This is a genomic window from Mesorhizobium sp. WSM4313 (genome assembly GCF_002294725.1).
Taxonomy (GTDB): Bacteria; Pseudomonadota; Alphaproteobacteria; order Rhizobiales; family Rhizobiaceae; genus Mesorhizobium.
Genome location: NZ_NSFT01000002.1, coordinates 461,374 through 657,269, shown reverse-complemented (window position 1 = coordinate 657,269; position 195,896 = coordinate 461,374). Strand labels below are relative to the sequence as shown.

The following is a 195,896-nucleotide window of genomic DNA, read 5'->3' as shown; positions in this document are numbered from 1 at the left end:
GTTCGACAAGGTCAACCACTATTTCAAGGGCGCGCTCAGGGGCAAGACCTTTGCCGTCTGGGGGCTCGCCTTCAAGCCCAACACCGACGACATGCGCGAGGCGCCGGCGCGCACGCTGATGGAAGCGTTGTGGGCGGCCGGCGCCAAGGTGCAGGCCTACGATCCCGAGGCGATGCAGGAGTGCCAGGCGATCTACGGTCTGCGCGAGGATCTGCTTTTGTGCGGCACCAAGGAAGCGGCGCTGCGCGGCGCCGACGCGCTTTTGATCTGCACCGAATGGAAGAGCTTCCGCGCGCCGTCCTTCGACGCGCTCAAGGATGCGCTGACGACGCCGGTCATCTTCGACGGCCGCAATCTCTACGATCCCAAGGTGATCGCGCGCTACGGCATCGAATATTTCTCGATCGGCAGGATGGCGGCATGAGGGCTGATTGCCTCAAGGACAATGGCCGTCGCCATGGCTGTGGACTCATGCCGGCGAACGGGGCATCGGCAACAGTATGAGGTCATCAATGGCTGCGCAGCGCAAACCGACGGTCACCGTCATCGTCCCTACCTTCAACCGGCAAAAATTCCTGCCCGAATCCATCGGCAGCCTGCTGCGGCAGACCGTGATGCCGGATCAGATCCTGATCGTCGACGACGGCTCGACGGATGATACCGGCGCGGTGGCGGCCTCTTTCCCGGCGCCGGTGGAATACCACCGCAAGGAGAATGGCGGGAAATCGACGGCGCTGAATTTTGCCCTGAAGCGCTGCACAGGAGATTTCGTCTGGATATTCGATGACGACGACGTCGCGCACCCGACGGCGCTTGAGCGGTTTCTCGCCGCCTTCGAGCGCGAGCCGGCCGCCGATTTCGCATTCGGCGAATATGCGCGTTTCCAGCGTTCGGCCCAGATCGAGGAGCAGGATTACGAGATCGTCGCCTTCGGACATGTCAGCCAGGACAATTTCTTCCCGTCGCATCTCGAATATTGCCACGTCCACCAGCCGGGCCTCCTGGTGCGCCGCAAATGCTACGACGAGGTGGGTGGCTTCAACGAGACCCTGGTCCGGTCGCAGGACTACGAGATGATGTTGAGGCTTGCACGCCGGTTCAAGGGCATCAGGGTTGATGGCTTGATGTTCTTCCAGCGCCAGCACGACATGGTCCGCGGCAGCACCAAGGTGGTCATTTCCTACACCGACCGGATCAAGGCCTGGGGCGCGTACGACCGGGCGATCATGGAAGAGGTCTACAAGTCGGTCGATCTGCATGAGTATCTGGATCGCTCGGAGCAGGCCCTGCCGAGGACGGCCGATCTCGAGATGCAGGCGCTGCTGCAGCGGTCGAGCATCATGGCCAGGAAGGGTCTGTGGCATCACGCGGCCGAGGACATCCGCCGCTACGCCCTGCTTGCCGAACGAGCCGGAAAGACGTCGCTCAGTGACAAGGAACGCGCCATCGTGCGGCGTACGTTCGAAGCCTACGATACAGGTTTGGCATCTGCCCTGGCCGACGAATTCGTCTCGGCGGTGAAGGCATGGAGGTCGGGACCGCTGAAGGCCGACATCGTCAGGGAATACATGCATTCCTTCCCGCATTATCTGGCGCGGGACCTGAAGGCGGGAAAGGTGATCCCGGCTTCAAAATTGTTGCGGGAGTATTCGGCGCTGTCGCTTTCCGCTTCGCTCGGCCGGCTGTGTCGGGCGATGACGTCGAAGCTTCCCTTGGCGCGCGGCGCAAGCTGATGAGCCGTGGCTTGCGGATACTCGCCCGGGCCGAATTAGGAGCAGAACGATGAAAGTGCTTTTTGCAAGCGGCAACGGGTACATTCCCGAGTTCACCGGCGGCGTGCAATCCAACACGCATCACCTGGTCGAACAGCTGATCGAGCACGGCCATCAGGCGTCGGTCCTCGCCTCGCTGTTCGGCGACGGCATGTTCGGCCTCAAGGCGCGTGCCAAGATGAAGCTGCTGCGGCAGCCCGCGGTTGTCGACAATTTCCCCGGCTACCCGGTGATGCGCGCCTGGTTCCCCTGGGAGGCGGCCGGCTTCGCCGTCGAGAAGACCACACCGGACGTCGCGGTCGTGCAGTGCCACAAATCCGTCCTGCTCGGAAAGGCGCTTCTTGCCGAAGGCGTGCCGCTGGTCGTTTATCTGCACAATGTCGAATTTCACGAGCTCGCCGGCGATCCGCGCGAACTCAATTCGGCTTTGTACATCGCCAATTCGGAATTCACGGCGCGCACCTACAAGGAAAAGTTCGGCATCGAGTCCATCGTGCTTCCGCCGACCATCAACGACGCGCTCTACTGCACGCATACGACCGGCGAATTCGTCACCATGATCAATCCCTATGAGGAGAAGGGGTTCGATCTGGCGGTGAGGATTGCGGCCGCCTGCCCGGAGATTCCCTTCCTGTTCGTGGAGAGCTGGAAACTGGAGGACGAGCATCGTGCCCGCATCGAAAAGACCATCGCGCCGCTCTCGAACGTCACGCTGGAAAACCGCACCGACGACATGAAGACGGTCTATGGCCGCACCAGGATCCTGCTTGCTCCGAGCAAATGGGAGGAAGCCTGGGGCCGCGTCGCGTCCGAGGCGCATTGCAGCGGCATCCCTGTCGTGGGCTCGAGGCGCGGCGGCCTGCCCGAAGCCATCGGTCCCGGCGGCGTGGTGCTCGACTACGACGCCCCGCTTACCGACTGGGCGTCGGCGGTGACGCGCCTTTGGAATGATCGCCAGGAATACGAACGGCTTTCGGCCTCGGCTCTGGCCTTCTCCAAGCGCCCGGAGCTCGATCCCGCGCGGCAATTGGTGGTGTTTCTCGAACTGCTCGAAAGAGCGGCTCGGCAGGGCGTCCGCCACGCTGCGTAGCTTGCAAGCAAGGAGAGGGAATCGTTTGCTGCACTGCACCAAAAATGTTGCGATGCGGCAAAACCTGCAATAGGTTGGGCCGACAGGAGTCAAAGTTCATGCCGCATGCGTCAGGCCCTGCCGGCGATGTTTCCAGCCTGATCTGGGCGAGAACATCCTGCCGATGAGGATTTGCTTCGTAGTCGACAAATTTCCCACCCTGTCCGAGACATTCGTGCTCGATCAGATTGCCGGATGCCTTGAAAGGGGAATGAAAGTCAGCGTCGTCTGCAACGAGATGGCTTTTGGAAAGGATAGCAATGTGGACGATGCACGTTGGCAGACATTGCCCGGCCCTGTCGTTTCCTGGTGGGGTGGCCTGAATCGCTACCGCTCACTGCTCCGGAAATGGTCCGGCAGATTTTGGGACAAGCTTTCGACCTTCATCGACCTGGCCAACGCACAAAAGCTGCGAAACGTCGATGTGATCGTGGCGCATTTTGGCCATAACGGCCTGCGCGTCGCCCGCGTCATGAAGCGGCGCAGGATTTCCGCGCCTTTGGTAACCATATTCCATGGCACCGATGTCGGCAGGCCGTTGCATGACGGCACCCTGGACCAGTACAGGCCCGTTTTCGAACAAGGGGCTCTCCAGCTCCCTGTGAATGCATTCTTCCGTCAGGCCCTGATCGATGCCGGTGCCGCGCCGGCACAAGTCGCGGTTCACCACATGGGCATTCGCCCAAGCGAGATCGAATATCGCTGGCGCTCCTGGCAGGGACGTACGCTGTCTTTCATCTCGGTCTGCCGGCTGACCGAGAAAAAGGGAACCGAATATGCGCTTCGCGCCCTCGCTTGCCTGCCGCACCGCGATTGGACCTATTCGGTGATCGGCGGCGGGGAATTGTTGGAGGAATTGAAGCTTACCGCCGTCGACCTCGGTATTGCCGACAGGGTGACCTTCCTCGGACCGCGTCCGCACGGCGAGGTGAAGCAGCGCCTGCGCGATGCCCATGTCTTCCTTCTGCCAAGCGTCGCCGGGCGAGACGGCGATCTGGAAGGAATACCGGTTGCACTCATGGAGGCGATGGCTGGCGGCTTGATCGCTGTCAGCACCTACCATTCGGGAATTCCGGAGCTGATCGAGGATCGCAAGACTGGCTTCCTCGTGCCCGAAAGGGACGTCGCCGCGCTTGCCGGCAAACTCACCTGGATCGCCGAGAACCCGGGCCTGTGCGAGCCGATGGCGCTTGCCGCTCGAAGGAAGGTCGAGGCCGATTTCAATGCCGATACCTTGAATGAACGCTTTGCGCAGATCGTTGCGCGGCTAGGGGAGACCGGATCCGTCACATGAATGCCAATCCGCCCCCGCAATTTGGTCGCGTTGCCTTGCGCGGCGGGCTGGTCACGGCCGGCGCGCAAGGCTTCAAGATAGCGATCCAGTTCCTTTCGGTCGTCATCCTTGCCCGGCTGCTCGTCCCCGAGGATTTCGGCCTGGTGGCTTCCGTGGGACCGATCGTGGCCTTCGTCGGCCTGCTTCAGGATCTGGGCCTCCAGCAGGCGGTCATCCAGCGCAAGGAGATCGATCAACGGCAACTCAACCAAGTCTTCTGGCTGAGCGCGGTTGTCGGCCTGTGCGCCGGGGCGGTCGTGGCTTGCCTGGCTCCAGCCATTGCCGCTTTCTACGGCGATCAGCGAATGTGGGGGATAACACTTGCTTCCGCCGTGCCGCTGCTTTTTGGCAGTCTTGCCGCAGTGCCGCTTGCCCTGATGAACCGCCATCTGCAATTCGGCCAGCTTGCGCTCAACGACGCAATCACGGCGGCCGTAGGACTGCTCGCTACCGCAACCGCGGCGTATTTAGGGCTTGGCTATTGGTCTCTGGTTTTGGGTCCGGCTGTGTCGGCTGTCGTAGCGCTGGTTGCGGGCTGGCTGGTGACGCGCTGGACGCCGTCTTGGCCGAATCTGAAGGTCGACGCGGACATATTCAGGTTCGGGGCGAACCTCACGGGCTTCAACCTTGTCAATTTTCTGTCTCGCAACCTCGACAACATTCTGATCGGAAAATATTCCGGCGCGGTCGAGCTGGGCTACTATGATCGCGCCTACAAGCTTCTGCTCTTTCCGCTGCAGAACATCAACCAGCCGCTGACGCGTATCATGGTGCCGCTGCTCAGCCGCATCCATGAGGACAAGCAGCGATTTCGAGACATCTATGTCCGGACAAACTGGCTGCTGGCCGTTATTACCATGCCCGGCATTGCGACCTTGACACTGACTTCTGAGCAGGTGGTCAGGCTTCTCTTCGGCGAGCGTTGGATGGCCGTGGCTCCGATTTTCGCCTGGCTGGGCATCGCCGGCCTGATGCAGTCCGTATCGAGCACCACGGGGTGGATATTCATCTGCCAGGGCAAGACGAAGACGATGTTCCATTGGGGCATCTATTCGTCTTTGACGACCGTCGCCTCTTTCATCGTCGGCCTGCATTGGGGCGCCATCGGCGTCGCGGCTGCCTATGCCATCAGCGGTTACGTGCTGCGCATCCCGGTGCTTGCCGCCCTGATCCATCGTGTCGGCCCGGTGACTGCCGGCGATTTTCTGGGCATACAGGGGCTCTTCATCGTCTCGTCCCTGCTCGCCTGGCTCTCGTATCTGTCGCTGCCGGCGTTGCTGACCAATCAGTCGGACCTGCTCACGATCCTGGTGGCGGTCGTCCTAAACTACGGGTTCGCCTTGGCCCTCATGCTTGCTGTTCCGCAGTCGCGCAAGGCGTTGTTCGCCACTCTTGCCAACGTCGCCAGCAACATTGGGTGAGCGGTTGCCTATCAAGGAGGACAACGGCCTGGTTGCCGACATTGCCGACGCATGCTCTTCCAGCACGGCCTCGAGGCTTGCCCGGCGATAGTGGTCAAGACTGGCGATGAATCTGCCGAGTTTTTCGGCTGCTTCCGACGGCGTCACGGTATCGATGTCGAGCAGAAGGTCGTCGACGCCGATGCGCTTGGCGACTTCCTTGGTTTTGAATTCATAGGCGATCGGCAGCACCGGAGTGCCGACGCAAAGCGACATGATCATCATATGCATGCGCGTGGCGACGACGAAGTCGCAATCCTTCACCAGCGCCATCAGTTGATCGGGCGTGTGAAATGCGGCGTCGACATTGACGTGTTCGGCGATTTCCGGGTCGAGTTCGGCCACGATCGCCCGCGCAGTCCTGGCGTCGTCATGGGCATATTCCGGCACACCCTGGCAGGTTGAGATGAAGGTCACCTGCTTGGCGTGGTCCCTGACAAGAATTGTGGCGATCTCCCGGATCGAATCGAGATAGCGGCGCATGCCATCTTCACCGTCGCTGACGAAGCTCCAGTGGCGGACGGAAATAGCGACTCGGCCCGTCGGCGCCGGTGCGCTGCCGAGATGTTTCTTGATCCTGTCGGTATCAGCCAGGGCAAAGACGGCATCGGCGACCACATGGCATTTGCCGGGGTCTTTCACCAGATCCAGGATGTGATTTCTGGATCGCTCATCACGCAGCAGGATGAGCGGAGCCCGATCGAAGATCGGGCCTAGCTCCTGGCGATTGTAACTTTTCTTGAACGGGCCGAGCGATTGCGTGAAGAAGATCGGGTCCTTGCCCAAGATCGCATCGATGCGGAATTGATTGAGCCGCTTTTCAAGGTCGTAGTTCTCGACGAGATAGGTTCCGCCTGTCGTGACCACCAGGTCGGCGCTCGCATAGGCCTCAAGGCCGTGGCGGTCGCTTCTGCTGAAGAACACGCTGCTGGCGCCGTTTTGGGCAAAGCGGCGCAAGGCGCGCAAGACTCCCCGATTGTAGATCGACTTGAGCCGGCCCTTTATCCCGCCGCCATGCTGATCCCTGAACAGGGATTCCGACAGCAGCTTGTGGAATTCGAGATCCGGGTAATCTTTCTTCGGGTAAAGCCTGGCCGCGACGTCGGGCTGACTGTCGAAAACCAGGAACTGCACATCGCCGCCGACGATCGATCTGAGAATATGGCGGATAGCCAAAAGGATCGCGGCATCGCCAGTGTTCAGACACACTGTGTTTTCGATCACGACTTTCATGGGGAACCTCGTTTCGCGTCCGTGGCCAGGCCACAGCGGTTAAACGGCATGTTTGCCGGAGTGCTGCCACGCGATCCGCGTCGCGATCTGGCGTGCTGCTCCACGCTGATAGCCAACGCGAAATCCGGATCGACGCCAAGCAGGCTGAGAGTAGCTTATGATTTTTGCAGTGCAACAAAAAATGTGCGGGCGCTTGCTACGCCGCACCAAAATTGTTGCGATGCAGCAAAAGCTGTACTAGCATCCCCGATGGGTGGGCCCAACAGCGGTCGAGTTACATGCTGCATGTCTTGTACCTTGTGCATGACGTATCCGACCCGGCGGTGCGCCGGAGAATACAGATGCTCAAGGCAGGCGGCGCCAGGGTCACCCTGGCGGGCTTCCGCCGCACCACCAGCCCGGTCGCCGAGATCGAAGGCATCGAGCCTGTCGACCTTGGCGCGACGCGCGACGGCCGATTCGCGCAGCGCGTCGGCGCTGTCGCCAAGGCAGCCATATCGATCGGCGCGAAGCTGGGCGCCGTGCCCAAGCCTGATCTCATCATCGCGCGCAACCTCGAAATGCTGGCGCTGGCCCGCCGCGCCAACGGCGCGCTCGGGGCGAGCGTGCCGATCGTCTATGAATGCCTCGATATCCATCGCCTGGTGCTGCGCGACGACTTCGTCGGCAGGACGCTGCGTGGCGCCGAACGCCATCTCGCGCGCGACGTGAAGCTTCTGGTGACGAGCTCGCCGGCTTTCATCGCCAATTACTTCGAGCCTTTCGGGCAGATCGGCGCACCTGTCGAGCTGATAGAAAACAAATATTTCGAGGCAGCATCCGTCGTCGCCGCGCATTCTGTCGAGGACGACAGCCCGTCGCCGCCGCCCTGGCGCATCGGCTGGTTCGGCGCGCTGCGCTGCCGCCGCTCGCTGGAGCTGCTGGCCGATTTCACCCGCCGGCAGGCGGGCCGTTTCGAAGTCGTGCTCAGGGGCCGTCCGGCGCTGTCCGAATTTCCGGACTTTCACGGTTTCGTCGAGGCCGAGCCGTGGCTTTCCTTCCGCGGCCCCTACCGCAATCCGGAGGACATGGCAGCCATCTACGGTGAGGTGCATTTCTCGTGGGCGATCGATTTTTTCGAGGCGGGCCAGAATTCCGAATGGCTGCTTCCCAACCGCCTCTACGAGGGTTGCCGCTTCGGCGCCGTGCCGATCTCCATGGCGGACACCGAAACCGGCAGGTTCCTGAAGCAGCGGGATATCGGCGTGCTTCTGCCCGAAGCGACGCCCGAAAGCCTCGAGGCGATGCTGAGCCGGATGGACCAAGATGAATATCGCGGCCTGAGGTCGCGCGTGTCGGCGCGCAATCCGAAGACCTGGAGCTACGACCGCAGCGACTGCGCGGCCTTCGTCGACAAGCTGCGCGGCCTCGCCGCCGTGCCTTCGGCTTTTGCGACACAGGCGGCCGCGTGATGGCGCAACAGGGCGAACAAAAACCGATGGCGCAGTCCGCCTCATCGATCCTGATCGTCATTCCCTGCCTCAACGAGGCCGCCCATATCGGCGGCCTGCTCGACCAATTGCGGCCCGCGGCGGCCCGGCTCGGCGGCCGCATCGTCGTCGCCGACGGCGGCAGCACCGACGGCACGCAAGCCATCGTCGAAAAAATCGTGGCGAAGGATCCCCGGGTTATCCTGCTCGCCAATCCGAAGCGCCTCCAGAGCGCCGCCATCAATCTCGCGGTGGCGGCCCTTGGCGAAGGCGTCGACTACCTCATCCGCATCGACGCGCATGGCGGCTATCCGGACGACTACTGCGACCGGCTGGTGGAGGAAGCCCTCGCCACCGGCGCTGATTCGGTCGTCGTTTCGATGCTGACCGCCGGCACCGGGGCCGTGCAGAAGGCGGTCGCGGCGGCGCAGAATTCCAAGCTCGGCACCGGCGGCTCGAAGCACCGGCACATGTCCGAAGGCGAATGGGTCGACCACGGCCACCACGCGCTGATGCGCATCGCCGCCTTCAGGCATGTCGGCGGTTACGACGAGAGCTTCAGCCACAATGAGGACGCCGAGCTCGACTACCGGCTCCGCCAGGCGGGCTACCGCATCTGGATGAGCGGCAGGACACAGATGGTCTACTATCCGCGCTCGACGCTGAAGAGCCTCTATTTCCAGTATCTCGGCTATGGCCGCGGTCGCGCCAGGAACGTGCTGAAGCACCGCATGGTGCCGAAGGTCCGGCAGATGGTCCCGCTGCTGGTTGCGCCCGTGGTGCTGCTCGCCCTGTTCTCCTTCGTCCACTGGCTGGCGGCGGTGCCGTTCCTGCTGTGGGCGGCGGTGTGCCTCGGCTACGGCGCGGTCACCGCGACACGCCAACGCAACGCCAGCATAGCGCTGGCTGGGGTTTCGGCGATGGTCATGCATTTCGGCTGGTCGGCCGGTTTCTGGCAGCAGCTTCTGGCGTCTCGATTGCAGCGCAAGGTGGCGTGATGACCGGGCGCTCGATCGACATCTGCATCTGCACTTTCCGTCGGCCGGAGCTGGCCGACACGCTGCGCTCCGTCGCCGCGCTGGAGAAGCCGGCGGGAGCCGAGATTGGCATCGTCGTTGCCGACAATGACTATGAGCCCGGCGCGCAGAAGCTGGTGAGAGCATTGGCCGAGGAATTGAAGCTGCCGATCCGCTATCGTCACGCGCCGGCTCGCAACATCTCGATTGCCCGCAACGCCTGTCTCGACGCCAGCGTGTCGGACTTCGTTGCCTTCATCGATGACGACGAGACGGCGTCGCCCGGCTGGCTGGTCGAATTGATGGCGGCGGCCGATGCCACGGGCGCTGCGGCGGTGCTCGGTCCGGTGCGGGCGCATTACCGCCCCGATGCACCGGACTGGATGCAGAAGGGCGACTTCCATTCCACCTTGCCGGTCTGGGTGCGCGGCGAGATCCGCACCGGCTATACCTGCAACGTGTTGCTCAAAATGGCCGACGCGAGCCTTTGCGGCCGGCGTTTCAGCCTAGCGCGCGGCCAGACCGGCGGCGAGGACACCGAGTTCTTCGATGCCATGGTCAAGGCCGGCGGCCGCATCGCCTTTGCTCCACAAGCCTTCGTCGACGAGGTCGTGCCGCGTGCCAGGGCCGCGTTCGACTGGCTGCGCCGCCGCCGCTTCCGCTTCGGCCAGACGCATGGCCACCTGATAGGACACGGCGCCGGCGGGTTGCGTCGCGCCGGTCAGGTCGGGCTCGCTTCGGCCAAGGCTGCCTACTGCTTCGGCATGGCTATTTTGACCGCCATCAGCCCGGTGCAGCGGAACCGCAGCGTGCTGCGCGGCATTATGCACGTTGGTGTCGTCAGCGGTTTGATCGGCGTCCGTGAAATCCGCCAATACGGCCTCACGTCGCCAGAACAAGGGAACAAGCGTGCAGCCTGACGTCAGCTTCGTCATCGCCGCCTATAACGCCGAGGCGACTCTCGACCGCGCCATCGCCGGCGCGATCGCGCAACTCGGCGTGACCGTCGAGGTCATCGTCGTCGACGACCAGTCGAGCGACGGCACGCTGGATGTGGCGCGTGCTTATCCGCAAGATGTCGTCAAGGTGGTGGCGCTGCCCGCCAATCGCGGTCCGGGCGGCGCCCGCAATGCCGGCCTCGACCTGGCGCGCGGCCGCTGGGTGGCGGTGCTCGATTCCGACGATGCGGTCCTTCCCGGCCGCCTAGCCACGATGATCTCCCGCGCCGAAGCGGCGGGCGCCCAGATTGCGGTCGACAATGTGCAGATCGTGCGCGAGGACGGCACGCCCGACGACACCATGTTCCCGGCCGGCTATCTCGAAGGCTTGCGCGAAATCTCGTTGGCCGACTACATCGCCGGTAATCTGGTCTTCGAATCGCGCTTCAATTTCGGCTATCTCAAGCCGATCTTCCAGCGCCGGTTCCTCGACGACAACAAGCTGCGCTACGACGAGAAGCTGCGCATTGGTGAGGACTACATTCTGCTCGCAAGCGCGCTGGCCAGCGGCGGCCGTTGCGTGGTCGAGCCGACCGTCGGTTATGCCTACCACATCCGCACCGGCTCGATCTCGCGCGTGCTCGAACTGCATCACGTCGAGGCGATGACGTGCGCCGATGCCAGGTTCGCGGCGGCATATCCCATGGACAGCGACGCAAAGGCGGCTTTCGCCAAGCGTGGCCGCAGCCTGCGCAAGGCGGCGTCGTTCCTGTCCCTGGTTCAGCACATCAAGGCACGCGCCCCGCTCAAGGCGATCGGCGCGGCGCTCAGGGATCCGGCCGCCATCGGGCATATGTCGATGCCGATCGCGGTTCGGCTCAGAAGGCTTGCGGCGCAAGTTCGCCGTGGGGGTGGGGAGATGAAGCATGCGGGCGATTTGATAGCCGGCGACAGGTAGAAATCTTTTCTCTCAGAAGGAAGAGCAGATGCAGAAAGTCAGGAAGGCAGTCATCCCGGTGGCGGGGCTCGGAACGCGGTTCCTGCCGGCGACCAAGTCGATGCCGAAGGAGATGCTGCCCGTCGTCGACAAGCCTGTCGTGCAATATGCCGTCGACGAGGCGTTCGAGGCCGGCATCGAGCACATCGTCTTCGTCACCGGCCGCAACAAGGCGGTCATCGAGGACTATTTCGACCTGCATCCTGAACTGATCGGCACGCTGGAGCAGACCGGCAAGAAAGCGCAGCTCGAAGCGCTGGAAAGCCTGCTGCCGGAGGCCGGCGCCACCTCCTTCATCCGTCAGCAGTCGCCGCAGGGCCTCGGCCACGCCGTATGGTGCGCGCGCGAGGTGATCGGCAATGAGCCTTTCGCGCTGCTGCTTCCCGACATGGTGTCCTTCGGCGCGCGGGGCTGCCTCGCCGAGACGGTCGATCTCTATCAGCGGACCGGCGGCAATGTGATCGCCGTCGAGCGCTGCGACCCGGCCGAAACCAGCAAATACGGCATTGTCGGCCGCGGCGCCGACGTGGCATCCGGCTTCGAAGTGACGGCGATGGTCGAAAAACCCGCGCCGGCCAATGCGCCGTCGAATTTCTACATCAATGGTCGCTACGTTCTGCAGCCGGAGATCTTTGCCCTGCTCGGCAATCAGCAGCGCGGCGCCGGCAATGAAATCCAGCTCACCGACGCCATGGTGCGGCTGGCCCAAAGCCAGTCTTTCTACGCCCGGCCTTTCGACGGCCGCATGTTCGACTGCGGCTCCAAGGAGGGCTTCATCGAGGCCACCATCGCCTTCGCCCTGGCGCGCGACGACATGAAGGGCCCTGTCTTCGAGATGCTGCAGCAATTTGTCCGGTCGCATGAGCGCCGGGAAGTGGCCGCATAATGCCCATCTTTCGGGTGCATATGCGGTTTCGCGATGGCGCGACAGCCACACCAGCGCCCGGGCCTTCCGGCCCGGCGCATCCTGGCAGCAACGTTGCGCGGTCTTTTCTGGTCACGACGCCGATCTACCAAGGCCGATAGCGCCTGCAACCTGGAATTGGACCGAAGATGAACTATGCCACCTTCCCCCTCGACAAGAGGATGCCGTTGCCCAGCACCGATCCGGAAAAGGGTGAAGACTTCATCGATATCGAGCGTCTGCTTGGCATGGCCGCCCGACAGGCCAAGGTGGTGGCGGTGTGCGCCATTATCGGTCTGTGCCTGGGCGTCATCTATCTGCAGACTACGCCCAAGCAGTATACGGCGGTCGCCAGCGTTTTGATTGATGAAGGGCTGAACAAGGTCGTCGACGACATCTCGGCTGCGAGCGCCACGGTGCAAACGGACGCGACGATTCTCAGCCAGATAGAGGTTCTCAACTCGGCGCGGCTGGCGTCTGTGGTGGTCGACAAGCTGAAGCTCGATCAAAACCCGGACTTCATGAGCCCGCCGCAGTCGGCTTTGGCCAAGGGTGTGGGGTTCCTGCGCAGTGTTGTCGGCTATTTCCGCGGCAGCTCGGCAAACGAGCTTCCCGGTATCGAGAATGTCGACGCCGCGACGCGCGAAGCCATGATCAAGACCGCGACCCACGATTACGCGATTCTCATGCTGCAGACCGGGTTGATGGCGGATCGCGTCGGCCGTGCCAACGTCATCAGCATCGGTTATCAGTCGACAGATCCGGCACTCGCCACGGCCATCACCAAGGCCTATGCCGACGCCTATCTGGCCGACCAGCTCAACGCCAGCTTCGACGCCACCGAGCGCGCGGCCTTGTGGCTGCAGGGCCGGCTCACGGAGTTGCGTGAGAGCTCTCAGCGGGCAGCCTTGGCCGTCGAGAAGTTCAGGGCCGAACATGGATTGTCTGCCAACAGCGACGGCCAGCTCCTGAGCGACAAGCAACTCGCCGATCTCAACGCACAGCTCATCGTCGCCCAGGCCGATACCGCCAGAGCCAGCGCCCGCTATCAGCAATACAAGGCGATCGTCGAAAGCGGCTCCGAAAGCGCCTTCAACGATTCGGCCATCGGCGCCGACCAGCCGAGCAGCTCGGTCATCATCGCGCTCAAGACACGCTATCTGGCCATTGCCAAGCGCCTGCAGGACGTCGAGACGAATTTCGGCAAGGATCACCCGCAAGCGGTCGCGCTGGCCAAGGAAAAGGCCGATGTCTCGGCGCAGATCTTCGGCCAGTTGAAACAGCTCACCGAAAGCTACCGCAACGATTTCGAGGTGGCGCAGGCGCGCGAAACTGCTTTGCGCGACAAGATTTCCACCGCTGCCGGCAAGAGCTCGATCGACAACCAGTCACAGGTGAAGCTCAAGGAGCTCGATCAGCAGGCACAGGCGCTCACCACGCTCTATCAGACCTTCCTCAGCCGCTATGAGGAAGCTTCGCAGCAGCAATCCTTCCCGGTCGGCAAGGTCCGCATCATTTCCGACGCGACGATGCCGCTCGCGGCCTCCAGCCCGCGCACCTTGCGCGTGCTGGCGCTCTCGCTGGTGCTCGGCCTGATGCTTGGCGCCGGCTTCGGCGGCCTCAACGAGTTCAACGAGCGTTTCTTCAGGACGGGCGAGGACGTTCGCGACCGCGTCGGCCTGAAATTCCTCGGCTATCTGCCGACGATCGGCGGCGGCAAGGCCAAGGATACCAAAGCCGACGACCTGCCTGCCGACGGCAAGGTGGCCAGCCTCTCCGCGGCTGAGAGACGGGCGCGCATGCGCGTCAGCATCGACGCCCCGGCCTCGATGTTCGCCGAGACGCTGCGTAACGCCAAGATCGCCTTCGACGTGGTGATGGAAGACCGCAGCAGCCGGGTCATCGGCGTCATTTCGGTGCTGCCTGGGGAAGGCAAGTCGACGGTGGCCGCGAACCTCGCCGGCCTGCTCGCGGCCAACGGTGCCAAGACCTTGCTCATCGACGGCGACCTGCGCAATCCAGGCCTGAGCCGCAGCCTCGGCATGGAGGCCGAGCAGGGCCTGATGGAAGCGGTGGTCAACGGCCAGAGCTGGCAGTCCGTCGGCAAGGTCGATCGCCAGACCAAGCTGGCGATCATTCCCGCCGTGCTGCGCGGCCAATTCTCGCACACCAGCGAGCTTCTGGGCTCGGCCGGCATGCGGCGCTTCATCGAAAACGCCAAGGAGACGTTCGAATACATCATCGTCGATCTGCCGCCGCTCGGGCCCGTCGTCGACGCCAAGGCCTTCGCGCCGCTGGTCGACGGCTTTGTGCTGGTCACCGAATGGGGCCGCACGCCCCGCAACATGGTGCGCTCGATGCTGGAATCCGAGCCCTATATCGCCAATAAGGTGATCGGCGCGGTGCTCAACAAGGTCGATCTGAAGAAGCTGGCGAAATACGGCTCGCTCGGCGGCTCGGAAAGGTTCTTCGACCGCTATTCGAGCTACTATCTGGAAAAATCGGAGCAGCGCCCCAAGCAGGCCGCCTGAGGCGTGTTTCCGTTCGGAAAGACAGAGATCGGGGGCGGTTCAGCCTAGGAGCGTGAACCGTCCTAATCCCGCGAGGACAGCAGCCGGCCGTATTTGCCGACGATCCTGAGCGCCGTCAGCCGTCCCGTTTGAAAGGCGCCGGTGTCGATGTCGAGCCGGCGTCCGTCGAGTGTCGGAACAGCCACGATCGTATGTCCGTGCACCACCCAGCGGTCGAGACGGTGCGCCGCCTGGAAGAACTCCTCGCGGATGTTGAGCAGATCGCCCTCGTCCTGCGCCTCGAGCGCCACGCCGGGACGGATGCCGGCATGCACGAAGACGAAATGCTCGGAGCAGACCATCGCCGGCAGCCTGCGCAGGAAGTCGACATGGCTGGCTGGAATGGCCTCACGTATGCGCACATCCGCCTGCTCGCTCGAACCGTAGAGGCTCATCAGCCGGTCAGGGTCAACGCCGTAGGAGAACAGGGTTTCGCGGCCGCCATAGCCGAGCCAGGTTTCACGCGAGAGATGACCGTCCAGATAGAGGAGCAGCGCGACTTCATGATTTCCCGCGAGGCAGATGCGCTGGAAGCCCTTCGGTGGCGGCGCCATCAGATGGTCGATCACGCGCCGCGAATGCGGCCCGCGGTCGATATAGTCGCCCAGCATGATGATGATCTTGCGACCGCTGAAGCGCTGCGCATCGATCTGGATCTTTTGCTCCAGCGCGCGCAGTTCGTCGTGGCAGCCATGCACGTCGCCGATTGCGTAGACGACCATGTCGCGCATGTCCATGACGAGGCGCTCGCGTGGCGCGGGTCGAGGGCGTCTCGATCGTTGGAAAAGATTCACGGATTGAGGCTCGGCTACTTGCACTGATCTGCGCCTCGATATCATGCCGAATGCAAACAATTCCACACCGGCGCGCGATCGGCAGTCGCGTCGTCAGGCGGCCTTCAACCGATGGCGGAACAGCGTATGTTCCAAGAGCAGCCGGACGCGCGGCTCGGCCTCGGTCGCGATCAGCCAGCTCACCGCGCCGACGGCGGCGATCGCTGCAAGATACGGCACGTCGGCACGCATCAGGGCGCCGAGCATCGCCGCGCCGACATCATGGATGAGACAGAGCGGATAGGTCATCGGCCCGATCCGCCGCCAGCCGGGCCAGGAAAAGCCGAGGCGCCGCGACAACGCCATCAGCGCGACAGCCGCCATATAGTGATAGAACATCACCATGACGGCAGCCGGCAATCGCAGTATGTCGACGCCGCCGAATGTCGTCTTGTGCTGGGCCATGCGGTGCCTTCGGTGTGGCCCCCCACGCAAACTTTAAAGTTTATTGCTGCGCTGCACAATAAGCGATTGCAGTGCGGTACAAATTGGTAAATTGATCCTAACGCGGTCGTCTGCCGGCGACTACACCCCGATGCCGCGTCCCTTCAGCGCCGCCCTGATCTCGTCCAGGATCGCCGGATCGTCGATCGTCGCCGGCATGGTCCATTCCTCCTTGTCGGCGATCTTCTGCATCGTGCCGCGCAGGATCTTGCCGGAGCGGGTCTTGGGCAGCCGCTTGATCGTCACCACGGTCTTGAAGGCCGCAACCGGGCCGATCCGCTCGCGCACCAGCCCCACAACCTCACTTTCGATCGTGCCGCTATCGCGCGACACGCCGGCATTGAGCACGACGAAGCCGAGCGGCACCTGGCCCTTCATGGCATCGGCAATGCCTATGACCGCGCATTCGGCGACATCGGGGTGAGCCGCCAGCACCTCTTCCATGGCGCCGGTCGACAAACGGTGGCCGGCGACGTTGATGATGTCGTCGGTGCGGGCCATTACGTAGAGATAGCCGTCCTCGTCCATCATGCCGGCATCGGCGGTCTTGTAGTAGCCGGGGAACTCCTCGAGATATGCCTGGCGGAAGCGGGCGTCGGCATTCCACAGCGTCGGCAGGCAGCCGGCGGGCAGCGGCAGCTTGACCACGACATTGCCGAGTGTGCCGCGCGCCACCTCGTGTCCGGCATCGTCGAGGATGCGGATGTCGTAGCCCGGCATCGGCACGCCGGGCGAGCCGTATTTCACCGGCAGAAGCCCGAGGCCGGCCGGGTTGATCGTCATTGGTGAGCCGGTCTCGGTCTGCCACCAGTGGTCGATGACGGGACGGGCGAGCTTCTGCTCCGCCCACTTGATGGTTTCGGGGTCGGCGCGCTCGCCGGCCAGGAACAAAGTGCGGAATTTCGACAAGTCGTATTTCGGCACGAACTCGCCCTTGGGATCCTGCCCCTTGATGGCGCGAAACGCAGTCGGCGCGGTGAACAGCGCCACCACGCCATGCTCAGAGATCACCCGCCAGTAGGTGCCGGCGTCCGGCGTGCCGATCGGCTTGCCTTCGAACAGCACGCTGGTGCAGCCATGCAGAAGCGGTCCGTAGACGATATAGGAATGGCCGACCACCCAGCCGACATCGGAAGCCGCCCAGAACACCTCGCCCGGCTTGACGCCGAACTCGTTGTCCATGGTCCATTTCAGCGCGACCATGTGGCCGCCATTGTCGCGCACGATGCCTTTCGGCTGGCCGGTCGTGCCGGAGGTGTAGATGATGTAGAGCGGGTCGGTGGCTAAAACCGGCACGCAATCGACATTGGCGCCGGCGGCGCGTTCGCGTGCAACCGCATCGGCGTAGTCGAAGTCGTAATTGTCCTTCATCTCGCAGCGCAGCTGCTCGCGCTGCAGGATGAGGCAGGCGTCAGGCTTGTGCTTCGACATCTCGATCGCCTTGTCGAGCAGCGGCTTGTAGGCGACGACGCGGCCTGGCTCCAGGCCGCAGGAGGCGGTGATGATCAGCTTCGGCTTGGCGTCGTCGATGCGGGTGGCGAGCTCGTGCGAGGCGAAGCCGCCGAACACCACCGAATGCACGGCGCCGATGCGGGAGCAGGCGAGCATGGCGACGGCCGCCTCCGCCACCATCGGCATATAGATGATGACGCGGTCGCCCTTGCCGATGCCGCGATGCCTCAGCACCGACGCCAACGCGACCACCTCGCGCTTTAGCTCCGCATAGGTGAATTTCCGCACCGTGCCGGTGATCGCGCTGTCGTGGATCAGCGCCAGCTGGTCGGCGCGGCCGCCCGCCACATGGCGGTCGATGGCGTTGAAGCAGGTGTTGCAGCTGGCGCCGACGAACCAGCGGCCATAAACGCCGGCTTTTGGATCGAAGACACTTTCGGCCGGCCTATACCAGTCGATCGCCTTGGCCGCCTCGGCCCAGAACCCCACGGGGTCGCGTTTCCAGCTCTCATAGACTTCGCGGTAGCGTGAGGCCATCGACTTTCCTCCCCAGGAACATTCCGTCGTCTGGCCATAGCCTAAGCCGCTTCTCGCGGCCATGTCTCCCTGCATTTTGATCGACGTTGCTTGTCAAAGTTCCCCAGCGGCGTTTCGCTTGGAGCGCCGTTCTGCCGGTCGCGGATTGAAAGCCGGCTTAGAGCGGCAGTGCCGCCAGCATCAGCCCGACGCCGCCGGCGATCAGAATGGCGGCCGCCAATGCCTTGCGATGACGCTCGAAAGCCGTCGGAGCCCGATCCCAATTGTAACGCATGGCACTATCTCCCCAAAAACCCCGGCGACTTCACAGCTTATTTAAGGAAAGAAATGCAATCCCCGCTTTTGGTCAGCTAGACAACCATTCGATGATTGTCGTTTTGCGGCCATGGAGGCGCTGAAGTCGCACTCCGTCGATTCCGTCAAAAGACAAAAGCCAGCTTGGCTGAGCCCAGCAGGCTTCCCTTTTTGATTGCGAAATACGCAGCAATAAGTGGCGTCACATGTTGTGGACCCTCAGAACTTGTAGGCGATGCCGATCCGAACGTCGTTGGTGGATAGATCAACATTCCAGTCCGTCCAGACTGGGTCGACGATGTGCTTATCGCCGAAGTCTGTGTAACGATACTCGACCCGCAACACTATATGCTCGGCCATCGCATAGTCCACACCGGCGCCTAAGGTCCAGCCGGTGAAGGTATTGGTATGAGAGTAGGGAACTCCTGCGGCTGTTTGGAAGTTCTCGTAGCGGCCGACGGCCAGCCCGCCTGTCACAAAAGGCAGGAATTGGCCTGCTGCATAGCCAAGCCGCCCGCGTAGCGAGCCAGTCCACTTGAGGTCGGATCCATAACTGAAGGTTGGATCGTCCACACCAGCACTGATACCGCGAACGCCCTTCGAGTCGATATCCGAAAAATTGAAGTCGCCTTCGACGCCCAGAACGACGCCGTTCGAAAGCTGATAGTTGTAGCCGGCATATAAGCCGCCGAGCCAGCCCTTCGGATCGAGCGGTACGTTGTAGTCGATGCCGTCGAAATCTTGGGTGGAATTGCCCCAGCCATAACCGGCATCAGCGCCGACATAAACACCCGACCAATTATAGACGGCAGTGTCTTGCGGCGCGAAGACGTCGGCAGCAAACGAAGTGTGAGCAAACCCCACCAGGAAAGTTGAAGAAAGGATGAGCCTTTTCATAGATGCCCCCAAATCCGAAGAATGCCAACGTCGAATACCATAGCCATTGCTTTTTGGTCATCGAAAGAACACCTTTTTGTCGCCATTTGGTCAGGATTGTTGCCGGATTGCCACAAGCTGTCCGATGCATCCGCACAGGCTGCCAACTCCTGACGGCACCATGCGGCAATGGACAGCACTGCCTTGTCGCGCTACTTGCTCTGCGGCATTCTTGCTGGACTGGAGGGCGCATGGCTGAAATCGGCTCTGAAACGGTGCTGCGCATGGCGGACGATGCGTCCGTGCAGCATGTCGGCGATGGCGCGGTCGTGCTTTTGGCGCGCAGCGGCCAGCTTTACACCTGCAACGACACGACCGAGGCTTTTCTCGACAAGGTGAACGGCGCGCGCAAGCTCGACCAGATCGTCGATCTGCTGTCGGAGGAATTCGAGGTCGACAAGGCAACGCTCGATCAGGATATGGCCGAATTGGCCGCCGAGCTGGTGGCTGAAGGCATTCTCGCCGACCCGGACGCGTGATGGCCGACGGACCGGTCCTGCGCGCCCTGTTCCGCGTCCATTTGTGGCTCAGCGCCCGGCTGATGCCGGTGCTGGTTGGCCGGCGCGATTTCGAAAGCGTGTTGAAACTGGCGCCGCTGCAGTCACCCGCACCCTATCGCGACTTGCCCTGGACCTACATCGTCCATCGCGTCAAGCGGACGGTGCGACGCCCTTGGCTGATGCGCGACCGCAGATGCCTTCGCGAAGGTCTGCTCGGCTTCCGCTTTCTGCGCATGGCCGGTCTTAATCCAGAGCTGCGTTTCGGCGTCGACGCCAGGTCGATGCACGAGCCTCGCCTGTCGGCGCATTGCTGGGTCTGCCTCGACGGCAAGCCGGTGGTCAGCGACAGCCAGCCCGGCATGGTGGAGATCTACCGCCACCCGGCCAGCATGAAGGCGCCAGCCGCTTGAGCGAGCAGACCTTCCGCTATGATCTCAACGGCCAGGTCATAGGCATCACCGCCGCGCGTGCCGATCTGTGGCCGAGCTTCGACCTGATGCTCGGCGCCCTGCGTATGAACGAGCCTGTCCAGCCCGGTTTTCGCGTCAACATCGTCGAAACGCTTCAGTTGCACGAAAACCCCGAAGGAAAGCTGGCTTTCGACGGCGACGTGCCGCTAGACGGCCATTGCCGCATGATCGACGCCGGAAGCGTCTTCCATCTCGTTTTTCCGGGCCAGCAGACGCTATCGATCCACGACGGCGAGGGCCGGGCCGAAATCCGTCTTCATCCCGACAGCAAGATCAAGTGGACTTTGCTGATGATGGTGCTGGATGCAGCACTCGATGCGGACGGCCAGCATATGCTGCACACTGCGGGTCTCACCTTGCCTGAAAAGGACGGCCTGGTCCTCATCCATGCACCAAGCGGCACGGGCAAGTCCACGACATCGCTGGCGCTTGCCTCGCGGGGCTTCGGCCTCTGCTCGGACGACGTGATGATCCTCAACGCAAGCGCGCAGGGCATCACGGCCTGGGGCATGCCGCGCAAGGTGAAGGTCCACCGCAACACGGCGGCGATGCTGCCCTTCGTCTCGCCCTGCCTGGGCGAGAAGTGGGACGCCGAGGGCGAGCAATCCGTTTCGCTGGACCGCCTCGGCGACATCATCCGTGTCGAGGATGTGCGCGCCAGGCCCGTCACAGCGCTCCTGCACCTTGCACGCTCGGCAGACGCCGAGACCCGGCTGCTGCCGATGGCCAGGACAGACGCCATGGTGGCTTTGGCAACCGACAATGTAAGGACCGGCATGACCGGCCTGCTGTCGCTGCAGAAAAGGCGCATGGCGACGATCGCGGCGCTGGTGAAGGCGGTGCCGACCTTCACGCTCGAAGTCGGGGCAAGTCCGGCCGAGGCGGCGGAGTTGATCCAGGCTGCGCTGCCAAGTTGACGCGTGCTCAGTCCTTCGCGCCGAAACGCCGGATGTCGAAGGATGGCTGCTCGCGACCGCGGTGGCGGGGTTTTGACTGCCAACGCAAGAACAGCCGGGACAGCTTGTTGTAGACCAGATGCACGACGCGCGCGTCGGCGCAGTCGAATTCCACAACTCCCCGTCGGCATTTCGCGGCTTCGCCGCTGGGTGGTCCCAGGCGGCGGATCGGCTGAGCGAGCCGGACCGGTCTGCCATTGATCAGGACACTGACCGGAACACTCGACCCGACGATCCGGCATAGCCGCGCGACATGCTCGCTTGAAAATTGTTTGCCGACGACAAACGGGCCGCGCTCGATGCGCGCCCAGACATAGGCCCCATCCGGCTGGGGCATTCCGGCAAGCCTGCCCCTGCAAAACTCAGGCGCAACATCCGTCGCGAGCACAGCCATTGCGTTGGCCAGGGCCTGGTTCACCGTTGCGGCCGAACGCCAATCCTCTGCTGCAAAGCTAACCTGCGCCAGGATATCGCCCGCATCGAAGTCGGATGTCATCTTGTGCAAGGTCACGCCGCCATGGGCTTCGTGCATCTGATCGATAATTAGCCGGTGCATTGGGTGCGGACCGCGATAGTGCGGCAGAAGCGCGGGATGCAGGTTGAGGCCGCCCTTCGGAAACAGCTCCAGCACGGTTTGCGGGATCAGTTTGCTGTATCCGAAACAGATCAAAAGATCGGCGCGGGCCGCGCTGAGCCGCGGCCCAAGCGCATCCCAATCATGGGGCGGGCTGAATTCGATCAATGGGGGCATGGCGTGGCCGAGATGAGACCTCAAAGCAAACCGTCGCCGCAGGCGGCGGCGCAGGGCACTGAAGCTGAAGCGCTTGCCGGCAAGTGGGCCCGGCACGACCACGGCAGCAACGCGATGGCCGTTATCTGCCCAGCGCGCAAGCATGGGCGCGGTGACGGACGAAATCTCGGTGATGAATACGGCCGAGAGCGGGTTCTCCATGCCGAGCTCAGGCTGGATATGGTCGCGGCCGCGCCAGCCTCTGCACCCAGCGGAAGGCATCGCGACTGAGGCGCGAGCGCAGTTTCTCGCGGGAATTGACCCGAAGCAGCATGTTGCCGGTGATAAGCCATTTCGCCAACCGTATCGAGAGGTCCGGCTTGATGCGGTCGGCAAGCTCGATCGCGCGCGGCGCGCCGAACAGGCGTCCGGTGACGTTGAGGACTGTGGCCAGCTCGAGCTCGATGCCGGTCATGCGGGCGGCATCGAGCAGCCGCGCTTCCTCTTGAGACGATTTCAGCGCCCGCACGCCTTGCAGCACGTCGACGCAGAGCTGCAGGCGGTGGAACTTGTGGCCGCCGGCGGCATGGACGATGGCGATGGTGAGCAGCGCGGCCGGCGTGTCGGTTTCGCCGCCGTCGATCGCGTGCAACTCGCGAAAGCCAAGCGACAGGCGTCTGCGCATGCCGGTGTCGTGCACCAGATTGCCATGCAATTCGATCAGCAGGCTGGAGTTCTCTTTCTCCAGCCATTTGAATTCCTGCAGTTCATGCGACGCGGCCTCGTCGCTGCCGAGCTCGAAGCCGCATTCGCGGATGGTCTTGTTGGCCGCCTCGATGCCGGCGGGGTCGACGAGAATGTCGATGTCGGTAAAGGGACGGTCCGCAATCTGGCTGTAAAGCTTGCGCGCGAACACCGGCCCCTTGACGATCCGGGCCGGCACGCCCTTTGCCGCCAGCGCTTTCATGATGCGGTCGCCATGGTACTGCAGCAGCATCGATTGGCCGGTCGCCATCGTCGCCTCGTCGCGCAACTCCGACAGTCTCCGCTGCAGGGTTGCGTCCTGCGGCAGTCGGGCTTCACCGATCTCCCTGAGTTTGCGCAGCATGATCGGCAGCACGCCGTGGAACTCCGCGTTGGCGAGCAGCGCCAGCAGGGTTGCTGCCGCAAGGCCATCGCCAATGGCGGCCGATGCCTCTGGGTCGGCGAAGGTCAGCAGCAGTTTTTCATCGGCAGGCGCAAGAGAAGGCAGCATTAACCCGGACGGCGTTCGAATGATAGGAACAAGCCCATGCTTACAGAAAAGCACACTGGAAACCAGTGCGCGGCGGCAAAGCCGGCTTGTGAGTTTGACTTTCCGCGCGGATCGTCCATTCTGTGGATTGATCCGGAGGGTGTTGGAAATGACGAAGAAGAAATATGAGGCGCCTTTGCTGCGCAAGGCTGGAAAACTCTCCAGCGTGGTGGCCGTGGCGTCAAAGACGCTTTGAGGCCTCGGGCTTCGGTCTTGGCTGAAGCCGGCTACATCCCCCAGCGCAGCGCCGCCGTGTGTACCGGCGCGTCCCAAAGTGCTGACGTTTCGTCGTCCAGCATGGTCAGCGTGATCGAGCATCCCGCCATGTCGAGCGAGGTCACATAGGACCCGACGAGCGAGCGGACCACCGTCACGCCCTGCTTCTCGAACACCCTGCGGGCGCTGTTGTACATCAGATAGAGCTCCATGGACGGCGTGCCGCCGAAGCCGTTGACGAACAGCAGTGCCGGCCCTTTGGCGCGATCGCCGAAGTCGCCGGCAATCGCAGCGCAAACCTCCTCGGCGATGGCGTCGGCGCTCTTCAGCTTGTCGCGCCGACGGCCGGGCTCGCCATGGATGCCGACGCCGAATTCCATCTCGCCGTCGCCGATCTCGAAGGTCGGCTTGCCGGCGGCGGGCACCGTGCCGCTGGTCAGCGCCACGCCCATCGAGCGCGTCGCGGCGTTGACGCGGTCGCCCAGCGCCTTGAGGTCGGGCAGGGCCATGCCTTGGTCGGCTGCGGCGCCGACGATCTTTTCCACCACCAGCGTGCCGGCGACGCCGCGCCGTCCGGTCGTGTAGGACGAGTTCTCGACCGCGACGTCGTCATTGGTCACCACCTGCAGCACGCCGTCCGCCATCTCTGCCGCCATGTCGAAATTCATCACATCGCCTTCGTAGTTCTTGACGATGAACAGGCAGCCGGCGCCGGTATCGACAGCCTCGACGGCGGCCAGCATCTGGTCCGGCGTGGGCGAGGTGAAGACCTGGCCGGGGCAGGCGGCGTCCAGCATGCCGTGGCCGACGAAGCCGCCATGCAGCGGCTCGTGGCCGGAGCCGCCGCCCGAGATCAGCGCCACCTTGCCCGGCTTCAACGCCCTGCGGCGGATGAATTTGTGCTCGTCGCCAAGCACGAGTATGTCGGCATGAGCGGCCGCGAAACCGTCGAGGCTTTCGGTCAGGACCGTGTCCACCGAGTTGATGAATTTCTTCATGGCAGTCCTCCCGACGTCTTAGTTTATGCAATTCCGAACGGAAAAACCGCTGGACACTTTTCCTGGAATTGCTCTTGCTCAGCCGCTGCCCTTGCCGGCGATGCTGGTTATTTTCTGGATGAATTCGTTGATCGCCCGGTCGAGCGCGGCGTTTTGCCTGTCGTCGCCGAAATCCGGCACGATGAGCGAGACATGGCGTGTCCTGCGCAGACCGGGCGCTGCTGGAACCTTTCCGGGATGCGCCTGGTGATAAGCGGCCATGAACTGGTCGCGCTCGGCCTGGCTGAAATGGCAGACCGAAAAGATCGACGGCAGATGCTTTGACGGGATCGGGATCGAATAGGCCGGACTGGAGATCTGGGTGACGAAACTGCGGTGCTTGCCGAGCGCGTCGGCAAGACGCTGGCGCATGCCCGACGGACGCTGGTCGATCACCTGCGACAGGATCGTCTTGTAGGCGCGGATCGCCTCCTCCGAGCCTGTTTCCGATATCTTCTCGGTCCTGGCCATGCCGCGTCTACACTGGAATGTCCGCGATGGCCGCCTTGGCCATGGCGAGCTGCGCAGGGGCGACCGACAGGTCGCGCAAACCCGCCTCGAGCAGGGCCGGGATGGCTGCCGGATCGCCGCCCGCATCGCCGCATAGGCTGACCGGAATATCTCTCTCCCGTCCGAAGGCCGTGATCGCAGCGATCAGCCGCAGCACCGCCGGGTTGCGGACGGCGTTGAGATGCGCGACCGCCGCATTGTCCCGCGCCGCCGCCATCACATATTGCGTCAGGTCGTTGGAGCCGATCGAGAGGAAGGCGACATCGGCGAAATCCTCCGGCGCCAGTGCGACGGACGGCACCTCGACCATGATGCCGAGTGGCGGAAGCCGGTGCGCGACGCCCTGCGCGGCAAGCGCGGCTTGTTCTTCCGCGAACAGCGCGGCGGCGTGGCTGTACTCCTCGGGCGTGGCGATCATCGGAAACATCACCTTCAGATTGCCGTGGATGGCGGCGCGCAGCAATGCCCGTATCTGCACGCGAAAAATGTCGCGCCGCTTGAGCGAAAGCCTTATGCCGCGCAGGCCGAGAAACGGGTTGGTTTCCTCGACGGTGAAACCCGGCACCGGCTTGTCGCCGCCGGCATCGACGGTGCGGATGGTCACCGGCTTGTCGCCGGCCCATTCCAGCACCTTGCGATACGCACGATATTGCGTCTCCTCATCCGGCAACGTCTTGCCGAACAGGAACTCCGTGCGCATCAGGCCGACGCCGTCACAGCTTTCGATTTCGATGCCGTCGACATCGGAAGGGTAGGCGATGTTGACCTGGACGCGCACGGAGGTGCCGGCCTTGGTCACCGCCGGCTCCGTCAGGAACGTCCGCGCAGCGCCCTGGCGGTCGGCGAAGGTGGAGGCGGACCGCCGGAAGGTTTCGATCTCGGCCGGCGAAGGCGAAAAGATGATTCCGCCGCGTTCGGCATCGAGCAGCGCGGCACCGGTGGGCGTTTCAGCCTCGTCGCCGAGACCGACGACCATCGGCACGCCGCGCGAGCGCGCCAGCATAGCGACATGGCTGGCGGTGCTGCCGCGCTTGAGCGCGATGCCGCCGCCTATGCTCCAATCGGTTTCGAGGAAGCGCGTCGGCGCGATGTCGTCGCCATAAAGGATCGCGCCCGGGGGCGTCGCGGCCTCGCTGTCCTCGCTCAGCGCCCGCAGCACCTGGTCGCGGATGTCGCGCAAATCGGCGGCGCGGGCGCGGAAATAGTCCTGGTCCGACGCCTCATAGCCGGCGATCTCATTGTCCAGCGCCGCGCGCCAGGCGGCGTCCGCCGGCTGTCCGGAGCCGATCGCCGCCAGGGCCGGACCGCTCAGCGCGTCGTCCTCCAGCATGGCGATGTGGAATTCAAGGATGCCGGCGGCGTCGCCATCGGCGGTTTCGACCAGCGCCGCCAGCCGGCCGACGGCCTTGCCGATTGCGCTCACCAATGCGGCTTGTTCTTCCTCGGCACTCGCCTTGGCCTTGTAGCTGGCCGGAGGCTGGTCGAGGTCGAACAGCGGGCCTTCGGCGTAGCCGGGTGAGGCGGGGATACCCTCAACCCGCATGGCTCGCATTCCTTGCGGGCCTGGCGACATTCAGATCGGTCTCAAGCGGACCGGGCATGATCCGCGTCCTCGTCGAAGTCACGCTGCACCAGGTCGACCAGTGCTTTCACCGCCTGGGTCGCGCCATCGCCCTTGGCGCGGATATGCAGCATGGTCCCTTTCGGCGCCTTGGCCGCCATCACCTTGACGATGCTCTTGGCGTCGAACCACGGACCGTTTGCCGCCACCGCCACTTCCACCTCGGCCGCGAACGACTTGGCAAGCTTGGTGAACTTCACCGAAGGACGCGCGTGCAGTCCCACCGCGTGGGTTATCAGGACCGTTGCTTCGGCGGATGCGGACATTCAGTCGGTTCCCGTTCGTTCACGACGGCGACAATTCATGCGCCGTCGCCACTACTTCCTTGAGCGAGGCGCCGCCGGAGGATTCGGTTGCCGCCATCACCGCGCCCTCGACGATCGGCGCGTTGCAGACGACTATTCTGTGGGAGCGCGGCTCGCCGATCATTTCGACCGCCATCTCCGAGTTGGTCTCGGCGCCGCCGAGATCGACCAGGATGGCGACGCCCGCGTCCGACCAGGCCTTGTCGATCGCGCCCATGATCGCCTCGACGCTGGTGCCGAGGCCGCCATGGCCGTTTCCGCCGCACCATGCAAGCGGCACTTCGTCGCCCACCATCTGGCGCACCATATCGGCCGTGCCCTCGGCGACCAGGGGCGAATGCGACACGATGACGATACCGACATTGCTCATCAAATGCCCTCGACAGTTTCGGCGACTGCGCGCACCAGAAGCGCGGTCGAGCGCGCTCCCGCGTCCATATGCCCGATCGAGCGTTCTCCCAGGAAGGAGGCGCGCCCGCGCAAGGCCTTCATCGGCACCGTGGCTTCAGCCGCCTGATCGGCGGCGTCGGCGATTTCGCTTGCCGTCTTGCCTTGAGTCAGTGCCTCATACACCGGCTGCAGCACATCGAGCATGGTTTTTTGGCCAACTTGAGATTTACCCCGCGCGGCAACCGCCTCGATCGCCTTGCCCAGTGCCGCGGCCAAGCCGCTTCGATCGGGTGCTGCCGGCAATTCCTTGCCGAGCGCCATGAACAGCGTGCCGAAGAGAGGCCCGGAAGCGCCGCCCACGGTCATTACCAGCTTGGTCCCGACAGCCTTCAGCGCTTCGGGCAGCGGTTTCGCCGCGAAGGCGTCGGCCTCGGTGCGCACCGCCTCGAAGCCGCGCTTCATGTTCAGCCCGTGGTCGCCATCGCCGATCGCCTGGTCGAGCGCGGTCAATTCCTCGGCATGTGCCGCGATCGTATCGGCCGCCGCCGCGATCAGTCGGGAGAAATCGGCTGCGGCCATTGTCTGTCCTTCATGCCGGGGTGAACAGCGCCGCCAGGGCAGCGAAAACTTCGGCGACCGCGAAGGCGCCTGGATCCGCTGTGTCAAGCTGCCTGCCGATATAGGCGGAGCGGCCGGCTTTCGCCTTCTGCATCGCCGCGGTTGCCTCGGCGCCTTGCCGCGCCGCTTCTGCCGCCGCTTCCAGCCCGCTTGCATCAAGCGCCCGCAGTGCCGGCTCCAGCGCATCGACCATGGTGCGGTCGCCGATCCTGGCGCCGCCGTAGAAAGTCATGCGGTCTAGCCCAGCGAGCAGCGCCTTGGGCAAAGTTGCGCCGAAACGCAAAGTCTGTGCGGCGGCGGTGAAGAAGATCGACAACAGCACGCCGCTGGAGCCGCCCATCGACGCACCCAGCGCATCGCCGATTGCGGCAAATGTCGCGGCCTTGTCGGCGAGCGGCAGCGTGTCGATGCGCTCGAGAATGCTGCGCGCGCCGGTCGCCACGGTTGAGCCGGTGTCGCCGTCGCCTGCCTTCGCGTCGAGCCCGTTGAGCGGCTCTTCGAGCGCGATCAGCTTTTGGCAGGCAGCTCTGATCAGCCGCTCGGCGGCCGCATCGCGGCTGGCGGGCTTCGTGGCTGCGCCGGTGGCGGGCTTGGCCATCGCGATAACGACCGGCTGACGAACCGGTTTTGCCGGCAGCCAGGCATGCGGGCCGACGGGCGCCAGCAGTGCCGCCTCGCGTTCCGCGTCGAGCTTGAGCAACGACAGCGAGAAGCCGTTCATGTTGAGCGCCGTCATCAGATGCCCGGGGCCGATCGTCAGCGCCACGGCCTTCGCCAGCGGCGAGGACAAGACGGCGTTGGCGATCAAAGACATTTCGAGCGGCGGTACCGAGCCGAGATTGTTGATCAGCAAGGCATAGCGGCCGCCAGGATCGAGCCGCGCCGCGAGGCGTTCGGCCATGACAGCGACGAATGCGCCGGCGCTCTGTAGCGCGATGCGCTCGACGCCCGGCTCGCCATGGATGCCGAGGCCGAGCTCGCCGTCATCCGCGCCGAAGCGCTCCTCATGCGCCTGTCCGGGGATCGAGCAGGAGGAAAGCGAGATGCCGAGCGAAAAGATGTCCTTGGCCGCCGCCCGTGCCGCTGCGGCAACCGACGCCAGGTCGTGACCGGCTTCGGACAGATGACCGGCGATCTTGTGCACGAACAACGTGCCGGCGACGCCGCGCGGCTGGGCGATGTCGGGCAACGCGATGTCGTCGCCTACGATCACCATCTCGACCGCAAGGCCCTCGGCGCGCGCCTTTTCCGCGGCCAGTCCGAAATTGAGCCGGTCGCCGGTGTAGTTCTTGACGACCAGCAGGCAGCCGGCCGACCCCGTCGTGGCGCGGATCGCCGCCAGCACCGCCTCGACGCTGGGCGAAGCGAAGATCTCGCCGGAGACGGCCGCCGTCAGCATGCCGGCGCCGACGAAGCCGGCATGCGAGGGTTCATGCCCCGCGCCTCCGCCGGAAACGATCGCCACCTTCGTCTTGTCCCACTCGGCGCGCAGCACGACCTTGATCTCGGGGTAGCCGTCAAGGCGAGCCAGCGCGCCCGATCCCGCCGTGGCGAGGAAGCCGTCCAGCGCCTCGGTGACGATCGTGTCCTTGCGGTTGAAAAAGTGCTTCATGAATTTCGTCCAGTCCGTATCTGCGGTCGTCAATCGGTTTGTAAATTTATGCGCGAGCCGGCTACATCAATCTTTGCCCGTCCGAGCCGAAATAGAGCGGCGCCAGGTAGCGGATCGTCACCTTATCCCCTTTGGCTAAAGGCGTTTCCGGATCGGTGAGCGTCACCAGCTTCTTCGGCCCCACCGTCACATGCAGGTGGTTCTGGTCGCCGAGATGCTCGACCCAGTCGACGACGCCGTCGGCATGACCGTTCAGCGCCTTCTCGATCGCGAGATGCTCGGTGCGCGCGCCGATCGTCATCGTTCCGGCCGGCGCGCCGCCGTCAGGCAGCAGTCCGGCCGGCAAGAGGTTGATCGCCGGCTGGCCGAGGCGGGCTGCGACATGAAGATTAGCCGGCTCAGAATAGATCGCGCGCGGCGTGCCGATCTGCACCAGCATGCCATCGGCGAGAATGCCGATGCGGTCGGCCATGGTCATCGCCTCGATCTGGTCGTGCGTGACATAGAGCATGGTGGCGCCGAGCTCGGACTGGATGCGCTTCAGCTCGAGCCTGAGATCGGCGCGCAGCTTGGCGTCGAGCGAGGACAGCGGCTCGTCCATCAGGTAGATCGCGGGCTTGCGCACCAGGGCACGGCCGATGGCGACTCGCTGCATCTCGCCGCCGGACAGTTTCGTCGAGCGGTTGTCGAGCTTGTGATCGATGCGCACCATGCGCGCGACTTCCTCGACACGGCGGCGCACCGCCTCTTCGGGAAACCGCCGCGCCGGCGAGCGCAGCGGGAAGGCGAGATTGTCGAACACCGAAAGATGCGGATAAAGCGAATATTGCTGGAAGACGAAGGCGGTGTCGCGTTCGGCCGGCGACAGCGCCGTCGCGTCATGGCCGCCGATGTGGATCGTGCCGCTGTCCGGCCGTTCCAGTCCGGCGATCAGCCTCAGCGTCGTCGTCTTGCCGGCGCCGGTCGGCCCGAGCAGCACGACGAATTCGCCGTCCTTGATCGTGAGGTCGAGATCGTCGATCGCGACGGTGTCGCCAAAGCTCTTGGTCACGCCCTGGATGTGAACGTCAGCCATGGCGCGCCTCCGCTGCCTGATCATGCATGGCGGTCCTGACCGCGCGGCCGGAACCCTTCTCGAATAGCGAGAGCCGCGCGCCGTTCAGCGCCAGCCCGACCTGCTCGCCGGGGCTGAGATGGATGCCGGCCGGCACGCGCGCCTTGATGATGCCGTCGGCCGTCTCGACGGCGACGATCTGCGTGGTGCCGAGATATTCGGTGCCGTAGATCGCGCCGCGCAGCTTCGAGCCATCGTCGAAGCGGATGTGCTCGGGCCGGATGCCGAGCGCCATGTCGGCGGGTGCCACATCCTCGCGTACCTCCGGCACCGCGACCTTGGCGCCCTGCACGACGATCTCCTTCGCACCCTTGGCGAGGCCGCCACCGAACTTGAGGAAATTCATCGGCGGCGAGCCGATGAAATCGGCGACGAACATGGTCGCCGGCCGGTCGTAGATTTCGCGTGGGCTTCCGAACTGCTCGATGACGCCGTGATTCATCACCGCTATCTTGTCGGCCATCGACATCGCTTCCATCTGGTCGTGCGTGACATAGACCGTGGTCGCATGGATGCGGTTGTGCAGCTCGCGCAGCTCATGCACCATCAGATCGCGGAACTCGGTATCGAGGGTGCCGAGCGGCTCGTCCATGAGAAAACATTTCGGCCGCCGCACGATGGCGCGGCCGAGCGCGACGCGCTGGCGGTCGCCGCCAGCAAGGCCGGAAACGGACTTGTCGAGCAGATGGTCGATGCGCAGCAGCTTTGCTGTCTCCTCGACGCGGCTTCGGATTTCGGCCGAGGGCATGCCCTGCGCCAGCAGCGGGAAGCCGATATTTTTGCGCACATTCATGTGCGGGTAGAGCGCGAAGAGCTGGAAGACGAAGGCGATGTCGCGCTCGCGCGCCCGGCGCATGGTGACGTCCTCGCCGCCGAGCAGGATCTTGCCGCCGGTCGGCAGCTCGAGACCGGCGATCATGCGCAGCGTCGTCGTCTTGCCGCAGCCGGACGGGCCGAGCATGACGAAGAACTCGCCGTCCTCGACGACGAAATTGGAATCCTGCACGGCGACGAATGCGCCGAAGGCTTTCCTCAGATTCTGAACACGGATCTCGGCCATCTCTATTCCGGGAATTTCGAGACGATGATGAACATCACCGTGCCGGCAAGCATGGTGATGAATGAATAGGTGTAGAGCGACAGCGCGAAGGGCTGGAACAGCATCAGGAAGCCGATCGCGATGATCGCGGTCGCGATGTTTTCCATCAGGCCGCGCCTGGCCCAGACGGGCCAAGAGGAGCGCTTGGAGGCAACAGAGCGATTCATGCGTTCCTCCCTTCCTTCCCGTTCAAGGGGAGAGATGGTTGCCAGGTGGTTCCCCCACTCCGTCGCTGCTTCGCAGCGCCACCTCTCCCCCCTCCGGAGGGAGATGAAGGGAGCCTGGCTGAATGAAATTCGCGTCCTTCCTCTCCCCCGTCGATCGGGGGAGAGGTGTCGAGCGAAGCTCGACGGAGTGGGGGTCGACTTATTCCCACACTAGTCATTTACGCACCGCGCCGAAGGTGATGCCGCGCAAGAGTTGCTTGCGCAGCAGGATGGTGAAGACGAGGATCGGCACCAGGAAGATGGTCGTGCCGGCGGCAACCGCCGGCCAGTCCTGGCCGCCCTCGCCGATGATGGTCGGGATGAAGGGCGGCGCGGTCTGCGCCGTGCCGGAAGTGAGCAGCGCTGCGAACGCGTATTCGTTCCAGGCAAAGATCAGGCAGAAGATGGCGGTCGCGGCGATGCCGGTCGTCGCCTGCGGCAGCACGGTGCGCCAGAAGGCCTGCAGCCTAGTGTAGCCGTCGATCATCGCGGCCTCTTCATATTCGCGCGGGATCTCGTCGATGAAGCCCTTCAAGAGCCACACAGCCAGCGAGACATTGACCGCGGTGTAGAGCAGGATCATGCCGAGCGCGGTGTCGGAGAGGCCGAGCTCGCGGTACATCAGATAGATCGGGATCGCCACCGCGATCGGCGGCATGAAGCGCGTCGACAGGATGAAGAACAGAAGGTCGTCGGCCAGAGGCACCTTGAAGCGCGAGAAACCATAGGCCGAGAGCGTGCCTAGGAACACCGCGCAGAAGGTCGAGCCGAAGGCGATGATCAGCGAGTTGACGAAGCGCGGCAGGAAGTTCGACGGCCCGGCGATCACCATGTTGCGCTTGCGCACCGTCTCGTCGCAGAAGCCGGTCGCCGGTCCGAGCGAATTGATATATTCCGGCGTTTGCCGGGTCCGGGTGGTGAACAGATTGCAATAGCCCTCGATGCTCGGCTGGAAGACGATCTTGGGCGGATAGGCGATCGAATCCGGCGGCGTCTTGAAGCTGGTGGCGAAGATCCACAGCAGCGGCACGATCGAGATCAGCGCATAGGCTATGATGATCGTGCCGGCGATCAGCTTCGCGTTCGACGAGGGTGCGACGACGGAATGGGCGGTGGTCAGGCTCATCTCTGCTTCACCTTATTGAGCGCCTTGACGTAGATGTTGGCCAGCCCGAACACGGCGACGAACAGGATGATGGCGAAGGCGGAGGAATAACCGGTGCGCCAGCTCTCGAACGCCTGCCGCTTCAGCGTGATCGAGGCGACTTCCGTGGTCGAGCCGGGTCCGCCGCCGGTCAGAAGGTTGACCATGTCGAACATCTTGAAATTCTCGATGCCGCGAAACAGCACCGCCAGCATGATGAAGGGCAGCGCCATCGGCAGCGTGATCGACCAAAACTGCCGCCAGTTGGAGGCGCGGTCGACCTCGGCCGCCTCATAGATGTATTCGGGGATGGAGCGCAGGCCGGCGAGGCAGATCAGCATCACGTAGGGCGTCCACATCCAGGTGTCGACGATGATGATCGCCCAAGGCGCCAGCTCGACATTGGACAGCATCTGCACATTCGTCGGCGGAATGCCGGTGACGAAGGAGACGACATAGGAAAACAGCCCGATCTGCGGCTCGTAGAGGAAGCGCCAGAAATTGCCGACCACCGCCGGCGACAACATCATCGGCACCAGGATGATGGTGGTCCAGAAGGCGTGGCCGCGAAACTTGCGGTCGATCAGCCAGGCCAGCGTGAAGCCGATCACCGTCTGCAGAAGGATCGTCCAGAACACGAAATGCGCCGTCGTCTGCATGGCGATCCAGATGTCCTGGTCGCCGAGGATGCGCTGGTAATTGGCGAGCCCCAGATTCTTCACCACCTCGTTCGGCCGGTTGGCGCGGAAATTGGTGAAGGAGAGATAGATCGCCCAGAACAGCGGGAAGATGTTGATGGCCAACAGCAAAAGGATCGTCGGCGAGATGAACAGCCAGGCGAGGCCCTTGTCGCTGATGCCCCGGATCTTCTTGGCCAACGGTTCCGGTGTTGCCCGGGCAACGTTGTCCGCAGTCCGATCGAGCATGGTAAGTCCTGCTTCGGTCACGGGTAAGTTCCGACTGTGGAATTTATCTGAACTGCGTCCCGTGCCAAGGGCGGCACGGGACGCGTGGATCGAGCTCGGGAGGAGCTTACATCTTGCCGTCGTCCTGGAAGACCTGCGTCCAGTCCTTGACCAGCCCGTTGAGCGCGTCCTTGGGCGAGCCCTGGCCGGCCACGACATAGTCATGGAAGCGCTTCTGCGAGGCCTGCAGCAGCGGCGCGTAGCTGGGTTCCGCCCAGAAGTCCTTCACGATTGCCATCGAGTCGAGGAAGGCCTGAGCATAGGGCTGGCTGGACGGGAACTTCGGGTCCTTGACCACCGAGTTCAGGCAGGAATAGCCGCCGAGCGACCACCACTTGGCCTGCACATCCTTGTTGGCGAACCACTTGATGTATTTCAGCGCCGATTCCTGCTTGTCGGAATAGGAGACCACCGAAATGCCCTGGCCGCCGAGCTGCGCGAACTGGTCGCCGTCGGGACCCTTCGGATTGACGAAGTAACCGATCTTGTCGCCGCCGACATTCTCGTCCTTCTGCAGGCCAGGCCAGGTGAAGGCGAAGTTCATGTGCATCGCCACCTGGCCGGATTTGAAGGCGTCGACACCTTCGCCCATGTAGCTGTTTGAGGCGCCGGGCGGTGTGCAGCAGTCATAGAGCGCCTTGTAAAATTCCAGCCCCTTCACCGATTTCTCGGAGTTGACGAAGCCCTCCATCTCATAGGGCTTCTTCGGGTTCTCATATTGGAAGCCGTAGCTGTAGAGCACGTCCATGGCACCCATGGTGATGCCTTCCGAGCCGCGCTCGGTGTAGATGGAGGCGCCATAGACGGTCTTGCCGTCGATCTGCCGCTTCTGGAAGAATTCGGCGATCTGCTTCAGCTGGTCGAAGGTGGTCGGCGGGGCGAGGTCCCAGCCATACTTCTCCTTGAATTCTTTCTGCAACTCGGGCCGCGAGAACCAGTCCTTGCGATAGGTCCAGCCGACGACGTCGCCCATGGCCGGCAGCGCCCAGTAGTTCGGCGTGTTCTTCGGCCATTCCGAATAGCCGACCACGGTCGCCGGCACGAAGTCGTCCATGCTGATCTTCTCCTTGTCGAAGAAGTCGTTCAGCTTGACGTAATGGCCGTTCTCGGCGGCGCCGCCGATCCACTGGCTGTCACCGATGATCAGGTCGCAGAGCTTGCCGTGCGAGTTGAGCTCGTTGAGGAAGCGGTCGGCGTAATTGGTCCATGGCACGAACTCGAATTTCATGCCGATGCCGGTTTCCTTGGTGAAGTCTTTGGACAGTTCCACGAGCGCGTTGGCCGGATCCCAGGCCGCCCAGCACAGCGTCAGGTCTTCCGCATGCGCGACGTTCGAGACGGCTGTCGACGCAAAGATCGCCGAGGCCAGTCCCAACGCCAGTTTCAAGGTCGATTTCATGCCTTACCTCCCATTTGCGAAACGCGTCCGGATGACGGTTTCAAGAGCCCTCAACCCTCGCTCCTCCGAGGGCCCAAACACGGCGGGGCGAATGCGCCGCCCGATGTTTAGTAATTTGTTTAGTGATGCGCTTTTTACTAAACAACGCAAGCGAATTCGTTGCTGCGCCGCAGCATGGCGAAATGCGTCATTGAAATCATTGGGAAATGATCGCCGGATCTGGGTCCTGCTGACGTCAGCTGGCCGCGTTGGCGGGGCCCGGACCTGTCGTCACACCGGCCGGATCGGCGGAGCCGGCGGCAGGAGCGCACGTATGTCGGCGAAGGGGAAGGTCGGCTCGAAGCGGAAAGCCTCGGCCAGCGCGCCGGGTGCGCCGTTGCACTGTCCGGCGCGAAACTCATTCTGGAGGCGCGCCCTGTGCACATAGTGCTCCGGACCCTGCGACTGGTGCGCGAGGATCGCTTTCGCCTTGATGTCCCAATGATGCGAAATCTCGACATAATGCGTCGGCGAAAAGCCTGTGCCGCCGAGCGTATCGGCATGCAGCACCGGCACCGCGAAGGATGCGGCGAGCCGCACGCCGTCGGACAAGGCGCGGTGGTCGCCGTGATAATCGGAGGGCGCATGGGTGATAGCGAGGTCGGGCTTCACCTCGCCGATCAGTGCCTTCAGCGCCGCAATGAACGCGGCATCGGCGACGAGCTGCCCGTCGGGAAAGTCGAGGAAGCGCGGCTCGACGCCGAGCAGGCCTGCCGCCGTGGTCGCTTCCTTGCGCCGCAAGCGGGCAAGCGCCTTGGGGTCGCCCGTGCCGCCCCTGGCGCCGTCCGTGGCTATGGCGAAAGTCAGTTCTGCGCCTTGCGCGGCATAGGCGGCCAGCGTACCGAACATGAATATCTCGATATCGTCGGGATGTGCCCCCAGCGCCAGTATCTTCACGTCTCTCTCCCGGAAATGGAATCGTGCCGAACGGAATCCTGCTCGCACTTCTCGCTTACGCAAACTATTCGTTCAGCGACGCCGTCATCAAGGGTCTGGGCGGGCAGTTCACCGTCTTCGAGATCGGCTTCTTCATGACCTTGTTTGCCGGCTGTTTCCTCTTCTTCACCCGGCCGAAGGAGGAGCGCTGGCGCGATTTCTGGCGCACCGGGCGGCCCTGGGCCGTGCAGGCGCGCGCTTGGGCCGGCATCGCGTCGGGCGTGCTCAGCGTCTATGCCTTCACCACCATTCCGCTGGCGGAGGTTTACGCGCTGCTCTTCCTGGCCCCGTTGCTCGTCACCGTGCTTTCGACCGTCATCCTGAAGGAGGAGGTCGGCCCCTGGCGGTGGCTTGCCGTGGTCGCGGGCTTCGCCGGTGTCATGCTGGTGGTGCGGCCGGGCTTCCGCGAATTGCATCTTGGCCATCTCGCCGCCTTCGCCAATGCCTTCGTCGCGGCGACCATCGTCATCCTGATGCGCTCGCTTGCCCAGCAGGAAAAGCGCACGACCATGTTGGGCTCGCTGATCGGCTATGGGCTGCTCTTCAACGGGGTCGGCGCGGTCGCGACGTCATTTACGCTCCCCAATCTGTGGCAATTGGGCTGGCTGGTCCTGGGCGGCCTGTTCACCGCCGGCGGCCAATTGCTGCATCTCCTGGCGGCCAAATATGCGCCCGCAAACCGCATTGCACCGACGCATTATTCGCAGATCGTCTGGGCGGTCATCCTCGGGGCGATGTTCTTCAGGGAATATCCCGACGCGATGACGCTGGTCGGCCTTGCAGTCGTCGGCGCCTCAGGCCTCCTCACCATGGTACGCGAGGAAGTGCGGCTTGGCACAGTGCGCTGGAACCCGTTTACGCGTGCCCGGCTTTGACCCGCATGGGCCCGACACGTTGCACGGCGACCGCGACCGCTGATATGCGGGCAAAATGACGACGAAACGCTTGCCGGAGCTTCCGGTCACAGCCGTGCTGCCGGCGCTCGGCGAAGCGCTCGCGCGGCGCAGCAGCGCCGTGCTGGTGGCGCCGCCCGGCGCCGGCAAGACGACGCTGGTGCCGCTGGCGCTGCTCGACGCGCCTTGGCTCGGTGAGGGCCGGATCGTGCTGCTCGAGCCGCGGCGGCTCGCCGCCCGCGCCGCCGCCCGCCGCATGGCCGAATTGCTGGGCGAGGAGCCCGGCGGCACGGTGGGCTACGCCATGCGCATGGAGAACCGCGCCTCGGCGCGGACAAGGATCCTGGTCGTCACCGAAGGCGTGCTCTCGCGCATGATTCTCGACGATCCGGAGCTGCCCGGCGTCTCGGCGGTGATCTTCGACGAATTCCACGAACGTTCGCTCGACGGCGATTTCGGCCTGGCGCTGGCGCTCGACGTGCAGGGCGCATTGCGGCCGGACCTGCGCCTGCTGGTCATGTCGGCGACGCTCGACGGCGCGCGCGTGGCGAAGCTTTTGTCGGCAGCGCCGGTGATCGAAAGCGAGGGCCGCGCCTATCTGGTCGAGATCCGCTACGACGAGCGGCCGGCAGGCACGGCGATTGAGGACGCCATGGCCAGGGCCGTGCGCGCGGCTTTGGCCGGCGAGTCGGGCAGCGTGCTTGCCTTCCTGCCCGGACAGCGCGAGATCGAGCGCACCGCCGAACGGCTCGCGGGCAATGTCGCGGCCGACACCGACATCGTTCCGCTCTATGGCCAGCTCGACAACAGGGCGCAGGACGCGGCGATCAGGCCGGCGCCGGCCGGCCGCCGCAAGGTGGTGCTGGCGACCTCGATCGCCGAGACCTCGATCACCATCGACGGCGTGCGCGTCGTCATCGATTCCGGCCTGTCGCGGCTGCCGCGCTATGAGCCGGCAAGCGGTCTGACCCGCCTGGAAACCGTGCGCGTCAGCAAGGCCTCGGCCGACCAGCGCGCCGGCCGCGCCGGCCGCACTCAAGCCGGCGTGGCGGTGCGCCTGTGGCGCGCCGAGCAGACCGCGTCGCTTCCCGCCTTCACGCCGCCCGAAATCCTCGAGGCCGATCTGTCCGGCCTGCTGCTCGACTGTGCCGCCTTTGGCGTCGCCGATCCGTCGAGCCTTTCGTTCCTCGATCCGCCGCCGGCGCCCGCTCTCAACGAGGCGAGGGTGCTGCTCAAGGCGCTGCATGCCATCGACGATGCCGGCAGGTTGACCGAGGCGGGCGCCGCCATGCGCAAGCTGGCGCTGCCGGTGCGGTTGGCGCATATGGTGGCCGAAGCGGCGAAGAGCGGCCACGCGCTCGAAGCGGCGACGCTTGCCGTGCTCTTGACCGAGCGTGGGCTGGGCGGCGACAGCGCCGATCTGGAGCGGCGTCTGATCCGGCTTCGCGGCGAGAAATCCCCTCGCGCCAATGCCGCGCGGCAATTGGCGGAGCGTCTGGCCGGGCAGGCTGGCGGAGACAGAAGCGACGCGTCGGCCGGCGCCGGCTCGCTCCTCATCCACGCGTGGCCGGATCGCGTGGCAAGGGCGCGCGGCGAGCGCGGCCGCTTCGTGCTCGCCAATGGTTCGGGCGCCATGGTCGATGTCGCCGATCCGCTCGCCAATGAAACCTGGCTTGTGGTCGCCGACCTGCAGGGCAAGGCGCAGAACGCCCGCATCACCGCCGCCGCTCCGGTCGGCGAAGCCGATATCCGCACCGTCCTTGCCGATCGCATCGAGACGAAGCGTGAGACGAGCTTCGACCGCGAGCGCCGCGCCGTTCGCATGCGCGAGACCGCACGGCTCGGCGCCATCACGCTTTCCGAGCGTATGTTGCCAGCGCCGTCAGGCGCCGACGCAGACCGCGCCATTCTCGACGCCCTGAGAGAGCACGGCCTGGCTCTGCTCGACTGGGGCAAGGAAGCGGAGGCGCTGCGCCAGCGGCTCGGCTGGCTCAATCGCGGCCTCGGACCGCCCTGGCCCGACGTTTCCGATGAAGCGCTCATCGATGGCCTCGACGATTGGCTCCTGCCGTTTCTGTGCGGCGATGCCTCTTTCGCAGCCATCAAGCCGGCGACTTTGTCGTCGGCGCTCATGGCGCTGGTCCCGCATGACCTGCAGCGCAAGGTCGACGCGCTGGCGCCGACCCATTTCGACGCGCCGTCCGGCAGCCACGTGCCGATCCGCTATGACGGAGAGTGGCCGGTGCTTTCGATCCGCGTGCAGGAACTGTTCGGCCTCGATCGTCATCCGGCGATCGCAAACGGAACCGTTCCGCTGACGCTCGAATTGCTGTCGCCGGCACACCGCCCGATCCAGACGACGCGCGATCTCCCCGGCTTCTGGCGCGGCTCCTGGACGGATGTGCGCGCCGACATGCGCGGCCGCTATCCAAAGCATGTCTGGCCGGAAAACCCGCTGCTGGCCGCCGCCACCAGCCGCGCCAAACCGCGCGGAACGTAATGCATGTCGCCCAAAAGTGCGCAGCGGTTTTGGGACAACGACATGCATCAGGCAAAGACGATGCTCTATCGTTTCCGCTCCTGCGGCTGTAATCCTTGGCAATGACCAACATCCTGCGCGCGCCCGATTCCCAGCAAAGCCAGCGGCTGCGGCTCAACACGCTGATCCGTCTGCGCTGGCTGGCGATTGTCGGGCAGAGCCTGACCGTGCTGGTCGTCGCCTATGGCCTGAAATTCCCGCTTCCGGTGTCGATGTGCTTTGCGCTGATCGCCTGCTCGGCCTGGATGAATCTGTGGCTCACCTTCCGCTATCCGGCGGCGCATCGGCTCACCCCGCTTTCGGCCTTCGTGATCCTCACCTTCGACGGCGTCCAGCTCACCGGCCTGCTCTACATGACGGGCGGCCTGACCAATCCGTTTTGCGTGCTGCTGTCGGTGCCGGTCGTCATCTCCGCCGCTTCGCTGCCGCTGCGGTTCACGGCCATCCTTGGCGCGTTGGTCATACTGGCGGCCACGCTTCTGGTGTTCTTCCATTTGCCGCTGCCCTGGTATGAGGGCTCGCCGCTGCCGATGCCCTTCATCTATGTCGCCGGCATGTGGATGGCTGTGTTTGCCTCGATCGCCTTCACCGCCATCTATGCCTTCCGCGTCGCTGCGGAAGCGCGCCTGCTCGCCAATGCGCTGGCCGCCACCGAACTGGTGCTGCAGCGCGAGCAGCACCTTTCGGCGCTGGACGGGCTGGCGGCGGCGGCCGCGCACGAGCTGGGCACGCCCTTGGCCACCATCACCGTCGTCGCCAAGGAGATGGAAAAGGCGCTCGGCAAGGATCCGAAATATGGCGAGGACGTGAAGCTCCTGCGCTCGCAAAGCGAGCGTTGCCGCGAGATACTGAAGCGGCTGACCAGCCTTTCCTCGGAAGGCGAAGCGCATCTGTCGCGCATGCCGCTCACCTCGCTGGTCGAGGAGGTGACGGCGCCGCATCGCGATTTCGGCATCTCGATCCGGCTGCGGCCCGGCGAGCGCATCGGTCCCGAGCCGGTCGGCCAGCGCAATCCCGGCGTCATCTACGGGCTCGGCAATCTGGTCGAGAATGCCGTCGATTTCGCCCGCAACGCCGTCACCGTCAGCTGGAGCTGGGACGATGAGAAGGTCATCTTCTCCATCACCGACGACGGGCCGGGATTCCCCGCCGAGATCATCGACCGCATCGGCGAGCCCTATATGTCGACGCGCCAGGGCACTGAGGCCGGCGGCGGCCTGGGGCTCGGGCTGTTCATCGCCAAGACCTTGCTGGAGCGTTCCGGCGCCACCATCGATTTCCGCAATTCGAGCGGGCTCGGCGAAGGCGCAGTGGTGCAGATCTCCTGGCCGCGCGGCCTCTTCCTCAACCAGGAACAGGCCTCGGCCACCATGTTCGACAATGCCTAGCGCAATTCCAGAAAAAGTGCGCAGCGGTTGGGCTCGGCAACTTCGCCGCAGCTTTCCGTCCGGAATTGCGAAACGGTGAGAAAGCCTTGCAATTACCGCATGGCAGCTCTGTTGCCGGCTCTAAAAATTGGACATTGCCTTTACAGGACTGTATCTGCGTAAAAGTGAGGCATGTCGCCTAAAACTGTGCAGCGGCTTGGGGAAGACGATATGCCCGGAAACAGGGATCGGACGGGCCTTCGCCAGGGTAGGTTTCGGCGCGGCGCGCCTCAGGTCAGTGGGATGCCGATAAGATGAGCGGAGACGAAACGACTGGCGCTATGGTCGAGGGCGAGGACACCTCGCTGCTCATCGTCGAGGACGACAAGCCGTTCCTCACCCGGCTTGCCCGCGCCATGGAGACACGGGGGTTCGTGGTCGAGACGGCGGAGAGCGTGGAAGAGGCGGTCGCCAAGGCGCGCGCCCATCCGCCGGCCTATGCGGTTGTCGACATGCGGCTCGGCGACGGCAACGGCCTCGATGTCGTCGCTGCCATCCGCGAGAAGCGCGACGACGCCCGCGCCATCATCCTGACCGGCTACGGCAACATCGCCACCGCGGTGACCGCCGTGAAGCTCGGCGCCGTCGACTATCTTTCCAAGCCCGCAGATGCCGACGACGTCTTCGCCGCGCTCACCCGCACCTCCGGCGAACGTGCGGCGCCCCCGGAAAACCCGATGTCGGCCGATCGCGTGCGCTGGGAGCACATCCAGCGCGTCTACGAAATGTGCGACCGCAACGTCTCCGAGACGGCGCGCCGGTTGAACATGCATCGCCGGACCTTGCAGCGGATACTGGCGAAGCGCGCGCCGCGTTAAACGAGTGTCGTCATCCTAGGGCGAAGCAGGAGCGAAGCTCCGTCGCGAAGACCCTAGGATCCATTCCGTGATCCCGGCCGCAGAACGCAGCGGAGCGGAATTCTGCACCGTTGGCACCGCTCCGATGTAACGGAATGGATCCTCGGGTCTGCGCCGCGTCGCTTCGCTCCTTGCTTCGCCCGTGGATGACGAAGAGACGGGCGTTTCGGCCAACTTCCGAAGCAGGCGATCTGTCAATGTGAACTCGAACGCTTGCTTCGCCAGCCGGGCTGCGCATCATACCTTATAGGTTCCGGCCGTCAGGTCGGGGTGACGGGCGGAGGGACCATGCAAGATAAGCGGCCGAATTCGATCCTGCGCGAGTTCCTGGACAGCGAGGCCGCCGGCGGCATCATCCTGATGGTGGCCGCAGCCCTTGCGCTGATCGTCGCCAATTCCCCTTTGGCCGAAACCTATTTCACTGTCCTGCACGCCTATCTCGGGCCGCTCAGCGTCTCGCACTGGATCAATGACGGGCTGATGGCGGTGTTCTTTCTGCTGGTTGGGCTCGAGATCAAGCGCGAGATGCTGGACGGACAGCTCTCAACCTGGCCGCGCCGCGTGCTGCCGGGCATCGCCGCCGCCGGCGGCATGGCGGTGCCGGCGCTGGTCTATGTCTTGATCAACCGCGACAATGCGGCAGCGCTCTCCGGCTGGGCGATCCCTACCGCCACCGACATCGCCTTCGCGCTCGGCGTGCTTTCGCTGCTCGGCAGCCGCGTGCCCGCGTCGCTGAAGGTCTTCCTCACCGCTCTTGCCATCATCGACGATCTCGGCGCCGTCATCATCATCGCGCTGTTCTACACCAGCGGCCTGTCGCTCGCTTATCTGGCCGCCGCCTTCGTCGTCATCGCGCTGCTCGTCGTGCTCAACCGCATACGGGCCATGAAGCTCTGGCCGTATCTCTTGCTTGGCGCATTGCTGTGGGTGCTGGTGCTCAAGTCGGGCGTGCATGCGACGCTCGCCGGCGTGGCGCTGGCGCTCACCATCCCGCTGGAGCGGTCTCCCGGCATCAGCCGTGATCTCGAGCATTCGCCGCTGCATAGGCTGGAACACGGCTTGCACAGGCTGGTGCCCTTCTTCGTCATCCCGATCTTCGGCTTCGCCAATGCCGGCGTCTCGCTCGGCAGCCTGAGCCTTGCAGCACTGGTTGAGCCGCTGACGCTTGGCGTCGCCGCCGGCTTGGTGCTCGGCAAGCTGGTCGGCGTCTTCGGCTCCTCGGCGCTCGCGATCCGGTTTGGCCTCGCCGACCTGCCGGCCAATGCCGGCTGGCTGCACATGCTGGGCATTTCGCTGCTTTGCGGCATCGGCTTCACCATGAGCCTGTTTATCGGCCTGCTTGCCTTCGCCGGCGACCCGGCGCTGCAGGACGCGGTGAAGGTCGGCATCCTCGCCGGCTCGCTGATTGCCGCCCTCTTGGGCGCCGCCATCCTGCTCATGGCGCCGGCGGGCGGCGGAGTGGAAGAAGATCTGAACTAACCGCGAGGTTCCGGCGGCAGACCGAAGGCTGGAAACAAAGCGGGGCCGAGCGGCGGGACATAGATCGTCAGCGAGGCGATCTTGTCGCCGGCGGCTTCGAGGACATGCAGCGAATGCGGCTGCCACATGGAATTCTGGCGGCCGAGCGCGTAGACGCCCACTGCCGGCTGGGTGTTGGCGCCGATAGCCACCGCGCGATAGCCGGCAAAATTGCCCCAGACGCTGCCCAGGAAAGCGCCGATCGCCGGGCGTCCATGATACCATTCCCGCCATGGCGGCATGTGGTAGATGGCGTCCTCGCGCAGCAGCTCGACGAGTCCGTCGAGATTGTCGGCCTGCCAAGCCTGCATGTAGCGTTCGAGCAGCACGCCTTCGTTCGCGTTGGGCCGCGACCGCTGCGGCGGGCGCCCCTGCGGGTAGCGTTCGCCCAGCGTCGCGCGGGCCCGCTGCAAGGCGCTGTTGATCGAGTCGGTCGACCCGCCCAACAATTGCGCGGTCTCGATGGCGGACCATCCGAGCACATCGCAAAGCAGCAAGGCCGCGCGCTGCCTCGGCGGCAATAGCTGGATTGCCGCCACGAAAGCGAGCCGCACCGCCTCGCGGGCCTCATAGCGCGCTTCCGGGCCGGGCCTGTCGTCGGCGATGTCGGGCAGCTCGGCGTCCGGATACGGCTCCAGCCAGGCGAGCTCCGTGGCCGGGCCGCCGGTCGCTCTGCCCTCAGAGGCCGGCCGCTCGGGTTGCTCAAGAATGCGCCGCGCCAGCGAGCGTGCCTTGATCGCATTGAGGCAGCTGTTGGTGGCGATCGCGTAGAGCCAGCCGCGCGCCGAGCCGCGTCCGTCGAATTGCGACCGCGCGCGCCACGCCTTTAGGAACGTCTCCTGGACGAGATCGTCCGCCTCGTTGAGCGAGCCCATCATGCGATAGCAATGAAGCTTCAGCGCGCGGCGATGGGCGACGGTCAGGCGCTCGAAGGCCCGCCGGTCGAGGGCCGGCTGGCCTGGCCGGCCCAAAGGCTCGATAGGGCCGGAAGCGTCAGTCATGGGAGCCCGGGGAGCTGAATTCGGCCGCCATCCTGCGCGTCTCATGGCGCCGCCGCAAGGCCGCTGCCGCTTACGGTGAAGGAGCTGCCCTGCGGCTTGCCCGTCGAGAGCTGGATCACAGCCTGTCCGACATCGGCCGGCGTCTGCATGTCGCTCATGCTGGCCAGGAAGTCGGCCGGGCGGATGCCCATATAGGCCGCGATGCCTTCAATGCCGCGATCGCCGACCCCGGTGCCCGGCATGATGCGGGCCGGCGAAAGCGCCATGAAGCGCAGGCCGAGGCCGAGGCGGTCCGATTCCTTCTGGCAATGGCCGGCCAGAAATATCTGCATGCGCTTGGCGCCGGCATAGCCGCCGGAATTCGGCGGACCGCCGCTGAAGGCGGCGCCGCTGGCGATCAGCAGCACACGGGTTCCAGGCTTGAGCCGGCCCTTGAGGGCTTCCCGACAGAACAGGAACGATGCCTTGACGTCCATCTCCCAGTTCGCCGAGAAGGCCTCCCAGCTTTGCTCCTGGATCGGCGCCGAAGGGGCGAGCGCGCCCGCGCAGACCACCAGCACGTCGGGTGCCAGCGCATCGAAAACCGCTTGCGGCGCGCCTTCCGCCGTCGCGTCCGTGCTAAGCGTCCTCAAGCCCGGGCGTTCCCAGGCGAGCTGCTTCAGGTCGGCGGCGCCACGGGCGACCGCGAGCACGGTCGCTCCCGCGCCAAGCGCTGCTTCCACGATCGAGCGGCCGACACCCCGGCTGCCTCCGACGACGACGACATTCTGATTTTGCAACGGTTTCATTTGATCACCTTTTTCCAGGCCGCCGGCCATCCGGACGCGCCTGTAGGTGAAGACAATCGGGTTCAGCGGAAATCATCGGTGCGGGAAGAAAATTCTCGCTGGCCTGGCGCAGGGCTGGCCTGAGCCAGGCCTGCGGTCGGAAGCCAGCGGTACGCACCGGCATCCACACACCGCGACGACTACTCGCTCTCGCCATCCAGCGCCGGCACGGCGACGCCGGCAAGCTCGGCCGCCAAGAGCCGCGCGGCGCCTGCGCGGGCAATCCGCAACATCAGCGCCTTGCGCGTCGCTGCCGCCATGCGGTGCTCGGGCGCATCGCGCAGGATCTCCGCGCCATAGCCGTCTGAAAGGATGAAGCCGCATTCCTCAGGAAAGATGTCCTGGGGAACGCCGGGATGGGTGGCGAAGAAGAAGCGGTCGGAATGCAGCCGATAGTCCGGCCATTTGCGGTCGACCCTGAAATCCTCGATCGAGGATTTGATCTCGATGATCCAGATATCGCCCTGCCTGGTCAGCGCCACGAGATCGGCGCGCCGCCCGGTGGCCAGGGAAAGCTCCGGCAGCACATGTGCGCCCATCTCGGTGAGCAGCCGCTGCACGCCGCGCCGCACCAGCATAGCGCGCTCCGACTGGCGGCCGTCGATCAACGGGTTAAGGGGAATCGGGGACACGATGGGCATGGGAGGCACCATGCCAGATTTTGTTCACGGTTTGAACCCCCTGTCAGGTCGCGATTATGACCACGGAATATGTTCGTCGACAGGCCGCCCCTACCCCGGAATAGGCGTCACATGGTAAGGACCGCTGATGCGTGTCGCGAAGTTTAATTGTATATTGATGGCGATCGCTGCTTGTCTCCCTATCGCTGCAGCGGATCCTTCCGGAATAACGCCCGCACAGTTGGTAGGGGACTACGTCAACCTCTCGGTCGAAAATCCCGAGCAGGCCAAGGCGCTCCTAGTGCCGGATGCGACCGCTATCATATTCGACTACGGTTTGCCTTTGGCGGAGAATTTCCCAGAGTTCGTTAAACTTCTTCCAGGATCGGGCTGTTCAAAGCCACTCATTCGGACTGAGGGAAAAGCCGCACACGCCACCAACGTTCACTCAGATGCTGTCATTGTCAGAGTTGAATGGCAGTGCACCAAGCCAACGGAGTTCGTGCTAGCCTCAAACGTGTTGCGCTTCGTCGTTGCCCAGCAAAAAATAGTAGCGGTAGTATTTGAAGACCCGCCCGGCTATCCGCCCAGGTTGAACAGTGGGAACGTCAATCCAAACGGTCCCTAGCTGCAAGCCTTAGGCGTGAGCCGAGTCTCTGTTTGTAAAGTACACATTGTCTGAGGGCAGGGGGGTATCTGGTTGACAGGCCGCTGCTCAATCAGGCGAGCACATGAAAGGCGCATGATGAAACCCAGCAAGTTTATGATGAGAGTCGTTATGGTCGCTATGGAGCTTGCTCTAGTCTGGTTGGTTGCCCAATCCCTTTGGACGGGCCGGATTCCTTTTAAGGATCACGCTGTAGAGCGAGGCCATGACCCATTTACCTACTGGGTAGAGTTGGCCGTGATCGTGTTCGGGATGGTAACCGTGCCGCTCTGGATGATCTACCGGGAACGGCAAGGGCGCTAAGGGATGTTACTTCGACCCCAAACCGCCACCGGCTGAATGGCACCTTTACTCCGAGTCCCCCGCTCGAAATTCATCCGCCAGAAGCCTGGCCAGGTGGTCGCGGCTCAGACTCAATGTCTCTTTCAGGAACCACAGGAAGTTGCTCGGGCCGTCGGTCGGCAGGCCGTTCTCTTCCGCCTGGGTGATGACCGCGCGCTGGCGCTCGATCCGCTGTTCGATCTCGCGGATATGCTGCTCGACCCGTTCGATGTCCTCCTGGATAGCCATCCGGCAATCTCATTGTAGGTGATCGTCAAAATAGCACCAAACCAGGAATGGGTGGAGCGCAAAGCCAAGTAGATGCTTGAGCCGTGGTTCATAGAAGATTAGCCTTGCTGGTCATGCCTCATGGCGGCAATCTCGCCATGAAAGGAATTTTCCCATGACCCGCGACCAGATACTCGCCCACCTCCGGTCCGCCGATGCCGTCGCGCGCGAGGCGGCGGCGCATGGGCATCATCCGTTCGGCTGCGTGCTGGTCGGGCCGGACGATCGCATTTTGATGCGGCAGGGCAATCTCGATACGGTGCGCCATGCCGAGACCGAGCTCGCCCGCCGCGCCGCGGCGGCCTATGAGCCGGAGTTCCTCTGGCAATGCACGCTGGTCTCGACCTTCGAACCATGCGCCATGTGCGCCGGCACGATGTATTGGGCGAATATCGGGCGCCTGGTCTATGGGGTCGAGGAAACCAGCCTCCTGGCACTCACCGGGGATCATGCGGAGAACCCGACCATGAACCTCGCCTCGCGCACCGTGTTCGCGTCCGGCCAGAAAAAGATCGAGGTGTTCGGCCCCTTTCCGGAAATCGCGGACGAGATGCTCGCCCCGCACCGCGATTTCTGGAAGCGCTGACAGGCCTCGGACCTCAGGCCGCGCCCGCCATGTCGTCCAGGATCGGACAGTCCGGCCGGTCGTCGCCGTGGCAGGCGTGGATCAGGGTCTGCAGCGTCGAGCGCATCGACTGCAATTCGCGTACCTTCTCCTCGATCGCCCTGACATGGGCGGCGGCGATCTCGCGCACGTCATGGCTGGCGCGGCCGCGGTCCTGATAGAGCGCCATCAGCTGCCTGCAATCGTCGATTGAGAAGCCGAGATTGCGCGCACGGCGCAGAAAGGCGAGCCGGTGGATATCGTCGCGGGAGTAATCGCGATAGCCGTTCTCGGCCCGCGCCGGGCGGATCAGTCCGATTTCCTCATAGTAGCGAATGGTCTTGGCCGGCAGGCCGGAACGCTCCGCGGCATCACCGACATTCATGGCGCTCTCCTCGCATCGCAGACGGCTCCCTGAGTCGCCCCATTGATTTTGCTTCATAATCCTGTAAGGCCTGTTGCGAAAATGCCGCAGTCGGGCACTTACCGGCGCGTAAGCCCTTGCATATAGGCAGTGCGCGCTTGGCAAGCAAAAGAAATGCCAGCATGAATGGTGGCAACAAAGCGGCCGACTCGTGCCGCTGGTATCGAGGCGGGGCGTCGGACCTTTTCATGCGCTTGAAGTCATTTGCAATCCTCGCCGCTCTTGCGCTGTCGACCTCGATCAGCGGGTGCAGCACCATCGGTGGGCAAATGTTCACCAACAACTATGGCGCGATGACCGATGCCGGCTATCAGCTGCCGCGCATCCCGATCGAGAAGGTCCCCGCCCGGTACCACCGCCAGGAAGTGCGGTACGACTCGTCGGAGAAGCCGGGCACCATCATCGTCGATACGCAGAACAAGTTCCTCTATTTCATCGAGGGCGACGGCATGGCGATGCGCTACGGCATCGGCGTCGGCCGCGAGGGTTTTGAATGGCACGGCACAGCCCATATCGCGCTGAAGCGCGAATGGCCGACCTGGACACCGCCCTCGCAGATGATCAAGCGCCAGCCCGAGCTCGCCAAGTTCGCCGGCGGCATGGAGCCGGGCCTGAAGAACCCGCTCGGCGCGCGCGCCATGTATCTCTTCAACAAGGGCGGCGACATGGGCTACCGCCTGCATGGCAGCCCGGAATGGTTCTCGATCGGCAAGGCGATGTCGTCGGGCTGCATCCGGCTGATGAACCAGGACATTATCGATCTTTACGACCGCACGTCGGTCGGCGCCAAGGTCATCGTGATGTGATCACGCAGGCCGAGGCCAAAAGCTTTCGCAAGCGGACCGTCTAGGCAACAACAAGACGTCCAAAAACAGAAAACCGGGCTGTTGGGGCCCGGTTTTTTGTTTTTGCGATCTCGGATCGGAATTCGCTTCGCCGCACGACGCGGCCGGCCAGTGGGTTCTCAGGCGACCTGCTCGACCTGCTGCACTTCCGGAACAAAGTGGCGAAGCAGGTTCTGGATGCCGTGCTTCAGCGTTGCCGTCGATGACGGGCAGCCGGCGCAGGCGCCCTTCATGTGCAGGAACACGGTGCCGTTCTCGAAGCCGCGGAAGGTGATGTCGCCGCCGTCCTGGGCGACGGCCGGGCGCACGCGCGTGTCGAGCAGTTCCTTGATGGTCAGCACCAGCTCTTCGTCGGCCTTGTCATAGAACTCGCCGGTCTCGCCGGCTTCGCTCGCCGGAGCGGTCGCGGCCATGACCGGCGCACCGGACATGAAATGCTCCATGATGGCACCGAGGATCGCCGGCTTCAGGTGCTGCCAGTCCGGACCGTCCTTGGTCACGGTGATGAAATCATAGCCGAAGAAGACGCCGGTGACGCCCGGGATCTCGAACAGGCGGCCGGCCAGCGGCGAGGCCTCCGCCGCGGCTTCGGCGTTGCGGAAATCGGCTGTGCCTTCGCGCAGCACTTCCTTGCCCGGCAGGAATTTCAGCGTCGCCGGGTTCGGCGTCGATTCGGTCTGGATGAACATGGGTATCTCCAGGCCCTTCCGGGCCGATAGTTTGGAATAATTCTAAATAGGCTCTATCGGCTGGACATTCAAGCGAAACGCGTCGCTGGAACGGCTGGCTGGCGGAATGTTTTTCGGCTTCTATCACGAATGTCGAGGTGGATCGCGATTCGGGTCAGGGCGCCATTTGCAGGCCGGGCTCACCTGAATATCGAAGCACCTCAAGCTAGGCTGTCGATCTCTTCGTCGGACAGGTTCTGCGGCACCACCGTGACCGGAATGGGAAAAGCCGCGCCGCGCCCGGCGACCGCGCTGACCAGCGGCCCTGGGCCTTCCTTGCCGGCGCCGGCGGCCAGCACAAGGATGGCGATGTCCTGGTCTTCCTCGATCAGTTTGTGGATTTCTTCCGTCGGCTTGCCTTCGCGCACCACCAGCTCCGGCTCGATCCCCGCATGCTGGCGCACCTTGTTGGCGTAGCCGTCGAGCGCCGCGCGGGCTGTCGCCGTGGCTTCCTCGCGCATGATCTTTTCCACACCCAGCCAGTGCTGGAAGTCGTCCGGCTCGATGACGTAGAGCAGCACCAGCACGCCGCTGGTGCTTTGCGCCCGCTTCGAGGCATAGGCGACGGCGCGCTCGCATTCGGGCGTGTCGTCGATGATCGCCAGGAACTTGCGGCGATGGCCGGCTTCGCGGCTGAGGCGTTTGGAGACCATGTCTATCTGCTCGGTATGGTTCGGTCGCAATCTGCCACTGCCGCGAACCGGCGGCAAGCCGCCGGTCGGCGCGGCAATGGTCCGAGGAGGTCGCTGGATCAGTCCTGCAGAAGGCCGATAATGTCGCGCACCGTCTTCATCGTGCCCTCGGCGATTGCGCGGGCCCGGTCGCCGCCATCCTTGAGCACGGCGTCGACATAGGCGCGGTCGCCCTCGATGCGGCGCATCTCGGAAGCGATCGGCGCCAGCTTCTCCACGGCAAGATCGGCAAGCGCCGGCTTGAACACGGAAAACTGTTGCCCGCCATACTCCTTCAGCACCTCTTCCTTCGAGATTTCCGCGAGGCCGGCATAGATGCCGACGAGATTTTCCGCTTCGGGCCGGCTTTCCAGCCCGTCGACCTCGCTCGGCAAGGCCTCCGGATCGGTCTTGGCCTTGCGGATCTTCTTCGAGATCGTGTCGGCATCGTCGGTCAGGTTGATGCGCGAGAGATCCGACGGATCCGACTTCGACATCTTCTTCGAGCCGTCGCGCAGGCTCATGATGCGCGCCGCCGGGCCGCCGATCACCGGTTCAGTAATCGGAAAATAGCCGTTCACCGTCTCTTCGCCGACCTGCATTTCGATGCCGACGCCAAGGGCTGCGATCTTCTCGGAGAAGTCGTTGTTGAATTTCTGCGCGATGTCGCGGGTCAGCTCCAGATGCTGCTTCTGGTCCTCGCCCACCGGCACATGCGTTGCGCGGTAAAGCAGGATGTCGGCGGCCATCAGGCTCGGATAGGCGAGCAGGCCGAGCGAGGCGTTCTCGCGGTCCTTGCCGGCTTTGTCCTTGAACTGCGTCATCCGGTACATCCACCCGATACGTGCCACACAGTTGAGGATCCAGGCGAGCTCGGCGTGCTGCATGACCCGCGACTGGTTGAAGACGATGTGCTTCTTGGGGTCGATGCCGGAGGCCAGGAACGCCGCGGTGATCGAGCGCGTCTGGTCGCCCAGGTCCTGATACACGAGCTGCGCCGTCAGCGAGTGCAGGTCGACGACGCAATAGATGCAGTCGGACTGATCCTGGAGGGCGACGAATTTCTTGATGGCGCCGAGATAGTTGCCGAGATGCAGGTTTCCGGTCGGCTGGACGCCCGAAAAGACGAGTGGCTTGAAGGCGGACATGAATTCCTCATGGCTTGTGGAGGGCCGTCTAAGCATGATTCCAAAAAGTTGCAGACTTTTTGGAGCCAATCATGCGGCTGGAAACCGCGCGCGGCGAAAGTCTTGCGACGGCGCGCTTATGGACGAAGCCCGTTGCGGGATCAAGAGGCGCGGACGAGCTGGCATGGGGCATCGGTACGTTGACATTTGCCGTGCATAGGCTACATATTTCTAACTACATAAAGGAATGTAGCTATGACCATCAACATCAACAATAAGGAAGCCGACAGGTTGACGCGCGCTTTCGCCAAAGCTGAAGGGGTCGGCATCACCGAGGCAATCGTGATCGCCATGCGCGAAGCCTTGGAGCGGCGCCGCAATCGCGAGACGCCGCTGGAAACGGCGGCACGACTGCGAGCCGAGTTTGGAATCAAGCTTAGCGAACAAGCGCGCAAACCGCTGCCGCAGTCCGTTTATGATGAACTTTCCGGCGACGACTGATGTTTGTCGACGCCGCAGCCATCGTCGCGATCCTAAGCAACGAGACGGAAGCCGAGCGGTGCGCGCAGGCCGTCATGAAGGCATCGGCACCGTTCACGTCGGCGATAGCCGTTTGGGAGGCAGCGATGGCGCTCGCGCGACCAGAAAAGCTGGCGATTCCGGTCGCCAGAAGCGCGGAGATTGTAGACCGCTTTCTGGAAGAGCGGGCAATTGCCTTGCACGAGCTTCCGCCTGCATCCGAGGCAACATCCCTATCCGTCGAGGCCGCTGCGCGGTTTCGCAACAATGCTATCCGCCTAAATATGGCGGACTGCTTCCACTACGCTTGCGCCCGATACTACGCCGTTCCGATACTTTCTACGGCCAACGAATTCCGACTCACGGATCTGGAGACTGTTCCCTGACGGGCGGTAGCGCCTTGGGTGAACGACGCTTGACGTTCCTCCGAAGCATCCCGAAATCGGCGCCGCCGGTGCCGAAGGCGGCGATGAAATAGAGTGCGGCGCCCCCGGCGACCAGCCCAAGCACCGTCGTCGCCTTCACCACGAGCGGCGAGCCAGGCCCAATCTGCGCGGCAAAGTGGCGCTCCGCGAAGTAAAGCGCCACGGCCATGATTACTGCGGAAAGCACCAGCCGGGGAATGCGTCGCAAGAGCGGCACGTCGCGGCCCCAATGGCCGCGCCTGATCAGCATGGCGAGCAGCATCAGCGCGTTGACCCAGCCGGCGACTGCCGAAGCCACCGCGATGCCAGGCGCGCCCATCGACGGGAACAGGCTCAGCGCCGTGGCGACATTCACGACGACCGAGATGGCGGCAAAGATCATCGGCGTGCGCGTGTCCTCGCGGGCGAAATAGCCTGGCGTGAACGCCTTGATCAGCACGAAGGCCGGCAGGCCGAGGCCGAAGATCGCCAGAATCGAGGCGACGATCGGCGTCGAGTGGTTGGCGGCGAAGGCGCCGCGCTCATAGACCAGCCGCACGATCGGCTCAGACATCACCCAGAGCGCCGCGGCGGCGGGCAGCGTCATGAACAAGGTGAACTCGACCGAGCGGTTCTGCAGGTTGGCTGCCTCGACCAAATTGCCCGATTTCAGCGCCCGCGACAGTTCCGGCAACAGCACAATGGCGACGGCCACACCGACGACGCCGAGCGGCAACTGGTAGATGCGGTCGGCATAGGCAAGCGACGATACGGCGCTATTCTGCGCCGAGGCGATCGCCGTGCCGATCAGCTGGTTGATCTGCGTGATGCCGCCGGTGATCGCCGCCGGCAGTGCCAGGATCAGCAGCCGCTTGACGTTGGGCGTCATCTTCGGCCGGCGGAAGCCGATCGAGATGCCGGCATTGCGCACCGCGATCCAGACGATGGCGAGTTGCACGATGCCTGCCGCCAGCACGCCCCAGGACAGGCCGAAGCCGACATCATGCGCGTCCAGCCCGTGATACCAGGCATAGGCGAGCACGCCGATCAGGATGATATTGAGGAAGGCGGGCGCGATCGCCGCCGCGAAATAGCGGCGCAGCGAGTTCAGCATCCCGGCCATCATGGCGCCGAGCGACATGCATATGAGATACGGGAACATGATTGTCGCAAGCCGGACGGTCGTCTCGAACTTGCCTGGAATGTCGGCAAAGCCCGGCGCCACCAGGTAGCGCACGATCAGCGGCATCGCCAGTTCCATCGCGATGGTCAGCGCCAGAAGCGCGGAGAACAGCACGCCGAACACTTCCTCCGAGAAGCGCTTGGCGCCGTCGGTGCCATGCTGCTCGATCTCCTTGGCGAACAGCGGCACGAAAGCGGCGTTGAAGGCGCCCTCGGCGAACAGCCGGCGGAAGGTGTTGGGAAACTGGAAGGCGGCGTTGAAGGCGTCGGCGACCGGTCCGGTGCCGAGCGCTGCCGCCATCAGCATCTCGCGGCCGAAGCCCAGCGCACGGCTCATCAGCGTGCCGGAGGCGACGGTGGCGAATTTCTTGACTAGGCTCATGCTGGGAACGACTGCCAGAAAAATTGCGTCAAATGGATGTCACTCGGCCGCCGCCTTGGCCTTGCCGTTACGTTCGGACGAATTGCCTTCAAGCGTATCGATCAGCCGCTTGTGGATGGTGGCGGTGCGCGTCGGGCTGTCGATCTTCTGCCCGGTCAGGTCGGTGACGTAGAACGTGTCGATGACCTTCTCGCCGAACGTCGTGATATGCGCCGAGGCGATGTCGAGCGAAAGGTCGGAGAGCGTCCCGGTGATCTCGGACAGCAAGCCCGGCCGGTCCAGCCCCTCGACCTCGATCACCGAAAAACGGTTCGACAGCGTGTTGCGGATTTCGGCGCGCGGCGGAATCCGGAACGCCTTGGCGCCGCGCTTCGGCTTGGTGCGCTTCTCGATCATCTCGGGCAGCCAGCTCTTGCCCGAAAGCACGTCCTCGATCAGCCGGCCGACGCGCTCGGCGCGGCGGCGCTCGTCCTCGTCGCGGTCGAACTCCCTGGAGATCAGTATGGAATCCAGCGCGCGGCCGTCCGAGGTGGTGAAGATCTGCGCGTCGACGATGTTGCCGCCGGCCGCGGCGCAAGCTCCGGCAATGATCGAAAGCAGGCGCGGATGGTCCGGCGCCAGCACGGTGATCTCCGTCACCGCCTCGAACTCATGCGTCTTGACCATGGTGGCAAGCTTCTTGCCGGCCGCATCCGCCTCGCGGATGAATTCGGCATGGCGAAGCTGGTCGGCAAGGTCAACCGCCAGAAGGTAATTCTCGTAGTGCTGCGCGACATAGCGCTTGCGCTCCTTCGCCGGCCAGGCAGACAGTGCCTCGGCCAGCCGCTCGCGCGCCGCGGCCGTGCGCTCGGCGCGCGAGACTTCCGAAAAGCCGCCCGTCAGGAGCAGTTCGGTCTCATAATAGAGCGTGCGCAGCAACTGCCCCTTCCAGCCGTTCCACACGCCCGGCCCGACGCCCCTGATATCGCAGACGGTGAGGATCAAAAGCAGCTTCAGCCGCTCGGCCGATTGCACGATCGAAGCAAAATCCTCGATCGTCTTGCGGTCGTTGAGGTCGCGCGTCTGCGCTGTCATCGACATCACAAGATGGTTCTCGACAAGCCAGGCGACGGTCTCGGTGTCGGCGGCCGACAGCCCCATATGCGGGCAGATGCGCCGCGCGATCCTGGCGCCGGCTTCCGAATGGTCTTCGGGCCGGCCCTTGGCGATGTCGTGCAGCAGCACCGCGACATAGAGCGCCTCACGGCTCTTTCTCAGGCCAGGCATCAGCGTGTGCGACAGCGGATGCACCTTCGCGCCGTCGCCGCGCTCGATCTCGGCCAGCACGCCGATGCAGCGGATCAGATGCTCGTCCACCGTATAGTGGTGGTACATCGAGAACTGCATCATGGCGACGATCTTGCCGAAGTCCGGGATCAGTCTGCCGAGCAGCCCCGCCTCGTTCATGCGCCTGAGATTGAGCTCGGCATTGCGGTCCGATGTCAGGATGTCGAGGAACAGCCGGTTGGCCTCCTCGTCGCGCCGGAGCGACTTGTTGACGAGCCCGAGCGAGCGGGTGAGCAGCTTCAGCGCATCGGGGTGGAATTCCAATCCGTGCTTGTCGGCGAACCAGAACAGCCTCAGCAGGTTGACCGGGTCGCGCTCGAACACGCTGTCGTCGGCGATGTTGATGCGGTGATTGTCGACGATGAAGTCGGAGGTGCCGGCAAGCTTGCGCTTGCGCCGCTGGAAGGTGAGGAAGATGCGGTTGAAGCCCGGCACATGCTTGGCCTGCTCTTCCTCGAGCGCCGCACAGAAGATGCGGGTGAGGTCGCCGACGTCCTTGGCGACGAGGAAATAGTGCTTCATGAAGCGCTCGACCGCCGACAGGCCGGGATGCGTCGTATAGCCCAGCCGCTCGGCGATCTCGCGCTGGATGTCGAAATGCAGCCGCTCTTCCGCCTTGCCGGTGAGGAAATGCATGTGGCAGCGCACCGCCCAGAGAAAATCCTCGGCCTTCTGGAATTCGCGATATTCGGCCTCGGTGAAGACGCCCTTCTCGACCAGTTCCTCGCCGGTGCGCACGCGGTAGAAATATTTGCCGATCCAAAACAGCGTCTGCAGGTCGCGCAGGCCGCCCTTGCCGTCCTTGACATTGGGCTCGACCAGATAGCGGCTTTCGCCGGCCTTGGCGTGGCGCTCGTCGCGCTCGGCGAGCTTGGCCTGCACATATTCCGGCCCGGTCGTGCGCACCACTTCATGGTCGAAGCGGGTGAGCAGTTCTTCATAGAGCTTCTGTTCGCCCCACAGGAAGCGCGCCTCGAGGATCGACGTGCGGATGGTGATGTCGCCGCGCGACAGCCTGAGGCACTCGTCGATGTTGCGGGTGGCGTGGCCGACCTTCAGCCCCATGTCCCACAGCATATAGAGCATGTATTCGACGATCTGCTCGCCCCATGGGGTCTGCTTGTAGGGCAGCAGGAAAAGCAGGTCGATGTCGGAACCCGGCGCCAGCGTGCCGCGGCCGTAGCCGCCGACGGCAACGACCGCCATGCGCTCGGCCGCGGACCGGTTCTTGACCCGATAGACATGGGTGGCGGCGAAATCATAGAGCGCCCGGATCAGTTCATCCATCAGATGCGACAGCCGCTCGGCGCAGGCATTGCCGCCGCCGTCCTGCTTGAGCATGGTCTCGGCGATCTTTCGCCCTTCGGCCATCCTGGCCTTGAGCAGTTGGAGGACGGCCGTGCGGGCAGCCGGTCCTGAACCGTCGCCGGCGCTCACCGCCGTCAACGCGGTCAAGTCGCGGCGCAACGCATCGCCATCGATGATTTCGTCGAGTTTCAGGGAGATCTTTGCCATTCGGCGGCGTCTATAGCCTGTTTTCGCGGCGCTGTGTATGGGGCAGGCGGCCGCGATTGCCATCGCGCAGAAGCGTAATCCGCAATCGCCCGGCCGATTTTCGCAAAAGTCGAAACCGGCTCTTGACCTTCCAGTTACTGGAAGGACTACCTCCGCCTCAATTCGAGAATTCCGAGGTATTGCTGATGACCCATTCCGACCACCCCCACCATCATGCGCATGGCGGCGGCTGCTGCTCTGCGAAGAATGTCGCGCCCGACACCGAAGCGGTGCTTCGCGACCCTGTCTGCGGCATGACGGTCGATCCGGCGGCCGGCAAGCCGACGGCCGAGCATGGCGGCCGCACCTTTCATTTCTGCAGCGAGCGCTGCCGCACGAAATTCCAGGCCGAGCCCGAGGGCTATTTGACGGCCACCGATCCCGTCTGCGGCATGAGCGTCGACCGCGCGAGCGCGAAGCACTTCGTTCGCCATGAAGGGCAGGGCTTCTATTTCTGCTCCGCCGGTTGCAAGGGCAAATTCGAGGCGGAGCCGGCAAAATACCTCGCTGGCCGGCCCGAGCCGCAGCCGATGCCCAAGGGCACGCAATACACCTGCCCGATGCATCCCGAGATCATCCGCGACAAGCCCGGCTCCTGTCCGATCTGCGGCATGGCGCTGGAACCGATGGGCGTGCCGACAGGCGAGGAAGGCCCGAATCCCGAGCTCGTCGATTTCACCCGCCGCTTCTGGGTCAGCGCGGTGCTCTCCGTGCCGCTCCTGATCATTGCCATGGCGCCGATGCTGGGCTTCAGCTTCGAAACCCTCATCGACGGCCGCACGAAGACCTGGGTGGAACTGGCGCTGGCGAGCCCGGTGGTTCTGTGGGCGGCGTTTCCGTTCTTCCATCGCGGCTGGGAATCGATCCTCAACCGTAGCCCGAATATGTGGACGCTGATCTCGCTGGGCGTCGGTGCCGCCTACCTCTACAGCGTGATCGCCGCCCTGTTCCCGGGCCTCTTTCCGCATCAGTTCCGCGGTCATGACGGCGCCGTCCCGGTCTATTTCGAGGCCGCCGCCGTCATCGTCGCGCTGGTCTTTCTCGGCCAGGTGCTGGAACTCAAGGCCCGCGAGCGCACCGGCTCGGCCATCCGCGCCCTGCTCGACCTTGCCCCGAAGACAGCGCGGCTGATCGGCGCCGACGGCTCCGAGAAGGACGTACCGCTCGACAGCGTCAAGTCGGGCGACCGCTTGCGCATCCGTCCCGGCGATGCCGTGCCGGTCGACGGCATCGTGCTCGAGGGTCGGTCGGCGATCGATGAATCGATGATCACCGGCGAACCGCTGCCGGTCGAGAAGACGGAAGGCGACATGCTCACCGGCGGCACGCTGAACAAGAACGGCTCGCTGGTCATGCGCGCCGAGAAGGTCGGCGCCGAGACCACACTGTCGCGCATTGTCGAGCTGGTCGCCAAGGCGCAGCGCTCGCGGGCGCCGATCCAGGGTCTCGCCGACCGCGTGTCCTTCTATTTCGTCCCGGCCGTCGTGCTGGTGGCGGTCCTGGCCTTCATCGCCTGGGCGCTCGTCGGCCCCGAACCGAGCCTGATCTTCGCCATCGTCTCGGCGGTGTCGGTGCTGATCATCGCCTGTCCCTGCGCGCTCGGTCTTGCGACGCCGATGTCGATCATGACCGCGACCGGGCGCGGCGCGCATGCCGGCGTGCTGATCAAGGAAGCGGCGGCATTGGAACGTTTCGCCTCGGTCGACACGCTGATCGTCGATAAGACCGGTACGCTGACCGAGGGCAAGCCGCGGCTTACCGATGTCGTTCCGGCCGCGGGCATCGGCGAGAACGAGCTGCTCGGCCTCGCGGCCGCGCTGGAAAAGGGCTCCGAGCATCCGCTGGCCGAGGCGATCGTCGAGGGCGCTGCCGCGCGCGGCCTGAAGCTGGCCGACGCGGTCGATTTCGAAGCCATTACCGGCAAGGGCGTTTCGGGCACGGTTTCGGGCAGGAAGGTCGCGCTCGGCAATGCGGCGATGATGGCGGACCTCGGCGTCGCAACGTCGGCTGCCAATACCGAGGCGCTGCAGGCCGAAGGCAAGACGGCCATGTTCGTGGCTGTCGAGGGCAGTTTCGCCGGTATCGTCGCCGTCGCCGATCCCGTGAAAGCGACTACAGCCGAGGCGATAAGGGCGCTGCACGACAAGGGGTTGCGCATCATCATGGCGACAGGCGACAACGAGCGCACGGCACGAGCGATTGCCGGCAGGCTCGGCATCGACGAGGTCCGCGCCGGGTTGCTGCCGGATGAGAAGGGCGCGCTGGTCGAGGAACTGCGTGCCAAGGGCGCCGGCGTCGCCATGGCCGGCGACGGTGTCAACGACGCGCCGGCGCTGGCCGGCGCCGATGTCGGCATCGCCATGGGCACCGGCGCCGATGTCGCGGTCGAAAGCGCCGGCATCACGCTGGTCAAAGGCGACCTCAACGGCATCGTCAGGGCACGCACGCTGGCCCAGGCGACGATCCGCAACATCCGCCAGAACCTGTTCTTTGCCTTCCTCTACAACGTGCTCGGCGTGCCGGTCGCGGCCGGCGTGCTTTATCCGCTTACCGGCACGCTGCTGTCGCCGATGCTGGCGGCGGCGGCGATGAGCCTGTCATCGGTCTCCGTGATCGGCAACGCGCTGCGGCTGAGAACGTTGAAACTCTGAGCAAGACCCCCAGATACGCAATCCAACAGAAGGAGACTTGAATGACCCTGGCCAAGAAAATCGTGCTGCTTTTGATGGCGGCCGGAATGCTGCTCGCCGTGTTCCTCGAAAGCGTGCCGGCCTCTTCGGAGGAGATGAAGCACGACATGTCCAAGATGGCGATGGGCGCCCAGAGCCCGGCCACCGTCGGCTACGAGAAGGCGATGAAGAAGATGCATAAGGACATGACGATCAAATACACCGGCAATGCCGATGTCGATTTCGTCCGCAGCATGATCCCGCATCATCAGGGCGCCATCGACATGGCCAAGGTGGTGATCACCAACGGCAAGGACCCGGAGATACGCAAGCTCGCTGAAGGCGTCGTCACGGCACAGGAAGCCGAGATCAAGCAGATGCAGGACTGGCTCGCCAAGCATCCGGCGAAATAGTCACTGCGGGAAATCCGGGCGGCCAGCCGGCGTCGGTCTGGATTTCCAACTGTGGCTGTGCTGCGATCCAGCCTTACGCGGAGAACGCCATGCCCTCGTTGATCAGAACCTTGAAGCTGCCGTCGGGCGAAACCGTCCCGGTGCTGGGCCAAGGCACCTGGAAGATGGGTGAGGATCGACGGCGCCACGCCGATGAGGTCGCGGCGCTGAAGCTTGGGCTGGACCTCGGCATGACGCTGATCGACACGGCCGAAATGTATGCCGATGGCGGCGCCGAGGAGGTGGTGGCGCAAGCCATCGCCGGGCGCCGCGACGAGACCTTCCTGGTCTCCAAAGTGCTGCCCTCCAACGCCTCGCGCGCCGGCGTGAAACGGGCCTGCGAGAGCAGCCTGAAGCGCCTCGCCACCGACCGCATCGATCTCTATCTGCTGCATTGGCCGGGCAGTGTGCCGCTTTCCGAAACCGTGCAGGCGTTCGAGGCGCTAAAAACGGAGGGCAAGATCCGCCACTGGGGCGTCAGCAATTTCGACACGGACGAGATGGAGAATCTAGTCGGTCTGCCGTCCGGCGGCAATGTCCAGACTAACCAGGTGCTTTACAACCTGTCGCGGCGCGGGCTCGAATTTGACCTTGCGCCGTGGAGCCGGCAGCGCCGCATACCGCTGATGGCCTATTCGCCGGTGGAGCAGGGCGCGCTGGCCCGCAATGCGCGGCTCGAGGCGGTCGCCGCCCGACACAACGCCACGGCGGCGCAGATCGCGCTTGCCTGGATAATGATGCAGGACGGCGTCATCGCAATCCCGAAGGCCGGCCGCCAGGAGCATGTCCGCCAGAACGCCGCCGCGCTCGACATCGCTTTGACGGCGGAAGACCTTGCCGAGCTCGATCGCGCTTTCCCGCCGCCGACGCGCAAGCGCGGCCTGGAGATGATCTAGCCGAAAAACCTCGATCGGGCGGAGAGCAGGCATTGGAACGAATTTCAGCCGGACCTCATTACGCGACCTATAAAATCGGCGACTTGACGGTCACCTCCTTGCGCGACGGTTATGTCGACATGCCCGTCCGGCGACTGCGCCAGCCGGGAGACAAGCCTTTCGGCGATCTGCCGCCGCAGGTGCCGCTCTTCGACGGCGCGCTCCGATTGTCGGTCAATGCCTTTGCCATCGACGACGGCGAAGACATCACGCTGATCGATACCGGATCCTCGAACGCCTGGCACCCGACGATGGGCTTTCTGCCGCAGGCGCTGAGCGAGGCGAACATCGCCGTCGATCGGATACACACTGTCGCCTTCACCCACACCCACCTCGACCATATCCAAGGGCTCATCCTTCCGGATGGCGGGAACGGTTTCCCGCAGCTCTCCCGCTTGCTTGTCCCTCGAGCCGAGCTCGACATGTTCCGGTCGGAAGCGAGGTTGAGCCGCTTCCATGATCGAGCGCAGCCTCTGGATCCGGGACAGCACTTGAGTGCGAACATCGAGGCGATCGCCGCGCCGGGTCATGAAATCGGCCATACCTGCTTTCGTGTTGCGAGCCACGGCGAAACATTGCTGGCCTGGGGCGACCTTGTGCACGTGCCGTCGCTTCAGTTCGATCGGCCGGACATCACATGGGAATTCGACGCCCATCAGGAGCAGGCGCGGATAACCCGGCTGCACATATTGGCCCTTGCCGCCGACAATGCCTGGTGCGTTGCAGGAGCGCATCTCGATTCACCGGGCGTCGGCCGGATTTCCCGAACCGAGACAGGCTACCGCTTCGAACCTCTGTAGGAACTGGGGCTAGGTCTTGGCCGTCAGCCCGAGCCGCGTGCGCAGCCGGCGCAGCGTACGGGAGAATACCCCGGCATCGTCAGCGGCACGGGCAAGGGTGAGCGCGCCCTGGATGGCGGCGACGGTTTCCTCCGCCAGTTCGACGGCTTCGGTTTTCCCATGCCCAACTCGCGCCAGCGCATCGGCGAGGTGCGCGACCCAACGGCCGAAATAGTTCCTGATCTGGCTGGCGAAGAGATCGCGGGATGCCTCCAGCGCGAAGGCGCCGATGAGACAGACCCGGCGCCCCGAGCGGAAGTAGCTGTCCGTCGCTGCGAGCATCTGCTCGATCTCGGCCGACGGATCGGCGCCGTCGCACAGCGGCGCAAAGACATTGTCCTCGAACCAGCCGTCGATATGGGCAATGACGGCTCTCGCCATCTCTTCCTTGCCGCCGGGAAAGAAGTGATAGAGGCTTCCCTTGCCGAGCCCCGCCGCCTCGCCGATCAAGGCCAGGCTGGCGCCCTCATAGCCGTGCTCGCGGAAAACCTCGGCCACGATCGCCAGCAACTGGTCGCGGTCCGGAGCGATGCGCCGCATGTTTAGTGTTCTTGTTCGAGCATGATCTTTTCCAAAAACCGCTACACAATTTTTTGGGTCATGCTCTAAAGCCCGAGTTCCGAAAGGCCGGGATGGTCGTCCGGCCGGCGGCCGAGCGGCCAGTGGTATATCCGCTCGCGCTCCGTGATCGGCAGGTCGTTGATGCTCGCCACGCGCCGGCGCATCAACCCGGCCTCGTCGAATTCCCAGTTCTCGTTGCCGTAGGAGCGGAACCAGTGGCCGCTGTCGTCGCGCCATTCATAGGCGAAGCGCACCGCGATGCGGTTTTCATTCCAGGTCCAGACCTCCTTGATCAGGCGATAATCCAACTCGCGCGCCCATTTGCGCTTGAGGAAATCGACGATCTCGCCGCGACCCGAGATGAACTCGGCCCGGTTGCGCCATCTGCTGTCCTCGGTATAGGCGAGCGAGACCCGTTCCGGGTCGCGGCTGTTCCAGGCATCCTCGGCGAGGCGCGCCTTTTGCGCCGCTGTCTCGGCCGTGAAGGGCGGCAATGGCGGACGGCTCATGAAATCTCCTGTCGGTTCCAATCGTCGATAACCGACATTGTACCGACCGGTACAATCAGTCAAGGCCACGCCTGGTTCTACTGCTTCGTTGCCAGCCCCTTCAGCCGGTAGAGCGCCTCCAGCGCCTCGCGCGGCGTCATCTCGTCCGGATTGATCGCGCCGAGCGCTTCGCCCAGCGCATCGCTTTTGGCGGGTTTCGGCGCTTCGCGTTTCACCGCCACCGAAAACAGCGGCAGATCGTCGACCAGCCGATTGGTCTTGCCCGAGACTTCGCCCTCTTCGAGCTGGTGCAGCACTTCCTTGGCGCGGGCGACGACGGCTTCCGGCAGGCCGGCGAGCCGCGCCACCTGTACGCCGTAGGAGCGGTCGGCCGCGCCCTTGCCGACCTCGTGCAGAAAGACGACGTCGCCTTCCCATTCCTTCACCCGCATGGTGACGTTGTGAAGCCGGGGGAGCTTGCCCGCCAGCGCCGTCATCTCATGGAAATGCGTGGCAAAAATCGCCCGGCAGCGGTTCTTCTCATGCAGATATTCGACCGCCGCCCAGGCGATCGACAGGCCGTCGAAAGTTGCCGTGCCGCGGCCGATCTCGTCGAGGATGACCAGCGCCCGCTCGCCGGCCTGGTTGAGGATCGCCGCCGTCTCGACCATCTCGACCATGAAGGTCGAGCAGCCGCGCGCCAGGTCGTCCGAGGCGCCGACGCGCGAGAACAGCCTGTCGACCACGCCGATATGGGCGCTTTGCGCCGGCACGAAGGAACCGGTCTGGGCAAGGATGGCTATCAGCGCGTTCTGCCTGAGGAACGTCGATTTGCCGCCCATATTCGGGCCTGTGAGCAGCCAGATCGCGCCGGCCTTGGCGCCGCCCTGAGGCGACAGGTCGCAATCATTGGCGACGAACGGGCCTTCGCCGGAACGCCTGAGCGCCTGTTCGACCACCGGGTGGCGCCCGCCGGCAATTTCGAAGGCGAGGCTCGAATCCACCAGCGGTCGGCACCAGCCCTCGCTTTCGGAAAGCAATGCCAGCGCCGACGAAACATCCAGAGCCGCAAGCGCGTCGGCGCCGGCGCGGATCCGTTCGGCCTCGCCCACCACTTCCGCCGTCAGCCGGTCGAAAGCGGCGAACTCGATGCTCAGCGCCCGGTCGGCGGCGTTGGCGATCTTCGACTCCAGCTCCGCCAGCTCGGTCGTGGTGAAGCGCATGGCGTTGGCCATGGTCTGGCGATGGATGAAACGCGCCTTGGCGGCGTCGCTACCGGTCATGATCGAGTGGTGGTTGGCGGTGACCTCGATATAATAGCCGAGCACATTATTGTGCCGGATCTTCAGCGAGCGGATGCCGGTTTCCTCGATCAGCGAGCGCTCCAGCCCGGCGATCACCTTTCGCGATTCGTCGCGCAGCGCCCGCATCTCGTCGAGCTCGGCATTGTAGCTCGACCGCACGAAGCCGCCGTCGCGCTTGATCAGCGGCAGCTCGTCGTCGAGCGCTTCGCTGAGGTGGCGGGCAAGCGCCTCGGGCAAGGCCTTGATCGCGGCCAATGCCGCGGCGAGCTCGGCGGGCAGATCGGCCGCCGCGAACAATTCGGCGATCGCGCCGGCCGCCTCGAAGCCGGCGCGCAGCGCGCCCAGGTCGCGCGGTCCGCCGCGGTTGAGCGCCAGCCTGGACAATGCCCTCGGCATGTCGGCGACGCTTTTGAGGCTCGCCCGCAGGCCCTGACAGAGCCGCATCTCGGAACGGAAGAACGACACCGAATCCAGCCTGGCCCCGATTGCCGTTGGATCGGTCAGCGGCGCCATCAGCCGGTCAGCGAGCAGTCGCGCACCGCCCCCCGTCACCGTGCGGTCGATCGCCTTGAACAGCGAGCCGTCGCGGCTGCCGGACAGCGTGCGCAGCAGTTCCAGGTTGGCGCGCGTCGCCGGATCGATGAACAGCGTCGAGCCCTGCTCCTCGCGCTCGGGCCGCGACAGCGGCGGCCGCTCCGCTTTCTGCGTTTTTTCGACGTAAGCGATGGCGCCCGAGATCGCCGACAGCTCGGCGCGCGAGAATGTGCCGAAACTGTCCGGCGTCGCGACCTCGAAGAAGCGCGCGATGCGTCCGGTGGCTGAGGCCGAATCGAACAGAGACGGCGGCTGCGGATTGGCGACGCGGCCCAGCACGTCGAACACGGGCCTGAGCTCCGGATCATGGAAAACCGGCTCGGCGACGATCAGCTCGCGCGGGTCGACGCGGAAGATGTCGGCAAGCAGCCGCTCGACGTTCGTCTCCGCAACGCGGAAGGCGCCTGTCGAAATGTCGATCCAGGCCAGCGCGAAGCCGGCTTGGCTGGTCGCGCCTCCCTTCACGCGGCCAAGCGCCATCAGGAAGCTCGATTCCGAGGGCGCGAGCAGCTTGTCCTCGGTGATGGTGCCTGGCGTGACCAGCCGCACCACGTCGCGGCGCACCACCGATTTGGAGCCGCGTTTCTTGGCTTCGGCCGGGTCCTCGATCTGCTCGCACACGGCAACGCGAAAGCCTTGCGCGATCAGCTTCTGCAGATAGTCGTCCGCCGCATGCACCGGCACGCCGCACATCGGTATGTCATTGCCCTGGTGCTTGCCCCGCTTGGTCAAGACGATGCCGAGCGCCTGACTCGCCTTCTCCGCGTCGTCGAAGAACAGCTCGTAGAAATCGCCCATGCGGTAGAACAGCAGCGAATCCGGGTTCGCCGCCTTGATCTCGATGAATTGCTCCATCATCGGCGTGACGCCGGCCGTGACAAACGGTGCCGGTGCCGCCGTGGCGTTGTGTTCTTCCGGGGTACGCATATCCATCCCGGCACGCTAGCAGATGTGAGCGGGCGGTTTAATGCCGGCGGTTGCAAAAACGGGGGACGAGTGGGCCGTTGCCACCATCGGCAGGACGGACGCGTAGGGCGTGTTGCCTCATGCAGCCGGCCGACATATGGATCGTTCGGGATCAGGAGAAGATAGCGGGGCGATGAAGAAGGACGGACACGAGACGTTCGAGGAGATGGTCGGCCCGGTCGGCTCGCCGCTCAGGCGGGTGCGGCTTCTTGCCACCAACCGCGCCAACCGCACCAGAACCAAAGTCAAGGCGTGGGTGCGGACACGGTTTCCCTTCATCCTGCCGACGCGCGGGCCGCTCTCCGGCCTCGACGGCGGCATCGACATACCCGTCCATATCTTCAGTCGCGATCCGTTGATCCTCTACATACCTGTCGGCGGCCGGCGCCCGCTTTACGCACTCGCTGCCCTCTGCCGGCGCATGGTGCCAGCGCGCGCTACCTTCCTTCTGATGCCGAACTGGACGCTGGAGAGGCCCACCGTCGTCGAGCAGATACGCAAGGATCTCGCGTGGTTCGCCGCGGTCTGCCCCCACCATGACCTGATCTTCCTCTGCAACACAGAAGAAGAGCGCCGTCTGATTGCAGGCGTTGGCGGCACAGCGATCTTCTCCAATCACAATCTGATGATTTCGGAAGACGTCTTCCGGCCGCTGCCGGACGTGCCGGTCGAGTACGATGCCGTCTACAATGGCCGCATCTCGCACACCAAGCGGCACCACCTCGCCTTCGAGATCGAAAGACTGGTCCATGTGACGTCCTCGATCGGCGAATTGCCGCCGGCCGGCGACCGCGCCTTCATCCGCCGGCTGCAGGCGCAATCGCCGCTTCACAGCATCGCCAATCCCCTCGTTGACGGCCTGCCCGGGCGGATGCCGCCTTACGAGGTCAACCGCGTCTACAACCGGGCCGCGGTCGGGCTCTGCCTGTCGGCGGTGGAAGGGGCGATGTATTCCAGCATGGAGTATCTGCTGGCCGGCCTGCCGATCGTCTCGACGCCGAGCATCGGCGGCCGCGACGTCTATTTCGATCCGGACTACTGCGTTATCGCCGAGCCGGAGCCGGCCGCAATCCGCCGCGCGGTCGAGCGACTTCGCGACCGCGCCATCCCGCGCGAGGAGATTCGTGGCCGCACGCTGGAAAGGGTGCGGGCGCAACGGCTGGAACTGATGGCCTATCTCTCGGCGCTTAAGCAGCGCATGGGAAGCAACGATCCGCCTTTCTCCGAATGGCCGTTCGCCGGGACCTCGGGGCTGACGCGCTGGGCCCCGGTACGCGAGCACCTGCGCGAGATTGCCGCGATCTCATCGGGCAAGATTTGACCGCTTGTCTCTGCCAACGGAGGAACAAAATCGCTGGATCGCTTGGCGGTTTACAGCGGCGGCGTGTAGCCTTAAGCGGGTAATTCAAAACAATGCGCCGCAAGAGCGCGAAATGGTGGGAGAAGCGTCAGCAACATGGCCAGGAAAACGGAAAGCAGCGGCCCCTCCGTCAGTCCCGAGGAGGCGCTGGAGTTCCACGCCATGGGACGACCCGGCAAGCTGGAGATCGTCGCCACCAAGCCTATGGCGACGCAACGCGATCTGAGCCTCGCCTATTCGCCGGGCGTCGCCGTTCCCGTGCGCGCCATCGCCGAGGATCCGAGCCGCGCCTTCGACTATACGACGCGCGGCAACATGGTCGCCGTCATCTCCAACGGCACCGCCATCCTCGGCCTCGGCAATCTCGGCGCGCTGGCCTCGAAGCCGGTGATGGAAGGCAAGGCGGTGCTGTTCAAGCGCTTCGCCGATGTCGATTCGATCGACCTCGAAGTGGCGACTGAGGACGCCGACGAGTTCATCAATTGCGTGCGCTTCCTCGGGCCGTCCTTCGGCGGCATCAATCTCGAGGATATCAAGGCGCCCGAGTGCTTCATCATCGAGCAGCGGCTGCGCGAGCTGATGGACATTCCCGTCTTCCATGACGATCAGCATGGCACGGCAATCATCTCGGCCGCCGGGCTGATCAACGCGCTGGAGATCACCGGCCGCGACATGAAGACCACAAAAATGGTCTGCAACGGCGCCGGCGCCGCCGGCATCGCCTGCATCGAATTGATGAAGGCGATGGGTTTTTCGCCCGAAAATATCATCCTATGCGACACCAAGGGCGTGGTCTTCCAGGGCCGCACCGAAGGCATGAACCAGTGGAAGTCGGCGCATGCGGTCAAGACCGAGGCGCGCAGCCTGGCCGAAGCGCTGGACGGCGCAGACGTTTTCCTCGGCCTGTCCGCCAAGGGCGCGCTCACCACCGCCATGGTGCAGTCGATGGCCAAGAACCCGATCATCTTCGCCATGGCCAATCCCGATCCGGAGATCACGCCGGAGGAAGTGGCCGAGATCCGCACCGACGCCATCATGGCCACCGGCCGCTCCGACTACCCAAACCAGGTCAACAATGTTCTGGGCTTCCCCTATATCTTCCGCGGCGCGCTGGATGTGCGCGCCACCACCATCAACGACGAGATGAAGATCGCGGCCGCCAGGGGGCTTGCCGAGCTGGCGCGCCAGGACGTGCCGGACGACGTCGCCGCCGCCTATCAGGGCAACCGGCCGAAATTCGGCCCCAACTACATCATTCCGGTGCCATTCGATCCGCGCCTGATCTCGGCGATCCCGCTGGCGGTGGCCAAGGCGGCGATGGAATCCGGCGTCGCCCGCAAGCCGATCCTCGATCTCGACCGCTATGCGCAGGAACTGTCCGCGCGCCGTGACCCGATCGCCTCGACCTTGCAGCGCATCTACGACCGTGTGCGCCGCCAGCCCAAGCGCATCGTCTTTGCCGAGGGCGAGGAGGAGCAGGTGATGCGCGCCGCCGTCTCCTATGTGAACCAGAGGCTCGGCACGGCGATCCTGCTCGGCCGCGACGACGTCATCAAGGACAATGCCCGCAATGCCGGCATCGACCTCAACAAGCCGGGCATCGAGATCATCAACGCCAGGCTGTCGCGCCGCAACGGCATCTACACCGACTATCTCTACGAGCGCATGCAGCGGAAGGGTTTCCTGTTCCGCGACTGCCAGCGGCTGATCAACAACGACCGCAACCATTTCGCCGCCTGCATGGTGGCGCTGGGCGACGCCGACGGCATCGTCACGGGTGTGACCCGCAACTATTCCACCGCGCTCGACGACGTGCGCCGCATCATTGACGCCAAGCCGGGCCACCGCGTCATCGGCGTCTCGATCGTGCTGGCGCGCGGCCGCACCGTGTTGGTCGCCGACACCGCCGTGCACGACATGCCGAACGCCGAGCAGATCGCGGACATCGCCGAGGAGGCGGCCGGTTTTGCCCGCCGCATGGGCTACGAGCCAAGGCTCGCCATGCTCGCCTATTCCACCTTCGGCCATCCGCAGGGCGAGCGTTCCGAGCGCGTGCAGGAAGCGGTGCGCATCCTCGACAAGCGCCGCGTCGATTTCGAGTATGACGGTGAGATGGCCGCCGACGTGGCGCTAAACCCGCGCGCCATGGCGCAGTATCCTTTCATTCGCCTGACGGGACCGGCCAATGTGCTGGTGATGCCGGCATTCCACTCGGCCTCGATCTCGACCAAGATGCTGCAGGAGCTCGGCGGCTCGACCGTCATCGGCCCGCTGCTGGTCGGCCTCAACAAGCCGGTGCAGATTGTGTCGCTGAATGCCAAAGACAGCGACATCGTCAATATGGCGGCAATTGCAGCTTATACGGCGGGCAACTGACGAAGGCGTTTGCTGACGAGGCGTTTGCCCACATCGCCAACGTTTGGAATTGGAAAAGGCCCGCGGCGATGCCGCGAGCCTTCCCTGAGATCGCCAGTCCGATCAGAAATTGCGCTGGAAGCGAACGATGCCGCCGACGCTGTTCTTCTTGTCGGCCTTGGTCCAGTCGACGACATTGGTGTCACCGATCCCATCGTCAAACCTGCCAAAATGGTCCCAATCAACTTCGCCTGTGATCGTGAAGCCCGGAACGATGCTGTAGGCGATGTTCGCAGCCACGGCGTAGTTCTTGTCGTCGTCAGCCGAAGCCTGGAGGTTGAACGAAGTCTTGGCGTCGAACTTGTAGGTGCCGCCACCCCAGACAGCCCAGTTGCCGCCCCACGGCTTGTAGAAGCCGCGGCCATGGGTGTTGATGGCGTTACCCGCGTCGCGGAAGTTATCGTCCGTACCGTAGCCGCCCATGATGAACAGCGTCAGTTCCTTGGTGACATTGACATCCAGGCGAACCTTGCCGGCCACTTCTTCGTAGTTGCTGTCATAGGCAACGACGCCGGTGATCGCACCCCAGTCGCCCTTATACTTCAGACCGCCGACGACATGCGGAACGTAGCTGTCGATCGTGCCTGCGATAACGCCCGTACCAGTGCCGGTAACAAGACCTGTAACGTCCGATCCTTCTTCAAGGGAGATCACGCCCGAGAAGCCGCTGCCAGCATCGAAGTAGTAGCTGACGACATTGGTGTCCTTTATGCCGTACGGGATGGTCGTGTCCTGGATGACGTTGCCGGCATAGCCGATGAACGAGTCATAAGGCGTCTCGTCCTTGCCGACGCGCAGCCCGCCGAGCTGGATCCAAGCGAAGTTCAGCGTTGGCGTGCTCGTCGGGCCACCATTCTTGAAGTTGAAACGCGTCTCGGTATAGGTCTTCAACGTGCCGAGCTCGGTCTCCTGGCCGGTCCAAGTCTTCAGGTTAAAACGGGCGTTCTTGTTCCAGCTGTTCTGCGAGTCGCCGTCCTGAACGTCGGTGGTCTTGCGGCCGTCGAAAGTGCCGACGTCGCCGAAGCCGGCGTCATAGCGGATGTAGCCGCCGACGCGCAGGCAGGTCTCGGTGCCGGGGATGTAGAAATAGCCGGCGCCATAGACGTCGCAGATCTTCACGTATTCGGCCGGTTCCGGCTCGGCGACGGTGACCGCGTCGGCGGCGCGGGCGCCCGAAACTGCGATCAGAGCCGCAGCGGAGCCGAGTAGAAGGCTCTTGATGTTCATTTTCTTGAATCTCCAGTCAAAGGTTCAAGACAGGCCTGACGTGCCGTTCGGCTTTGCCACCCCCGTCCCCATCGTTGAAAAAGCGCGCGCACCGGCGCCGCTTCTTCGCCTCGGACATGGCCTAATCGTTGGCCTCACACAACAGGGATTGTGTCGGAAAGGCGGCCTTTTGAACTCTTGTGGAAGTCTTGTTGCGCAAATATCACGTCACATAAATGCAAAAATGGGACATTCTGAACAATAAGTACAATCGGAACGTAAGATAACCTGGAAAATGTGCCAAATGTGCCGATTGTTACAGTTTTATGACGGATGATTTTCCGGATAAATTTCTAAGAACGCCGAGAAACATAGAAAAAACGACTCCGCGAAACGGGAGTCAGGATAGAGTGCGGGCGGCGCGGATGACGTCCTCGACCATGTCTTCCCGTAACATCTCGATGGGGATGCGGCCGTCGAGCTCGGGCGAGGGTCGGGTTAGCCAAAACCAGGCAAGCCTCGGATTGGCGATCGTCGAAAGCACGCCGCTGATCCCCGGAACCGGCCTGCCGTCGACGAACTGGGCCAATGGGAAGACATGTTTGCGGCCGCCCTTGCGCAGCGCAACGACCTCGCCGCGCCTTTGCCAGCGATGCAGCGTCGACCGCGGGATATGGAGCTTGTCCTCGAGATAGGTGGAGCCGGCGACTTCGCCGGCCCAATCCTCGATCAGCATCGACTGGAGATCCGCGGCGCGCTCGGCGATATGCGGTGCAATCGGCCTTCCTGCTTCCGGTTTTGGCGGGGGCTCGAAGCTGCGGTCGGGGAGGGTCGAATCCCCGCTCGCTATCTTTTCCGCAATTTCGCGGAGAAAATCGGAGGCAAGGCCGGTCCAATCGCCCTTGAAGGAATCGATTGCAAGGCGCTGCGCAGATGGCAGGAAGGGAAGGGCAGCGGCCACATGGCCGGCAATCTTGCCGGCTGAAGTCAGCGCCTCGGTGTCAAGCAGGACGCCCTGCTGCGTCAGCGCCTGCTGCACCGCCTCGGCGACCAGGCCTGCCAATGCCTCTTGTGAAATCCCGTCGGACGAGTTCTGGAATCTGGTCATGAATCTGTCTTGCGGTCCGCGCTCCTCCCAGGCGCCGGCCGATGCTGAAATTCTTATTGCGGAAAGCAAAAACTGCGGCGGCAACGAACGCCGCGGCCCGGCAGGTTGCTGGCATGCATCTTCACACCCCTGGTTTAGCGTGCCGCAATGTCAGTCACAGTACGCCTCAGTTTGCGTGTAGGAGCGCTCTATGACAGGGGCGCGACAGACAAGCCGGTTTTGACTCTGTTGGCGGTAACGCAACGGTACTTATTGGGTAGCTCTAAAGAAGCCCCACTTGCTCGGCCTCGCGACGCAGATTCTGGCGCGGGCGCGGGCCGATCTGCTGGATCACCAGCCCGGCCGACAGCGAGCCGAGATCGCCGCAGTCCTTGAGGCTGCGGCCGGTCGTGTAACCGTAAAGGAAGCCGGCAGCGTAGAGATCGCCGGCTCCGGTCGTGTCGACCAGTTCCTTGATCTTCGTCGCCTGGATGATGACGGTCTCGTCGCCGCGCACGATGACCGAACCTTTTTCAGAACGAGTGACGGCGGCTATTCTGCAATCCTTGCGGATGGCGGCGAGCGCCTCCTCGAAGGAGGCGGTCTGGTAGAGCGACTTGATCTCGTGGCTGTTGGCAAAGACGATGTCGACGATGCCCGAACGCATCAGCTCGAGAAACTCGTCGCGGTAGCGGTCGACGCAGAAGGAATCCGACAGCGTCATCGACACTTCTCGGCCCGCCGCATGCGCCAGCTTCGCCGTCTGCCGGATGGCCTCCTTGGCGCGCGGCGGATCCCACAGATAGCCTTCGAAATAAGTCACCTTGGCGCCGGCGGCCTTGTCGGCCTCGACATCCTCGGGGCCAAGCTCGACGCAGGCGCCGAGATAGGTGTTCATCGAACGCTCGCCGTCGGGCGTGACGAAGATCATCGAGCGCGCCGTCGGCGGCTCGCCGTTGAGCGGTACGGTATCGAAGGCCACGCCCTGGGCGTGGATGTCATGGGTGTAGATCTCGCCCAGCGCGTCGTTCGACACCTTGCCGAAGAAGGCGGCCCGTCCGCCGAGGCTGGCGACGCCGGCCGCGGTGTTGCCGGCGCTGCCGCCGGAAGCCTCGATCGCCGGACCCATGCGGCTGTAGAGCAGTTCGGCGCGCTTGGCGTCGATGAGGTTCATCGCGCCCTTGATGATGCCGTTGGTCTCGAGAAAAGCTTCGTCGCACTGCGCGATGATGTCGACAATGGCATTGCCGATGCAAAGCACGTCATATTCCGGCATCAAAATCTCCGCCAAGGGCTGCCCGGCTATCTGGCATGCCGGCCGGGCGCGGGTCTAGCGACTTGGCATTGCTTTGCCTACCCCGAAAATCGCCATTGTTTGCGAAGCGCCGGCTGCGGCAGCGTTCGTGTCGAACTGGCCCATATCGACCGCGGCCTTCACCGCTAAGGTTTCACGGCGATCGAAACATTTCCGCGCCGCCATGGGCTAGAAGCAATTCCAGGAAAAGTGAGTGGCGGTATTCCGTCAGCAATTGCGTAACAACAAAGCGGATCGTTCCCGCAGCAGAAGGCGCAGAAATGTCCGAGAAGAGCGAAATGTCCACCGAACTGGCGCTGCTCGGCGTCCTGGCGGTGCTGTGGGGCGCTTCCTACACCTTCATCAAGATCGGCGTCGAGACGATCCCGCCTGTGACCTTCATCGCCGCCCGGACCTTGATCGCCGGGGGCATTCTCTTCACCATCATCTGCTGGCGCGGCCTTGCCATGCCGGCCGATGCGGCAGTATGGCGCCGGTTCGCCTTCCAGGCCTGTCTCAACAGCGTCGTGCCGTTCACGCTGATCGCAGCCGCCGAGCGCTCGGTCGATGCCGGCCTCGCCACCATCCTCAATTCGACGTCGCCGATCTTCACCTTCCTGCTGACGGCATTGATCACGCGCCATGAGCCCGTAACGGCGCGCAAGCTGCTCGGCGTCGGCGCCGGCATCGTCGGCATCTGTCTCATCATCGGCACGCAGGCGCTTGGCGGGCTTGGCCATCAATTGTGGGCGCAGCTTGCGATCGTCATCGCGACGGTCTCCTATGCCGGCGCGGCGATCTTTGGCCGCGGCTTCAAGGGCCTCGATCCGATGATACCCGCCGCGGGTTCGATGCTTTGCGGCGCCGCCATCCTTGTGCCGCTGAGCCTGGTCGTCGACCGGCCATGGACGCTTGCGCCGTCGGGCGCATCGATCCTGGCCCTGCTCGGCCTGTCGGTCTTCTCGACGGCGCTGGCCTTCGTCATCTATTTTCGCCTCATCCACACGCTGGGCTCGGTCGGCACCACCTCGCAGGCCTATCTGCGCGTGCCGATCGGCGTCGGCATCGGCGCCGTCTTCCTCGGCGAAAGCCTCGGACCGGCGGCCTGGCTCGGCATGGCCTTCGTCGTCGCCGGCGTCGCGGCGATGACCATTCCGGCCAGGCGGGCCAGGCTTGCGCAATAGTTGCGCCTGGCATCCAGCCTGCTTATCTGCGAAGCGTCTTTTTCGATGAGGGGTTGAAGACGCTGTGATCCTCGACGCCGCCCGCGCCGCCGCCAGCCGGTTGTTCTCTCCCGAATTCCGCTCCGTCTTTCTAAAGACGCTGGGGCTAACGCTGCTCGCTCTGCTGGCGCTCTGGGTCGGTTTGGAGAGCCTGCTCGAATGGCTGGCCTGGCCATGGCTGCAAACGCTGCTTCCAGGCCTGCCGTCCTGGGCCGGGTGGCTGGGCGGCATCATTGCCGGCATCGTTCTGGCTGTGGGGTTAGCCTTGCTCATCGCGCCGGTGACCGCAATCGTCGCCGGCCTGTTCCTCGACGACGTCGCCGAAGTGGTCGAACGTACCGACTACCCCAACGATCCGCCCGGCCGCGCCGTGCCTGCGCTGCATTCGCTTGCGCTGGCCGTCAAATTCTTCGGCGTGGTCGTCCTCGGCAACATCGTCGCGCTGCTGCTGTTGCTGGTGCCGGGCATCAACATTGCCGCGTTCTTCATCGTCAACGGCTATCTGCTGGGCCGCGAATTCTTCGAATTCGCCGCCATGCGGTTTCGTCCCGAGTCCGAGGCCAAGGCGTTGCGCCGCAAACATGCCGGCACGGTGTTCCTGGCCGGACTGGTCATCGCCATGTTTCTTGCCGTGCCGCTGCTCAACCTTCTGACGCCGCTTTTCGCCGCCGCCATGATGGTGCACCTGCACAAGGCGGTTTCGGCGCGGGAACTGCTTTAATCGGTGCCGCGGAACAGCGCCTGCAGCTTGCCGAACGGCATCGCCGCCCGGGCGAAGCCGAAGGTGCCGTCCTGCTGGATTTCGCGCGCCGCCGTCTCCAGCATGCCATAGGCGAAATTGGTCAGCCACGGCCCGAGAGAGATGCGCTTGGCTCCGGCCATGGCAAGGTCGGCGATGGTGAAGCCGGGTCGGGCCATCACATTGACCGGCCGGCTTACCGACGAGCAGATCGTGCGCACCATTTCGACGTCGCCGATGCCCGGCGCGTAGAGCACGTCCGCGCCGGCTTTCTCGAAAGCCTGAAGCCGCTTGATGGTGTCGTCGAGGTCGGTCTTGCCCCACAGGAAATTCTCGGCCCGCGCGGTGAAGACGAAATCGTGCTTGAGCGCCCGGGCCGCCTCGACGGCGGCAGCGACGCGCTCGGTCGCCAGCGAGAAATCGTAGATCGGATTGCCAGGGTCGCCGGTGTGGTCCTCGATCGAGCAGCCGGCGAGACCGGCGGCTTCGGCCGCGAAGATGGTTTCGGCCGCCTGTTCTGGGCTATCGCCCTTGCCGCGCTCCAGATCGGCCGAAACCGGCAAGTCCGTCGCGGCCGTCACCTCGCGGCAATGATGGATCATGGCCTCGAAGGTCACGGCGCCGTCCGGCAGGCCGCGCGAGAAGGCGAAGCCGGCGCTGGTCGTCGCCAGCGCCTTGAAGCCGAACGAAGAAAGAAGCTTTGTCGTGCCTATGTCCCAGGGATTGGGCATGACGAAGGTGGAGGCGTGCAGATCGCGAAAAATCTTGCCCTTGTCGTCCATGGCAGGTCCTCAATCATGAGTTGGGTCGTGCGGCGAATTTATAGTGGCCGCTTGAACCGGGCAAACGAATGCTTCCGGCTCAGAAACGTTTGGCGTTTTCTGCTGACAATTTCTCGAAAGCGTCGGAATTGCTTGCGTAACGCGATCTGGCTTTATTCCAGCGATAGGTGACGGAAATGTCGTGCGAGACCGCCTTGGGCGCCGGCTCCTCGCAACTCTCGCCGCTCGGCTTGGTGGCATCGGTCACCGTCACTTTGATCGCGGCGTAGGGTTTGTCGCCGCCGAGCGTCCGGAAGGACAGGTCCTGCGTGCGCTTGTAGGCGCAGACATTCTCGTCGAACGTGTTGATCTGGTCGATAGGCTCGAAGCGGTCGTCGCGGACGAGGATCAGGATCGTGCCGACATAGCCCTGGTTCGAATTGAAATGTGTGCTCATGGTGATGAGCGCGTCGTCGCCCGCACTGATCGGGAGTTTTCCTGGATCGCGAAAATAGGTGCTCCGGTCGGTTCCGACATTGACGGCGTCGAGCAGCTTCGGCTTGCCGGTGAGATCGTAGAGCGCCAGCGCGGCAAACCCTTCGGCGCTGTCCTGCGCCTGGCCGAGGTCGAGAAGCATCGCCAGCCGGTCCTTGCCGCCGGCCTTGATGGCCAGCGCCGCCGCATTCGGCAGGTTGACGGCCTCGGGCGGCGATCCGCCGTCGTCGCCGCCGAGGATGTCGCGCATCTCGATCGGCGCGCCGCCTGTGTAGAAGCCGTCGTCGCCGGGCTTGAGATCAGGCACGATCATTTTGGCGAGGTCGAAATAGGTGACATCCTGATGCCCTGGAACGGCGCTGTTCAACTCCGGAAAGCTGACGGCCTGCGCCAGCGCAGCTGTCCACAGGCATGGCAGCAGCAGGCATGCAAGCATGAAGCGGCATAGAGTGGAAATCATGGCACCGCGCCCCTCCGATGCGCTCACGCTAGAGCACGACGCCGAAAAGTGTGAAGCGGTTTTCGGACGACATCATGCTCTATTTCTTTGATTTAGAGCCAGATACAGATTCAGGTGGATTTGACCTGAAATCATCCGGCTCTAGCACGGCCGGTTGCGATGCGCAGCCGGGTGCGATCAGCGGATCGGCACGAGCCCGGCAAGGTCGCGCATATCGTCGAACAATATGCCGCCGGCCGCCGCCAGGCCGTCGCGATCGGAGAGCGGGTCGGCGTAATAGGAGAACACCCGCATGCCGGCGGCAATGCCGGCTTGGGTACCGGCGACGCTGTCCTCGATGACGATGCAGTCGGCCGGCGGGAAGCCCATCGTCATTGCCGCATGCAGAAAGAGATCCGGGAACGGCTTGCCTCGGCTGACCATGGTGGACGAGAACATCGCATGCTCGAACAGCGGTAACAGCCCGGTCTGGCCCAGCGTGATGTGCATCTTCGCGACCCGCGCCGAAGAGGCGACGCAATAGGCGATGCCCGCGGCCCGCACCTTATCGATGAAGTCGCGCACATAAGGGATCGCTTCGACCCCGTTTGAAAAAAGGTCCGGCAGGCCGGCATTCCAGCGCTCGACGAAGTCGGCGCCGAGCCGCACCTCGGTCGTCTCTTCGATCTCCTTCTGCACCGAGGCCATGCTGCGGCCGGAGAAGTTCTTGCGGCAATATTCGAAGGTGGTCGTAAACCCGGCGACGGTCAGCCATTCGGCGAGGCGCCTGTTGGCGAGGTTCTCAGTGTCGACCAGGACACCGTCGCAGTCGAAAATAACGAGCTTGGGGACGGCCATTCAAGCGGTGCCGGTCGACCCGAAGCCGCCTGCGCCGCGCGCCGTGCCGCCGGCCAATGCTCTTTCCTCGACCGCAACCTGGGTCACGGCCGCGAAAACGATCTGGGCAATGCGCATGCCGCGCGTCACCGAGAAATCCTCGTCGCCGAGATTGACCAGCAGCACCTTCACCTCGCCGCGATAGTCGCTGTCGACGGTGCCGGGCGTATTGAGGACGGTGAGCCCATGCTTGAAGGCGAGGCCCGAGCGTGGCCGCACCTGGCCCTCCATGCCTTCCGGGATTTCCAGGACGAGCCCGGTCGGCACCAGCGCGCGTTTTCCTGGCAGGATGAGCAGCGGCCGGTCCTCCGGCACCGCGGCGCGCAAATCCATGCCGGCGGCGCCTGCGCTCTCATAGGCCGGTAGAGGCAGGTCTTCGCCATGCGGAAGCCTGACGAAACCGACGGTGGGGCCGATGACGGAGGAAGAATGGACAGCCGTGCGCATGAGCCCACTCCTATCGGCGCGGGTGCCGATTCAGTCAACCCGGCCGTGACGCTATCAACGGCTTTCTTTCTGGCGTGACTATGGCCTCGCGGTCTACTTTGGCGATTGGCGAAAACACTCGTCACTTCGTCATCCACGGGCGGAGCAAGGAGCGAAGCGACGCGGCGCAGACCCGAGGATCCATTCCGTGACCTCAAAGCGTCGCAACGGTGCAGAATTCTGCTCCGCCGCAGTCTCTGATCGAGGTAACGGAATGGATCCTCGGGTCTCCGCGTCCGCTTCGCTCCCGCTCCGCCCGTGGATGACGAAGTCGCGGAGGCCTCGGCCTACCTAGCGCAGTTCCACCGGCACCACGGTCGTCTCCTTGATCTCCTCCATGACGAAGGAGGCCGAGACGTCCGACAGCGCCACTTTGGCGATCAGCCGCTGGTAGAGGCGGTCATAGGCCTTCACGTCGGCGACGCGGGCCCTCAGCACATAGTCGAGGTCGCCCGACATCCGGTAGACGCCGGTTATCTCGGCAAAGCCGGTCACCGCCGCGCGGAATTTCTGCAGCCAGTCCGGATCATGGTTGGAGGTGCGGACCAGGATGAAGACGGAAAGGCCCAGCCCTAGCTTGTCGGCATCGACCAGCGCGACGCGGCCGGTGATGACGCCATCTTCCTCCAGCCGCTTGACACGCCGCCAACAGGCATTGCGCGAAAGCGCCACCCGCTCCGACAGCTGGTCGACCGACAGCGTGCCGTCGCGTTGCAGCTCAGCCAGCAATCTTCGATCAATCTCATCGATTTCCGTCGCCATGTTGGGATGAATGTCCCACAAAACATCGAAAAGCAAGGACCATTTGGGACCAATGAACCAAAGCCGTATGGCACGATACTCATTATCGGGACTCATCCCGGCAGGAGGGATCACCATGACGACACGGTTTACGGCACTGTTCACGGCTCACCCGGAGAAGGTCGGCGAGACCTATTTCGGCCATATGGCTTTCGCCGCCTGGTTCTGCTCGCGCCTGTCGATGGCGGCGGGCGCCGCGCTCGTTCACGCTTTCTTGCCATTTCTGTTCGAGACTACGGCCAGCCGAATCGTTCGCGAGCTCTATGAGCGCACGCACAACAGAGGCTCGCACGCGGTGAAGGAGCCAAAGGCTCTCCTGGACCGCGCCTGATAGATGGTGGAATGCGATGTGCCGGTGGGCGGCCTATCTTGGTGAAGCGGTCTTCCTCGAAGACATCATCACCGCGCCCTGCCATTCGCTGATCGCCCAGAGCCACTGCGCCCAGGAAGCCAAGTCGCCGACCAATGGCGACGGCTTTGGTCTGGCCTGGTATGGCGACCGGCCCGAGCCTGGACTCTACCGCGACATCCTGCCGGCATGGTCCGATCCCAATCTGAAGAGCCTCTGCCGGCAGATCAAGTCGGGCCTATTCCTCGCCCATGTGCGCGCTTCGACCGGCGGCGCCACCAGCCGCATGAACTGCCACCCCTTCGTCTCCGGCCGCTGGTCGTTCATGCATAACGGCCAGATCGGCGGCTTCGAAAGGATCCGTCGCGCGCTGGAGAACACGCTCTCCGACGCGGTCTTCGATCAGCGCGAGGGCACCACCGATTCCGAGCTCTTCTTCCTCTTGATGATCGACCAGGGACTGGCGACCGACCCGCAGGGCGCGGTGTCGCGGGCAACCGGTCGCGTCATCGAAGCCTCCCGCCGGGCCGGCATCGAGCCCTCTTTGAAACTGACGGCGGCCTTTTCGGATGGCGAGGCGCTGTACGCCGTCCGCTATGCCACCGACGGCCATGCGCCGACGCTTTATACCGGCGCCTTCGCGAAGCGCGAGGGCCATTGCATCGTCTCCGAGCCCTTCGACCGCAACGGCGGCGAGTGGCAGGCGATCCCGCCATCGAGCTTCGTCACCATGACGAGGGGCGGCACCGGCATCCGTCCGTTCGCGCCGGCGGCGGCCCCGCTGGCGCTGGTCGGCTGAAGCAAGATCCAGGCTGCCGGATTCAGGCAGAGATCAGCAAAACGTAAGCGCGGCGTAAGGACACCCAGGCTTCCTCCTGTCATCCGTGGCGCTCGACGGATCGCGAATCCATTCGCGTGCCCGGAAACGCATCGACAGAGGATCAAACAATGTGCAGGTGGGCAGCCTATCTCGGCGATGCGATCTTCCTGGAGGACGTCATCGCCGCACCCTCCCATTCCCTGATCGTTCAGAGCCATGGCGCGAAGGAGGCGAAATCGCCGACCAATGCCGACGGCTTCGGCGTAGCCTGGTACGGTGACCGGCCGGAACCCGGCCTTTACCGCGACGTCCTGCCGGCCTGGTCCGATACCAATCTCAGGAGCCTTGGACGCCAGATAAAATCCGGCCTGTTCCTGGCCCATGTGCGCGCCTCGACAGGCGGCGCCACCAGCCGCGCGAACTGCCATCCCTTCGTTTCGGGCCGCTGGTCGTTCATGCATAACGGCCAGATCGGCGGCTTCGAGAAGATCCGTCGCGCGCTCGAGAATTCCCTCTCCGATACGTTGTTCGACCAGATCGAAGGCAGCACGGATTCCGAACTGTTCTTTCAGCTTATGATGGGCGAAGGGCTTTCGGACGATCCCTACGGTGCGGTGTCGCGCGCCACCAGTCGCGTCCTCGAGGCTGCGCGCGGTGCCGGCATCGAATCGTCGCTGAAGCTGACGGCTGCGTTCAGCGACGGTCGGGCGCTTCACGCCGTTCGCTACGCCACCGACGAGCATGCTCCGACGCTTTATACCGGCGCCTTCGCCAAGGGAGTAGGTCGCTGCATCGTTTCCGAGCCGTTCGATCGCGACGGCCGGACCTGGCACGAGATTCCACAGTCGAGTTTCGTCACCATGACCCGCGACAGCACCAGCATCAAGCCTTTCGCGCCGGCGGCCATCCAGTTGGCTCTGGCAGGGTGAGGGAAATCGGCACTTGGCGCAATTTCGATCAAGCGCTCGCGAGCTTCGGATGCTGAATTCGGCTTGAAGCCGCGCCCTCATCCGCCATGTTCAAGGCGAAGCGCGGCAAGCAGCCGGAGTGTGCACATGGATATCGGGTTTTCCTCGACTGCCGAGCTCGCGGCAGCCATTGCCCAGCGAAAAATTTCTGCGATCGAGGCGCTCGATGCGCAGCTTGCCCAGATCGACCGGCACAACGGGGCGGTCAACGCTGTCGTCATCTTCGATCGCGAACAGGCGCGGGCACGTGCCCTGCTGGCCGATGCGGCAACGGCGCGCGGCGACACGCTCGGTCCGCTGCATGGGGTGCCGTTCACGCTGAAGGATGCGCACGAGACGGCGGGCATCAGGACCACCGTCGGCTTTCCACCCTTCGCCGACTACGCGGCCAATCAGGACAGCCCTGTGGTTGAAAGGCTTAAAGCAGCCGGCGCCATACTGGTCGGCAAGTCCAATGTCCCCACTATGCTGGGCGACTGGCAGTCCGACAATCCGCTGTTCGGGCGCACTCGCAATCCGTGGGATCCGTCGCGCACGGCGGGCGGCTCAAGCGGTGGCGCGGCCGCGGCAGTCGCGACAGGCATGACGCCGTTCGAAGTCGGCACTGACATGCAGGATTCCATACGCTTGCCCGCTGCTTTCTGCGGCGTCTATGGCCTGAAGCCGACTGAACATCGCGTGTCGCTGGCCGGCGCCTTTCCCGATCCCGGCGGCATGCCGCGCAGCGTGCGGCTGATGTCATGTGTTGGCCCGCTTGCTCGCAACACCGAGGATCTGGCGCTGATCTATCGGATCATTGCCGGACCGGACCGCGCGGACACCGACCTGGCGCCCGTGCCGGTTGAGCCGATGCCGAAACTCGAACTCAAGTCGTTGCGCATCGCCGTGGCCGAATCTTTCCCGGGCTTCCCGGTTGCCACCGAAATCCGTGTCGCCGTCGAAAGCCTGGCCGCGAAGCTGGCCTCGGCGGGCGCGGTTGTGGAGAACGCGAAATTGCCGAAGCTCGACCTGCACGACGATTTGTCCGAAGGCGGTGCATTGATCGGCATGATGTTGGAAGCCGCGCAGCCGGAACCGCCGGAGCAGCCGACGCCGGTGTCGCGCTGGTTCGCCGCGCTTGCCCGCCGCGACCGGTCGATCCTTGCCTGGGAGCGGTTCTTTGACAGCTGCGATGCCTTGCTCTGCCCGGTCGCCATGACCACGGCCTTCCAGCACTGCAAGCCGGGCAGGCCGCTCAAGGTCGACGGCAAGGAGGAGAGCTACTGGATGCTGCCGGCCTATGGCGCGGTGTTCAACTATTCCAGCCATCCGGCGCTCGCGTTCCCTTGTGGGCAGGACCGCGACGGCTTGCCGATCGGCCTTCAATTGGTCGGCAGGAAATGGTCGGAAGCGCGGCTGCTCGGCATTGCAGCCGCGATTGCGCGGCTCACCGGAGGGTTTCGCCGGCCTCCCGGCTACTGAGCGAAACGCGACAGCGCGTAGGATTCAAGCAACGCATCGCGCTTGTCGTCGAGGATTTCGCCGGCCGCAAACAGGCCTATCGCCGGCGCCAGGGTGATGCCGGAATGGGTGACGGCGACGTAGAGGCCGCCGACGCCTTTCGCGCGGCTGACGATCGGGAAACCGTCGACCGGCGTCGGACGGTGGCCGATCGTGTGGAAGTCGAATTCCAGCCCGCTGGCGTCGCGCAGCATCGCTTTCGTCGCGGCGAACAGCGCGTGCGCGGCGGCCTCCGGATTCTCGCCCGGATCGCCGCCGCCGAAATCCGAGCCGGCGATGATACGGCCGTCGGCGGTTTGGCGCATATGCAGTCTGTCGGCCAGCACCAGCCCGTTGAGCAGCTTTGGGTGCGGTCGCGAATGCACGATCAGGCCGGGCGGGGTCTCGATCGGCAGCTTGATGCCTGCCGTCGCGGTGATCGCCGGAGCGCCGGCGCCCGCTGCGATCACCACTTCGTCGGCGGCGATGATCTCACTCGAAGCGACGACGCCCGTGACCTTGCCGTTGACCAGCGCCAGCCTGTCGACGGTTCCCGTGACGATCCGTGCCCCGCGCCGTTCGGCATCGGCCAGCAGCGCCTTCGTGGTCGCCACAGGCTCGGCCACGCCTTCCTGCGCGACATAAAGCGCAAACTCGGGAAGCTCCGCCAAATTGGGCTCGATGCGCGCCGCCTGTCCGCGCCCGACCCGTTCGATGCCATAGCCCCAGGACGAATGCTCGGCCGCATAGGCCTCGAGCCTGTCCGCGGGCAGGTCGAAGCACAGGCCGCCGCACCAGGCGACCGGCAGGCCCGGCACGTCCTTCGCCAGCCGTTTCCATTCGGCCATGGCGCGGATGCGCAGCCGGAAATAGGTTTCCGGATTGCCCCAGCTTGCATTGATCCAGGCAAAGGAATTCGGCGTGGCGACACCGCCGGCGCCGCTTTCCGAAACCACCGTCACCCGCGCGCCGGCTTTCATAAGATGCCAGGCGATCGAGGCGCCGATGATGCCGGCGCCGATGACGATGACTTGCTTTGCGCTGCTCATGCCGGACCTTTGAGAGAGATTTCCCTCTCATGCCACTGCGCCGAGCAGACCTCAAGTGAGAGCTAGACGCTGCCCGCCGCTACCGCCTGCGTCCCGGCGATCAGGCCCTTCAGCTCGTCGCAGCGCCGCATGAGCCGTGAAGAGTCGACTTTCTTCGCAACCGCCAGCGCGGTGCCGAGCTCCAGCTCAGCGCCGGAACGATCGCCGATCCTGATGAGCAGCGCCGCGAGCGACAGCCTGGCGTCGGCGACGTTGATCGGCGAGCCGATCTCGTTCCAGCGCGAGCATGCGATCTGCAGCTCCCGCGCAGCCTCGGCGAGGCGCTCTTCCTGCATGAAAAGCTCCGCCTTGGCTTCCGCGGTCAGCGCCTGGATGGAGGCCATCGGCCAGCGCTGCGGCTGGGTCTCCAATTCGGCGATCACCTCTTTCGCACGCTCGCGCCGATTGGTCCGCGCCGCCACCTTGGCGAGCGTGGCAAGCACCATGCCTCGCCGCTGCAGGGTCGGCCAGCCATTGCCCACCAGGGAACGTTCGAGAGCGCTGAAAGCGGCCTCCGCCTGTCCTTGCTCGAGTTGCAGCAGCGCAAGTCCGGGCTGCGGATCCCAGCCTGCTGCGTGCGATGCGCGGTAGGCCGTTTCGGCTTCCGTGAATTCTCCGGCCGCCAGGTGAATGTCGCCCAGCACGCGCAAGGCGTCGCCGGTCGCCCAGGGCGCGTCGAGTGCGAGCTGGTCGAGTGCCGCGCGCACAAGCGCTTCCGCCTCCTTCAGCGTGCCATGAACGCCGAGCACTTCGGCGCGATGCAGCCGGCACGAGCCCGAAAGGTCTTCCAGCCCGTGTCCCCTGCACCAATCTTCGTAGCCGAGCGTCCATTGGTTGGCGCGCGACCAGTCGCCGAAATTCCGGCAAGCCCACAGGATGTTGCAGTAGAGGATCCCGCCGACGACCGGGTCGACATCGCTGGACAGGCCGAGCGCGGCGGCAAGGTCCTGATCCTCCTGCCCGGCTTTGGTTTCACCGAGACACAGCTTGAAGAAGCCGCGATAGATAAGGCCGAGCGACTCCACCACCGGATCGTCGAGGTGCCTGCCGACCGCGAAGGCTTGCTCAGCCAGCGCAAGCGCCTGTTCCGGCTCGGCTTCCGCGCCCATGATGCGCGCCCCCATCCAGCACCAGAGACCGTGCTCCCTGCTGTCGGAAGCGGTATCGATCAACTGCGCGGCGCGCTTGTGCCAGCCCTTGGCAACGGCAAGCTCGCCTCTCTCGACATGGATCCTGGCGAGGGTGATTGCGGGGGAAGCCGCGCGCAGTCGCTCGCCGGCCACGCCGTAAGCCGTCACCGCGCGCGCCAGAAGCGGAATGGCTTCGGCCGGCCGGCCCATGCATTCCAGCGCCAGCGCCCATTCCTCGAGATCGGCCGTCAGCAGCTCGTCGGCGGCATCCGCCTGCGTGAAAGAGGCCGCGGCGTCATGCCATTTCCTCGCTGCAACGGCAGCCCGCGCCGACAGAATTGGCAGGCCGGGGATCGAGGGCCTGCCGCCCCCATCAGCCGGCGCCGGCCTGGTTTGCAAGGCGGCCGGCTGATCGAGGCAAATCCGGTAGCCGAAGCGGGGCAGGTTGCGCAGCGCCGTCTCCATGCCGCCCTGGCGAAGGATGCCGCGGGCAAGGCTCGCGACGCGCTGCAGCGAAGCCTCGGTCACCGTCACGTCGGGCCACAGCCTCTCAAGCAATTCGTCCTTGCTCAAGGCGCGCTCCTGATGGCGCAGCAGGACGGCGAAGAAATCGAAGACCAGGGGCTGCACCTCGATCTCGCTTCCGGCGAGGTGAAGGGCGCGGGACTCCTCATTGAGTTCGAAGTCGCCGAAGCAATAAATTCCCATCGGCAGCAATCCCTGTAACGGCAATAGGCAAAGGATCAGAATAAGATAAGGGCGGCGTAAGGACTGTTGGCCGCCTCTTTCGTAATTCTCCGTCTGCCTGGCGGGCCAAGCTGCAGTTTAGCTCAGCGGCCCCCGGGATGTCACGGGCACCGACCTGGTCGGGCGCCCGGTGGCATTTGAACCCAGATCAAGGAGATTATGATATGCAGAAATACATCATCGAACGCGAGATTCCCAAGGTCGGCACCTTCGAGCGCGAGCAGCTTCGCGATGCGTCCAAGGCCTCAAATGCCGTTCTGGCCGAGCTTGGCCCCGACATCCAGTGGGTCGAATCCTTCGTGGCGGACGACAAGACCTTTTGCGTCTATCTCGCCAAGGACGAGGCGATCATCCAGCGTCATGCCAAGATGAGCGGCTTCCCGGCAACGAAGATCACGCAGGTCAAGCGCCTGTTCGATCCGACGACGGCTTACGCCGCAGCCTGACGGGGAGGATCGATCGTGAAGCGCTTTGCCGAAATTGTCCTTGCCGTCGGCGCCTCCGCGCTGTTTTGCGGCACCGCGGTCGCCCACGACATGCCCGATCCGGTGCTCAACCGGTCTCGGGAGATGGCGGCCAAGTATTTCGACATCGAGGTCGCCAAGGCGGACGGCTATCGGCAACTGTTCGAATGCACGACGCATGACCAGCACGGAACGATGGGCGTCCACTTCATCCATCCCGAGCGGGCCGGCGACGGCAGGCTCGTGCTCGGCGAGCCAGATGTGCTGACCTACGAGCCGGAGGCCGATGGCTCGATGCAGCTCGTCGGCATGGAATACATCGTCTTCGAAAAGGACTGGAAGGGCAAAGGCGTACCCGAATTCCTCGGCCGCACCCTGAAGCGCAAGACGCCGGTGGGAGTCCATCCGGTGGACCCGTATTACGAGCTCCATGTCTGGCACTGGCGGCACAACCCGGCCGGCATGTTCGCCGACTGGAACCCCTATGTGAGCTGCGAGCACGACCGGTCCTGACACGCGCAGCGTCTTCGGGAGGGCCTGCACGGCCCTCCCGATCCCTTCGTTCAAACAAAAGGAAGATGATCATGCCAACCCTTCGCATGGGAATGAGGCCCGTCGCCCGCCCGTCCGTTAACGGGCGTTTCTTCGCGACAGCAGTCGAATTATGCCGTTCCGGCCTGCGCGTCCTCGCGCGGATCGTCCGCATCCGCAGGGATCGCGCCTGGCTGGACGAGTTGCCGGACTACCTATTGCGCGACATCGGTATCAAACGCTTGGAAATATTGTCGGTCACCAGGTACGGCGGCAAGACCGATCGCGACGGAATGTGGAATTGAGGACCAAGGTCTTTTGCCGACGGCACGTCTCTCTGCTGCGCCGGTCGAACCGGTCTGTCCAAAACCGTCGACAGGCTGGCAATGCGCTGCTAGAAGCCCGCGCCACAGACAGGATTCCAAAAATTGGCAGAAGACATCGAACTGGCGGTATCGCGCCGCCGCACCTTCGCGATCATCGCGCACCCTGACGCCGGCAAGACCACGCTCACCGAAAAGCTGCTGCTGTTCGGCGGCGCCATCCAGCTCGCCGGCGAGGTTAAGGCCAAGAAGGACCGCATCCAGACCCGGTCCGACTGGATGAAGATCGAGCGCGAGCGCGGCATCTCGGTCGTTACCTCGGTGATGACCTTCGAATATGACGACAACGTCTTCAACCTGCTCGACACGCCCGGCCACGAGGATTTCGCCGACGACACTTATCGCACGCTGTCGGCGGTGGATTCGGCGGTCATGGTCATCGACGCCGCCAAGGGCATCGAGCCGCGCACGCTGAAATTGTTCGAGGTCTGTCGGCTGCGCGACATTCCGATCATAACCTTCGTCAACAAGATGGACCGCGAGAGCCGCGATCCGTTCGAAATCCTCGACGAGATCGAGCAGAAGCTGGCGCTGGACACCGCGCCGGTCACCTGGCCGATCGGCCGCGGCAGGACCTTTTCCGGCACCTACCATCTGGCGCTGAACGCGGTGCGCAAGGGCGACGCGGAAAAGGAGCGCACGCCAGTCAACGGGCCCGATTCCAACCGCGTCGCCGGCCTTTTGCCCGAAAACGAGCGCGAGGCCTTCATCGAGGAACTGGAACTCGCGCGGGAGGCTTGTCGTCCGCTCGACGTGGAAGCCTTTCGCGAAGGCCACCTGACGCCAGTCTATTTCGGCTCGGCGTTGCGCAATTACGGCGTGCGCGACCTGATCGAGGCGCTCGGCGCCTACGGCCCGCCGCCGCGCGCCCAGGAAGCCGACGAGCGAACTGTGGAGGCGACAGAGGAGAAGATGACCTCCTTCGTCTTCAAGATCCAGGCCAACATGGATCCGAACCACCGCGACCGCATCGCCTTCGTCCGCGTCTGCTCGGGCAAGCTTGAGCGCGGCATGAAGGCCAAGCTGGTGCGCACCGGTAAGCCGATGAGCCTGTCGGCGCCGCAGTTCTTCTTCGCCCGCACCCGCGTCACCGCCGACGAGGCTTTCGCCGGCGACGTCGTCGGCATCCCCAACCACGGCACGCTGCGCATCGGCGACACACTGACCGAAGGCGAGGAGATCCTGTTCCGCGGCGTGCCGAACTTCGCCCCGGAAATCCTGCGCCGCGTGCGCCTCGGTGACGCCATGAAGGCCAAGAAGCTGAAGGAAGCGCTGCACCAGATGGCCGAAGAGGGTGTGGTGCAGCTGTTCTCGCCGGAGGACGGTTCGCCAGCCATCGTCGGCGTCGTCGGCGCGCTGCAGCTCGACGTGCTGAAGGAACGGCTGAACATCGAATACACGCTGCCGGTTGATTTCGAGATGTCGCGTTTCTCGGTCTGCCGCTGGATCTCGGCTGACGACAAGGCGGAGGTGCAGCGTTTCATCGAGGCGCATCGCGGCGACATCGCCCGCGATCTCGACAACGATCCGGTCTTTCTCGCCCAGCACGCCTTCTCGCTGAATTACGAAGCCGAGCGCTGGAAAGTGATCCGCTTCGCCGCGGTCAAGGATTACCAGGTGCGCGACAAGGCAGCGTAACCTCTTCCTTCTCCCCATTCGACGGGGAGAAGGTGGCCCAAAGGGCAGATGAGGGGCAGCGCCGGCCTCGATTATCCTCGGGCTGCCGCTTCGAGTTTGTCGATTTCGATCTTGCCCATCTGCATCATCGCCGACATCACGCGGCCGGCCTTCTCCCGGTCCGGATCCAGAAGCAGGCGCGGCAGTTGCTCCGGCACGACCTGCCAGGAAACGCCGAACTTGTCCTTCAGCCAGCTGCAGCGTCCCGGTTCGCCGCCTTCGGTGAGCCTAGTCCAGAAATGATCCACCTCTTCCTGCGTCTTGCAGTCGATCGACAGCGAGATCGCTTCGGTGAACTTGTATTGCGGCCCGCCGTTGAGGGCTTGGAATTGCACGCCGTCGAGCTCGAACGAGGCGACCAGCACCTGGCCTTCCTGGGGATGGCCCTTGGGCCAGCGCGTCACGCTCAGCACCTTCGAATTCTTGAAGATGGAGATGTAGTGGTTCATGGCCTCCTCGGCCTGGTCGTCGAACCACAGGAAGGTGGTGATCTTCTGCATGCCTTGCTCCTCGGGCTTCATGTTGGCTTCGTTGTCAAACGGTTCGGTGGCGATTTCGTGCCATTTCGATGCCGTTTGCCTCAAGGACGCCTCAGCGAGGCGTCATCCGACAGCGGCAGCAAAAATTTCCTGAAAGCGCAAATTTGCCGAAGCATGCTGGCGCAGCGCAAAATGGTGGTCATGCCGGAACGTGGCCGCTATAACCGCTGCCGACTAAATTCGAGCGCCGCCCGCCACATCGGTGTGGCCAGCCAGCAAGGACAATCGAATGCCCGCCTATCGTTCCCGCACCACCACCCATGGCCGCAACATGGCCGGCGCTCGCGGCCTCTGGCGCGCCACCGGCATGAAGGATTCGGATTTCGGCAAGCCGATCATCGCGGTGGTCAATTCCTTCACCCAGTTCGTCCCGGGCCATGTCCACCTGAAGGATCTCGGCCAGCTCGTCGCGCGCGAGATCGAGAAGGCTGGCGGCGTCGCCAAGGAGTTCAATACTATCGCCGTCGACGACGGCATCGCGATGGGTCACGACGGCATGCTCTATTCGCTGCCGTCGCGCGAGCTGATCGCCGATTCCGTCGAATATATGGTCAACGCGCATTGCGCCGACGCCATGGTCTGCATCTCCAACTGCGACAAGATCACCCCTGGCATGCTGATGGCCTCGCTGCGCCTCAACATCCCGACCGTCTTCGTTTCGGGCGGCCCGATGGAGGCCGGCAAGGTGGTGCTGGCCGGCAAGGCGCAGGCGCTCGATCTGGTCGACGCCATGGTCGCGGCCGCCGACGACAAGATCTCCGATGAGGTCGTCAAGGTCATCGAGCGCTCGGCCTGCCCGACCTGCGGCTCCTGCTCCGGCATGTTCACCGCCAATTCGATGAACTGCCTGACCGAGGCGCTGGGTCTGTCGCTGCCGGGCAACGGCTCGACCTTGGCCACCCATGCCGACCGCAAGCGCCTGTTCGTGGAGGCCGGCCATCTCGTCGTCGATCTCGCCCAGCGCTATTACGAACAGGACGACGAAACGGCACTGCCGCGCAGCATCGCCTCCAAGGGTGCCTTCGAGAACGCCATGGCGCTCGATATCGCCATGGGCGGTTCGACCAACACGGTGCTGCATATCCTTGCCGCCGCGCATGAAGGAGAGGTCGACTTCACCATGGAGGACATCGACCGGCTGTCGCGCAAGGTGCCGGTGCTCTGCAAGGTGGCGCCGGCCAAGTCCGATGTCCACATGGAGGACGTCCACCGCGCCGGCGGCATCATGGCCATTCTCGGCCAGCTCGACGAGGCCGGCCTGATCAACCGCGACCTGCCGACCGTCCATACCGCCACCCTCGGCGAGGCCCTCGACCACTGGGATATTTCGCGCACCTCTGCCGAAAATGTCCGCGACTTCTTCCTCGCTGCCCCCGGCGGCGTGCCGACCCAGGTCGCCTTCAGCCAGGACCGCCGCTGGGACGAGCTCGATCTCGACCGCGAGAAGGGCGTCATCCGCTCGGCCGAGACGCCGTTCTCGAAGGATGGCGGTCTTGCCGTCTTGAAGGGCAATCTGGCGCTCGACGGCTGCATCGTGAAGACTGCTGGCGTCGATGAGTCGATCCTGAAATTCACCGGCCCGGCCCGCGTCTTCGAAAGCCAGGACGCCTCGGTCAAGGCGATCCTCGGCAACGAGATCAAGGCCGGCGACGTCGTCGTCATCCGCTACGAGGGACCGCGCGGCGGCCCCGGCATGCAGGAGATGCTCTACCCGACCAGTTACCTGAAGTCGAAGGGCCTCGGCAAAGCCTGCGCGCTGATCACCGACGGCCGCTTCTCCGGCGGCACGTCGGGCCTGTCCATCGGCCATGTCTCGCCGGAAGCCGCCGAAGGCGGCGCCATCGGCCTGGTCCAGGAAGGCGACACGATCGAGATCGACATACCCAACCGCACTATTCGCCTCGCCATCAGCGATGCCGAGCTCGAAGCGCGTCGGGCTGCGATGAACGCTAAGGGCGCCGACGCCTGGAAGCCGGCCGAGAAGCGCAAGCGCAAGGTGACGACGGCATTGCGTGCCTATGCGGCTTTCGCCACCAGCGCCGACAAGGGCGCGGTCAGGAAGGTGCCGGAGTAAGGAGCGCTTCCCCTTCTCCCCTTGTGGGAGAAGGTGGATCGGCGCGCAGCGCCGAGACGGATGAGGGGTGCTCCAGCGGAGCGAGACGCTCGCAAATTCCGACTGGATGAACGGCGCCACCAGGCCGGGAACACCCCTCATCCGTCGCCTTCGGCGACACCTTCTCCCGCAAGGGGAGAAGGAGAGGCGCTGCGTCACGGCATCAGCTGATATTCATAAAGCTTCTGGTAGAGCCCGCCCTGCTTGAGCAGCGTCTTGTGCGGGCCGCTTTCCACCACCTTGCCCTTTTCCAGCACCACGATCGTATCGGCCTGGTGCACGGTCGACAGCCGGTGCGCGATCACGATCGTCGTGCGCCCGACGGTAAGCTGCTGCAGCGCGTCGCGGAACAGCGCTTCCGATTCGGCATCGAGCGCGCTGGTCGCCTCGTCGAGCAGCAGGATCTCGGCGTTGCGCAGCATGGCGCGCGCGATCGAAATGCGCTGGCGCTGGCCTCCGGACAATAGCGAGCCGTTCTCGCCAACCTCCGTGTCGTAACCCTTGGTCATGGCGCTGATGAAGTCATGCGCGTTGGCGGCCTTGGCGGCGGCGATTACCTCTTGGTCGGTCGCGTCCTGGCGGCCGAGGCGGATGTTGTGCATGACCGTGCCGGCAAACAGGAACGTGTCCTGGCTGACATAGGCGATCTTGCTTCTGAGCGAATCGAGCGTCGCGAACGAGATATCCTGGCCGTCGAACATCACCTTGCCGGTCTGCGGATCATACATGCGCATGATCAGGTTCAAGATCGTCGACTTGCCGCTGCCCGACGGTCCGACCAGCGCCGTCATCTTGCCGGCGTCAAGCGTCAGGTTGAATCCTTCGAACACCGGAGGGCTTTCCGGATAGGCGAAGCTGACATTGTCGAAGCGGATTTCGCCCGGACCGGGTTGCAGCGGCGTGGCGCCGGGTTTCTCGGCCAGCGTCAGCGGCCGGTCGGCGAGCTGGAACATCATGCGCACGCCGACGATGCCCGTCTCCAGCGAGATGCGGACGCGGGCCAGGCGCTTTGCCGGCTCATAGGCCAGCAGCAGCGCGGCGATGAAGGCCATGATGTTGCCCGGCATCTGGCCGCCCTGCAGCACCAGCAGGCCGCTGACCAGCACGGCGCCGGCAATCGCCAGCCCGGCCAGCGTTTCCATCACCGGGCTGGTGGCGGCTTCCAGCGTGGCGATGTTGTTGGCACGGGTTTCGACGTCCGACACCGCCTTGTGCATGCGCTTGCGCATAGCGGCTTCGAGATTGAAGGATTTGACGACCCGCACGCCGATCGCCGTTTCCTGCATCACATGCACGATCTGGCCGAGCGAGATGAATTCCATCGCCGCGATCTTGCGGACGCGTCTCAGGATGCGGTTGACGCCATAGATCGCCACCGGTCCGACGACGAAGCAGATCAGCGACAGCGCCGGCTGTTGCCAGACCATGACCATCACCAGCACAACCAACGTCACCAGGTCGCGCACATAGGACGTGACGACGAGGTCGAGCACGCTGCGCGCCGCCTGCGCGTTGTTGGTCATGCGGGTGATCAGGTCGGAAGACGAGGTCGAATGGTAGAATTCGATGCCTTGCGCCAGGATACGGTCGTAGATCTTGCGCTGCCGGTCGGCAATGATGGCATTGCCGACGCGGCTCATGAAATAGGTCTGGACGAAAGTCGCGATGCCCTTGAGAACAAAGATCGCCGCCACACCCCCGGCAATCAGGTTGACGCGGTCTATCCGCTTATAGACCACGAACTCGTTGGTGATTTCGCGCAGGATCCAGGCGCTTGCCCCCGTCATGAGGGCGACCACCAGCATCGACAATATGGCCGCGCCATAGCCGAACTTATGGTCATGGAAGGATTCTCTTACCAGCCTCGCGATGAGGCGTTGGTTTTCCGTCGAGCGGAAGAAGCGAAACAACGGCCGATCCTATGGCTGGCTGCGAGAAATTCGGATTCGCCACAAGGGCGCGTGGCGGCTTATAGAGCGAGTTGACGCCGGATGGAACCTTTCGCCATCGGGGGAAAGAAAAGGCTGCGGCAGGCTGTCTTTTCGGTCACGATGGTTGCCGATTCCTGGAAAAGGGTGACGACAAATGGATTTCGACTTGATCGTGCGCGGCGGCACACTGCCGGATGGCAGGATTGCCGATATCGGCATTGCCGGCGAGACCATCGTCGCGATCGAACCAAAGCTCGAGGGTTCGGCGCCGGCCGAAATCGACGCGAGCGGCAATCTCGTCTCGCCGCCTTTCGTTGATCCGCATTTCCATATGGACGCCACGCTCTCCTACGGCATTCCGCGCATCAACGCGTCGGGCACGCTGCTCGAGGGCATCGCGCTCTGGGGCGAGCTGAAGCCGCTTTTGACGCCTGAGGCCGTGCGCGAGCGCGCGCTCGCCTATTGCGACTGGGCCGTGTCGATGGGCCTGCTCGCGATCCGCAGCCATGTCGATGTCTGCGACGACCGGCTGCTCGCGGTCGAAGCCCTGCTCGATGTCAAGAAAACCGTCGCGCCCTATATCGACCTGCAACTGGTCGCGTTTCCGCAGGACGGCCTCTACCGCTCGCCGAATGCTCGTGAAAACACCATCCGCGCGCTCGACATGGGCGTCGACATCGTCGGCGGCATCCCGCATTTCGAGCGCACCATGGCCGAGGGCGCCCGCTCGGTGACGGAGCTTTGCGAGATCGCGGCCAAACGCGGCCTGATGGTCGACATGCATTGCGACGAGACCGACGATCCGCTGTCGCGCCATATCGAGCAGCTGGCCTATGAAACGCAGCGCCTTGGGTTGCAGGGCAGGGTGGCCGGCTCGCACCTCACATCGATGCATTCGATGGACAATTATTACGTCTCGAAGCTTTTGCCGCTCATCGCCGAGGCCGGTGTATCGGCAATCCCCAATCCGCTGATCAACATCATGCTGCAGGGGCGCCACGACACCTTCCCGAAGCGGCGCGGCCTGACCCGGGTCAAGGAGATGCAGGCGCTCGGCATCCGCGTCGGCTGGGGCCAGGATTGCGTGCTCGATCCCTGGTATTCGCTGGGCACCGCCGACATGCTCGACGTCGCCTTCATGGGCCTGCATGTCGCCCAGATGTCGAGCCCGGCCGACATGGCGCGCTGCTTCGACATGGTGACCAATGTCAACGCCGCCATCATGGGGCTCGATCATCTGGGCCTTGCCGTCGGCAAGCGGGCGAGCCTCGTTGTGCTCGATGCCGGCAATGCGATCGAGGCCGTTCGCCTGCGCCCCGAACGCCTCTGCGTCATCGCCAGGGGCAAGGTGGTGGCTGAGCGGACGAAGCAGGAGACCAGACTGTCGATCACGGGCCGGCCGGCGCAGGTCAACCGGCGGCATAAGGCAGGCTAGAACCAGCCGATTTCCGCCGCTGGTCTTACCGATGCTCCGGATTTCCCTCGTCAAGCCGGCCGCTTGCGACTAGGGAGCGGCATGGCCTTGCTCGCCCGAAATTTCACGATCAGGAACGTGTTGCTCGCCGGCATCCTGTTGATGCTGGCCGGCGACTTCATGTTCGCGCTGAACGACGCGATGGGCAAATGGCTGGTCGCCTCCTTCTCGGTCGGACAGGTGGTGCTGATCCGCTCGATCGGCGCCTTCATCGTGCTGGGCCCGATGATCGCCAACCAGGGCACGGCCAGGCTGTTTCACCTGGACCGGCCGCTTTTGCAGTTACTGCGTGTCGTGGCCACCACCGCCGATACCGGGCTTTTCTACGCCGCGGTCGTCTACCTGCCGCTCGCCGACGTGATGAGCTTCTATATGGCCGGGCCGATCTATGTCGCGGCGCTGTCGCACTTGCTGCTCGGCGAAAAGGTCGGCTGGCGGCGCTGGCTGGCGATCCTGGTCGGCTTCTGCGGCGTGCTGATCATCCTCAAGCCGTCCTCGGCGGCTTTCTCCATGTCATCCGGCTTCGCGCTGGTGGGCAGCATCGCCTTCGGCTTCGCCATCATCCTCGGCCGCCTCCTGCGCGGCACCAGCGACACGACCTTGGTCACCTGGCAGACGATCGGCACGCTGATCGTCGGCGGCGTGCTTACCATCGGCACCTGGCGCACGCCATCGGCGCTCGATTTCGGCGCCATGCTGTTGCTCGGCGTCGTCTCCTGCGCCGCGCATCTGATGATTACGAGGGCGCTGAAGCTGGCGCCGGCCTCGACGCTGGCGCCGCTGCATTACACGCTGCTCCTGTGGGCTGTGGTCTTCGGCCTCATGTTCTTCGGCGATGTCCCGGGGCCGCGCATATTGATCGGCGCAGCGATCGTCGTGCTTGCCGGCCTGTTCATCTTCCATCGTCAGAAGGTGGTGGAGATCGAGGTGCCGCCCGAGAACGTGCCGAAGGGCGTGAATTAGACCCGGGCGACCTCGCCCAAGGCATTTCACGTTTTACGGAAACGGTGAAATGCCCATCTCCTTGTTCTGACGTAATTTCAGACGGAAAACCGCTTCATACTTTTCCTGAAATTGCTCTGGCCTTCGCTCGAAAAATATTTCCGGTGCAAATCGCCTGCCGGGTGCAATCTGTAATTGATTCCGGCGGGACCGGCAGGATATCCATGGCCCGGAAAATTGCGCTATTGCGGGGGGTAATCATGGGCAGTTTCTCTATATGGCATTGGCTTATAGTGCTGATCATTATCGGCGTGCCGTTGTTGTTTGTCTTGAGGGCGCCGCCAGCCGGCGTCAATCGTTTCGGGGACACGCCGCCTTCGATGAATTTTGGTGAAGCGATAGCAAGTTTCTTCCGAAATTATGTGAATTTTTCCGGCAGGGCCAGTCGCTCGGAGTTCTGGTACGCCTATCTGTTCATTGTTATTGTCGGCGTGATCATGATCGTTGTTGATGCCGTTGTCGGAAATGAATTTATCTCATCGATCTGGAATCTTGCCATCCTTTTGCCGACACTCGCCATGACCGCGCGCAGGCTGCATGACATCAACAGAAGCGGCTGGCACCAGCTGCTCGCGGGATTGTTCCCCATCGGCACCATCGCGCTCATCATCTGGTATTGCAGAAAGTCCGACGAAACAGGGTCGTTGAACGAGATCCAGAGGGTTTTCAGGTAGAGCGTCGCGACGGGTCTAGAGCATGATCCCGAAAAGTGGGAACCGGTTTTCGGAGAAGGATCATGCTCCCACAAAGAGTTAGATCGTGATGGCGATTCAACGAAACGCCATCACGGTCTAGCCCAGGCGAACAGACGCCAGATGCCGCGAAAATTCCGCGGTCTCCATCAGCGCCTTGCAGCGGACAAAGCGACCGTCGGCATAGGCGCGGAAATCGTCGGCCGGATTGTCGTTGGCGAGCTGGATCAATCCCCAGAGCGTCCATAAAAGGTCGCACATCGCCTTGTAGATGACGATACGTCCGCGCGCCGCCGGCCTCGCCTCGCCGCCGAAATAGGCGCGCATCAGTTCCTCATCCTGGTCCGCATCGAACCTGCCCTCGACCGAAAGGTCGCCGAGGTCCCACAGCGGATCGTTCATGCCGGAATATTCCCAGTCGACGATCCACATCCGCTCGCCCGTATCGAGGAAATTTTCGCACAGCGGATCGCAGTGGCAGGCGGCGAGCGGGATGGCGTGCGCGGCAAGCGCGGCGCGCACCGCGCCTGCCTCGCGCACCACGTCGTGATAGCCGGCGGGCAGCGCCACGTCCTTCGTCGATAAGACCTTGAGATAGTCGTCGATCATCGCGAACAATTCGAAGCGGAAGGGAAACACCGCGCCCGAAGCATGCAGCTTGCGGAAGGCGTAGCCCGCTCGCGCGGGGCTGCCCGACCGCGCCTTGAATTTCTCCGGCGACATCGTCTCGGCACCGGCGATAAAGCGCGTCGCCATCAGGCCGGACGCCGGATCGGCATAGAGCACCTCGGGGCTGACTCCGGCCTTGGCCGCCTCGCGCGCCGCCACCGCCTCGTTGGCGCGGTTGATATATTCTTGCGTGCCTTTGCCGGGAATGCGCAGACACGCTTCGCCGGCCCGATAGACCATGTTGGTCAAGCCGCCCAAACGCTCCAGTGGTCCGTCATAGCCTGCCAGCGCCGGAATGGCGGCCAACGCAGCCCGCGCCTCCTCCATCGTCATCCCCTTTACCATCACACGATGTTTTACAGCGGAACGGTTCCACAGTTTTTACCGCTTGGCTACCATGCGGGTACGAATCGGCGGTGGGAGCAGAAATGGCGGACGGCAAGCACAGCGGCTCGCTAAGCGCGGCCTACGCCGCGAAGCGGCCTGAGGAAGTGGCGGCGATCTATGACAGCTGGTCCGAGACCTATGATGCTGACATGTCGGCCGCCGGCTATCGCCACCCGACGATCTGCCTGGCGCTGCTTGCCAGGCACCTGCCGCGCGGCGCCGAACCCTTGCTCGATGCCGGCGCCGGCACTGGCCTGATCGGCGAATGGCTGGCCATCACCGGCTATCCGAAGGTCGAGGCGCTCGACATCTCGCAAGGCATGCTGGACAAGGCCGGCGCCAAGGGCGTCTACAGTGCGCTGCATCGCCTGGCGATGGGCGACGCTTTGCCCTTCGCCGACGGCGTCTATGCCGGCATTATTTCGGCGGGCGTCTTCACTTCGGGCCATGTCGGGATCGAGGGGCTGGACGAGTTGATCCGCATCTGCCGTCCAGGCGGGATCATCGTGCTGACCGTCAAGAACACGCTGTGGCAATCAGGCTTCGCCGAGCGCATTGCCGGACTTGAGGCTCAGGGCAGGTTGAAGCGCGTCGAGGAAACGGCGCCTTACGCCTCGATGCCGGGCGAGTCCGATACCGTGCAGAGCAGGGGGCTTGTGCTGCGCGTCAGCTGACCGTCCCTCGATCAGGCCTTTATCCTTGCTCCGGCCGGATCGTACATCGCCTCGAGATGGATCTTTGCCGGCGTGCGCTCCATCGCCACGACAAGCTCATAGTCGCCCGAGGCCAGAAAATCGTCGCTGACGCCGTCGGCATTGCGCACATAGCCGTAGCCGATGTTCTTCTCCACCGTGTAGCCGTAGCCGCCGCTGGTGAGATAGCCGACCGGCTCGCCATTGCGCAGGATCGTCTCGCGTCCGACCAGCACGATCTCCGGGTCGTCCACCGTGAAGCCGGCAAAGCGTTTCGTCGGCGGCTTGCCGGCTGCCTTCTCCAGCGCCCGGCGTCCGACGAAGTCGGTATTCTTGCGAAGCTTCACGGCCCAGCCGAGCCCCGCCTCCTGCGGCATATCGTTCGGCGTGATGTCGGAACCCCAGGCGCAATAGCCCTTCTCCAGTCGCAGCGATTCCAGCGCCCGGTAGCCGACCGGGCGAATGCCATGCGCATTGCCCGCCGCCATCAGCGCATCGAAAACCTCGCCGGTGGCGGCGATCGGCACATGCAGCTCCCAGCCCAGTTCCCCGACATAGGTGACGCGCAGCGCCTTCACGCTGTGGCCGGCTATTGCGATCTCGCGCGCATGGCCGAAGGGGAAGGCGGCGTTTGAGACATCGGCGTTCGTCACCGCCGACAGCACGTCGCGAGCGCGCGGCCCCATCAGCGACAGCGTGCCGAAATCCTCCGTGACGTCGGTCAGCCTGGCGTCGAGGCCGGGGCCTATATGGTCGCCGATCCAGGACAGGTCATGCGTGCGGAAGCCCGTGCCGGTGACGATGTAGAACCGGTCCTCGCCGAGCCGCGACACGGTGAGGTCGGCCTCGATGCCGCCGCGCGTATTGAGAAGCTGCGTGTAGGTCAGCCGTCCGACCGGCTTGTCGACATCGTTGGCGCAGATCCAGTCGAGCGCCTTCAGCGCGTCAGTGCCGGTCAGCTCGTATTTGGCGAAGGAGGACTGGTCGAAGATGCCGACCTTCCCGCGCACATGACGGTGCTCGTCGCCGACCGGGCCGAACCAGTTCTGGCGGCCCATCGAATAGACGTCCTCGGCGGCCGCGCCGTCCGGCGCGAACCAGTTCGGCCGCTCCCAGCCAAGCTTGGAGCCGAACACGGCGCGATGCATCTTCAGCCGCTCATAGAGCGGCGAGACGATGCGAGGGCGTCCGGAGAGATATTCCTCGTGCGGGAAGTCGATCGCGTAGTGCTTGCCATAGGCCTCCAGCGTGCGGTCGCGGACCCAGTCGCGGTCGCGGTGCAGGCCGGAGAAACGGCGGATGTCGACCACCCACAGGTCGAGCGGCGCCTCGCCGTCGGCCACCCATTGCGCCAGCACCCAGCCGGCGCCGCCGCCTGAAGCGATGCCGAAGGCGTTGAAGCCGGCGCCGACGAACATGTTGGCGCATTCGGGCGCTGCGCCGAGGACAAAGTTGCCGTCCGGCGTGAAACTCTCCGAACCGTTGATCATTTGCTTGACGCCGGCGGTTTGCAGCGCCGGAACGCGCGCGATCGCCTGGGCCATGTGCTGCTCGAAATGATCGTAGTCGTCGTCGAACAGCCGGAACTCCCAGTCGTTCGGGACATCGCCGCCGGGAAGTCCGGTTGCCCAGGCCTGCGGATTGGGCTCGTAGCCGCCTATCACCAGCCCGCCGACCTCCTCCTTGAAATAGGTGCGACGGTCGGGGTCGCGGATTGTCGGCGCGTCGGTCGCAAGGCCCGCGATCTTCTCGGTGATGATGTACTGGTGCTTGACCGGCTGCAGCGGCACGTTGATGCCGGCCATCGCGCCGACCTGCCTTGCCCATTGTCCGGCGCAGTTCACCACCTTGTCGCAGGCGATGTCGCCCTGTGAAGTCTTCACCGCCGTGATGCGGCCGTCCTTCATCGTAAAGCCTGTGACGCGCACGCCCTCGAACAGTTTCGCGCCATGCATGCGCGCGCCCTTGGCGAGCGACTGGGCGATGTCTGAGGGGCTTGCCTGCCCGTCGGTCGGCAGCCAGGAAGCGCCGACAAGGTCGCTTGTCTCCATCAGCGGCCACATGCGCTTCACTTCCGCCAGCGACAGCAGCTGCATATCCATGCCGAAGCTTTTGGCCGTGGTCGCCAGCCGCTTGAACTCGGTCCAGCGGTCGGCATTCGTCGCCAGCCGCAGACATCCGGTCATCTTCCAGCCGGTCGCCAGGCCCGTCTCGGCCTCCAGCCCTTTGTAGAGCTCGACCGAATATTTGAGCACGCGCGTGATCGAGGCGGAGGAGCGCAGCTGCCCGACCAGGCCGGCGGCGTGCCAGGTCGAGCCCGAGGTCAGCTTGCCCTGCTCGAGCAGCACCACGTCCGCCCTATGGTCGCGCGCCAGGTGGTAGGCAGTGGAACAGCCGATGATGCCGCCGCCGATGACGACGATTTCGGCATGGCTGGGCAAGGTCATGATCTGGTTCCGTATTTCGTCCGGTAGTTGTCCAGCGCCGCGTCGAGCCGGACGAGGTTTTCCTCGCTATAGGCGACATAGTCGATGCCGGGCGCGTTGAGATAGAGCTCGGACACCATGCTCCACATCGCTTCGCGCAGCAGGGAGGCGCATTGCATGGCGGCATGCGATCGGCGAATTTCGCCGTCCGGTTCCTTCATGAAATAGGCGGTCATGAAGGCGAAGGATTCGTCATCGCTCAGGCCGGCATTGGACGCGGCGCCGGCGAGGTCGAACATCGCCGTGTTGAAGCCGGCATACTCGAAGTCGATCAGCCACAGCCGCTTGCCGTCGTCGAGGATGTTTGCCGGCAAAAGATCGTTATGGCCGAAGACGATGGGCAGCAGTTTTTGCGCCCGCTCGAGCTCGTCCGCCAGGGCCAGATAACGTGGCAGCTCAGCCCTCTTGCGGCTGCCGCCCTCGTCCAGTGTGCGCGCATAGTCGCGGATGACGTGGAACACCCAGAACATGAAACCGGCGCCGGAGACATGCTTCGGCATCTCGCGATGAAAGCCGCGCAGCAGCGCCGCCACGCGGCCGAGATTGGTCCGCACGTCTTCAGCGAGGAAGGTCCTGGCGCCGAGGAACTCCGTCACCAGGATGCCGGGCTCGGCATAGTGCACGGCGGGCGCGAAGCCCGCTGCATGCGCGGCCCGCGCGGTCATCACCTCGCGTTCGCGAAAGACATGGTGGAACGGGAAGTCTTGGCCGAAGCGCACGACATGCCGCCCGGCCGCATCGGTGACGACATAATTGGCGTTGCTGAGGCCGCCCGGCAGCGGCTCGATCTCGATGCCGCCGTTCCAGCACGGCAAGGCGCGGATGCGGTCTTCGGCATTCACAGCTTCGCTCCGGCCTCAGCCGACCCCGCGGACAACAACGATGGAACGAAACAAAAAAGCCTCGTCGGTGCGAGACGCCAGGATCGGTATCCCGCACCGCACCGACGAGCCCCTTGGCCAGGTATGATATCCCGGCATCCGCCCCCGCGGATTCGATAAAAGCTCGCGCCTGGCTGGTTCCAGGCGATCTGGTCACTAGGTTGCGGCTCTGCCATCACCCTCCCGCGGCAGTTCCGAGCCTGTCACAAGGTCAATGTCACGCCAGCGTGGCAGCGCTGTCAATCCAAAAGCTGTGACCTTTTTTGGGTGTTTTGCCCGAAAATATAAGCGACTCCTTTCAAAGCGTCGGCAAAGCCTTAAATTCGGTCAGAATTCCCGGACACACCGATGATCCATTCGAAACGGCACGGCGAAATCCTGCGGCTCCTCAGCGAGGAGGGCACGATCACCATAGCCAGCCTCGCCGAGCGGCTCGGCGTCTCGCTGGAAACCGTGCGGCGCGATGTCAAGCCGCTCGCCGATGACGGGTCGGTGCTGAAGATGCACGGCGCCGTGGGCCTTGCCTCGATTGTGGGCGAGGCGCCGTTCGAGCGGCGCATGCGCGAGAATGCCGAAGCCAAGCGCCTGATCGCCAGGATGGTCGCGGCTACGATCCGCGATGGCGAGGCGATCATGCTCGATACCGGCACGACCACCTCCTTCCTCGCGCGCGAGCTGCTCGGCCATCGCCGGCTGACGGTGGTCACCAATTCCTCCGACATTGCCCGCACGCTGGCGACGGTGAACGGCAACAAGGTCTACATGGCGGGCGGCGAGCTGCGCAGCGATTCGGGCGCGGCTTTCGGCATTTCGGCGATCGAGTTCGTCAGCCGCTTTTCGGTCGATCATGCGGTGATCTCGATCGGAGCCGTCGATGCGGCCGCCGGCCTGACCGACTACGATCTGGACGAGGCGGAGTTCGCCCGCATGGTGCTGTCGCGCGGCCAGCGCTCGCTGGTCGTCACCGACCATTCCAAGTTCGGCCGGCAAGGCCTGGTCCGGGTCTGCGGCTTCGACGGCTTTTCCGAGCTTGCCACCGACCAGCCGCCGCCACGCGATATAGCCGCAGCGCTGAGCCAGGCCGGCGCCCGGGTCAGTATCGCCGCGGCCTGACGTCGCCCAAGGAATAAGAGCTAGCCGAACACCAGCGACTGGTGCGCCGCAACCCCGGCCATCGCGCCGCCCGACACCGCGAAGGCGATGTTGTGCATCAGGCGCGCGGCGTCTCCTGCCGCGAAGACGCCAGGCACCGATGTCTGCTGCTTGTCATCCACGACGACCGCCTTGCCGAGCGGGCCTTCGTTGAAGGCGCAGCCAAGCTGTTCGGCAAGCGGACTTGCCATCACGTTGCGCGGCGCGGTGAACAGCGCCCGCACGCTCGCGCTGCGATTGCCGTCGAGCCTGACGACCAGGCCGCCGGACCCGTCGTTCTGCACTTCGCTCACCTTGCCCCGCTCGAACCGGATGTTGCGCTTCTCCAACGCCCGCGCCTGGTCAGCGTCCGGTTCGAACAAACCGTCGGCGAACAGCGTGACATCGCCCCAGTCGGAGATCAGCTCGGCCTGGTGCAGCGACATCGGTCCAGTCGCCAGCACGCCGAGCGGCCCGCCGGCCACTTCGTAGCCGTGGCAATAAGGACAATGCAGCACCGTCTTGCCCCAATGCGCGGCCAGTCCGGGAACATCCGGCAGGATGTCCCGGACGCCGGTGGCGAGCACCAGCCGCGTCGCGCCGAAACGCTCGCCATCGTCCATCCGGACCTCGAATCCAGTGCCGGCAATGGCGGCCCGCTCGGCGCGGCCCTCGATCATCGTGACGGCGGGATAGGCGAGCAGCTGTGCCCTGGCCTCGCCGAGAATGTCCGCCGGCGCCCGTCCGTCCTGGCCGAAGAAGCCGTGCGAATGCTCGGCAAAGCGGTTCCGCGGCTCGCCGGCATCGATCACCAACACCTTGCGCCGCCCGCGCGCCGCATACATGGCGGCGGACAGGCCGGCAAAGCTGCCGCCGACGACGATCACATCATACTGCATGGCTGGATACTCCAATGAGGTCATAACGGCGGCGGAAATCGGCCGTCAGGTCGGCCAGCGTGATATGGCTGAGCCGCTCAGTGAGCAGCCTTTCCGCCTCCAGGCGAAAATCGTCGAGCACGGCGATCACCGCCTGCTCGACTAGGCATCCGGGACTTTCCGGTTCGGTGCTGAACGGCAACAGCGTCTCGCCGAGCGCGCCGCTGATCTCGGCCAGCGAGATCTTGTCCGGCGCGCGGCCGAGCTGCCAGCCGCCGCCATGGCCGCGCGACGAGGTGACGATGCCGGCCTCCCGCAGCCCGGCAATGGTGCGGCGCACCACCACCGGGTTGGTGTGGATGAAGCCGGCAAGCTGTTCGGAGGTCAGTGCCCGCTCGGGGGCGTCGGCCATATGGACGAGGATATGCAGGGTCGAGGACAGTCGGCTGTTGCGTTTCATGTAACTTAGTTAGTTACGAATCGGAAGGCGGTCAAGTTTCGGAGCTTGCCCCACTTCCCAACGCCACGTTGGCCGGTGTTTAGTCCGGCCATGGCTTTCACCATCCGCCAATTGCAGTTCTTCGTCGCTGTCGCCGAGCAGGGCACCGTCTCGGGCGCCGCGCAGAACCTGTCGATTTCTCAGTCCTCGGTCACCGAGGCGATCAAGGAGTTGGAGAGCGATCTCGGCGTCGAGCTGTTCGAGCGCCATCCACGTGGCCTCAACATCACCCACAAGGGCCATCAGTTCCTGCGCCACGCGACCAAGATCCTGGCCGATGTCTCCGATGCGCGCCGTTCTTTCTCCAGCGAGCAGGCGGCCGCCGGCGGGCGGCTGCAGCTCGGCGTCACCTCGCTGGTCGCCGGCTATGTCCTATCCGACCTGCTCGCCCGCTACCGGCGCGCCTATCCCGGCGTCGAGGTCTCGGCAATCGAGGACAATGGCGATTATCTCGAGCACCTTTTGGTCGGTGGCAAGCTCGACATCGCCGTCATGGTGACGTCCAACCTGCGCGACCGCACGGCGCTGCAGTCGGAAATCCTGGAAGTCTCGGCCTACAGGCTGTGGATTCCGCTCAGCCACAGGCTCGCCAGCGCCGACATCATCGGGGTCAATGACATCGTCTCCGAGCCGCTGATCATGCTCACGGTCGACGAGATCGAGGAGAACACCGGCAAGCTGCTGTCGGCGATCGGCGCCAGGCCGCATGTCGCCTTCCGCACCCGCTCGGTCGAGGCAGTGCGCAGCCTGGTCGCCACCGGCGCCGGCGTGGCGCTGCTGCCCGACCTCGTCTACAGGCCCTGGTCGCTGGAAGGCGATCGCATCGAATCGCGCGACGTTTCCGGCTCGCTGCCGGTGGTCCAGGTCGGCACGGTCTGGCGTCGCGGCTCGGCCCTGCCGCAGGCGGCTCGCGATTTCATCGGCCTCGCGCAGTCGCAGCGCATGGCGCGCCAACGGCCGTGATCACGCAATTCCAGGAAAAGTGTGGAGCGGTTGGGTTCGGCGACTTCGCCGTAGCCTTCCGTCCGAAATTGCGTCATACAAAGTATCGGTAAAACCGATATCGGCTTTCTGATAAATGAATTTGCGAAACCGGATTTTTCACCGCACTTTCGCTCAGGGAACAAAGCTGCGCCCCGAGAGCGCGGCCCCTAGCAATGGGAGATCGACGATGAATGCATTCCTGAAGTCGTGCACGGCGCTGACTGTCGCGCTGACTTTTTCCGGTCAGGCCATGGCCCAGGTCAAGGAACTCGGCAAGGGCGAGGGCGAGGTCAACATCGTTGCCTGGCCCGGCTATATCGAGCGCGGCGAGACCGACAAGAATTACGACTGGGTGACGGCTTTCGAGAAGGAAAGCGGCTGCAAGGTCAACGTCAAGACCGCCAACACCTCGGACGAGATGGTCTCCCTGATGAACGAGGGCGGCTTCGACCTGGTCACCGCATCGGGCGATGCATCGCTGCGTCTCGTCGCCGGCAAGCGCGTGCAGCCGATCAACACCGATCTCATCCCGAGCTGGAAGACCGTCGACGACCGGCTGAAGGACGCGCCCTGGTTCACCGTCGACAAGGTGCATTACGGCGTTCCCTACCAGTGGGGTCCGAACATCCTGATGTACAACACCGAAGTCTTCAAGGAAGCGCCCAAGAGCTGGAACGTCGTCTTTGAGGAAATGAAGCTGCCCGACGGCAAGTCGAACAAAGGTCGCGTCCAGGCCTATGACGGCCCGATCCACATCGCCGATGCCGCCAACTATTTGATGTTCCACAAGCCGGAGCTCGGCATCAAGGATCCCTACGAGTTGAACGAAGACCAGTACAAGGCGGCGCTCGAACTCTTGCGCACGCAGCGCACGCTGGTCGGCCGTTACTGGCACGATGCCGCGATCCAGGTCGACGACTTCCAGAACGAGGGCGTGGTCGCTTCCGGCTCCTGGCCCTATCAGGTCAATACGCTGGTCGCCGCCAAGAAGCCGGTCGCCTCGACCGTGCCGGAAGAGGGCGTCACCGGCTGGGCCGACACCACCATGATGGAAGCCGACGCCGCCCATCCGAACTGCGCCTATATGTGGCTCGAGCATTCGCTGTCGCCGAAGGTCCAGGGCGACGTCTCCGCCTGGTTCGGCTCGCTGCCGGTCGTGCCCGCCGCCTGCAAGGGCAACGAGCTGCTCGGCGACGAAGGCTGCAAGACCAACGGCTACGAGAATTTCGGCAAGATCAAGTTCTGGAAGACGCCGGTGTCGAAATGCGCCAGCCAGAACGACCAGTGCGTGCCCTATTACCGCTGGGTGTCTGACTATATCGGCGTCATCGGCGGCCGGTAAGTTCCCTTACCCTCCTCCTTGTGGGGAGGGTCGACGCGTAGCGTCGGGGTGGGGGTCAGCATGGACATTGGCGCCAACCACCCCCACCCGCGGCTTCGCCGCGACCTCCCCCATCGAGGGGAGGCAGGGCGCCGTGCGAACTCGCCTTCGTTTAACCGGCAACTGAACTGACTGGGCCCATGACCTCTGCCGTTTCCTTCAAACAAGTCTCGCGCCATTTCGGCAGCGTGCGCGCCGTCGACGCGGTCGATCTCGACATCGTGCCTGGCGAGTTCTTCGCCATGCTGGGTCCGTCCGGTTCCGGCAAGACGACGTGCCTCAGGCTGATCGCCGGCTTCGAGCAGCCGACGACGGGCTCGATCTCCATCTTCGGCGAGCGCGCCGAAGGCGTTCCGCCCTATCGCCGCAACGTCAACACCGTCTTCCAGGATTATGCGCTGTTTCCGCATTTGAATGTGCTCGACAACGTCGCCTACGGCCTGATGGTCAAGGGTGTCGGCAAGGCCGAGCGGCTGAAGGCGGCTGAGGAAGCGCTTTCGCTGGTGCGCCTGCCGGGCTACGGCGCGCGCCGTCCCGGCCAGCTCTCCGGCGGCCAGCGCCAGCGCGTTGCGTTGGCGCGTGCACTGGTCAACCAGCCCAAGGTGCTTTTGCTCGACGAGCCGCTCGGCGCGCTCGACCTCAAGCTGCGCGAGAACATGCAGGAGGAGTTGAAGTCGCTGCAGAAAGTGCTCGGCATCACCTTCGTCTTCGTCACCCACGACCAGGGCGAGGCGCTGTCCATGGCCGATCGTATCGCCGTCTTCAACGACGGCAAGATCATGCAGGTCGGCACGCCGGAGGATATCTACCAGCGGCCGAACACGCGCTTCGTCGCCGATTTCGTTGGCTCGTCGAATGTGCTGCCGCCGGTTTTCGTCCAGCGCTATTCCGGCCAGCACCGCTGGGGCAGCCTGCGCCCGGAGTCGATCCGCGTTTCAAGCGCGGCAAGCGGCGACGGTGTCGCCGCCCGCCTGGTCGGGACCAATTATCTCGGCGCCACGACGAGGCTGGCGCTCGATGCCGATGGGTTGAGGCTGCATGCGGTGGTGCCGGCGGGAATGGCGCTGCCGGCCGAGGGCGAGGCGGTGATGCTGACCTTCAACCGCGACAGCCTGCATCTGATGGACGAGCCGGCATGAGGAAGGTTTGCGCGAGGCGCCCCCCTCTGGCCTGCCGGCCATCTCCCCCTCTAGGGGGGAGATCAGCAGTTTCTCGGCCTCGCCAATCCTGTCACGTTGGCAACTGGCGAAAGCGGCCGCGACATCCAATCTCCCCCCTTGCGGGGGAGATGTCCGGCAGGACAGAGAGGGGGGCGAAGGATCGCGGCCTCTCCCCTGATCCCGTTCAACACGCGGCGGCGCCATGACCATCGCCGCTGCTCAATCCAACCCCACACCCGCCATCCTGCCAGGCAGCGGCGGCATGCGCGGCGCACTCTCCGACCTCTTCTGGCGTCGCCCAAAACTCCTGCTGCTGCTCATGTTGCTGCCGCCGCTTCTCTGGCTGGGCATCGTCTATATCGGCTCGCTCTTCGCGCTGCTCCTGCAGAGCTTCTTCTCGATCGACGAGTTTTCTGGCCTCATCAACCGCCAGTTCACGCTGAAGACCTATGGCGACCTGCTGCAGGCCGCCAATCTCGACATCATCCTGCGCACGGTGACGATGGCGGCGCTGGTCACGCTTGCTTCGGCGATCATTGCTTTCCCCATCGCCTATTATGCGGCGCGCTATGCGCGCGGCCGCTGGAAGGCGCTGTTCTATCTCGGCGTCATGCTGCCGCTGTGGTCGAGCTACCTGGTCAAGATCTATGCCTGGAAGCTGATCCTCGCCAAGGAAGGCATCCTCACCTGGCTGCTCGCCAAGCTCAACCTGCTTTGGCTGCTCGACGGCTGGCTGTCGCTCCCCGTTGTCGGCGGCAACTCGCTGTCGGTCTCCTTCACCGGCACGTTCATCGTCTTCGTCTATGTCTGGCTGCCCTTCATGATCCTCCCCGTTCAGGCCGCGCTCGAGCGCGTGCCCGGCAATCTGGTCGAGGCCTCGTCCGATCTGGGCGCCTCGCCGGGCCAGACCTTCCGCAATGTGCTGTTCCCGCTGGCGCTGCCCGGCATCGTCGCCGGGTCGATCTTCACCTTCTCGCTGACATTGGGCGATTACATCATCCCGCAGATCATCGGCACCTCGCGGCTATTCATCGGCCAGGCCGTCTATTCGCAGCAGGGCACCGCCGGCAACATTCCTTTGGCCGCCGCCTTCACCGTGGTGCCCATCGTCATCATGGGCTTCTATCTCTGGGGCGCCAAGCGCATGGGGGCTTTCGATGCGCTCTGACCGTGGTCAATCCGCTCCGCTCGGCCTGAAGGTCGCCGCCGCCTGCGGCTTGCTCTTCCTGCATTTGCCGATCCTGCTGATCTTCGTCTATGCCTTCACCACAGAGGAGAAGAGTTTCGTCTGGCCGCCGCCGGGCCTCACCACGCAATGGTTCGCCGCCACCTGGAACCGGCCGGATGTCTGGGATGCGCTGTCGCTGTCGGTCCGCGTCGCCGCCATCTCCACGGCGATCGCGCTGGTGCTCGGCACGCTCTGCGCCGCGGCCGTCTCGCAGACGCGCTTCTTCGGCCGCGAGGCCATCTCTTTGCTGGTCATCCTGCCAATCGCGCTGCCCGGCATCATCACCGGCATCGCGCTGCGCTCCGCTTTTGCGCTCGCCGATATCCCGTTCTCGTTCTGGACGATCGTGCTCGGCCACGCGACTTTTTGCGTGGTCGTCGTCTACAACAACGCCGTCGCCCGCTTCCGCCGCACGTCGGGCTCGATGATCGAAGCTTCGATGGATCTCGGCGCCGACGGTTTTCAGACCTTCCGGCATGTCGTGTTGCCGAACATCGCAACCGCGCTGCTTGCCGGCGGCATGCTCGCTTTCGCGCTGTCCTTCGACGAGGTCATCGTCACCACCTTCACCGCCGGCCAACAGCAGACCGTGCCGATCTGGATGCTGGAGGAACTGATCCGCCCGCGCCAGCGCCCGGTCACCAATGTCGTGGCCATGGTCGTCGTGCTGGTGACGCTGCTGCCGATCCTCTTTGCCTATTACCTGACCCGCGACGGCGACCAGATTGCGGGCAGTGGAAAATGAAAAACAGCGAATAGGGAGTAGCGAATAGCAAATAGCGAATAGGGAAATCGATGGCCAAACCCTACTCGCTATTCGCCACTCCCTATTCGCTCCTGTTAAGGGAGAAATCCAATGGACACCCAAATGCTGATCGGCTCGAAATTCGAGAAGGGCACCGAGGCCGAGGAGCCGATCCTCAATCCAAAAACCGGGGCGACCATCCTCAACCTGCCGGAGGCGAGTCCGGCGCAGATCGAGGCTGCCGTTAGTGCCGCCGAACGAGCGTTCGTCAGTTGGTCGCGCACCACGCCGGCGCAGCGCTCCGGCTACATGCTCAAGATTGCCGACCGCATCGAGGCCGAAGCGAAGGAGTTCGCCGCGCTCGAGGCGCTGAACTGCGGCAAGCCCATCAATGCCGTGCTCAATGACGAGATTCCGGCGATCGTCGACTGCTACCGGTTCTTCGCCGGCGCGGTGCGCTCGATGCCGGGCCAGGTGGCCGGCGAGTATATTCCGGGCCACACCTCGATGGTGCGGCGCGACCCGATCGGCATCGTCGCTTCCATAGCGCCCTGGAATTATCCACTGATGATGATGGCCTGGAAGCTGGCCCCGGCGATCGGCGGCGGCAACACGGTGGTCTTCAAGCCGTCGGAGCAGACACCGCTGACGGCGCTGAAACTCGCGAGGATGCTTTCCGAGATCCTGCCCGAGGGCGTCGTCAATGTGGTGCTCGGCCGCGGCGACAGCGTCGGCAACACGCTGATCAACCACCCCAAGGTCAACATGATCTCGATCACCGGCGATGTCGCCACCGGCAAGAAGGTGCTGCAGGCAGCCGCCAAGTCGGTCAAGCGCACGCATCTGGAGCTCGGCGGCAAGGCGCCGGTCATTGTCTTCGACGATGCCGACCTCGGCGCCGTTGTCAACGGTCTGCGCGCCTTCGGCTACTACAATGCCGGCCAGGACTGCACGGCCGCCTGCCGCATCTATGCCGGCAAGAAGATCTACGACAAGCTCGTCGCCGACCTCTCCTCCGCGGTCTCGACCATCAAGTACAACCAGCCGGACGACACGGACAATGAGATCGGGCCGCTGATCTCGCGTCGCCAGCGCGACCGTGTGTCGAGCTTCGTCGAGCGCGCTTCGGAACTGAAGCACATCGAGATCACCACCGGCGGCAAGCCGGGCGAGGGCTCCGGCTTCTATTACCAGCCGACGGTCGTCGCCGGCGCGCTGCAGGAGGACGAGATCGTGCGCCGCGAGGTGTTCGGTCCGGTCGTTTCGGTCACCCGCTTCGCGGATGTCGATGAGGCAGTGAGCTGGGCGAACGACAGCGACTACGGCCTTGCCTCGTCGGTATGGACCAAGGACGTCTCGCGCGCCATGGCGACCGCCGCCCGCCTGCAATATGGCTGCACCTGGATCAACACCCACTTCATGCTGACCAACGAGATGCCGCATGGCGGATTGAAGCAGTCCGGCTACGGCAAGGACATGTCGCTCTACGCACTGGAGGATTACACCGCCGTGCGGCATGTGATGGTGGCACACGGGTAGGCTCCTTTTACCTCTCCCCTTGTGGGAGAGGTCGGATTGCCCCGATTTGCTCTTCGCAAATCGGATGGCAATCCGGGTGAGGGGTAGCTTGGCGCCAAGCTGGAGCACCCCTCATCCGTCTCGGCGCGGCGCGCCGAGCCACCTTCTCCCACAAGGGGAGAAGGCCGGGCGGCGCTCAGGCCACTACTCCACGATCCGGAAGATCGTCCATTTGCTGGTGCCCGACACCACATAGGGCTCCAGCTCCTTGCCCCATTTGGCATGCGCGTCGATCTTGGCGATCTTGGCGAAGAACTCCTCCAACTGGGCCAGGCTTTCGACCTGGTGGTGCGCCTCGATCGTCGCTTCGCGCGCGCCCACGGAACCGGTCATGAGCTGGAACTTCATGTCGGCGAGCCCGACCTGCGACCCGATCTCACGCTCCCATTTGCGCATCAGCTCGAGCGCGGTCTGCTTGTGACCGAACTTGGCGTCGATCTGCCATCTGGCGCTGAACATTTTGGTTCTCCTCCCTGATTTGCGGTTGAGCCCGCGGTTGATCTATTCGTCCCAAGCCTGCACGACGGTCTGGCGTGCGATGCGGCCGTTCTTCAATTCCAGCATCGCCGCGCAGAACACCTTCGTGCCGTCCGGATAGGCGCAGGCTTGGGTGAAGGCGAGGCTGTCGCCCTCGGCGATCGTGGTGTCGACTTTGTGGGTCATCGCCCGGCTGCAGATATCGTCCCAGAAGGTGCTGATCGCCGCCCGGCCGCGGATCTCGCGCGGCTTGCTCGGCGGATTGTTGCGGTCGATCACCCGCACCAGCGCGTCGTCATTGTAGAAGCTCGACAGGAGCTTGCCGTCACGGCCTTCGATCGCCTTCTTGATCGCCGCGCCGTCCACTGTCTGTGTCTTGGTCAGCATGTCATCCTCCATGTGCCCGTCTTCTCGATCGGGCTGTTGACGAGGGAAGGACTGCCCGGCGATCATCGTCGGGCAGGAATTTCGTTCACTGCGACTTGGCCTTGACGGCCGCGAACACGTCGTCTGTCTGTTTCTTGAAGGTCGCCAGATCGACCTGGCTGCCGTTGAGCATCGTCGACCAGTGGCGCACGATCGCCGCCATGGCCACCGCCTCCTTGATCTCCTCGTCGCTCGCGCCGTTGAGCTTGGCGGCCTCGGTGTGGAAATAGATGCAGTACTGGCAGGGGATCTGCGCGGCGACCGCAAGGCCCATCAGCTCCTTGGTCTTGCCGTCGAGCGCGGTCTTGGGGTTGAGCTGCACGCCCTTGATCTCGGCCCAGGCGCCGGCGACCGCGACGTCCGGCAAGGTCTTGAACATGTCGGGCACCGAGCCGAGGGTGGCCTGGATGTCCTTGTAGGCGGCGCTGGCCGAAGCGTCTTCGGCATGCGCCGGGGTGATGGCCAGCAATGCGCCCGCGGCGAATGCCAGCAATCCGATCTTGCGACTGAGTTTCAGCATTTCATCCTCCATTTCGCAGCGCCCTTTCGGCGACATCGCCCGGCCTGCATGGGGAGAATTGGTATCGCTTGTGGCGGGCCCGGCGCTTCCCCCGAAAGCGCCATGGCTCTCATGGCCCGTCCGGGCCAGTGTGCCTCGCCGAAAATGCCGCCGCCGCCGCCCGCGACGGCAGATCGAGCTTCAATAGAATGTTGGCGACGTGCCGCTTGACCGTGTGCTCGCTGAGGCTGAGCTCGGCGGCGATCGCCGCATTGCTCTTGCCATCGGCGATCAGGTTCACCACCTCGCTCTCGCGCGCCGTCAGCGCGGGCGGCTCGGCCGGCCTTGCCCTGGGCCGGCAGGCGGGCTCCAGATGCTGCTCCGACGTCGCCAGAACCGCCGGCATGGGGTCGTTCATCTCGTCGAGGCTGACGCGGCCGGCATCGACGAAATGCAGGCCGGACCCTGTTGCGAGATCGGCGACCAGCCGCGAGGCGAGGATGTCGCCGCGTCCGGCATGCGTGGCGAGCTGCATCGTCACCCGCGCCGTCAGCCCGACCGGCTGGCCGCGCATTTCGATCTCGCCGACATGCACGCCTTGCGCGCTCGCCACGCCGATCTGCTGCGCCGCCTCGCGCAATGCCGCGGCGCAGCGCACGGCGCGCGCCGGCCCATCGAAGCGCGACATCATCAATTCGCCATGCGTGCCGGCCGTGCGGCCGCCATGGCGGCCGACAAGAAGCCGCCAGGTTTCCTGGAAGCGCTGGCTGCGCTCGCTCCACATGCGATCGCCGAGCCTGGCCGTGTCGTAGATGCGCGTCACCAGCAGCGCCGCCAGCACGCGCTCGGTATCGGCCACCGCGGGCTCGCCGGTGAGGCATTCCTCGATCAGGTCGGCAACGCGATCGACATCGCCGGTCCAGATCGGATGATCGCGCCCGGCTATCTCGACCAGCCGGGCATGCGGGATCTTCTTCGCCAGGAAACGGCTGGCGTCAGGATCGACACGGACGTCGTTGCGGCGATGGATGATCAGCGTCGGCGCGCTGATCATCGCCAGGATACCGCGCACGTCGATGTCGGCGTTCATGCGGGCAAGGGCTGCCGCGGCGGTCGGGCTCGCCGACAGCCGCTCGAACCGGGCCCACCACTGGGCGAAATGCGCATCGTCGACCCGGCCAGGGGCGAAATTGGGCAAGGTGGCCCCGGTGCCCCACGACGTCTCCGCCGTCTCGATGAAGGCGTCCAGCCGCTCCGGCGGCATCACCCATTTGTGGAAATGCGCATAGCCGCCATAAAGCACCAGCGCGCGCGTCCGCTCCGGATAGGTGGCGGCGAACAGCATCGCCATCGGCGCGCCTTCCGAGGCGCCGAGGATCGCCGCCCGACCGCTGCCGGCCGCGTCCATCACCGCGCGCACGTCGTCCATGCGGGCCTCTAAGCTCGGCAGATGACGGGCATCGACACGGTCGGAAAGCCCGGTGCCGCGCTTGTCGAACAGGATGAGCCGCGAGAAAGCCGAAAGCCGTTTCAACAGGCGGCTGTAGCCTTCGTCTTCCCAGTGCAGGTCGAGATTGGAGATGAAACCCGGCACGAAAACAAGATCGAACGCGCCTTGGCCGACCACCTGGTAGGCGATCCGCACGTCCCCGCTGCGGGCATATCGCGTCTCGATCGGCCTCACGAGTTCTTCCGCCCGGCCCGACGATTTTCCGATCGTCAAACATAGCAGAGCCTCGCGGATAGCGGCAGCTTAAATTTAGCAGAAAGAAATATAAGGCCGCCCGGCCGCTGCGCTATTTTTGCGAAGCGGCGATATCGGCCGGGAAGGCCGCAAGCCCAAGCTTCATGTCGGCCTCTGCGGGGCTGATCGGCCGCTTGATCTTGGCCGAGGCGGCGACCACGAGCTCGTCGAAATTCTCGGTGCCGGCGTCGAGCATCTCGAAGAACTGGCGCCGCATCCGCGGCTCCCAGAACTTGTTGATGTGCTCGGCAACGCCGGCAATGCCTTCCTCGCGCGGTTTCGAATGGAAGAAGGTGGCGATCTGGTTGGCCATGCGCACCAGCTTCTCCCTGGTGCTGGTGATGTGGTCTTCGTCATGCGACATGCTTGGCAACTCCGGAAGCCACTCGTTCAGGGTGGGTGAAAATATCGAAATCGTCGCCGCGAACCAGCGCCACCAGCGTCATGCCGGCGGCCTCGGCCGTGCGGATGGCGAGCGCGGTCGGCGCCGAAACCGCCATGATGATCGAGGCACCGATGGCGGCCGACTTCTGCACCATCTCCACCGAGACGCGCGAGGTCACCACGACGGCGCCGCTCGCGCCGTCGATGCCGGCCCTGGCCAGCGCGCCGGCCAGCTTGTCCAGCGCGTTGTGACGGCCCACATCCTCGCGCGCCATGACGATGCCCTTGCCGGGAACATAGAAACCGGCAGCGTGCACTGCGCCGGTCTCATTGTGCAGCGGCTGCTGCTTCGACAGCAGGCGGACGGCGCTTGTTATATCCTCAGATTGAAGCGTAAGTCGCGATGTACCAACGGCGTCGACCGAGCGCATCGCCTCCTCGATGGATTCGATGCCGCACAGCCCGCAGCCGACCGGCCCGGCCAGCCTGCGCCGCCGCGCCTGGAAGCGCGTGTTGGCCTTGTCCTTGAGCCGTATCTGGATGTCGATGCCGGCGCCGAGATCCTCGACCTGGATCGCCTCGATCTCTGCCGGGCCGGCAATGATGCCTTCGGTCAGCGAGAAGCCGAGCGCGAAATCCTCGAAATCGGCGGGGCTCGCCATCATCACCGCATGCGTGGTGCCGGCGAAGGAGAACGCCACCGGCGTCTCTTCCGGCACCATGCGGTTCGCGGCCGCGGTGCCGCCGGCGCGATGCGCGAGGCGAGAGATCTGGGAAATGGCGGGACGTTCTTTCGTCACGAGGCGCGCCTCCCTGCACTGCCCACCCTTCGCAGCAACTCGCGCCTTTCCTCTCCCCCGTCGATCGGGTGAGAGGTGTCGAGCGAAGCTCGATGGAGTGAGGGTCGATCAGCCGTCAAGATTGAAGCTCTTGCCTCGACACACCTACTCCGCCGCCTGCAGCGGGGCGATGCGCCGGCTCTGCTTGGCCTGCTCGTTATAGTCCTTCTGCCAGTCGGTCGGACCGTTGGACGGCGCCACCTGCACGGCGGTGACCTTGTATTCCGGACAGTTGGTCGCCCAGTCCGAGAAGTCGGTCGTGATGACGTTGGCCTGCGTGTCCGGGTGGTGGAAGGTCGTGTAGACGACACCGGGCGAGACGCGGTCGGTGATCAGCGCGCGCAGCGTCGTTTCGCCCGAACGGCTCGCCAGTCGCACCCAGTCGCCTTCGTGCACGCCGCGGACTTCGGCGTCGTGCGGATGGATCTCCAGCCGGTCCTCGGCATGCCATGCGACGTTTTCGGTGCGCCTTGTCTGCGCGCCGACATTGTATTGCGACAGGATACGGCCGGTGGTGAGCAGCAGCGGATAGCGCGGACCGGTCCGCTCGTCCGTCGCCACATATTCGGTGCGGATGAACTTGCCCTTGCCGCGCACGAAGCCGTCGACATGCATGATCGGCGTGCCGAGCGGCGCCTTCTCGTTGCAGGGCCACTGCACCGAGCCGACGCGGTCGAGCAGCTCGAACGAAACACCGGCGAAGCTCGGCGTCGTCTTGGCAATCTCGTCCATGATCTGCGAGGGATGGGTATAGTTCCAGTCGAGCCCGATGGCGCGGGCAAGCTCCTGCGTCGCTTCCCAGTCGGCATAGCGCGCCTTCGGCTCAATGACCTTGCGCACCATGTTGATGCGGCGCTCGGCATTGGTGAAGGTGCCGTCCTTCTCGAGGAAGGTCGAACCCGGCAAGAAGACGTGCGCGTAGTTCGCCGTCTCGTTGAGGAAGAGGTCGTGCACGACCACGCATTCCATCGCGGCGAGGCCGCCGGCGACATGCTTGGTGTCGGGATCGGACTGCAGAATGTCCTCGCCCTGGATGTAGATGCCCTTGAACGAACCGTCGACGGCGGCGTCCAGCATGTTGGGGATGCGCAGGCCCGGCTCATCGTCCAGCTTCACGCCCCACAGGCTTTCATAGATGTCGCGCACCGCTTCGCCCGAGATGTGGCGGTAGCCCGGCAATTCATGCGGGAACGAGCCCATGTCGCAGGAGCCCTGCACGTTGTTCTGGCCGCGCAGCGGGTTCACACCGACGCCCGGACGGCCGATATTGCCCGTGGCCATGGCGAGGTTGGCGATGGCGATCACCGTGGTGGAGCCCTGGCTGTGCTCCGTCACGCCAAGGCCGTAATAGATCGCGCCATTGCCGCCCCTGGCATACATGCGCGCGGCACCCCGGATCAGCTCCGGATCGACGCCCGAGAGCTTGCCGACGGTTTCGGGACTGTTTTCCGGCAGGGCGACGAAGGATGCCCAGTCCTGGAACTCGGCCCAGTCGCAGCGCTCGCGGATGAACGCCTCGTCGAACAGGCCTTCGGTGACGATGACATGCGCCAGCGCCGTCAGCACCGCCACATTGGTGCCGGGCTTCAAGGGCAGGTGGTAGTCGGCTTCGATATGCGCCGACTTGACCATTTCGGTGCGGCGCGGATCGAGCACGATCAGCTTGGCGCCCTGGCGCAGCCGCTTCTTCAGCCGCGAGGCGAAGACGGGATGGGCGGAAGCCGGATTGGCGCCGATGATGACGGCGACATCGGTGAACTCGACCGAATCGAAATCCTGCGTGCCGGCCGATGTGCCGTAAGTCTGGCCGAGCCCGTAGCCGGTCGGCGAGTGGCAGACGCGCGCGCAGGTGTCGACATTGTTGTTGCGGAAGCCCTGCCGCACCAGCTTCTGGACGAGATAGGTCTCCTCATTCGTGCAGCGCGAGGACGTGATGCCGCCGATCGCCGTGCGTCCATACTGATACTGGATGCGGCGGAATTCCTTCGCCGTATGGGCGATCGCCTCTTCCCAGGTCACTTCGCGCCACGGATCGGTGGTCTTCTCGCGGACCATCGGCGACAGGATGCGGTCCTTGTGCGTGGCATAGCCATAGGCGAAACGGCCCTTGACGCAGCTATGGCCGTGGTTCGCCTTGCCGTCCTTGAAGGGCATCATGCGGATGACCTCGTCATCCTTGACCTCGGCCTTGAACGAGCAGCCGACGCCGCAATAGGCGCAGGTGGTGACGGCCGAGCGCTCCGGCATGCCCTTCTCGAGCACGGTCTTCTCGCGCAGCGCGTCGGTCGGGCAGGCCTGCACGCAGGCGCCGCAGGACACGCATTCGGAAGCGATGAAGTCCTCATGCATGCCGGCGACCATGCGCGATTCGAAGCCGCGGCCCTCGATGGTCAGCGCGAAGGTGCCCTGCACCTCCTCGCAGGCGCGCACGCAGCGCGAGCAGACGATGCACTGTGCCGGATCATAGGTGAAATAGGGATTTGATTCGTCGCGGGCGATGTAGTCGACCGCCAGCGAGCCGTGGCCGGGCGCGACGCCGCCTTCTTCCTTGACGTGGTTGCGGCCCTCGACGCCGTAGCGGTTCTCGGTGAGGCCCACCGACTTCGCCACCGCGTCGAACTCGCTGGCGCCGGTTCCGGCCTTTTCGTTCCAGCCCATCGGGTGGTCGGAGACATAGAGTTCCATGACGCCGCGACGGATGGCGTCGAGCCGGTCGGACTGCGTGCGCACCACCATGCCTTCGCCGACCGGGGTCGTGCAGGAGGCCGGCGTGCCGCCGCGTCCTTCGATCTCGACCAGGCAGACGCGGCAGGAGCCGAAGGAGTCCAGCATATCGGTAGCGCAGAGCTTCGGGATCTCGACGCCGCCTTCCATGGCCGCGCGCATGATCGAGGTGCCTTCCGGCACGGTGATGCTTTGCCCGTCGACTGTCAGGGTCACCTGCTTCGTCGCTTTCGACTCCGGCGTGCCGTAGTCGATCTCTTCGATGAGTGTCGGGAAGTCGGCCTTGATGTTCATCTGCCAGCTCCTATTCAGCCGCCACGCGCGCCGGCGCGGGCTTGAAATCCTCGGGGAAATGCGTGATCGAGCTCATCACCGGGTAGGGCGTGAAGCCGCCCAGCGCGCAGAGCGATCCGAACTTCATCGTGTTGCAGAGGTCGGTGACCAGAGCGAGGTTCTTCTCCGCCTCGATGCCGGCGGCGACCTTGTCCAGAACCTCCACGCCGCGCGTCGAGCCGATGCGACAGGGCGTGCACTTGCCGCAGCTTTCGATGGCGCAGAACTCCATGGCGAAGCGCGCCTGCTTCAGCATGTCGGCGGTGTCGTCGAACACGGTGATGCCGGCATGGCCGATCAGCCCGTCGCGCTTGGCGAATTCCTCGTAGTCGAACGGCGTGTCGAACAGCGCCCGCGGGAAATAGGCGCCGAGCGGGCCGCCGACCTGCACCGCCTTCACCGGACGCCCAGTGGACGTGCCGCCGCCGATGTCGTCGACGATCTCGCCCAGCGTCAGACCGAAAGCCGTCTCGAACAGGCCGCCATGTTTGACGTTGCCGGCGATCTGGATCGGGATCGTGCCGCGCGAGCGGCCCATGCCGAAATCCTTGTAGTAGGCAGCGCCCCTGTCCATGATGATCGGCACGGAAGCCAGCGAGATGACGTTGTTGATCACCGTCGGCTTGCCGAACAAGCCTTGGATCGCGGGCAGCGGCGGCTTGGCGCGCACCACGCCACGCTTGCCCTCGAGGCTGTTGAGCAACGACGTTTCCTCGCCGCAGACATAGGCGCCGGCGCCGACGCGGATTTCCATGTCGAAGGCGTTGGGCGAGCCCAGCACATTGAGGCCGAGCACGCCCGCCTTGCGGGCGATCGCGACTGCCTTGTTCATCGTCGCCACCGCATGCGGATATTCCGAGCGGATATAGACGAAACCCTTGGTCGCGCCTGTGGCGATGCCGGCGATCGCCATGCCTTCGATCAGCACGAAGGGATCGCCTTCCATGATCATGCGGTCGGCGAAAGTGGCGCTGTCGCCTTCGTCAGCGTTGCAGACGATGTATTTCTGCGCGCCCGCCGTATCCAGCACCGTCTTCCACTTGATGCCGGTCGGGAAGCCGGCGCCGCCGCGGCCGCGCAAGCCGGATTCGGTCACCTGTTTCACGATGTCCGCGGGCGCCATCGCCACTGCATTCTGCAGGCCGTTCAGGCCGCCATGCGATTTGTAGCTGTCGAGTGACAGCGGATCGATGATGCCGCAGCGCGCGAAGGTCAGCCGCGTCTGTTTGGCGAAGAAGGGGATCTTGTCGGGGGAGCCCAGCCAGCGCTTGTGATGGCCGCCCTTGAGGAAGCCGCTGTCGAACAGGCTCTTGACGTCGGACGGCTTGACCGGCCCGTAGGCGACGCGGCCCTCAGCCGTCGCCACCTCGACCATCGGCTCCAGGAAATAGGCGCCGCGCGAGCCGTTGCGCACGATCTTGGCTTCGACGCCGCGCTCCTTGAGTTCCTTCTCGATCGCTTTGGCGACCTTTTCTGCACCGAGCGCCAGCGCGCCGGAATCTGCCGGGACATAGATGCGCGGGATCATGAACGTACCTCCGCGACGATCTCTTCGATCTTCTCGTCATCGAGCCGGCCGATGACTTCGCCGTCGAGCATCGCCGACGGCGAGCAGGCGCAAAGCCCGAGGCAATAGACCGGCTCCAGTGTAACCGATCCGTCGCGCGTGGTCTCGTGGAAATCGATGCCCAGCAACTGCTTGATCTTGGCGGCGACGGCGTCCGAACCCATCGACTGGCAGGCTTCGGCCTGGCAGAGCTTCAGCACGTGCCGTCCGGCGGGCTTAGCGCGGAAATCGTGGTAGAAGCTGACCACGCCGTGCACCTCGGCCCGCGATAGGTTCAGCCCATCGGCGATCACCGGCAGCGCGTCTTTCGGAACGTGGCCGAACTCTTCCTGTATGCTGTGCAGGATCGGCAGCAGCGGGCCTTCGAGGCCCTTCATCTCATCAATGATCGCCGCCGTGCGCGACGCGATCTCGGTACTTGCGGCCTGCATGCTCACGCAGCGCCCTCCCTGGTCGTGGCGGCCAATGTATGTCACCCCAGCATATAGAGCGGTTTCGGGGCAACGACATGCATAGGGCGCATTATCGCTAAGTCCTTACGAAATCAGAGGAAACCTCCGAAATCAATAAAGCGCTTTCGTCGTTCGATAGAAATTTTCTATCAAGATCCGGCGGCTCGCATTGTCTAACCTAGCGGTGGGCGCGGAAATCGTCCGCCAGCGCCATCGCCTCTCCCAGAAGCGCCTGCACCAGCGGCGTGTGCGGCTCGCGCGGCGCCGCCACCAGCCCGACCGTGTGGCTGGCGTCCGGCTCGACGATCGGGATGGCCCGGATGGGCTCGGAAAAGCCGAACGTTTCCGCAAGGTTGAGCGGCATGATCGATGACCATTTGCCTGTGCGGATATGCGAGAACAGCACGATCATCGAATTCGATTCCAGCGTCGGCCGCACCTGCACGCCGGCTTCCGCCAGATGCTGGTCGATGATGCGCCGGTTCTGCATATCCGGCGTCAGCAGACAGAGCGGCAGCTGGCTGATCTCGGCCCACGACACTTTGTCGCGGTCGGAATAGGGGTTCCCAACCGCCGTGATCAGCTGATAGCGCTCGTCATAGAGCGGCACGCTGGTCACGCGCCCGAGCGGCTCGTTGTCGAGATAGGTGATGCCGGCATCGACATCGAAATTGCCGAGCAGCGACAGCACTTCGATGGATGTGCGCGACAGCACCGAGAAGGTGACGCCCGGATGCTTTTCGCGGAATGGCGTCGTCAGCCGCGCCACCATGGCGAGCGCCGTCGGGATCGCGGCGATGCGGATGCGCCCGGACAGGCCGTGGCGCGCCGCCCGCATCTCCTCGCGCATCGTGCGGGAGTCGCCGACGATGCGGCGCGCCCAGCCCAGCACCTGCGTGCCCTCCGGCGTCAGGCCCTGGAAGCGCGAGCCGCGCAGCACCAGCATGACGCCGAGCTGTTCCTCGAGCTGCTTGATGCCGGCCGATAAGGTCGGTTGGGTGACGCCGCACACTTCTGCGGCCCGGCCGAAATGCTCCTCCTTGGCGAGAGCGATGAAGAATTCCAGTTTGTCGATCATGCCGTCCGATCCGCCGCGGTTTGCCCAAGGTCGGGGAAATCGCCCTGCTTCGCAAGACGCATGCGCAATCGGCCTCGTCCACATTTTTGAGCCGGCTATCTGTTTTCCCGCGCTGCGCGTGGCGTTATGTGAGATAGGTGGAAGCAGGGAGGGACGACATGCTGGGTTGGTTTCGCAAGCTGTTGCCGCGCGAGGATCGCTTCTTCGACCTGTTCGAGCGGCATTCGCGCACCGTGGTCGGCGGCGCCGAAGCCCTTGAGCAGCTTCTCCAGGGCAAGGACATCGACCGCTGGTGCCAAAAAATCATCGATCTCGAGAACGAGGCTGACGGCATCACCGCCGAGGTCCTGCTTGCCGTCAGGCGCTCCTTCATCACACCCTTCGACCGCGGCGACATCAAGGATCTGATCCAGTCGATGGATGACGCCATCGACATGATGCACAAGACCGTCAAGACGGTGAAACTGTTCGAAGTGAGGGAATTCGATCCGCTGATGCGGGAAATGGGCGGCGTCATCGTCCAGGCCGCCCGGTTGGTCGCCGAGGCGATCCCGCTGCTCGGCAAGGTCGGCGCCAACGCAGCGCGCCTCAACGCCATCGCCGAGGAGGTCATGCGCGTCGAGGGCCGCGCCGACGATCTGCACGAGCATGGCCTGAAGGATCTGTTCAAGCGTCATGGCCGCAGCGACGCCATGGCCTATCTGATCGGTTCGGAGATTTATGGCCAGCTGGAGAAAGTGGTCGACCGTTTCGAGGATGTCGCCAACGAGATCAGCGGCATCGTCATCGAGAACGTTTAGGCGATGGACGCCACGATCGCCTTTCCCCTGCTGGTCGGCCTCGTTGCCGTGGCGCTGTTCTTCGATTTCCTCAACGGCCTGCACGATGCCGCCAACTCGATCGCGACCATCGTCTCCACCCGGGTGCTCAGGCCGCATTACGCGGTGCTGTGGGCGGCTTTCTTCAATTTCATCGCCTTCCTGTTCTTCGGCTTGCATGTCGCTGAGACGGTGGGAAAAGGCATCATCGACGCCAGCATCGTCACGCCGGCGGTGATTTTTGCCGCACTCGTCGGCGCCATCGTCTGGAATATCGTCACCTGGGTCGCCGGCATTCCGTCGAGCAGCTCGCACGCGCTGATCGGCGGGCTGGTTGGCGCCGGCGTCGCCAAGGCAGGCCTGGGCGCCATCGTCTGGTCGGGGCTCGGCAAGACTGTCGCGGCCATCGTGCTCTCACCCGCGACGGGATTCGTGCTGGCGCTCGTCCTGATACTCATCGTCTCATGGCTGTTCGTGCGGCAGACGCCATTTGCGGTCGACAACAGCTTTCGCGTGCTGCAGTTCTTTTCCGCCTCGCTCTATTCACTGGGACACGGCGGCAACGACGCGCAGAAGACCATGGGCATCATCGCCGTGCTGCTCTTTTCGCAAGGCGCGCTCGGCCCGACTTTCCATGTGCCGCTGTGGGTGGTGCTCACCTGCCAGTCGGCACTGGCGTTGGGCACGCTGCTCGGCGGCTGGCGCATCGTCCACACCATGGGATCGAAGATCACGCGGCTGAACCCGATGCAGGGTTTTTGCGCCGAGAGCGGGGGCGCCATTACGCTCTTCGCCGCCACCTGGCTCGGTGTCCCGGTTTCGACGACGCATACCATCACAGGCGCCATCATCGGCGTGGGTGCCGCGCGCCGCGTCTCCGCCGTGCGCTGGGGCATCGCCGGCAACATCGTCGTCGCCTGGGTGATCACCTTGCCGGCGACGGCGGCGATTTCGGCGTTGACCTATCTCGCCACAAGGCTCGCCGGATGACGGGTTCCGGCTCCGCCTGAGAGTGGGCGCTATTTGCCCACCAGGTTCAGGATGTTGCCGTCGGGATCCTTGAACCAGGCCACCTTCATGCCCGAGCCGACATGGATGTCGCCTTCGAGCGACAGGCCGGGCATATCATAGTGCTCGAAGGTGATGCCCTTCGACCGCAGCGATTTGACGATCGGCTCGATGCGGTCGCCTACCGCCCAGGTTGCGGCCGTCGCCTTGTTGGTGCCGGCGAATTGCGAGCGATAGACATTGAGGAGCGTGTCACCGCTTTTGTAGACGATCAGCTCGCCATCCATGTCGTCCACTTGGTTGAGGCCCAGCGTGCCCTCGTAGAACGCCCTTGCCTTGGCGATGTCCTTCACCGCGAGATTGGCTGTCACATTGCTGTTTTCAAGCATGACCGTCTTCCTTCCCCGGCTGTCGTGATGGCGATGGAGATAGTGCGGGCGCACCGTTTGGCTATGACCGGGCCCGAACCTGCGCCGCGGCCGTGGCCAAATCCGACACCATCCGTCGCTTTCCGGGGCACGCCGGGCGAGCCGTTGCGCCACGGCTTGGTTCCGCCGGCAAACTGCACTATCTGGAACGCCAAACGCCGAGGAAAGATCATGACCGTTACCAAGGAATCCGTCATCGAGCGCCTGAAGACGGTGAACGGGCCGGACTTCACCGGCAACATCGTCGATCTCGGCATGGTCTCCGAGATTTTCATCGCCGATTCCAAGGTCTTCTTCTCGATCACCGTGCCCGCCGCCCGCGCCCAGGAGCTGGAACCGTTGCGTGCCGCCGCCGAGCGCGCGGTGAAGGCTATCCCCGGCGTCGCCAGCGCGGTCGTCGCGCTGACGGCGGAGAAGAAGGGCGGCGGCATGGAAGCGCCGGTTCCGCCGCGTCAACCTTCGCAGGCTGCACCGCAGCGGCCGACTCCGCAGCCGGCGCCGCAGCGCCCCGCGCCGCATGCGCCCGCCTCGCAGAGCCATGGCAGGCGCGGCGTGCCCGGCATCGACGCCATCATCGCCGTCGCCTCCGGCAAGGGCGGCGTCGGCAAGTCGACGACCGCCGTCAACCTGGCGCTCGGCCTTGCCGCCAACGGGCTGAAGGTCGGCGTGCTCGATGCCGATATCTACGGCCCTTCCATGCCCAGGCTGCTCAACATCCACGGCCGGCCGCAGACCGTCGACGGCAAGGTGCTGAAGCCGATGCAGAATTACGGCCTCAAGGTGATGTCGATGGGCTTCCTCGTCGATGAGGAGACGCCGATGATCTGGCGCGGCCCGATGGTGATGTCGGCGCTGACGCAAATGCTGCGCGAGGTCGAATGGGGTCCGCTCGACGTGCTGGTGGTCGACATGCCGCCCGGCACCGGCGATGCCCAACTCACCATGGCCCAGCAGGTGCCGCTCGCCGGCGCCGTCATCGTCTCGACGCCGCAGGATCTGGCGCTGATCGACGCCCGCAAGGGCCTCAACATGTTCAAGAAGGTCGACGTGCCGCTGCTCGGCATCGTCGAGAATATGAGCTACTTCCTCGCTCCCGACACCGGCAAGCGCTACGACATTTTCGGCCATGGCGGCGCGCGCCGCGAGGCCGAGCGCCTGGGCGTCACCTTCCTCGGCGAGGTGCCTCTGGAAATGGGCATCCGCGAAAGCTCGGATGCCGGCGCGCCGGTCGTCGCCTCCAAGCCGGAGGGCGCGGAAGCAAAGATCTACCGCGATATCGCCAGCAAGGTCTGGGAAAGGGTCCAGGAAGAGCGCGGCGCCGCCGAAGCCGCCGTGCCAAGCATCGTGTTCGAATAACGCCCTTTCCTTTGAGGGTCAGGCGCCGACCTTCTCGCCAAACGTCGAGAAGAACTGCCCTGCCAATTTCTTCGATGTCGATTCGATCAGCCGGCTGCCGAGTTGCGCGATCTTGCCGCCGACCTCGGCCTTGGCGGCGTATTTGAGCACTGTCGAGTCCGCCCCGTCGGCGGTCAGCGTCACGTCGGCGCCGCCCTTGGCGAAACCGGCAACGCCGCCCTTGCCTTCGCCCTGGATGGTGTAGGAATGCGGTGGCTTGAGGTTTTTCAGCGTGACTTCGCCGTTGAAGGTCGCCTTGATCGGGCCGATCTTGAGCACCACGGTCGCAGCCATGGCGGTGTCCGAATTCTTCTCGAGGCTCTGGCAGCCGGGAATCGCCACCTTCAGGATCTCCGGGTCGTTCAGGGCTTCCCACACTTTCCCGATGGGTGCGGCGATCCGCTCCTCGCCTTCGATCACCAAAGCCATCAAGACCTCCCGCATTGCTGATGCCGGTTGGTCGTAGCGCGCGGCCCGAAACAAGTCTATCGCACCAAAGTCCGGGTTCCGGCAGCGTCTGCCTCTTGCCTGCATGGACGCATTGTCCTATCGATTTGTCATACAAATACGGAGACCACCATGGCAGGCGCCCCCACCAAGAAGAAGAAATTTCGCTCGCAGGAGTGGTTCGACAATCCCGACAATCCGGGCATGACGGCGCTCTATCTCGAACGCTACCTCAATTACGGCCTGACGCGCGCCGAGCTGATGTCGGGCAAGCCGCTGATCGGCATCGCGCAGACCGGTTCCGACCTTTCGCCCTGCAACCGGCACCACCTCGAGCTCGCCAAGCGCGTGCGCGAGGGCATCGTCTCGATGGGCGGCATCCCATTCGAGTTCCCCTGCCATCCGATCCAGGAGACCGGCAAGCGCCCCACGGCCGCGCTCGACCGCAACCTTGCCTATCTCAGCCTGGTCGAAGTGCTCTACGGCTATCCGCTCGACGGCGTCGTGCTGACCATCGGCTGCGACAAGACGACGCCTGCCTTGCTGATGGCGGCGGCCACCGTCAACATCCCGGCGATCGCGCTTTCGGTCGGCCCGATGCTGAATGGCTGGCACAAGGGCAAGCGCACCGGTTCGGGCACCATCGTCTGGGAATCGCGCCAGCGGCTGTCGGCCGGCGAGATCGACTATGACGAGTTCATGGACATCGTCGCCTCCTCGGCGCCGTCGACCGGCTATTGCAACACCATGGGCACGGCGACCACGATGAATTCGCTGGCCGAGGCGCTCGGCATGCAATTGCCTGGCTCGGCCGCCATCCCGGCCCCATATCGCGAGCGCGGCCAGATTTCCTACGAGACGGGCAAGCGCATCGTCGAGATGGTGCATGAGGATCTGAAGCCGTCCGACATCATGACCCGCGAGGCGTTCGAGAACGCCATCGTCGTCAACTCGGCCATCGGCGGCTCGACCAACGCGCCGATCCACCTCAACGCCATCGCACGCCATCTCGGCGTGCCGCTCGACAATGATGACTGGCAGAAGATCGGCCTCGACATCCCGCTGCTGGTCAACCTGCAGCCGACGGGCGAGTATCTCGGCGAGGACTATCACCATGCCGGCGGCGTGCCGACGGTCGTCGCCGAACTGATGAAGGGCGGCCTGCTGCCGCATCCCGATGCCATCACCGCCAACGGCAGGTCGATGGGCGACAATTGCCGGGATGCCGTCAACGAGAATCACGACGTCATCCGCAGCGCCGATAAGCCGCTCAAGGCCAATGCCGGCTTCATCAACCTCAAGGGCAACCTGTTCGATTCCGCCATCATGAAGACCAGCGGCATCTCGCCCGAATTCCGTGAGCGCTACCTCTCCAACCCGAACGACCCGGAGGCCTTCGAGGGCAACGCCATGGTCTTCGACGGGCCGGAGGATTACCACGCCCGCATCGACGATCCGGCGCAGGGCATCGACGAGCACACGATCCTGTTCATGCGCGGCGCCGGTCCGGTCGGCTATCCGGGCGGCGCCGAGGTGGTCAACATGCAGCCGCCGGCCTACCTGATCAAGAAGGGCATCCACGCCCTTGCCTGCATCGGTGACGGCCGCCAGTCCGGCACGTCGGGCTCCCCGTCGATCCTCAATGCCTCGCCTGAAGCTGCGATCGGAGGCGGGCTGGCGCTGCTCAAGAGCGGCGACCGCGTCCGCATCGACCTGAAAAAGGCCACGGCCAATATCCTCGTCAGCGACGAGGAGATCGCCAAGCGGCGCGCCGCGCTGCAGGCCAATGGCGGCTATCACTATCCCCAGCACCAGACGCCATGGCAGGAGATCCAGCGCGGCATGGTCGACCAGTTCTCGGCCGGCATGGTGCTGAAACCGGCGGTGAAATACCAGGACGTCGCCCATACCAGCGGCGTGCCGCGCGACAATCACTAAGCCTATTTATTCGGCCGATCAAAGGGGCGGCTTGCCGACGGCGAGCCGCCCTTTTCTGTTGCCCTTGTTTCATCTCCAAGGAACCCACAGATAAGCTCGACCTCGGCAGCTCAGGAAGGGACAGATCATCGTGGCGAAACGGCGCTCTTCCCTCGGCTTTCTCGGCATGTTCGGCCGCTCCGGCGATCTGCGCCAGCTCGACGACGCATTGCGTGCGGCCGACCTGCATCCGGCGCTGGTACCAGAGGGCGTGAAACTCACCATCGTCAATTTGATGAACGACCGCTGGCCCGATGAGCCGCCGGCGGACGCCTATGCATCCGTGGCGCAGCTCTGCGGCTATTGCGTCGCCGGACGCCATGTGTTCGAGCAGGCCAACGGCCGCGAGCCGACATTGCAGGTCGAGCGCCGCATCGAGGCGGCGCTCGAGGCCGGCGACAGTTTCGACGCGCAGATCGTGCTGATGACGCTGCACGCTAAGCTGATCAACGCCGAGGTCGTCGAGCGCTACGGGCTGAGCGCGGAATGATCAGACGAACAGGACGCGTTGAGCTTTCGGTCAGGCCGAGTCGAAAATGGCGGGTTCCGAGAACCGGTCTATGCCGGCCGTAGCCTTTATAGAGCGGAGACATCTAAGAGAGCTTCGGCCGGCGAAGGCCGGAAGCGCAGGAAGGCATCGTTTGCAGGCCGGCCTTCACCTGAATATTAGCCGCCCATCTTGCTGCGCGGCAGCTTGATCATCTCGCCGAAGCGGGCGCGCAATTTGTCGTCGAGCAGGCGCGAGACGTGGCGCGGGAAGCGCTCGGCAAGCACGCGCTTCTTCTCCGCGATCGCCCGCGACAGGATGTCGGGCCGGCCCTTTTCGTTCCATTCCTTGGGCGAGAAACGGTCGCCGACGGCGGGATAGAAATATTCCGTCTGCATCAGCTTCAGCGTCTGATCGTTGCCGAGATAATGGCCGGGGCCCTTGAGGCAGACATCGGCGATGGTATCGATCGACAGCGCATCGTCGGTCACCTCGATGCCGCGCACGCAGCGCAGGCAATGTCCGAGCATATCGTTGTCGATGATCAGGCTTTCGAGGCAGAAGCCGAGCAGCGAGGCGTGCATGCCGGCCGATTCATAGACCAGGTTGAGGCCGGACAAGCCCGCCATGACATTGGTGATGCCCTTCTCATAGCCGGCCTGGATGTCGGGCAGCTTCGAGTCCGACATGCCGGCGGCCGAGCCGCCGGGCAGGTCGTAATATTGCGCCATCTGCGCGCAGGCCGCGGTCAACACTGCTTGCTCGGCCGAGCCGCCGGACATGGCGCCGGTCCTGAGATCGGACACGAACGGCCAAGTGCCGAAGATCGCCGGATGTCCAGGCTTGACGGCATTGACATAGACCAGGCCCATCAGCACTTCCGCGACCGCTTGCACGACGGCGCCGGCAATGGCGGCAGGTGCGGTGGCGCCGGCCTGGCCGGCCGACAGAAGCAGGATCGGAATGCCGCCTTCGACGCAGGCCTCCAACACGCCGCAGGCGTCCTCGGCGAACTTCATCGGCGGCACGACGAAGCAGTTCGAGTTCGACACGAACGGCCGCGCCCGGAAATTCTCCTCCCCGCCGGCGATTGCATAAAGCATTTCCAGCGCTGGCTTGACGTTCTCGCGCACGGTGAACGAGGTGCCGACATGCTTGGACGTCCCCATCACGCAGGCATAGAGCGTGTTGAAATCCATATCGAGCGGGTCGGGAATGTCGCGCGGCACCATGGTGCGCTGGAAGAAGTGGATGTTGTCCAACCCATCGACGAGACGGGCGGCGTCGTAGAGGTCCTGCAGCAGCGATTCGCGATATTCGCGCTTCTCGACATCGACCAGATGCACCGCCGCGCCCGCCGTGCCGTAATGCACGCGTTTGCCCTGGATCAGCATGTCGTGCTTCGGATCCTGGCCATGGAGGGTGAAGTTGCGTGCGGCCTTTTTGATCGTGTCCAGCACCAAGGCGCGCGGCAGCCGAACGCGGCCGTCATCGCCATAGATGCCGCCGACCCGGGTCAGCGCCTCGATGCAGGACGGGATGGCATTGGCGAAGCCGACCGTTTCCAGGAGCGTCAGCACCGCTTCGTGGATCCGTTCGCGGTCATTCTGGCTCAATGGGCCATAACTGCCGCCTTCAAGCCCCGGCCGCACCGGACGGATGTCGTCGGCCAAGGGCGCTGCCCGCATCGCGCGGCGCGCTTCGCGCCCGCCGGACCGCCGCGAACGCTGGTCCGACGACGATTCCTGCTTCTCGAGAGCCACTGACATGGAAGCACTCCACCTTTGTCTTTATCTGCAAGGCGGGCGCGGCGGCGGTTGGTCCACCATCGGCCTGCCTCGTCCCCTTCTGGCTCCGACTATGCCGCCGGCATTGGTACAGCCTATGGGCCAAGCAATCCCGTCGAATATGCCAGAATGCTAAAGCGGCAAACATGCGCCCAAACAAAAAAAGCCGGCGCGGCGCCGGCTTTTTTCAGGAGGTCTGTGGCGATCAGGCGGCCGCGGGCCTGCGTCCGGCGGCGGTAGCGAGTTCGCGGATGCCCGGCTCGATATGCTGCAGCGAGATCGAGGAGATGCCCAAGCGCATGAAACGAGAGGGCTTTTCGCTGCGATCGAAGAACCGGTCGCCGGGTTCGATGATGACGCTGCGCGAAGCGGCCGCTTCCGCAAGGCCGCGTGAATCAGTGCCGCGCGGCCCTTCCAGCCAGAGCGATGTGCCGCCCGCCGAGTCGGTCGAACGCCACTCTGGCAAGAAGGCGGAAATCGCATGGACCAGACGCTTGCGCCGTTCGTCGAAGGCGGTGGAAAGCCTGCGCACCAGCGCCTCGTGATGGCCGAGCGACAGGAACAGCGCGACGGCGCGCTGGTTGTTCGCCGGCGGGTGCCTGAGCATGAAGCGGCGCAGTGCGCGAAGCTCGGCGATCAGCCCGGCCGAGGCGACGATGTAGCCAAGCCTGAGACCCGGAGCCAGCGTCTTCGACATCGAGCCGACATAGATCACGCGGCCGGAACGATCGAGGCTCTTCAACGCCTGCTGCGGTGCCTCGTCGAGCAGCTGGCTGTCATAGCCGTCCTCGATAATGATCTGGTTGTTGCGGTTGGCGCGCGCCAGGAGATCCTGCCGCCGCTCCGCCGACAACGGCACCATGGTCGGGCAGTGGTGGCTGGGCGTGACGAAGACGAAGCCGGAATCGCTGGGGATCGCCGAGGTCACGATGCCCGACTGGTCGACCGGAACCGGCTGGATATCGGCGCCGGCCAGCCGGAAGATCGAGCGGGCGTCAGGATAGCCCGGGTCTTCCATGGCCACCTTCGAGCCCTTGGTCATTAGCAGCGACGCAAGCATGTAAAGTGCGTTCTGCGCGCCCAGCGTCACGATGATCTCGTCCGGATTGGCGAAGATACCGCGCCGCGGCAGAAGCCTGGCCTGGATCTGTTCGATCAGCAGCGGGTCGTCGCGATCCACCATGTCGGACGCCCAGTTGCGGATCTCGAGCACCGCCAGCGCCATGCGGTTGCACTCGCGCCATTCGGCGGTCGGAAACAACGCCGGATCGAACTGGCCGTAGACGAACGGATAGGAGGACTTGATCCAGTTGTCGTGCTTGGCCGGCGGCGGCATGTCGCTCGCGGCGATCTGCCGGCGCGCCTTCCAGTCGATCTCATTCTGCTGGTCGGGCGCCTTCTGGTGCGGCTTGGCGGGAGTGGCCAGCACGTCCGGATTAACGAAATGGCCGCGCCGTTCGCGCGCCACCAGGAAGCCCTGGTCGACCAGCTGCTGGAAGGCGAGCACCACCGTGCCGCGGGCAACCCCGAGTTTTTCCGCAAGAATTCGGCACGACGGCAACGGCATCGAGGCGGCGATCTGTCGGTCGAGAATGGCCGCGACGATCGCCTGGCGGATCTGCGCCTGGAGGGTTTGGCCGGATTCAGCCGAAATCCGGAACAGGCCGGACCATATGGCCGTGTCATTGCGCTGTGGCATGGGAAATCTTCCTCGGACGGCCAGCTGTTTTCACTTGGCTGGACCAGTGGAGTGTATGGGTGGCATAAGGTGTTGCGCCAATCAATTTTTCTGATCGCTGGGATTTATGCCAGTGATCTATCAAGCGCGACGCGAAGCGTCGTCGCGGCGCGTTTAAGGCGCGATGCGCAGCATCGTCGCCCCTACGATGCGAAGCGTTGTCGCCCGCACCGAACAGCACCCTCGCGGCGAAATCCTCCATCCTCACCGTCCAACACTCCCTTCATTAAACCGTGATGCAGTGCGGCAAAGGCGCGCTTGAACGAAATGGAAATCGGCTCGATAGAATGACGCGCCGACACGCGCCGGAAACATCCGGCCTGTTAAAATGGTCTAAAAACCCGCCAGGAGCCCGCCAGTGGATCAGTCAGCCTTCGACAAGCAGGTCACCGCTCTGCGTGAGCAGCGTGCGGCGGCCAGGGGCACAATGCGCGAGGCCTTCGCCGCCGATCCCAAGCGCTTCGAGACATTCTCCGCCACTGATGGGGACCTTCTGCTCGACTGGTCGAAATGCGCGGTCGACGCAAATACGATGACGATGCTGGAAAAGCTCGCCGCCGCCGCCGATCTCGCGGGGCGCCGCGCCGCCATGTTCGAGGGCAAGAAGATCAACATCACCGAGAACCGCGCTGTGCTGCACACCGCGCTGCGCAACCTGACCGGCAAGAGCGTGATCGTCGACGGCCAGGACACCAAGGCCGATGTGATCGCCGTGCTCGACGCCATGGGCGCCTTCGCCGACGCCATCCGCTCCGGCAAGGCGGCCGGCGCCACCGGCAAGAAGATCACCGACATCGTCAATATCGGCATCGGCGGCTCCGATCTCGGCCCGGCGATGGTGACGCTGGCGCTCGCGCCCTATCATGACGGGCCGCGCGCGCATTACGTCTCCAATGTCGACGGCGCCCATATCCATGACACGCTGAAGGGTCTGTCTGCCGAGACGACTTTGTTCATCATCGCCTCCAAGACCTTCACCACGGTCGAGACGATGACGAATGCGCAGACGGCGCGCGATTGGGTGCAGAAGGCGTTGGGCAAGGAAGCGGTCGGCAAGCATTTCGCCGCCGTCTCGACCGCCCTCGACCTGGTGGCGAAGTTCGGCATCGAGCAGGACCGTGTCTTCGGCTTCTGGGACTGGGTCGGCGGCCGCTATTCGGTCTGGAGCGCCATCGGCCTGCCGGTGATGATTTCCGTCGGCCCGCGCAATTTCCGCGCCTTCCTCGACGGCGCGCATGAGATGGACGAGCATTTCCGCTCGGCGCCGATGCAAAAGAACCTTCCGGTGCTTCTGGGGCTGATCGGCTGGTGGCATCGCGTCGTCTGCAAATATCCGGCCCGCGCCGTCATCCCTTACGACCAGCGCCTGTCGCGCCTGCCGGCCTATCTGCAGCAGCTCGACATGGAATCGAACGGCAAGAGCGTCGCGCTGGACGGCACTGCGGTCGCCACGCCGACCGGCCCGCTGGTCTGGGGCGAGCCCGGCACCAACGGCCAGCATGCCTTCTTCCAGCTCCTGCATCAGGGCACCGACTTTATTCCGGTCGAATTCCTCGCCGCCGCCGTCGGTCACGAGCCCGAATTGAAACACCAGCATGATCTTTTGCTCGCCAACTGCCTGGCGCAGTCGGAGGCCTTCATGAAGGGGCGCACGCTGGAAGAGGCGCGCGCCCAGATGCTGGCCAAGGGCATGAAGCCGGCCGACGTCGACCGCATCGCGCCGCACCGCGTCTTCTCGGGCGATCGCCCCTCGCTGACCATTCTCTACAGAAAGCTCGACCCGCGCACGCTCGGCCGGCTCATCGCGCTTTACGAGCACCGCGTCTTCGTCGAAGGCACGCTGTTCAATATCAATTCCTTCGACCAATGGGGCGTCGAGCTCGGCAAGGAACTGGCGACAGGCCTGCTGCCTGTCGTGGAAGGCAAGGAGACTGCCGCAAAACGCGACGCCTCGACTGCCGGTCTGGTGGGACATATCCACCAATTGCGCGGCGCGGAGTAAACGGGATTGGCGGATATCAAGGGAATATTGTTCGACAAGGACGGCACGCTTGTCGACTTCAACGCAACGTGGCTCGGCGTCGCCGACTTCATGGCGATGGATGCCGCCGAGGGCGATCGCTGGAAAGCCGATCGGTTGCTCGCCGCCGCCGGCTTCGACTTCGTCACGAAACGCTTCAAGCCGGATTCGATCTTCGCCTCCGGCTCGAACATGGACGTCGTCGAGCTCTGGTTTCCGCGCCTGTCCGAGGAAGACCAGATGCACGCCGTTTCCCGCTTCAACGAGATCACCTCGGCGCAAGGTTCGGCTATGGCGGTCGCACTGCCGGGCGTCGTCGACTCGTTGCGGGCCTTGCACAAACGATCCTATCGCATGGGCGTCGCCACCAACGATTCGACCAGCGGCGCGGAAAAGACGCTCGCTACGCTGGGCATCGCGCAGCTCTTCGATGCCGCCTTCGGCTATGACGCCGTTGCCAACTCCAAGCCGGCGCCCGACACGGTCGTCGCTTTCTGCGACCTGACCGGGTTGAGGCCCGGCGAGATCGCCATGGTCGGCGACAACCGACACGATCTCGAAATGGCGCGCGCCGGCGGCTGCGGCCTGGCGGTGGGCGTGCTCTCCGGCACCGGCACGCGCGACTCGCTGGCGCCGATGGCGGACGTCGTTCTGGATTCGGTCGCCGACCTGCCGGATTTTCTGACTGCGCGGGTGAACGTGCCGGCGGGTTAGACCGGGCGCCGTCCCGGGAAGACGCCTCAATCAGCCATTCTCCGATGCGACTGCTTCTTGGCCCGATTGCCGCAGCTGTTCATCTCGCACCACCGTCGCGAACCGTTCTTCGTGCGATCTATGAAAAGCCAGCGGCAGTCGTGCGGCGGGCATTGTTTGAGACGCGATAGTTCGTCGCCGCGAAGCAGGTCGAGAGCCGACCACGCGATTGCCCCGGTGATGCGATTGGCGCCTCGGAAATGCAACGACACCGGCGATCCAGCGAGCGCGGCGGTTCTGAGCGCTTCGGCCGCGTATTTTCGGATGGTATCGAGCGCGGCAGCGGGAGGTTCGTCGCCATGAGCGATTGCCGCGCCGGCGTCGTTTACGGCGCGGCGAAGGGCGAGAACGTCTTTGACCAAAGCTTTGTGGTCGGCCGAAGGAAGCGCGAAATCATCGTCGATCAGGCCCGTTTGCTTTGACCACGCCAGGATGTCCGCCGCCGTCGCGAGATGGTCGATTTCCCGGTCGGTGCCGCGCCGACTGATGGTGTTGGCGAGGTCAAGGGCCAGGTTGCCGGCGATACGATGGGGAAATGACATCGGCGACGGCTTTCATTTCCTCGCTGCGTTGGGGCGGTCGCGCCCAAACAACGCCAATCCTGCGGCTACCAACAACAGTGCGGCGCCGCCGATCTCGGCCGCTCCGACCTTTTCGCCGAACAGCCAAACGCCTACGGCCAGTGCAACGATGGGCGAGATGAAGGCATAGAGCCCGGCGCGGGCGGTGCCCCATTGTTCAAGCAGACGCAGATAGATCGTGTAGGCTACGATGGTTCCGAGGAGGGAGAGGAACAACAGGCTTGCCGCAGCCGGAGCGACGTCGATTTTTCCTGGCAGCGTCCCCGAAACCTCGCCCAGAAGGAAGGAGACGACGATCAGCGCCGCGCCGCCGAGAACGGCGTGGATCGCGGTGAGCGTCAGGGGCTTGATCGGGCCGATCAGCGGCCGCGCAATGACGCTCCCCGCGCAGTAGCACGCCGTGCCGGCCACGATAGCGGCAAGGCCCAATCCGTTTCCGGATTCCTGCTCGACAAGACGCGTCCAGAAGAGGCCAAGGAGACCTGTGCAGCCGAGCGCCAGCGCCAGGCCGTGCCGCCAAGTGGGCCGCTCTTCTCTGAGCAGGACTGCCAAGCCAAACAGAAGCACCGGAACCAGCGCGAGATTGACCAAGCCGGATAGGCCGGACGGGACCGTTTGCATGCCCCAGAACAGCAGTCCGTAGGTTCCGGCATTCGTCAGCAGGGCCGATATGATGACTCGCATCGACCGGCCTTCCGCGAAGGCCGATAAGGCTCCCTGTGTCCAAAATGCCAGGATTCCCGCGGTCAGCAGATAGCGCAGCCCCGCCAGAAGGATCGGGGGAACGCCGGCCTCCAGGCCGATCTTGACTGCCGCCCAGGTCAGCCCCCAGATCAGCGCCATGAGCCCGAACAGGGCGAGGTTGCTCATGACGGCAACGTCAGCGCAGATTCTGATCGTCGACGAGGATGCGATGGATCTCGATGCGCTCGGGCAGTTCGATCAGAAATTCGGCGTCGCGGTCCAGATGGTGGACTTTGATCGGGTCGCCCTTGGTGAAAGCGGTCATCGCCTCGATGTCGGGCCAGTAGGAGATGGTCGTGAACCAGGTCTCCTCTTCCCGGTCCTCGCGAAAGAGCTGGACGCCGAGCGCAACCCGCTGAAGCGGAGGAATGCCTTCTGCCTTCAAATAGGTTTCGTAGCTGTTCGCGACGTCGCGACGGGTGCGGCCGCGCCAGATGCGTGCGATGGTTGGTTTCGTCGCCATGTTCGTCTCCTTGGGTTCTGGATGTGGCGGAGAGCCGTGCTTACGGCAGCGTTCGCGAGAGGAAGTCGCGCACCAGCCGCAGGGCTTCCTCGAAATGTGTTTCCAACAGCCAATGGCCGGCCTCGTCGAGGATGTGCAGTTCTGCATCCGGGAGGTCGCGCCGATAGGCGAGCGCCGACTGCTCGGGCATGTAGCCGTCCTGCGGTCCCCAGACGATCAGCGTCGGCGGACGGTGCTCGCGCAGATAGGATTGGTATCGCGGGAACCATTCGATGTTCTGCTCGAGCTTTTCCATCAGCCGGACCGACACCGCCTTCCGGATCGGTGTTCATGAGCGGCCAATGCAGCTTCCACAGATCCGGAGGGACGCGGCTGGCGACGTCCTCGGAGACCTCGCCGATGAACTCCTCGCGGAATCCCTCCTCGCTCACCGCCTCCTCGAGTGGACGGTGTCTCTCGACCGATTTGTCCGCCCACCAGGCTTTGATCGTCTCGTATTTCGGCCCGAGCACGTCCTCGTAGATGTCGCCGTTCTGGATGATCAGCGCCGCGATCCTGTCGGGATGCGCTATCGCGTGACGGAGGCCGATCTGAGAACCGTAATCGTGGAGCCAGAGCGCATAACGCTCCAAATGCAGCGCATCGGCAACGTCAGCGAGAACGCCGGCATAGGCGTTGAAATCATAGTCGAACTCGGCGGGGTCCGGTGTGTCGCTGTAGCCGAATCCAGGCCAGTCGAATGCTACTGTTCGCCAGCGGTCGGCCAAGCCCGGCATCAGGCGTCTGAACTGGTAAGACGAGCACGGGTAGCCATGCGGCAAAAGAAGAACGGGAGCATCGGGCGGCCCTGCTTCCCGCAGAAATATCGTGTGGCCGCCGATCTTTGATCGACGGTGATTTGTGTCGTGGATTTCCATGACTGCTCCGTCTCATCGTTCTATCCGTTAGAACTGGTAAAACGGGTTTAGCTGGTCCCTGTTCCGAGCTTTGCTCTCGGAACCATGAATAAGAAATTGCTGTATGACCGGTGGCGCCCGAGGTGAGGCGAGGGGGGTTGCTGGACTCCTTAGTCGCCCTTTATCGGACAAAAGCGAACACCGCGCTGGGCCTGGGTTCGCTGCCGCCGTTTCCGCCGACATCCGGCACGTGATATTCGCCGAGCAGGCAAAGCCGTGGTCTGGGCAGCCAGGCGCGGCCGGGATCGCCGACCAGCACATCGATGCCGGCGGCGAGGCAGCGGTCGAGGAACGGCATCATCCGCTGCCCGACATCCTGCGCGTAGAAGACGTCGCCGGCGAGCACCAGGTCGACCACCGGCGGGGGGCCGTCGGTGAGGTCCTCGTCGTGTATCTCGATGGCGACGCCGTTGGCTTGCGCGTTGAGGCGGAGCGCCACGACGCCGTTGCGGTCGATCTCCGCTGCGATCACTGCGCTCGCGCCGGCTTTTGCCGCAGCGATGCCGACCAGTCCCGAGCCGGCGCCGAGGTCGAGCACGCGTTTGCCGGCTACGATCGACGGACGGTCGAGGATATAGCGTGCCAGCACGGTGCCGCCGGCCCAGGCATAGGCCCAGTAGGGCGGCTGTGGGTCAGGCCGGCTTCCGTCGCTCTCGTCTTCCGGTTCGAGCAGCCGCCGCAGTCCGCTGCCGGGATGCGCCTGATAGAGTAGCACCTCCGGCACTGACGGCACCGGCGCCAGCCGCATGTTCGCCTTGATGAATTCCGCCGGATCGAGCCGCTTGTCTCGCTCCCATGCCTTGCCGGCGGAACAATCGCTCAAACCTGGTCCCGCAGCGCCCGCCGCAGGATCTTGCCGACCGGTGTCTTCGGCAACTCGGTGCGGAATTCGATGAATCTCGGCCGCTTGTAGCCGGTCAGGTTCTCGCGGCAATAGGCCATCAACGTCTCGACGGTGAGCGCCGGATCCTTCTTCACCACGAACAATTTAGGCACCTCGCCGGAATGCTCGTCCGGCACGCCGATGGCCGCCACTTCGAGCACGCCGGGGTGATGCGCCACCACCTCTTCCAGTTCGTTGGGATAAACGTTGAAGCCGGAGACCAGGATCATGTCCTTCTTGCGGTCGACGATCTTGGTGTAGCCGCGCTCGTCCATGAAGCCCATGTCGCCGGATTTGAAGAAGCCGTCCTTGGTCGTTGCCTTGGCGGTCTCGTCGGGCCGGTTCCAGTAGCCGGCCATAACCTGGGGGCCGCGGATGCAGATCTCGCCCACTTCGCCGAGCGGCACGTTGTTGCCGTCGTCGTCCCGAATGGCGATCTCGGTCGAAGGCAGCGGCAGGCCGATCGTGCCGGTGAAATCGGCCGAGCTGAACTTGTTGGCGGTCGCCACCGGCGAGGTTTCAGAGAGCCCATAGCCTTCGCTCACCGGACAGCCGGTCAGCGCCTTCCAGCGCTCCGCCACGCCCTTCTGCACCGCCATGCCGCCGCCCAGCGTCAGGATCAGCGGCTTGAAGTCCAGCTTGCGGAACTCCTCATTGTTGAGCAGCGCGTTGAACAGCGTGTTGAGGCCGGGGAAGATGTGCATCGGGTATTTCGCCAGTTCCTTGACGAAGCCCCGGATGTCGCGCGGGTTGGGGATCAGCACATTCTGCGCGCCCTGCTGCATGCCCATCAGCGCGTTCACCGTCAGCGCGAAGATGTGATAGAGCGGCAGCGCGCAGATGAAGTTGAGATGCGCCGGCTTCGGCTTGACCGTATAGGCGTCCTCTACCCACAGCGAATTCTGCGCGACGTTCGAAAGCACGTTGCGATGCAGCAGCACCGCACCCTTCGAGACGCCGGTGGTGCCGCCCGTATATTGCAGGAAGGCGATGTCGTCGCCGGAGACCGTCGGCGGCTTGAAGGCGATGCTCGCGCCGGTCTTGAGCACGGCGTTGAATTTGACATGGCCAGGCAGCGACCATGCCGGAACCATCTTCTTAACCCGTCGCACCACGAGGTTGACGATGGCGCCCTTGAGTCCGCCCAGCATGTCGCCCATGGCGGCGACGATGACATGCTTCACCGACGTCCTGGCGATCACCGCCTGCAGCGTGCCGGCGAAGTTCTCGAGGATGACGATCGCGTGCGCGCCGGAATCCTTCAGCTGGTGTTCCAGCTCGCGCGGCGTGTAGAGCGGGTTGACGTTCACCACCGTATAGCCGGCGCGCAGTATGCCCATCATCGCCACCGGATATTGCAGCACGTTCGGCATCATCAGCGCCACGCGCGCGCCCTTCTCCAGGCCTCTCGCCTGCAGATAGGCGCCGAACGCGGACGACAGCCGTTCGACCTCGGCATAGGTGATCGACTTGCCCATGCATACGAAAGCCGGCCGCCCGGCGAATTGCTTGCAGGCGCCGACGAGGAACTCGCCGATGGACTTGTAGGGCAGGGCGCCGATCTCGGCCGGCATGTTCTTGGGATAGCTTTTCAGCCACGGCTTTTCCGGCAGGCCGACGGTGAGCTCGGTGATCGCCTTCGGCAGGCTCTTCGAGGCAGGCTTCGCGTTGCCCGTCGCTGGCGCCGTCTTCGCGGCGGGCGACTTCGCGGCCGCTTTTCCGGCTTTTGCCGCCGCGGGCTTGGCAGCGGCCGGCTTTGGGGCTGATTTTGCGGGTTTTGCGGTCGTCTTCGCCTTCGGTGCGGCTGCGGCCTTGGCAGTCTTGGGCGCATCGCTTGCGGCGGCGCCCTTGGCCTTTGCGTTCACCGGGGCTGTCGTCTTGGCTGCTTTTGCCACCTGTCTCTCCCTGTCGCCTTCGATCTCGGCGCCCGCTTCCAGGGAAGCGTCCTCCACGCCGTCGCGGATTTTCGGGAAATCCCGCCCACAGTCTATGTATTGCCTCTATCGGCGACGGTGCAAGCCTTGCCCCAGCGGCAGGGCGGGGAAAGATTTGCCGTCGAAATCCGATGATCCGGACACCTTCCGCAGCATGTCCGGCGGCGGGCAGATCTCCGGCAGTCGGGGCCTGTCGGCTCGTTTTAACATGTGGGGCGATCAATAAAAAAATGCCGTCGTTAATAATGTTGTGAGCAGAAAAAACTACTCATTTTTTCTGCGGTTTGAGCAAACGCTAGATTCTTTTCCTGCTTCCCATGGGGTACGCAAACGAGGTGTTCCAAAGGCGAAGAAACGGTGCTTATATGCGCCCTTCGCGAGCCTGATAGAGGGGCTTGAGAGAACATCAGGGAGTGGTCAATGAAAAAGACAATGACTTTTGCAGCCGCGTTGCTGGCTGCAAGCGTCCTCAGCGGCATGGCCAGTGCTAAGACGCTCGTTTATTGCTCGGAAGCGTCGCCGGCCAATTTCGATCCGGGTACGACGACCGGCGGCAACGACTTCGACGCGTCTTCGCGCACCGTCTATTCCCGCCTGGTCGAATTCAAGCATGGTGGCACCGAGATCGAGCCTGGTCTGGCCGACAAGTGGGAAATCTCCGACGATGGCCTGGTCTATACTTTCCATCTGCATCCGGGCGTGAAGTTCCAGACCACCGACTATTTCAAGCCGACGCGCGACCTCAACGCCGATGACGTCGTCTTCTCGTTCGATCGCCAGTTCAACAAGCAGAACCCGTGGAACGGCGACAAGTATCTGCCGAACCTCACTTGGGACTATTACACCGGCATGGACATGCCGAAATACGTCGCCAAGTGGGAGAAGGTCGATGACCTCACCGTCAAGCTGACGCTGACCGAGCCGAACGCGCCGATGCTGGCCAATCTCGGCATGGATTTCGCCTCGATCGTGTCGAAGGAATATGCCGACCAGCTCCAGAAGGACGGCAAGATGGCCGACTTCTCGACCAAGCCGGTCGGCACCGGTCCGTTCCAGTTCGTCGACTACCAACTGGATTCGGTCATCCGCTATGCTGCCAATCCCGACTATTTCAAGGGCAAGGAAAAAATCGACGATCTCGTCTTCGCCATCACGCCTGACGCGACCGCCCGCATCCAGAAGGTGCTCGCCGGCGAATGCGACGTCGCGCCCTATCCGAACCCGGCCGACATCGCCACCATCAAGACCAACAAGGACGTGACGCTGATGGATCAGGCCGGCCTGAACATCGGCTATATGAGCTACAACACCACCATCCCGCCGCTCGACAAGCCGGAAGTGCGCCATGCGCTCAATCAGGCGATCGACCGGGAGGCCCTGATAAAGTCGCTGTTCCAGGATGCCGGCGCGACGCCCGCCGAGAACCTCATCCCGCCGACCATGTGGTCGTGGAACAAGGACGTGAAGACCGATACCTACAATCCGGAAGCGGCCAAGAAGGTTCTCGCCGATGCCGGCCTGAAGGAAATCCAGCTCTGGGCTGCCGACCGCGTTCGTCCTTACAATCCGAACTTCCAGCGCGCGGCTGAGCTGATCCAGGCCGACTGGGCCAAAGTCGGCGTCAAGGCGAACATCGTCAACTACGAGTGGACGAAGTATCGCGAGGAAGGCAAGAAGAAGGACCGTCCCGGCGCCTTCCAGATCGGCTGGACCGGCGACAATGGCGATCCGGACAATTTCTTCGCCACTCTCTTCGCCTGCTCGGCCATCGGCGTCTCGAACTACTCCAGCTGGTGCGACAAGGATTTCGAGGACCTGATCCAGAAAGCCAAGAAGACCAGCGACCAGGCCGAGCGCACCAAGCTCTATGAGCAGGCGCAGGTGATCTTCGCCAAGCAAGCGCCCGCTTTCCTGCTGGCTCATAGCCAGGTTTACGCGGTCGTTCGCAATAATGTCACCGGCTTCAAGATGGACCCGCTCGGCATTCACCGTTTCGACGGCGTTGACAAGTCCGAGTAATATTGCGAACGGGGCGGCGCAGCTTCCAGCGCCGCCCCGTTCCATTTGATGATGCTCCGATATCTTCTCAACAAAATCGCCCTCCTGATTCCGACCCTGGTCGGCATCACCATCTGTGCCTTCGCCTTTGTCCGGCTGCTGCCGGGCGATCCGATCCTCGCCATGGCCGGCGAGCATGGCGTCGCCCCCGCCCGCTACGAAGAGCTGAAGCAACAGTTCGGCTACAATCTGCCGATCTGGGAGCAGTATGCGCGCTATGTCGGTGAGGTCGCCACCGGCGATTTCGGCGTTTCCATCTCGTCCAAGCGGCCGGTTCTCGAGGAGTTCAAGACGCTCTTCCCGGCGACGCTGGAACTGTCCTTCTTCGCCATGGTCTTCGCCATGGTGATCGGCATTCCCGCCGGCATTTTTGCCGCCGTCAAGCGCGGCTCATGGTTCGACCAGTCGCTGATGGGCACGGCCCTTGTCGGTTACTCCATGCCGATCTTCTGGTGGGGCCTGCTGCTCATCATCTTCTTCTCGGGCTATCTCGGCTGGACGCCGGTCTCGGGCCGCATCGGCCTGCAGTTCTTTTTCAAGCCGATCACCGGCTTCATGACCGTCGACAGCCTCCTCTATGGCAAGTGGGATGCATTCCGCTCCGCGCTTAGCCATCTCGTCCTGCCGGCGATCGTGCTCGGCACCATTCCGCTGGCGGTGATCGCGCGCCAGACGCGCTCGGCCATGCTCGAGGTGCTGGGCGAGGACTATGTCCGCACCGCGCGCGCCAAGGGCCTTTCGGCAGCGCGCGTCATCGGCGTGCATGCGCTTCGCAACGCGCTTATCCCGGTCGTCACCACCATCGGCCTGCAGGTCGGCACGCTGCTTGCGGGCGCCATCCTCACCGAGACCATCTTCGCCTGGCCGGGCATCGGCAAGTGGATGGTCGATTCCATCTTCAAGCGCGACTATGTCGTCGTGCAGTCGGGTCTGCTTTTGATCGCGCTCATCGTCATGGCGGTGAACCTCATCGTAGATGTGCTCTATGCCGTCATCAACCCACGCATCAGGGCGGCATAAGATGACCCAGACCGAAATCGCCCCGATGGCCGCCGGCAGTCCGGATCGGCTCACAGGCCTCAAGACCTTCTGGCACTATTTCTCCGTCAACCGCGGCGCCGTCATCGGCCTGTTCGTCTTCCTCCTTTTGGTGCTCGCCGCGCTGTTCGCGCCGCTGCTCGCGCCTTATGCGCCCGACGTCCAGGACAAGACCGCGTTTCTGCGGCCCCCCGCCTGGCAGGCCGGCGGCTCGACGCAATATCTGCTCGGCACCGACCCGGTCGGCCGCGACATCCTCTCGCGCCTTCTCTACGGCGCGCGCTTCTCGCTGCTGATCGGCGCCGTGGTGGTCACGCTGGCGCTCACCGGCGGCATCACGCTCGGCCTGCTGGCCGGCTATTTCCGCGGCTGGGTCGACGTTGCGATCATGCGCGTCATGGACCTGATCCTGGCCTTTCCGTCGCTGCTCCTGGCGCTGGTGCTTGTCACCATCCTCGGCCCGGGCCTGTTCAACGCCATGCTGGCGATCGCATTGGTCCTGCAGCCGCATTTCGCCCGCCTGGTGCGTGCCGCCGTGATGGCCGAGAAGAGCCGCGAATATGTCGTGGCGGCGAAGGTCGCCGGCGCCGGCCATCTGCGGCTGATGCTCGCCACCATCCTGCCCAACTGCCTGGCGCCTTTGATCGTCCAGGGCACGCTGTCCTTCTCCAATGCTATCCTGGAAGCCGCCGCGCTCGGCTTCCTTGGCCTCGGCGCCCAGCCGCCGACGCCGGAGTGGGGTACCATGCTGGCCACAGCGCGCGAATTCATCCTGCGCGCCTGGTGGGTGGTGACCTTCCCGGGTCTTGCCATCCTCATTACCGTGCTTGCCATCAACCTTGTCGGCGACGGCCTGCGCGATGCGCTCGATCCCAAGCTCAGGAGGTCGTAATGGCGCTGCTCGACATCCAGAACCTCGTCGTCGAATTCCAGACCGCGTCCGGTCCGTTCCGCGCCGTCGACGGCGTCTCGCTCCATGTCGACGAGCGCGAGGTGCTCGCCATCGTCGGCGAATCCGGCTCCGGCAAGTCGGTGTCGATGCTGGCCGTGATGGGCCTGCTTCCATGGACGGCGACCGTTACCGCCGACCGCATGGCTTTCAACGGCCGCGATCTGTTGAAGATTGACCCGGCCGACCGCCGTAAGATCATCGGCAAGGACATTGCCATGATCTTCCAGGAGCCGGTCGCCAGCCTCAATCCCTGCTTCACCGTCGGCTTCCAGATCGAGGAAGTGCTGCGTTTCCATATGGGCATGGACAAGGCCGAGCGCCGGGCGCGCGCCATCGAGCTTTTCAAGCAGGTCGGCATTCCGGAACCGGAGGAGCGGCTGAATTCCTTCCCGCACCAGATGTCGGGCGGCCAGTGCCAGCGCGTCATGATTGCCATGGCGATCGCCTGCAATCCGAAGCTGTTGATCGCCGACGAGCCGACCACCGCGCTCGACGTCACCATCCAGAAGCAGATCCTCGACCTGCTGGTCTCGCTGCAGGCCAAATACGGCATGGGCCTGATCATGATCACCCACAATATGGGCGTGGTCGCCGAAACCGCCGACCGCGTTATCGTCCAGTACAAGGGCCGTAAGATGGAAGAGGCCGACGTGCTGTCGCTCTTTGAATCGCCGAAGAGCAACTATACGCGCGCGCTGCTCTCGGCGCTGCCGGAGAACGCCGTCGGCGACCGGCTGCCGACCGTCTCCGACATGCTGTTCGAGCCCGCACCTTCAGGAGCCGGCGCATGACCAAGGTCGTCGAAGGCAAGGACATCAAGCGCGACTACCATGTCGGCGGCGGCCTGTTCCGCGGCGCGCGCACCGTCCATGCGGTGAAGGGCGTGTCCTTCAGCGTCGAGAAGGGCAAGACGCTTGCCGTCGTCGGCGAGAGCGGCTGCGGCAAGTCCACGCTCGCCCGCATCATCACGCTGATCGATCCGGCCACCTCAGGCGAGCTCTTCATCGACGGCAACAAGGTCGATATCGCCAGGGACGGGCTCACTAAGGAAATGCGCCGCAAGGTGCAGATCGTGTTCCAGAATCCTTATGGCTCGCTCAATCCCCGCCAGAAGATCGGCGATGTGCTGGGCGAGCCGTTGCTCATCAACACCGACAAGCCTGCCGAAGAGCGGCGCGACCTGGCGATGAAAATGCTGAAGAAGGTCGGGCTGGGACCGGAGCATTACAACCGCTATCCGCATATGTTCTCGGGCGGCCAGCGCCAGCGCATCGCCATTGCCCGGGCGCTGATGCTGAACCCGAGCCTCCTGGTGCTCGACGAGCCGGTCTCGGCGCTCGACCTCTCCGTGCAAGCGCAGGTGCTGAACCTGCTTGCCGACCTGCAGGACGAGTTCCAGCTGACCTATGTCTTCATCAGCCACGACCTCTCGGTGGTCCGCTATATCGCCGACGACGTGATGGTCATGTATTTCGGCGAAGCCGTCGAATACGGCCCGCGCGACGAGGTCTTCTCCGATCCCAAGCACGCCTACACCAAGACGCTCTTCGCCGCGACGCCGCGCGCCGACATTGCCAGCATCAAGGCGCGGCTGGCGAAGAAGGCGGCGTAGGCCTCCTGCTTCGTCATTCTAGGGCGGAGCGCCGCGAAGCGGCGCGAAGACCCTAGAATCCATGCCGGTACCTCAGCCGAAGAATGCAGCGGAGTAGAATTTCTGCACCGTGAGCGGCGCTCTCACGTCACGGCATGGATCCTCGGGTCTGCGCGCGTCGCTTCGCTCCTTGCTTCGCCCGTGGATGACGACGCGGAGGTGGTCGGGATCACCGCAACTTCGCAATAATCGCCCGCAGTGCTTCCCCAAACCGGCGCACCTCTTCCACCGTGTTGTAATGCACCAGCGAGGCACGAATGGCGCCGCTGTCCATCGACAGATTCAGCCGCTTCATCAGCCGCGGCGCATACATGTGGCCGTCGCGTATGCCGATCTGCATGGCGGCCATCTCCTCGACGATCCGCTGCGGCGACAGCTTGCCGATGTTGAAGCAGAAGGTCGGCACGCGCTCGGTGATGCGGGCCTCGTCAGCGACGCCGTAGATCGTGGCATTGCAATCCTTCAGCACCTTCAGCATTGCGCGCGCCAGCATCAGCTCATAATCGCGGATGGCGTTCATGCCGGCGACGATGTTGTCGCGGCGCGAGCGGTTGTTTTCGGGAAGGAAGTTGCGGCCGATCGATTCCAGATAGCGCACCGCCGCGTCCATGCCGGAGACGTTCTCATAGATGAAGGTGCCGGCCTCGACCTTGTAGGGCGGCTCGTCGGGAATGAAGTCCTCGCGGAAGGTCGGCAGCCGCTTCAGCGTGTCGAAGCGGCCCCATAGGAAGCCCATATGCGGCGAGAAATTCTTGTAGCCGGAGCAGACGAGATAGTCGCACTGCCAGGCTTGCACGTCGATCAGCCCATGCGGGCCGTAATGCACGCAATCCAGGAACACTTCGGCGCCGGCCGCATGCGCGATCCTGGCCACCGCGGCGACGTCGACGATCGAGCCGATCGAATGCGCCGTCACCGTGCAGGCGACGAGCCGGGTACGCTCCGACACCAGCGGCTTGAGGTCGTCGACGTGCAAATTGCCGTCCTCGCGCATGCGCCACCATTTGAACTTGGCGCCGGCGGATTCCAGCGCCAGCCAAGTGGCGATGTTGGCGTCGTGATCCATGTCGGTAACGACGATCTCGTCACGCCCCCCAGGATCTTTCGCGAGCATCTGGCCGATGCCGAGGCTGACCAGGCGGATGAACGAGGTGGCGTTCATGCCGAAGCAGATTTCGGACGGACTATAGGCATTGATCAACAGCGCCACACTCTCGCGTGCGTCGGCGACCGACTGATCGACGGTGACGCTGCGGCCATAGCGGCCGCCGCGCTGCACATTGTGTGAAACCAGGTGATTGGTCACGGCATCCAGCACGCTTTGCGGGATCTGCGCGCCGGCGGCATTGTCGAGGAAGATGAAGTCGCCCGCCTGTTGAAGCGCCGGAAACATGGCGCGGATCTTCTCGACCGGGAACGCGGCGGCGTTGGTATTGTCGGACTGGTGCTTGTTCACGGGCAGGCTCCTGCGGGGGACTTGGACGATCGGTGGACGGGGTTCAGCGCGTCTTCTCGGTCTGGAAGCGGCGCTCGAGCAGGCTGACGAGGCGCACCATCGGCCAGAGGAAGATGAGGTAGACAAGCGCCGCGCCGATCAGCGGCGAGGGATTGGCGTAGAGCGACTGCGCATTGGTCGCTTCCTTGAGCAGTTCCGGCAGCGCCACGGTCGAGGCGAGCGAGGTATCCTTGAACATCGAGACGCAGTTGCTGGTCATCGGCGGGATGACCACGCGGATCGCCTGCGGCAGCACGACCTTGCGCAGGGTCAGCATGAACGGCAGGCCAAGCGCCTGCGCCGCCTCGAACTGGCCGCGCGGAATGCTCTCGATGCCGGAGCGAAATACCTCGGCCGAGTAAGCCGACATGATGATGGCGAAAGCCGTCACGGCGGACGCCCAGGACGACAGGCGTATGCCGAGGAAGGGCAGCGCGTAGTAGATCAGGATCAAAACCACCAGCACCGGCAAAGCGCGAAAGATGTCGGTGTAGCCGACTGCGAGCAGCCGCAGCGGCTTCGGCGCATAGAGCCGCACGAGGCTGATCGCCAGCCCCGCCGCGATGCCGATGACGATGCTCATCACCCCAAGCAGCAGCGTGTTGAGAAAGCCGCGCAGCAGCGCCGGCAGGCTGGCTGCAATAACGCCGGGATTGAAAAAGGTGTCGATCAGCGACATGGGAGCGTTCCCGAACCGTTTTGCGTCCAGAGCAATTCCACGAAAAGTGCGAAACGGCTTTTCGTCCGCAATTGCATCAAATCAAGGAGACAGACGCCAGAGCCAGGCACCGACACCGATTTTGCCGCACCGGCTTCGGCGATGGCAGGGCTCATGGGTGAAAAAAACGGACGTGCCGGCCTCTCGCGCCGGCACGTCCTGTTGTGTTCGTCGCCGCTCAGGCCTTGGGCAGCGGCATTTCCTTGACCGTGGAGGAGTCTGCCGGAGCATCGCTGTCGAACCACTTCTTGTGGATCGCGGCCAGCGTCCCGTCCTTCTTCATCGCGGTCAGCGCGTCGTTCAGCTTGCCGAGCAGCGGGTGGTCCTTGGTCATCATCAGGCCGTATTGCTCGCCGGTCTTGATGCGTTCCTTGACGACGAGATCCTTCATCTTCTTGAAGGAATATTGCATGCCGGGGATATCGCTGACGGCGGCATCGACGCGGCCGGCGCTGAGGTCGAGCAACAGGTTCTGCTGCGTGTCATAGCCCTTCACGTCGCTGAAGCCGTCGGCCTGCTGATGGTCCTTGACCCAGGTTTCGCCGGTGGAACCGGAAAGCACGCCGACGACCTTGCCCTTGAGGTCCGCCTCGGTGCTGATCGGGCTGTCGGCCTTGGTGGCGATGCCCATGTCGGAGTCATAATAGGGCTGCGTGAAGGACTGCGACTTCAGCCGCTCCTGCGTGATGGTGATCGAGGAGATGGCGACGTCAATGCGCTTGGAGGTGGTAGCGGCGAACAGCGCCTGGAACCCGAGATCGGCGATGTCGGTGGTCATGCCGATGCGCTTGGCCGCCTCGTTGACGATGTCGACCTCGAAACCCTCGAAGGTGCCGCTCTCGTTCTTGTATTCGAAAGGCGGATTGGTCGGGTAAGCGCCGACATTGAGCGCATCCGCGGCGTTAGCGGTGGCGGGGCCGGCGGCGATGCCGATAGTGGCGGCCATGAGAAGCAGGTTGCGACGAGTAAAGCTCATTTCTGTTCCCTCTGTTGTTAAACGGGCGGGTTCGACCCGCACGGCTTTTTGCCGCCCCGCTTTCGGCAGGGCGTCAATTCATTGCGGCGGTCATGCGTTGAAGCGCCGTTTCTATCTGGTTGCTGTCGCGGCACACGCACATGCGCAGGAACGCTGCCGCCGAATTTCCGAACAGGTGACCGGGCGCAAGCCCGACCCGCGCCGTCTCCAGAATGCGGGCGCAGGCGCGCCGCGCGTCGTTCTCGCCCTCCAGGGCGAAGAACGCATACATGCCTCCGCGCGGCTTGGTCGGCAGGATGGTGCCTGGGATTTGCGCCAGCCGGTCATAGGCGAGGTCGAGGCCTATCCTGATCCGCTGCCTGATTTCCTCGACCAGCGGCTCACCCTGGCGGATGGCGGCGACGGCGCCGGCCTGGATCGGCGCGGCGGTGCCGCTGTTGACATATTGCGTCATGGCGCCGAGCTGGTCGGCAACGCCCGACGGATGGGTCAGCCAGCCGACGCGCCAGCCGGTCATCGCCCAAGCCTTCGAGAAGCTGTTGACCGACAGAACCCTGTCGCCGTCCTCGGCGATCTGCAGGATGGAAGGGGCGACGTCGCCCTCGAGATAGAGCCGGCCGTAGACCTCGTCGGAGATGATCCAGATGCCGGTGCGCCGGCTGAAGTCGAGCAGCGCCTGCATCTCCTCGCGCGTCGCGGTCCAGCCGGTCGGATTGGATGGCGTCGACAGGAAGATCGCGCGGGTGCGCGCATCGCAGCTTGCAAACAATCGGTCGAGATCGAGTTGCCAGTCGCCCTTGAAGTCGAGCGAGAACGGGCGCGGCTCGCCGCCGATCAGATGGATGGCGTTGTGGATGTTGGGCCATTGCGGCGCGACATAAACGACGTTGGTGCCGGTATCGACCAGCAGTTCCAGCGCCAGATAGAGCGCCTGCATGCCGCCCGGCGTCACCGTGGTCCGCGCGATCGGGATCGAGCGGCCGTGGATGCGCGTCTGGTATTCTGAAAGCGCCTCGTTCAGCGGGCCGTGCCCGCGCATGTTGGGAACGTAGAAGGTCAGGCCTTCGTCGAAGGCGGCCTTCGCCGCGTCGCGGATGAAGGCTGGCGTCACCATATCGCCTTCGCCGTACCAGAGCGCGATGACATCGCCGAGTTCCCGCGCGCGAACCGCAAGGTTGGCGATGTTTTCGGTGTGCAGATCGCGAATCTGGGCGCGCACGCCATCGAAAGCATAGCGCGCGCTGGACGATGAATGGGGCAGTATGAACGACAAGGACCGAACCCCTCTCACCCGGAACACTGCGATGGACCGGAAAAGCCCCTCCAGCCGGACAGTCGCGATCTTGATGCTATCCAAAGTACGGCGCTTTTCAAGGCGAAAGTTTTAAGCTTAAAGTTTGGCGACACTGTGCCTTGCCGATACGCTCTTTCGCCTAGCCGGCCCCTGCGCCAGTTCGGCGCGGGCGGCGGTGCCGTTGGCCGCGGCCCCGGCACCGAGAAACATCGTGTCGCTGGCCAGCACGAAGAAACTCGCGCCGATGGCTGCCCATCGGCTGACGGTCTGGGGGCTGGCGCAAAATATGCCGGCAGTCCTGCCATGTGCGATCGTTACACGAATGATTGTTCCGATCGCCTCGGCGAGCTTGTCCGCGCCTGCCGGGCCGATCGCGTCGATCGACACCGAGAGATCGCCAGGGCCGACGAAGACCACGTCGACGCCGTCGACCGCCGCGATCGCTTCGATATTGGCCAGTCCCTCCGATGTCTCAACCTGGACCGCGACGATCGTTCGGTTGTTGGCGGAGGCAAGATATTCGGGAATACGATAGCCATAGCCCGCGGCCCGGCCGGGACCGACACCGCGCGCGCCTTGCGGCGGATAGCGCGAGGCCTTCACCGCCATTGCGGCCTGCTCCGCTGTCGAGACGCGCGGCACGAGCACGCCTTGCGCGCCGCTGTCCAGCGCCGCCTGAATGGCTTCCGACGCATGGCCGGGAACCCGGACCATCGCCGGCACGCGATGCACGTCGGCTGCCCGCACCATGGTCTCGATCATGTCGCGCGAGATCTGCGCGTGCTCCCAGTCGATGCAGAGGAAATCGAGGCCGGACAGCGCCATCACCTCGACGGCGACCGGATGGGGAATGGCGGCGAATGACCCGACGAGGTTCGTCTTGCCGATGCACTTCTGGCGGAACTCGCTCATGCCATCCCCTTCTGAGTTGCCCAATGCATACCCGCAAATGGCGGCGAGGCGAAGCTATTTCAGGCTTGAAATATTTTCACGCCGGCCTAGCGTGTGGCGTCCCGCCGCGAGTTGCCAAGATGATCAAAGCCCATCCCCTGCACGGCCCGAACAGACTGAAGCTCGGCGTCTTCTCGACCAATGCCGATGGCGGGCTTGCCATCACCGACGTGCCGGAACGCTGGACCGCGAGCTGGCAGGATAATCTGACGGCGGCGCAGATAGCCGACCGCGCCGGCCTCGAATTCATGTTGCCGATCGCGCGCTGGCGCGGTTTCGGCGGCCGCAACAAGGTCCGCGAATTCTCCTTCGAGACCTTCACCTGGGCGGCGGCGCTCGCGGCCGTGACCGAGCAGATCGGCCTGTTCATGACGGTGCATGTGCCGCTGGTGCATCCACTCTACGCCGCCAAGGCGCTGGCGACGGTCGACCACATCAGCCAGGGCCGCGCCGGGCTCAACATCGTTTGCGGCTGGAACCCGAAGGAATTCGGAATGTTCGGCACGCCGTTGGTCGAGAAGGGCTATGACCAGGCGGCGGAATGGATTGAAATCCTCGAGCGGCTCTATGCATCGAGCGAGCCTCTCGACTACGAAGGCGCTTATTATCGGCTCAAGGAGGCGGTGAGCCGGCCGGCCAGTCTTCAGGTTCCGCGTCCGGTGACGATGAATGCCGCTTTCGGCGGCCCGGGCCGGGATTTCGCCGCTGCCAGATGCGACTATCTGTTCACGACCTTTTCCGAGATGAACGATGCCGGCAAGCATGTCGCCGAGATCGGTGAGCGCGCCGACAAGGCGGGCCGCGATGTCGGCGTATATACGGTTGCGCATGTCGTCTGCCGGCCGACGGTGGAAGAGGCGCAGGCCTACTACACGCGCTACGCCGTCACGATGGCCGACCACGAAGCCGTCGACGCCCATATGGCCGGCAAGAAGGAATTCTCCCAGTCGCACGATCCGCACGCCTATGATCTCTATCGGCAGCGCTTTGCCGGCGGCGCCGGCACTTATCCTTTGATCGGAACCCCTGAAAAGATTGCCGCCGATATGGTCGCCATCGCCGGGCATGGTTATCAGGGCATCGCGTTGTCCTTCGTCAACTACACCCAGGAACTGCCCTATTTCTGCGACCATGTTCTGCCGCTGCTGCGGCAGGCCGGGCTTCGCGAGTAACTACTCGGGGATAACAGCCGTCGCCTGAATCTCAACCTTGGCCCGGTCCTCGACCAGCGCCACCACTTGCATCGCCGCCATCGCCGGGAAGTGTCGGCCGATCACGTCGCGATAGGCCTCGCCGATGCCCTTGAGGTTGCCGACATATTCGGCCTTGTCGGTAAAGTACCAGGTCATCGAGGTGATGTGCCGCGGCTCGCCGCCGGCTTCGGCGAGCACGGCAACGATGTTGGCGAGCGTCTGGCGCACCTGGCCGACGAAGTCGTCGGTCTCGAACCGGCATTCGGCATTCCATCCGACCTGGCCGCCGATAAAGACGAGCCGGCCATGCGCGGCCACACCATTGGCGTAGCCGATCGGTTTGGCCCAGCCTTCCGGCTGCAGGATGGTGTGCATGTCCAGTTCCCCCTGGTTCAAACTCGTTATCACGCCCCGCCCATCACCTGCCTGGCGATGACCACCTTCTGCACGTCCGAGGCGCCCTCATAGATGCGCAACGCCCGGATCTCGCGATAGAGGCTCTCGATGATGTGTCCCTTGCGGACGCCATCGCCGCCATGCAGTTGCACCGCCTTGTCGATCACGTCCTGCGCCTTGTCGGTGGCGAAGAGCTTGGCCATGGCGGCCTCGCGCGTCACCCGCGCGGCGCCCATGTCCTTGGTCCATGCGGCGCGGTAGATGAGGAGCGCAGCCGCGTCCACATCCAGCGCCATGTCGGCGAGGTGACCCTGCACCATCTGCAGCTCCGCCATCGGCGCACCGAACAGTTTTCGCTCGGCCGCGCGTTTAATGCTTTCGTCCAATGCGCGCCGCGCAAAGCCGAGGGCGGCCGCGCCGACCGTCGAGCGGAACACGTCGAGCACCGACATGGCGACGCGGAAACCGTCGCCCGGCTCGCCGATCAGGCCGGAAGCCGGAATGCGGACATTATCGAAGGAGAGCCGCGCCAGAGGGTGAGGGGCGATGACCTCGAGCCGCTCGGCGACGCTGAGCCCCTTCGTCTCCGCCGGCACGACGAAAGCGGAAATCCCCTTGGCGCCGGGCGCCTCGCCGGTGCGGGCGAACACCACGTAGAGGTCTGCGATGCCGCCATTGGAGATCCAGGTCTTTTCGCCCGAGAGCAGATAGTCGCCGCCTTCGCGGACAGCGGTCATTTCCATATTGGCGACATCCGACCCCGAGCGTGGCTCGGAGAGCGCAAAGGCGGAGATCGCTTGGCCGGTCCGCGTCTTCTCCAGCCAGCGCTGCTGGTCCGGCGTGCCGAACAGCGTGATCGCGCCGGTGCCCAGCCCCTGCATGGCGAAGGCGAAATCGGCGAGTCCGTCGTGGCGGGCAAGCGTCTCGCGCGTAATGCAGAGCGTGCGCACATCAAGCGGTCCGGGTTTGGCCGGGTCGAGCGCCGTCGGCTTCAGCCAGCCGTCGCGGCCGAGCATCGCCACGAGCGCGCGGCAGGCGGCGTCGACGTCGTGGTGGTCGACGGGAAGGTTTTGTTGGCACCAGGCTTCGAGACGCTCGGCGAGTTGGCGGTGGCGATCTTCGAGGAAGGGCCACGAGAGGAAGGTGCGGTCAGGCATTTGCACCTCCGCAGTGCTTAGGGCGTTGCGCTCTACGGCGCCCCCCTCTGTCCTGCCGGACATCTCCCCCTCTAGGGGGGAGATTGGCAGTTTTGGCGTCCCGCTCAATCCTGCGGCGTTGGTGGTTGGCGAAAGCGAGGGCGACATCCGATCTCCCCCCTAGAGGGGGAGATGGCCGGCAGGCCAGAGGGGGGCGCTGTCCCGCCAACCTCTCCAAGAACACACCCATCCTCAACTCCCCTCGAACACCGGCTTTTCCTTCGCGGCGAACGCCTTGTACGCCCGCTCGAAATCGCCGGTCTGCATGCAGATCGCCTGCGCCTGCGCTTCCGCCTCGATCGCTTGCTCGAGGCCCATCGACCATTCCTGGTTGAGCTGCGTCTTGGTGATGCCATGCGCGAAGGTCGGGCCGGAGACGATGCGCGCCGCCATGTCGAGCGCGTCGTCCTCCAGCGCCGAGGGCTCGACCAGCCGGTTGTAGAACCCCCAGCGCTCGCCTTCGGCGGCGCTCATGGTGCGGCCGGTGTAGAGCAGTTCGGCGGCGCGGCCCTGGCCGATGATGCGCGGCAGGATCGCGCAGGCGCCCATGTCGCAGCCGGCGAGGCCGACGCGCGTAAACAGGAAGGCGGTCTTTGCCTCCGGCGTGGCGATGCGGATATCGGAGGCCATGGCGATGATCGCGCCGGCGCCGACCGCGACGCCGTCGACGGCCGCGATGATCGGCTTGCCGCAGTTGAGCATCGCCTTGACGAAATCGCCGGTCATGCGCGTGAAGGCGAGCAGCGCCTTCATGTCCATCTTGACCAGCGGCCCGATGATGTCGTGGACATCGCCGCCCGAGCAGAAATTGCCGCCATTGGGCAGGAACACCACGGCATCGACGTCGCCGGCATAGACGAGCTCGCGAAACGTGTCGCGCAGCTCGGCATAGCTGTCGAAGGTCAACGGGTTCTTGCGCTCTGGCCGGTCGAGCCGGATCTTCGCGATCTTGCCTTCGACCTGCCAGAGGAAGTGCTTCGGCTTGAGCTTGGCCATGGCGCTCATTCGCGTCCCTCCCAATTGCTGCGGAACGATTTCAACATGCCGGTCAGCTGCCGCGCCTCGTCCTCGCTGACATTGCCGAGCAGCTCGCCGACCCAATTCTCATGCGCGGCGGCGATCGCGGCGAAAGACTTCGAGCCTTGCTCGGTCAGCCGCACCATCGAGGTGCGGCGGTCGCCGTTGCGGCGCGCCCGCATCACCAGCCCTTCGGACACCAGCCGGTCGACGATGCCCGTCACATTGCCGTTCGACACCAGCAGGAAGCGCGACAGGTCGCTCATCAGCATGCCTTCCGGCGAGCGGTAGAGCGCCGCCATCACGTCGAAGCGCGGCAGCGTGGTGTCGAACTCCTTCTTCAAACGCTCGCGCAGCTCCGCCTCGATGGTGCGCGAGGCGCGCAGCAGGCGTATCCACAGCCGCAGCCTGTCCTTGCCCGGTCCGGCGGAAGTCGGTCCCGCTACCATGTCTCGCCCCCCGAGATCGAAATGGCCTGCCCGGTGATCGACCGCGCGGCGTCGCTGCACAGCCAAAGCACCGCCGCCGCGACTTCTTCCGGCTGGATGAAACGCCCCTGCGGGTTCGTCGCCGCAAGGCTCGCGCGCGCCTCGTCGGTGGAACGTCCAGTCTTCTCGACGATGCGCTGGACGGACTCCTCTAGCATCTCGGTTTCGACGAAGCCCGGGCACACAGCATTCACGGTGACACCGGATTTGGCGGTCTCGGCAGCCAAGGCCCGCATCAGGCCGACAACGCCGTGCTTGGCCGCGACGTAAGGTGCGACATAGGCATAACCCTTGAGGCCTGCGGTCGAGGCAATGAAAATGATCCGGCCTGTCTTTCGCGCGAGCATTCCGGCGAGCGCCGGCTTCACGGTCAGGAACGCGCCGGTGAGATTGACGTCGAGCGTGCGCTGCCAGTCGGCCAGCGCGGTCTTGTGCGCCGCCACGCTGCCCGCCATGCCGGCGTTGGCCACGACGATGTCGAAGGGTCCGCGTGCGGTTTCCGCCTTCTGGTACACGTCAGCCATGGCGGCCTCGTTCGTGACATCGGCGGTGACGGCAAAGATGCGGTCGTTTTCCTTTGTAACCTCAGCCAGCGTCGCTTCGCGCCGCCCGCATATGGTGACGGCCACACCTTCTGCCGCCAGTGCTTGCGCAATGGCTTTGCCGACGCCGGAGCCGCCGCCGGTGACCAGCGCGTGCTTGCCGGCAATTTCGCGCACGGCGCTCATACTTTGAGCCCCGCAGCCGCTTCGCGCTCGGCCAGCCGGTAGATCTGGTCGCGTCCCGGCAGATAGGGATCGGGCCATTTGACGCCGCGGTCGCCGAGCGTCACCGCCGCGTGCAGCGTCCAGTAGGGATCGGCAAGATGCGGCCTTGCCAGCGCCACCAGGTCGGCGCGCCCGGCCATCAGGATCGAGTTGGCGTGGTCGGGCTCATAGATGTTTCCGACCGCCATCGTCGCCATGCCGACCTCGTTGCGGATGCGGTCGGAGAACGGCGTCTGGAACATGCGGCCATAGACCGGCTTGGCGGCGATGGTGGTTTGCCCGGCCGACACGTCGCAAAGGTCGACGCCCGCTCCGTGCAGAAGTCTGGCAATCTCGACCGCATCCGAAGGCGTGACGCCTTCGATGCCCACCCAGTCATTGGCCGAGATGCGCATCGAGATCGGCTTTTCAGCCGGCCACACGGCGCGCACCGCATGGAAGACTTCCAGCGGATAGCGCATGCGGTTTTCCAGCGAGCCGCCATAGTCGTCAGTGCGGCGATTGGTCAGCGGCGTGATGAAGGCGGAGAGCAGGTAGCCATGCGCGGCATGGATCTCCAGCATGTCGAAGCCGCAGCGCGCGGCCATCTCGGCCGAGGCGACGAACTGGTCGCGAACCACATCCATGTCGGCGCGGTCCATCGCCTTCGGCACCTGGTTTTTCGGCGACCATGGCACGGCCGAAGGCGCCATCACCGGCCAGTTGCCGTCCGGCAGTGGCACGTCGTTTCCTTCCCAGCCCACCCGGGTCGAGCCCTTGGCGCCGGAATGGCCGATCTGGGCGCAGATCTTTGCTTCGGTCTCGGCATGGACGAAATCGACCAGCCGCTTCCAGGCGACCTCATGCTCCGGTCTGTAGAAGCCAGGGCATCCGGGCGTGATGCGCCCTTCCGGGCTGACGCAGGTCATCTCGATATAGAGCAGGCCGGCGCCGCCCTTGGCGCGCTCGGCATAATGCGAAAAATGCCAATCGGTCGGGCAGCCGTCGACCGCCTTGTACTGCGCCATCGGCGAGACGACGATGCGGTTGCTGAGCGTCATGTCGCGCAGCTTGAACGGCGCGAACATCGGCGCGCGGCGTAAGCTGTTGCCGCCGGCGCCGGCCTTGCGCTGGAACCATTCTTCGGCGCCCGCCAGCCATTCGGCATCGCGCAGCCGAAGGTTCTCGTGGCTGATGCGCTGCGAGCGGGTGAGCAGCGAATAGTTGAATTGAACTGGATCTAAACCGAGATATCGTTCGACTTCTTCGAACCATTCCAACGAATTGCGCGCCGCCGATTGCAGCTTCAGCACCTCGGTGCGCCGCGCATCCTCATATTTGCGGAAGGCCGCATCGAGGTCCGGCTCGGACTCGACATAGTCGGCGAGCGCCACCGCGCTCTCCAGCGCCAGCTTGGTGCCAGAGCCGATGGAGAAATGCGCTGAAGCCGCCGCATCCCCCATAAGCGCCAGGTTCTTGTACGACCAGCGCTCGCACAGCACCCGCGGGAAGTTGATCCACGCCGAACCTCGAATGTGGTTGGCGTTGGTCATCAGCGGGTGGCCGCCGAGATGCTTTGCAAAAATGCGTTCGCAGACCGCGATCGATTCCTGCTGCGTCATCTGGCCGAAGCCGAACGCAGCCCAGGTCGCTTCGCTGCATTCGACGATGAAGGTCGCGGTCTCGCTGTCGAACTGGTAGGCATGCGCCCACACCCAGCCATGCTCGGTCTTCTCGAAGATGAAGGTGAAGGCGTCGTCGAATTTCTGCGTGGTGCCGAGCCACACGAACTTGCATTTGCGGGTGTCGATGTCCGGCTTGAAGACGTCGGCGAACGTGGCGCGGGATTTAGAGTTCAACCCGTCGGCGGCGACCACCAGGTCATGCGTTTCCATAAAGGGTTTCGGGTCGGAAACATCGGTCTCGAACATCATCTTGATGCCGAGCTCGCGGGCACGCCGCTGCAAGAGGATCAGGAGCCGCTTGCGGCCGATGCCGCAGAAGCCATGGCCGGAAGAAACCGTGCGCACGCCGTCATGGATGACGGCGATGTCGTCCCAATAGGCGAAATGCTTCTTGATCCAGACGGCGCTGACCGGGTCGTTCCTGGTCAGGTTCTCCAGCGTCTCCGCCGACAAAACCACGCCCCATCCGAATGTGTCGTCGGCGCGGTTGCGCTCATAGACCGTCACCTCATGCGCGGCATCGCGCAGCTTGAGCGAGATGGCAAAGTAGAGGCCGGCTGGTCCGCCGCCGAGAACCGCAACCTTCATGTCTTGCGATCTCCTCTTCACATCGGGACTCGCCGGCAAAGGCCGGCGATCCCGATTGTCAGTATCGCGCTGGCCGGCCATTATTTCAAGCTTAAAGTTTTATAATTGAATATCGACGCCGGCTGTTTGGTTCGTCACTTGGTCGGATTCTTCGGGCTCCACAGCACCGTCTCGGCGTCCTTTTCATACGCCATGCCTTCGGGGTAGCTGATCGCCTCCAGCTGCAGACCCCAGGGCGCCTGGAAATAGAGGATGGTCTGGCCTGCAGCCGGCCCTTCCTTCACCGGCAGCGGTCCCATCCGGGTCTTCACGCCCTTGGCCTCGAGATAGGTTTTCGCGGCGGCGACGTCGTCGACATAGAGGGCGATGTGGAAGCCGCCGATATCGCTGTTCTTCGGCGTCAAATCCTTCTGGTCGGGCGCCGTGTATTTGAACAGTTCGATGTTCGATCCATAGCCGCAGCGCACCAAGGTGATCTCCTCGATCACTGCCTTCGGATCGACGCCAAGCAGATCCTGCATGAAGGTGCCCTTGTCGTCCGCGAACGGCCCGAAGGACATCGCCTTCTTGCAGCCGACGACATTGGTGAAGAAGTCGACGGCCTGCTTCATGTCGGGCACGGTGATGCCGGTGTGGTCGTGCCCGCGCATGCCGGGGATCGAATCCGCGGAAGCTGCTCCTATTGCGCCGAACAAAGAGCCCGCGAAGGCCGCTGCCTGGATTGCGTATTTCATGTCACCCTCCGTTGGCGGGCTGACTTGTCCTTGCGCACATCCGAGGCCCGCTGGTCGGCGTGCGGATCAAAACTCACGTCATGCCGACGCCTTGGGCCGCAGCCAGTCCGGGTCGATTTCCGGCAGCGGAATGGCGGCGAGCAGGTCGCGCGTGTAAGTCTCCTTCGGGTTCTCGAACAGCGCGTCCGTGGCGCTAGCCTCGACGATCCTGCCTTCGCGCATCACGATGACCTGCTGGCAAAGCCGCCGGATCACCGACAAATCGTGGCTGATGAAGGCCACCGTCAGCCCCATCTCGGCCGCCAGCTTTTCCAGCAGCGTCAGGATCTGCGCCTGCGTCGAGACGTCGAGGCCGGAGACGATCTCGTCGGCCAGCACGAATTTCGGCGACAGCGCGAGCGCTCGTGCGATACCGACACGCTGCCGCTGGCCGCCCGACAATTCGTGGCGGTAGCGGCTGGCAAAACTCTGCGGCAGGCCGACGCGCTGCAGCGCTTCCGCGACGCGTTCCTTCAGCCGGTCGCCAAGGCCGTTCTGCCGCAAGGGTGCGGCGATGATGTTGAAGATCGTGTGGCGCGGGTTGAGCGAAGACATCGGATCCTGAAAGATCATCTGCAGGTCGCGGCGCAGCGGTCTCAGCTCCGCTTCCGAAAGACGGCTGATGTCGCGCCCCTCGAAGCTGATGCTGCCGGCACTCGGCTCGATCAGCCTTACCAGCGCGCGGCCGAGCGTCGACTTGCCGGAGCCGGATTCGCCGACAATGCCGGTGACAGATCCCTTTGGCAGGTCGAAGTCCAGTCCGTTGAGAATCTCGGCCAGCGGCGCGCGGCCGATCAGCGGCTTGCGCGTCATGTCGGGCAGCGCCACCCTCAGCCCGCGCACGGAAAATAGCGACTCAGCCATGGCCGGGCCTCCAGGCCTGGTCGGCGGCGGCGATCTCCACGGCCAAACCGGCAAGCACGCTTTCGTCCACCGGCTTCAGCGAGGCGTATGGGTCGGTGTAGCGCGGTGTCGCCGCCATCAGCGCGCGCGTATAGGGGTGCTGCGGTGCCGCAAACAGCGCCTCGGTTTCGGCTTCCTCGACCACTTTGCCGGCATAGAGCACCGACACTTTCTGGCTTATCTTGGCAACCACGCCGAGGTCGTGGGTGACGAACAGGATCGCCGTGCCATGATCGCGCTGCAGTTGCGCGATGAGCCGCAGGATCTGTTTTTGCACCGTTACATCCAGCGCCGTCGTCGGCTCGTCCGCGACAATCAATCGGGGCTCCGCCGCGAACGCCGCCGCGATCAGCACACGTTGGCGCATGCCGCCGGACAATTCATGCGGATAGCTTTTCAGCACGCGCTCGGGATCGCGGATCTGCACCTCGTCGAGCAGCTGCCGGATGCGCTTGTCGGCCCTCTCTGTGCTCCAGCCAAGGATGCGCACCAGCCGGTCGGTCATTTGCGGGCCGATGCGGCGCGACGGGTTGAGCGCGGTGAGCGGATCCTGCGGGATTAGCGCCGTGCGCGCGCCGATCAGGGTCCGCCGCGCCTTGGCATCGAGGCGGCCGAGGTCCTCGCCCTCGATCAGCATCTCGCCTTCGACGATGCGCACGCTCTTCGGCAGCACGCCGAGCACCGCCTTGCCGATCATCGTCTTGCCGGCGCCACTTTCGCCGACAAGCGCGCGCACCTCGCCCGGCTGGACGGCGAGCGACACCGAGCGCAGCACGCGCTGGCCGTTGGGCAGCACGGCGCTCAAACCGCGGATTTCCAGGCACGCGCTCATCGCAGCACCGGATCGAAGCGCGCCTTCAGCGCTTCGCCGAACTGGCTGAAGGAAAGCACGGTGAGGATCAGCGTGATGAGCGGGAACACCAGCACCCACCAAGCCTGGTGGATCGACAGCCGTCCCTCGGCGATGATGCTGCCCCAGGTCGGGTCGTCGGTCGAGATCGACAGATTGACGAAGGACAGGATCGCCTCGACGATGACGGCGATGCCCATCTCCAGGGACAGCAGCGCCACCACCGACGGCAGCACATTGGGCAGCACTTCGCGCAGCATGATGCCGATACGGCCATAGCCGGCGATGCGCGCGCTTTCGACATAATCCATGCGCGCCTGGCTCATCGCCTCGGCGCGGATCACCCGGCAGAAGCGCGTCCAGTCGATGATCGCGATGGCGAGGATGACGGAGCTCAGGCCGGTGCCCAGCACCGCGACCAGCAGGATCGCGAACAGCACCGGCGGAAACGCCATCCACACATCGACGATGCGCGAGATGATTCGGTCGGCCCAGCCGCCGAAATAGCCGGCGATCAGGCCGAGCGCGGAGCCGAGCAGGCAGGCGGACGTCGCCGCCGCGAAGGCGACGATGAAGGCGATGCGGCCGCCGAAGATCAGCCGCGACAACAGATCACGTCCAAGGCTGTCGGTGCCGAGCCAATAGCCGGGTTCGGCGCCGTCGAGCCAGAAGGGCGGCAGGCGCTCCAGCATCAAATCCTGCGCCAGCGGGTCCTGCGGTGCGATCAATGGCGCGAATATGGCCGCGAGCAGCGCCAGCAGAAGCCAGCCGCCGGCCAGCCACAGCCTCGGGCTCAAACCTCGCCTGGCGACACTTGCCTCATCCATGGCGCAGCCTCGGATTGAGCAGCGCATACGTCATGTCGACGGCGAGGTTGATCAGCACGAAAAGCAGCGCGAACACCAGCACGATGCCCTGTATCAGCGGCAGGTCGCGGTTGATGACGGCGTCGATCGCCATGTTGCCGAGGCCTTCATAGGAAAACAGCCGCTCGACGATGACGGTGCCGCCGATAAGGAAGGTGAACTGAACGCCGACCAGCGTCAGCGTCGGCAGCGCCGCGTTCTTCAGCGCCTCGCGCAGGATCACCTGTGTCTCGGAAAAACCCTTCACGCGCGCCAGCACCACATAGTCGAGGTCGAGCACTTCCTTCAGCGACTGTTTGAGCAATTGAGCGATGATCGCCGCCAGCGGCAGCGCCAGCGCGACGGCCGGCATCAGCATGTGTTTCAACAGGTCCCAAGTCAGGTCGAAACGAAGCCTGAGGATGCTCTCGACCAAGTAGAACTGGGTGGCGAAGGGCAGATCGAGCTGCGGCGACACCCGGCCCGAAATGTCGAACACCGGCACCAGCACGCCGAACAGCAGGATCAGCACCAGGCCCCAGAGGAAATCGGGGATGGAAAGCGTCGCGCCGCTCACAATGTCGATGCCGGCCTCGACCGCCGTTCCGCGCGAGCGCGCGCCGAGAATCGCGGCGGTCGTGCCGATCGCGATCGCCATCAGCAGCGCGACCGTCGCCAGCTCCAGCGTGGCCGGCAGCCGGTTGAACACCAGTCCCAGCACGTCCTGGCGCAGCGAGATCGAGGTGCCGAAATGGCCATGCAGCACGCCGCTCAGCCAGATGAAGAATTGCTGTACGATGCTTTTGTCGAGCCCGTAGAGCGCGCGCAGCAGCGCGATATCGTCATTGCTGGCGCCGGGCGGCAGCATCATCGCGATCGGGTCGCCGGGGGCGATGCGGATGATGACGAAGACGACGACGGCGACGCCGAACAGCGTCACCAGCATCGTCAGCAGACGAACGAGGAATCTTTGCAGCAGCATGCGCCCATATGCCTGGATGAAAATGCGCGCCGTCTTGCGGACGGCGCGCGTGGCAATCCAAGACCGTTGATCAGGCGGCCGGGGTCATCAGCGCCGGCAGCAGCGCGCCGGACACATGCTGCACGACATTGACCTTCTTCGAATGCACGATCGGTTGCGCATATTGGATCAGCGGCAGCACATAGGCCTGCTCGGCGATGTATTTGTCGACGGCCTTCCAGCCAGCGATGCGCTTGGCTTCGTCCTTCTCGCCCCACAGCGGGTTGATCATGTCGATCAGGTCCTGGCTGTCCCAAACCGAATGCGGGCTCGGGCCATACATGGCGAAACCGGTCGAGGTGGTCGGATCGCCGATGGAGTTGCCCCAGTTGTAGAAAGCGGCCGGAGCCAGCTTGTCGGCGGCGCGCAGCTCGTAATGCTTGGCGATCTCGTAGACCTCGATATTGGCCTCGATGCCGACCTTGCGCCACATGCCGACGATCGCCTGGATCATCTCGTAGTCCTTGGGCTTGAAACCCTTGGTCGTCTGGATGGTGAACTTGACCGGCTTCTTGGGCGAATAGCCGGAGGCGGCGAGCAGCTCCTTGGCCTTCTCGGGATTGTGCTCGACCTTGATCGATGGATCGAAGGCGGCGTATTCCGGCGTCTCCAGCGTCGCGATCGGCTGGCCGTAGCCGCGCAGCAGCCGCTTGACCAGAAGCTCCTTGTCCACTGCCATCACGGCGGCCTGGCGGACGTTCTTGTCCAGCATCGCCTCGATGTCGTTGAAGAAGATCATGCCGATGTCGGAAACATTCTTGATCGAGCCGGCAAGCCCGTCCTTCGCAATCAGCCGGTCATATTCCTCGTAGGGGATTTCGAGCGTCACCTGCGAGGAGCCGGATTCGATCTCGGCGACGCGGCTCGCCGCGTCGGTGACGAATTTGATCGTCACGTTCTCGAAGGCGGGCTTGGTGCCCCAATAATGCGGGTTGGCCTTCAGCCGCAGGAAGGCGTTGCGCTCGAACTTGTCGACCATATACGGCCCGGTGCCGATCGGCGCTTTCTCGAAACCTTCGGCGCCGACCTTCTCGTAATAGGCCTTGGGCAGGATGTAGCCGGTCAGGAACGACATCCACTTGAAATAGACCGGGTCGAACTGCACGACGTCGCCGATGATCTTGTTGCCGTCGATCTTGAAGTTGTTGACGTTCTTCCAGACGAACTGGATCGGATTGCCGGTCTTCTCGTCGCCGGCCCGCTGCAGCGACCACACCACGTCCTCGGCCGTGAAGGGCGAGCCGTCATGCCATTTCACGCCGTCGCGCACCGTCATCGTCACCTTGGTGCGGTCGTCGTTCCAGCCCCATTCGGTGAGCAGTCCAGGCGTGAAGGAAAGGTCCGGCTTCTGTCCGATGATCTGGTCGAACACCGACTGATAAAGTCCCTGGATGGTCGGATTGACGGCCGAGGGTCCGGTCGTCGGATCCCACGAAGGCAGGTTGACGTTATAGGCAATGGTGAGCTCGTCCGCCGCCTTTGCCGCCCTCGGCAGGCCGAGCGTCGCAGCACCGATCGCCGCGGCACCGTATCCAAGCAAGTCACGTCTGTTGATGGTCATGGTCGTTCCCTTGTTGGTTATCATTTATCCGCGCGGCATTTTTATTCGGTGGTGGGCAACCGCGCCTTGTCCATCCCGGATTTCTAGCCCTTTGTTGGAGCATGATCTTTCCCGAAAACCGGTTCCCACTTTTTGCGTTCGCTGACCTTCGGTTCGGGATCATGCTCTAGTACCCTCCCAACTGTTGGGCGAGCATGAAGCCGGAGCCGGCGCCCGTGCCGGCGCCGGGCCATGTCGCGGCTCCAGTGAGGTAGAGATTGGCGACCGGCGTGCTCCAACGCGCGAAGCCCCGCGCCGGACGGAAGAGGAAATTCTGCGCCAGGTGATGGCTGCCGCAGATCTGGTCGCCGCCGACGAGGTTCGGGTTCTCGCGCTCGAGGTCGAGCGGCGAGAAGATCGCACGGCCGAGAATCTTTTTGCGCAATCCCGGCGCATAGCTCTCGATGATGTCGAGAGCGCGCTCGGCATAGGCATCCTTGACCGCATCCCAGTGCGCCGGCGCGATCTTGCCCTCGGCATCGCCAAGGATCTCCGCCGGCAGCATGCGCACCTGCACCCACAGCACATGCTTGCCTGGCAGTGCGCGCGACGGATCGACCGCCGTCGGCTGGCCGACGACCAGCACCGGCTGCTCCGGCAGTTGGCCAGCGATCGCCTGCTGATAGGTGCGCGACATGGCGTCGAGCGACGGCGCCAGATGCACATAGGCGAACTGGCGAAGCTCGGCGCCGGCGCTCCAGTCGGGCAGGTCGTCCAGCGCCAGATGGATCATCATCGTGCCCGGCGCGTGGCGGAATGTCTTCATCGCCGCATCGAAGCCGGCGTCGCCAGAACCGTTGGGCAGAAGCTTGCCTGCCAGCGCCTTGGGCGCGACGCCGGCAATGACCGCCTTGCTTGCGGCATGGGTTTCGCCGGATGCTAGCAGCACCCCCGTTGCTCGGCCGCCGGTTACCGTGATCTCCGACACCTCCGCGCCTGTTATGATCTTGCCGCCAGCCGCCTTGAGCATGCCGGCAAGCGCCAGGATGATGGTATCGGCGCCGCCTTTGCCGAGCACCATGCCGAAACTCTGGTTGGCCATCGATTCCAGATAAGGGAACACGGCGCCGCCGGCGATGTCGGGAGCGAAATCGAGATGCATGCCCCAGGCCGCGAGTGTCGTGCGCACATGCGGCGTCTCGAAATTTTCCTCGAGCCACGCGCGCGGCGATGACAACAGCAATCGGGCCGTATCGAGCGCGCCGGAAAAACCCTTCTTGCGCCAGAGATTCCAGCCTGTGCCGGCCAGCGCCCTTGCGCTCATCGGCGAACCCAGCAGGCGGAACAGATGTTCGGCCTCACCCGGGAAGGCGGCGACCAGTTTCCGCCATGTGGCCGCGTCCGCCGCGGAGAAGGCGGCCAACCGCGAGGCTGTCTTTTCGAGATCATTGCTGACGCCGAACCATGTCCCGTCCGGAAAGGCGCTGGCGAAACAATCGGCCACCGGCGCGAATTCCAGTCCGTGGCTTTTCAATTCATTTGCATATTTCCGGTGGAAGGCCGAGCCGGCGAAGAGACTCAAATTCATTGCGCCGAAATCGTGCCGGAAACCGGGAAGCGTGTACTCGGCGGTCCGTACCGCGCCGCCGATTGCCTCGCTGCGTTCGAAAACCGCTATTTTCCAGCCTTTGAGCGCCAGATGCGCGGCGCATGCCAGACTGTTGTGGCCCGCCCCGACAAAGATGGCGTCGAACTCGCTCACGCCCCGCCCCAAAATGCTTTATGCTTAAAGATAATTGCAGATGCATATGTTTTCGTCTAGTAGGTATATTAAGGGCCGCAACGAGCCTTGAAGGTCACGAACAAGAGGGAACAAAAGACCATGGACACGCAAGAACTCCTCGGCGAGGTCGCCGGCCAGCTGCTTTCGGGCGCCATCAAGGTGGTCGATCTGACGGCGCCGCTCGGGCCGAACACGCCGCTGATCAAGCTGCCGCCGGAACTCGCCGTCGACACGCCGAAGGTCGAGATCCACGAGATCTCCAAATACGACAAGAACGGCCCGTGGTGGGCCTGGAACTGGCTGAAGCTCGGCGAGCATTCGGGCACGCATTTCGACGCGCCGCAGCACTGGATCACCGGCAAGGACTATCCGGACGGCGCCACCGACACCATTCCGGCGCAGAATTTCATCGGCCCGGTCAACGTCATCGACTGCTCGAAGGAAGCGGCCGCGGACCATGACTTCCTGCTCACCGTCGACCACATCAAGGCCTGGGAGGCCAAGCACGGCGCCATTAACCCCGGCGAGTGGGTGGTGATGCGCACCGACTGGTACAAGCGCAACGGCTCGGAAGCGGAGTTCCTCAACGCCAACGAGACCGGCCCGCATACGCCCGGCCCGACGGCGGAGGCCATCCAGTTCCTGATAGCTAAGGACATCAAGGGTTGGGGCTCGGAAACGATCGGCACCGATGCCGGCAAGGCCGGCGGCATGGAGCCGCCGTTCCCGGCCCACACGCTGATGCACAAGGCCAACCGTTATGGCCTGGCGAGTCTCTGCAACCTCGACCAGCTGCCGCCGAAGGGCGCGATCCTGATCGCCGCCCCGCTCAAGATCGAGCGCGGCACCGGCAGTCCGATCCGCGCATTGGCGCTGGTGCCGGGCAAATAGGCGAGGCGACGGTCTTCGGGAGAAGATCATGCTTGCGGGCGATGGAGTGATGACAGCGAGAGGGCGGCAGCCTGGCAAGGCTAGCGCTCTACGGCGCCCCCCTCTGTCCTGCCGGACATCTCCCCCTCCAGGGGGGAGATTGGATGTTACCTCCGCTTTCGCCAATCTCCCACGTCGCAGCACGATGTGGGGCGCCAAAACTGCTGATCTCCCCCCTAGAGGGGGAGATGTCCGGCAGGACAGAGGGGGGCGCGAAGGAACTCGGCTTCGCGCGATTGACGCCCTCGTACCCGCGAGCCTCCAATGACCGCCCCCGATCACATCATCGTCGGCAGTGGCATCAACGCCCTGGTTTGCGCGGCGATGCTTGGCGCCAAGGGCGCAAAGGTGCTCGTGCTCGAGCGCAACGACCGTATCGGCGGCTGCGTGCGCAGCGAGGAAATCACGGCGCCTGGCTTCGTCCATGACGTGATGGCCACGACCTTCGTGCTGTTCATCACCTCGCCGGCGTTCGCCGCGCTCGGCAAGGACCTTGCGCGGCATGGACTGGAGTTCTGCCACACCGCCACCCCGACAGGCGTGCTCACGCCCGACGGCAGCCATGCCGTGCTCACCACCGACCGTGCCGCCAACATCGCGGCGCTGAACCGGATTGCGCCCAGCGACGGCGATCGCCACGGCACCGATGTCAGCGGTATCGAGCGCAATGCGGGGCTGCTCTTCGGCCTTCTCGGCGGCGCACTGTGGTCCTATCCGACGACCAAGCTCATCGCCGGTGAGGCCTGGCGGCGAGGCCCGCGCAACCTTGCCGCCTTCATGGGCGAGGCGCTGGTGCCCGCGCGCGGCTGGCTGGAAACGACTTACAGTTCCGGCCTCGTCCGCGCGCTCTGGGCGCCCTGGGTGCTGCATGCCGGGCTTGGCCCGGAAGACGCCTTCTCCGGCCAGATCGCCAAGGTCATCGCCTTCGCGCTGGAGGCCGCCGGGGCGCCGATCGTCAAGGGTGGCGCCAAGAACCTGCTCGCGGCGTTCGAGGCGCTGATCAGGGAACGCGGCGGCGAGATCCGCGTCAACGCCGATGTCGCCTCGATCGTCCAGACCGGCGGCCGCGCCAGCGGCGTCCGGCTCGCCTCCGGCGAGGTGCTGACACCGGCGAAAAGCGTCATCTGCTCGGTCACGCCGACGCAGCTCTATAGCCGCCTGCTCGGCGACGCGGCTCCGAAGCGCGACGTCGAAGCGACGCGCGTTTATCGCTATGGCAAGGGCAATTTCCAGGTCCACTATGCGCTGGACAAGCCGCCCGCATGGCGCGGCGAGGGCCTGGACAAGGTGGCGCTGCTGCATTTGACGCCGGGTTTGGATGGCGTGTCGAAAGCCTGCAACGAGGCGGTGCGCGGCCTGCTGCCGGAAGTGCCGACCATCTGCGTCGGCCAGCCGCATGTGCTCGACCCGTCGCGCTGTCCCGAGGGCAAGGCGATCCTCTGGCTACAACTGCCGGAGGCGCCGCGCCACATCAGGGGTGATGCTGCCGGCAAGCTCGAAACGCCCGCCGAAGGCCGCTGGACCGAAGCGCTGCGCGAGGCCTATGCCGACAGGGTCGAAGCGATCCTCGCCAACCACATCGACGGTTTCCGCGAGACGGTCATTGCGCGTCGCGCCTATTCGCCGGCCGACCTCGAAGCCATGAACATAAACCTTGTCGGCGGCGATCCCTATGGCGGCTCGTCGACCATCGACCAGTCCTTCCTGTGGCGGCCGTTCAAGGCGAGCCGCAACCACGAGACCGGCATCAAAGGCCTCTACCATATCGGCGCTTCCACGCATCCAGGCGCCGGCCTCGGCGGCGGCTCCGGCTTTCTGCTGGCGGGGAGGCTATGATGGAACAGAAGCTCGCCGAAAAGCGCCAGCGCATCTCGACCCTCGGCCAGATCGGCCTGCAGCAATTCGCGCCCTATCTGATGAACCGCATCATGGGCCGCTACAACGCCACTTTGCGCGACGACTTCCGCAAGCAGGGCCTGACCATCCCGCAGGTACGGACGCTGGCCGTGCTGTCGGTCGCCGACGGCGTCACCGTCAACCATCTCTCGGTCTACACGGTCATCGAGCAGTCGACCTTGAGCCGCACGCTCGATACGCTGGAAGGCCAGGGCCTGGTGCGGCGCGAGCAGGGCGTCACCGACAGCCGCATCCGCCATGTTTTTCTTACCGATGATGGGCGAGCGCTGTTCACCCGCGCCTGGCCCGCAATGCATGACGCTTTCGAAGCCATGTTCGACGGTATCGACGATGCCGAATACGCCGCGCTGATCGCGACGTTGCAAAAAATGCTGAAGAACATCCGCAAGCACGAGATCTAGATGCACGCGCCGCCCCATGAAGGCGGCAACGGAAGGAGGCGGAGATGGCCGAACGGTCTTTTGCCAAGGAAGTCGAAAAGCTGAGGCTTGGCGCCGGCGAGGAATTCGCCGGCGAGGGCATCCTCGCCATCACCAAGGCGCTCTTGCAGTGCGGCGTAGGCTATGTCGGCGGCTACCAGGGCGCGCCGATCAGCCATCTGATGGATGTGCTGGCCGACGCGCAGGACATTCTGGGCGAGCTCGGCGTGCATTTCGAGGCGAGCGCTTCCGAAGCGACTGCCACCGCCATGCTGGCCGCCTCCGTGCATTATCCGATCCGGGGCGCCGCCACCTTCAAGTCGACGGTCGGCACCAACGTCGCTTCCGACGCGCTGGCGAACCTGGCCTCCGGCGGCGTCACCGGCGGCGCGCTGATCATCGTCGGCGAGGACTATGGCGAGGGCTCCTCGATCATGCAGGAGCGCAGCCATGCCTTCGCCATGAAGAGCCAGGTCTGGCTGCTCGACCCGCGCCCGAACCTGCCGTCGATCGTCAAGGCGGTCGAGGACGGCTTCGAGCTGTCGGAGGTGTCGAACACGCCGGTGATGCTGCAGGTGCGCATCCGCTGCTGCCACGTGCATGGCCACTTCATCGCCAAGGACAACAAGCGCCCGCCAATGTCGGTCGCCGATGCGCTGTCCGCGCCGCGCCGCGACACCGGCCGCATCGTGCTGCCGCCCGCCTCCTTCCTGCATGAGAAGGAGAAGGTCGCCAAGCGCTGGCCGGCGGCTGTCGATTTCATAAAAACCCGCAAGATTAACGAGATCTTCGGCTCGGACCACGGCTCGGTCGGCATCGTCATGCAGGGCGGCATGTACAATTCGGTCATCCGCGCGCTGCAGCGGCTCGGCCTTGCCGACACCTATGGCGACACCGACGTGCCGCTTTACGTGCTCAACGCCGTCTACCCGCTGGTCGACGATGAGTTTCTCGCCTTCTGCGAAGGCAAGCAGGCGGTGCTGGTCGTCGAGGAAGGTCAGCCCAATTATATCGAGCAGGCCTTTGCCGCGATGCTGCACAAGGCCGGGCGCGGCACGAAGCTGGTCGGCAAGGAGCATCTGCCGATGGCCGGCGAATATACCGGCCAGGTGATGCTCGACGGCATCGGCTCCTTCCTGCGCGCCAATGCCCCGCATCTGCTGCCGGGCGAGGTGCGCGCGCCGAACAAGGCAGGCGAGGGCGTCGACACGGCCGACCTCATCAATGTCGTTCCCGGACGGCCTCCGGGCTTTTGCATCGGCTGTCCCGAGCGACCGATCTTCGCCGCGACCAAGCTGGTCGAGCAAGAGCTCGGCAAGCATCACATCGCCTCCGACATCGGCTGCCATCTGTTCTCGATCATGCCGCCCTTCGAGCTCGGCGCCACCACCATGGGCTATGGGCTGGGGCCGGCCTCGGCTTCCGCCTTCAACTCACCTGATGCCAAGCGCCGCTCGATCTCCTTCGTTGGCGATGGCGGCTTCTGGCACAACGGCCTGACCTCCTCGATCGGCAATGCCGTCTTCAACAAGAATGACGGCGTCATCGTCGTCGTCGACAATTTCTACTCGGCAGCCACCGGCGGCCAGGACATCCTGTCCTCGCGCGCAAACAACCGCACCAAGTCGACCAAGCATCCGATCGACGAAGCGGTGAAGGGCATGGGCGTCAAATGGCTGCGCCACATCGACCGCACCTATGATGTCGGCAAGATGCAAGCCGCGCTGCGCGAGGCGCTGACCACCGAGGAGAAGGGTCCGAAGGTCATCGTCGCCTCGTCCGAGTGCATGCTCAACCGCCAGCGCCGCGAGAAGCCGCTGGTCGACAAGGCGATCAAGGGCGGCGAGCGCGTGGTCAAGCCGAAATTCGGCGTCGACGAGGACATCTGCACGGGCGACCATGCCTGCATGCGGCTGTCCGGCTGCCCGTCGCTGTCGGTGAAGTCGCTCGACGATCCGCTGCGTGACGATCCGGTCGCCTCGATCGACCAGAACTGCGTCGGCTGCGGCAATTGTGGCGAGGTGGCGGACGCCGCCGTGCTCTGCCCATCCTTCTACCGCGCCGATGTCGTCCACAATCCCGGCCGCTGGGACCGTTTCCTCGAAAGCGCGCGCCGCGCCGCGATCGGCCTTCTGCAGCGCCGCCGCGAGAGCCGCCGCTTGACGTTCGCCGATGCTTGATCAGGCTTCTCCCCTGCGCCCCAAGGCGGGCGCCTCTGACGACGAGCGGGTGATAAAACTCGCCGTGCTCGCGGTCGGCGGCCAGGGCGGCGGCGTGCTCGCCGACTGGATCACCGACGTCGCCGAGCGCAACGGCTATATCGCCCAATCGACCTCCGTGGCCGGCGTCGCGCAGCGCACTGGCGCCACGATCTATTACATCGAGATGGCCCGCGACACCGGCCGGCTGCCGGTTTTCGCGCTGTCGCCGTCGCAGGGCGATGTCGACATATTGATCGCCGCCGAGCTGATGGAAGCCGGCCGCGCCATCATCCGCGGTTTCGTCACGCCTGAGCGCACGACGCTGATCACCTCTTCACACCGCATCGCCGCCGTCTCGGAAAAGATCGAGCCGGGCGACGGCCGCGCCTCGTCGGAAAAAGTGCACGCGACGGCACAAGCGGCGGCCAGGCGCTTCATCGCCTTCGACATGGAAAAGATCGCCGCCGACAACGGCACCATGATCTCGGCCAGCCTGCTCGGCGCGCTGGCCGGCTCCGACGCGCTGCCCTTCACCCGCGAAACTTACGAGCAGGCGATCGGCGCCGGCGGCCGTGGCGTCAAGCCGAGCCTCGCCGCCTTCGGCGCGGCCTACGACCGCGCGCGCGGGATCGCGGCAGCGCCGGCCGGGGAAAAAGCGGCGGCGGAACCCCCCGTTGCCCAGCCCAGGCCAACGGGGAGGGTCAGTGGCCCGGAAACCCTGCTCAAGGGCTGGCAGGCGCTTGCCGCTCGCGTCGCGTCGCTCCCTGAGCCCGTGCGCGACATGGCCGAGCTCGGGCTGAAGAAGGTCGTCGATTACCAGGACATCGCCTATGCCGGCGAGTATCTCGACCGGCTGGACAGAGCGGTGGCGCTGGACAATGCGGAGCGCGGCTACGCGCTATCGATCGCCGCGGCAAAGCACCTTGCCAATGCCATGTGCTACGACGACATGATCCGCGTCGCCGATCTCAAGACGCGCTCGACCCGCGACAAGCGGGTGCGCAGGGAGGTCGGCGTCAAGGAAGGGGCGGTGCTGCAGGTCACCGAATATTTCCACCCGCGCATCGAGGAGTTCTGCGGCACGCTGCCGGCGGGACTCGGCAGCTATATCGAGAACCGCCCGAAACTCGCCGCCTTCCTCGACCGCCGCATCAACCGCGGCCGCCACATCCGCACCGACAGTTTCACCGGCTTCGCCATGCTCTGGTTCATCGGCGGCCTGCGCCGCTGGCGCCGCCGCCTGCTGCGCCACAAGGTAGAGCTCGAGCATCTTGAGCGTTGGTATAGCCTGGCGCTTAGCCACGCGCGCCAGGACTACGCTTTGGCCACCGAGGTCCTGAATTGCCGCCGGCTGATCAAGGGTTACAGCGACACCCATGCCCGCGCCCAGTCGAAGTTCGACCGCGTGCTCTCGGCGCTGCCGACGCTCGAGGGCAGGGAGGACGCCGCCGACTGGATCCGCCGCCTGCGCGAGGCGGCGCTGAAGGACGAGAAAGGCGACATGCTGGACGGCGCGCTGAAGACCGTAGCGACGCTCAACGAAGGCGCTACCCCGCTAACGAAGACGTGATCCGCACCGCTCCGACGGAATTCGGCCCTGTCCTCCGTTTCACGGAGGTAGGGATTGAATCACGGAGACAAACCTTGATGACGAGATATTTTCTGCCTCTCGCGATGGCCGCCGGCACGTTGCTGCTATCCAGTGTGGGCTCGCAAGCCATGCCGATGGCCAAGCCAGGTGCTTCGCCGCTGCCCATCGAAACCGTCGGCTGGCGCTGCGGTCCCGGCTGGCACGTGAACCGTAGGGGCAGATGCGTGCCGAACCGCCGCGTGATCATACGGCCGGCGCGCCATTGGCATCCCGGCTTCTGGTACCACCACCGCTGGCGCCCCGGTTATTGGAGCTGGTGATCGCTCTCGGATCGCCGTCGCGCTGGCAACGGCGCGGGCGGTTTGGCTAAGGTCCCACGCACAGGTTCGAAACCTCCGCGCCAGCGTTGGTGATTGGCCGAGGCTCCTCAGCCTCGTCATCCACGGGCGGAGCAAGGAGCGAAGCGACGCAGCGCAGACCCGAGGATCCATTCCGTGACGTTCAGGCGTTGCCATGGTTCAGAATTCTGCTCCGCAGCACCCACGATCAAAGTCACGGAATGGATCCTCGGGTCTCCGCGTCCGCTTCGCTCCCGCTCCGCCCGTGGATGACGAACTGACTGGCGCCGCCAGCCTATCGCTGACCGGCAAACTCACGGCTCACGCCACCAGATCCCGCATCGGCTTCACTGCTGCCGACTCCGGAAACACCTTGTCGCCAAGCACGGCCGGCGACAGCCCGAACTGGTCGGCCAGCAGCCCCTTCAGCACCGCGCGCACATCGCTGGTCGGCGCCAGGTCGCGGCCTTCGTAGAGCTGCGCCGGTTTCAGCCCCGGCCAGTCGGCGATGACGCGGCCGCCCTTGATCGCGCCGCCGGCGAGCAGCACCACTGTGCCGGTGCCATGGTCGGTGCCGACCGTGCCGTTGATGCGGGCCGTGCGGCCGAACTCGGTGATGGCGACGACCGCGGTGTCGCGCCAACGCTCGCCAAGCCCCTTCTCGAACTCCTCGAACGCCCCGTCGAGGCCGCCGAGCAGATTGGCGAGCCGCCCTGTGGCGCCGCCTTCGTTGACATGGGTGTCCCAGCCGTCGAAAGCGAGCGCCGCGATGCGCGGCCCGTCGTCGGCGGCCATCAGCCGCGCCGCGCCTTGCGCCGATTGCCGCATGTCGGCGGCGTTGTCGAGGCCGCCCTTAGGCTTCATCGTCGTGCCGTCGAGTTGGTCGCCCAGCGCCATCCGATCGGCATCGAGCCCTTTCTGAAGCGCGGCCGCTAGCACCGGATCGCGATGGTTGTAGAGATCGAGCACACGCTCCGCCAGCGCATCGCCGGGCGTCGGCAGCGCCTGCGGTGCCCAGCCGAGCACGGGCGCGGCGCCACGGATCACCAGCGGCGTCGACGGCCCGACCGCCAGCCCGCCGAGCCTCGCCACGCGCTCGCCCGCCGGCAGGCTGGCCAACGCCCGATTGAGCCAGCCGGTGGTGGCGCTGCCAGGGCCGGGCAGGCCGCTTTCCAGCACGTCCTGGCCATCGAAATGCGAGCGGTCGCGGTAGCCGGTCGCGGCCGCGTGCACCACCGCCGCCTGGCCCGCCTTGAACAGGCGCGCAAACACCGGCATTGCCGGGTTGACGGCGAAGAAACCGTCAAGCGGCAATGCCGGGTTGGCGCCTGAGAGCGAAAGCGCGATGTCGCCATGCAGGCCGGCACAGTTTGGATCGCCGACCGGCCCGACCGTCGACAGCCCGTCCAGCGCGCCGCGCAGCACGACGACGATCAGGCGCGGGTCGCGCTTGTCGGCTGCGCGCGCGAAGCGCGGCAGATAGGCCCAGGCAAATAGCGCGCCGCCGCTAATCAGCACCGCGCGGCGGGAAAGGCTGGGGGTTTCGCAAAGAAGGCTCATGGCTGCATCTCCACTTCTGCTACCGGCGCTGGAATTACCGGCGCTGGAATTCCGGCGCCATCAACAGCAACGCCAGGCCCTGCTGCCGGGACTCCGCGCGCGAAATCGCCTGCCGCGTCTCGGCCGAGACGGATGTGCCGATCAGCGACCCGAGCATCTCGTCGGGATCGCCGATATCGTCCGCCTGCTTCGCCGCCTGCCACGCAATGTCCAGCCGCGTCTTGAGGCCCTCGGCGGAAACCCATGCGTCCGTCCGGTCGGGAAAGCCGTTCGGCCCCGGCGGTCGCCACAGCGGTTCGCCGAGCACGCTCAGCCAGCGAAGCGATCGTTGCGGTTCGTTGCCGGCGGTAGCGCCGACCGCCCGCCGCAGCGCCACGACATAGTCCAACGGCGAGCGCAGCTTCGTGAGCGGCGTCGACCAGGCTTCCGACATGTCGATCAGCGTCAACGCGATCGAGCGCAGGTCGCCGTCGGTCTTGCTGAAAACCGTGCCCAGGCGAGCGACCGCCGCCGGGGGCGGATCGTCCGCGATGAAATGGCGGGCAAGCTTGGTGGCGATGTGCCGCGCGGTGGCCGGGTGACGGGCAATGTCGTTGAGCGCGGCCTCCGCCTGGCCCATGCCGCCATCGGGATAGGTCTTGCCGAGCAGCACCGCCTTGCCCGGCTGATGCGCATTGGCGTTGAAGACGAAGCTTCCCGGCTCGCCCAGCCGCCCCTCGCGGCCGGCCATCGTCCAGCCGGTCAGCATGTTCGCGAAACTGGTGACGTCGGCCTGGGCATAGCCGCTGCCGACGCCCATCGTGTGCAATTCCAGGATCTCGCGGGCGAGGTTCTCGTTGAGGCCGCGTCCGCGTCGCTTGCCGGCGCGGGAATCGGGGCCGATGGACTGCCGGTTGTCGAGATAGAACAGCATGGCCGGATGGTGCTCGACGGCCAAAAGCATGTCGGCGAAGCGGCCGAGCACGAAGAGGCGGATCGCCTCGCGTTCGAAGGCGCCGGCGCATGCCCGCACCACCGGCGCCTTGGCGACGGAAACGCAGAAATGGTTCGACCAGAAGCCGACCAGGCGCTCTACGAAGCCAGGCGTCGCAGTGAGCGCCTTGTCGAACCGGGCCTGCGCCTCGTCGCGATAGATATCGGCCTCGACATGCGGCACCAAGGGTTTGGCTTTTGCCACGGCCGGGCCGGCTGGATCATCCGTTGCCGGCTGCATGACGGCCGCCGCCCTCTCGGCGCGCGCCGCCTTGCGCTCCATGGCTGCCGCCATGCTGGCCTGGATCGCCGCAGTGCTGTCCAGCAACCCGGCATTCCGTGGGCCGTCGGGGGAAATGAGCGCGACGTCCTGCTGCTTGAGCTCGGCCTCGAGGTAGCCGCGCGGATCGGCGGCGATCTTGCCAAACTCGTCGCCGGGTTTCGCGCCGAGGCCGAAGCGGTTGAGCGCCACCAGGGCGGGGTCCGGCGAGACGGAATTTGCAAACGGTGCGGCCAACGAAGCCTCCGTTGAAGCCGTCGGTTTCATGGATCATCGGGGATCCTCACGATGACGGCCACAGCACCGGCATCGCGAAGGGTTGTTACCAGCGGCGCCAGTGGTGCCAGCGATGGTAGGGATGCCAGACGGGGCCGATATAGACGCGCGGTCCGCCCCAGTAGTAATAGCCGGGATAGATCACGCGGCGATTGGGCACGCAGCGGCCCCAGTGGTTGGGATGCCAGCCCGGACCGCAGCCCCAGGCGACGTGCTCTATCATTGCGGGCGCCGGCGCAACAGGTGCGATCGGCATCGCTGAGGCGGCGCTTGCGGCGGCCGTTCCGCCGAGGGCGAGCGCAGCCGCGATCGAATATTTTGCCAGACTGTTCATGCGATACTCCCGAGAGTTTCGAGGTTGAAGAGAACCTGCCGCCGCCAAAGGCGGTCGCAGGCCTGTCCCTCTTCCCTTGAACGGAGCGTGCTCGCCGTTTCCGTCGCCGCCTATGGCGATTTTTTTGCAGGCGGCGGCTGCCGGCCGGCGCGTCGCAACAAGGCGTCCGCCAGCAGCCGGCGGTCCTCCGGCGAGCCTGATGCGGCGAATTCGATGATGCGTTGCTCGATCCGGGTGCGCACGGTGACATCGGCATTGCGCGCGCGCTCCAGGGCGGCGGCAAGCGCGTTGGTGTCGAGAGCCGGCTGCTGCAGAAGGTTTGCCGCCTCACGCCGCGCGGCTTGGCCGTCGAGGATCACGTCGCGCGACTCGCGGCGAACGTCGCGCAACGCTTGGCGGAAGACCTTGCGGTCGGCGGCAGGCAACCTACCGCCGGCCGATTCCAGCGAATAGCCCGGATTGGACTTGCCGATCAGCCAGCCGGCGCCGCCGGCCACCGCGCCGATCAGAAAAACATTCAGCACCAGCGATGCCGCGACAAGACGGGGGCTCATAGGTTTTCCTCGTAAGGATCGGCGTCGGGCCCGGCATCGCCGAACGACGTCGCATTGGCATCCATCACATAATGGTCGGGCTGCATATCCGGGCTGACGACGGCCACCAGCGCCAGCCCGGCCACGGCGCCGGCCAGGCCGACACCCGCAAGCCCGAAGCCCAGCCACCAGAACCGTCGGCGGCGGCTCTGCCTGACCTCGGCCGCTGCCCGGACGACAATGGTGCGATGGAGCGCCGGGCTGGGTGCGTCGACCCGATGCCGGTCGAGCATGGCGTCGAGCCTGCCCGCGCGCGCCAGGATAGCTCGGCCCTCGTTGGTGTCGGCAAACAGCATCGCGGCCGCCTGTTCGCCCGGCGGCCAGCGATGCAAGGCGCCGCCATAGGCATCCGCCAGCGCGGCGAAGCGCTCGGCATCCATAGGCCCGCCCGAAGTTTTCTCAGCCATGTCGTTCCCCCTTCCGCCGTTCCAGCGTGGCCCCCCACGCCGCAGTCCTCGGAATTCGCAGTCCCCTCACGGTCTCAATCATCGCCATCTCCAACGAGCATGGCCTGCAACGAGCGACGACCCCGCGCGAGCAAACTTTCCAGCGCATCGACGCTGACCTGCATGGCGCCGGCGGCCTCGATGTTGGACAGCTCCTGATAATACACCAGCACGATGGCCTCGCGCTGGCGTGGCGCGATCCGCTGCAGCGCTTGGTTGACCCTGCGCTCTTCGTCGCCCGGCATGACATCGGGAAGCGGCGCCTCGTCCGCCACCTCCGGCAGCTCGTCCGTCGTCCATTCGCGCCGGCGCCGCAGCCGGTCGTAGCAGAGGTTGAGCGCGACGCGGTGAATCCAGGTGTCGAAGCGTGCGTGCCCCTGGCGCCAGCCCGAGGCACGGCGCCAGATGCGCACGAAAGTCTCCTGGGCGACGTCCTCTGCTTCCGCCGGGTCGCCAAGCATCCTGGCGGCCAGGGCCAGGATGCGCGGCAGCTTGCGCGCCACCATCGCCTGCACCGCGGCGGTGTCGCCGGCGCCGATGCGGCGTACCAGTTCCTCGTCCGGATCGGCGCCCATCACGTCGGGCGCTCGCAGCTGTCATTGTGCGGCATAGCCTCTTGGTCATTGCTCCTGATTGGGAGCGGTTTTATGGCCCGGCCTCTCGTCGGCGCCGAGCACGCCGTCGCTATTCTTGTCGAGCCTGGCGAAGCGCTTGGCGACGAAGGCGTCGAGCTCGCCCTTGTCAACGAAGCCGTCCTTGTTGGTGTCCATGCGCGCGAAGGATTTGGCCGGATCGCCCTTGGCCTTGCGCGCGGTCTGGAAAGCGGTCCATTCGGTGAGGCTGACCTTGCCGTCATTGTCTGTGTCGGCCAGCATGAACGCCCTTTCCCGGCGCGCCTCGAACTTTTCCAGCGTCAGGCCGGACTTGGGTTGGTCAGACTTGGCGGCCGGAGCCGGGCTGCTCGGCGCCGTCTGGGCCGGGGCAGGGGCCGGCGTCGTTGTCTGGGCGACCGCGGCCGCGGTCTGCAGGCCAAGGGCAACGACGAATATGGTGGGGCGGATCATGCTCTCGTCTCCGGTTGGGCGCGGCCATTGGCGGCCACGCTTCAACCATTGAACGCGAGACAGAGCAAAATCCGTCGGTCTTTTTCGACCGGACACCAACCTACCGGATCCGGCGCAGCCGGATCGAAGGATTGCTAAGGACAGGAGGCGACGGCTATCTCGGCTGGTCGACCGCCACCAACTGGTCCTGCTTGAAACCTGCATGTTGCGGCGTCCAGACGTCGCCCTCGCGGTTGAACCAGTGGCACAGATACGTGCCGGAAGCCGCCCCGTCGCTGACAGTCATTTCGGGGCCTCCGGACTTCAGCCTGACGACGTCTCCGGTCTTGAAACTATTGGGCATTTCGACCTCCCATGCTGACAAAGGGAGTTTCCCACCAACAGCTGTTCCCGACAATGGCCGAGATGCGCCGATCACGTGGTGCAGGGGGAAGGCGTGAGAATGATGCCGCTTGTGTGACACGCCGGGTAGCACGGTTATGCGTGGCCGAATCATCCCGGTGCTTTGGAGCCGAAGCGAGCGACCCGACCGCTCCTTGGGTTCAATCGGTGTCGCGCAGTGGGGCCGGCGGCTGTGCCGATTGGCTGTCTTCTGCAGCCGGGCGGACGGTCATCGACCTTTCATCGGGCCACAATGCCTGTGCCTTCGTCACCGCTGCCAAAAGATTGTCTGCTTCAAGGCTTCCGATTTTGGTTAGAAGCGGTCTGCTGCCCCCTGCTCTGAAATCGACGTGATAGACCGTCCAACTCCTCATTGCATTTCCGGCAGATTGCGTCTCGGCATGGGCACGCGGATGGAAGCCCGGCTCGCTTTTGTGGTTAGGATTTTGAGGTCCGCAAGCCGGGCATGCACCGACCGATAGGGCGGGGGGCTTGGGGTTATCAGCCGGTGCGATCGCGAGACTGTCTGATTTGCCCGCCAGCCCACAATCGACCGAGGTCCATCCTGCCGAACGCATTGGTCCGAAAGGACCAAAGATATAGCCCCTTATTCCGTTGGGGCAGGTTGCCCCCGCCGGTGACTTTTTGTCATCCGCCGATGGCCCATGGTTCACGGTAGACCGCTCAAGCGCTCGGCCTCCGCTAATGCGCCTGGGCAGAGATGGCGGCGACCGGCGAATCGCGGGACGTGAACCGCTGGACCTCACAGGCCCAGCATTTCGCCGGAGCCTGTGAGGAAGATCCGCCCTAGCCCCCGTTAGCAGGTGCCGGTGCCGGTTTGGCGGGAGCGGCGGGCTTGGAGACGGACGGTGCGGACGGCGCCTCAACCTTGGGCGTGTTCACGCTAACGTTCACATCCTTACCTCCGCCCCCATTTATGTTTATCACCCCAGTGAAGAATAGTAGGGCAACAACTGCGATGATGCCAAGGATTATCGCAACGGCTGTTCCGCCACCACCAGAGTTTACGACTGTAGGGCCGTCAGACATGGCTTTTCTCCTTTTCTTGAGTTCTCACTCGGAAGAAAAGAGAACTTTGTGGTATTTGTTCCGCACTCGGGCCACGGTCTTAAAGTACATACGACCGAAGTCCATTGACTGGAATGCCCAGACGGTTGTCGCCGAGCTGTGACAGAATGAAAAAACCCGCCGGCCGAAGCCAGCGGGTGAAGGTGGTTGGGCTCGGCCCCGCCAGGACCGAGCGCCCTATCATGTGCACACGGCCGAACTGGTCGCGCCTACAAATGTTAGGGCTAAAGGAAATTCCGAAGCACGGTCTAGGCGAGCAGGGAGAAAGTTAGCTGATCAGACGGTGAAGTTCGCGGTCGCTCAGGTCTACAGCCTTCGGCATCAGGTGTTTCTGTGCGGTTTCTGTACAAATCCGGCGAGGCGATCGGCTAAGTTATTGGAATTTTGGTGCCGCTTGCGTGACTCGAACACGCGACCCCATCATTACGAATGATGTGCTCTACCAACTGAGCTAAAGCGGCCCGGGAAGCGCTGAGCTTCCAGAATGGGCTGGGTGATAGACTCAACCGCTCGCTAATTCAAGATGGGCAGCGGTGAATTCCGGCCTCGCCGGCGGCAATTCCGATCTACGGTTACCGCGCGACGGGCGCCGGCGCGGCCCGCGGCGGCGTGCGAGTAAGCGTCCTTCGCATCCGGCTGCCCGGCGCGGCTGCAGCCGCGGTGACGAAAAATGTTGATTCTTCAACAAAAAATGCCGAAATGGCTTTGGCCGGCAAGGCGGCCGCTCGCCGTTGATCGATTGGTCGTCTGCGGCCGACGACCAGACAACCGGGAGCGAACGCGCAGAGGGAGCTCGCTTGGACCCCATCGAGAAAGCGATCCGCAATGCCTTCGAGAAAGGCAATGCCGAGGACCGGGCGTTCCGCGAGAGGGTCTATCGATCCGCCTTTGCCGCGCTCGACCGCGTCCTGCAGGCCAATCCGAACGTCACGGTCGAGGCCGCCATCAGCCGCCGCAAGGCAGTCCAGGCCAAGATCACCGAGATCGAATCGGAGTTCCTGCCGGCCGTGCCAGAGGTGACGCTGCCGCCGGAAAACGTCGCGCCCGCCGGCAATGGCGCACCGGACCCCGGCGTCGAAGCGCCGTCCGAATCGGCCGCGCCGTCTGTCGACGCGCCGCTGCCGCCGTCGCAAACCGCGCCCTCGCCCTCGATCACCGTCGACGGCCCGGTCCAGCCCGATGCGTCGGACCGGCCGCGTGCGCGTGTGCTGCCGCGCGTGCCCGACATCATGCCGGATGAGACAGCACTTCCCGATGCGCCCTCGCTCGACGATTCGCCGGGTGCTCCCGTCGGCAACGGCGCCCAGGTCGCGCCCGACCGCGACGAGCGGCGCATCAGGGGCCGGCGCTTGCCGCTCACCGCGATCTTCGTCGTCGCGACATTGCTCGCGGCCGCCGGCATCGGCCTCTATTTCGCCAAGCAGACCGGTGTCTTCAAGACGGCGGCCGAGCTCAACACCGGCCCGCCGGAGCCGACGCCGGCGCTGGACGACGAGGACTCCTCGCAGCCGACCGAGCCAGGCTCGCCGCAGAAACCGGGCGAAGCCGACCAGTCGAAGAACTGGATCAACGTCTTCTCGCCCGCCGACCCGACCCATGTCAGCGCGCCGTCCGACGCCGCCGCCGAGGTGATGAAGGACGACACCGGCCAGTTCCTGCGCATCCGCTCGGGCGCGTCCGGTTCGGCCATCGCCTTCGATGTCGGTCAGGGCGTGCTGGAGAAGCTTGCGGGCAAGCATGCCATGTTCGACATCGTCGCGCGTTCGGAAGAAGGCAAGGAGACGCAGATCTCGATCGACTGCAATTTCGGCGATCTCGGCGATTGCGGCCGCAAGCGCTACGCGGTCGGCCACGAGCGCAACGAATATCTGTTCGACGTGCAGTTCCCGAACAAGCATCCGGGCGCCGCCGGCACGATCGCCGTCAATTCCGATTTCGACCAGAAGGGCAAGTCGGTGGATATCTACGAGATACGCGTCTCGATAGCGCAGTGATCGCGCCGCTCTATCCGCCAACGCAGGCGCTGCACCTCACCCGCGCCGTCGGCGCGACCTCCCCTTGATGGGGAAGGTCGGCGCGAAGCGCCGGGTGGGATGAAGCGCCAGCGCTCCATCTTTAGCTATCCAGCAATGCCTGCAGCGTCTCGATGCGGTCGGCTTCCGCCGCCGGCTTGTCCCAGCGCAGCCGTGAGATGCGGGGAAAGCGCATCGCGACGCCAGATTTGTGGCGGGTCGAGCGGTTGAGGCCTTCGAACGCCACCTCCAGCACCAGGCCGTTCCTGCGGTCGGCGCGCACCGAGCGCACCGGCCCGAAACGCTCGATCGTGTTGTCGCGCACATATTTGTCGATTTCTCTCAGCTCCTCGTCGGTGAAGCCGAAATAGGCCTTGCCGACCGGCACCAGCTCTTCCGAGCCCTCCGGACCGGACCAGACGCCGAACGTGTAGTCGGAATAAAAGCTCGAGCGCTTGCCGTGGCCGCGCTGCGCATACATCAGCACCGCGTCGATGGTGTGCGGGTCGCGCTTCCACTTGAACCACGGGCCTTTCGGCCGGCCGGCGAGATAGGGCGAATCCCAGCGCTTCAGCATCACCCCTTCGATGATCGGATGCGGCGGCGCCTGGCGCAGCCGCTCCAGCGTCTCCCAATCGGAAAACGCGACCAGCGGCGAGAGATCGAAGCGGCTCGGGTCGAGGGTTTTGACGAACGCCTCGAGTCGCTTGCGGCGCTCGGCGAAGGGCAGCGCGCGCAGGTCCTCGCCGTCGATCTGCAGCGCGTCGTAGCAGCGCATGAAGGCCGGATATTGCTGCTGGATCTTTGGCGACACGCTCTTGCGGTTCAGCCGCTGCTGCAGGTCGGAAAAGGTTCCGGTCGTCTCGCGCGGGTCGCCGACCAAAAGCTCGCCGTCCAGCGCCGCCTCGAAATTCATCGCGGCGGCAAGGTCCGGGAAGGCGCCGGACACGTCGTCGCCGGTGCGCGAATAAAGCCGGCGCACACCGCCTTCGCACACCGCCTGCACGCGTATGCCGTCCCACTTCCATTCCGCCGCATAATCGGCCGGGTCGAGCTTTTCGAGGTCGCCGTCGTCGACGGCATTGGACAGCATCACCGGACGGAACAGCGCCAGCGCGGCGCTCGTCGGCTTTTCCGCCCGGCCCTCGAGCCAGGCGAACAGCTCGGTGTAAGGCGGCGCCAGCCCGTGCCAGAGCTCCTCGATCTCGGCGACGTCGACTTGGCCAAGGTCGGCCAGCGCCTGCTTGGCGAGCCGCGCCGACACGCCGATGCGCAAGCCGCCGGTGACCAGCTTGATGATGGCGAAGCGCGCCGAGATGCTGGCGTCGTCCAGCAGCCGTGACAGAACCTTCGGTCCGTCGGAGCGGCTCGCCGCCTGCAGTCTGCCGACCACTTCGGCAAGCGTCGGCACATGATTGGGGATGTGCCCTTGTGGTTGCGGCCAGACCAGCGACACGGTCTCGGCGAGGTCGCCGACATAGTCGTAGGAATAGCCGAACAGCACCGGGTCCATGCGCTCGACCACCAGCGCGCGCAGCATCGCCGGCTTCACCGCCGCGATCGAGAGATCGCCGGTGATGGCGGCGAGCGCCAGACCGCGATCGGGATCCTCGACGCTGCGGAAATAATCGGTCAGCAGCGTCAGCTTGCCGTTGCGCGACGGCGTCAGCACAAGGCGGTCGAGAAGCTCGGCGAAACGGTTCATGGGCGTTTGCGCTGCGCCAATTGCGAAAGCTGGCGCGAGGCCCCCCTCTCTGGCCTGCCGGCCATCTCCCCCTCAAGGGGGGAGATTGGACGTCGCGTCCGCTTTCGCGAATCTTCGGCGCCGGTAGAGATGCGCCGGCGTTCAAGCTGCCAATCTCCCCCCTTGAGGGGGAGATGTCCGGCAGGACAGAGGGGGGCGCCGTAGAGCGCGGCGGTGGCGATTTCTGGATCAAAAAACACCATCAATCGCCCTCATCCTCATACCCCACGAGATGCAGCGGTCTGGCCGCGATACCCTCAAGCTCGCACCAGCGCACCAGCGCCTCCTCGCGGCCATGCGTGACCCAGATTTCCTCCGCGCCGGTTTCCCTGATCGTGATGATCAGCTCGTCCCAATCGGCATGGTCGGAAATGATCAGCGGCAGCTCGACGCCGCCTTGCTTGGCGCGCTGGCGGATGCGCATCCAGCCCGAGGCGAAGCAGGAGATCGGGTCGGGAAAACGCCGCGCCCAGCGGTCGGCGAAGGCCGACGGCGGGCCGACGACGATCGCGCCGGCGAAATCGGCCTTGCCGCGGCTTTCCACCGTCCCCGGCTCAAGCTTGCCGAGATCGATACCCTGGCTTTGATAATATTCGCTGAGCTTCGCCAGCGCGCCATGGATATAGATCGGCCTGTCGTAGCCGGCGTCGCGCAACAGCCGCATCACGCGCTGCGCCTTGCCGAGCGCATAGGCGCCGATCAGATGCGAGCGTTCGGGAAATTGCGCCGCCGATTTGAGCACGCGCGCGATCTCCTCATGGTCCGGCGGATGGCGAAACACCGGCAGGCCGAAGGTCGCTTCGGTGATGAAGACATCGCACCGGATGGGCTCGAACGGCAGGCAGGTGGCATCGTTCTGACGCTTGTAGTCGCCGGAGGCGACGATGCGCATGCCCCCATGCTCGACGCAGATCTGCGCCGAGCCCATCACATGCCCGGCCGGATGGAAGGTGACGGCGACGCCGTTGATGTCGAGTGTTTCGCCGAGCGCAGCGGCCTGCGTCGTTCCGGCGAAATCCTCGCCATAACGCAGCCCCATGATGTCGAGCGTCTCTTGCGTGGCCAGCACCGAGCGGTGGCCGGAGCGCGCATGGTCGGAATGGCCATGCGTGATCAGCGCCCGCCCGACGGGCCGCACCGGATCGATGAAGAAATCGCCGGGCGGGCAATAGAGGCCCTCCGGCCGGGGCTTGAGCAGGTCGCTGGCGCGCATGGCTTTGAACATAGTGGCTAAATTCCGCGCGGGAAGCCTGTTGCAAGCGACTGCTGACTCGTCCTACAGCCCCTTGCCGGCTCCGCCTCGCCGATGGGATTCTTCAAAAGATGAAACCGCTCCAGGCCTCGTCGGGCGATTTGAACGCCGACCGTCGCGCCGATTTCGCCGAGATGCTGCTCGCCTCTGGTGAGCCGGCGCAGGCGGCCGAACTTTTGCTCGGCGCGATGGAACTGGCGCCGCAATGGGCGGCGGGCTGGTTTCGCCTCGGCGAGATGCAGGAGGCGGCAGGCCTGCTCGACCAAGCGGCGCGGGCCTGGACCATGGCGCTGAAGCTGGAGCCCGCGGACCGCCTCGGCGCTGCGCTCAAGCTTCAACTGATCGGCAAGGCGCCCGCCGCCGAGGCGCCGCCCAGCGCCTTTGTCGAGACCTTGTTCGATCACTACGCCGACAGTTTCGAGGACTCGCTTGTCGGGAAGCTCGGTTATGGGCTGCCGGATTTTCTCTGGCGCGCCATAAGCAAGGCACGGCCCGGCCGGTTCCGGCTGGCCCTCGACTTCGGCTGCGGCACCGGCCTGATGGGCGAAAGGCTGCGGCCGCTCGCCGACCGGCTGGAGGGCTACGACATCTCGGCCGGCATGCTGAGGAAGGCGAAAGCCAAGGGCATCTATGACCGGCTCGCCAAGGCCGACCTCCAGCATTTCTCTTACACAGGCGACAGCGCCGACCTCGTGGTCGCGGCCGACGTGTTCATCTATCTTGGCGCGCTCGAAGGTATCGTCGGTGCGGTTGCGAACATGCTTGCCGATGGCGGCCTGTTCGCCTTTTCGCTCGAGACGCTTGCCGGCGGCGGCGATTTCGCCCTTTTGCCATCACGGCGTTACGCCCATTCCGAGGCCTATGCGCGGCGCATGCTTCGCGCCAACGGGCTTGCAGTCCTGTCGCTGGAAAGCACGGTTATCCGGCACGACCGGCGGGATCCGGTCGAGGGCCTGGCCATTGTGGCTGGGTTTCCCCCTGCAGCCGCCGAGCTGGGGAATCCGGCAACGGCATGAGGTCGACCTTGCTGCGAAAAAGCCTGAATGGCATGGTCCCGGTTGCGCGGGGCGGATACCGAGTCTTTTGTTTTGCGCAATTCCGGACGGAAAACCACGAGGCACTTTCCTGGAATTGCCCTAGGGAGATATCCATGCGCTGGACCATGGTTGCGTTGGCGTCTTGCCTGACGGTCGCCGGCTGTGTCGGCGGCACGTCGATGGCCGAGCGTCAGGACGAGGATGTCCAATCCTCATTGCAATATGACGATGTGCCTTGCGACCAATTACTGGCGCAGCGCAATCAACTGGCGCGGCAGAACAATCTGCCCGTCACCGCCAAGCCGGGCTTCTCCAATCCGGCCATGGGCTTCGCACCGTTCATGCCGGACATGCGCTCCAAGGCGCAGCGCGCCAGCAACAAGGCGAGCGGCGAGATCGACGCCATGAACCGCTCGATCGAACGCCGCGACTGCGGCAAGCCGAAGAAGAAGGAGACGCTCGGGCTGCCCGGCTCGAAACCTTCCTGAGCCCCGTTTGACGCTCGGATGGACCGGCGAGCGTTTGATCGCGCTTGAAAGACCGCCCGATGAACCTCTCAGACCTCGGCGACCGCATCTGCATCCTGGGCCCGTCCAATAGCGGCAAGTCCACCCTTGCCGACGCGATAGCGCGCAAGCGCGGCCTGGAAGCCGTTCACCTCGATCAGCTCTTTCATCTGCCCAATACGGATTGGGAGCAGCGTCCGAGGGCCGAATTCATTGCCCTGCACGATGCCGCGATAGCCGGCGAGCGCTGGGTGATGGACGGGAACTATTCGGTTTGCATGCCGCAGCGACTTCGGCGGGCGACAGGCTTGATTCTGCTGGATATCTCCACGGCCGCGAGTCTTCTGCGCTATTTAAGGCGAACGCTGTTCGAGAAGGACAGGCTCGGTGCTCTGGAAGGCGGGCGCGACAGCATCAAATGGGACATGATCCACCACATCGCCGTCATCACGCCGCGAAACCGCAGGAAATACCGGGCGATGTTCGACGCGCTCGATCTGCCGAAGCTGCAGCTGTCTTCGCTGCGGGCGATCAAGCAGCGCTTCCGCGACTGGGGTTTGACTCCCGATTAATACCCCGCCTCGCGGTCAACCAGGTTCTCGAGCTTCTCGCCGCGCTCGAAGGCGGCAATCTGGCGAAGCATGATCGGCACCAGATGCGCCGGGTCCGACGTCGCCGCCGCATGCGGCGTGACGAACACTTTCGGATGGCTCCACAGCGGGCTGGTCTTCGGCAGCGGTTCGACCTCGAACACGTCGAGGCTCGCTTCCTTCAGCGTGCCGTCGTCCAGCGCGCGCAAAATGTCGGCGTCCTTCTGCAGGCGTCCGCGCCCGGCATTGATCAGCACGGCGCCGCCGAGCCCGTTGCGCCGGTGCAGTTCCTTGAGCAGTCCGTAATTGACGATGCCCTGGGTCTGCGGCGTGAGCGGCAAGAGCACAACCAGGATGTCAGTGGCATTGAGGAAGGGGATCAGCCCCGCCTCGCCGGCATAGGTCGAAACGCCCTTCATCCCCCGCTCGCTGCGCGACCATCCGTTGACGGCGAAGCCGAGCGACAACAACGCCGAAGCCGCGGCGCGGCCAAGACTGCCAAGCCCCATGATGCCGACGGAGACGTCGCCCGCCACCCGTTGCGGCGGCTCGTGCCAGATCTTCTTTTGCTGCTGGGCCCGGTAAAGCGAGGCTTGGCGATGGTGGTCGAGCACACGCCAGACGACATATTCGACCATGTGCTGGGTAAGATTGTCGGCGACGACCTTGACGATCGGAACGTCGGGCAGGCCTGGATCGGCAAAGATGTGGTCGACGCCGGCGCCGATCGAGAAGATGGCGCGCAGATTGGGCAGCGATTTGAGAAGGTTAGGCTTCTGCTTCCACACCACCGCATAGGTGATCGACGGATCGTCGGCGCCGTTCGGCTCCAGCACGACCTCGCGCTCGGCCGAGAGCAGCTCATGCCAGCGCTGCGGGTGGATGCCCGTGAGGGCAAGCAGGATTTTGCCTTTTTCCATTCTCGGATTTTTCTTCCCTGTTTCGCCGGTGCGGGTCCGGCTACTCGCTGACCACGCCGGTCGGCGCGGTCTCGATCTTGAAGGCCGCCGCCATCAGCGCCCGCGTATAATCGGTTTGCGGGCTGCTGAAAATCTGCTCGGAAGGTCCCGCCTCGACGATCCGGCCATTGCGCATGACGATGACATCATTGGCAAGGGCGCGGACGACCTTGAGGTCGTGGCTGATGAAGAGGTAAGCGAGATTGTGCTTGGCCTGCAGGCTGCGCAAGAGGTCGACCACCTGCGCCTGCACGCTCATGTCGAGCGCCGAAGTCGGCTCGTCGAGCATGACGAAACGCGGGTTGAGCACCATGGCGCGGGCAATGGCGACGCGCTGGCGCTGGCCGCCGGAAAACTCGTGCGGGTAGCGGTGGCGCGTTTCGGGATCGAGGCCGACCTCCTTCAGCACGGCGACCACCTTGGCGTCGCGCTGGTCGGCCGAGAGTTTCGGCTCGTGGATCTTCAGTCCTTCCTCGATGATCTCGGAGACCGAGAGGCGCGGGCTGAGCGAGCCGAACGGATCCTGGAAGACGATCTGCAATTCGCGCCGCAGTGGCCGCATGGCGCCGAAGGAGAGCTGGTTGATGTCGCGTCCGTTGAAATTGATCGTGCCGGTCGAGGAGATCATCCTGGCGAGCGCCAGGCCCAGCGTCGTCTTGCCCGAGCCGGACTCGCCGACGACGCCAAGGGTCTGGCCGGCCCGCACTGTGACGTCGATGCCGTCCACGGCCTTCACATGGTCGACCGTGGTGCGGAAGAAGCCTTTCTTGATCGGGAACCAGACCTTGATGTCCTTGCCGGTCATGACGGATTTGGCGCCCGGGTCGGTTGTGGGCGGCTTGCCCTTCGGCTCGGCCGCGAGCAGATGCTTTGTATAGTCATGCCGCGGATTGGCGAAGATTTCCCTGGTCGGGCCGCTCTCCACGATCTTGCCCTTGGTCATGACGCAGACGCGGTCGGCGATCCTGCGCACGATGCCGAGATCATGCGTGATGAACAGCAGCGACATGCCCTTGCGGGCTTTGAGCTCCGCCAGCAGTTCCAGGATCTGCGCCTGCACGGTGACGTCGAGTGCGGTCGTCGGCTCGTCGGCGATCAAAAGCTCCGGCTCGTTGGCCAGAGCCATGGCGATCATGACGCGCTGGCGCTGGCCGCCGGAGAGCTGGTGCGGGTAGGCGTCGAGGCGTTTTTGCGGATCGCGGATGCCGACCTCGGTGAGCAGTTCCAGCGTGCGGGCGCGCGCCGGGGCGTCGCGCAGGCCCTGATGCAATTGCAGCACCTCGACGATCTGCTGCTCGATCGTGTGCAGCGGGTTGAGCGAGGTCATCGGCTCCTGGAAGATCATGGTGATCTTGTTGCCGCGCACGCCGCGCAACGCCTTCTCGTCCATGGCGAGCAGGTTGGCCCCACTGAACAGGATCCTGCCCGACGGATGGCTGGCGGCCGGATAGGGTAGGAGCTTCAGCACCGACAGCGCCGAGACCGATTTGCCCGAGCCGGATTCGCCCACCAGGGCCAGCGTCTCGCCCTTGGCGATGTCGAATGAGATGTGATCGACAGCGATCGCCTGCTTGCCGCCTTGCGCGAAGGCGACGCTCAGGTCTTGGACGGAAAGCAGGGCTTGGCTCATTTGAACGTCTTGCGCGGATCGAAGGCGTCACGCGTCGCCTCGCCGATGAAGACCAGCAGCGACAGCATCAGCGAGATCACGATGAAGCCGGAGATGCCGAGCCAGGGGGCGTTGAGGTTGCGCTGCGCCTGTTTCAGCAATTCGCCGAGCGAGGCCGAGCCCGGCGGCAGGCCGAAGCCGAGATAGTCGAGCGAGGTCAGCGTCGAGATCGAGCCAGAGAGCAGGAAGGGCAGGAAGGTCAGCGTCGCCACCATCGCGTTCGGCAGCAGGTGGCGGAACATGATGGTGAGGTTCGGCACGCCCAGCGCGCGCGCCGCGTTGACATATTCGAAATTGCGCGCGCGCAGGAATTCGGCCCGCACCACGCCGACCAGCGCCACCCATGAAAACAGCAGCATCAGGCCGAGCAGGATGAAGAAGCCGGGCGGCAGGATGGCCGAGATGATGAGCAGCAGATAGAGCACCGGGATCGCCGACCAGATCTCGATGAAACGCTGGAAGAGAAGGTCGGTCCAGCCGCCGAAATAGCCTTGCACCGCGCCGGCCGCGACGCCGATCAGCGATGACCCGAGCGTCAGGATCAGGCCGAACAGAACCGAGATGCGGAAGCCATAGAGTACCCGCGCCAGCACATCGCGGGCCTGGTCGTCCGTGCCCAGCCAGTTCCAGTTGCCGACGGTGCAGTTGGCGTCGGCCTCGCCTTGCGGGTACTGGCTGCAGCGCGTCTTCTTGTCGTAAAGCCAGGACGGCTTTGCCGGCGCCGGTTCCGGAATTGCGTTGTTGACCGTCTGATAGGAGTAGCGGACCGGTGGCCAGATCATCCAGCCATTGGAGTTGATCTCGTCCTGGATCACCGGATCGCGATAGTCGGTGACGGCATAGAAACCGCCGAACTTCTCCTCCGGATAGGCGACCAGGACCGGAAACAGGATCTCGCCCTTGTAGGAGGCGACGATCGGCTTGTCGTTGGCGATCAGCTCTGAAAACAGCGACAGCACGAACAGCAACAGGAAGATCCAGAGCGACCAGTAGCCGCGCCGGTTGGCCTTGAAATTCTGCAACCGCCGCTGGTTGAGCGGCGACAGAAATGGCCTGCGGGGCCGAACCGGGGCGCTTTGGATCGCGGCCTCGGCCATCAGATGTCTCTCCGCTCGAAGTCGATGCGCGGATCGACCCAGGTATAGATCAGGTCGGACAGAAGGCCGACGAATAGGCCAAGCAGCGAGAAGATGTAAAGTGTGGCGAACACCACCGGATAGTCGCGGTCGATCACCGACTTGAAGCCGAGCAGGCCGAGGCCGTCGAGCGAGAAGATGTTCTCGATCAGCAGCGAGCCGGTGAAGAAGGCCGAGATAAAGGCGCCGGGAAAACCGGCGATGACGATCAGCATGGCGTTGCGGAACACGTGGCCGTAGAGCACCTTGTGCTCCGACAGCCCCTTGGCGCGCGCCGTCACCACATATTGCTTGCGGATTTCTTCGAGGAAGGAGTTCTTGGTGAGCAGGGTGGTCGTCGCGAAAGCCGAGAGCACGAGCGCAGTCAGCGGCAGCGTCATGTGCCAGAAATAGTCTGCGATCTTGGCGGGCCAAGACAGCTGATCCCAATTGTCAGAGACGATGCCGCGCAGCGGAAACCAGTCCCAGAACGAACCGCCCGCGAACAGCACCATGAGCATGATGCCGAACAGGAAGCCTGGAATGGCATAGCCGACGATGACGACACCGCTGGTCCAAACGTCGAAGGTCGAGCCGTCCTTCACCGCCTTGCGGATGCCGAGCGGGATCGAGATCAGGTAGGATAAAAGCGTGATCCAGAGGCCGATGGAGATGGAGACGGGCATCTTCTCCAGGATCAGGTTCAGCACCGAGATATCGCGGAAATAGCTGTCGCCGAAATCGAAGCGGATATAGTTCCACAGCATCATGCCGAAGCGCTCGAGCGGCGGCTTGTCGAAGCCGAACTGCTTTTCCAGCTTCTTGATGAATTCGGGATCGAGCCCCTGCGCGCCGCGATATTTCGAGCCGACATCGCCGGCCACGTCGAAATTGCCGCCGCCGGCGTCGCCGCCACCGCTGCCGAGGCGGTCGTTGCCGCCCTGGTTGGTCAGCCGGGCGATCACCTGCTCGACCGGCCCGCCCGGGGCGAACTGGATGACCGCGAAGGAGATCGCCATGATGCCGAACAGCGTCGGGATCATCAGGAGAATGCGGCGCAGGATATAGGCGCCCATCAGGCGACGGGCCCCGCGCGAACAGTGATGTCAGGCTTTGCCAATCTTTGCCGCCTTGCCCTTGTCGAACCACCACAGCGCCTCGACCGGAAAGCCGAAATCGGGCTTCTGTTCGGGGAAGCCGAACATGTCCCAATAGGCGCTTCGGTGATTCGCCAGATACCAACTTGGAATCCAATCGCGCCGCGCGCGCAAGGCCCGGTCCAACGCGCGCATGGCGGTGGTCAGGCTTTCACGATCCTTGGCCGCGCCGACGGCATCGATCAGCGCATCGACTGCGGGGCTTGCAACGCCCGACAGGTTGCGCGAGCCCGATACGGTGGCGCTGCGCGAGTGGAAGAAAATTTCCAGATCGTCGCGGGTCGGCGTGGCGCTGAAATTGAAGGCGGCCGAGAGCAGGTCGAAATCGAATGTCGATTGCCTGAGCTGGTACTGCGCCGAATCCACCAGGCGGATCGAGGCATCGATGCCGATGGCCTTCATGTTGGCGACCCAGGGCGAATAGACCTGCACAAAAGTCTCGTCGTCGACCAGGAATTCGGCGGCCAGCCGCCCGCCCTTGTCGTTGACCACGAAATCACCGGAGCGTTTCCAGCCGGCCTGAGCGAGCAACTTCAATGCCGCGCTCAGTTGCTTCCGGTCCCGCCCTGAGCCGTCCGACGGCGGTTGCGTCACCGCTTCGCCGAATGTCTCCGCCGGCAGCTGGTCGCGCAGCGGCTCAAGCAGCGCCAGTTCCTGCGGGGTCGGCATGCCCGCGGCACGGAAGTCGGATTTTTCGAAGCAGGATTGCGAGCGCTCATAGGAACCATAGAAGAAGTTGCGCCGTGTCCATTCGAAATCGAAGCAGAGCGCGATCGCTTGCCGCACGCGTGGATCCTTGAACTGCTCACGCCGCTGGTTGACCGCGGTGGCCTGCATGGATGGCGTGGTTTCAGCCGGAAACTCATGCTTGATCACCTTGCCGGCGGTAAAGGCCGGAAAATCGTAGGCCGTCGCCCAGACGCGCGACGTGAATTCCTCGCGGTAGAGGATCTCGCCCTTCTTGAAGGCCTCGAACCCGGCGGTGCGATCCTGGTAGAATTCGATGCGGATGCGCCCGAAATTGTTCAGGCCGCGATTGACCGGCAGGTCGTTGCCCCAATAGTCGGCCACCCGCTCATATTCGATCCAGGCGCCCGCCGACCAGCGCCCGACCTTGTAGGCGCTTGAGCCGAGCGGCGGATTGAGCTGCGAGGAATCGAACGGGTTGGCCGTAAAGAAGGCCTTCGAAAGGATAGGGAATCCGACGACGTTGAGGATGGTGCGGGCCGACTGCTTGCCCGAGAATTTGAGCTCGACCGTGTGGGTGTCCTTCGCCACGGCATCTTCCAGATGCGTCAGTGACAGCGCGTAGTCCGGATGCCCTTTGTCTTTCAGCAGCTTGAAGGTGAAGGCAACATCGTCGGCGGTGAGCGGCGTGCCGTCATGGAAGCGCGCCTGCGGGCGCAGCGAGAAGGTGAAGGTGTTGCGGTCGTCGGAGATCGTGACACTCTCGGCGATCAATCCATAGGCCGCATCCGGCTCGTCAAGCGCCCGCACCATCAGGGAATCGAAGCACATTTCCATGCGCTGCGGGGAATCGCCCTTGGGGACGAACGAATTCAGCGTGTTGAAGGTCTGCGGGCTCTGGTTGGCGCCCCAGTTGGGCGGCGAGAAGTTGAAGGTGCCGCCTTGCGGCGCATCGGCATTGACATAGTCGAAATGGGCGAAGTCGGGCTTGTATTTCAGGTCGCCGAAGGCCGACAGGCCATGCAGCTTGACGCCGGTCGCGGTGTCGGCAAAGGCCCGGCCCGGCAGCAACGCGGCCGCCGTGGCCGCGGCGCCGAGCGCCAGGAAGTCGCGGCGAGGAAGCAAAGTCCGCCGCTCCATCAATTGACGCCTTTGTACTTGGCGGCCAGCGCCTTTTCCTTGGCCGTGTCGATCCACCAGGAATCGATATCGGCGCCGCGGTAGCTGGGCTGCTTATCCGGCATGCCGAATTTGTTCCAGTAGGCGTACCAGACAGCGGTGCGATGGTACTGCGGCAGGACGTAGAAGTTCCACAAGAGCACCCGGTCAAGGGCGTGGGTGGCGGCGATAAGATCGGCGCGGTCGCTGGCAAAAACGATCCGATCTATCAGGGCGTCTACGACCGGGTCCTTAATGCCCATCAGGTTACGCGAGCCTGGGGCGTCTGCTGCCTTCGAACTCCAGAATTCGCGTTGCTCGTTGCCGGGCGATTCAGATTGCTGAAGCACCGTCGTTACCATATCGAAGTCGAAGTGGTTGATCCGGTTGATGTACTGGGTCTGGTCGATGATGCGTAGGGTCGCGTCGATCCCTATTTTGCGCAGGTTAGCGATGTAAGGGCTGGAGATGACTTGGTCGGTGTCGTTCGAACCGAGTATCTCGAACTTAAGCGGCTCGCCGGACTTTGTGTTGATCATCTTGCCGCCCTTGATCTGCCAGCCGGCCTGAGCAAGGAGATCAACGGCCCGCTTAAGATGTTTCCGCTCCGCTTGCGGTGAGTCATAGACAGGTAGCTTGAACTCCTGAGTGAACAATTCGGGCGGCAGCTTGTCGCGATATTTTTCCAGGATTTTCAGTTCCTTGCCTTGCGGCAGCCCGCTCGACGCCAGTTCGGTGCCTTGGAAATAGCTCGACGTTCTGGTGTTGAAGCCAAAAAACAGCGTCCTGTTCATCGTCTCGAAATCGAAGGGCTGGGTCAGCGCCTCACGCACCCGACGATCTTGGAAAAGTGCTCGCCGCTGGTTGAACACGAAGCCCTGCATGGGCTGCGCATGTTCGCTTTCGAAGGTCTTCTTGATCACATCGCCGCCCTTGAAGGCCGGAAAGTCATAGGCCGTTGCCCATTTGCGCGAACTCATTTCGCGGTGGATGTCGTCGAGCCCGCCTTTTGTGAAGGCCTGCCAGGCAGCGTTGTCGTCAAGGATGTAGGTGAAACGCTGGACGTCGAAATTCTCGCGGCCGATCTTCACCGGCAGCTTGGCGCCCCAATAGTCCGGCACGCGCTGCCAGACGATTTCCGAGCCTGGCTTGAAGCTGGCGATCTTGTAGGCCGCGGAGCCCAGTGGCGGCTCGAGCGTCGGCCTTGTGATGTCGCGCTTC

General features: G+C 64.3%; 180 protein-coding genes, 1 tRNA gene and 1 pseudogene (1 of these 182 running past the window's edge). 76 read left to right on the top strand and 106 right to left on the bottom strand.

Annotation, left to right across the window (positions count from 1 at the left end):
• The 5 genes from CK219_RS07840 to CK219_RS07820 form a co-directional block, all read left to right on the top strand.
• A partial coding sequence (locus CK219_RS07840) for a UDP binding domain-containing protein (protein ID WP_141245309.1) occupies window positions 1-424 on the top strand: 424 nt, incomplete at its 5' end.
• Window positions 425-512: 88 nt separating this feature from the next.
• Window positions 513-1,733 carry a glycosyltransferase family 2 protein gene (locus tag CK219_RS07835; RefSeq protein ID WP_176476955.1) on the top strand — a complete coding sequence of 407 codons (1,221 nt, stop codon included), beginning with the start codon at window positions 513-515 and terminating at the stop codon, window positions 1,731-1,733.
• A gap of 49 nt (window positions 1,734-1,782) precedes the next feature.
• A complete protein-coding gene (locus CK219_RS07830; protein ID WP_095766152.1) occupies window positions 1,783-2,862 on the top strand; it encodes a glycosyltransferase in 1,080 nt (359 codons plus the stop codon).
• Window positions 2,863-3,025: 163 nt separating this feature from the next.
• On the top strand, window positions 3,026-4,195 hold the full coding sequence (locus CK219_RS07825; protein ID WP_095766151.1) for a glycosyltransferase: 1,170 nt from the start codon (window positions 3,026-3,028) through the stop codon (window positions 4,193-4,195).
• Entirely contained in the window at window positions 4,192-5,655 is a 1,464-nt protein-coding gene (locus CK219_RS07820; RefSeq protein WP_095766150.1) for a lipopolysaccharide biosynthesis protein, read from the top strand. Before CK219_RS07825 ends, CK219_RS07820 begins: the two co-directional genes overlap by 4 nt.
• Here CK219_RS07820 and CK219_RS07815 read toward each other — a convergent pair.
• On the bottom strand, window positions 5,557-6,927 hold the full coding sequence (locus tag CK219_RS07815) for a polysaccharide pyruvyl transferase family protein (protein ID WP_095766149.1): 1,371 nt from the start codon (window positions 6,925-6,927) through the stop codon (window positions 5,557-5,559). The genes CK219_RS07820 and CK219_RS07815 overlap by 99 nt on opposite strands.
• Window positions 6,928-7,205: 278 nt before the next feature.
• Between CK219_RS07815 and CK219_RS07810 the strand changes: the two genes are divergently transcribed.
• The 6 genes from CK219_RS07810 to CK219_RS07785 all read left to right on the top strand — a co-directional run bounded on the left by CK219_RS07810 (window position 7,206) and on the right by CK219_RS07785 (window position 14,782).
• A complete protein-coding gene (locus CK219_RS07810) occupies window positions 7,206-8,378 on the top strand; it encodes a glycosyl transferase family 1 (protein ID WP_095766148.1) in 1,173 nt (390 codons plus the stop codon).
• 26 nt (window positions 8,379-8,404) lie between these two features.
• Window positions 8,405-9,394, top strand: a complete 990-nt coding sequence (locus tag CK219_RS07805; protein WP_095766220.1) for a glycosyltransferase family 2 protein — start codon at window positions 8,405-8,407, stop codon at window positions 9,392-9,394.
• Window positions 9,394-10,332 (top strand): glycosyltransferase family 2 protein, encoded by a 939-nt coding sequence (locus tag CK219_RS07800; protein ID WP_095766147.1) that lies wholly within the window; start codon window positions 9,394-9,396, stop codon window positions 10,330-10,332. The genes CK219_RS07805 and CK219_RS07800 overlap by 1 nt, the downstream gene beginning before the upstream one ends.
• Window positions 10,322-11,308, top strand: coding sequence for a glycosyltransferase family 2 protein (locus CK219_RS07795; RefSeq protein WP_095766146.1), 987 nt, complete (start codon window positions 10,322-10,324; stop codon window positions 11,306-11,308). The genes CK219_RS07800 and CK219_RS07795 overlap by 11 nt, the downstream gene beginning before the upstream one ends.
• Before the next feature lie 28 nt (window positions 11,309-11,336).
• Window positions 11,337-12,233, top strand: coding sequence for a UTP--glucose-1-phosphate uridylyltransferase GalU (galU, locus tag CK219_RS07790; protein ID WP_095766145.1), 897 nt, complete (start codon window positions 11,337-11,339; stop codon window positions 12,231-12,233).
• Window positions 12,234-12,400: 167 nt separating this feature from the next.
• Window positions 12,401-14,782, top strand: a complete 2,382-nt coding sequence (locus tag CK219_RS07785; protein ID WP_095766144.1) for a polysaccharide biosynthesis tyrosine autokinase — start codon at window positions 12,401-12,403, stop codon at window positions 14,780-14,782.
• A 62-nt stretch (window positions 14,783-14,844) separates the two neighbouring features.
• Here the strand turns inward: CK219_RS07785 and CK219_RS07780 are convergent, their stop codons facing one another.
• From CK219_RS07780 to CK219_RS07765, 4 genes are all read right to left on the bottom strand, one after another.
• Window positions 14,845-15,558 (bottom strand): metallophosphoesterase, encoded by a 714-nt coding sequence (locus CK219_RS07780; RefSeq protein WP_245340415.1) that lies wholly within the window; start codon window positions 15,556-15,558, stop codon window positions 14,845-14,847.
• Between the two features lie 150 nt (window positions 15,559-15,708).
• On the bottom strand, window positions 15,709-16,059 hold the full coding sequence (locus CK219_RS07775; protein ID WP_245340414.1) for a hypothetical protein: 351 nt from the start codon (window positions 16,057-16,059) through the stop codon (window positions 15,709-15,711).
• A gap of 120 nt (window positions 16,060-16,179) precedes the next feature.
• Complete coding sequence (locus tag CK219_RS07770; protein ID WP_095766143.1) at window positions 16,180-18,087, bottom strand: propionyl-CoA synthetase; 1,908 nt, start codon at window positions 18,085-18,087, stop codon at window positions 16,180-16,182.
• A gap of 513 nt (window positions 18,088-18,600) precedes the next feature.
• Window positions 18,601-19,278, bottom strand: coding sequence for an outer membrane protein (locus tag CK219_RS07765; RefSeq protein ID WP_095766142.1), 678 nt, complete (start codon window positions 19,276-19,278; stop codon window positions 18,601-18,603).
• A 230-nt stretch (window positions 19,279-19,508) separates the two neighbouring features.
• Here CK219_RS07765 and CK219_RS07760 point away from each other — a divergent pair, with 230 nt between their 5' ends.
• Genes CK219_RS07760 through CK219_RS07750 form a run of 3 tightly spaced genes read left to right on the top strand, consistent with a single transcriptional unit; the run spans window position 19,509 to window position 21,204 of the window.
• The gene (locus CK219_RS07760) at window positions 19,509-19,796 is read left to right on the top strand and encodes a PqqD family protein (RefSeq protein ID WP_095766141.1); all 288 of its coding nucleotides are present in this window, start codon (window positions 19,509-19,511) and stop codon (window positions 19,794-19,796) included.
• Window positions 19,796-20,227, top strand: coding sequence for a lasso peptide biosynthesis B2 protein (locus CK219_RS07755; protein WP_095766140.1), 432 nt, complete (start codon window positions 19,796-19,798; stop codon window positions 20,225-20,227). Before CK219_RS07760 ends, CK219_RS07755 begins: the two co-directional genes overlap by 1 nt.
• Entirely contained in the window at window positions 20,224-21,204 is a 981-nt protein-coding gene (locus tag CK219_RS07750) for a serine kinase (RefSeq protein WP_095766139.1), read from the top strand. The genes CK219_RS07755 and CK219_RS07750 overlap by 4 nt, the downstream gene beginning before the upstream one ends.
• Before the next feature lie 7 nt (window positions 21,205-21,211).
• On the opposite strand, the gene CK219_RS07745 is transcribed toward CK219_RS07750, so the two are convergent.
• Window positions 21,212-22,195: a formyltransferase family protein gene (locus CK219_RS07745; protein WP_176476953.1), complete on the bottom strand. Its 984-nt coding sequence runs from the start codon at window positions 22,193-22,195 to the stop codon at window positions 21,212-21,214.
• Between the two features lie 7 nt (window positions 22,196-22,202).
• Complete coding sequence (locus CK219_RS07740; protein WP_095766137.1) at window positions 22,203-23,228, bottom strand: nucleotidyltransferase family protein; 1,026 nt, start codon at window positions 23,226-23,228, stop codon at window positions 22,203-22,205.
• A gap of 36 nt (window positions 23,229-23,264) precedes the next feature.
• Between CK219_RS07740 and CK219_RS32560 the strand changes: the two genes are divergently transcribed.
• Window positions 23,265-23,396 (top strand): hypothetical protein, encoded by a 132-nt coding sequence (locus CK219_RS32560; RefSeq protein ID WP_280950868.1) that lies wholly within the window; start codon window positions 23,265-23,267, stop codon window positions 23,394-23,396.
• A gap of 98 nt (window positions 23,397-23,494) precedes the next feature.
• Here CK219_RS32560 and dhaK read toward each other — a convergent pair whose 3' ends face one another.
• The 14 genes from dhaK to CK219_RS07670 form a co-directional block, all read right to left on the bottom strand.
• On the bottom strand, window positions 23,495-24,481 hold the full coding sequence (gene dhaK, locus CK219_RS07735) for a dihydroxyacetone kinase subunit DhaK (RefSeq protein ID WP_095766136.1): 987 nt from the start codon (window positions 24,479-24,481) through the stop codon (window positions 23,495-23,497).
• Between the two features lie 78 nt (window positions 24,482-24,559).
• Entirely contained in the window at window positions 24,560-24,991 is a 432-nt protein-coding gene (locus CK219_RS07730) for a hypothetical protein (protein WP_095766135.1), read from the bottom strand.
• Window positions 24,992-24,998: 7 nt separating this feature from the next.
• On the bottom strand, window positions 24,999-26,573 hold the full coding sequence (gene ptsP, locus CK219_RS07725) for a phosphoenolpyruvate--protein phosphotransferase (protein ID WP_176476952.1): 1,575 nt from the start codon (window positions 26,571-26,573) through the stop codon (window positions 24,999-25,001).
• A 41-nt stretch (window positions 26,574-26,614) separates the two neighbouring features.
• Entirely contained in the window at window positions 26,615-26,917 is a 303-nt protein-coding gene (locus CK219_RS07720) for an HPr family phosphocarrier protein (protein ID WP_095766133.1), read from the bottom strand.
• A gap of 19 nt (window positions 26,918-26,936) precedes the next feature.
• On the bottom strand, window positions 26,937-27,326 hold the full coding sequence (gene dhaM / locus CK219_RS07715) for a dihydroxyacetone kinase phosphoryl donor subunit DhaM (protein ID WP_040988688.1): 390 nt from the start codon (window positions 27,324-27,326) through the stop codon (window positions 26,937-26,939).
• On the bottom strand, window positions 27,326-27,925 hold the full coding sequence (gene dhaL / locus CK219_RS07710; protein ID WP_095766132.1) for a dihydroxyacetone kinase subunit DhaL: 600 nt from the start codon (window positions 27,923-27,925) through the stop codon (window positions 27,326-27,328). Before dhaL ends, dhaM begins: the two co-directional genes overlap by 1 nt.
• A 10-nt stretch (window positions 27,926-27,935) precedes the next feature.
• Window positions 27,936-29,576 (bottom strand): dihydroxyacetone kinase subunit DhaK, encoded by a 1,641-nt coding sequence (locus tag CK219_RS07705; protein ID WP_095766131.1) that lies wholly within the window; start codon window positions 29,574-29,576, stop codon window positions 27,936-27,938.
• Window positions 29,577-29,637: 61 nt separating this feature from the next.
• Window positions 29,638-30,651, bottom strand: coding sequence for an ABC transporter ATP-binding protein (locus tag CK219_RS07700; RefSeq protein WP_095766218.1), 1,014 nt, complete (start codon window positions 30,649-30,651; stop codon window positions 29,638-29,640).
• Window positions 30,644-31,750, bottom strand: coding sequence for an ABC transporter ATP-binding protein (locus tag CK219_RS07695; RefSeq protein ID WP_095766130.1), 1,107 nt, complete (start codon window positions 31,748-31,750; stop codon window positions 30,644-30,646). Before CK219_RS07695 ends, CK219_RS07700 begins: the two co-directional genes overlap by 8 nt.
• A gap of 2 nt (window positions 31,751-31,752) precedes the next feature.
• Window positions 31,753-31,956 carry a hypothetical protein gene (locus tag CK219_RS07690; protein WP_095766129.1) on the bottom strand — a complete coding sequence of 68 codons (204 nt, stop codon included), beginning with the start codon at window positions 31,954-31,956 and terminating at the stop codon, window positions 31,753-31,755.
• Window positions 31,957-32,170: 214 nt separating this feature from the next.
• The gene (locus CK219_RS07685; RefSeq protein WP_041001244.1) at window positions 32,171-33,121 is read right to left on the bottom strand and encodes a carbohydrate ABC transporter permease; all 951 of its coding nucleotides are present in this window, start codon (window positions 33,119-33,121) and stop codon (window positions 32,171-32,173) included.
• Window positions 33,118-34,065, bottom strand: a complete 948-nt coding sequence (locus CK219_RS07680) for a sugar ABC transporter permease (protein ID WP_095766217.1) — start codon at window positions 34,063-34,065, stop codon at window positions 33,118-33,120. The genes CK219_RS07685 and CK219_RS07680 overlap by 4 nt, the downstream gene beginning before the upstream one ends.
• Window positions 34,066-34,171: 106 nt before the next feature.
• Window positions 34,172-35,503, bottom strand: a complete 1,332-nt coding sequence (locus CK219_RS07675; RefSeq protein WP_095766128.1) for an ABC transporter substrate-binding protein — start codon at window positions 35,501-35,503, stop codon at window positions 34,172-34,174.
• 270 nt (window positions 35,504-35,773) lie between these two features.
• Window positions 35,774-36,439, bottom strand: coding sequence for a PIG-L deacetylase family protein (locus CK219_RS07670; protein WP_095766127.1), 666 nt, complete (start codon window positions 36,437-36,439; stop codon window positions 35,774-35,776).
• A gap of 23 nt (window positions 36,440-36,462) precedes the next feature.
• Between CK219_RS07670 and CK219_RS07665 the strand changes: the two genes are divergently transcribed.
• From CK219_RS07665 to nhaA, 5 genes are all read left to right on the top strand, one after another.
• The gene (locus CK219_RS07665; protein WP_095766126.1) at window positions 36,463-37,353 is read left to right on the top strand and encodes a DMT family transporter; all 891 of its coding nucleotides are present in this window, start codon (window positions 36,463-36,465) and stop codon (window positions 37,351-37,353) included.
• Between the two features lie 55 nt (window positions 37,354-37,408).
• Window positions 37,409-39,871: an ATP-dependent helicase HrpB gene (gene hrpB / locus CK219_RS07660; RefSeq protein ID WP_095766125.1), complete on the top strand. Its 2,463-nt coding sequence runs from the start codon at window positions 37,409-37,411 to the stop codon at window positions 39,869-39,871.
• 101 nt (window positions 39,872-39,972) lie between these two features.
• Window positions 39,973-41,298, top strand: a complete 1,326-nt coding sequence (locus CK219_RS07655) for an ActS/PrrB/RegB family redox-sensitive histidine kinase (protein WP_176476965.1) — start codon at window positions 39,973-39,975, stop codon at window positions 41,296-41,298.
• Between the two features lie 293 nt (window positions 41,299-41,591).
• Window positions 41,592-42,155, top strand: coding sequence for an ActR/PrrA/RegA family redox response regulator transcription factor (locus CK219_RS07650; protein WP_040993706.1), 564 nt, complete (start codon window positions 41,592-41,594; stop codon window positions 42,153-42,155).
• Between the two features lie 327 nt (window positions 42,156-42,482).
• Complete coding sequence (gene nhaA, locus CK219_RS07645) at window positions 42,483-43,673, top strand: Na+/H+ antiporter NhaA (RefSeq protein ID WP_095766123.1); 1,191 nt, start codon at window positions 42,483-42,485, stop codon at window positions 43,671-43,673.
• On the opposite strand, the gene CK219_RS07640 is transcribed toward nhaA, so the two are convergent.
• The 3 genes from CK219_RS07640 to CK219_RS07630 form a co-directional block, all read right to left on the bottom strand.
• Entirely contained in the window at window positions 43,670-44,713 is a 1,044-nt protein-coding gene (locus tag CK219_RS07640) for an RNA polymerase subunit sigma-70 (protein WP_095766122.1), read from the bottom strand. The genes nhaA and CK219_RS07640 overlap by 4 nt on opposite strands.
• A 41-nt stretch (window positions 44,714-44,754) precedes the next feature.
• Window positions 44,755-45,501, bottom strand: a complete 747-nt coding sequence (locus tag CK219_RS07635) for an SDR family NAD(P)-dependent oxidoreductase (protein WP_095766216.1) — start codon at window positions 45,499-45,501, stop codon at window positions 44,755-44,757.
• Between the two features lie 179 nt (window positions 45,502-45,680).
• Window positions 45,681-46,181, bottom strand: a complete 501-nt coding sequence (locus CK219_RS07630; protein WP_164772367.1) for an MmcB family DNA repair protein — start codon at window positions 46,179-46,181, stop codon at window positions 45,681-45,683.
• A gap of 127 nt (window positions 46,182-46,308) precedes the next feature.
• Between CK219_RS07630 and CK219_RS07625 the strand changes: the two genes are divergently transcribed.
• Window positions 46,309-46,788, top strand: a complete 480-nt coding sequence (locus CK219_RS07625; RefSeq protein WP_141245308.1) for a hypothetical protein — start codon at window positions 46,309-46,311, stop codon at window positions 46,786-46,788.
• Between the two features lie 387 nt (window positions 46,789-47,175).
• Here the strand turns inward: CK219_RS07625 and CK219_RS07615 are convergent, their stop codons facing one another.
• Window positions 47,176-47,397, bottom strand: coding sequence for a hypothetical protein (locus CK219_RS07615; RefSeq protein WP_095766118.1), 222 nt, complete (start codon window positions 47,395-47,397; stop codon window positions 47,176-47,178).
• 154 nt (window positions 47,398-47,551) lie between these two features.
• Between CK219_RS07615 and CK219_RS07610 the strand changes: the two genes are divergently transcribed.
• Window positions 47,552-48,022 (top strand): nucleoside deaminase, encoded by a 471-nt coding sequence (locus CK219_RS07610; RefSeq protein ID WP_095766117.1) that lies wholly within the window; start codon window positions 47,552-47,554, stop codon window positions 48,020-48,022.
• A gap of 13 nt (window positions 48,023-48,035) precedes the next feature.
• On the opposite strand, the gene cueR is transcribed toward CK219_RS07610, so the two are convergent.
• Complete coding sequence (gene cueR, locus CK219_RS07605; protein ID WP_095766116.1) at window positions 48,036-48,425, bottom strand: Cu(I)-responsive transcriptional regulator; 390 nt, start codon at window positions 48,423-48,425, stop codon at window positions 48,036-48,038.
• A gap of 227 nt (window positions 48,426-48,652) precedes the next feature.
• On the opposite strand from cueR, the gene CK219_RS07600 reads away from it, so the two are divergent.
• A complete protein-coding gene (locus tag CK219_RS07600; RefSeq protein WP_095766115.1) occupies window positions 48,653-49,270 on the top strand; it encodes a L,D-transpeptidase in 618 nt (205 codons plus the stop codon).
• 158 nt (window positions 49,271-49,428) lie between these two features.
• Here the strand turns inward: CK219_RS07600 and CK219_RS07595 are convergent, their stop codons facing one another.
• From CK219_RS07595 to trpS, 3 genes are all read right to left on the bottom strand, one after another.
• Window positions 49,429-49,998, bottom strand: coding sequence for a NifU family protein (locus CK219_RS07595; protein WP_095766114.1), 570 nt, complete (start codon window positions 49,996-49,998; stop codon window positions 49,429-49,431).
• Between the two features lie 200 nt (window positions 49,999-50,198).
• A complete protein-coding gene (locus CK219_RS07590) occupies window positions 50,199-50,690 on the bottom strand; it encodes a universal stress protein (RefSeq protein WP_095766113.1) in 492 nt (163 codons plus the stop codon).
• Between the two features lie 98 nt (window positions 50,691-50,788).
• Complete coding sequence (gene trpS, locus CK219_RS07585) at window positions 50,789-51,856, bottom strand: tryptophan--tRNA ligase (protein ID WP_095766112.1); 1,068 nt, start codon at window positions 51,854-51,856, stop codon at window positions 50,789-50,791.
• Between the two features lie 234 nt (window positions 51,857-52,090).
• Here trpS and CK219_RS07580 point away from each other — a divergent pair, with 234 nt between their 5' ends.
• Together CK219_RS07580 and CK219_RS07575 are read left to right on the top strand one after the other, a co-directional pair.
• The gene (locus tag CK219_RS07580) at window positions 52,091-52,336 is read left to right on the top strand and encodes a type II toxin-antitoxin system VapB family antitoxin (RefSeq protein WP_095766111.1); all 246 of its coding nucleotides are present in this window, start codon (window positions 52,091-52,093) and stop codon (window positions 52,334-52,336) included.
• Window positions 52,336-52,740, top strand: a complete 405-nt coding sequence (locus CK219_RS07575) for a type II toxin-antitoxin system VapC family toxin (protein WP_095766110.1) — start codon at window positions 52,336-52,338, stop codon at window positions 52,738-52,740. Before CK219_RS07580 ends, CK219_RS07575 begins: the two co-directional genes overlap by 1 nt.
• On the opposite strand, the gene murJ is transcribed toward CK219_RS07575, so the two are convergent.
• Both murJ and CK219_RS07565 read right to left on the bottom strand, forming a co-directional pair.
• Window positions 52,715-54,322 (bottom strand): murein biosynthesis integral membrane protein MurJ, encoded by a 1,608-nt coding sequence (gene murJ / locus CK219_RS07570; RefSeq protein ID WP_095766109.1) that lies wholly within the window; start codon window positions 54,320-54,322, stop codon window positions 52,715-52,717. The genes CK219_RS07575 and murJ overlap by 26 nt on opposite strands.
• A 39-nt stretch (window positions 54,323-54,361) precedes the next feature.
• Window positions 54,362-57,163: a [protein-PII] uridylyltransferase gene (locus CK219_RS07565; protein WP_095766215.1), complete on the bottom strand. Its 2,802-nt coding sequence runs from the start codon at window positions 57,161-57,163 to the stop codon at window positions 54,362-54,364.
• Window positions 57,164-57,348: 185 nt separating this feature from the next.
• On the opposite strand from CK219_RS07565, the gene CK219_RS07560 reads away from it, so the two are divergent.
• From CK219_RS07560 to CK219_RS07545, 4 genes are all read left to right on the top strand, one after another.
• Window positions 57,349-59,853, top strand: coding sequence for a heavy metal translocating P-type ATPase (locus CK219_RS07560; protein ID WP_095766108.1), 2,505 nt, complete (start codon window positions 57,349-57,351; stop codon window positions 59,851-59,853).
• A gap of 41 nt (window positions 59,854-59,894) precedes the next feature.
• On the top strand, window positions 59,895-60,284 hold the full coding sequence (locus CK219_RS07555; RefSeq protein ID WP_095766107.1) for a DUF305 domain-containing protein: 390 nt from the start codon (window positions 59,895-59,897) through the stop codon (window positions 60,282-60,284).
• Window positions 60,285-60,373: 89 nt separating this feature from the next.
• The gene (locus CK219_RS07550) at window positions 60,374-61,219 is read left to right on the top strand and encodes an aldo/keto reductase (protein WP_095766106.1); all 846 of its coding nucleotides are present in this window, start codon (window positions 60,374-60,376) and stop codon (window positions 61,217-61,219) included.
• Window positions 61,220-61,398: 179 nt separating this feature from the next.
• Window positions 61,399-62,058 carry an MBL fold metallo-hydrolase gene (locus CK219_RS07545; protein ID WP_245340413.1) on the top strand — a complete coding sequence of 220 codons (660 nt, stop codon included), beginning with the start codon at window positions 61,399-61,401 and terminating at the stop codon, window positions 62,056-62,058.
• Window positions 62,059-62,067: 9 nt separating this feature from the next.
• Here the strand turns inward: CK219_RS07545 and CK219_RS07540 are convergent, their stop codons facing one another.
• The 3 genes from CK219_RS07540 to mutS all read right to left on the bottom strand — a co-directional run bounded on the left by CK219_RS07540 (window position 62,068) and on the right by mutS (window position 65,977).
• Complete coding sequence (locus CK219_RS07540) at window positions 62,068-62,637, bottom strand: TetR/AcrR family transcriptional regulator (protein WP_095766104.1); 570 nt, start codon at window positions 62,635-62,637, stop codon at window positions 62,068-62,070.
• 65 nt (window positions 62,638-62,702) lie between these two features.
• Window positions 62,703-63,167, bottom strand: a complete 465-nt coding sequence (locus CK219_RS07535; protein ID WP_095766103.1) for a nuclear transport factor 2 family protein — start codon at window positions 63,165-63,167, stop codon at window positions 62,703-62,705.
• A 77-nt stretch (window positions 63,168-63,244) separates the two neighbouring features.
• Window positions 63,245-65,977 (bottom strand): DNA mismatch repair protein MutS, encoded by a 2,733-nt coding sequence (gene mutS, locus CK219_RS07530; protein WP_095766102.1) that lies wholly within the window; start codon window positions 65,975-65,977, stop codon window positions 63,245-63,247.
• A gap of 166 nt (window positions 65,978-66,143) precedes the next feature.
• On the opposite strand from mutS, the gene CK219_RS07525 reads away from it, so the two are divergent.
• Both CK219_RS07525 and CK219_RS07520 read left to right on the top strand, forming a co-directional pair.
• Entirely contained in the window at window positions 66,144-67,331 is a 1,188-nt protein-coding gene (locus CK219_RS07525) for a glycosyltransferase (RefSeq protein ID WP_095766101.1), read from the top strand.
• A 135-nt stretch (window positions 67,332-67,466) separates the two neighbouring features.
• Window positions 67,467-69,746 (top strand): NADP-dependent malic enzyme, encoded by a 2,280-nt coding sequence (locus CK219_RS07520; RefSeq protein WP_095766100.1) that lies wholly within the window; start codon window positions 67,467-67,469, stop codon window positions 69,744-69,746.
• Between the two features lie 102 nt (window positions 69,747-69,848).
• On the opposite strand, the gene CK219_RS07515 is transcribed toward CK219_RS07520, so the two are convergent.
• From CK219_RS07515 to CK219_RS07505, 3 genes are all read right to left on the bottom strand, one after another.
• Entirely contained in the window at window positions 69,849-71,012 is a 1,164-nt protein-coding gene (locus CK219_RS07515) for a porin (RefSeq protein WP_095766099.1), read from the bottom strand.
• Between the two features lie 379 nt (window positions 71,013-71,391).
• A complete protein-coding gene (locus tag CK219_RS07510) occupies window positions 71,392-72,099 on the bottom strand; it encodes an antitoxin Xre/MbcA/ParS toxin-binding domain-containing protein (protein WP_095766098.1) in 708 nt (235 codons plus the stop codon).
• 262 nt (window positions 72,100-72,361) lie between these two features.
• On the bottom strand, window positions 72,362-73,354 hold the full coding sequence (locus CK219_RS07505) for an adenosine kinase (protein WP_095766097.1): 993 nt from the start codon (window positions 73,352-73,354) through the stop codon (window positions 72,362-72,364).
• Window positions 73,355-73,653: 299 nt separating this feature from the next.
• Here CK219_RS07505 and CK219_RS07500 point away from each other — a divergent pair, with 299 nt between their 5' ends.
• Both CK219_RS07500 and CK219_RS07495 read left to right on the top strand, forming a co-directional pair.
• Entirely contained in the window at window positions 73,654-74,556 is a 903-nt protein-coding gene (locus CK219_RS07500; RefSeq protein ID WP_095766096.1) for an EamA family transporter, read from the top strand.
• A 64-nt stretch (window positions 74,557-74,620) separates the two neighbouring features.
• Window positions 74,621-75,316 carry a sulfate transporter family protein gene (locus CK219_RS07495; RefSeq protein ID WP_095766095.1) on the top strand — a complete coding sequence of 232 codons (696 nt, stop codon included), beginning with the start codon at window positions 74,621-74,623 and terminating at the stop codon, window positions 75,314-75,316.
• Here CK219_RS07495 and CK219_RS07490 read toward each other — a convergent pair.
• The 5 genes from CK219_RS07490 to CK219_RS07470 form a co-directional block, all read right to left on the bottom strand.
• Window positions 75,313-76,116 (bottom strand): oxaloacetate decarboxylase, encoded by an 804-nt coding sequence (locus CK219_RS07490; protein WP_095766094.1) that lies wholly within the window; start codon window positions 76,114-76,116, stop codon window positions 75,313-75,315. The genes CK219_RS07495 and CK219_RS07490 overlap by 4 nt on opposite strands.
• A gap of 79 nt (window positions 76,117-76,195) precedes the next feature.
• The gene (locus CK219_RS07485; RefSeq protein ID WP_095766093.1) at window positions 76,196-77,050 is read right to left on the bottom strand and encodes a hypothetical protein; all 855 of its coding nucleotides are present in this window, start codon (window positions 77,048-77,050) and stop codon (window positions 76,196-76,198) included.
• A gap of 177 nt (window positions 77,051-77,227) precedes the next feature.
• The gene (locus tag CK219_RS07480; protein WP_095766092.1) at window positions 77,228-77,887 is read right to left on the bottom strand and encodes an HAD family phosphatase; all 660 of its coding nucleotides are present in this window, start codon (window positions 77,885-77,887) and stop codon (window positions 77,228-77,230) included.
• On the bottom strand, window positions 77,888-78,373 hold the full coding sequence (dut, locus tag CK219_RS07475; protein WP_095766091.1) for a dUTP diphosphatase: 486 nt from the start codon (window positions 78,371-78,373) through the stop codon (window positions 77,888-77,890).
• Between the two features lie 330 nt (window positions 78,374-78,703).
• On the bottom strand, window positions 78,704-79,174 hold the full coding sequence (locus CK219_RS07470) for an Lrp/AsnC family transcriptional regulator (protein ID WP_095766090.1): 471 nt from the start codon (window positions 79,172-79,174) through the stop codon (window positions 78,704-78,706).
• A gap of 115 nt (window positions 79,175-79,289) precedes the next feature.
• On the opposite strand from CK219_RS07470, the gene CK219_RS07465 reads away from it, so the two are divergent.
• From CK219_RS07465 to CK219_RS07450, 4 genes are all read left to right on the top strand, one after another.
• Window positions 79,290-79,544: a DUF6356 family protein gene (locus tag CK219_RS07465; protein WP_040994452.1), complete on the top strand. Its 255-nt coding sequence runs from the start codon at window positions 79,290-79,292 to the stop codon at window positions 79,542-79,544.
• 16 nt (window positions 79,545-79,560) lie between these two features.
• The gene (locus CK219_RS07460; protein ID WP_095766089.1) at window positions 79,561-80,361 is read left to right on the top strand and encodes a class II glutamine amidotransferase; all 801 of its coding nucleotides are present in this window, start codon (window positions 79,561-79,563) and stop codon (window positions 80,359-80,361) included.
• Window positions 80,362-80,510: 149 nt separating this feature from the next.
• Window positions 80,511-81,311 (top strand): class II glutamine amidotransferase, encoded by an 801-nt coding sequence (locus CK219_RS07455; protein WP_095766088.1) that lies wholly within the window; start codon window positions 80,511-80,513, stop codon window positions 81,309-81,311.
• Between the two features lie 126 nt (window positions 81,312-81,437).
• Complete coding sequence (locus CK219_RS07450; protein ID WP_095766087.1) at window positions 81,438-82,811, top strand: amidase; 1,374 nt, start codon at window positions 81,438-81,440, stop codon at window positions 82,809-82,811.
• Here CK219_RS07450 and CK219_RS07445 read toward each other — a convergent pair.
• Together CK219_RS07445 and CK219_RS07440 are read right to left on the bottom strand one after the other, a co-directional pair.
• Window positions 82,805-83,878, bottom strand: a complete 1,074-nt coding sequence (locus tag CK219_RS07445) for an FAD-binding oxidoreductase (protein ID WP_095766086.1) — start codon at window positions 83,876-83,878, stop codon at window positions 82,805-82,807. The genes CK219_RS07450 and CK219_RS07445 overlap by 7 nt on opposite strands.
• 62 nt (window positions 83,879-83,940) lie before the next feature.
• The gene (locus CK219_RS07440) at window positions 83,941-85,755 is read right to left on the bottom strand and encodes a winged helix-turn-helix domain-containing protein (protein ID WP_095766085.1); all 1,815 of its coding nucleotides are present in this window, start codon (window positions 85,753-85,755) and stop codon (window positions 83,941-83,943) included.
• Between the two features lie 203 nt (window positions 85,756-85,958).
• Between CK219_RS07440 and CK219_RS07435 the strand changes: the two genes are divergently transcribed.
• The 4 genes from CK219_RS07435 to CK219_RS07420 all read left to right on the top strand — a co-directional run bounded on the left by CK219_RS07435 (window position 85,959) and on the right by CK219_RS07420 (window position 88,810).
• Window positions 85,959-86,240 (top strand): DUF4242 domain-containing protein, encoded by a 282-nt coding sequence (locus CK219_RS07435; protein ID WP_067003570.1) that lies wholly within the window; start codon window positions 85,959-85,961, stop codon window positions 86,238-86,240.
• A gap of 15 nt (window positions 86,241-86,255) precedes the next feature.
• On the top strand, window positions 86,256-86,771 hold the full coding sequence (locus CK219_RS07430; protein WP_095766084.1) for a hypothetical protein: 516 nt from the start codon (window positions 86,256-86,258) through the stop codon (window positions 86,769-86,771).
• A gap of 71 nt (window positions 86,772-86,842) precedes the next feature.
• Window positions 86,843-87,094, top strand: coding sequence for a DUF1127 domain-containing protein (locus tag CK219_RS07425; RefSeq protein ID WP_176476951.1), 252 nt, complete (start codon window positions 86,843-86,845; stop codon window positions 87,092-87,094).
• 123 nt (window positions 87,095-87,217) lie between these two features.
• Window positions 87,218-88,810 (top strand): peptide chain release factor 3, encoded by a 1,593-nt coding sequence (locus CK219_RS07420; RefSeq protein ID WP_095766082.1) that lies wholly within the window; start codon window positions 87,218-87,220, stop codon window positions 88,808-88,810.
• Between the two features lie 71 nt (window positions 88,811-88,881).
• Here CK219_RS07420 and CK219_RS07415 read toward each other — a convergent pair whose 3' ends face one another.
• Window positions 88,882-89,349, bottom strand: coding sequence for a VOC family protein (locus CK219_RS07415; protein WP_095766214.1), 468 nt, complete (start codon window positions 89,347-89,349; stop codon window positions 88,882-88,884).
• Window positions 89,350-89,617: 268 nt separating this feature from the next.
• Here CK219_RS07415 and ilvD point away from each other — a divergent pair, with 268 nt between their 5' ends.
• The gene (gene ilvD, locus CK219_RS07410) at window positions 89,618-91,462 is read left to right on the top strand and encodes a dihydroxy-acid dehydratase (protein ID WP_095766081.1); all 1,845 of its coding nucleotides are present in this window, start codon (window positions 89,618-89,620) and stop codon (window positions 91,460-91,462) included.
• Window positions 91,463-91,656: 194 nt separating this feature from the next.
• On the opposite strand, the gene CK219_RS07400 is transcribed toward ilvD, so the two are convergent.
• Window positions 91,657-93,411, bottom strand: a complete 1,755-nt coding sequence (locus tag CK219_RS07400; protein WP_095766079.1) for an ABC transporter ATP-binding protein — start codon at window positions 93,409-93,411, stop codon at window positions 91,657-91,659.
• A 175-nt stretch (window positions 93,412-93,586) separates the two neighbouring features.
• Between CK219_RS07400 and CK219_RS07395 the strand changes: the two genes are divergently transcribed.
• The 3 genes from CK219_RS07395 to CK219_RS07385 all read left to right on the top strand — a co-directional run bounded on the left by CK219_RS07395 (window position 93,587) and on the right by CK219_RS07385 (window position 96,582).
• Complete coding sequence (locus CK219_RS07395; protein WP_095766078.1) at window positions 93,587-94,867, top strand: amidohydrolase family protein; 1,281 nt, start codon at window positions 93,587-93,589, stop codon at window positions 94,865-94,867.
• An 81-nt stretch (window positions 94,868-94,948) separates the two neighbouring features.
• Window positions 94,949-95,869 carry a DMT family transporter gene (locus tag CK219_RS07390; protein WP_095766077.1) on the top strand — a complete coding sequence of 307 codons (921 nt, stop codon included), beginning with the start codon at window positions 94,949-94,951 and terminating at the stop codon, window positions 95,867-95,869.
• Window positions 95,870-96,108: 239 nt separating this feature from the next.
• A complete protein-coding gene (locus CK219_RS07385; protein WP_095766076.1) occupies window positions 96,109-96,582 on the top strand; it encodes a DUF805 domain-containing protein in 474 nt (157 codons plus the stop codon).
• Between the two features lie 117 nt (window positions 96,583-96,699).
• On the opposite strand, the gene CK219_RS07380 is transcribed toward CK219_RS07385, so the two are convergent.
• Window positions 96,700-97,602 (bottom strand): phosphotransferase family protein, encoded by a 903-nt coding sequence (locus CK219_RS07380; protein WP_095766075.1) that lies wholly within the window; start codon window positions 97,600-97,602, stop codon window positions 96,700-96,702.
• A gap of 95 nt (window positions 97,603-97,697) precedes the next feature.
• Here CK219_RS07380 and CK219_RS07375 point away from each other — a divergent pair, with 95 nt between their 5' ends.
• A complete protein-coding gene (locus CK219_RS07375; protein ID WP_095766074.1) occupies window positions 97,698-98,330 on the top strand; it encodes a class I SAM-dependent methyltransferase in 633 nt (210 codons plus the stop codon).
• Between the two features lie 11 nt (window positions 98,331-98,341).
• Here CK219_RS07375 and CK219_RS07370 read toward each other — a convergent pair whose 3' ends face one another.
• Both CK219_RS07370 and CK219_RS07365 read right to left on the bottom strand, forming a co-directional pair.
• Complete coding sequence (locus CK219_RS07370) at window positions 98,342-100,795, bottom strand: FAD-dependent oxidoreductase (RefSeq protein WP_095766073.1); 2,454 nt, start codon at window positions 100,793-100,795, stop codon at window positions 98,342-98,344.
• A complete protein-coding gene (locus CK219_RS07365; RefSeq protein WP_095766072.1) occupies window positions 100,792-101,676 on the bottom strand; it encodes a phosphotransferase family protein in 885 nt (294 codons plus the stop codon). Before CK219_RS07365 ends, CK219_RS07370 begins: the two co-directional genes overlap by 4 nt.
• Window positions 101,677-102,063: 387 nt before the next feature.
• On the opposite strand from CK219_RS07365, the gene CK219_RS07360 reads away from it, so the two are divergent.
• Window positions 102,064-102,828 carry a DeoR/GlpR family DNA-binding transcription regulator gene (locus CK219_RS07360; RefSeq protein ID WP_095766071.1) on the top strand — a complete coding sequence of 255 codons (765 nt, stop codon included), beginning with the start codon at window positions 102,064-102,066 and terminating at the stop codon, window positions 102,826-102,828.
• 20 nt (window positions 102,829-102,848) lie between these two features.
• On the opposite strand, the gene CK219_RS07355 is transcribed toward CK219_RS07360, so the two are convergent.
• A complete protein-coding gene (locus tag CK219_RS07355; RefSeq protein WP_095766070.1) occupies window positions 102,849-103,745 on the bottom strand; it encodes an NAD(P)/FAD-dependent oxidoreductase in 897 nt (298 codons plus the stop codon).
• Entirely contained in the window at window positions 103,735-104,184 is a 450-nt protein-coding gene (locus CK219_RS07350; protein ID WP_095766069.1) for an Rrf2 family transcriptional regulator, read from the bottom strand. The genes CK219_RS07355 and CK219_RS07350 overlap by 11 nt, the downstream gene beginning before the upstream one ends.
• A gap of 90 nt (window positions 104,185-104,274) precedes the next feature.
• On the opposite strand from CK219_RS07350, the gene CK219_RS07345 reads away from it, so the two are divergent.
• From CK219_RS07345 to CK219_RS07315, 6 genes are all read left to right on the top strand, one after another.
• Entirely contained in the window at window positions 104,275-105,186 is a 912-nt protein-coding gene (locus CK219_RS07345) for a LysR substrate-binding domain-containing protein (protein ID WP_095766068.1), read from the top strand.
• 208 nt (window positions 105,187-105,394) lie between these two features.
• On the top strand, window positions 105,395-106,549 hold the full coding sequence (locus tag CK219_RS07340) for an ABC transporter substrate-binding protein (protein ID WP_095766067.1): 1,155 nt from the start codon (window positions 105,395-105,397) through the stop codon (window positions 106,547-106,549).
• Between the two features lie 179 nt (window positions 106,550-106,728).
• Window positions 106,729-107,727, top strand: coding sequence for an ABC transporter ATP-binding protein (locus CK219_RS07335; protein ID WP_095766066.1), 999 nt, complete (start codon window positions 106,729-106,731; stop codon window positions 107,725-107,727).
• A 283-nt stretch (window positions 107,728-108,010) separates the two neighbouring features.
• Complete coding sequence (locus CK219_RS07325; protein WP_176476964.1) at window positions 108,011-108,916, top strand: ABC transporter permease; 906 nt, start codon at window positions 108,011-108,013, stop codon at window positions 108,914-108,916.
• Window positions 108,906-109,721 carry an ABC transporter permease gene (locus CK219_RS07320; RefSeq protein ID WP_095766064.1) on the top strand — a complete coding sequence of 272 codons (816 nt, stop codon included), beginning with the start codon at window positions 108,906-108,908 and terminating at the stop codon, window positions 109,719-109,721. The genes CK219_RS07325 and CK219_RS07320 overlap by 11 nt, the downstream gene beginning before the upstream one ends.
• A gap of 111 nt (window positions 109,722-109,832) precedes the next feature.
• On the top strand, window positions 109,833-111,260 hold the full coding sequence (locus CK219_RS07315) for a gamma-aminobutyraldehyde dehydrogenase (RefSeq protein WP_095766063.1): 1,428 nt from the start codon (window positions 109,833-109,835) through the stop codon (window positions 111,258-111,260).
• Window positions 111,261-111,443: 183 nt separating this feature from the next.
• On the opposite strand, the gene CK219_RS07310 is transcribed toward CK219_RS07315, so the two are convergent.
• The 10 genes from CK219_RS07310 to CK219_RS07265 form a co-directional block, all read right to left on the bottom strand.
• A complete protein-coding gene (locus CK219_RS07310; RefSeq protein WP_095766062.1) occupies window positions 111,444-111,758 on the bottom strand; it encodes a hypothetical protein in 315 nt (104 codons plus the stop codon).
• Between the two features lie 42 nt (window positions 111,759-111,800).
• Window positions 111,801-112,163, bottom strand: coding sequence for a nuclear transport factor 2 family protein (locus CK219_RS07305; RefSeq protein ID WP_027166011.1), 363 nt, complete (start codon window positions 112,161-112,163; stop codon window positions 111,801-111,803).
• 85 nt (window positions 112,164-112,248) lie between these two features.
• Window positions 112,249-112,722, bottom strand: coding sequence for a carboxymuconolactone decarboxylase family protein (locus tag CK219_RS07300; RefSeq protein WP_095766213.1), 474 nt, complete (start codon window positions 112,720-112,722; stop codon window positions 112,249-112,251).
• Between the two features lie 109 nt (window positions 112,723-112,831).
• Window positions 112,832-114,385, bottom strand: coding sequence for an alpha/beta fold hydrolase (locus CK219_RS07295; RefSeq protein ID WP_095766212.1), 1,554 nt, complete (start codon window positions 114,383-114,385; stop codon window positions 112,832-112,834).
• Window positions 114,386-114,497: 112 nt separating this feature from the next.
• Window positions 114,498-114,809: a formate dehydrogenase subunit delta gene (locus CK219_RS07290; protein WP_095766061.1), complete on the bottom strand. Its 312-nt coding sequence runs from the start codon at window positions 114,807-114,809 to the stop codon at window positions 114,498-114,500.
• On the bottom strand, window positions 114,799-115,629 hold the full coding sequence (fdhD, locus tag CK219_RS07285; protein WP_095766060.1) for a formate dehydrogenase accessory sulfurtransferase FdhD: 831 nt from the start codon (window positions 115,627-115,629) through the stop codon (window positions 114,799-114,801). Before fdhD ends, CK219_RS07290 begins: the two co-directional genes overlap by 11 nt.
• A 144-nt stretch (window positions 115,630-115,773) precedes the next feature.
• The gene (gene fdhF / locus CK219_RS07280; protein ID WP_095766059.1) at window positions 115,774-118,686 is read right to left on the bottom strand and encodes a formate dehydrogenase subunit alpha; all 2,913 of its coding nucleotides are present in this window, start codon (window positions 118,684-118,686) and stop codon (window positions 115,774-115,776) included.
• A 10-nt stretch (window positions 118,687-118,696) separates the two neighbouring features.
• On the bottom strand, window positions 118,697-120,253 hold the full coding sequence (locus CK219_RS07275) for an NADH-quinone oxidoreductase subunit NuoF (RefSeq protein WP_095766058.1): 1,557 nt from the start codon (window positions 120,251-120,253) through the stop codon (window positions 118,697-118,699).
• Window positions 120,250-120,729: a formate dehydrogenase subunit gamma gene (locus CK219_RS07270; RefSeq protein ID WP_095766057.1), complete on the bottom strand. Its 480-nt coding sequence runs from the start codon at window positions 120,727-120,729 to the stop codon at window positions 120,250-120,252. The genes CK219_RS07275 and CK219_RS07270 overlap by 4 nt, the downstream gene beginning before the upstream one ends.
• 193 nt (window positions 120,730-120,922) lie before the next feature.
• Window positions 120,923-121,822 carry a LysR family transcriptional regulator gene (locus tag CK219_RS07265; RefSeq protein WP_095766056.1) on the bottom strand — a complete coding sequence of 300 codons (900 nt, stop codon included), beginning with the start codon at window positions 121,820-121,822 and terminating at the stop codon, window positions 120,923-120,925.
• 158 nt (window positions 121,823-121,980) lie between these two features.
• Between CK219_RS07265 and CK219_RS07260 the strand changes: the two genes are divergently transcribed.
• On the top strand, window positions 121,981-122,622 hold the full coding sequence (locus CK219_RS07260; RefSeq protein WP_095766211.1) for a DUF47 domain-containing protein: 642 nt from the start codon (window positions 121,981-121,983) through the stop codon (window positions 122,620-122,622).
• 3 nt (window positions 122,623-122,625) lie between these two features.
• Window positions 122,626-123,630, top strand: coding sequence for an inorganic phosphate transporter (locus CK219_RS07255; protein ID WP_095766055.1), 1,005 nt, complete (start codon window positions 122,626-122,628; stop codon window positions 123,628-123,630).
• Between the two features lie 29 nt (window positions 123,631-123,659).
• On the opposite strand, the gene CK219_RS07250 is transcribed toward CK219_RS07255, so the two are convergent.
• Window positions 123,660-124,037 (bottom strand): VOC family protein, encoded by a 378-nt coding sequence (locus CK219_RS07250; RefSeq protein ID WP_095766054.1) that lies wholly within the window; start codon window positions 124,035-124,037, stop codon window positions 123,660-123,662.
• A 207-nt stretch (window positions 124,038-124,244) separates the two neighbouring features.
• On the opposite strand from CK219_RS07250, the gene CK219_RS07245 reads away from it, so the two are divergent.
• Window positions 124,245-125,432 (top strand): Mrp/NBP35 family ATP-binding protein, encoded by a 1,188-nt coding sequence (locus tag CK219_RS07245; protein WP_224712357.1) that lies wholly within the window; start codon window positions 124,245-124,247, stop codon window positions 125,430-125,432.
• An 18-nt stretch (window positions 125,433-125,450) separates the two neighbouring features.
• On the opposite strand, the gene CK219_RS07240 is transcribed toward CK219_RS07245, so the two are convergent.
• A complete protein-coding gene (locus tag CK219_RS07240; protein ID WP_095766210.1) occupies window positions 125,451-125,900 on the bottom strand; it encodes a carbon monoxide dehydrogenase subunit G in 450 nt (149 codons plus the stop codon).
• Window positions 125,901-126,050: 150 nt separating this feature from the next.
• On the opposite strand from CK219_RS07240, the gene CK219_RS07235 reads away from it, so the two are divergent.
• Both CK219_RS07235 and CK219_RS07230 read left to right on the top strand, forming a co-directional pair.
• Entirely contained in the window at window positions 126,051-127,856 is a 1,806-nt protein-coding gene (locus tag CK219_RS07235; RefSeq protein ID WP_095766052.1) for an IlvD/Edd family dehydratase, read from the top strand.
• 130 nt (window positions 127,857-127,986) lie between these two features.
• On the top strand, window positions 127,987-128,385 hold the full coding sequence (locus tag CK219_RS07230; RefSeq protein ID WP_095766051.1) for a hypothetical protein: 399 nt from the start codon (window positions 127,987-127,989) through the stop codon (window positions 128,383-128,385).
• Window positions 128,386-128,561: 176 nt separating this feature from the next.
• Here CK219_RS07230 and CK219_RS07225 read toward each other — a convergent pair whose 3' ends face one another.
• Window positions 128,562-130,151 carry a trimethylamine methyltransferase family protein gene (locus CK219_RS07225; protein ID WP_095766050.1) on the bottom strand — a complete coding sequence of 530 codons (1,590 nt, stop codon included), beginning with the start codon at window positions 130,149-130,151 and terminating at the stop codon, window positions 128,562-128,564.
• A 223-nt stretch (window positions 130,152-130,374) separates the two neighbouring features.
• Window positions 130,375-131,868, bottom strand: a complete 1,494-nt coding sequence (locus CK219_RS07220) for a PLP-dependent aminotransferase family protein (protein ID WP_095766049.1) — start codon at window positions 131,866-131,868, stop codon at window positions 130,375-130,377.
• A gap of 397 nt (window positions 131,869-132,265) precedes the next feature.
• Between CK219_RS07220 and pgi the strand changes: the two genes are divergently transcribed.
• Together pgi and CK219_RS07210 are read left to right on the top strand one after the other, a co-directional pair.
• Complete coding sequence (gene pgi / locus CK219_RS07215; protein WP_095766048.1) at window positions 132,266-133,909, top strand: glucose-6-phosphate isomerase; 1,644 nt, start codon at window positions 132,266-132,268, stop codon at window positions 133,907-133,909.
• Window positions 133,910-133,915: 6 nt separating this feature from the next.
• A complete protein-coding gene (locus CK219_RS07210; protein WP_095766047.1) occupies window positions 133,916-134,641 on the top strand; it encodes an HAD family hydrolase in 726 nt (241 codons plus the stop codon).
• Between the two features lie 26 nt (window positions 134,642-134,667).
• Here CK219_RS07210 and CK219_RS07205 read toward each other — a convergent pair whose 3' ends face one another.
• From CK219_RS07205 to CK219_RS07180, 6 genes and pseudogenes are all read right to left on the bottom strand, one after another.
• On the bottom strand, window positions 134,668-135,222 hold the full coding sequence (locus tag CK219_RS07205) for an ABATE domain-containing protein (protein ID WP_095766046.1): 555 nt from the start codon (window positions 135,220-135,222) through the stop codon (window positions 134,668-134,670).
• A gap of 12 nt (window positions 135,223-135,234) precedes the next feature.
• Window positions 135,235-136,131 (bottom strand): EamA family transporter, encoded by an 897-nt coding sequence (locus CK219_RS07200; RefSeq protein WP_095766045.1) that lies wholly within the window; start codon window positions 136,129-136,131, stop codon window positions 135,235-135,237.
• A gap of 10 nt (window positions 136,132-136,141) precedes the next feature.
• The gene (locus CK219_RS07195; RefSeq protein ID WP_095766044.1) at window positions 136,142-136,468 is read right to left on the bottom strand and encodes a hypothetical protein; all 327 of its coding nucleotides are present in this window, start codon (window positions 136,466-136,468) and stop codon (window positions 136,142-136,144) included.
• Window positions 136,469-136,508: 40 nt separating this feature from the next.
• Window positions 136,509-137,385, bottom strand: a pseudogene (locus tag CK219_RS07190) (alpha/beta hydrolase).
• A 160-nt stretch (window positions 137,386-137,545) separates the two neighbouring features.
• Window positions 137,546-138,247: a 50S ribosomal protein L11 methyltransferase gene (locus tag CK219_RS07185; protein ID WP_245340412.1), complete on the bottom strand. Its 702-nt coding sequence runs from the start codon at window positions 138,245-138,247 to the stop codon at window positions 137,546-137,548.
• Complete coding sequence (locus CK219_RS07180; protein ID WP_095766208.1) at window positions 138,244-140,202, bottom strand: long-chain fatty acid--CoA ligase; 1,959 nt, start codon at window positions 140,200-140,202, stop codon at window positions 138,244-138,246. The genes CK219_RS07185 and CK219_RS07180 overlap by 4 nt, the downstream gene beginning before the upstream one ends.
• A 459-nt stretch (window positions 140,203-140,661) precedes the next feature.
• On the opposite strand from CK219_RS07180, the gene CK219_RS07175 reads away from it, so the two are divergent.
• Genes CK219_RS07175 through CK219_RS07155 form a run of 5 tightly spaced genes read left to right on the top strand, consistent with a single transcriptional unit; the run spans window position 140,662 to window position 145,901 of the window.
• Window positions 140,662-142,260 carry an ABC transporter substrate-binding protein gene (locus CK219_RS07175; RefSeq protein WP_095766043.1) on the top strand — a complete coding sequence of 533 codons (1,599 nt, stop codon included), beginning with the start codon at window positions 140,662-140,664 and terminating at the stop codon, window positions 142,258-142,260.
• Between the two features lie 51 nt (window positions 142,261-142,311).
• Entirely contained in the window at window positions 142,312-143,319 is a 1,008-nt protein-coding gene (locus CK219_RS07170) for an ABC transporter permease subunit (protein ID WP_095766207.1), read from the top strand.
• A 1-nt stretch (window position 143,320) separates the two neighbouring features.
• Window positions 143,321-144,229, top strand: a complete 909-nt coding sequence (locus CK219_RS07165; protein WP_095766042.1) for an ABC transporter permease subunit — start codon at window positions 143,321-143,323, stop codon at window positions 144,227-144,229.
• Window positions 144,229-145,080, top strand: a complete 852-nt coding sequence (locus CK219_RS07160; RefSeq protein ID WP_095766041.1) for an ABC transporter ATP-binding protein — start codon at window positions 144,229-144,231, stop codon at window positions 145,078-145,080. The genes CK219_RS07165 and CK219_RS07160 overlap by 1 nt, the downstream gene beginning before the upstream one ends.
• A complete protein-coding gene (locus CK219_RS07155) occupies window positions 145,077-145,901 on the top strand; it encodes a dipeptide ABC transporter ATP-binding protein (protein ID WP_095766040.1) in 825 nt (274 codons plus the stop codon). The genes CK219_RS07160 and CK219_RS07155 overlap by 4 nt, the downstream gene beginning before the upstream one ends.
• 208 nt (window positions 145,902-146,109) lie before the next feature.
• Here the strand turns inward: CK219_RS07155 and CK219_RS07150 are convergent, their stop codons facing one another.
• The 5 genes from CK219_RS07150 to CK219_RS07130 form a co-directional block, all read right to left on the bottom strand.
• The gene (locus CK219_RS07150) at window positions 146,110-147,396 is read right to left on the bottom strand and encodes a cysteine desulfurase-like protein (RefSeq protein ID WP_095766039.1); all 1,287 of its coding nucleotides are present in this window, start codon (window positions 147,394-147,396) and stop codon (window positions 146,110-146,112) included.
• A gap of 43 nt (window positions 147,397-147,439) precedes the next feature.
• Window positions 147,440-148,114 carry an amino acid ABC transporter permease gene (locus tag CK219_RS07145; RefSeq protein ID WP_095766038.1) on the bottom strand — a complete coding sequence of 225 codons (675 nt, stop codon included), beginning with the start codon at window positions 148,112-148,114 and terminating at the stop codon, window positions 147,440-147,442.
• Window positions 148,115-148,331: 217 nt separating this feature from the next.
• Complete coding sequence (locus CK219_RS07140; protein WP_095766037.1) at window positions 148,332-149,129, bottom strand: ABC transporter substrate-binding protein; 798 nt, start codon at window positions 149,127-149,129, stop codon at window positions 148,332-148,334.
• A 73-nt stretch (window positions 149,130-149,202) separates the two neighbouring features.
• The gene (locus CK219_RS07135; protein WP_095766036.1) at window positions 149,203-150,402 is read right to left on the bottom strand and encodes a pyridoxal phosphate-dependent aminotransferase; all 1,200 of its coding nucleotides are present in this window, start codon (window positions 150,400-150,402) and stop codon (window positions 149,203-149,205) included.
• A gap of 117 nt (window positions 150,403-150,519) precedes the next feature.
• Window positions 150,520-151,335: an aldolase/citrate lyase family protein gene (locus CK219_RS07130; protein ID WP_095766035.1), complete on the bottom strand. Its 816-nt coding sequence runs from the start codon at window positions 151,333-151,335 to the stop codon at window positions 150,520-150,522.
• 119 nt (window positions 151,336-151,454) lie between these two features.
• Between CK219_RS07130 and CK219_RS07125 the strand changes: the two genes are divergently transcribed.
• Window positions 151,455-152,546: an LLM class flavin-dependent oxidoreductase gene (locus tag CK219_RS07125; RefSeq protein ID WP_095766034.1), complete on the top strand. Its 1,092-nt coding sequence runs from the start codon at window positions 151,455-151,457 to the stop codon at window positions 152,544-152,546.
• On the opposite strand, the gene CK219_RS07120 is transcribed toward CK219_RS07125, so the two are convergent.
• The 13 genes from CK219_RS07120 to CK219_RS07055 form a co-directional block, all read right to left on the bottom strand.
• The gene (locus CK219_RS07120) at window positions 152,547-152,942 is read right to left on the bottom strand and encodes a RidA family protein (protein ID WP_095766033.1); all 396 of its coding nucleotides are present in this window, start codon (window positions 152,940-152,942) and stop codon (window positions 152,547-152,549) included.
• 29 nt (window positions 152,943-152,971) lie between these two features.
• A complete protein-coding gene (locus tag CK219_RS07115; RefSeq protein ID WP_095766032.1) occupies window positions 152,972-154,120 on the bottom strand; it encodes an acyl-CoA dehydrogenase family protein in 1,149 nt (382 codons plus the stop codon).
• A 231-nt stretch (window positions 154,121-154,351) separates the two neighbouring features.
• The gene (locus tag CK219_RS07105) at window positions 154,352-155,164 is read right to left on the bottom strand and encodes an enoyl-CoA hydratase family protein (RefSeq protein ID WP_095766031.1); all 813 of its coding nucleotides are present in this window, start codon (window positions 155,162-155,164) and stop codon (window positions 154,352-154,354) included.
• A complete protein-coding gene (locus CK219_RS07100) occupies window positions 155,161-155,625 on the bottom strand; it encodes a MarR family transcriptional regulator (protein ID WP_095766030.1) in 465 nt (154 codons plus the stop codon). Before CK219_RS07100 ends, CK219_RS07105 begins: the two co-directional genes overlap by 4 nt.
• Window positions 155,619-156,392 carry an SDR family NAD(P)-dependent oxidoreductase gene (locus tag CK219_RS07095; protein ID WP_095766029.1) on the bottom strand — a complete coding sequence of 258 codons (774 nt, stop codon included), beginning with the start codon at window positions 156,390-156,392 and terminating at the stop codon, window positions 155,619-155,621. Before CK219_RS07095 ends, CK219_RS07100 begins: the two co-directional genes overlap by 7 nt.
• Window positions 156,389-158,683 (bottom strand): bifunctional salicylyl-CoA 5-hydroxylase/oxidoreductase, encoded by a 2,295-nt coding sequence (locus CK219_RS07090; protein ID WP_095766028.1) that lies wholly within the window; start codon window positions 158,681-158,683, stop codon window positions 156,389-156,391. Before CK219_RS07090 ends, CK219_RS07095 begins: the two co-directional genes overlap by 4 nt.
• Window positions 158,684-158,817: 134 nt before the next feature.
• Window positions 158,818-159,417 (bottom strand): VOC family protein, encoded by a 600-nt coding sequence (locus CK219_RS07085; protein ID WP_095766027.1) that lies wholly within the window; start codon window positions 159,415-159,417, stop codon window positions 158,818-158,820.
• Between the two features lie 78 nt (window positions 159,418-159,495).
• On the bottom strand, window positions 159,496-160,320 hold the full coding sequence (locus CK219_RS07080; RefSeq protein ID WP_095766026.1) for an ATP-binding cassette domain-containing protein: 825 nt from the start codon (window positions 160,318-160,320) through the stop codon (window positions 159,496-159,498).
• Entirely contained in the window at window positions 160,313-161,191 is an 879-nt protein-coding gene (locus CK219_RS07075) for an ABC transporter ATP-binding protein (RefSeq protein WP_095766025.1), read from the bottom strand. The genes CK219_RS07080 and CK219_RS07075 overlap by 8 nt, the downstream gene beginning before the upstream one ends.
• Entirely contained in the window at window positions 161,188-162,036 is an 849-nt protein-coding gene (locus CK219_RS07070; protein WP_095766024.1) for an ABC transporter permease, read from the bottom strand. Before CK219_RS07070 ends, CK219_RS07075 begins: the two co-directional genes overlap by 4 nt.
• The gene (locus CK219_RS07065; protein ID WP_095766023.1) at window positions 162,029-163,036 is read right to left on the bottom strand and encodes an ABC transporter permease; all 1,008 of its coding nucleotides are present in this window, start codon (window positions 163,034-163,036) and stop codon (window positions 162,029-162,031) included. Before CK219_RS07065 ends, CK219_RS07070 begins: the two co-directional genes overlap by 8 nt.
• A 70-nt stretch (window positions 163,037-163,106) precedes the next feature.
• Complete coding sequence (locus CK219_RS07060) at window positions 163,107-164,636, bottom strand: ABC transporter substrate-binding protein (protein WP_095766206.1); 1,530 nt, start codon at window positions 164,634-164,636, stop codon at window positions 163,107-163,109.
• Window positions 164,637-164,802: 166 nt separating this feature from the next.
• A complete protein-coding gene (locus tag CK219_RS07055) occupies window positions 164,803-166,377 on the bottom strand; it encodes an NAD(P)/FAD-dependent oxidoreductase (protein WP_095766022.1) in 1,575 nt (524 codons plus the stop codon).
• A gap of 120 nt (window positions 166,378-166,497) precedes the next feature.
• Between CK219_RS07055 and CK219_RS07050 the strand changes: the two genes are divergently transcribed.
• The 6 genes from CK219_RS07050 (at window position 166,498) to CK219_RS07020 (ending at window position 173,776) form a co-directional block, all read left to right on the top strand.
• A complete protein-coding gene (locus CK219_RS07050) occupies window positions 166,498-167,289 on the top strand; it encodes a cyclase family protein (RefSeq protein ID WP_095766205.1) in 792 nt (263 codons plus the stop codon).
• Window positions 167,290-167,592: 303 nt separating this feature from the next.
• Entirely contained in the window at window positions 167,593-169,164 is a 1,572-nt protein-coding gene (locus CK219_RS07040; protein ID WP_095766021.1) for an NAD(P)/FAD-dependent oxidoreductase, read from the top strand.
• A complete protein-coding gene (locus tag CK219_RS07035) occupies window positions 169,164-169,646 on the top strand; it encodes a MarR family transcriptional regulator (protein ID WP_095766020.1) in 483 nt (160 codons plus the stop codon). The genes CK219_RS07040 and CK219_RS07035 overlap by 1 nt, the downstream gene beginning before the upstream one ends.
• A 44-nt stretch (window positions 169,647-169,690) precedes the next feature.
• Window positions 169,691-171,844: an indolepyruvate ferredoxin oxidoreductase subunit alpha gene (locus CK219_RS07030; RefSeq protein ID WP_095766019.1), complete on the top strand. Its 2,154-nt coding sequence runs from the start codon at window positions 169,691-169,693 to the stop codon at window positions 171,842-171,844.
• A complete protein-coding gene (locus tag CK219_RS07025; protein ID WP_095766018.1) occupies window positions 171,837-173,435 on the top strand; it encodes an indolepyruvate oxidoreductase subunit beta family protein in 1,599 nt (532 codons plus the stop codon). Before CK219_RS07030 ends, CK219_RS07025 begins: the two co-directional genes overlap by 8 nt.
• A gap of 77 nt (window positions 173,436-173,512) precedes the next feature.
• Window positions 173,513-173,776: a hypothetical protein gene (locus CK219_RS07020; RefSeq protein WP_095766017.1), complete on the top strand. Its 264-nt coding sequence runs from the start codon at window positions 173,513-173,515 to the stop codon at window positions 173,774-173,776.
• A 339-nt stretch (window positions 173,777-174,115) separates the two neighbouring features.
• Here the strand turns inward: CK219_RS07020 and CK219_RS07015 are convergent, their stop codons facing one another.
• The 9 genes from CK219_RS07015 to CK219_RS06970 all read right to left on the bottom strand — a co-directional run bounded on the left by CK219_RS07015 (window position 174,116) and on the right by CK219_RS06970 (window position 181,250).
• Window positions 174,116-175,354: a DUF1501 domain-containing protein gene (locus CK219_RS07015; protein ID WP_095766016.1), complete on the bottom strand. Its 1,239-nt coding sequence runs from the start codon at window positions 175,352-175,354 to the stop codon at window positions 174,116-174,118.
• A gap of 34 nt (window positions 175,355-175,388) precedes the next feature.
• Window positions 175,389-176,873 (bottom strand): DUF1800 family protein, encoded by a 1,485-nt coding sequence (locus CK219_RS07010; protein ID WP_095766015.1) that lies wholly within the window; start codon window positions 176,871-176,873, stop codon window positions 175,389-175,391.
• Between the two features lie 55 nt (window positions 176,874-176,928).
• Window positions 176,929-177,216 carry a hypothetical protein gene (locus CK219_RS07005; RefSeq protein ID WP_095766014.1) on the bottom strand — a complete coding sequence of 96 codons (288 nt, stop codon included), beginning with the start codon at window positions 177,214-177,216 and terminating at the stop codon, window positions 176,929-176,931.
• Between the two features lie 110 nt (window positions 177,217-177,326).
• The gene (locus tag CK219_RS07000; protein WP_095766013.1) at window positions 177,327-177,770 is read right to left on the bottom strand and encodes a periplasmic heavy metal sensor; all 444 of its coding nucleotides are present in this window, start codon (window positions 177,768-177,770) and stop codon (window positions 177,327-177,329) included.
• Window positions 177,767-178,216, bottom strand: a complete 450-nt coding sequence (locus CK219_RS06995) for a hypothetical protein (RefSeq protein WP_095766012.1) — start codon at window positions 178,214-178,216, stop codon at window positions 177,767-177,769. The genes CK219_RS07000 and CK219_RS06995 overlap by 4 nt, the downstream gene beginning before the upstream one ends.
• A gap of 74 nt (window positions 178,217-178,290) precedes the next feature.
• Window positions 178,291-178,830, bottom strand: a complete 540-nt coding sequence (locus CK219_RS06990) for an RNA polymerase sigma factor (protein ID WP_095766011.1) — start codon at window positions 178,828-178,830, stop codon at window positions 178,291-178,293.
• 45 nt (window positions 178,831-178,875) lie between these two features.
• Window positions 178,876-179,319 (bottom strand): acid-shock protein, encoded by a 444-nt coding sequence (locus CK219_RS06985; RefSeq protein WP_095766204.1) that lies wholly within the window; start codon window positions 179,317-179,319, stop codon window positions 178,876-178,878.
• A 154-nt stretch (window positions 179,320-179,473) separates the two neighbouring features.
• Complete coding sequence (locus tag CK219_RS06980; protein ID WP_095766010.1) at window positions 179,474-179,662, bottom strand: DUF2158 domain-containing protein; 189 nt, start codon at window positions 179,660-179,662, stop codon at window positions 179,474-179,476.
• Between the two features lie 1,512 nt (window positions 179,663-181,174).
• Window positions 181,175-181,250, bottom strand: a tRNA-Thr gene (locus tag CK219_RS06970).
• A 336-nt stretch (window positions 181,251-181,586) separates the two neighbouring features.
• Here CK219_RS06970 and CK219_RS06965 point away from each other — a divergent pair.
• Entirely contained in the window at window positions 181,587-182,783 is a 1,197-nt protein-coding gene (locus CK219_RS06965; RefSeq protein WP_176476950.1) for a hypothetical protein, read from the top strand.
• A gap of 121 nt (window positions 182,784-182,904) precedes the next feature.
• Here CK219_RS06965 and CK219_RS06960 read toward each other — a convergent pair whose 3' ends face one another.
• Both CK219_RS06960 and CK219_RS06950 read right to left on the bottom strand, forming a co-directional pair.
• Window positions 182,905-184,506, bottom strand: coding sequence for a cisplatin damage response ATP-dependent DNA ligase (locus CK219_RS06960; RefSeq protein WP_095766007.1), 1,602 nt, complete (start codon window positions 184,504-184,506; stop codon window positions 182,905-182,907).
• A 241-nt stretch (window positions 184,507-184,747) separates the two neighbouring features.
• The gene (locus tag CK219_RS06950) at window positions 184,748-185,758 is read right to left on the bottom strand and encodes a ligase-associated DNA damage response exonuclease (protein WP_095766203.1); all 1,011 of its coding nucleotides are present in this window, start codon (window positions 185,756-185,758) and stop codon (window positions 184,748-184,750) included.
• A gap of 110 nt (window positions 185,759-185,868) precedes the next feature.
• Between CK219_RS06950 and CK219_RS06945 the strand changes: the two genes are divergently transcribed.
• The 3 genes from CK219_RS06945 to CK219_RS06935 all read left to right on the top strand — a co-directional run bounded on the left by CK219_RS06945 (window position 185,869) and on the right by CK219_RS06935 (window position 187,912).
• Entirely contained in the window at window positions 185,869-186,813 is a 945-nt protein-coding gene (locus CK219_RS06945) for a methyltransferase domain-containing protein (RefSeq protein ID WP_095766006.1), read from the top strand.
• A 134-nt stretch (window positions 186,814-186,947) separates the two neighbouring features.
• A complete protein-coding gene (locus CK219_RS06940) occupies window positions 186,948-187,322 on the top strand; it encodes a hypothetical protein (protein ID WP_095766005.1) in 375 nt (124 codons plus the stop codon).
• Between the two features lie 59 nt (window positions 187,323-187,381).
• Complete coding sequence (locus tag CK219_RS06935) at window positions 187,382-187,912, top strand: AAA family ATPase (protein WP_095766004.1); 531 nt, start codon at window positions 187,382-187,384, stop codon at window positions 187,910-187,912.
• Here the strand turns inward: CK219_RS06935 and CK219_RS06930 are convergent.
• The 6 genes in view from CK219_RS06930 to CK219_RS06905 are tightly spaced (at most 40 nt apart) and all read right to left on the bottom strand, a layout consistent with a single transcriptional unit that may run on beyond the window.
• Entirely contained in the window at window positions 187,909-188,850 is a 942-nt protein-coding gene (locus CK219_RS06930; protein WP_095766003.1) for a glyoxylate/hydroxypyruvate reductase A, read from the bottom strand. The genes CK219_RS06935 and CK219_RS06930 overlap by 4 nt on opposite strands.
• A gap of 40 nt (window positions 188,851-188,890) precedes the next feature.
• Window positions 188,891-190,519 (bottom strand): ABC transporter ATP-binding protein, encoded by a 1,629-nt coding sequence (locus tag CK219_RS06925; RefSeq protein WP_095766002.1) that lies wholly within the window; start codon window positions 190,517-190,519, stop codon window positions 188,891-188,893.
• A complete protein-coding gene (locus tag CK219_RS06920; protein ID WP_095766001.1) occupies window positions 190,516-191,655 on the bottom strand; it encodes an ABC transporter permease in 1,140 nt (379 codons plus the stop codon). Before CK219_RS06920 ends, CK219_RS06925 begins: the two co-directional genes overlap by 4 nt.
• Window positions 191,655-192,749 carry a microcin C ABC transporter permease YejB gene (locus tag CK219_RS06915; RefSeq protein ID WP_095766000.1) on the bottom strand — a complete coding sequence of 365 codons (1,095 nt, stop codon included), beginning with the start codon at window positions 192,747-192,749 and terminating at the stop codon, window positions 191,655-191,657. The genes CK219_RS06920 and CK219_RS06915 overlap by 1 nt, the downstream gene beginning before the upstream one ends.
• 30 nt (window positions 192,750-192,779) lie before the next feature.
• Entirely contained in the window at window positions 192,780-194,657 is a 1,878-nt protein-coding gene (locus CK219_RS06910) for an extracellular solute-binding protein (protein ID WP_095765999.1), read from the bottom strand.
• Window positions 194,657-195,896: the 3' portion of an extracellular solute-binding protein gene (locus tag CK219_RS06905; RefSeq protein WP_095765998.1), read on the bottom strand. Its footprint extends 641 nt past the window's final position; only the last 1,240 of its 1,881 coding nucleotides appear in the window; its start codon lies off the right edge, out of view — the gene reads right to left on this strand; the stop codon is at window positions 194,657-194,659. The genes CK219_RS06910 and CK219_RS06905 overlap by 1 nt, the downstream gene beginning before the upstream one ends.

Bases quoted from the DNA above. Each gene is read 5' to 3' on its own strand.
- CK219_RS07460 (WP_095766089.1), top strand. From the start codon at position 79,561: ATGTGCCGGTGGGCGGCCTATCTTGGTGAAGCGGTCTTCCTCGAAGAC.
- murJ (WP_095766109.1), bottom strand. From the start codon at position 54,322: ATGAGCCTAGTCAAGAAATTCGCCACCGTCGCCTCCGGCACGCTGATG.
- CK219_RS07470 (WP_095766090.1), bottom strand. From the start codon at position 79,174: ATGGCGACGGAAATCGATGAGATTGATCGAAGATTGCTGGCTGAGCTG.
- CK219_RS07165 (WP_095766042.1), top strand. From the start codon at position 143,321: ATGACCCAGACCGAAATCGCCCCGATGGCCGCCGGCAGTCCGGATCGG.
- CK219_RS07580 (WP_095766111.1), top strand. From the start codon at position 52,091: ATGACCATCAACATCAACAATAAGGAAGCCGACAGGTTGACGCGCGCT.
- CK219_RS07170 (WP_095766207.1), top strand. From the start codon at position 142,312: ATGCTCCGATATCTTCTCAACAAAATCGCCCTCCTGATTCCGACCCTG.
- CK219_RS07095 (WP_095766029.1), bottom strand. From the start codon at position 156,392: ATGAGCGCCGTGCGCGAAATTGCCGGCAAGCACGCGCTGGTCACCGGC.
- CK219_RS07465 (WP_040994452.1), top strand. From the start codon at position 79,290: ATGACGACACGGTTTACGGCACTGTTCACGGCTCACCCGGAGAAGGTC.
- CK219_RS07115 (WP_095766032.1), bottom strand. From the start codon at position 154,120: ATGCCTGACCGCACCTTCCTCTCGTGGCCCTTCCTCGAAGATCGCCAC.
- fdhF (WP_095766059.1), bottom strand. From the start codon at position 118,686: ATGAACATCAAGGCCGACTTCCCGACACTCATCGAAGAGATCGACTAC.
- CK219_RS07140 (WP_095766037.1), bottom strand. From the start codon at position 149,129: ATGAGCTTTACTCGTCGCAACCTGCTTCTCATGGCCGCCACTATCGGC.
- CK219_RS07175 (WP_095766043.1), top strand. From the start codon at position 140,662: ATGAAAAAGACAATGACTTTTGCAGCCGCGTTGCTGGCTGCAAGCGTC.
- CK219_RS06930 (WP_095766003.1), bottom strand. From the start codon at position 188,850: ATGGAAAAAGGCAAAATCCTGCTTGCCCTCACGGGCATCCACCCGCAG.
- CK219_RS07835 (WP_176476955.1), top strand. From the start codon at position 513: ATGGCTGCGCAGCGCAAACCGACGGTCACCGTCATCGTCCCTACCTTC.
- dhaL (WP_095766132.1), bottom strand. From the start codon at position 27,925: ATGGCCGCAGCCGATTTCTCCCGACTGATCGCGGCGGCGGCCGATACG.
- CK219_RS07650 (WP_040993706.1), top strand. From the start codon at position 41,592: ATGAGCGGAGACGAAACGACTGGCGCTATGGTCGAGGGCGAGGACACC.
- CK219_RS07500 (WP_095766096.1), top strand. From the start codon at position 73,654: ATGTCCGAGAAGAGCGAAATGTCCACCGAACTGGCGCTGCTCGGCGTC.
- CK219_RS32560 (WP_280950868.1), top strand. From the start codon at position 23,265: ATGCTTACAGAAAAGCACACTGGAAACCAGTGCGCGGCGGCAAAGCCG.
- CK219_RS07435 (WP_067003570.1), top strand. From the start codon at position 85,959: ATGCAGAAATACATCATCGAACGCGAGATTCCCAAGGTCGGCACCTTC.
- CK219_RS06925 (WP_095766002.1), bottom strand. From the start codon at position 190,519: ATGAGCCAAGCCCTGCTTTCCGTCCAAGACCTGAGCGTCGCCTTCGCG.
- CK219_RS07250 (WP_095766054.1), bottom strand. From the start codon at position 124,037: ATGCTTGAAAACAGCAATGTGACAGCCAATCTCGCGGTGAAGGACATC.
- CK219_RS07510 (WP_095766098.1), bottom strand. From the start codon at position 72,099: ATGACCAGATTCCAGAACTCGTCCGACGGGATTTCACAAGAGGCATTG.
- CK219_RS07345 (WP_095766068.1), top strand. From the start codon at position 104,275: ATGGCTTTCACCATCCGCCAATTGCAGTTCTTCGTCGCTGTCGCCGAG.
- CK219_RS07320 (WP_095766064.1), top strand. From the start codon at position 108,906: ATGCGCTCTGACCGTGGTCAATCCGCTCCGCTCGGCCTGAAGGTCGCC.
- CK219_RS07070 (WP_095766024.1), bottom strand. From the start codon at position 162,036: ATGGATGAGGCAAGTGTCGCCAGGCGAGGTTTGAGCCCGAGGCTGTGG.
- CK219_RS07525 (WP_095766101.1), top strand. From the start codon at position 66,144: ATGAAGAAGGACGGACACGAGACGTTCGAGGAGATGGTCGGCCCGGTC.
- CK219_RS06980 (WP_095766010.1), bottom strand. From the start codon at position 179,662: ATGCCCAATAGTTTCAAGACCGGAGACGTCGTCAGGCTGAAGTCCGGA.
- CK219_RS07000 (WP_095766013.1), bottom strand. From the start codon at position 177,770: ATGAGCCCCCGTCTTGTCGCGGCATCGCTGGTGCTGAATGTTTTTCTG.
- CK219_RS07600 (WP_095766115.1), top strand. From the start codon at position 48,653: ATGCGCTTGAAGTCATTTGCAATCCTCGCCGCTCTTGCGCTGTCGACC.
- CK219_RS07515 (WP_095766099.1), bottom strand. From the start codon at position 71,012: ATGAACATCAAGAGCCTTCTACTCGGCTCCGCTGCGGCTCTGATCGCA.
- CK219_RS07080 (WP_095766026.1), bottom strand. From the start codon at position 160,320: ATGGCTGAGTCGCTATTTTCCGTGCGCGGGCTGAGGGTGGCGCTGCCC.
- CK219_RS07050 (WP_095766205.1), top strand. From the start codon at position 166,498: ATGGACACGCAAGAACTCCTCGGCGAGGTCGCCGGCCAGCTGCTTTCG.
- CK219_RS07440 (WP_095766085.1), bottom strand. From the start codon at position 85,755: ATGGGAATTTATTGCTTCGGCGACTTCGAACTCAATGAGGAGTCCCGC.
- CK219_RS07125 (WP_095766034.1), top strand. From the start codon at position 151,455: ATGATCAAAGCCCATCCCCTGCACGGCCCGAACAGACTGAAGCTCGGC.
- CK219_RS07220 (WP_095766049.1), bottom strand. From the start codon at position 131,868: ATGCCACAGCGCAATGACACGGCCATATGGTCCGGCCTGTTCCGGATT.
- CK219_RS06985 (WP_095766204.1), bottom strand. From the start codon at position 179,319: ATGATCCGCCCCACCATATTCGTCGTTGCCCTTGGCCTGCAGACCGCG.
- CK219_RS07445 (WP_095766086.1), bottom strand. From the start codon at position 83,878: ATGAGCAGCGCAAAGCAAGTCATCGTCATCGGCGCCGGCATCATCGGC.
- CK219_RS07820 (WP_095766150.1), top strand. From the start codon at position 4,192: ATGAATGCCAATCCGCCCCCGCAATTTGGTCGCGTTGCCTTGCGCGGC.
- CK219_RS07235 (WP_095766052.1), top strand. From the start codon at position 126,051: ATGGCAGGCGCCCCCACCAAGAAGAAGAAATTTCGCTCGCAGGAGTGG.
- CK219_RS07305 (WP_027166011.1), bottom strand. From the start codon at position 112,163: ATGCTGACCAAGACACAGACAGTGGACGGCGCGGCGATCAAGAAGGCG.
- CK219_RS07390 (WP_095766077.1), top strand. From the start codon at position 94,949: ATGGCCTTGCTCGCCCGAAATTTCACGATCAGGAACGTGTTGCTCGCC.
- CK219_RS07130 (WP_095766035.1), bottom strand. From the start codon at position 151,335: ATGAGCGAGTTCCGCCAGAAGTGCATCGGCAAGACGAACCTCGTCGGG.
- galU (WP_095766145.1), top strand. From the start codon at position 11,337: ATGCAGAAAGTCAGGAAGGCAGTCATCCCGGTGGCGGGGCTCGGAACG.
- CK219_RS07315 (WP_095766063.1), top strand. From the start codon at position 109,833: ATGGACACCCAAATGCTGATCGGCTCGAAATTCGAGAAGGGCACCGAG.
- CK219_RS07290 (WP_095766061.1), bottom strand. From the start codon at position 114,809: ATGTCGCATGACGAAGACCACATCACCAGCACCAGGGAGAAGCTGGTG.
- CK219_RS07065 (WP_095766023.1), bottom strand. From the start codon at position 163,036: ATGCTGCTGCAAAGATTCCTCGTTCGTCTGCTGACGATGCTGGTGACG.
- CK219_RS07780 (WP_245340415.1), bottom strand. From the start codon at position 15,558: ATGGACATGCGCGACATGGTCGTCTACGCAATCGGCGACGTGCATGGC.
- CK219_RS07560 (WP_095766108.1), top strand. From the start codon at position 57,349: ATGACCCATTCCGACCACCCCCACCATCATGCGCATGGCGGCGGCTGC.
- CK219_RS07675 (WP_095766128.1), bottom strand. From the start codon at position 35,503: ATGAAATCGACCTTGAAACTGGCGTTGGGACTGGCCTCGGCGATCTTT.
- CK219_RS07225 (WP_095766050.1), bottom strand. From the start codon at position 130,151: ATGTCAGTGGCTCTCGAGAAGCAGGAATCGTCGTCGGACCAGCGTTCG.
- CK219_RS07755 (WP_095766140.1), top strand. From the start codon at position 19,796: ATGGCCGACGGACCGGTCCTGCGCGCCCTGTTCCGCGTCCATTTGTGG.
- CK219_RS07155 (WP_095766040.1), top strand. From the start codon at position 145,077: ATGACCAAGGTCGTCGAAGGCAAGGACATCAAGCGCGACTACCATGTC.
- dhaK (WP_095766136.1), bottom strand. From the start codon at position 24,481: ATGAAGAAATTCATCAACTCGGTGGACACGGTCCTGACCGAAAGCCTC.
- dhaM (WP_040988688.1), bottom strand. From the start codon at position 27,326: ATGAGCAATGTCGGTATCGTCATCGTGTCGCATTCGCCCCTGGTCGCC.
- CK219_RS06995 (WP_095766012.1), bottom strand. From the start codon at position 178,216: ATGGCTGAGAAAACTTCGGGCGGGCCTATGGATGCCGAGCGCTTCGCC.
- CK219_RS06945 (WP_095766006.1), top strand. From the start codon at position 185,869: ATGAAACCGCTCCAGGCCTCGTCGGGCGATTTGAACGCCGACCGTCGC.
- CK219_RS07825 (WP_095766151.1), top strand. From the start codon at position 3,026: ATGAGGATTTGCTTCGTAGTCGACAAATTTCCCACCCTGTCCGAGACA.
- cueR (WP_095766116.1), bottom strand. From the start codon at position 48,425: ATGAATGTCGGTGATGCCGCGGAGCGTTCCGGCCTGCCGGCCAAGACC.
- CK219_RS07610 (WP_095766117.1), top strand. From the start codon at position 47,552: ATGACCCGCGACCAGATACTCGCCCACCTCCGGTCCGCCGATGCCGTC.
- CK219_RS07160 (WP_095766041.1), top strand. From the start codon at position 144,229: ATGGCGCTGCTCGACATCCAGAACCTCGTCGTCGAATTCCAGACCGCG.
- CK219_RS07540 (WP_095766104.1), bottom strand. From the start codon at position 62,637: ATGCGGCGCATCGCTCCGGACCGCGACCAGTTGCTGGCGATCGTGGCC.
- CK219_RS07685 (WP_041001244.1), bottom strand. From the start codon at position 33,121: ATGAGCCTGACCACCGCCCATTCCGTCGTCGCACCCTCGTCGAACGCG.
- CK219_RS07815 (WP_095766149.1), bottom strand. From the start codon at position 6,927: ATGAAAGTCGTGATCGAAAACACAGTGTGTCTGAACACTGGCGATGCC.
- CK219_RS07800 (WP_095766147.1), top strand. From the start codon at position 9,394: ATGACCGGGCGCTCGATCGACATCTGCATCTGCACTTTCCGTCGGCCG.
- CK219_RS07805 (WP_095766220.1), top strand. From the start codon at position 8,405: ATGGCGCAGTCCGCCTCATCGATCCTGATCGTCATTCCCTGCCTCAAC.
- CK219_RS06960 (WP_095766007.1), bottom strand. From the start codon at position 184,506: ATGAACCGTTTCGCCGAGCTTCTCGACCGCCTTGTGCTGACGCCGTCG.
- CK219_RS07380 (WP_095766075.1), bottom strand. From the start codon at position 97,602: ATGACGATGGAGGAGGCGCGGGCTGCGTTGGCCGCCATTCCGGCGCTG.
- CK219_RS07720 (WP_095766133.1), bottom strand. From the start codon at position 26,917: ATGTCCGCATCCGCCGAAGCAACGGTCCTGATAACCCACGCGGTGGGA.
- CK219_RS07785 (WP_095766144.1), top strand. From the start codon at position 12,401: ATGAACTATGCCACCTTCCCCCTCGACAAGAGGATGCCGTTGCCCAGC.
- CK219_RS07535 (WP_095766103.1), bottom strand. From the start codon at position 63,167: ATGAGCCGTCCGCCATTGCCGCCCTTCACGGCCGAGACAGCGGCGCAA.
- CK219_RS07625 (WP_141245308.1), top strand. From the start codon at position 46,309: ATGCGTGTCGCGAAGTTTAATTGTATATTGATGGCGATCGCTGCTTGT.
- CK219_RS07690 (WP_095766129.1), bottom strand. From the start codon at position 31,956: ATGAATCGCTCTGTTGCCTCCAAGCGCTCCTCTTGGCCCGTCTGGGCC.
- CK219_RS07145 (WP_095766038.1), bottom strand. From the start codon at position 148,114: ATGTCGCTGATCGACACCTTTTTCAATCCCGGCGTTATTGCAGCCAGC.
- CK219_RS07340 (WP_095766067.1), top strand. From the start codon at position 105,395: ATGAATGCATTCCTGAAGTCGTGCACGGCGCTGACTGTCGCGCTGACT.
- CK219_RS07060 (WP_095766206.1), bottom strand. From the start codon at position 164,636: ATGACCATCAACAGACGTGACTTGCTTGGATACGGTGCCGCGGCGATC.
- CK219_RS07255 (WP_095766055.1), top strand. From the start codon at position 122,626: ATGGACGCCACGATCGCCTTTCCCCTGCTGGTCGGCCTCGTTGCCGTG.
- CK219_RS07370 (WP_095766073.1), bottom strand. From the start codon at position 100,795: ATGACCTTGCCCAGCCATGCCGAAATCGTCGTCATCGGCGGCGGCATC.
- CK219_RS07415 (WP_095766214.1), bottom strand. From the start codon at position 89,349: ATGCAGAAGATCACCACCTTCCTGTGGTTCGACGACCAGGCCGAGGAG.
- CK219_RS07485 (WP_095766093.1), bottom strand. From the start codon at position 77,050: ATGATTTCCACTCTATGCCGCTTCATGCTTGCATGCCTGCTGCTGCCA.
- CK219_RS06915 (WP_095766000.1), bottom strand. From the start codon at position 192,749: ATGGGCGCCTATATCCTGCGCCGCATTCTCCTGATGATCCCGACGCTG.
- CK219_RS07010 (WP_095766015.1), bottom strand. From the start codon at position 176,873: ATGAAACCGACGGCTTCAACGGAGGCTTCGTTGGCCGCACCGTTTGCA.
- CK219_RS07240 (WP_095766210.1), bottom strand. From the start codon at position 125,900: ATGGCTTTGGTGATCGAAGGCGAGGAGCGGATCGCCGCACCCATCGGG.
- CK219_RS07015 (WP_095766016.1), bottom strand. From the start codon at position 175,354: ATGAGCCTTCTTTGCGAAACCCCCAGCCTTTCCCGCCGCGCGGTGCTG.
- CK219_RS07450 (WP_095766087.1), top strand. From the start codon at position 81,438: ATGGATATCGGGTTTTCCTCGACTGCCGAGCTCGCGGCAGCCATTGCC.
- CK219_RS07310 (WP_095766062.1), bottom strand. From the start codon at position 111,758: ATGTTCAGCGCCAGATGGCAGATCGACGCCAAGTTCGGTCACAAGCAG.
- CK219_RS07275 (WP_095766058.1), bottom strand. From the start codon at position 120,253: ATGATCCCGCGCATCTATGTCCCGGCAGATTCCGGCGCGCTGGCGCTC.
- mutS (WP_095766102.1), bottom strand. From the start codon at position 65,977: ATGGATATGCGTACCCCGGAAGAACACAACGCCACGGCGGCACCGGCA.
- CK219_RS07005 (WP_095766014.1), bottom strand. From the start codon at position 177,216: ATGAACAGTCTGGCAAAATATTCGATCGCGGCTGCGCTCGCCCTCGGC.
- CK219_RS07325 (WP_176476964.1), top strand. From the start codon at position 108,011: ATGCGCGGCGCACTCTCCGACCTCTTCTGGCGTCGCCCAAAACTCCTG.
- CK219_RS07740 (WP_095766137.1), bottom strand. From the start codon at position 23,228: ATGCTGCCTTCTCTTGCGCCTGCCGATGAAAAACTGCTGCTGACCTTC.
- CK219_RS07490 (WP_095766094.1), bottom strand. From the start codon at position 76,116: ATGGACGACAAGGGCAAGATTTTTCGCGATCTGCACGCCTCCACCTTC.
- CK219_RS07635 (WP_095766216.1), bottom strand. From the start codon at position 45,501: ATGAAACCGTTGCAAAATCAGAATGTCGTCGTCGTCGGAGGCAGCCGG.
- CK219_RS06950 (WP_095766203.1), bottom strand. From the start codon at position 185,758: ATGCGCGCCAGCGACCTGCTCAAGCCCCGGCCGGAGGGCCTCTATTGC.
- CK219_RS07505 (WP_095766097.1), bottom strand. From the start codon at position 73,354: ATGCCGGAATATGACGTGCTTTGCATCGGCAATGCCATTGTCGACATC.
- CK219_RS07075 (WP_095766025.1), bottom strand. From the start codon at position 161,191: ATGAGCGCGTGCCTGGAAATCCGCGGTTTGAGCGCCGTGCTGCCCAAC.
- CK219_RS07035 (WP_095766020.1), top strand. From the start codon at position 169,164: ATGGAACAGAAGCTCGCCGAAAAGCGCCAGCGCATCTCGACCCTCGGC.
- CK219_RS07695 (WP_095766130.1), bottom strand. From the start codon at position 31,750: ATGGCCGAGATCCGTGTTCAGAATCTGAGGAAAGCCTTCGGCGCATTC.
- CK219_RS07040 (WP_095766021.1), top strand. From the start codon at position 167,593: ATGACCGCCCCCGATCACATCATCGTCGGCAGTGGCATCAACGCCCTG.
- CK219_RS07090 (WP_095766028.1), bottom strand. From the start codon at position 158,683: ATGAAGGTTGCGGTTCTCGGCGGCGGACCAGCCGGCCTCTACTTTGCC.
- CK219_RS07730 (WP_095766135.1), bottom strand. From the start codon at position 24,991: ATGGCCAGGACCGAGAAGATATCGGAAACAGGCTCGGAGGAGGCGATC.
- CK219_RS07630 (WP_164772367.1), bottom strand. From the start codon at position 46,181: ATGCCCATCGTGTCCCCGATTCCCCTTAACCCGTTGATCGACGGCCGC.
- CK219_RS07830 (WP_095766152.1), top strand. From the start codon at position 1,783: ATGAAAGTGCTTTTTGCAAGCGGCAACGGGTACATTCCCGAGTTCACC.
- CK219_RS07355 (WP_095766070.1), bottom strand. From the start codon at position 103,745: ATGCAGTATGATGTGATCGTCGTCGGCGGCAGCTTTGCCGGCCTGTCC.
- CK219_RS07385 (WP_095766076.1), top strand. From the start codon at position 96,109: ATGGGCAGTTTCTCTATATGGCATTGGCTTATAGTGCTGATCATTATC.
- CK219_RS07360 (WP_095766071.1), top strand. From the start codon at position 102,064: ATGATCCATTCGAAACGGCACGGCGAAATCCTGCGGCTCCTCAGCGAG.
- CK219_RS07395 (WP_095766078.1), top strand. From the start codon at position 93,587: ATGGATTTCGACTTGATCGTGCGCGGCGGCACACTGCCGGATGGCAGG.
- CK219_RS07300 (WP_095766213.1), bottom strand. From the start codon at position 112,722: ATGCTGAAACTCAGTCGCAAGATCGGATTGCTGGCATTCGCCGCGGGC.
- CK219_RS07335 (WP_095766066.1), top strand. From the start codon at position 106,729: ATGACCTCTGCCGTTTCCTTCAAACAAGTCTCGCGCCATTTCGGCAGC.
- CK219_RS07760 (WP_095766141.1), top strand. From the start codon at position 19,509: ATGGCTGAAATCGGCTCTGAAACGGTGCTGCGCATGGCGGACGATGCG.
- hrpB (WP_095766125.1), top strand. From the start codon at position 37,409: ATGACGACGAAACGCTTGCCGGAGCTTCCGGTCACAGCCGTGCTGCCG.
- CK219_RS07550 (WP_095766106.1), top strand. From the start codon at position 60,374: ATGCCCTCGTTGATCAGAACCTTGAAGCTGCCGTCGGGCGAAACCGTC.
- CK219_RS07120 (WP_095766033.1), bottom strand. From the start codon at position 152,942: ATGCACACCATCCTGCAGCCGGAAGGCTGGGCCAAACCGATCGGCTAC.
- CK219_RS07205 (WP_095766046.1), bottom strand. From the start codon at position 135,222: ATGTCATTTCCCCATCGTATCGCCGGCAACCTGGCCCTTGACCTCGCC.
- CK219_RS07655 (WP_176476965.1), top strand. From the start codon at position 39,973: ATGACCAACATCCTGCGCGCGCCCGATTCCCAGCAAAGCCAGCGGCTG.
- CK219_RS07265 (WP_095766056.1), bottom strand. From the start codon at position 121,822: ATGATCGACAAACTGGAATTCTTCATCGCTCTCGCCAAGGAGGAGCAT.
- CK219_RS06920 (WP_095766001.1), bottom strand. From the start codon at position 191,655: ATGGCCGAGGCCGCGATCCAAAGCGCCCCGGTTCGGCCCCGCAGGCCA.
- CK219_RS07555 (WP_095766107.1), top strand. From the start codon at position 59,895: ATGACCCTGGCCAAGAAAATCGTGCTGCTTTTGATGGCGGCCGGAATG.
- CK219_RS07375 (WP_095766074.1), top strand. From the start codon at position 97,698: ATGGCGGACGGCAAGCACAGCGGCTCGCTAAGCGCGGCCTACGCCGCG.
- dut (WP_095766091.1), bottom strand. From the start codon at position 78,373: ATGCGCACGGCTGTCCATTCTTCCTCCGTCATCGGCCCCACCGTCGGT.
- CK219_RS07775 (WP_245340414.1), bottom strand. From the start codon at position 16,059: ATGGCCCAGCACAAGACGACATTCGGCGGCGTCGACATACTGCGATTG.
- CK219_RS07575 (WP_095766110.1), top strand. From the start codon at position 52,336: ATGTTTGTCGACGCCGCAGCCATCGTCGCGATCCTAAGCAACGAGACG.
- CK219_RS06940 (WP_095766005.1), top strand. From the start codon at position 186,948: ATGCGCTGGACCATGGTTGCGTTGGCGTCTTGCCTGACGGTCGCCGGC.
- CK219_RS07025 (WP_095766018.1), top strand. From the start codon at position 171,837: ATGCTTGATCAGGCTTCTCCCCTGCGCCCCAAGGCGGGCGCCTCTGAC.
- CK219_RS07105 (WP_095766031.1), bottom strand. From the start codon at position 155,164: ATGAGCGCCATGGCCAAGCTCAAGCCGAAGCACTTCCTCTGGCAGGTC.
- CK219_RS07810 (WP_095766148.1), top strand. From the start codon at position 7,206: ATGCTGCATGTCTTGTACCTTGTGCATGACGTATCCGACCCGGCGGTG.
- CK219_RS07680 (WP_095766217.1), bottom strand. From the start codon at position 34,065: ATGCTCGATCGGACTGCGGACAACGTTGCCCGGGCAACACCGGAACCG.
- CK219_RS07100 (WP_095766030.1), bottom strand. From the start codon at position 155,625: ATGGTAGCGGGACCGACTTCCGCCGGACCGGGCAAGGACAGGCTGCGG.
- CK219_RS07700 (WP_095766218.1), bottom strand. From the start codon at position 30,651: ATGGCTGACGTTCACATCCAGGGCGTGACCAAGAGCTTTGGCGACACC.
- CK219_RS07765 (WP_095766142.1), bottom strand. From the start codon at position 19,278: ATGAAAAGGCTCATCCTTTCTTCAACTTTCCTGGTGGGGTTTGCTCAC.
- CK219_RS07260 (WP_095766211.1), top strand. From the start codon at position 121,981: ATGCTGGGTTGGTTTCGCAAGCTGTTGCCGCGCGAGGATCGCTTCTTC.
- CK219_RS07640 (WP_095766122.1), bottom strand. From the start codon at position 44,713: ATGACTGACGCTTCCGGCCCTATCGAGCCTTTGGGCCGGCCAGGCCAG.
- CK219_RS07565 (WP_095766215.1), bottom strand. From the start codon at position 57,163: ATGGCAAAGATCTCCCTGAAACTCGACGAAATCATCGATGGCGATGCG.
- CK219_RS07745 (WP_176476953.1), bottom strand. From the start codon at position 22,195: ATGGAGAACCCGCTCTCGGCCGTATTCATCACCGAGATTTCGTCCGTC.
- CK219_RS07425 (WP_176476951.1), top strand. From the start codon at position 86,843: ATGCCAACCCTTCGCATGGGAATGAGGCCCGTCGCCCGCCCGTCCGTT.
- CK219_RS07595 (WP_095766114.1), bottom strand. From the start codon at position 49,998: ATGTTCATCCAGACCGAATCGACGCCGAACCCGGCGACGCTGAAATTC.
- CK219_RS07030 (WP_095766019.1), top strand. From the start codon at position 169,691: ATGGCCGAACGGTCTTTTGCCAAGGAAGTCGAAAAGCTGAGGCTTGGC.
- CK219_RS06910 (WP_095765999.1), bottom strand. From the start codon at position 194,657: ATGGAGCGGCGGACTTTGCTTCCTCGCCGCGACTTCCTGGCGCTCGGC.
- CK219_RS07590 (WP_095766113.1), bottom strand. From the start codon at position 50,690: ATGGTCTCCAAACGCCTCAGCCGCGAAGCCGGCCATCGCCGCAAGTTC.
- CK219_RS06935 (WP_095766004.1), top strand. From the start codon at position 187,382: ATGAACCTCTCAGACCTCGGCGACCGCATCTGCATCCTGGGCCCGTCC.
- CK219_RS07705 (WP_095766131.1), bottom strand. From the start codon at position 29,576: ATGAAGCACTTTTTCAACCGCAAGGACACGATCGTCACCGAGGCGCTG.
- CK219_RS07770 (WP_095766143.1), bottom strand. From the start codon at position 18,087: ATGGCCTCACGCTACCGCGAAGTCTATGAGAGCTGGAAACGCGACCCC.
- CK219_RS06990 (WP_095766011.1), bottom strand. From the start codon at position 178,830: ATGGGCGCCGATCCGGACGAGGAACTGGTACGCCGCATCGGCGCCGGC.
- CK219_RS07615 (WP_095766118.1), bottom strand. From the start codon at position 47,397: ATGGCTATCCAGGAGGACATCGAACGGGTCGAGCAGCATATCCGCGAG.
- CK219_RS07195 (WP_095766044.1), bottom strand. From the start codon at position 136,468: ATGGCGACGAAACCAACCATCGCACGCATCTGGCGCGGCCGCACCCGT.
- ptsP (WP_176476952.1), bottom strand. From the start codon at position 26,573: ATGCGGGTTGAGGGTATCCCCGCCTCACCCGGCTACGCCGAAGGCCCG.
- CK219_RS07200 (WP_095766045.1), bottom strand. From the start codon at position 136,131: ATGAGCAACCTCGCCCTGTTCGGGCTCATGGCGCTGATCTGGGGGCTG.
- CK219_RS07020 (WP_095766017.1), top strand. From the start codon at position 173,513: ATGACGAGATATTTTCTGCCTCTCGCGATGGCCGCCGGCACGTTGCTG.
- CK219_RS07520 (WP_095766100.1), top strand. From the start codon at position 67,467: ATGGCCAGGAAAACGGAAAGCAGCGGCCCCTCCGTCAGTCCCGAGGAG.
- CK219_RS07455 (WP_095766088.1), top strand. From the start codon at position 80,511: ATGTGCAGGTGGGCAGCCTATCTCGGCGATGCGATCTTCCTGGAGGAC.
- CK219_RS07350 (WP_095766069.1), bottom strand. From the start codon at position 104,184: ATGAAACGCAACAGCCGACTGTCCTCGACCCTGCATATCCTCGTCCAT.
- CK219_RS07480 (WP_095766092.1), bottom strand. From the start codon at position 77,887: ATGGCCGTCCCCAAGCTCGTTATTTTCGACTGCGACGGTGTCCTGGTC.
- trpS (WP_095766112.1), bottom strand. From the start codon at position 51,856: ATGTCCGCCTTCAAGCCACTCGTCTTTTCGGGCGTCCAGCCGACCGGA.
- ilvD (WP_095766081.1), top strand. From the start codon at position 89,618: ATGCCCGCCTATCGTTCCCGCACCACCACCCATGGCCGCAACATGGCC.
- CK219_RS07085 (WP_095766027.1), bottom strand. From the start codon at position 159,417: ATGAAATACGCAATCCAGGCAGCGGCCTTCGCGGGCTCTTTGTTCGGC.
- nhaA (WP_095766123.1), top strand. From the start codon at position 42,483: ATGCAAGATAAGCGGCCGAATTCGATCCTGCGCGAGTTCCTGGACAGC.